This is a genomic window from Clostridium paridis (assembly GCF_016765615.1).
Classification (GTDB): Bacteria; Bacillota; Clostridia; order Clostridiales; family Clostridiaceae; genus Clostridium_T; species Clostridium_T paridis.
Map to the genome: position 1 here is coordinate 1 of NZ_JAESWA010000024.1, position 182,608 is coordinate 182,608.

At 30.5% G+C, this 182,608-nt stretch carries 158 protein-coding genes, 26 tRNA genes, 2 riboswitches and 1 other annotated feature; of the genes, 26 read left to right on the forward strand and 158 right to left on the reverse strand.

Features of this window, described 5'->3' with window-relative positions:
• Positions 1-357 precede the first annotated feature (357 nt).
• From JK634_RS16115 to rph, 26 genes are all read right to left on the reverse strand, one after another.
• Complete coding sequence (locus JK634_RS16115; RefSeq protein ID WP_202768775.1) at positions 358-1,071, reverse strand: flagellar motor protein MotB; 714 nt, start codon at positions 1,069-1,071, stop codon at positions 358-360.
• Positions 1,072-1,887: a flagellar motor protein gene (locus JK634_RS16120; protein ID WP_338031243.1), complete on the reverse strand. Its 816-nt coding sequence runs from the start codon at positions 1,885-1,887 to the stop codon at positions 1,072-1,074. It abuts the gene before it with no gap.
• A gap of 605 nt (positions 1,888-2,492) precedes the next feature.
• Positions 2,493-2,569: transfer RNA gene (locus JK634_RS16125), tRNA-Arg, on the reverse strand.
• A 128-nt stretch (positions 2,570-2,697) separates the two neighbouring features.
• Positions 2,698-2,771 (reverse strand) — tRNA-Gly (locus tag JK634_RS16130).
• Positions 2,772-2,776: 5 nt separating this feature from the next.
• Positions 2,777-2,852 (reverse strand) — tRNA-Pro (locus tag JK634_RS16135).
• A gap of 6 nt (positions 2,853-2,858) precedes the next feature.
• A tRNA-Arg gene (locus JK634_RS16140) sits at positions 2,859-2,935 on the reverse strand.
• Between the two features lie 6 nt (positions 2,936-2,941).
• A tRNA-Gly gene (locus tag JK634_RS16145) sits at positions 2,942-3,015 on the reverse strand.
• Between the two features lie 4 nt (positions 3,016-3,019).
• A tRNA-Gly gene (locus JK634_RS16150) sits at positions 3,020-3,094 on the reverse strand.
• Positions 3,095-3,106: 12 nt separating this feature from the next.
• Positions 3,107-3,190 (reverse strand) — tRNA-Leu (locus tag JK634_RS16155).
• A gap of 10 nt (positions 3,191-3,200) precedes the next feature.
• Positions 3,201-3,276 (reverse strand) — tRNA-Lys (locus JK634_RS16160).
• A 4-nt stretch (positions 3,277-3,280) separates the two neighbouring features.
• A tRNA-Gln gene (locus tag JK634_RS16165) sits at positions 3,281-3,355 on the reverse strand.
• Between the two features lie 3 nt (positions 3,356-3,358).
• Positions 3,359-3,434 (reverse strand) — tRNA-His (locus JK634_RS16170).
• A 6-nt stretch (positions 3,435-3,440) separates the two neighbouring features.
• A tRNA-Lys gene (locus JK634_RS16175) sits at positions 3,441-3,516 on the reverse strand.
• A 4-nt stretch (positions 3,517-3,520) separates the two neighbouring features.
• Positions 3,521-3,597 (reverse strand) — tRNA-Arg (locus JK634_RS16180).
• 6 nt (positions 3,598-3,603) lie between these two features.
• Positions 3,604-3,677, reverse strand: a tRNA-Gly gene (locus JK634_RS16185).
• A gap of 4 nt (positions 3,678-3,681) precedes the next feature.
• Positions 3,682-3,756 (reverse strand) — tRNA-Gly (locus JK634_RS16190).
• A gap of 12 nt (positions 3,757-3,768) precedes the next feature.
• Positions 3,769-3,852, reverse strand: a tRNA-Leu gene (locus JK634_RS16195).
• Between the two features lie 10 nt (positions 3,853-3,862).
• Positions 3,863-3,938 (reverse strand) — tRNA-Lys (locus tag JK634_RS16200).
• Between the two features lie 4 nt (positions 3,939-3,942).
• Positions 3,943-4,017 (reverse strand) — tRNA-Gln (locus tag JK634_RS16205).
• A 3-nt stretch (positions 4,018-4,020) separates the two neighbouring features.
• Positions 4,021-4,096: transfer RNA gene (locus tag JK634_RS16210), tRNA-His, on the reverse strand.
• A gap of 5 nt (positions 4,097-4,101) precedes the next feature.
• Positions 4,102-4,178: transfer RNA gene (locus JK634_RS16215), tRNA-Arg, on the reverse strand.
• A 57-nt stretch (positions 4,179-4,235) separates the two neighbouring features.
• Positions 4,236-4,309: transfer RNA gene (locus JK634_RS16220), tRNA-Gly, on the reverse strand.
• A 5-nt stretch (positions 4,310-4,314) separates the two neighbouring features.
• Positions 4,315-4,390, reverse strand: a tRNA-Pro gene (locus JK634_RS16225).
• A 190-nt stretch (positions 4,391-4,580) separates the two neighbouring features.
• A complete protein-coding gene (locus JK634_RS16230; protein ID WP_202768776.1) occupies positions 4,581-5,054 on the reverse strand; it encodes a metallophosphoesterase in 474 nt (157 codons plus the stop codon).
• A gap of 12 nt (positions 5,055-5,066) precedes the next feature.
• Positions 5,067-5,678 (reverse strand): XTP/dITP diphosphatase, encoded by a 612-nt coding sequence (locus JK634_RS16235; RefSeq protein WP_202768777.1) that lies wholly within the window; start codon positions 5,676-5,678, stop codon positions 5,067-5,069.
• A gap of 9 nt (positions 5,679-5,687) precedes the next feature.
• The gene (gene rph / locus JK634_RS16240) at positions 5,688-6,437 is read right to left on the reverse strand and encodes a ribonuclease PH (RefSeq protein ID WP_202768778.1); all 750 of its coding nucleotides are present in this window, start codon (positions 6,435-6,437) and stop codon (positions 5,688-5,690) included.
• Between the two features lie 195 nt (positions 6,438-6,632).
• Here rph and JK634_RS16245 point away from each other — a divergent pair, with 195 nt between their 5' ends.
• Entirely contained in the window at positions 6,633-8,042 is a 1,410-nt protein-coding gene (locus tag JK634_RS16245; protein WP_202768779.1) for a hypothetical protein, read from the forward strand.
• A 155-nt stretch (positions 8,043-8,197) separates the two neighbouring features.
• On the opposite strand, the gene JK634_RS16250 is transcribed toward JK634_RS16245, so the two are convergent.
• A complete protein-coding gene (locus JK634_RS16250) occupies positions 8,198-9,664 on the reverse strand; it encodes an ABC transporter substrate-binding protein (RefSeq protein WP_202768780.1) in 1,467 nt (488 codons plus the stop codon).
• A gap of 182 nt (positions 9,665-9,846) precedes the next feature.
• Here JK634_RS16250 and JK634_RS16255 point away from each other — a divergent pair, with 182 nt between their 5' ends.
• Entirely contained in the window at positions 9,847-10,071 is a 225-nt protein-coding gene (locus JK634_RS16255) for a hypothetical protein (protein WP_202768781.1), read from the forward strand.
• Positions 10,072-10,111: 40 nt separating this feature from the next.
• Here the strand turns inward: JK634_RS16255 and JK634_RS16260 are convergent, their stop codons facing one another.
• The 12 genes from JK634_RS16260 to JK634_RS16315 form a co-directional block, all read right to left on the reverse strand.
• Positions 10,112-11,458 (reverse strand): DUF2334 domain-containing protein, encoded by a 1,347-nt coding sequence (locus tag JK634_RS16260; protein ID WP_202768782.1) that lies wholly within the window; start codon positions 11,456-11,458, stop codon positions 10,112-10,114.
• Positions 11,459-11,610: 152 nt separating this feature from the next.
• Positions 11,611-11,886, reverse strand: a complete 276-nt coding sequence (locus JK634_RS16265) for a hypothetical protein (protein WP_202768783.1) — start codon at positions 11,884-11,886, stop codon at positions 11,611-11,613.
• A complete protein-coding gene (gene ligA / locus JK634_RS16270; protein ID WP_202768784.1) occupies positions 11,883-13,874 on the reverse strand; it encodes an NAD-dependent DNA ligase LigA in 1,992 nt (663 codons plus the stop codon). The genes JK634_RS16265 and ligA overlap by 4 nt, the downstream gene beginning before the upstream one ends.
• Positions 13,875-13,907: 33 nt before the next feature.
• A complete protein-coding gene (gene pcrA / locus JK634_RS16275; RefSeq protein WP_202768928.1) occupies positions 13,908-16,169 on the reverse strand; it encodes a DNA helicase PcrA in 2,262 nt (753 codons plus the stop codon).
• 234 nt (positions 16,170-16,403) lie between these two features.
• Positions 16,404-16,700 (reverse strand): YerC/YecD family TrpR-related protein, encoded by a 297-nt coding sequence (locus JK634_RS16280; RefSeq protein WP_202768785.1) that lies wholly within the window; start codon positions 16,698-16,700, stop codon positions 16,404-16,406.
• A 285-nt stretch (positions 16,701-16,985) separates the two neighbouring features.
• Positions 16,986-17,699 carry a pseudouridine synthase gene (locus tag JK634_RS16285; protein ID WP_202768786.1) on the reverse strand — a complete coding sequence of 238 codons (714 nt, stop codon included), beginning with the start codon at positions 17,697-17,699 and terminating at the stop codon, positions 16,986-16,988.
• Between the two features lie 124 nt (positions 17,700-17,823).
• Complete coding sequence (locus JK634_RS16290) at positions 17,824-18,504, reverse strand: lytic transglycosylase domain-containing protein (RefSeq protein WP_243425637.1); 681 nt, start codon at positions 18,502-18,504, stop codon at positions 17,824-17,826.
• Positions 18,505-18,545: 41 nt separating this feature from the next.
• Positions 18,546-20,552, reverse strand: a complete 2,007-nt coding sequence (locus tag JK634_RS16295) for a triple tyrosine motif-containing protein (RefSeq protein WP_202768787.1) — start codon at positions 20,550-20,552, stop codon at positions 18,546-18,548.
• Between the two features lie 152 nt (positions 20,553-20,704).
• On the reverse strand, positions 20,705-21,154 hold the full coding sequence (locus tag JK634_RS16300; RefSeq protein WP_202768788.1) for a YaiI/YqxD family protein: 450 nt from the start codon (positions 21,152-21,154) through the stop codon (positions 20,705-20,707).
• Positions 21,155-21,156: 2 nt separating this feature from the next.
• Positions 21,157-22,509 carry a glucose-6-phosphate isomerase gene (locus JK634_RS16305; protein WP_202768789.1) on the reverse strand — a complete coding sequence of 451 codons (1,353 nt, stop codon included), beginning with the start codon at positions 22,507-22,509 and terminating at the stop codon, positions 21,157-21,159.
• A 178-nt stretch (positions 22,510-22,687) separates the two neighbouring features.
• Positions 22,688-23,089, reverse strand: a complete 402-nt coding sequence (locus JK634_RS16310; RefSeq protein ID WP_202768790.1) for a bacteriohemerythrin — start codon at positions 23,087-23,089, stop codon at positions 22,688-22,690.
• A 186-nt stretch (positions 23,090-23,275) separates the two neighbouring features.
• Positions 23,276-24,034 carry a hypothetical protein gene (locus tag JK634_RS16315; protein WP_202768791.1) on the reverse strand — a complete coding sequence of 253 codons (759 nt, stop codon included), beginning with the start codon at positions 24,032-24,034 and terminating at the stop codon, positions 23,276-23,278.
• Positions 24,035-24,401: 367 nt separating this feature from the next.
• Between JK634_RS16315 and JK634_RS16320 the strand changes: the two genes are divergently transcribed.
• Positions 24,402-25,676 (forward strand): aminotransferase class V-fold PLP-dependent enzyme, encoded by a 1,275-nt coding sequence (locus tag JK634_RS16320; protein ID WP_202768792.1) that lies wholly within the window; start codon positions 24,402-24,404, stop codon positions 25,674-25,676.
• 139 nt (positions 25,677-25,815) lie between these two features.
• Here JK634_RS16320 and guaA read toward each other — a convergent pair whose 3' ends face one another.
• The 16 genes from guaA to groES form a co-directional block, all read right to left on the reverse strand.
• Complete coding sequence (gene guaA / locus JK634_RS16325) at positions 25,816-27,348, reverse strand: glutamine-hydrolyzing GMP synthase (protein ID WP_202768793.1); 1,533 nt, start codon at positions 27,346-27,348, stop codon at positions 25,816-25,818.
• Positions 27,349-27,364: 16 nt separating this feature from the next.
• A complete protein-coding gene (gene guaB / locus JK634_RS16330) occupies positions 27,365-28,822 on the reverse strand; it encodes an IMP dehydrogenase (RefSeq protein ID WP_202768794.1) in 1,458 nt (485 codons plus the stop codon).
• Positions 28,823-28,975: 153 nt separating this feature from the next.
• A riboswitch (purine riboswitch) is annotated at positions 28,976-29,073 on the reverse strand.
• A 122-nt stretch (positions 29,074-29,195) separates the two neighbouring features.
• On the reverse strand, positions 29,196-33,164 hold the full coding sequence (locus JK634_RS16335; RefSeq protein ID WP_202768795.1) for an SdrD B-like domain-containing protein: 3,969 nt from the start codon (positions 33,162-33,164) through the stop codon (positions 29,196-29,198).
• Positions 33,165-33,228: 64 nt separating this feature from the next.
• Positions 33,229-33,747 (reverse strand): prepilin-type N-terminal cleavage/methylation domain-containing protein, encoded by a 519-nt coding sequence (locus JK634_RS16340; RefSeq protein ID WP_202768796.1) that lies wholly within the window; start codon positions 33,745-33,747, stop codon positions 33,229-33,231.
• Between the two features lie 14 nt (positions 33,748-33,761).
• The gene (locus tag JK634_RS16345; RefSeq protein WP_202768797.1) at positions 33,762-36,035 is read right to left on the reverse strand and encodes a hypothetical protein; all 2,274 of its coding nucleotides are present in this window, start codon (positions 36,033-36,035) and stop codon (positions 33,762-33,764) included.
• 11 nt (positions 36,036-36,046) lie between these two features.
• Entirely contained in the window at positions 36,047-36,892 is an 846-nt protein-coding gene (locus tag JK634_RS16350; RefSeq protein WP_202768798.1) for a type IV pilus modification PilV family protein, read from the reverse strand.
• Positions 36,893-36,905: 13 nt separating this feature from the next.
• Positions 36,906-38,102, reverse strand: a complete 1,197-nt coding sequence (locus JK634_RS16355; protein WP_202768799.1) for a hypothetical protein — start codon at positions 38,100-38,102, stop codon at positions 36,906-36,908.
• Entirely contained in the window at positions 38,102-38,656 is a 555-nt protein-coding gene (locus JK634_RS16360; RefSeq protein ID WP_202768800.1) for a PilN domain-containing protein, read from the reverse strand. The genes JK634_RS16355 and JK634_RS16360 overlap by 1 nt, the downstream gene beginning before the upstream one ends.
• A gap of 12 nt (positions 38,657-38,668) precedes the next feature.
• The gene (gene pilM / locus JK634_RS16365; RefSeq protein ID WP_202768801.1) at positions 38,669-39,811 is read right to left on the reverse strand and encodes a type IV pilus assembly protein PilM; all 1,143 of its coding nucleotides are present in this window, start codon (positions 39,809-39,811) and stop codon (positions 38,669-38,671) included.
• Positions 39,812-39,896: 85 nt separating this feature from the next.
• Positions 39,897-40,331, reverse strand: coding sequence for a type II secretion system protein (locus JK634_RS20575; protein ID WP_202768802.1), 435 nt, complete (start codon positions 40,329-40,331; stop codon positions 39,897-39,899).
• 29 nt (positions 40,332-40,360) lie between these two features.
• Positions 40,361-41,563 (reverse strand): type II secretion system F family protein, encoded by a 1,203-nt coding sequence (locus tag JK634_RS16375; RefSeq protein WP_202768803.1) that lies wholly within the window; start codon positions 41,561-41,563, stop codon positions 40,361-40,363.
• 13 nt (positions 41,564-41,576) lie between these two features.
• Entirely contained in the window at positions 41,577-43,268 is a 1,692-nt protein-coding gene (locus JK634_RS16380; protein WP_202768804.1) for a GspE/PulE family protein, read from the reverse strand.
• A gap of 188 nt (positions 43,269-43,456) precedes the next feature.
• Entirely contained in the window at positions 43,457-44,212 is a 756-nt protein-coding gene (locus JK634_RS16385) for a prepilin peptidase (RefSeq protein WP_202768805.1), read from the reverse strand.
• Positions 44,213-44,416: 204 nt separating this feature from the next.
• Positions 44,417-44,794, reverse strand: a complete 378-nt coding sequence (locus JK634_RS16390) for a type II secretion system protein (protein WP_202768806.1) — start codon at positions 44,792-44,794, stop codon at positions 44,417-44,419.
• Between the two features lie 151 nt (positions 44,795-44,945).
• Positions 44,946-46,571, reverse strand: a complete 1,626-nt coding sequence (gene groL / locus JK634_RS16395) for a chaperonin GroEL (RefSeq protein ID WP_202768807.1) — start codon at positions 46,569-46,571, stop codon at positions 44,946-44,948.
• A gap of 15 nt (positions 46,572-46,586) precedes the next feature.
• The gene (groES, locus tag JK634_RS16400; RefSeq protein WP_202768808.1) at positions 46,587-46,871 is read right to left on the reverse strand and encodes a co-chaperone GroES; all 285 of its coding nucleotides are present in this window, start codon (positions 46,869-46,871) and stop codon (positions 46,587-46,589) included.
• A 416-nt stretch (positions 46,872-47,287) separates the two neighbouring features.
• Between groES and JK634_RS16405 the strand changes: the two genes are divergently transcribed.
• Positions 47,288-47,959 (forward strand): TIGR01906 family membrane protein, encoded by a 672-nt coding sequence (locus JK634_RS16405; protein WP_202768809.1) that lies wholly within the window; start codon positions 47,288-47,290, stop codon positions 47,957-47,959.
• Between the two features lie 66 nt (positions 47,960-48,025).
• Here JK634_RS16405 and JK634_RS16410 read toward each other — a convergent pair whose 3' ends face one another.
• The 6 genes from JK634_RS16410 to JK634_RS16435 all read right to left on the reverse strand — a co-directional run bounded on the left by JK634_RS16410 (position 48,026) and on the right by JK634_RS16435 (position 55,750).
• A complete protein-coding gene (locus JK634_RS16410; protein ID WP_202768810.1) occupies positions 48,026-49,297 on the reverse strand; it encodes an O-antigen ligase family protein in 1,272 nt (423 codons plus the stop codon).
• 116 nt (positions 49,298-49,413) lie between these two features.
• A complete protein-coding gene (locus JK634_RS16415) occupies positions 49,414-50,904 on the reverse strand; it encodes a 4Fe-4S dicluster domain-containing protein (RefSeq protein WP_202768811.1) in 1,491 nt (496 codons plus the stop codon).
• 221 nt (positions 50,905-51,125) lie between these two features.
• Complete coding sequence (locus tag JK634_RS16420) at positions 51,126-52,025, reverse strand: DNA-3-methyladenine glycosylase family protein (protein ID WP_202768812.1); 900 nt, start codon at positions 52,023-52,025, stop codon at positions 51,126-51,128.
• A gap of 189 nt (positions 52,026-52,214) precedes the next feature.
• The gene (gltA, locus tag JK634_RS16425) at positions 52,215-53,603 is read right to left on the reverse strand and encodes an NADPH-dependent glutamate synthase (RefSeq protein ID WP_202768813.1); all 1,389 of its coding nucleotides are present in this window, start codon (positions 53,601-53,603) and stop codon (positions 52,215-52,217) included.
• Positions 53,603-54,487: a sulfide/dihydroorotate dehydrogenase-like FAD/NAD-binding protein gene (locus JK634_RS16430; RefSeq protein WP_202768814.1), complete on the reverse strand. Its 885-nt coding sequence runs from the start codon at positions 54,485-54,487 to the stop codon at positions 53,603-53,605. Before JK634_RS16430 ends, gltA begins: the two co-directional genes overlap by 1 nt.
• 96 nt (positions 54,488-54,583) lie before the next feature.
• Positions 54,584-55,750, reverse strand: a complete 1,167-nt coding sequence (locus tag JK634_RS16435; RefSeq protein WP_202768815.1) for an NADPH-dependent butanol dehydrogenase — start codon at positions 55,748-55,750, stop codon at positions 54,584-54,586.
• 199 nt (positions 55,751-55,949) lie between these two features.
• On the opposite strand from JK634_RS16435, the gene ilvA reads away from it, so the two are divergent.
• Positions 55,950-57,149: a threonine ammonia-lyase gene (gene ilvA / locus JK634_RS16440; RefSeq protein WP_202768816.1), complete on the forward strand. Its 1,200-nt coding sequence runs from the start codon at positions 55,950-55,952 to the stop codon at positions 57,147-57,149.
• Positions 57,150-57,238: 89 nt separating this feature from the next.
• Here the strand turns inward: ilvA and JK634_RS16445 are convergent, their stop codons facing one another.
• The 6 genes from JK634_RS16445 to JK634_RS16470 all read right to left on the reverse strand — a co-directional run bounded on the left by JK634_RS16445 (position 57,239) and on the right by JK634_RS16470 (position 63,038).
• The gene (locus JK634_RS16445; protein WP_202768817.1) at positions 57,239-58,087 is read right to left on the reverse strand and encodes a 3-hydroxybutyryl-CoA dehydrogenase; all 849 of its coding nucleotides are present in this window, start codon (positions 58,085-58,087) and stop codon (positions 57,239-57,241) included.
• 106 nt (positions 58,088-58,193) lie between these two features.
• Positions 58,194-59,204 (reverse strand): electron transfer flavoprotein subunit alpha/FixB family protein, encoded by a 1,011-nt coding sequence (locus JK634_RS16450; protein ID WP_202768818.1) that lies wholly within the window; start codon positions 59,202-59,204, stop codon positions 58,194-58,196.
• Positions 59,205-59,222: 18 nt separating this feature from the next.
• Positions 59,223-60,002: an electron transfer flavoprotein subunit beta/FixA family protein gene (locus tag JK634_RS16455; protein ID WP_202768819.1), complete on the reverse strand. Its 780-nt coding sequence runs from the start codon at positions 60,000-60,002 to the stop codon at positions 59,223-59,225.
• Positions 60,003-60,022: 20 nt separating this feature from the next.
• Positions 60,023-61,162 carry an acyl-CoA dehydrogenase gene (locus JK634_RS16460; protein ID WP_202768820.1) on the reverse strand — a complete coding sequence of 380 codons (1,140 nt, stop codon included), beginning with the start codon at positions 61,160-61,162 and terminating at the stop codon, positions 60,023-60,025.
• A 27-nt stretch (positions 61,163-61,189) separates the two neighbouring features.
• Positions 61,190-61,972 (reverse strand): short-chain-enoyl-CoA hydratase, encoded by a 783-nt coding sequence (locus JK634_RS16465; protein WP_202768821.1) that lies wholly within the window; start codon positions 61,970-61,972, stop codon positions 61,190-61,192.
• A gap of 433 nt (positions 61,973-62,405) precedes the next feature.
• Complete coding sequence (locus JK634_RS16470) at positions 62,406-63,038, reverse strand: redox-sensing transcriptional repressor Rex (protein ID WP_202768930.1); 633 nt, start codon at positions 63,036-63,038, stop codon at positions 62,406-62,408.
• 431 nt (positions 63,039-63,469) lie between these two features.
• On the opposite strand from JK634_RS16470, the gene JK634_RS16475 reads away from it, so the two are divergent.
• Complete coding sequence (locus JK634_RS16475; protein WP_202768822.1) at positions 63,470-63,982, forward strand: ferritin; 513 nt, start codon at positions 63,470-63,472, stop codon at positions 63,980-63,982.
• A 238-nt stretch (positions 63,983-64,220) separates the two neighbouring features.
• Here the strand turns inward: JK634_RS16475 and JK634_RS16480 are convergent, their stop codons facing one another.
• The 6 genes from JK634_RS16480 to JK634_RS16505 form a co-directional block, all read right to left on the reverse strand.
• Positions 64,221-66,410: a heavy metal translocating P-type ATPase gene (locus JK634_RS16480; RefSeq protein ID WP_202768823.1), complete on the reverse strand. Its 2,190-nt coding sequence runs from the start codon at positions 66,408-66,410 to the stop codon at positions 64,221-64,223.
• A 10-nt stretch (positions 66,411-66,420) separates the two neighbouring features.
• Positions 66,421-66,786: an ArsR/SmtB family transcription factor gene (locus JK634_RS16485; RefSeq protein WP_202768824.1), complete on the reverse strand. Its 366-nt coding sequence runs from the start codon at positions 66,784-66,786 to the stop codon at positions 66,421-66,423.
• Between the two features lie 165 nt (positions 66,787-66,951).
• Positions 66,952-68,664, reverse strand: coding sequence for an ABC transporter ATP-binding protein (locus tag JK634_RS16490; protein WP_202768825.1), 1,713 nt, complete (start codon positions 68,662-68,664; stop codon positions 66,952-66,954).
• 379 nt (positions 68,665-69,043) lie between these two features.
• The gene (locus tag JK634_RS16495; RefSeq protein WP_202768826.1) at positions 69,044-69,607 is read right to left on the reverse strand and encodes a DUF3867 domain-containing protein; all 564 of its coding nucleotides are present in this window, start codon (positions 69,605-69,607) and stop codon (positions 69,044-69,046) included.
• 290 nt (positions 69,608-69,897) lie between these two features.
• Entirely contained in the window at positions 69,898-70,398 is a 501-nt protein-coding gene (locus JK634_RS16500; protein ID WP_202768827.1) for a restriction endonuclease, read from the reverse strand.
• A gap of 48 nt (positions 70,399-70,446) precedes the next feature.
• The gene (locus tag JK634_RS16505; RefSeq protein WP_202768828.1) at positions 70,447-70,980 is read right to left on the reverse strand and encodes a restriction endonuclease; all 534 of its coding nucleotides are present in this window, start codon (positions 70,978-70,980) and stop codon (positions 70,447-70,449) included.
• Between the two features lie 154 nt (positions 70,981-71,134).
• On the opposite strand from JK634_RS16505, the gene JK634_RS16510 reads away from it, so the two are divergent.
• The gene (locus JK634_RS16510; protein WP_202768829.1) at positions 71,135-71,818 is read left to right on the forward strand and encodes a DUF554 family protein; all 684 of its coding nucleotides are present in this window, start codon (positions 71,135-71,137) and stop codon (positions 71,816-71,818) included.
• A gap of 34 nt (positions 71,819-71,852) precedes the next feature.
• Here the strand turns inward: JK634_RS16510 and JK634_RS16515 are convergent, their stop codons facing one another.
• The 4 genes from JK634_RS16515 to JK634_RS16530 all read right to left on the reverse strand — a co-directional run bounded on the left by JK634_RS16515 (position 71,853) and on the right by JK634_RS16530 (position 76,245).
• Positions 71,853-72,149: a PTS sugar transporter subunit IIB gene (locus tag JK634_RS16515; RefSeq protein ID WP_202768830.1), complete on the reverse strand. Its 297-nt coding sequence runs from the start codon at positions 72,147-72,149 to the stop codon at positions 71,853-71,855.
• Positions 72,150-72,399: 250 nt separating this feature from the next.
• Positions 72,400-73,080, reverse strand: a complete 681-nt coding sequence (locus JK634_RS16520) for a fructose-6-phosphate aldolase (protein ID WP_202768831.1) — start codon at positions 73,078-73,080, stop codon at positions 72,400-72,402.
• Positions 73,081-73,102: 22 nt separating this feature from the next.
• Positions 73,103-73,942 carry a [formate-C-acetyltransferase]-activating enzyme gene (locus tag JK634_RS16525; RefSeq protein WP_202768832.1) on the reverse strand — a complete coding sequence of 280 codons (840 nt, stop codon included), beginning with the start codon at positions 73,940-73,942 and terminating at the stop codon, positions 73,103-73,105.
• Positions 73,943-73,953: 11 nt separating this feature from the next.
• Positions 73,954-76,245, reverse strand: coding sequence for a formate C-acetyltransferase (locus tag JK634_RS16530; RefSeq protein WP_202768833.1), 2,292 nt, complete (start codon positions 76,243-76,245; stop codon positions 73,954-73,956).
• A gap of 209 nt (positions 76,246-76,454) precedes the next feature.
• On the opposite strand from JK634_RS16530, the gene JK634_RS16535 reads away from it, so the two are divergent.
• Positions 76,455-77,234: a DeoR/GlpR family DNA-binding transcription regulator gene (locus tag JK634_RS16535; protein ID WP_420839049.1), complete on the forward strand. Its 780-nt coding sequence runs from the start codon at positions 76,455-76,457 to the stop codon at positions 77,232-77,234.
• A 42-nt stretch (positions 77,235-77,276) separates the two neighbouring features.
• On the opposite strand, the gene JK634_RS16540 is transcribed toward JK634_RS16535, so the two are convergent.
• Together JK634_RS16540 and JK634_RS16545 are read right to left on the reverse strand one after the other, a co-directional pair.
• Positions 77,277-84,824 (reverse strand): glycoside hydrolase family 3 N-terminal domain-containing protein, encoded by a 7,548-nt coding sequence (locus JK634_RS16540; protein WP_202768834.1) that lies wholly within the window; start codon positions 84,822-84,824, stop codon positions 77,277-77,279.
• A 35-nt stretch (positions 84,825-84,859) separates the two neighbouring features.
• Entirely contained in the window at positions 84,860-86,194 is a 1,335-nt protein-coding gene (locus tag JK634_RS16545; protein ID WP_202768835.1) for an ABC transporter substrate-binding protein, read from the reverse strand.
• 226 nt (positions 86,195-86,420) lie between these two features.
• Here JK634_RS16545 and JK634_RS16550 point away from each other — a divergent pair, with 226 nt between their 5' ends.
• Positions 86,421-88,241: a sensor histidine kinase gene (locus tag JK634_RS16550; protein ID WP_202768836.1), complete on the forward strand. Its 1,821-nt coding sequence runs from the start codon at positions 86,421-86,423 to the stop codon at positions 88,239-88,241.
• A gap of 29 nt (positions 88,242-88,270) precedes the next feature.
• Positions 88,271-89,866 carry a response regulator gene (locus JK634_RS16555; protein WP_202768837.1) on the forward strand — a complete coding sequence of 532 codons (1,596 nt, stop codon included), beginning with the start codon at positions 88,271-88,273 and terminating at the stop codon, positions 89,864-89,866.
• 31 nt (positions 89,867-89,897) lie between these two features.
• Here the strand turns inward: JK634_RS16555 and JK634_RS16560 are convergent, their stop codons facing one another.
• Complete coding sequence (locus JK634_RS16560; RefSeq protein WP_202768838.1) at positions 89,898-90,968, reverse strand: mannose-1-phosphate guanylyltransferase; 1,071 nt, start codon at positions 90,966-90,968, stop codon at positions 89,898-89,900.
• A 172-nt stretch (positions 90,969-91,140) separates the two neighbouring features.
• On the opposite strand from JK634_RS16560, the gene hydE reads away from it, so the two are divergent.
• Entirely contained in the window at positions 91,141-92,193 is a 1,053-nt protein-coding gene (hydE, locus tag JK634_RS16565; protein WP_202768839.1) for a [FeFe] hydrogenase H-cluster radical SAM maturase HydE, read from the forward strand.
• Between the two features lie 47 nt (positions 92,194-92,240).
• On the opposite strand, the gene JK634_RS16570 is transcribed toward hydE, so the two are convergent.
• The 9 genes from JK634_RS16570 to JK634_RS16610 all read right to left on the reverse strand — a co-directional run bounded on the left by JK634_RS16570 (position 92,241) and on the right by JK634_RS16610 (position 100,569).
• On the reverse strand, positions 92,241-92,873 hold the full coding sequence (locus tag JK634_RS16570) for a hypothetical protein (protein ID WP_202768840.1): 633 nt from the start codon (positions 92,871-92,873) through the stop codon (positions 92,241-92,243).
• Between the two features lie 134 nt (positions 92,874-93,007).
• Positions 93,008-94,222, reverse strand: coding sequence for an MFS transporter (locus JK634_RS16575; RefSeq protein ID WP_202768841.1), 1,215 nt, complete (start codon positions 94,220-94,222; stop codon positions 93,008-93,010).
• Positions 94,223-94,403: 181 nt separating this feature from the next.
• On the reverse strand, positions 94,404-94,580 hold the full coding sequence (locus JK634_RS16580; protein WP_202768842.1) for a hypothetical protein: 177 nt from the start codon (positions 94,578-94,580) through the stop codon (positions 94,404-94,406).
• Between the two features lie 73 nt (positions 94,581-94,653).
• The gene (locus JK634_RS16585; RefSeq protein ID WP_202768843.1) at positions 94,654-95,802 is read right to left on the reverse strand and encodes an ABC transporter permease; all 1,149 of its coding nucleotides are present in this window, start codon (positions 95,800-95,802) and stop codon (positions 94,654-94,656) included.
• Positions 95,799-96,929 (reverse strand): ABC transporter permease, encoded by a 1,131-nt coding sequence (locus JK634_RS16590; protein ID WP_202768844.1) that lies wholly within the window; start codon positions 96,927-96,929, stop codon positions 95,799-95,801. Before JK634_RS16590 ends, JK634_RS16585 begins: the two co-directional genes overlap by 4 nt.
• Before the next feature lie 10 nt (positions 96,930-96,939).
• Positions 96,940-97,875, reverse strand: coding sequence for an ABC transporter ATP-binding protein (locus tag JK634_RS16595; protein ID WP_202768845.1), 936 nt, complete (start codon positions 97,873-97,875; stop codon positions 96,940-96,942).
• A gap of 97 nt (positions 97,876-97,972) precedes the next feature.
• Positions 97,973-98,593 carry a response regulator transcription factor gene (locus JK634_RS16600; protein WP_202768846.1) on the reverse strand — a complete coding sequence of 207 codons (621 nt, stop codon included), beginning with the start codon at positions 98,591-98,593 and terminating at the stop codon, positions 97,973-97,975.
• Positions 98,594-98,625: 32 nt separating this feature from the next.
• A complete protein-coding gene (locus tag JK634_RS16605; RefSeq protein ID WP_202768847.1) occupies positions 98,626-99,525 on the reverse strand; it encodes a sensor histidine kinase in 900 nt (299 codons plus the stop codon).
• Positions 99,526-99,846: 321 nt separating this feature from the next.
• Entirely contained in the window at positions 99,847-100,569 is a 723-nt protein-coding gene (locus JK634_RS16610; RefSeq protein WP_202768848.1) for a DUF3298 and DUF4163 domain-containing protein, read from the reverse strand.
• Between the two features lie 189 nt (positions 100,570-100,758).
• On the opposite strand from JK634_RS16610, the gene JK634_RS16615 reads away from it, so the two are divergent.
• Positions 100,759-101,658 carry a polysaccharide deacetylase family protein gene (locus JK634_RS16615; RefSeq protein ID WP_202768849.1) on the forward strand — a complete coding sequence of 300 codons (900 nt, stop codon included), beginning with the start codon at positions 100,759-100,761 and terminating at the stop codon, positions 101,656-101,658.
• Between the two features lie 41 nt (positions 101,659-101,699).
• Here the strand turns inward: JK634_RS16615 and JK634_RS16620 are convergent, their stop codons facing one another.
• From JK634_RS16620 to JK634_RS16675, 12 genes are all read right to left on the reverse strand, one after another.
• Complete coding sequence (locus JK634_RS16620; RefSeq protein WP_202768850.1) at positions 101,700-102,083, reverse strand: response regulator; 384 nt, start codon at positions 102,081-102,083, stop codon at positions 101,700-101,702.
• On the reverse strand, positions 102,064-103,047 hold the full coding sequence (locus tag JK634_RS16625) for a sensor histidine kinase (RefSeq protein WP_202768851.1): 984 nt from the start codon (positions 103,045-103,047) through the stop codon (positions 102,064-102,066). Before JK634_RS16625 ends, JK634_RS16620 begins: the two co-directional genes overlap by 20 nt.
• Before the next feature lie 174 nt (positions 103,048-103,221).
• Positions 103,222-103,539 (reverse strand): PTS sugar transporter subunit IIA, encoded by a 318-nt coding sequence (locus JK634_RS16630; RefSeq protein ID WP_202768852.1) that lies wholly within the window; start codon positions 103,537-103,539, stop codon positions 103,222-103,224.
• 21 nt (positions 103,540-103,560) lie between these two features.
• Positions 103,561-104,451, reverse strand: coding sequence for an ROK family protein (locus tag JK634_RS16635; protein WP_202768853.1), 891 nt, complete (start codon positions 104,449-104,451; stop codon positions 103,561-103,563).
• A 32-nt stretch (positions 104,452-104,483) separates the two neighbouring features.
• Positions 104,484-105,800: a PTS sugar transporter subunit IIC gene (locus tag JK634_RS16640; RefSeq protein WP_243425638.1), complete on the reverse strand. Its 1,317-nt coding sequence runs from the start codon at positions 105,798-105,800 to the stop codon at positions 104,484-104,486.
• Positions 105,801-105,886: 86 nt separating this feature from the next.
• Complete coding sequence (locus tag JK634_RS16645) at positions 105,887-106,186, reverse strand: PTS sugar transporter subunit IIB (RefSeq protein WP_202768855.1); 300 nt, start codon at positions 106,184-106,186, stop codon at positions 105,887-105,889.
• 27 nt (positions 106,187-106,213) lie between these two features.
• Positions 106,214-107,650, reverse strand: a complete 1,437-nt coding sequence (locus JK634_RS16650) for a glycoside hydrolase family 1 protein (RefSeq protein ID WP_202768856.1) — start codon at positions 107,648-107,650, stop codon at positions 106,214-106,216.
• Positions 107,651-107,788: 138 nt separating this feature from the next.
• A complete protein-coding gene (locus JK634_RS16655) occupies positions 107,789-108,526 on the reverse strand; it encodes a MurR/RpiR family transcriptional regulator (protein ID WP_202768857.1) in 738 nt (245 codons plus the stop codon).
• A 143-nt stretch (positions 108,527-108,669) separates the two neighbouring features.
• Positions 108,670-108,745 (reverse strand) — tRNA-Lys (locus JK634_RS16660).
• A 6-nt stretch (positions 108,746-108,751) separates the two neighbouring features.
• Positions 108,752-108,825: transfer RNA gene (locus tag JK634_RS16665), tRNA-Gly, on the reverse strand.
• Between the two features lie 88 nt (positions 108,826-108,913).
• Positions 108,914-108,988, reverse strand: a tRNA-Gln gene (locus JK634_RS16670).
• 102 nt (positions 108,989-109,090) lie between these two features.
• Positions 109,091-109,777 carry a hypothetical protein gene (locus tag JK634_RS16675; RefSeq protein WP_202768858.1) on the reverse strand — a complete coding sequence of 229 codons (687 nt, stop codon included), beginning with the start codon at positions 109,775-109,777 and terminating at the stop codon, positions 109,091-109,093.
• 174 nt (positions 109,778-109,951) lie between these two features.
• Between JK634_RS16675 and JK634_RS16680 the strand changes: the two genes are divergently transcribed.
• On the forward strand, positions 109,952-110,359 hold the full coding sequence (locus JK634_RS16680; protein ID WP_202768859.1) for an HNH endonuclease: 408 nt from the start codon (positions 109,952-109,954) through the stop codon (positions 110,357-110,359).
• Positions 110,360-110,431: 72 nt separating this feature from the next.
• Here the strand turns inward: JK634_RS16680 and JK634_RS16685 are convergent.
• Together JK634_RS16685 and JK634_RS16690 are read right to left on the reverse strand one after the other, a co-directional pair.
• A tRNA-Gly gene (locus JK634_RS16685) sits at positions 110,432-110,506 on the reverse strand.
• 7 nt (positions 110,507-110,513) lie between these two features.
• Positions 110,514-110,597, reverse strand: a tRNA-Leu gene (locus JK634_RS16690).
• Positions 110,598-111,088: 491 nt separating this feature from the next.
• Between JK634_RS16690 and JK634_RS16695 the strand changes: the two genes are divergently transcribed.
• Entirely contained in the window at positions 111,089-111,352 is a 264-nt protein-coding gene (locus JK634_RS16695; RefSeq protein ID WP_202768860.1) for a hypothetical protein, read from the forward strand.
• Positions 111,353-111,407: 55 nt separating this feature from the next.
• On the opposite strand, the gene JK634_RS16700 is transcribed toward JK634_RS16695, so the two are convergent.
• On the reverse strand, positions 111,408-112,184 hold the full coding sequence (locus tag JK634_RS16700; protein WP_202768861.1) for a hypothetical protein: 777 nt from the start codon (positions 112,182-112,184) through the stop codon (positions 111,408-111,410).
• A gap of 141 nt (positions 112,185-112,325) precedes the next feature.
• Positions 112,326-112,531: a binding site (T-box leader), on the forward strand.
• Positions 112,532-112,590: 59 nt separating this feature from the next.
• Between JK634_RS16700 and thrS the strand changes: the two genes are divergently transcribed.
• Positions 112,591-114,528: a threonine--tRNA ligase gene (gene thrS, locus JK634_RS16705; protein ID WP_202768862.1), complete on the forward strand. Its 1,938-nt coding sequence runs from the start codon at positions 112,591-112,593 to the stop codon at positions 114,526-114,528.
• A 43-nt stretch (positions 114,529-114,571) separates the two neighbouring features.
• Here the strand turns inward: thrS and JK634_RS16710 are convergent, their stop codons facing one another.
• From JK634_RS16710 to JK634_RS16810, 21 genes are all read right to left on the reverse strand, one after another.
• Positions 114,572-115,783: a homoserine dehydrogenase gene (locus tag JK634_RS16710; protein WP_202768863.1), complete on the reverse strand. Its 1,212-nt coding sequence runs from the start codon at positions 115,781-115,783 to the stop codon at positions 114,572-114,574.
• Positions 115,784-115,838: 55 nt separating this feature from the next.
• Positions 115,839-117,116 carry an O-acetylhomoserine aminocarboxypropyltransferase/cysteine synthase family protein gene (locus JK634_RS16715; protein ID WP_202768864.1) on the reverse strand — a complete coding sequence of 426 codons (1,278 nt, stop codon included), beginning with the start codon at positions 117,114-117,116 and terminating at the stop codon, positions 115,839-115,841.
• A 157-nt stretch (positions 117,117-117,273) separates the two neighbouring features.
• Positions 117,274-117,408, reverse strand: a riboswitch (SAM riboswitch).
• 91 nt (positions 117,409-117,499) lie between these two features.
• Positions 117,500-118,066, reverse strand: coding sequence for a 5-formyltetrahydrofolate cyclo-ligase (locus JK634_RS16720; RefSeq protein WP_202768865.1), 567 nt, complete (start codon positions 118,064-118,066; stop codon positions 117,500-117,502).
• Positions 118,067-118,102: 36 nt separating this feature from the next.
• Complete coding sequence (locus JK634_RS16725) at positions 118,103-118,777, reverse strand: ABC transporter ATP-binding protein (protein WP_202768866.1); 675 nt, start codon at positions 118,775-118,777, stop codon at positions 118,103-118,105.
• A complete protein-coding gene (locus JK634_RS16730; protein WP_202768867.1) occupies positions 118,777-119,529 on the reverse strand; it encodes an ABC transporter permease in 753 nt (250 codons plus the stop codon). Before JK634_RS16730 ends, JK634_RS16725 begins: the two co-directional genes overlap by 1 nt.
• Positions 119,504-120,484 carry an ABC transporter substrate-binding protein gene (locus JK634_RS16735; protein WP_202768868.1) on the reverse strand — a complete coding sequence of 327 codons (981 nt, stop codon included), beginning with the start codon at positions 120,482-120,484 and terminating at the stop codon, positions 119,504-119,506. Before JK634_RS16735 ends, JK634_RS16730 begins: the two co-directional genes overlap by 26 nt.
• A gap of 206 nt (positions 120,485-120,690) precedes the next feature.
• Entirely contained in the window at positions 120,691-120,879 is a 189-nt protein-coding gene (locus tag JK634_RS16740; protein WP_202768869.1) for an EscE/YscE/SsaE family type III secretion system needle protein co-chaperone, read from the reverse strand.
• Positions 120,880-121,021: 142 nt separating this feature from the next.
• Positions 121,022-121,291, reverse strand: coding sequence for a hypothetical protein (locus JK634_RS16745; RefSeq protein ID WP_202768870.1), 270 nt, complete (start codon positions 121,289-121,291; stop codon positions 121,022-121,024).
• Between the two features lie 82 nt (positions 121,292-121,373).
• On the reverse strand, positions 121,374-122,246 hold the full coding sequence (locus tag JK634_RS16750) for an SDR family oxidoreductase (protein ID WP_202768871.1): 873 nt from the start codon (positions 122,244-122,246) through the stop codon (positions 121,374-121,376).
• 156 nt (positions 122,247-122,402) lie between these two features.
• The gene (locus JK634_RS16755; RefSeq protein ID WP_202768872.1) at positions 122,403-122,642 is read right to left on the reverse strand and encodes an SHOCT domain-containing protein; all 240 of its coding nucleotides are present in this window, start codon (positions 122,640-122,642) and stop codon (positions 122,403-122,405) included.
• Between the two features lie 89 nt (positions 122,643-122,731).
• Positions 122,732-123,601, reverse strand: coding sequence for a Cof-type HAD-IIB family hydrolase (locus JK634_RS16760; protein ID WP_202768873.1), 870 nt, complete (start codon positions 123,599-123,601; stop codon positions 122,732-122,734).
• A 165-nt stretch (positions 123,602-123,766) separates the two neighbouring features.
• On the reverse strand, positions 123,767-125,902 hold the full coding sequence (locus JK634_RS16765; protein WP_202768874.1) for a sodium-translocating pyrophosphatase: 2,136 nt from the start codon (positions 125,900-125,902) through the stop codon (positions 123,767-123,769).
• Between the two features lie 341 nt (positions 125,903-126,243).
• Complete coding sequence (gene hemL / locus JK634_RS16770) at positions 126,244-127,518, reverse strand: glutamate-1-semialdehyde 2,1-aminomutase (protein WP_202768875.1); 1,275 nt, start codon at positions 127,516-127,518, stop codon at positions 126,244-126,246.
• A gap of 324 nt (positions 127,519-127,842) precedes the next feature.
• Complete coding sequence (locus JK634_RS16775) at positions 127,843-128,778, reverse strand: DUF4097 domain-containing protein (RefSeq protein ID WP_202768876.1); 936 nt, start codon at positions 128,776-128,778, stop codon at positions 127,843-127,845.
• A gap of 4 nt (positions 128,779-128,782) precedes the next feature.
• The gene (locus JK634_RS16780; RefSeq protein WP_202768877.1) at positions 128,783-129,439 is read right to left on the reverse strand and encodes a permease prefix domain 1-containing protein; all 657 of its coding nucleotides are present in this window, start codon (positions 129,437-129,439) and stop codon (positions 128,783-128,785) included.
• A gap of 2 nt (positions 129,440-129,441) precedes the next feature.
• Positions 129,442-129,774 (reverse strand): PadR family transcriptional regulator, encoded by a 333-nt coding sequence (locus JK634_RS16785; RefSeq protein WP_202768878.1) that lies wholly within the window; start codon positions 129,772-129,774, stop codon positions 129,442-129,444.
• Positions 129,775-129,946: 172 nt separating this feature from the next.
• Positions 129,947-130,534: an isochorismatase family protein gene (locus tag JK634_RS16790; protein ID WP_202768879.1), complete on the reverse strand. Its 588-nt coding sequence runs from the start codon at positions 130,532-130,534 to the stop codon at positions 129,947-129,949.
• Between the two features lie 13 nt (positions 130,535-130,547).
• A complete protein-coding gene (locus JK634_RS16795) occupies positions 130,548-131,762 on the reverse strand; it encodes a multidrug efflux MFS transporter (protein ID WP_202768880.1) in 1,215 nt (404 codons plus the stop codon).
• Positions 131,763-131,860: 98 nt separating this feature from the next.
• Positions 131,861-132,691 (reverse strand): AraC family transcriptional regulator, encoded by an 831-nt coding sequence (locus JK634_RS16800; RefSeq protein WP_202768881.1) that lies wholly within the window; start codon positions 132,689-132,691, stop codon positions 131,861-131,863.
• 91 nt (positions 132,692-132,782) lie between these two features.
• Positions 132,783-134,330: a DUF4179 domain-containing protein gene (locus tag JK634_RS16805; protein ID WP_202768882.1), complete on the reverse strand. Its 1,548-nt coding sequence runs from the start codon at positions 134,328-134,330 to the stop codon at positions 132,783-132,785.
• Entirely contained in the window at positions 134,331-134,894 is a 564-nt protein-coding gene (locus JK634_RS16810) for a sigma-70 family RNA polymerase sigma factor (RefSeq protein ID WP_202768883.1), read from the reverse strand.
• Between the two features lie 284 nt (positions 134,895-135,178).
• Between JK634_RS16810 and JK634_RS16815 the strand changes: the two genes are divergently transcribed.
• Positions 135,179-135,520, forward strand: a complete 342-nt coding sequence (locus JK634_RS16815; RefSeq protein ID WP_202768884.1) for a hypothetical protein — start codon at positions 135,179-135,181, stop codon at positions 135,518-135,520.
• Between the two features lie 128 nt (positions 135,521-135,648).
• On the opposite strand, the gene JK634_RS16820 is transcribed toward JK634_RS16815, so the two are convergent.
• The 15 genes from JK634_RS16820 to cysC form a co-directional block, all read right to left on the reverse strand.
• Positions 135,649-136,635, reverse strand: a complete 987-nt coding sequence (locus tag JK634_RS16820) for a ketoacyl-ACP synthase III (protein WP_202768885.1) — start codon at positions 136,633-136,635, stop codon at positions 135,649-135,651.
• Between the two features lie 145 nt (positions 136,636-136,780).
• Positions 136,781-137,746, reverse strand: coding sequence for a porphobilinogen synthase (hemB, locus tag JK634_RS16825; protein ID WP_202768886.1), 966 nt, complete (start codon positions 137,744-137,746; stop codon positions 136,781-136,783).
• Positions 137,743-139,215: a uroporphyrinogen-III C-methyltransferase gene (gene cobA, locus JK634_RS16830; RefSeq protein ID WP_202768887.1), complete on the reverse strand. Its 1,473-nt coding sequence runs from the start codon at positions 139,213-139,215 to the stop codon at positions 137,743-137,745. Before cobA ends, hemB begins: the two co-directional genes overlap by 4 nt.
• Positions 139,216-139,225: 10 nt before the next feature.
• Complete coding sequence (gene hemC / locus JK634_RS16835; protein WP_202768888.1) at positions 139,226-140,098, reverse strand: hydroxymethylbilane synthase; 873 nt, start codon at positions 140,096-140,098, stop codon at positions 139,226-139,228.
• Entirely contained in the window at positions 140,095-140,769 is a 675-nt protein-coding gene (locus JK634_RS16840) for an NAD(P)-dependent oxidoreductase (protein WP_202768889.1), read from the reverse strand. The genes hemC and JK634_RS16840 overlap by 4 nt, the downstream gene beginning before the upstream one ends.
• Complete coding sequence (gene hemA / locus JK634_RS16845; protein ID WP_202768890.1) at positions 140,724-141,929, reverse strand: glutamyl-tRNA reductase; 1,206 nt, start codon at positions 141,927-141,929, stop codon at positions 140,724-140,726. The genes JK634_RS16840 and hemA overlap by 46 nt, the downstream gene beginning before the upstream one ends.
• 267 nt (positions 141,930-142,196) lie before the next feature.
• Positions 142,197-143,747 carry a nitrite/sulfite reductase gene (locus JK634_RS16850; RefSeq protein WP_202768891.1) on the reverse strand — a complete coding sequence of 517 codons (1,551 nt, stop codon included), beginning with the start codon at positions 143,745-143,747 and terminating at the stop codon, positions 142,197-142,199.
• A 146-nt stretch (positions 143,748-143,893) separates the two neighbouring features.
• Entirely contained in the window at positions 143,894-145,726 is a 1,833-nt protein-coding gene (locus tag JK634_RS16855; protein WP_202768892.1) for a GTP-binding protein, read from the reverse strand.
• A gap of 15 nt (positions 145,727-145,741) precedes the next feature.
• On the reverse strand, positions 145,742-146,542 hold the full coding sequence (gene cysD, locus JK634_RS16860) for a sulfate adenylyltransferase subunit CysD (protein ID WP_202768893.1): 801 nt from the start codon (positions 146,540-146,542) through the stop codon (positions 145,742-145,744).
• Between the two features lie 15 nt (positions 146,543-146,557).
• Complete coding sequence (locus tag JK634_RS16865; RefSeq protein WP_202768894.1) at positions 146,558-147,286, reverse strand: ABC transporter permease; 729 nt, start codon at positions 147,284-147,286, stop codon at positions 146,558-146,560.
• Positions 147,264-148,103 carry an ATP-binding cassette domain-containing protein gene (locus JK634_RS16870; RefSeq protein ID WP_202768895.1) on the reverse strand — a complete coding sequence of 280 codons (840 nt, stop codon included), beginning with the start codon at positions 148,101-148,103 and terminating at the stop codon, positions 147,264-147,266. Before JK634_RS16870 ends, JK634_RS16865 begins: the two co-directional genes overlap by 23 nt.
• A gap of 22 nt (positions 148,104-148,125) precedes the next feature.
• Entirely contained in the window at positions 148,126-149,154 is a 1,029-nt protein-coding gene (locus JK634_RS16875; protein ID WP_202768896.1) for an aliphatic sulfonate ABC transporter substrate-binding protein, read from the reverse strand.
• A gap of 13 nt (positions 149,155-149,167) precedes the next feature.
• The gene (locus JK634_RS16880) at positions 149,168-149,482 is read right to left on the reverse strand and encodes a 4Fe-4S dicluster domain-containing protein (RefSeq protein ID WP_202768897.1); all 315 of its coding nucleotides are present in this window, start codon (positions 149,480-149,482) and stop codon (positions 149,168-149,170) included.
• Positions 149,472-151,154, reverse strand: coding sequence for an adenylyl-sulfate reductase subunit alpha (locus tag JK634_RS16885; RefSeq protein ID WP_202768898.1), 1,683 nt, complete (start codon positions 151,152-151,154; stop codon positions 149,472-149,474). The genes JK634_RS16880 and JK634_RS16885 overlap by 11 nt, the downstream gene beginning before the upstream one ends.
• Positions 151,144-151,788 carry an adenylyl-sulfate kinase gene (cysC, locus tag JK634_RS16890; RefSeq protein ID WP_202768899.1) on the reverse strand — a complete coding sequence of 215 codons (645 nt, stop codon included), beginning with the start codon at positions 151,786-151,788 and terminating at the stop codon, positions 151,144-151,146. The genes JK634_RS16885 and cysC overlap by 11 nt, the downstream gene beginning before the upstream one ends.
• 450 nt (positions 151,789-152,238) lie before the next feature.
• Here cysC and JK634_RS16895 point away from each other — a divergent pair, with 450 nt between their 5' ends.
• Positions 152,239-153,270: a phosphodiester glycosidase family protein gene (locus tag JK634_RS16895; protein ID WP_243425639.1), complete on the forward strand. Its 1,032-nt coding sequence runs from the start codon at positions 152,239-152,241 to the stop codon at positions 153,268-153,270.
• 13 nt (positions 153,271-153,283) lie between these two features.
• Positions 153,284-154,324, forward strand: coding sequence for a hypothetical protein (locus JK634_RS16900; RefSeq protein WP_202768900.1), 1,041 nt, complete (start codon positions 153,284-153,286; stop codon positions 154,322-154,324).
• Between the two features lie 46 nt (positions 154,325-154,370).
• Here the strand turns inward: JK634_RS16900 and JK634_RS16905 are convergent, their stop codons facing one another.
• From JK634_RS16905 to JK634_RS16945, 9 genes are all read right to left on the reverse strand, one after another.
• On the reverse strand, positions 154,371-154,724 hold the full coding sequence (locus JK634_RS16905; RefSeq protein WP_202768901.1) for a response regulator: 354 nt from the start codon (positions 154,722-154,724) through the stop codon (positions 154,371-154,373).
• Between the two features lie 27 nt (positions 154,725-154,751).
• On the reverse strand, positions 154,752-155,153 hold the full coding sequence (locus JK634_RS16910) for a response regulator (RefSeq protein WP_202768902.1): 402 nt from the start codon (positions 155,151-155,153) through the stop codon (positions 154,752-154,754).
• Between the two features lie 12 nt (positions 155,154-155,165).
• Positions 155,166-158,621 (reverse strand): PAS domain S-box protein, encoded by a 3,456-nt coding sequence (locus JK634_RS16915; RefSeq protein WP_202768903.1) that lies wholly within the window; start codon positions 158,619-158,621, stop codon positions 155,166-155,168.
• Between the two features lie 48 nt (positions 158,622-158,669).
• Positions 158,670-159,692, reverse strand: a complete 1,023-nt coding sequence (locus JK634_RS16920; RefSeq protein ID WP_202768904.1) for a protein-glutamate methylesterase/protein-glutamine glutaminase — start codon at positions 159,690-159,692, stop codon at positions 158,670-158,672.
• Between the two features lie 40 nt (positions 159,693-159,732).
• On the reverse strand, positions 159,733-161,415 hold the full coding sequence (locus JK634_RS16925; RefSeq protein WP_202768905.1) for a methyl-accepting chemotaxis protein: 1,683 nt from the start codon (positions 161,413-161,415) through the stop codon (positions 159,733-159,735).
• Between the two features lie 12 nt (positions 161,416-161,427).
• Complete coding sequence (locus JK634_RS16930; RefSeq protein WP_202768906.1) at positions 161,428-161,916, reverse strand: chemotaxis protein CheW; 489 nt, start codon at positions 161,914-161,916, stop codon at positions 161,428-161,430.
• Positions 161,917-161,938: 22 nt separating this feature from the next.
• The gene (locus JK634_RS16935) at positions 161,939-163,969 is read right to left on the reverse strand and encodes a chemotaxis protein CheA (protein ID WP_202768907.1); all 2,031 of its coding nucleotides are present in this window, start codon (positions 163,967-163,969) and stop codon (positions 161,939-161,941) included.
• Positions 163,970-163,986: 17 nt separating this feature from the next.
• The gene (locus JK634_RS16940; RefSeq protein WP_202768908.1) at positions 163,987-164,580 is read right to left on the reverse strand and encodes a TetR/AcrR family transcriptional regulator; all 594 of its coding nucleotides are present in this window, start codon (positions 164,578-164,580) and stop codon (positions 163,987-163,989) included.
• A gap of 171 nt (positions 164,581-164,751) precedes the next feature.
• The gene (locus tag JK634_RS16945) at positions 164,752-165,999 is read right to left on the reverse strand and encodes a DUF445 domain-containing protein (RefSeq protein WP_202768909.1); all 1,248 of its coding nucleotides are present in this window, start codon (positions 165,997-165,999) and stop codon (positions 164,752-164,754) included.
• A gap of 344 nt (positions 166,000-166,343) precedes the next feature.
• Here JK634_RS16945 and JK634_RS16950 point away from each other — a divergent pair, with 344 nt between their 5' ends.
• Positions 166,344-167,687 carry an MATE family efflux transporter gene (locus JK634_RS16950; RefSeq protein WP_202768910.1) on the forward strand — a complete coding sequence of 448 codons (1,344 nt, stop codon included), beginning with the start codon at positions 166,344-166,346 and terminating at the stop codon, positions 167,685-167,687.
• A gap of 29 nt (positions 167,688-167,716) precedes the next feature.
• On the opposite strand, the gene JK634_RS16955 is transcribed toward JK634_RS16950, so the two are convergent.
• From JK634_RS16955 to JK634_RS16975, 5 genes are all read right to left on the reverse strand, one after another.
• Positions 167,717-168,619, reverse strand: coding sequence for a TraB/GumN family protein (locus JK634_RS16955; protein WP_202768911.1), 903 nt, complete (start codon positions 168,617-168,619; stop codon positions 167,717-167,719).
• A 96-nt stretch (positions 168,620-168,715) separates the two neighbouring features.
• Positions 168,716-169,390 carry a hypothetical protein gene (locus tag JK634_RS16960; RefSeq protein WP_202768912.1) on the reverse strand — a complete coding sequence of 225 codons (675 nt, stop codon included), beginning with the start codon at positions 169,388-169,390 and terminating at the stop codon, positions 168,716-168,718.
• Entirely contained in the window at positions 169,383-169,931 is a 549-nt protein-coding gene (locus tag JK634_RS16965) for a sigma-70 family RNA polymerase sigma factor (protein ID WP_202768913.1), read from the reverse strand. The genes JK634_RS16960 and JK634_RS16965 overlap by 8 nt, the downstream gene beginning before the upstream one ends.
• Before the next feature lie 37 nt (positions 169,932-169,968).
• On the reverse strand, positions 169,969-170,649 hold the full coding sequence (locus JK634_RS16970; protein WP_202768914.1) for a hypothetical protein: 681 nt from the start codon (positions 170,647-170,649) through the stop codon (positions 169,969-169,971).
• 128 nt (positions 170,650-170,777) lie between these two features.
• Positions 170,778-171,284, reverse strand: a complete 507-nt coding sequence (locus JK634_RS16975) for a peptidase M56 (protein ID WP_202768915.1) — start codon at positions 171,282-171,284, stop codon at positions 170,778-170,780.
• A gap of 187 nt (positions 171,285-171,471) precedes the next feature.
• Between JK634_RS16975 and JK634_RS16980 the strand changes: the two genes are divergently transcribed.
• Positions 171,472-171,798, forward strand: a complete 327-nt coding sequence (locus JK634_RS16980) for a hypothetical protein (protein ID WP_202768916.1) — start codon at positions 171,472-171,474, stop codon at positions 171,796-171,798.
• A gap of 172 nt (positions 171,799-171,970) precedes the next feature.
• On the opposite strand, the gene JK634_RS16985 is transcribed toward JK634_RS16980, so the two are convergent.
• Complete coding sequence (locus JK634_RS16985; RefSeq protein WP_202768917.1) at positions 171,971-173,356, reverse strand: COG1361 family protein; 1,386 nt, start codon at positions 173,354-173,356, stop codon at positions 171,971-171,973.
• A gap of 200 nt (positions 173,357-173,556) precedes the next feature.
• Here JK634_RS16985 and JK634_RS16990 point away from each other — a divergent pair, with 200 nt between their 5' ends.
• The 6 genes from JK634_RS16990 (at position 173,557) to JK634_RS17015 (ending at position 180,405) form a co-directional block, all read left to right on the forward strand.
• Positions 173,557-174,423 carry an SDR family oxidoreductase gene (locus JK634_RS16990; protein WP_202768918.1) on the forward strand — a complete coding sequence of 289 codons (867 nt, stop codon included), beginning with the start codon at positions 173,557-173,559 and terminating at the stop codon, positions 174,421-174,423.
• A gap of 141 nt (positions 174,424-174,564) precedes the next feature.
• Positions 174,565-175,887 carry a spore germination protein gene (locus JK634_RS16995; RefSeq protein ID WP_202768919.1) on the forward strand — a complete coding sequence of 441 codons (1,323 nt, stop codon included), beginning with the start codon at positions 174,565-174,567 and terminating at the stop codon, positions 175,885-175,887.
• 26 nt (positions 175,888-175,913) lie between these two features.
• Entirely contained in the window at positions 175,914-177,017 is a 1,104-nt protein-coding gene (locus JK634_RS17000; protein ID WP_202768920.1) for a GerAB/ArcD/ProY family transporter, read from the forward strand.
• Complete coding sequence (locus JK634_RS17005; RefSeq protein ID WP_202768921.1) at positions 177,017-178,138, forward strand: Ger(x)C family spore germination protein; 1,122 nt, start codon at positions 177,017-177,019, stop codon at positions 178,136-178,138. The genes JK634_RS17000 and JK634_RS17005 overlap by 1 nt, the downstream gene beginning before the upstream one ends.
• A gap of 393 nt (positions 178,139-178,531) precedes the next feature.
• A complete protein-coding gene (locus JK634_RS17010; RefSeq protein ID WP_202768922.1) occupies positions 178,532-179,944 on the forward strand; it encodes a glycoside hydrolase family 5 protein in 1,413 nt (470 codons plus the stop codon).
• A 182-nt stretch (positions 179,945-180,126) separates the two neighbouring features.
• Entirely contained in the window at positions 180,127-180,405 is a 279-nt protein-coding gene (locus tag JK634_RS17015; RefSeq protein ID WP_202768923.1) for a hypothetical protein, read from the forward strand.
• A 59-nt stretch (positions 180,406-180,464) separates the two neighbouring features.
• Here JK634_RS17015 and JK634_RS17020 read toward each other — a convergent pair whose 3' ends face one another.
• The 3 genes from JK634_RS17020 to JK634_RS17030 are packed head-to-tail and all read right to left on the reverse strand — an operon-like array spanning position 180,465 to position 182,367.
• Positions 180,465-181,049, reverse strand: a complete 585-nt coding sequence (locus JK634_RS17020; protein WP_202768924.1) for an undecaprenyl-diphosphatase — start codon at positions 181,047-181,049, stop codon at positions 180,465-180,467.
• Between the two features lie 15 nt (positions 181,050-181,064).
• On the reverse strand, positions 181,065-181,637 hold the full coding sequence (locus JK634_RS17025; RefSeq protein ID WP_202768925.1) for a phosphatase PAP2 family protein: 573 nt from the start codon (positions 181,635-181,637) through the stop codon (positions 181,065-181,067).
• Between the two features lie 58 nt (positions 181,638-181,695).
• On the reverse strand, positions 181,696-182,367 hold the full coding sequence (locus JK634_RS17030; protein WP_202768926.1) for a VTT domain-containing protein: 672 nt from the start codon (positions 182,365-182,367) through the stop codon (positions 181,696-181,698).
• Positions 182,368-182,608 lie beyond the last annotated feature (241 nt).

Here is a 182,608-nt window from a genome sequence, read left to right on the forward strand (position 1 = left end):
CTGAGCCAGGATCAAACTCTCAATTTGAAAGCTTAATCTAACTCAAAAGATTACGTTGACTTAAGTTTATTTCTAAATCTTACTTCATTTCCTCTGTTTAATTTTCAAAGAGCAATTTACTTGCTTATTTATGTTATCACTTCTTATGTTACTTGTCAACACATTTTATGTTTTGTAACATTTATTATGTTTTGCAACACCTCAGCGACGTGTTTTATCTTAACATCCTATAAAAAATAAATCACAAAAAAAATAGTCGAAATATAGAATTAAATATATATTTCTCTATATTTCAACTATTTTCTTATTTTTAATCATATTGATACACTTGGATAAGTTTATGCGACTTATTATACATTAACTTCCAATAGAATTATATTTATCATTAACAATTACAATATCAACTCTTCTGTTTTTTTGTCTATTTTCTTCACTATCATTTTTTACTTTAGGCTTATACTCGCCATGCCCTACTGCCGTAACTCTTGTAGGTTCTACATTTCCATCCTCTACTAAAAATTCCGTTACATTAGATGCTCTAGTAGATGAGAGCTGCCAATTTGAATTAAATTCTTTAGTATGTATCGGCAAATCATCCGTAAATCCTTCTACACGAATATTATTTTTAATATTCTTAAGCACTTTAGCAACATCTAACAATCTTGCTTTAGATTCTTCTTTTACATCTGCCTTTCCTTTATCAAAAAACAAATTATCATTAAAACTTACAACTAGACCAATAGCTTCTTCTGAAATAGAGACCTTGTCCGATAAATTATTTTGGTCAATAATCTTTTGTATTTCTTCCTTTGTATTCTGAAATTCATCTGTTTGAGGATTAATTGTTTCTTTAGGAGTTGAAGTTCCAACACTATTAGTTTCTCCAACAATATTTTTACCCCCTCCGAAAACTTCTCTAAAAGAATTTGACATTTGGGTATATTTTTGAGCATCAACATTACTACTTGCATACATTATAACGAAAAATATCATTAGTAATGTAATTAGGTCAGAGTAGGTTAACAACCATCTCTCATTATTCTCTTTTTCTGGTTCTTGTTGCCTTTTCAACTACTCCACCTCCTTCTTTGATTCGTCCTCCATTCCTTCTTCAACGAATGAACTTAATTTTGCAACTATAGAATTAGGGTTTACACCATTTTGAATCATTAAAATTCCTTGTAACATAACTTCTTTTTCTAGTACATCTTGTTCATTCAAAGCTTTTAATCTTGAACCAATAGGTAACCATAGTAAGTTTGCAAACGCAACACCATATAAGGTTGCTATAAATGCTGTTGCTATCTTCGGCCCCAATGACTCTGGATCTGCTAGGTTACTTAATACATTGACCAACCCCATAACAGTTCCTATGATACCCATAGTAGGAGAAAATCCTCCTGCAGCATCAAATATATGTATTCCTTCTTTATTCTTATCAATCATTCCTTGGATTTTAGTTTCTAATATATCTTTAATTAAATCAGGTTCAAACCCATCAGCTACCATTTGTAACCCATCTTTAATAAATTGATCAACTTCTTCCTTACCTAACTCACCTTCAAGACTTAATAAACCATTTCTTCTTGTCAAAGTAGAAACTTCCTTAAAATAAATTATAAGGTCTGGTATACTGCTTTTCTTTGTGATAAAAACTTTCTTAAAGCTATCTGGAACCTTTTTTAATGTTTTTACCGGAAAAGATAGTACAACTGCTCCTATAGTTCCTCCAAATACTATCATTATTGAAGTAACTGATAGCAATGCTCCTGGGCTTCCCCCTTCTTCAAAAAATGCTAATAATAGCATACCAAATCCAACGATTATTCCTAATAAACTCCCAATATCCATCTCTAATCTCCCTTCTAGACTTATAAGCTTCTTCATACTAATTGAAATCTTCTAACAAAAAATATCCTTACTGCCTTTAATTTGTTATGTCTCTCCCTTAGATAAAACCATTTAGTATAGTTTTCGTCCTCTTTGAAAAATTCTAAATACTTACTTATAGTAGTTTTTTATTTAATTACAAATAAAAAAGCCTTATTTCTAAGACTTAATCAACTACTATCCCATCTTCCGCTAAACAATCATTTATACTTGCTACCTAAGCACTAACTGTTCAATTTGCATTCACAATTGCTAAATATGGATTATAGTCTACTATTTCTCTGAACTATTCTTTTGCAACTCCAATATTTGCAGGATATGAATTTTAAGGAACATAATATACAAGCATTCCTTCTTTCTTAATAATATGCACAATAAAAGCACCTACTATATTTACTTAGTAAGTGCTTTCTATGAATTTTCGTATTTTCTTATATTTCAAATTATTTTCTTTCGATACTCCTTTTAGTAACTTCAACTAAAAACTTATTCTAAACTTTATATATTCTATTCGTTGTAAATCCGTTGCAAACTTACTCTTTGTTGCATTTCGTTGTATATATACAATATCAGCAAGTGTGTATGATATATAGATTTAAAAGTGGTGCACCTAGAGGGATTTGAACCCCCGACACACGGATTCGAAGTCCGGCACTCTATCCAACTGAGCTATAGATGCATTGTTTTAATTATACTATATAATACTATTCAATACTAGATTATTAGCTTGTTCAAGGTTATTATAATTAAATCTTGTACTGTTTAATGAGTAAAACAAAAGCCAAGCAAATAATGCTTGGCTTCTTTTGGAGCGGGTGATGAGAATCGAACTCACGTAACTAGCTTGGAAGGCTAGGGCTCTACCATTGAGCTACACCCGCAAGTGTGGTCGGGGTGACAGGGATTGAACCTGCGACCTCATGGTCCCAAACCACGCGCGCTCCCATCTGCGCTACACCCCGATAAATTGGTGCGTTTTAAGGGATTCGAACCCCTGGCCCACGCCTTAGAAGGGCGTTGCTCTATCCAGCTGAGCTAAAAACGCATATTTTGGAGCGGGTGATGAGAATCGAACTCACGTAACTAGCTTGGAAGGCTAGGGCTCTACCATTGAGCTACACCCGCATTATGGAGCGGAAGACGGGATTCGAACCCGCAACTTTCACCTTGGCAAGGTGACACTCTACCATTGAGTCACTTCCGCATTATTAAAAAATGGTGCAGGTGACAGGAGTTGAACCTGCACGCCGTGGGCGCTAGATCCTAAGTCTAGTGCGTCTGCCAATTCCGCCACACCTGCATTTTTTTATTGGTGGCTTACCGGGGAATCGAACCCCGGACACCATGATTAAAAGTCATGTGCTCTACCGACTGAGCTAGTAAACCGTATTGGCTGGGATGGCAGGATTTGAACCTACGAATACCGCAGTCAAAGTGCGGTGCCTTACCACTTGGCGACATCCCAATATGGGGTGAACGATGGGACTCGAACCCACGACAACCAGAACCACAATCTGGCGCTCTACCAACTGAACTACGTTCACCATAAATGGTGCACCATCACGGGTTCGAACCGGGGACACCCTGATTAAGAGTCAGGTGCTCTACCAACTGAGCTAATGGTGCATAATGGTGCGTTTTAAGGGATTCGAACCCCTGGCCCACGCCTTAGAAGGGCGTTGCTCTATCCAGCTGAGCTAAAAACGCATATTTTGGAGCGGGTGATGAGAATCGAACTCACGTAACTAGCTTGGAAGGCTAGGGCTCTACCATTGAGCTACACCCGCATTATGGAGCGGAAGACGGGATTCGAACCCGCAACTTTCACCTTGGCAAGGTGACACTCTACCATTGAGTCACTTCCGCATTATTAAAAAGTGGTGCAGGTGACAGGAGTTGAACCTGCACGCCGCGGGCGCTAGATCCTAAGTCTAGTGCGTCTGCCAATTCCGCCACACCTGCATTTTTTTATTGGTGGCTTACCGGGGAATCGAACCCCGGACACCATGATTAAAAGTCATGTGCTCTACCGACTGAGCTAGTAAACCGTATTGGCTGGGATGGCAGGATTTGAACCTACGAATACCGCAGTCAAAGTGCGGTGCCTTACCACTTGGCGACATCCCAACATGGGGTGAACGATGGGACTCGAACCCACGACAACCAGAACCACAATCTGGCGCTCTACCAACTGAACTACGTTCACCATAATGGTGCGTTTTAAGGGATTCGAACCCCTGGCCCACGCCTTAGAAGGGCGTTGCTCTATCCAGCTGAGCTAAAAACGCATTAAAAACAACGAATTAAATTTTACCACCAAAAAAATCATGTGTCAAGATTTTTTTTGGAGCGGGTGATGAGAATCGAACTCACGTAACTAGCTTGGAAGGCTAGGGCTCTACCATTGAGCTACACCCGCAAGTGTGGTCGGGGTGACAGGGATTGAACCTGCGACCTCATGGTCCCAAACCACGCGCGCTCCCATCTGCGCTACACCCCGAAATGTTGTTACCACCTTTCGGCGACAATGATTATTCTACACGATATAATTAAATCAGTCAATACCCTTTTTATGATTTTTTTCATAGATTATGACAAGTATTTATTTTTACTCAATTAACTAGTAAAATATTCACTAAAAAATTAGCATTTAATATTGAAATTTGAATATGAAACATTATGTAAAACACTTATATTTTATATAAATATGGATATATAGGTTTTCCTTTTTCAATTTCAATAAATGCAATAGTCCTATTGTTCACTCTTGGCAAAGATGGACTTCCTGGGTTAATAAAATATATACCATTAATTTCTTCTATTAACGGCACATGGGTATGTCCATAAAGCACTACATCTACTTGATTTTCCATTGCAGCATAGTTCAAAAGTCTATTATCATATTTCACTTGATATTTATCTCCATGTGTAAGTAAAAACTTTTTATCTTCTATTTGAATAATTCGTTCTCTAGGAATTTCTGTTTCAAAGTCACAATTCCCCTTAACTCCAAAGATCTTCCCTATAAATCCTTGACTAATTTCATACAAATCAGCTATATTATCTCCTAAATGTATAAGAACATCTGCATTCTTAATGAGTTCTTTGACCTTGTTTATATATACTTCAGCTCTATGTGTGTCTGAAACTACTGCTATTAACATATTTACACCTACCTAAACAAAACTAGTCATTTCTTCTTTTAATTTAATTAAAGCTTTAGCCCTATGACTAACTTTATTTTTTTCCTCGGGAGATAATTGTGCAAAAGTTTTATTAAACGGTTCATAATAAAATAAAGGATCATATCCAAATCCACTACTTCCAAGAGGTTCATCTAATATAATCCCCTGAACCTCACCTTTAACTACTTTATTTCCACCTAAATTATTTATCATAGCAATGGAGCATATAAACTTAGCTTTTCTTTTTTCTTTTGGAACATTCTTTAACTTATCTAATAACTTTATATTATTCGCCTCATCATCTCCATGATTACCTGCATATCTGGCAGAATATATACCAGGTTCACCGCCTAAATAATCCACTTCTAAACCTGAATCATCAGATAATACAATAAAATCATTATAGCCTTTACTAATTAATATATCTGCAATAGCACTTGCTTTTATTAAAGCATTTTCGTCAAAAGATGTACCATTCTCTTCCACATCTACATCAATATTTAAATCTTTTAAAGTTACTATATTTAAATTAAATACACTTAAAATTTCTTTTATTTCTTTAACTTTGTTCTTGTTATTTGTTGCTAATACTAGTTTCTTCATTATTTTTTCCTACCCTCTATCTCCAGTACCAATCCAAAGAGCATCCATTTTTAATGCATCTTTTTGCGCTGTTATCATTTGTTTAACACCCTTCTCTCCTAATGAAAGAAGAGAATTTAATTCTTCTCTATTAAACGGAGCCTCTTCACCAGTTCCTTGAACTTCCACAAATTCACCTGTGTCTGTCATTACTATATTCATATCCACTTTAGCTTTAGAATCTTCTTCATAACATAAATCTATGTACTTTTCATTATTTACGATTCCAACACTAACAGCTGTAACAAAATTTCTTATTGGATAAATCTCAAAAGGATGAGCTTTATGAAGCTTATTTATCGCATCTACCAATGCTACAAAAGCCCCTGTTATTGATGATGTTCTAGTTCCACCATCTGCTTGAATTACATCACAATCAATCCATATAGTTTTTTCACCTAATGCTTTTAAGTCAACTACAGATCTTAGCGCTCTTCCTATTAATCTTTGTATTTCCATAGTTCTACCATCTAACTTCAATTTAGCAATATCTCTAACTTTTCTTGTATGTGTTGCCCTTGGTAACATATTATATTCTGCTGTTATCCACCCTTCTCCTGAGCCTTTTAAGAATGGTGGAACCTTTTCTTCAATTGATGCATTACATAATACCTTTGTTTCTCCAACTTCAATTAATACTGAACCCTCAGCATACTTAGTATAATTTCTTGTAATTTTTACGTGTCTTACTTGTTCATTTTTTCTTCCATCTATTCTCATATAATCACCTTCCCGTATTATTTTACTACTTATTAATATATAATTGTATATGAATTACTTTAATGAAATATAAATTATTTATAGAATATTTCTTAATTTTCCACCTTATTTTTTATTTTAGCAAACCTTATGCAACTTTTCTTCTATTACTTCATATTAATTATATAAGGATTAATTTAAGAGGTGGAAATGAATTTGAGATATATCGGTCCGTTTTTCAGAATGAATCGTATTTCCTTAGAACAAATACAACATCAACTTTTTTTCTTTTCGAAAGAAGCTTTAAACAATATTGTTCTTAATTCAAAATGTGGAATAGTTCACACCACAAAGTCACATAAAAAACACTCAGATAATACTGATGATAACATATTTAGTAACTATTCTCCACTTGTTTGCGTATATAAAAAAGGATCTCCTAAACCCGCTGCAAAAAATTCTTTAGCATGGGATGAAGAATCTTTTAAAAAAGAGGTCCCAGCTATTTCAAATGCATTAATGACTTTATGCATACTGGAACTTTCTGACCACTATTCACTTTATGAAAACAATGATGAAGATTTATTTAAGTATTCAAAAATATACAAAAGATTAGCTAAACATCAATTAGAATTTTATTCAACATATCTACGCAATTCTCTCGGAGTATTTGTAGATAAAAAAATAAATTCTACAGAAAACATTGAACTATCTAATAAAAACGAAAAATTTAAGTATTCAGATCAAGCTTTTATGATGAATGCTTACTATTTATATTGGAAACTATGTCCTAGTGATGAAGATTCATTAAGTTATAAAGACTTTTCACTAGATATTCTAAAAATGCTCTTAGATTTTAAGGAGAATTTATACGAGCTATCCTTTAATGAATCCTGTAAGCTATGCTTAGCCTTAAGTACATTCTATAATTACTCTGAAAATGAAGCTGCAAAAGAATTATTACTTAATCTTATGGATTTAATTAAAGATAATTTAAATTCAGGTATTTTTAACATGGATAATATTGAATCTATGAGTATATATGGAATAAACTTATATCTGCTTTATAATATTACAAATTATCATGAAACTAAAGATGATTTCTTAAAAATATCTGAAAAACAAATTTCTATATACAATCCTAAAAATTCTTTGTATATTAAAAACTCTGATAAAAAGAATATTTGCTATCCCTCTAGCGAGATAATTAATTACATTGTTCACGGAATGCTCTATTACGAAATTTCAGAAAATAGTGATTTAGAGACTATAATACCTTCTATTTATAGGGAAACTATGATAAATGGCCCACTTGTTTCTTCTTGGCCAAAGGCACCCAGCATAGATTCTCCTGAAAGGTATAGAAAATGTTCATTAAGATCTGATGAAATGCTAGATGAAAATTATTTTACGATTCCAAACTCACCATCTTTTGAACTTACTGGTTTGTTTCCTATTTTCAACAAGGAAGTAACTTATTCCAAAAAGAAAGAAAACTTTGATTCTGCAAAAAATACTTTCTATTCTGAAAAAAATATGATGATTTATTTTATAATAATACTTCTATTTAAAAAGAAAATCACAAACATCCCACATATAGATGATATTGCTGATATTTATGAATAACAAAATAGAATTTCGAAATAGAGTTAACCTATTTCGAAATTTTATTTTAATTATAAGGTTTTAAGTTCAACTAATAACTTATTCATGCCTAAAAGTGTCCAGAAACTGGCATTCTCAAAATAGAATAAATTAAGCTTACTATAAAAAACCCTATATCAAACAGAGGTATTGTTCATAAGTTTTAAGCTGTTAAGTATCACGTCTCCATAAAAATCTTCTTCAATTTCTTGAATATACGATTTTTTAACTATAACCTTGTTTTTTCTAAACATCGGAACTCTAACAAAATCTTTTTTAGAATTTTCTAAAACTTGACTTTTACTTAAATTTCCATTTCCCTTAGAGCTTTTTAATGATTCTTCAGTAAATTTATTTGTCATACCACTATCTTCATCAAAATCGTCTATGTACATTGAATAATTGCCTTTTTTTAATTCCTCTATAAGGTCATCCATAGAAAATAGTTTGTAATATATAATCAAGTTATCTTTTTTTGCTTCTTCTGTCACGTATTTAAGAAATTCCTTATTTGTATCATTATCTTCAGCATATATTGTTACACTCTTCAATTCCATTAGTGAGCTTTTAGGTTCACTTCTTAAACTTTTTCCTTCTTTTTCACTATTATCACTGAAGCTTAATACTTGAGTCCCAGATATCCTCTCACTAAATTTATCATCAGAAATTAAACCTTGTATATATTCATAAAAATCCTCTCTAAGTTTGGCATCTGAAAATGGACTTTTCTCTTGACAATTATAAGCTATAAATTTCACATCATTATATGGATATTCTATAACTTCTTGCCTTTCCCTTAATTTCTGTAAATAGTTAATAGGTGGTTCTTCCATTATATCTATTTTATTTGTTTCGAAACTTGCTAATGCATACTCACTATTATTTTGAATTACAAGATTTATTGTGTTAACACCATTATCCTTATTATAATAATATTTATTTTTTTCTAATGTAATTATATTTTCTTTTACATCAGATATTTTATATGATCCTGAGTATATAAGATCCTTAAAACTATTCCTGTAATTCTTTAGCTTAGTAAAGTCTTTTCTTAGTTTGTATTTTGGTAAGGCTAGCGCAGATATAAAATTATCATCTTTAAAGTTTAATCTTATTTTTAAATATTCACCATCTGCCATTATAGCTACAGTCTTGTTAAAATCTTTTTTATTCGTGAAATATTCTTTTATTCCATATACTGCTGATAATTCCTTTAAATCATCTAAACTCTTGCAATTATCCACATATTCTTTGAAGAAATTAACAAAATCTGTGGACGTTATTTTCTCACCATTACTCCAGTAAATATCTCTTCTTATCTTAAAGGTATATTCTAGCTGATTTTTATCGACAGAATAACTATCACTTAATTGTGGAACTATTTTTCCATCTGAACTTTTATAAACTAATCCTTCAAATAAAGCTCCCATTAATGTTCTTGTTACCGTATCATCATAAGAACTTAAATCATTTGGAATCTTTGATACTCCATAATTAATTTTGTTACTTGGAGAGCCATATTCCTTAGTCTCTTGTACTTTTTCACAACTAATTAATTGAGAGGAAATCATAATAAAAACTAAAATACATATAATCTTTTTCAACTAAACTCTCCTCCTTCTCTAAAATATTTCCTTTCTTGATTATTACCATATATTAAATTTCTAAACTTAAACATATAAAAATATTAAAATAATGATAATAATGGATATAATAAATATAAATATAATTTATTTTTTGACCATTCATGGTATAATATTACTAGGTTTTTTCTGGAGGTATTAGAATGAAGATATTATTAGAAATATTAGGGATATTATCTATGGTAACTGTAATGTTTGTAGCTATTTGGGGGTTTATAGTTGCTAAACAGGCTTACTCTCAAATTAAATATCAAAATTATTTATTAGAAAAATTAACGCAGAATATTTATCTTCTAGTTGAGCGTAATGCACAAATAAAAATTAGTAATCCTGAACAAGATATAAATAGTAAAAATGAGTCTATATAAATGAAAAGAGCTTGATTTCTCAAGCTCTTTTCATTTATTCTTAAAGACTTCTTATATCTTTCATATCATATCCCTTATCCTGTAATGAATCTATAATTTTATTTAATACAGAATTTTTATCTTGTTCATAATTTGGATAACCATCAGTATCCTCATTAAATTTAATATACTTCATTTCTAATCGTGGATGAAAGAATAAGCTAGCCATCACTCCTTTTGGAAGATGCATTATCTTATTTTTAATTATATCTCCATTATCTTCTCCATGAACATAATCTAGAGGAGTCCCTATATAAAGACTCTTTCCATTTGGCCTTCTATAAATATTTGATGTATTTAATTCTGCTCCATTTTCATTCCTATAAGGATTATATATAACTTTAAAATAATCTTCTAAAGCATCATTTTGCTTTTTTGTTATCTTATAATGAGGGGCTTCAAAAAATCCTGGTTCTATATCCATTTCTTTTGCAAGCTCCTTAGCCTTTTTAACTCTCTCTATCATATCTCCTATATCCGGGTTTTCAGGTCCAAATTCTGCACCTATTCCACTTGCATCTTTACCTCTTTGATGGGTATATCCATGTAATCCAATTACTCCACCTTTGTTTTCCAAATAGTCTAATGTATAAACTAACTCACTAGTATTCATATCATAGTCTTTAGAAGGATCAACTTCTATGTTTTTTGATGGATCCTCAAATTTAGGTATCCATGCTACAGAAAAAGGAACTCCTCGTCCTCCTAAATCATCTCCAATAACTCTAAGTGTCTCATAATATAATGAACCCTCAGAGTCCTTGTCAATAGATACATCTTCTAACCTAATAAATCCATAGGTATCTATTTTTTTCTGATATTTAGGGAAGTCAGTTTTCTTTCTACTTTTATACGCCTTTATGCTTTTGTCCTTATCATTCCACCTACTTACCATATTAAAAGCCTTGGAAAAGTCATTAAAGGTTATATATATTACTCCTTCTTTTTCAATTAAAGGCTTCTTGAACTTTTTTTCTTCATTATCTTTATCTACATATGAATTAGAACTCTTATTTATTTTTATTTCTTCATTTAATATATTTACCTTAATTAATCCATCTTCCTCAGTTATTTCCCCTTGTAACCTGTCAACTAGTTCTGTTAATGGAATATAGTACCTATTCTTCTCTGTATATATAGGTAATGATAAATCCATTTTTTTACCTTCAATATTTAAATCAATCTTTTCCTTTTCTAAATCAAGTCCTTTAAAATTCTTAATAACCTTTTCCATTGATTTTGAATCATCATTAGCAATTGAACTTGATTGTTGTTTTGTATTACAGCCTACAAATAGTAAAGTTGTTAAAACTGTCATACTTAATACTGTTTTTTTTAAATACTTCATATTTTCCCCCTTATTTTACAATAAAATTATTACGTAAAAAGGCCTAAAGTATTAATAAAATTAATGCTTTAAGCCTTAACATTTTACCTATCCTTTAGTAATCATAAAACAATATGTCCCTAAATCTTATGTCAATTTTACCATATATTCACTTATTTTACTATACTACTATTAGCAAAAATAAAAGAAACAATTGATAACATAAGGCAAATCATTGTATATATATATTTTCTTTTCCCGCTATTATTTAACCAAAATCTAATAGCCCAAATAAGCATTGTCACCATAATTGTAAGCTGTATTGGATAGTATCCACTAAATATCTCGTTAATATATATAAATCTATATGATGTAAGAAATGTTGCAACAATAACCACTGTTGTAACTATGGCTGAAATAAAACCAAGAATATTTATTATTCTTCTCATTTTATCATCTCCTCAAAATCTCCCTCTGAAATGACAGCAACTCCTAAGTCTTGAGCTTTAGTTAATTTTGAACCAGCCTCTTCTCCAGCAATAACATAGTCTGTCTTTTTGCTTACACTTCCTGAAACTTTTGCTCCTAAGCTTTCCAACTTATCCTTTATTTCAGTTCTTGAATAATTCTTTAAGGTTCCAGTTACAACAACAGTTTTACCCTCAAAAAAATTCTCACGTATCTCAAGTTCTTCGTAATATGGCTTAACTCCAAGCTTAATTAATTCGTTTATAGTATCTACAGCTAATTGTTCTTTAAAAAATTCCACAATACATCTTGCAACTATTTCTCCAATATCAGGTACTTCCAATAGTTCTTCAAGATTAGCATTCATTATCCCATCTAAGGTTTTAAATCTCTTTACCAAATCTTTAGAAGTTTTAACTCCTACGTTTGGTATTCCTAGTGCATATATAAATGCATAAAGCTCACAATCTTTACTCTTCTCTATTGAGTTTAATAAATTTTCCGCCTTTTTATTCCCAAACTTATCTAGACCTAATAATTCTTCTTTTTTCAACTTATACAAATCAGAGATAGATTTAATATCTAACTTCTCAAATAATTGTTCTGCAGTTTTCTCTGAAAATCCTTCTATATTCATAGCTTCCCTTGAAGCAAAGTGCACAATGGTTTTTACTAATTGTGGCTTACAAGCTAATGTATTATCGCAAAAATAATGAGCACCATCTAAAATAAGATGACCACCGCATGCTGGACATTCACTAGGAGGATTAATTTCAGTACTCTTTTCTAATGAACTTTCTACAACACCCATTATTTCTGGAATAACATCATTACTTCTTCTTACAAAAACTTCAGCTCCAATTCGCACACCTTTTCTCGAAATATCATCCATGTTATTCAATGTAGCTCGTCTTACTGTAACACCTGCAAGTTCCACTGGTTCAAGAACTGCTGTAGGCGATACTCTTCCACTTCTTCCAACATTCCAAATTACATCAATTAATGTGGTTGTTGCTTCTTGAGCCTCAAACTTATAGGCAATTGCCCATTTAGGGAATTTTATAGTATATCCTAAAAGCTCCCTTGTTCTTATATCATCAACAGCTATAACTACCCCATCTATGTCATAATTTAAATCGAACCTAATTTCCTCAATGAATTTTATTTCTTTTTCTATCTCTTCCATATTGCTGCATACTTTAATATACTCATCAACTGGAAAACCTTTTTCTTTAATAAAACTAAGCATTTCCTGATAGGATGTAAATGGTTGTCCTTGATTATATCCAATATCATAGAAAAATGCTGACAAGTTTCTTTTAGCTGTTTCCCTAACATTTAGGTTTCTTAATGCACCTGCTGCACCATTTCTTAAGTTTTTCAATGGAACTGAAGCATTCTTATTGTATTCTTCGAAAGCTTCTTTAGTCATAATTGCTTCCCCATGTATTTCAAATACATCATTATACTCTACTTTTAGAGGTATTCGTTTTATTGTCTTTGCTTGCGCTGTAACCTCTTCACCTACTTCACCAGTTCCTCTTGTTGCTGCTGCTTCAAGTATACCTTCCTTATTATATGTTAAGTTAAGAGTAAGTCCATCAAATTTTTTAGTGACTACATACTTGATATCTGGCAGTTTTTCACTTGATGTTTTATTATAATCATTAATAAACTTAATGTTCCTATTATGCCATTCCCTAAGTTCATCTACGCTTTGAGCCTTATCTAAGCTCCATAACTTTGCCTTATGTGAATACTTATTAAATTCAGGCAAAGTCACATCACCAACCCTCTGAGTTGGTGAATAACTTAGTACTATACCTGTTTCTTTTTCTAGAGTAACTAACTCATCATATTTTTTATCATATTCCTTATCTGAAACTGTAGGATTTGCTAATGCATAATATTCATAGGCATACCTATTTAATTCATCAGCTAACTGTTCCATTCTTTCTTTTTTGTCCATATTATATTCCTCCTAATCTTGAGGTTATATCCTTTATAATAATTCTAGCGGAGCTATGCTTAATAACAAACTTTTTATTCCTTGTGAATCAAAAGCAATTGTTAATTTCAAATCATCTCCACTTTCAGAAACACTCACTATAGATCCTATTCCAAATTTGGAATGCTTTACCTTCCTTCCAAGAGATACTTCTTTTTTAGTAAGCATCTTCCCGCTGCTTTCTTCCAAAGTTTCCTTTAATTTTTTGGCAGCTTCTAATGGATTTTCATAGGTACTACCTGAACCCCTTAATGAATGCGGATTATTATATCCTCTATTATATTGAACATAAGATGAATTTCCTTGAGAGAAACTTCCACTAGGCCTTTGTAAATTCACTACTTCTTTTAAATTAGCAGGTATTTCCGCTATAAAATCTGATTGAGGATAAGCAACACTTCTACCAAATACTCTTCTAACTTCTGCTGAAGTCATATATAGTATTTCCTTTGCTCTTGTAATTCCTACATAACAAAGTCTTCTTGACTCTTCCATCTCCTTTTCTGAGTTAAAGGAAGATTGCCCAGGAAATATGCCATTTTCCATTCCCACCATAAATACTGTAGGGAATTCTAATCCCTTTGCTGAGTGAACTGTCATCAACACAACTGAATCTGCATCCACATCAAAATTGTCTACATCTTGAACCAATGCTACCTTTTCTAAAAATGCACCTAAAGTTTTATCTTCGTCATTTTTTTCAAAGTCCACTGCTGCTGATACTAGTTCTTCTAAATTCTCTACCCTGCTTAAATCTTCTGGATTCTTAGAATTTTTAAGATCTTCTATATAACCAGTATTCTTAAGTATATCTTCAATTAAATGTGATACTGTTAATGTTTCACTATATTCTATTAATTCTTCCATTAATGCGGTAAATTTATTTATGGCTGTTATATTTCTAGCTGATAGACTTGAAATATTTTCTGCTTCTAGCAATGCATCAAATAAAGATATGTCGTTCTCATTTGCAAACTCCATGACTTTTTCAACTGTTGCATCTCCTATACTTCTCTTAGGGACATTTACTATTCTTCTTAAGTTTATGCTATCAGTAGGATTACTAATAACTTTTAAGTACGCCATTATGTCTTTAATTTCTTTTCTATCATAGAACTTTAGCCCACCTATTAATCTATATGGAATACCTCTTTTTATAAAGGTATCTTCAAAAATACGTGACTGAGCATTTGTTCTATATAAAACTGCAAAGTCTCTATAATTTTTTTCTTCTTTTTTGCCTTTTTCAATTATTGATGCAACAAAACTACTTTCATCGTTATCAGAAAAAGCTCTATATATTTTAATTTTTTCACCATTCTCAGCTTCCGTTCTAAGTATTTTACTCTTTCTCTCGCTGTTATTTCTAATTACATAGTTTGCTGCCTCAAGTATGTTTCCCATACTTCTATAGTTTTGTTCTAGTTTAATTATCTTACAGTCTGGATAATCTTTTTCAAAATCAAGTATATTTCTAATATCTGCGCCTCTCCATTGATAGATGCACTGATCATCATCTCCAACTACACAGATATTTTTATGTTTATTAGCTAAAAGTTTAATAAATTCATATTGTGATTTATTTGTATCTTGATACTCATCTACCATAATATATTTAAATTTTCTCTGATAAAATTCTAAAACCTCTGGTTCTTTTTTAAATAACTCTACAGTTTTAAATATTAAATCATCAAAATCTAATGCATTATTATCTTTTAACCTTTTCTGATATAGTTCATAAACTCTAGCAATCTTCTCTTCTCTAAAATTATGTTGATGTTCTCTCATAAACATAGCTGAAGTTTGTAGATTATCTTTTGCTTTTCCTATTTTAGATAGAACCTCATTTTCTTCAATATCTTTATCGTTTATGTTAAGTTCCTTCATGCATTGCTTTACTAATGCTTTTTGATCATAGGAGTCATATATAGTAAAGTCTTTTTTATATCCTAACTTTTCTATTTCTCTTCTCAAAATCCTAACACAAGTTGAATGAAAAGTTGATATCCACATATTATCTGCTTCATCACCAATTAATGCCTTAACTCTTTCTCGCATTTCTCCTGCTGCTTTATTTGTAAATGTTATTGCTAAGATATTATATGATGGTATATTCTTATCTTCAATCATATATGCTATTCTATGAGTTAAAACTCTTGTTTTTCCTGATCCTGCACCTGCTAATATTAAAACTTGACCTTCTACTGTTGTAGCTGCTTTATATTGTTCGCTATTTAATAAATTTTTAAGATCCACCATAATCACTCCTTAAAACATCAAAAAGAGGAACATTTATTCCTCTTTTCATTATAGACCTTATCTAATTATAACATACATGCATATACAACTTAAGTTTTTTATTATAATTTTACAATAAGAAACCTTTACAGGGTTTTAAGTTCAACTAATAACTTATTCATGCCTGAAAATATCCAGAAGCCAACATTTTCAAACAAGAATAAGTTAAGTTTCCTATAAAAAACCCTATACCTATTCACCTAACCTTTTTAAGACAATGTTATACCCATCACTACCATAATTAATGCATTTATTTACTCTGCTAATAGTTGCTGTACTTGCACCAGTTTCTTTAGCGACCTCAGTATATGTGTTACCATCCTTCAGCATTTTGGCCACTTGAAGTCTTTGTTCAATTGCTTTGATTTCATTAATTGTACATATATCTTCAAAAAATCTATAACATTCCTCTTCACTTTTAAGACTTAATATTGCTTTCATTAAAAAATCCATTTCTTTACTTTTTAAATTCGAGCTAAAACTACTCATAAATTTACTCCTTTATCTATATAAAATTTACACTCTACCATATAATTATATTTTAATAATTTAGTGTAGTAAAGCAAAACTTACGCAAAAAAACGCAACCCTTGGGGCTAGGTTGCGCTTTAGCAATAAGCAATAAATAAAAAGGGGGCTATTTATTCCTTTTATTTATCCTTGCAGATTTATTATAGGGTATGATTTATGTAATTGCAAGTTATTTTTGAAAAAAAAGTTGTACAAACCTCGAAATATGAATGATTTTAATTCATCCTCTGTAAACGTTCGTAGCTATCCCCTTAATACTTCAATTTCCTCTTCAGATAGTTCCCTATATTCCCCTTCTTCCAATGTTTCATCAAGGGATAATCCTCCAAATTCTATTCTTTTAAGGTAGACTACTTTTTTATCTACACTCTCAAACATTCGTTTCACTTGATGATATTTTCCTTCTTGTAATGTTACATATACTTCAGAACCTTCATTATTTGATGATAAAACTTGCAATTTTGCACTCATACACTTATATCCATCATCTAATGTTATTCCTTTTTCAAAAGCTTCAACATCTTTTTCATTTACTTCTTTATTTATTTTTGCATAATATATCTTATCAACATGATATTTAGGTGAAATAAGTTTATGGTTTAGTTCCCCATCATTTGTTAGTAACAATAATCCAACAGTGTCTTTATCCAATCTTCCTACTGGAAACGGCTCAAATATTGCATCTTCTGGATATAATAAGTCTATAATTGTTTCATCATATTTATCAAAAGTTGCAGATACTACTCCTGCTGGTTTGTTCATCATTAAATAAATGTATTTTTTATAAATAATCTCTTCACCATTAATTATTATTTGTGATTTCTCTGGGTCAACCTGCAAAGAATTATCTTTTGCAATTTCTCCATCAATTTTAACTAATCCCTTTTTTATAATTGCTTTTATCTCTTTTCTACTCCCATATCCTAAATTTGAAAGTATCTTATCTAATCTTTCCATAATTATCACCTCTTCTACAATAGTATAATACTGCATTGTAATAGTATAAACTCTGAAAATTATAACATATACATAACCATCTAGCAATTTTATGAACAATAAAAAAACTCAGCTTTAGCTGAGTTTAAAATCCGTTTCTATAATAACTTTTTATCTTTGTTACATAGTTTTGTGTTTCTGCAGGCATCTTATACAAATCATCGGGTGAAGTTACTCCTCTTCTTTGCATAGTTCCACTTCCTGCATTATATGACATTAATGCCATATCTATATTATTATACTTGTCTAATGCATCTTTTATCATACTTGTTCCTCTATCGATATTTTCTTGAATATCATAAGGATTTTTTAAACCATCACAGTTAAATGGCATAAGCTGCATTAATCCCATAGCCCCTGCACCTGATTTAGCATTTGGATTAAAGTTAGACTCTTGTTTTATAATAGATCTAATTAAATTAGCATCCACTCCAAACTTTTTGGATGCACTTTCAACTGCATTTTCAATTTCAATACGACTAGCATTGGTTCCTGTATATTTAGAATCTGCTCCACCAATAGTTAATCCAGTTATGGACTTTAAATTATTTAAATCCTCAAGTGACAATGAATTAGTATCAATTCTTTGTCCTAATTGGCTATTAAGTGCATCTAATATATCATTATTTTCACCTTTATCCATACTTTCAAGTATACTTTGATAAAGTAAATCAAATGTTCCGCTATCTAGATTTCCCGCAACTTGTTTTAGAACTGATGACATCATAGTCATTGCTAGTACTTGCTCTGGTTTATCAACTTTCATATTTGTTCTCCTTAGCTATTTATAAAAATCTATTATAACTATTAGTCTGTAACCTTTAATTCCATTATATCATAATCCTCATAAGCAATTCTTTTATGATAACTTCTAGTTAATACTAAAATCTTGTAATTTCCAGAAGAAAATGGGATAAATCCAAAGAATGACTTTCTACTGTAAGCTTGCTTTCTTACCCAATTGCCTTTATTCATTAGATAGAATTCATAACATACTTCTTTTCCACCCTGGCATTCAACCTTAAATGTGATTTCTTCTTTTGCCTTAAAATCCTTCTTATCACAAATAATTTTAGTTCCTATTATTGGTGGTGCTTCATTTATATATATATGAAACTCTTTCTTAGTATCAAACTCTTCTTTACATTGAACATTTTTAGCATAAATTTCAAAAGTATACTTTCCTGGAATCTTAGGGCTAAACTTAAATTTCTTATTTTTAACAAATTCAGTTTCTTCTACTAATTGCCCATTTATTTTTATAACATACTTTATTAATGTTTCATCTGTATTTTGAGCGATGGTTTCTAATTCAATATCATCTCCAACTGTGTGATATTCTTTAGCTGGAAGTAATATATAATCTACTTTTCCTGGCAAATAATCCATTACATCAAAATACACTATATTATGAGTATCGTATTCTTTTGATGAATATTTATCCTTAATTCGAATTTCTAATTCATATTCTCCAGATTTTTCTGGAGTAAAGTTCACCCAATTATTATTTCCATAATTAACTCGTTCAATTTCCTTCTTGTCCTTATATACTATAAATGAATATTTAAGTGAAGATCCTCCTTCAGCCATTACCTTTATATTTACAGGTTCTCCAACAAGATAATCACTTTCTTTGTCTAAAACTACGTCCATAATTTTAATTACTTGTGAACTCTTTTTATCTATATAATATTCTATTGTCTTTGAAGCTTCATATTCCCCTTTATAAGTTATATCTTTTACATATAAAGTTATTTTATATTCTCCCTGAAAATTAGTTTTCCAAAGATATGTGGAATTACGAATATATCCACTATCTTCACCATAATTCCCGTCTATTTTAAATCTATATAATACTTTTCTTCCACCTTCAACAAAAGCTCTCAAAAGTATCGACGTTCCAGAAATTTGAGGAGATGCTAAATCAGTCGTAAACTCCTTTATAATAATAGGGTTATATGGTTTAACATTATATACCATAAGTGCTCTATCATCATATTCTTTATTAGAATATATATCCTTAGCCAAACATAGGATTTTATATTCTCCTGGTTCCTGCTCAGAAAAGGTCACCAATGTTTTAGAGGAATAATCTTGAACACAAATAGCTTTACCTTCTTTATCTATTTTTACAAACTTATAAAGAACTGATGAACTTTCTGGACTTGACGCTTCTACCTGGAATATTAATTCTTCATCACATAATAAATCTTCTGTTAAGCATTTAAAATTTATTATCTCTATGGAACCACGTTCAATTACTTTATACTTAACTGAATAATAATCATCGAAACTATTTTCAGATGATGGTTCCTTACACTCAACTAAAATTTCTTGCTTTCCTGCTTCCACAGCTGTAAAGATTAGTTTATTGTCTGTTCCATAATCCTTTATAAGTTCCCAGCCTCTCTCACCATTTTTCCAATATCTAAAAAGCACTGGACTTTTTGATGTTTCTACTTCGATTATTAATTTTTCCCCAATAGTTAATTCTTCTGCACTTACATATGTGTTTTTAATTAACTTTTCCACTTCATCTCCAACTACTATTTCACCCTTACACATGAAATCAAAAGGCTTTATAGATTCCTTTTGTTTTCCTTGAATCATTATAATATAATTACCTTCTTCATGAGCTGTCCAATTATAAAGTGTATCCTCTGAAAAATCTTTTAACGTTGTCCAAATTCCTTGATAGCCAAGCATAAATTTATATTCTAAATCTTTATTAGTATTATTCTCAACCCTAATTTCTATAGATTCCTCTTTATTTATAGGATTAACTCTATTAAATTTTAATAAGATCTCATCCATAGCCCAAAACCTCTCTTATTTACACCATCTATTATTCCATATATACATTGTAAATGATTTTATTGTCTATTGCTAGATAAACAAGTATATATTTTCCATTGAAAATCCACATATTTCTAACAATGATATTATAAATAAAAAAAATTCGACTATTAAGTCGAACTTTCCATAACATTCTTTATTATTTTCTCTATACTTTTATATAACATTTCATCATCAACAGAAGTTCTTTTTCTGTAATTCGCAGTTTTTCCACCTGCTCTTCTTGCTTTAGCTGACAAATGTCTTTCAAAAAGCAGTCTATCAATATTTTCATTCGTATATAACATTCCATTAGGATTTATAGGGATTCCTCCCTTACCTAATATTAATGAAGCTAAACCATAATCTTGTGTAATTACAAGATCTCCTCTTACACATTTGTTTGCTATATACATATCAACACTCTGATATCCTTTATCCAGAACAACTACTTCACCATAGCTCAATGTTATATTATGGTTTATATCACAATATAAGAAGAGGGGAATATTATATTCCCCTGCTAACTTTTCTATTATACTTCTACCTGGACAACCATCTGCATCCACTAATATACGCATAATTATTTCAATCTGTTTTCTAGTTCAGTTTTAAGATCTTCGAAACCTGGTTTTCCTAAAAGTGCAAACATATTTTTCTTATATGCTTCAACACCAGGTTGATCAAATGGATTGATTCCTAATAAATATCCGCTTATTCCGCAAGCTTTTTCAAAGAAGTAAATAAGTTGTCCGAAATAATAAGCATTTAATTCTGGAACATTAACAACTAGATTTGGTACTCCTCCATCATTATGAGCTAGTACTGTTCCTTGGAATGCTTTTTTATTTACAAAGTCCATTGTATTTCCAGCAAGGAAGTTTAATCCATCAACATTTTCTGCTGATTCTTCTATAGTAACTTCTTTCTTAGCCTTTTCAACATTTATAACTGTTTCAAAAATGTTTCTTAAACCATCTTGAATATATTGTCCCATTGAGTGTAAATCAGTTGAGAAGTTAACTGAAGCTGGGAATATACCTTTACCATCTTTTCCTTCAGATTCTCCGTATAATTGTTTCCACCATTCACCAAAGTATTGTAAAGCTGGCTCATAGTTAACTAATATTTCAGTAGTTTTTCCTTTATTATATAAAGCATTTCTTGCAACTGCGTATTTGTAACAATCATTTTCTAATAAATTATCGTTGCTGTATGCTACTCTTGCATCATTAGCACCTTCCATTAATTCATCAATAGAAATTCCACTAGCAGCTATTGGTAGTAATCCTACTGCAGTTAATACTGAATATCTTCCTCCAACATCATCAGGAATTACAAATGTTTCATAACCTTCTGCATCAGCTAAGGATTTTAATGCTCCTCTTTTAGCATCAGTTGTAGCAAAAATTCTTGATTTTGCTTCTTCTTTTCCATATTTCTTTTCCATATAGTCTTTAAATATTCTAAACGCTATAGCTGGTTCAGTAGTAGTTCCTGATTTTGATATAACATTAACACTAACATCTAAACCTTCTATTACTTCTAAAAGTTCTGCTAAATAAGTTGAACTTATACTATTTCCAACATAGAATACTGCTGGAGCTTTTCTCACATCTTTCTTTAGCACATTAAAAAAGCTGTGGTTTAAAGCTTCAATTGTAGCTCTAGCTCCTAAGTATGAACCACCTATTCCTATAACTATTAACACATCTGAATCAGATTTTATTTTTTCTGCAGCCTTCTTAATTCTGCTAAACTCTTCCTTGTCATAATTTTCAGGTAGATCAACCCATCCTAAAAAATCATTTCCTGCACCTGTCTTATTATGTATGTCGCTATGTGCAGCTTTAACAGCACTACTTAAATACCCTATTTCTTTTTCTCCTAAAAATGATGCTGCTTTTGTAAGATCAAAACTTAATCCCTTCTTCATTTCTTACCTCCGAAACATATTATATTTTCATTCCACTCTAAATTATAGCACATAATTAACCAGTTATGTATAACACAGTGGCATATTTTGTTTTTGTTTATTAAACAACTTTCTATTTCTCTATTTTTATTTTACTCTAGTTTTACAATATTATTTTCATGAATTATTTCAAGAAAGCTTAATTTATCACTTCTTTAGTCATATTTAAATCAACTTTAAGTATATGGTTTTGAATCCAATCAATAACAAAATTAATTAAATCTAATAGTGATTTTTCTTGATCTTTATCAATTTTGCTAAAATCAATTCCGTTAATATCTTTCATTAAATCATCATGTTCAACTTTATGTGATAAAAACTTTTTATAATTATTTTTAATCATAAAAGCCTCTTCTTCACCGAAATGATATTCAGTATAATCTTTAAGTTCATTAATAATTTCCACTATTCTATCGAACTTGTCCACAATAAAATCATTTTTATAAACATCATACGCCATTCCTGCTATTTCGAACAATCTCTTATGTTGCTCATCAATAAAATCCACACCAGTATAGTATTCATCCTTCCAATTAAACATTAAAAAACCCCCTCTTTTTCCCTATTGAGGAAATTATACACCAAAGATATTTAATGTTCAATAATTTACATATTTCAGCAAATATTTTAACAAATTCTTAATTTAAAAATTCCTTCATTTATTATAGCTTATAAAAGCTAAGTTGTTATTTTCTAGCAACTTAGCTTAATTTCAATTTAAAGCAATTTATATTCTTGTTTTAAGTCTAATATTATCTATTGACTCAAAATCATTTCTTCTCATACTATCCTTTATGTCTTCAATATTTTTTCTTAGCTTTAGAACATAGTAATAAACGAAATTTCTTTTTTGAAAAAAGCTCCACTCAGATATAAATTGTTGACTTAATGCCATCTCTCTATATACTGAATCTATTTCTTCAAAACTAAGTTTATCTGGCGAATCAGTTTTATAAAATTCTCTTCTTTTATCCAGCTGTATATCATTAAATAAATATGGATATTCAGTCTTAATATTATCATCTATTTTTGGTATTACATTAGCAATAACTATTGAGCTCTCGTCACATAAGTTAAACATTTTAGGAAACAAAGAAAAATGTTCACAGTAATCTCCATATGTTGACATAGGATTATCTATAACGATTAAGCTATATTTATTTCTACATCTTTCAATTTCTTTGTATGAATCTACAATTTTTACAGTAGCAAAAGGAAAGTTTCTTTTTAGAGGTCCCTGACAACTAGAATCCATTTCCCATACCTCTAAAGAATTTACCTTATATCCATAATCTATAGTATGCCACTCACCATTTTTTCCAAAAACCTCTAAGGCATTTAACTCTTTGAGGTTTATATCATTATCTTGTAGTTTAGTAATAACTCCTTCCATTGGCCTTGATTTCATAAATGTATATACTCTATGTTTTATATGAGGAGGCATTTTATACCACACATTTTTTATAGGTTCTTTTACGCTTAGCATATATGTATCACTCTTTCTTAAAATTTATAATATAATTTTTTCCAGTAATACATAAATTTATTCACCAAATATTTGGTATCTCGTTAAGCTTTACTCTCTGTAACAAATATCTCACAGTCTCCAATTACTATAAGATTATACCCCTTCTCCGGAAGTGGTAAAACCACTTTGTCTTTGATTCAAATATACATTCTTATGGCAAGATGATTAAATTGTGTTATTTAAAACATAATAGAATCATTTTATAATCAGAATAACCTATCTTTACATTTGATAGATGCTTCCCTTATTAATACTACCATCGGGGTGCCATTTCTTTCATACGAAGCATATTATAAAACAGTATGTATCAAAGGAGTGTACTTTTATGATATCCAATCTACGGAACTATTTTTTTGGAACCGACACTCTGATAAACACCCACTGTGGCCTTACAAACAGGGTGTATTTAAATAATGCAGCGACTCCTTTAGTGGCTAAGCCAGCCATTCAAGAGTTATACGAAACCCTTCCTATTTATTCATATGGCAATGAACCCAACGATTTATCAGCTAAGCTTACATCAAAATATAACGAAGTCAGAGATATAGTAATGAACTTTATTGGTGCCGATTCCTCTCTAGATACTGTAATCTACACCGCCAACACAACCTCAGCCATTAACATTCTCAGCCAGGTTTATTATGAGCACGACCCAGATAAAGTCATCTTGGCGACAAAGATGGAGCATATGGCCAACTATCTGCCCTTCAGAGAAAAGATGAAGACTCTGCTTGTGGGTCTTACACCGGAGGGGAACGTTGATATGAACGACTATGCCGCCAAGCTGGAACAGTACAGTGGTCAGATTAAGTTGGTAACTGTAATTGGGGCGTCTAACATAACGGGGATAATTCCCCCATTTCATGATATGGCTAAAATAGCTCATAGTCACGGAGCTAAAATACTTGTTGACGCAGTACAGCTTGTACAGCACAAAGCCTTTACCATGAAGCCTCACACTGATGCCTCCCACATTGATTTTGTGTCCTTTGATGGCCATAAGTTTTATACAGGGCAATCCGGTGGAGTTCTGGTAGGAGACAAAGCATTTTTAGATCAATATAAACCACTGATGTACGGAGCCGGTATTACTGAGTTTGTAAGTAGTTCAAAAATCATATATAAGGATTCTCCAGAAAGGTATGAGGCAGGATACCCAGACTTCCTTGGCGTCATCTCTTTTGGAGCTGCAATCCGTTTTCTACAGAATATTGGTATGAAGAATGTTGAAGAATGGGAACGAGGACTATACCAATACCTTATTAGACGCTTAAGCCAAATCCCGAACCTGATTCTGTATGGAGATGTATATAACAATACACGAACCCCGTTTGCATCATTCAATATTAGGGACATGTCATACCATACCCTTGCACACTTGCTTGGATATGTATATGGCATTGATATAGCATCAGGGACAAATGGGTCTAATCTATATGTACAAAATCTACTTGGGCTTACGGATGAACAGGCATTATCTTTATACCGAAGCGGTGAAGAGTATGGTATTGTACGAGCTTCAATCGGACTGTTTAACAACTATGACGATATCGACCGTCTGGCTGATGCATTGTTCTGCATATCATCACAGCAGCTCTGATTTCAATATTTAATATACGCAACTCATAAAATTAATAATCTGAGTAAAGTAGTATATACTTTCAAAAGCTCAAATTTGATTCTTAACATAAAAAAACAGCAAACTCTTATTTTATAAGAGTTTGCTGACCTTCTTTAATTTATTCCCACTCAATAGTTGCTGGTGGTTTAGAAGTTACATCATAAACAATTCTGTTTACTCCTTTAACTTCATTAACTATTCTTCTTGATACTTTATCTAATACTTCATATGGTATATGTGCCCAATTTGAAGTCATTCCATCAGAAGAGGTTACTGCTCTTAATGCTATTGTATGACAATATGTTCTTTCATCTCCCATTACTCCAACAGACTGGATATTAGGTAGGCAAGCAAAGTATTGCCATATTTCACTTTCAAGGCCAGCTAACGCTACTTCTTCTCTAAATATAGCATCTGCCTCTCTTGTTATCTTAAGTTTTTCCTCAGTTACTTCTCCAAGTACTCTTATTGCAAGTCCTGGTCCTGGGAATGGCTGTCTCCAAACTAAATGATGTGGTATTCCTAGTTCTTCTCCTACAGCTCTAACTTCATCTTTAAATAGTTCTCTTAATGGTTCAATTAAACTAAATTCAATATCCTCAGGAAGTCCACCTACATTATGGTGACTTTTAATTACAGCTGATGTTCCAGTTCCGCTCTCTACAACGTCTGGATAGATAGTACCTTGTACTAGGTATTCTATTTCACCTAGTTTATTAGCTTCTTCTTCAAAAACTCTTATGAATTCTTCTCCTATTATCTTTCTCTTTGTTTCAGGATCAGATACTCCTTTTAGTTTTCCTAAGAATCTATCTTGAGCATTTACTCTTATAAGATTCATATCGAAACCATCTCTAAATATTTGTTCAACTTGATCGCCTTCATCTTTTCTTAAAAGACCATGATCTACAAATACACAGGTTAATTGCTTTCCAACAGCTTTATGTACTAAAACTGCTGCAACTGAAGAATCTACTCCACCTGAAAGAGCACATAATAATTTCTTATCTCCAACTTTTTCTCTGATTTCTTTGATTTTCTCTTCTGCAAAAGATGCCATTGACCATGACTTTGATAAATTACATACTTCATATAAGAAGTTTTCCAATAACTTTTTACCGAAAGGTGTATGTTCAACTTCTGGATGGAATTGCACTCCATATAAAGCTCTTTCTTCGTTTTCCATAGCTGCTACTGGACATACTTCTGTATGAGCAGTTACTCTAAATCCAGCTGGAGCTTTTGCTACATAATCTGTATGGCTCATCCAACATGTTTCTTTATCATCTATTCCTTTAAATAGTTTTGAAGTTGTATCTAGATTAATTAATGTTTTTCCATATTCTCTTACTGGAGCAGTTGCAACTTCTCCACCTAATATATGAGCCATTAATTGATCTCCATAACATATTCCAAGCACTGGAACACCTAATGAAAATATTCCTTCTTCTACCTTAGGAGTATCATCTCCGTAAACTGAATTCGGCCCACCTGTAAAGATAATTCCTTTTGGATCTCTTTCTTTTATAGTTTCTACTGATATTGTATAAGGAATAATTTCACAGTATACACCACATTCCCTAACTCTTCTTGCTATTAACTGATTATATTGACCACCAAAATCAACTATTAAAACTAAATCTCTGTTCATCATTTCCTCCTAAAGTTTACTGATTCACACTATAATTTGGGGCTTCTTTTGTTATATTAACATCATGCGGATGACTTTCTCTTAATCCTGCTGATGTTTGAACTACAAACGTTGCATTTTCATATAAATCTTTAAAGGTCTTAGCACCTAAATACCCCATTCCAGATCTTATTCCACCAATTAATTGATAAATAGTTTCAGAAACATATCCCTTATATGCTACTCTTCCTTCAACACCTTCTGGTACCAACTTCTTATTTCCTTCTTGGAAATATCTATCTTTTGAACCCTTTTGCATTGCTGCAAGTGATCCCATACCTCTATATACTTTATAATTTCTTCCTTGATATATTTCCATTTCACCCGGAGCTTCTTCACAACCTGCAAATAAAGATCCCATCATTGCAACTGATGCTCCTGCAGCTAATGCTTTCACTATATCTCCAGAGTATTTAAGACCTCCATCAGCAATAATTGGAACCCCATATTTATGACCTTCTTCTGCACAATCCATTACTGCGGTAAATTGTGGTACGCCTACTCCAGCTACAACTCTTGTAGTACAGATTGATCCTGGTCCTATACCTACTTTAACACAGTCTGCTCCAGCTTCTATTAAATCTCTAGTAGCTTCAGGTGTAGCTACATTTCCTGCTATTACTTGAAGATCTGGATATATCTTTTTAATTTGCTTTACTGCTTCTAATACGCCTTTAGAATGTCCGTGAGCTGTATCTATTGTAATTACATCTACGCTAGCCTTAACTAATGCTTCAACTCTTTCTAACATATCACCTGTTACACCTACAGCTGCTCCACATAATAGTCTTCCCTTTGAATCTTTTGCTGCATTTGGGAACTCTTTAGCTTTCTCTATGTCTTTTATTGTAATTAATCCTTTTAAGTATCCTGCTTCATCTATTAAAGGAAGTTTTTCAATTTTATGTTTTTTAAGAATTTCTTTGGCTTCTTCTAATGTAGTTCCTTCTGAAGCAGTTACTAAATTTTCTCTAGTCATAACTTCATCTATTTTTCTATCAAAGTCAGTTTCGAAAACTACATCTCTATTTGTTATGATTCCTATTAGTTTACCATCTTCTGATACTATAGGAACACCTGATATTCTATATTGAGCCATTAAATCTAACGCTGCTTGAACAGAATGATTTGCTGACAAGTATATTGGATCTGTAATTACTCCATTTTCTTGTCTCTTAACTCTATCTACCTCTTTAGCTTGTTCCTCTATTGACATATTCTTGTGTATTATTCCTATACCGCCTTCTCTAGCCATAGCAATTGCCATTTTAGATTCAGTAACGGTGTCCATACCAGCACTCATTAATGGTAAGTTAAGTTTGATTTTTTTTGTTAAATTAGTAGATAGACTTACGTCCTTAGGTAAAACCTCTGATTTATTTGGTACTAAAAGCATATCGTCAAAAGTATAAGCTGTTTTTAATATTCTTGCCATAACAAACCTCCTAAAATTATAATTTTCCCTTGCAACAATGATTTAATTCCTGCAATTCATAATATAAAATTACAGTTTTTCCTTCATTTTTAGGTATAAAAAAAACACATTAACTCAGATGAAGTTAATATGTTAATAGATTTCCAAATAGCATCTACATATTAATTCACCCATAGTCGGAAATTTACGGTTTCCGGTAGAAACTCCTGGCCATATCCCAAGTATATACGAGCTAACTGTTTTCAAGTTATAAACATTATAGAATATACTTTTATGCTTGTCAACAATGAATGAATTGTTTCATTTCTAATGACTTACTGCATTTTTTTATTCTTTACATGAAAATAGAGCCGACTAAATCGGCCCTATTTTTTTAAAATAAATCTGGCAAATCCCCACAATTTATATTTACCGGTACATTACCAACTCCCGTAGTAGAAACAATGTTTGTATAGGTATCATCACTTCCAAATTTAACACTATATACTATAATATAATGTTTATAACCAACATCAGTTAAATTTATTTTATAGGATGATCCTTTATTTAGGTTGTCTAACTTAGTTATCTTACCGCTTATTGTAACCTCTTCTAGTGTACCTTGATCTGTAACTTTATAAATTTTGAAATCACTTTCATTTGTTGCATCAATTGACATTAATTTTGAGTCCAGCTTTAATACTAGACTAGGATTATTCTCATAAGTTTTTATATCTATTCCAAAGTTAGCATAAGTTTCTTTAGTTAAGCTCGGAGAACTTGTTCCAATTGTTCCATTATTATATAATCCATGTGCTAAAGTGGAATTTATCTTTGTATAATTAAAGTTTAAAACTCTAGCATTATTATCATAATTAACGTCTGCTACTTTGCTTGTTGAATCTAAAGTAAATCCCTCTACTTCATCTATAGAAATTTTATAGTTGCCTGTCTTTATACTATTAAATGAATATCTTCCAGCACCATTAGTAAGTCTTGTACTTGAGATAATATTATCTGAACTATCTTTTAAGGTTACAACAATAGGTTTCCCAACAGAAGTAACATTCGTTACAGGGTCTATAACACTTACTGCTCCAGATACTGTACCTAACTTTACATCAAAGGTTAATGGACATGGAACTGTAACATTAGTGGTATTTCCCTCAACTGTTAAATCATAACTAAGCTCACCATCGACATTTAGAGTGCCATCAGACAAGAAATCCACACTCAAGTTTTTACTCTGCGTTCCTCCTTGAGGTTCAGGGCTACAACTGATATCATTAAAAGTAAAATCGCTTTGGTCTAACTTCACATTTGAAGTATCATAATTAGAGAATTTTAGTTTTATGTTTGATATCTCTCCGTCAGAATCACCTTTTACACCTACAAGATTTATCTGTACATTTCCACTATCACCTTTTAAATATCCATCCTCTTTTTCATAAGTTAGTTTTACAGTAGGTGCTTTTGTAACTTTAAACTGAACATTTTGTACTGAGTTATCATATCCTAGTTGATAACTTTTAGTGGCCTCACCTACTATTACATATCCACTTGGAGGAGTCAATGTAAATGAATACCCACCAGATGTCACTTTCTTACTATCATCTCCAAAAGTCATTATATTTCCATTATAATTAATAGGACTAGATATTATATTTCCTGGAGATGTTACTGCGATACTTCCCCCACTAATCATTTGATTATTCTGATTAACAACTGAAACATTTATATGACCGGTTCTTGCTGCTATTGGAATTGAATAATCTCCTGTTTTATTACTCCCATTATAATTGTAACTTAAATTACATGGAATGTTTGCATTTCCATCAGCATTAAGAGTAACATTAATAGGTCCGTTTTGTGATTGGGTGTTTGGCTGAGGGCTAAACATTACATCATCATATGAAATGCTATTCTTATCCAAAGTATATTTACTGTCATTTGCTTGTACTCCAACTTTAATATCAGTTATTTGAGAATTGACCCCTCCTGCATTTGCATTTGCAATTAAATTCACAGAAACTTTATCTCCTACTAATCCCCTAATTACTTCTGGATTATTAGTTAATGAAATTGTAGCATCATTTACTAAATTAACTGTCCTTGTTTCTTCGTAATAAGCACCTAACGGATCAACTGTTCTTATTACGATTGTCATTTTTCCGCCCATCTGGGTAAAATCATAATTATCTTTAGGTAGAGAAACAGGAATTGGTGATCCTTGAGCTCTATTGGGATATGAAATAGGAGAACCTACTGCATTTCCACTTGCATTTTTTACTGTTATAGTTGTTGTAAGTTTATCATTATCCATATCTGATGGAGTAACACTAAAATTAATTTCGTCTTGATTTTTAGAAAAAGCTTGATCATTATCTAAGTTTGTTACCTCAAGCGTAGGTGCATGATTTGCTCCTCTGGAGGCCTTAACCATTGTATTTACAAAGAGTTCCTTTTCTAACGTTGTGAACCCTCCACTATGCCCTGTACCTGAGTATGTCAAATTACCTTTTGAATAGGTGTAATAATAATTTCTTGCATCATATTGATTATATCCATTTCCATTAGGCTTTAACGTATACCATGGCACCACATCTTTATCTTCGAGATTTAATTGATACCACTGATAATGAGTATCTGCAACTGAAATATCTGATAATACAAACGGATATTGAGTGATTAACCCATCATTCATTTTATATACTTGGTTAGATGCTCCACTATATGAGCCTGCATTAGCATTGCTATCAAACATTTTTAGAATACCGTCTGTATACCCATAGGTAATTTTGTTTGAATTACTTGAAATATCATGTGGTATTGTTCTGTTTTCATACGCTCCTGTAGCTACATTATATTGGGGATAAACATCTAACTCACTTGAATTATTTAAGGTATCTTTATATCTGGCTTGTCCTAAAACATCCCTAAATGCTTGAGTTGTATTTTTAGAGCTTTTATCAGATGAATCTATTAAGCTATAAGGTAAACTTCTGTAAGTTAAGGTATCATGAGTAAACATTACACTCTGTCCAGTATTTATAAAACTCTTAAGTTCACTTATGGCATTTGAAGATAAATCAGCATATCCATAACTATCAGCAAAACCCAAAATAATCATATCATATCTTCCATTCAACCTTAATGAATTTCCAGCTGTAGAATTAAAGTCAGTTGAAGAAATTGATGTAATTGTTAATGAATAGTCTTGAATTTGTGTTAATAAACTTTTGATTTGATTATCACTTTCTAAGGATAATATATTTTTATTACTACCATCTACTTGACTCATTGGATAGACTTGTAGAACTCTAACATTAACCTTACTACCATCATAAGTATTATAATTTGCACTTCCCAATTGATATACTTTAACATGATTTTGAGTTTCTATTTCAATCTTCCAAGTTAAAAGCCCAACAAAACTATTTTGCAAAGTATATCCTATATTGCCCGATATTTGCCCATTTTCAGGAGTCACTGGCATTTGCTTAACTAACTCTTTATCCTTAAACAATCCATCCCCATTTAAATCTAAATATAAGTTTACATTTAAAGGACTATTATCTTCTGAAACAATATTATAGTTAAAATTCATATTTCTATTATTGTTTGCTGGACTATTATTTACTGTTAATATAGGTCTGTATTTAGGCTTTGAACTAGTGTTAGTATATTTACTAACAATATTACTAACTGTTATAGAGCTATTGCTTGTCTTTATCAAATTACTTCTTGAAATGCTATTAAAATTACTATTAAGTTTGGTCTTATTATTTGAAAAAACTTCATTAGCTATATATACTAGTTGATTGGAATTAATTAATTCTAATATTTCACTAGCTCTTTTATTTGTAATATCATTTTCACTATAGTATTCTACGTAAGTTTGTCCATTTTTTTTCAAAATACTATCATTTGCAACTCCATAATTATTTCCAGATAAATTTCTAACTTCTTTCCCAAAAGGAATGTATCCTGGCTTAGAAGTAAACGGTGCTGTATATGAAAAGTTATCTCCTGTCGACCCTGAATAGCTTCCAACAACAACTACATCATACTTACCATTTATTTGATCAACTTTAGATATATACTCTGCCATTGTCATATGCATAACTATTATTTTCTTGCCACCTACTTGATTTTTAAATCTTTCTTCCCCACTAGTCGCACCTTTTGAATTTTCTGTTAAACGAAATTTATCACCTGGTTCTATTTCTAAAATAGAAATTGTATCCCTATTAACAACAGCTCTAGTTGCCTTGGGTTTAATAATAAAACCAGTAGCTAAAATAGCAACTATAAATATCAATGATATAATTATAGATACCTTTTTAATGCTCATTTTGCTCATTAGTTTCACCCCCTTAAAATTTACATATTAACTCCAAGCTTTTTTCAAGCTCTATTCTCTCTACCTACATAGTAGTTGCTCCCTTGTTTCTAAATATTATATTAGTTGATGTCTTATATGCATAGGTCTCATTTGCAAAATCTTTAGATAAGTTTATTGTAATTTTAACACCCTTTGTTTGTGAGAAACTTCTTCCGTCCAAAGTTTCTACATTTAAAGATTCAACATCCTTTCCTATTACCTCTCCATTTTTAGTTAGATTGCTTCCACTTAATAAATAAGTGACACTTTCTGCCGTAAGAAATCCTATCTCCACTCTTGATATATCGCAGCTATTTCTCGTTAAAACATCTACACTATCAGAATTTATTATATCTCTAATGGATTCTGCCTCCATTAAATCCTTGGTTATCTTTTCAGTTATATCTTGTGCTTCTTCTTGTAAATCCGAATTTACTCCTGTTGCATTAATAGTTCTGGTATTCGATAGGAAAAAGGAAAAAACAACACCTAAAACTACTGCTGATAAAGCTAAAACTAAAAGCAATTCTATAATTGTAAATCCCTTTTTTCTTTTTTTCAAAAACCTCACCTCTATTATCTTATTATTGTCCACTCATTTGTCTTTATCAAGTCATTTGTATTAATTTCATTACTATTATTAAGTTCAATACTTCCTATTTGGGTTTTTCCTGAATCTGAAGTATTAAAAATACTCTCTAGATTGTATTTATTTACGAGTTCTTTAACTAAATTTCCATCATAATTAATTGAAATATTATTTACCTCATCCGCTCCTGCTAAGGTTGATATGTCTCTTGTAGTAATAATTGTACCTGTAAAATTAAGGTCCTTATTATCAAATACAATATCGGAATCTGTGATGATTATGCCCTTTTTTCCATTTATGTTAATTACATTACTATATCCAGTCCTAGGTGCACTACTATCACTTAACAATATAGGATTCGCTTTATTATGATAAACACCTACTATTGTATCTCCATCTTGCCTAAATATATCTCCTGAAATATTAATAAGATTAGTAACATCCTTTTCAACTGTACTAGCATTATATTTTTGTAATAAGGCTGTAGATGCATCAGCCGAATTTGTATTAAAATTCCCCATCTCATACACTTGGTTTGCAAATTCTTTTCTTTTATTCATTAAGGTATTATTCTTAGTCACATCAGCATCTTCTGGTTCTATTGCATTATCCCCATTTATATAGGCCCCACTAATTAGAAAATTATCTGTCGGATTTCCTTTTAATTCAATTACTCCGTTATGAGGAAGCCCATTCCTACTTGTTGAATCAAGGAAATATCGTGTTTTACGCTCCATAGAAGTCATCCTACTTCCATTAACTGAATCAACTAACTGCAGTGGATTAAAATAATCAAATAAATACTTATTTCCATCATTAATAGGAGATGTGTATGCAGAATAGTTACCTTTTATAGCTATAGATTCCCCTGTTTGATATTTTTCACCAGCTCCATTTGTTGCATTTATATATGCTGATCCTAAGATAAAAACATCTTTATCTATTGTGATTCCTGATTGCCCATCATTCATATAATTATTTATAATAATACAGCTAGAGTTTTTAGCCTTACTTAAATCTCCAGTATTATCTGTTATATCATTTATTGCATATAAATTATTTAAATGAACTTGAGTCCTAAATGCATTATATGTAAAGTCATTGTTTACAAGCATATCTGTTTTTACATTCAATGTATTTCTTGAAATCTCAGAATCTCCTAGTTTTATCTTTCCTAAGTTAACATTTCTAGCATATAAATTTCCGCCAGTAACATTTACTGTACTATTTTGTTTTATGTTAAGAGTGTTTGATGTTACTACATTTCCATTTAGATTAACATTTATTTCATTTCTATTTAATTCTGTTCCTGAGGCACTTCGTTCACTTTTATCAAAATTTAAGTTTATTCCTCCATCATATTTACCATAAACAAGGTCAGATGGATTATCTGAAGCATCTCCTTTTACAAAAATATCTCCATTAATTCTTAAATTACTTAGTACATACATACTTCCATCTGCTGCAATAGTCTTTTGAAGTAAGGGATTATTAGTAAAATTTTTATTTTCTAAATCTGGAACAGTTATAGTGTAATTAGCTTGAATTTTTCTTTTTATTGTTCTCCCATTACCCTCTGGGCTATTAAAGGTAGATATTAGACTAATATGAAGTCCACTATCTCCGAAAGTATTATAGTTTGCAAGTTCTATGTTAGCGCCATTACTTAAAGTCACATTACTAAACGAAATATTATTTTCATTATCTAATCCAAGATATTGGTAGGTATAATTTTCTCCATCATTAGTGATACATTGTCTTAAGTTTTCAGTAATTATATTTTTGAATACTGATTTAAATATGTTTTTTTCTTTTGCCTCAATACTATCTAAATCCAGTGTACCATCATTACTTATATAATAGAAAGTATTTGCAGCATTATTAGTTCCTGATTCATCCTTTAAAAATACTTTGTAATCAAAACCATTAGTATTCTTTCTTTCATTTACAATAGTATTTATTGCCTGAGAATATGAAGAAGCCCCTTGTCTTTTTACTAGATCTATCTGTTCATTAATTTTGGTTGCCTCGTTAACTGCTTCATAATTTGATTTCTTTACTGCAGTTTGAACTGCCACCTCAATAATTTTTTTTGCTTCATCTAAGCCAGATTCTGATGAATATAAACTTTCTAAATTTTTTGTTTGTACATTTCTTAATCTATAACTAGAGAGAGTTAGTGAAATTATTGCAGTACCAACAGTAAATAAAATAGCGAAAATAGCAACTACTGTTATAAGCGTTGAACCTTTCTTTTTCATATACTCCCTCCTTACTCTCCAAGATTTCTATATCCTTCTACGTGCGCAATTTTCTTATCTTGTCCACTTTGATTATTGTGCACATATGTAGTTAAATCTAATTTTACTGAATTATTTATTGCATCATAGCTTGCATTATCTTCATAATTAAAAAATTGATTTACTCTACCTAGACTGTTTACAATTGTATAATTAGCCGTTATATCTTTCTTTTTATTAATGTAAATATTTAAATTTTCACTGCTATTATTTTCTACAACTATTCTTAGATTATCATTTGTATTAGTAAAGCTTTTCCCAAATGTTATTGCTATATCTGGATTTTGTTTACTTAAATCATAAGCTACTCCATTGATTATCATTTCTAAATTGGTTTCATTTTCATCATTAACTACGACTTTAAGTTCATCACTAATACTCACTTCAGGATGGTTATTATACGCTATTAATGTTGAATCATTAACCTGGATATTATTATTAAATACAATATCATTTACTACATTGTGAGTCCTTTCACTAAGGGTTAAATCTATTAAATATTTGTAGTTTGTTTGTGTCGCTGGACTACCATCTTCATCATAATAAAGTTTAAGTTCGTTTGTTCCAATCTCTCTAGAGGGGAAATTTGCCCGTATATTATTATATAAATCCTCTATATTTGGCTCATCTATAATTTTAATTTGTTCCAATACTTTTTGTGCTACATTTGTTCCCTGTTGCTTCTCTTTTCCCATTCTGTTAATGCTTACAGAGGTTAAGACCATTGAACTTAAAGGCACTATTAATATACCTAAAATAGCTATGCTTATTAATACTTCTATTAGCGTCATTCCTTTTTTTACTTTCTTAATCTTCATAAGGCATTCACCTCTATTTACTATTGGTAATATTAACTGTCTTACCTTCACTAGTGACCTTCACTCTTGGTCTTGAAGAATCATCCCCTATAATATTTACACTAACTTCCTTATCTGTACTATTTATTACCTTAAGGTTAACTCCTGACTTATCATTATCATCTAATCTTATATTTGAGATTATATCAATTAATATATTGCTTCCATTAGGATTAAACTGAACTCCTGTTCCTGAATATCCTTTAGGATAACTTTCTCTACTTGTCTTGTACTTATAGTAATATTTGCCGTCCTTTTGTGAAAGTGTAATTTCTACATCCTCTGGTGAATTACTGTCTGCATAAATGCCAGTCTCCATTTTTTTATCGCTTGCATATCTTAACCCCACAGTTGCTAAGTCTGATTTACTTGCTCTTGCAGTCATAATAAAGTCATAGTTATTACTTTTTGTTACAGAGGTACTTGTCACCCCTATATCAAAAGGATTGGATTTACCATAATTATTATTAAGCGTCCAATTAAAATAATCCTCATCCTGTTTGTCTACTTTTGGTACACTATAGTAATTTAGCACTAAAGAACCATTTACTTGAGTAGTCCCCCCTGACATAACAACTAGATTAGATAACACTATTTTTTTAGAATTTTGCTCAATATTACTAATTAATTTCATTAAGTTATCATAAGTTCCTGTATAATTTAATGTCACTTTTATTTGCTCAACATTTAATGAAGTATCTTTACTTGGATTATTTGTATCATTTTTTTCACTAGTATTTGAAGTAGAGTCTCCATTATATTGTTTTATAAATGGTTCAAAAGAATTTTCAGGTAACTTTTGAGTCTTACTTGCACTTAATTCAATTCCTTTTACAGAAATATCACTAAAAGATATACTGCCATTAACATTAGACTTCTTTAAAAGATCATCTAACTCTACAATTATCTTTTCTTGAATTATTGTTGGATATAATTTCTCAGATTTATCATATATCTTTGATTTTAATACCTTTAAATCTTCCTTTTTCTTATCTAAGGAATTAACTGTATCCATCACAGTATTGTATTTCATTTCAGTTTCAGCCTTTGTATTCTTTAATTTATTTACAATTGCCCTTTGATTTACAAAAACTAATTCATAATATCCTACAATTATTAACGCAGTTAGTAATATTCCAAGTAAAAACTTTTCCCTACTACTTATCTTCATTATTTATCCACATCCTTTAATGTGCATTTTAACTCGAATTTATAATTACCATTATCAACATCACTAATATTTATAATCTGTGCATCAGATACAATATCTAACGCTTTCATATTATGTTGAAACTCACCAATAGCTTGTCTATTCTTAGCTGAACCTTGTAAATCAATTGCATTCTCATCTATGGTTATACTTGCAAAACTTACTTCCTTTGGCAATGTTGAATTTATATTATGAATTGTTTCAGAAGAAATTCTATCTTTTTTCGAAATAGTTGCATTTATGATATCAATTGATGCATTATATTTATTTAATACACTACTTTTATTATTTATGTCTTCAGCTTCTTTATATTTCTGTTGAACATCAGCTGCATTTATACTTGAATTGTATTTCTTAATATCTTTATTTAATAAGAAAATGCTAACAGAATTCCATATAAGAGTTCCAAAAATAACTACTATCAAAACTAAACCTAATGTATAGATATATATTTTTTTATCCTTAGCTTGCTTTTGTTTCCCTTGATAAGGGGCAAAAAAGTTAAAATCCTTCATTATACGCTCCCCCTATATCCTTATAAGTGCGCCTATTGCATTTAAATATTTCTCTATTGACTCACTATAATTTATACTATCAATGCTTTGAACCTTTTCTGTAGAAATACCTATTTTATTTGTTATATATTCTTCAATTCCTTTTATGCTTGAAGAACCTCCGTAAAGAAAAATTTTATCTATTGTATTTCCAATTTTCCTATTTCTATAGAATTGAATTATTCTCTGCAATTCTGATATCCACTCATCTACAACATCTTTTATTATGCTGTTAACTTCACTCTCTTCCATATTAGTTAAACTTCCAGTTGTAATCTTAGTTTTCTCTGCTTCACTAATTGGAAGTCTTAATGTTTTGCTAATTGCTACATCAATATTACTTCCACCAGATTTTATTATTCTTGAAAAATCAAGATTTCCATCCCTATATATGTTAACACCAAGACTATTAGCCCCTAAATCAATAAATGCTAATGTGTCTTTGGAATTATATTCGCTATCATTTATTTTTCTACTATTATTTAGTAGCTTGTTTAATGAATTATAAGATATATCTAAAGCCACAGGCTTTAACCCAACATTAGTAAGAGTTTTATAATAAGTACTTGCCATTCTATCTGGATATGTTATAACTAATGTTCTAAGTCCTTTTTTGCCTTCAATTTCTGCTTTTTCAATAACTTTGCTTTGAATTATATAATCATTCATATTAAGAGGCAGGTATTGTTGTATTTCATACTTTACAACGGTATCAATTTCATCCTCCTGAACTTCAGGTATAACTATTTCCCTGTTTATTATTGAGGTTGAATTATTTGTGCATATTGCATCCTTAATTTTTATATTCTCATTTGATAACTTTTGCATAATAAAATATTCTAATGCAGGTAGATTCACAATGTTTCCATCTTGAATTGAATCTTCTGGTGTATCCGCTGTAATAAGTTTTTCTATAGTAAATTTTCCTTTATAGAATTTTCCTACTGCTATTTTTATTTTTTCACTACCTAAATCAAAAGAAAGAAATGTCTTATTAACTTCTTTTCTTTTCTTCTGGGATTTTTGATTTATCTTACTTTTTAAACCACTTAGATCCGTATTCATTAATTTCTTTATTGTATCTAAATTTATGGATTTCAACTTATTAGCTGCCAAAATATCACCTCATAAATTCCTTATTGTTTGTATAAGTAAAGTGTAAAGTTAATAAATTAACTTTACACTTTCTATTAGATGTTAATTAGAATGTAGCACTAGATGTTCTTACACCATCACTATTTGTCTTTACTTCAACAGTTGTACTAGTTATTTGTACAGTAAACTTATTACCAGAAACTGTAGTATCTGCAGGTGTTTTGACATCTGCAAGAACTCCCTTAAGTGCAGTTATATCAGTACTATCTATAGTTCCTCCAGCTTCAGCTGTAACGTCCGCTGCAGTTGTTAATGTAACGGTACCAGTATGAGTTAGTGTTCCATCTACAACTAAAGTCTGTACTGCTTTTTTAATTGCTTCACAACTTTGCTTATCAGCTTTAATTCTTGAATTTTGTCTTATCGCATTAAATCCTGGAATTGCAATAGCTGCAAGTATTGCCATAATAGCTAAAACTATAATAAGTTCGATTAAGGTAAAACCTTTCTTTTTTCTTTTTGTTGTAATTGCTTTTGTCATTTTTATTCCTCCTTGATAACTTAATTATTTTATATATTGTTATACATATTAAACATGGGTAACATTATGGAAATTATTATAAATCCTATTACAACTCCCATTACTACAATAAGCAGAGGTTCTAACATAGCAGTGGCTCTTTGTACTGCCGTTTCTAACTCTTCATCATAGAAATCTGCTGTTTTATTTAAAATATCATCTAAAGACCCTGACTCTTCTCCAATCATAATCATGGAAGAAAGCATAGGTGGAAATATATTACTTTCGCTTATGGAGTTAGCTAAGCCTTCCCCTTTTATTACTGATTCTCTAACCTTATTTAGGATTTCTTCTGCAACCTTGTTGCCAACTACACTTGAAACTACCTCAAGAGCTTGTACCAAAGTTACACCGCTTGATAGCAAGGTAGACAAAGTCCTAGTAAATCTAGAAACAATAATTTTTTGGTTTAGTGTTTTCAAGATTGGCAAAGACAATTTTATTTTACTTGAGGTTAATTGTCCTGCTTCACTTCTAAAATAGGATCTTATTAAAAATCCAATAATTGTAACTATAAAAATTATAATCAATCCATAACTTCTTAATCCGCCACTAATAGCTAATAAAATCTTTGTTGGTGTAGGCAGTTCTGCTCCGCTTTGAGTAAATAGATCTATAAATGTTGGCATAATAAACGTTAGCAATACCACAACAACTACTACCGCAACAACACTTAGTACTGCAGGATAAATCATGGCTGATTTAACTTTATTATTTATTTTGTTTTCTTTTTCGTAGTGAGTGGACATTCTTAAAAATACACTATCAAGATTACCACTTACTTCACCTGTTTCTATCATACTTACTAGCAAATTAGGGAAAATGTTGCCTTGCATTTTCATTGCCTCTGATAAAGTTTGGCCCTTTTTAACTTCCTCTTCTATATTTCCAACGCTTTCTTTCAATTTTTTGTTAGTTAGCTGCATGGATAATATATGTAATGATCTATTTATTGTTACTCCAGCATTTAACATTGTATAAAATTGTCTGCAAAATACTGCTATATCCTTGGTTTTTACCTTTTCAAAAGAAAATAATTGAATTTTAGTGCCTTCCTGTATTTCTTCTACAAGTAAAGGATAATAATTATTTGCACTAATCATATTTATAACTTCATCTTCTGACTCTGCTTTATATGTTCCTTGAAGCCTCTCCCCTTTTTGGTTCATGGCTTTATACCTATAATTGGGCACTTTATCTCCTCCCTTATTCCTTAAAGAAAGCTATCGTTGCCAATTCTTCTATGGTGGTTATCCCATCAAGAACAAGTTCTTTACATGCTTCACTTAATGTTCTCATTCCATTTTTTATAGATAAGTCCATAAGGAGATTTGAATCTCTAGAGTTAAGAATTAAATCTCTATGTTCTCTTGTTATCTCCATTATTTCATATATTCCAACTCTTCCTACATAGCCTGTCCCATTACAAAAGCCGCAACCTTTTCCTTTATATAGGGTTACAGATTCATCATTATGTTCACCTAGAATAGTCTTTTCATAAAGAGATGCTTCATATTCTTCTTTGCAATTAGGACAAATCTTTTTAACTAGTCTTTGTGCTATTACTCCTGCTAAAGACGTAGCAACTAGATATGGTTTTACTCCCATATCCACTAATCTCAATATTGAAGAAGGCGCATCATTAGTGTGTAGTGTGCTTAACACTAAATGGCCTGTAATAGCTGATCTAACTGCAATTTCAGCAGTTTCACTATCTCTAATTTCACCAATCATAATAACATCTGGATCTTGTCTTAATATGGATCTCAGACCACTGGCAAAGGTTAATCCAGCTTTGCTATGAACATTAACTTGATTAATTCCTTTTAAGGTATACTCCACTGGATCTTCTACAGTTACAATGTTCAAATCACCAGTATTTAATTCATTTAGAACCGTATATAAGGTTGTAGATTTTCCACTACCTGTAGGTCCTGTAACAAGAACTATTCCATGGGGTGATTTAGTTATTCTCTCTAGAGTTTCTAAATCTTTTTCTCCAAGTCCTAGTTTTTCTTTTCCAATTTGATAACTATCTCTATCTAATATTCTAATAACTATTTTTTCTCCAGATACTACTGGCAAAATAGATACTCTTAAATCTAGATTTTTCTTCCCTACTTTAGTTATTATTCTTCCATCTTGAGGTACTCTTTTTTCTGCTATATTTAAGTTTGCAAGTATCTTTATTCTTGTAACTAGTGCAGCTTGACTTTCAACTTGTAAATTATTAATTGTTCTTAGTTGTCCATCAATTCTATATCTTATTCTTATTTCATCCTCAAAGGGTTCAATATGAATATCTGATGCCCTCATTTCAATAGCATTTTTGAATAGATAATCTATCATTTTTACTACTGGAGCATTTCTTATATCATCTAATTCCTCTTCAACATGTTCCTGTATTTCTTTAGCAACTATTTTTTCTTTGGAAAGTTCTTCTGCTGCCTTTATAACTTTCTGACCAGAATACAGCATTTCGATATGTTTCTTTATTTGCTCTCTTGTACAAATATATGATTCTACTTCAAAACCTGAGGATATGGATACATCATCTATCGCAAATATATTAAGTGGATCCCACATGGCAATTAAAATTTTATTATCTTTAAAACCAAATGGTATTAATTCATGTTTAATACAAACACTTTCTGGAATGGCTTTAAGTGCTCTTTTATCAAAAGAAGTGATATTTAGATTAATACGAGTAATTCCAGTCTGCTTTTCTAACACTTCCATAATATCTTCAGCTGTAACCATTGCTGATTCTATCAATATTTCGCCAATTTTCTTCCCTGTTATCTTTTGTTTCCTAAGGGCTTCATGTAATTGAGGTACTGTAATTTTCCCAAATTCCACTAGCATATCCCCTAAGCGTCTCTTAATTACTCCATCCATCGTATCTCCCTCTAAAACCTTAGATATACTAAATTGTCCTACCTAGTGTCATAAATTCAGTATATCTTTATAATTTAAATTAATCAATAAAAAAAATGTGACATTTCTTGGGACTTGTCAACATTTTTCTTCAAATTTATATACTATTATTAAACTTTAGATTTAATATAATTTTACAAATAATTTTATTAATTTAAATTCAAAAAATTCATATACCAAGAGATAATTTCATTACCTAAAAATAATGAAATCATCGCTCCAATAAACAAGAAAGGTCCAAATGCTATTGCATCTCTTTTAGTTTTCTTTTTAAAAATAATTAGAGTTCCTCCAACTATTCCTCCTATTATAAAGGATAGAAGAAGTGTTAAAATCATGTTTTGCCATCCTAGAAAGATACCACATATAGCAGCTATCTCTATATCTCCTTCTCCCATTCCACCAGCAACAAACACTATTCCCCCAATAACTACTACCCCAATAATCAGTCCTATTATATAAGGCCAAATGTCTACATTTAAATATATTTTTTCTATTAACGTTATAATAATTCCAATAGCTATACATGAATATGTTGTTACAGAATAAACATCTTGCGTATTAAGATCAATTACAGCTATTACAATTAAAAACACAATCATTATAAAATACTTAAGCGCAAAAATTGTCAAACCATATTCTTTAAAGACGAAATAAAACATTATTCCTGTAAATAATTCTAATATAGGATATTTAATAGAAATCTTTTCTCCACAGCTTCTACATTTACCGCCTAAAAATATATAACTTATTACAGGTATTAAATCATATGCTTTAATTTCTGTTGAACAATTTGTACAATGTGATGGAGGATATGCAATTGATTCTCCTAAAGGTATTCTATATATGCACACATTCAAAAAGCTTCCAATAGTTAGTCCAATTATAAATATTAATATTCCCATTTTTTCTCCCATCACTTTTTAGTTAAATTTGAATCTATATTAATTATAATATTTTTATACAACATTTCATATATATGTAAATAATTTTTTCTTAATTTATTCTCGTTTGAAGATGTCTGCTTCTGGACATTTTCAAACGAGAGTAAGTTAATAGTTGAACTTAAAATCCTATAGCTTAATTATATAATTATCCCCAATATATAATTAACTTGTTGCTACTGATATTGTCCCATCTCCTCCAATGGTAAAATCTCTCTCCTCATTAAGAATTGCCTGACATTGTGAGAGTTTTAAAGATTCAATCATTTTTGTATCTTTTGCAAAATCAACTCTCTCATCCGCTGCTATGTATGCATCAAAATCACTAACAAGGGTATCTGAAGGAATAGGTGAATTATTCTTAGCATTATACATCTCTGCATTTGTCACTACTGTTCTAACTTGTGATAGTACCTTTACTTTTTTTGCTTGATTCATATACTTCGATACTCTAGGAACTAAAGCTACAGCTAAAATTCCTATTATAGCCATTACAGCTACAACCTCAATTAATGTGAAGCCTTTTCTCTTTCTTCTTTTCAATACTGTATACCTCCTTTCTAAAACATTGTCTAAAGCATTGCCATAAAAGCTCAATTCTAATCAAGCTAAAATTTTTCTTAACTTATTTTACAAAACAATAAAGGAAGGTATTCCAAAGATACCTTCCTTTATAAGTAAAAATATTATATTTTTAGTACATTCCATCCATTCCCATACCTGCAGGATTAGGCATTGGTGGATTTTTTTCTGGAATATCTACTACAGCTGCTTCTGTAGTTAAGAATGTAGATGCTACTGATGCTGCATTTTGAAGTGCACTTCTTGTAACCTTAGTTGGATCTACAATACCAGCTTTAAGCATGTTAGTGTATTCTCCATTTAATGCATCATATCCTATTCCAGCTTCACTATTTTTAACTTTTTCTATTATAACTGAACCTTCAACCCCTGCATTAGCTGCAATTTGTCTCATTGGTTCTTCTAAAGCTCTAACAATTATGTTTATACCAACCTGGCTATCAGCAACTTCTGATGTTAATGCTGCAACCTTGCCCATAACATTAACATAAGCTGTTCCACCACCTGGTACTATTCCTTCTTCAACTGCTGCTTTAGTTGCTGCTAAAGCATCTTCAATTCTAAGTTTTCTTTCTTTTAATTCTGTTTCTGTAGCTGCACCAACTTTAATAACCGCTACTCCACCAGCAAGTTTAGCCAATCTTTCTTGTAACTTTTCTCTATCAAAATCTGAAGATGTTTCTTCTATTTGACTCTTTATTTGACCAATTCTAGCCTGTATTTCCTCTTTATTTCCTCTTCCATTTACAATAACAGTATTATCTTTAGATATCTTAACACTTTCTGCTTGACCAAGCATATCTAATGTTGTTTCTTTTAAGTCTCTTCCTAATTCTTCTGATACAACTGTTCCTCCAGTTAATACTGCTATATCTTGAAGCATATCCTTTCTTCTATCACCAAATCCTGGTGCCTTAACAGCTACACATGTAAATGTACCTTTTAACTTATTTACAATTAGGGTAGCCATTGCTTCACCCTCGATATCCTCAGCAACAATCAATAACTTTCTTCCAGTTTGAACGATTTGCTCTAATACAGGAAGTATTTCTTGAATATTTGTTATCTTTTTATCAGTTATTAAAATATATGGATTCTCTAGAACTGCTTCCATCTTTTCTGTATCTGTTACCATATAAGCAGAAACATATCCTCTATCAAATTGCATACCTTCAACTACGTCTAATTCAGTACCCATTGATTTAGATTCTTCGACAGTAATTACTCCTTCATTTCCAACCTTATCCATTGCATCAGATATTAATGTACCTATTGTTTCATCTCCAGCTGAAATTGCAGCTACTCTTGCAATGTCTTCTTTGCCGTTTACAGGCTTAGAAATATTCTGAATTTCTTCAACTGCCTTATCTACAGCTAATTTTATACCATTTCTAATAAGCATTGGATTAGCGCCTGCAGTTACATTCTTTAATCCTTCTCTAATTATTGCTTGTGCTAATAAAGTAGCTGTAGTGGTTCCATCTCCTGCTACATCGTTAGTCTTTGTAGATACTTCTTTAACTAGTTGAGCTCCCATATTTTCATATGGATCTTCTAATTCTATTTCTCTAGCTATAGTAACTCCATCATTTGTAATTAACGGAGTACCGAATTTCTTATCTAAAACTACATTTCTTCCCTTAGGTCCTAAAGTAACCTTTACAGTATCAGCTAGTTTATCAACACCAGCTTGCATAGATCTTCTAGCTTCTTCACCAAATATAATTGTCTTAGCCATTTTATTACCTCCTTATTATTCTACTATTGCTAAAATGTCATCTTGCTTTAATATTGTGTACTCTTCTCCATCAAGTTTAACTTCTGTACCCGCATATTTAGAGAATAATACTTTATCCCCAACCTTAACTTCCATAGGGATTCTGTTGCCATCTACTACTGCTCCAGGTCCTACTGCTACTACCTCTGCTTCTTGTGGCTTTTCTTTAGCAGTTCCTGTTAATACTATTCCGCTTTTTGTTTTTTCTTCTGCTTCTAATCTTTTAATTACTACTCTGTCTCCAAGTGGTTTAACTCTCATTACAACCCCTCCTTAATTTATATTAATTAATATTTATCAAATTGTTAGCACTCATTTAGGTAGAGTGCTAATACAATTATTATAATAAATAAATAATCCTTTAATTTCAAATTAAATAGTTCTTTTTATATGCTATATATTAGCCAAAATATAGGATTATTTCAAAATATTTAGCGTTTTCTCTAAAATGCTATTATTTTCTATATAAATCAATCCCCTTCAAAAATCATAATATCTTCATACCTTATATATCCTAAATATATAAAAAATCGTCAATGTGATTATGCAGGATACTAATTGTATTTTTAGCTAGCATTTATATTCTACATATAATAAAATATTATTTAAGCCTAGATAAAATAAAGGTTTTAAATTAAAACCATTTGTTATTATTAACAAAAAGGAGTAACTATATAATGAAAATATCAAAATCTTCTTCAATTTATACAATTTTGAAACAATGGCTATTTTATATATGCTATTTTATCTTTTCTATTACTTTAGCCTTTAAGGTAATTATAAATCTCACTCCCTTTTATAAACTATTAATGAATATCTATAATATACCAAGTCTGGTGTCTATGAATGCCCAAAATATTTATTCTGATTTTACAGAATTAATGAAATATCTGAGAAGCTATAAGCTTTTAGATTTTCCATTAAAATATTTTAAGTATTCCCCTGAAGGTAAGTTTCACTTCGAGGAAGTAAGAATTTTATTTTTAAAAATGGATATACTTTTTTGGATAAGCTTAATAGTCATAATTATATTTATATACTTCTATAGAAAAAATATAAAAGACTTGTTTTCAAGATATACCAAATTCTTAATTACATTACTTATTCTTTGTGGGTTTATTGCTTTACCAATAATAATTAATTTTTCATGGTCTTTTGAAAAATTCCACAAAATATTTTTTAACAATAACGATTGGCTATTCGATCCTGTAACTGACCCAATAATCAATGCGTTGCCAGAAGAAGTTTTTTCAAGTTATCTTATAGCTATTGTAGCTATTTTCTTTATGCTTTTACTAATTCCACAATTAATTAAGCATTTTTCATCAAAGAATAAAAGATTGTCATAAGACTATAACTTATTTAAAAGTCCTCAATACATTTATTGAGGACTAATTTATTATCATTATTTATTATTATTTAATTGCTTCATTTATTAATAAATCATTTTTCAAATCTCTTATAACATCAATATTATTACTAGCACCTAAAAGCATCCAAAATAAAGGTGCCACATTTATAACACTTATATTAAAGAAGCTTTGAACCAAATATCCAACTATAGTAATTCCAAACAGGAAACTCACTTCATTTTTAAATATGTTTCTTAAGTTATCATTAATTACTAATATTAAGAACAACAAATATGCTAAAAGCGCTGGAATTCCCATAGTAGAACTTATTTGCAGAAATTCATTATGAGCTTTATCTATAACTGAATTATGTTCTTGAATCCATACAATACCTTCATTCTTAAACTCTTTCTCAATTACATATTTAAGAGTATCAGGTCCACTACCTAAAAGTGGATGTGCCTTAGTAATTTTAATGGCTAAATCCCATATATAAATTCTCCCTGAGCCAGAATATTCACTTATGGTTCCTGCATCTTTAGCAAACTGCTCTCCTCTACCCGTTATCGAACCGCCAGTACTGATATTTATTACAACTGTAACTACGGTAAAAATCATCAATATTATACCTATTCTTTTTAGATAACTTTTATTATTTTTTCTAATAACATATATTAATCCTATTAATGAATATATCAAGAATGCTAACCATCCACTTCTTGTTAGTGTGCATAGTAACGATGAAAATAAAATTGTCGCTGCAACTAAAAATTTCATCCTCCCTTTTAAAATATATAATCCTAATATAATCGGAAGAAATAGAGTAATATACGTGGAAAGAAAATTTCTATTACCTTGAGTTCCTATAGAATTATTATTTATTAGGGCATGATAAGTATCTTTAGGAATTGGATCTATATCATAATATTGAAATATGCTATAAATAGCTATAATTATCGCTACTACTGTAATAAATCCAATTGCTTTTTTATCTATAATTAAATATCTTTTGGCTGTATAGTAGATAATCCCATAGAATATTATCATTATTAACCCTTCATACCGTACCTCATTGCCTAAAACTGAAATAATAATATCCATTGAAAAAAATGTACTGATTAATACAAATAATATAAAGAACATTAACGTTACATCTTTTTTATCAATAATTAATTTCTTTCTGTTAAGAAACAAAATCATAATTAATAAAGGACACATAACATATAAAAATATTGTTTTAGGTAAATAATAGCTGTCATCTCCATAAGGATACATAATAAGTGGCATTATTCCTGCAATTAATGTTAGAATCAATGTTGCTTCTTTTTTATACATTTTGGCCTCCTTCTTTTTAGAATTATCAAACTCTAAATTTCTTTATATTACTATATTATATTGGTACTTTTTTCAAAAATAAAGAGCCTGCATACACAAGCTCTTATTATTATAAACTATCTTTCAAGATTTATATCATGAAATCCTTCTATCTTATCATTTGCAAGAACTGCTTTTTTAGTTCCTGCTGCATTTAATTTATTAAATACAGCTTTTGCTCTCATTGGAGCAATCATTCTTCCAGCTCCATTTATACATCCACCTTGACACATCATACCTTCAATAAAGTTCCCGTCTAGTCTTCCGGCTTTAGCTAATGTCATAGTCTTCTTTAAATCTGCTCCACCACTAACTTTAACTGGCTTAAACGCAATTTCTATTCCTTTATCAGTAACAAAATTTTCAATAGCTGCTGTAAGCCCTCCAACTACTCCAAACCCTCTTCCAAAAATTGAAGCATCATCAACTTGATTATCTTCACATTCATCAGGATATATTTCAAAGGCATCTAGTAAAGCATATAACTCTTCAAAGGTCAAAACATAATCAACTGCATCTGAAATAGATTCCTTAACAGCCTCACTTTTCTTTGCTGTACAAGGTCCTATAAATACAACCTTTGCCTCTGGATCATTTGCTTTTATATATCTACCAGTTGCTATCATTGGTGAAACTGTTCCAGATATCCTATCAACTTGATCTGGGAATTTCTTTTCTATGTATCCTAAGAAACCTGGACAACAAGAGTTAGTCATATACTTATCTCCATTTTCCATTCTTTCCACAAATTCATTTGACTCATGCACAGTAACAGCATCTGCACCACAAGCAGCTTCTACCATATCTTCGAATCCTAATTTTTTAATAGCACTCTTAATTTGTCCATAAGTAACCTTCATTCCAAATTGACCAGATATTGCTGGTGCCACTACTGCATACATCTTTCTTTTCTTAGCCAATCTCTTTGCTACTGGAACTATCAAACTCTTATCTGAAATTGCACCAAAAGGACATGCTGACATACATGCACCGCAATTCACACAATCTTCTTCATTAATCATAGCTCTTCTATCCTCAGTATTTACCATTAATGCTCCAGTAGGACATGATACCTTACATGGTCTCATTACTTCTGAAATGGCATTGTATGGACAAGCTGTTTTACACATACCACATTCTTTACAGGTTTCTTGATTTATGTAAGCTCTACCCCCAACAATAGATATTGAGTTTACTGCACAAGCTTCAAGACATCTATGTGCCAAGCAATTTCTACATTGATCTGTTACTGTAAACCTATTTATTGGACATCTATCACAAGCTGCTTCTATAACATACACAATTTGTTCATTTGGTCTAATGTCTATAAGTTCTCCATCCACTTTGTCCCCATCAGCTAAAAAACCTGCTGCTAATTTAGCTCTTTCTGAAACAATTGCTCTTTCCTTATATACACAACATCTATATCTTGGTGTACTATCAGTTATTATTTCATATGGAATTTTATCTAATTCTTCTTTATTAAGTCTATCCTCTTTAGCTAGCACTGCAACACTTTTTAATACTTCATGTTTTAATTTACTTAGTTGAGTTTCAAATTGGAACATATTTAGACCTCCTAATATAAATATACATACCTTAACAATTATACCATATTTTTTTGTTAAATTAATAACAATCCTCATGATATTAAGTTTTTTCATAAAGTGCCATTTTATTGCCTATTATTTTATCTTTTTACCTAATGTTATCCTTTTCTTATTTCATATTATTAAAAATAGGCAATGGTAAATATACAATATATATATCGACTCATTGCCTAAACTACTTAATCAATTTTAATTTTATTTTCTCTAGCATAATAAAATAAATATTGTTGAGCAAATCCAGATAGCTTTCCGAATTTATTTCTACCAAATACCCTTATCTTTGGCAACGATACATCAGGTGCTAAATAGAAATGCTGCATTGCTCTTTTTACCCATACATCTACCGGAAACGCTGAATATTTTTTCATTGAGAATAGCATGATGCAATCTGCTACCTTTGCACCTACACCCTTAAATTTTTGCAATTCACTATGACACTCATCATCCTCTAAATAAGTTATCCTTTCTAAGGAAAATTCATTATCTCTATTTCCTTTGGCTTCATTTAATTTAATTAGTGTATCATATATGTACTTACTTCTAAAAGAAGCTCCTGTTTCTACTATTTCTTCTAAAGAAGCTTTACTAAATTCTTCAATTGTAGGGAAGGCAAAATATTTCTTTCCTTTGTAATCTAACTCCTTACCCCATCTTTCTGAAATTCTTCTTATTGTTTTCATTATTATTGGAATTGAATTCCTTGCAGAAATAATAAAGCTTATTAATATTTCATATGGATCTTGATTCAAAAGTCTTATTCCATATCCATATTCTACAGCTTTTTTTAAGAGTTCATCCTTTGATAATTCAACTTTTATCATAGAATAGTCTCTTTCTAAATCAAAGTAATCTAGCCAGATATTTTCAAAGTCCTCTTTACTGGTATTTAAAATTAATACATCAGTTCCTCTTTGTTCTAACTCTATTACTCTCTCATGCGCTATTACTATGTAATTGTCCTCATTAATTTTTTCCCATCTAAAGCATTGACCGCACTCAATTGTTTGCTTTACATTAAAATTCTTACATCCAACTAATTTTACACTATTCTCAGAGTATTCTATTCTTTCGAAATCCATATTTCTCCTCCTGCTTTTATAATTATATCTATGAATATATTACCATAAATTTTCGAATTTGAATAATTGTTATTTTTTAATATGAATTATACGTTACTAAATAAGAGAATTAACCTTTTAATGACATTTTCATTTAAGGTTAATTCTCTTACTTATTTTAACTATATTCACTATTATATATACTAAGATTTAATCTATATTTTGAAGCATTTGGTTTATTCCTTTTGCTGCCTTTTTCCCTGCTTCCATAGCAAGAATTACAGTTGCTGCACCTGTTACAGCATCGCCACCCGCATAAACCCTTTCTCTTGTTGTTCTGCCAGTCTCATCTTGAATTACTATGCATTTTCTTTTATTGATTTCTAATCCTTTCGTAGTTGATGATATTAATGGATTTGGAGAGGTTCCTAGAGACATTATTACAGTATCCATCGGGAAAACCATCTCTAAACCTGGAATCTCAACAGGTTTTCTCCTTCCTGATTCATCTGGCTCTCCCAACTTCATTCTTATACACTTTATACCCGTTACCCATCCACTTTCATCTTGTAATATCTCTATTGGATTTGTAAGTAAATTAAATATTACCCCTTCCTCTTTTGCATGCTGCACCTCTTCTAATCTTGCCGGAAGTTCTTCTTCGCTTCTTCTATATATTACATGAACTTCTGCTCCTAACCTTAATGCTGTCCTAGCTGCATCCATGGCTACATTTCCTCCGCCTACTACTGCTACTCGTTTCCCCATTTTTATCGGAGTATTATATCCTTCTTTAAATGCCTTCATCAAGTTATTTCTTGTTAAAAACTCATTAGCCGAAAACACTCCATTTGCATTTTCTCCAGGTATACCCATAAACTTAGGTAGTCCCGCACCTGAACCAATAAATACAGCATCAAAGCCTTCTTCACTTAGTAATCCATCAATTGTTATAGTTCTTCCTACTACTACATTTGTTTCGATCTCTACCCCTAATCTTTTGACATTTTCAACTTCATATTTAACAACAGTGTCCTTAGGTAATCTAAATTCTGGTATCCCATAAACCAAAACCCCTCCAGGCTCATGAAGTCCTTCGAATATTTTTACGTCATATCCCATTTTAGCTAAGTCTCCAGCACAAGTAAGTCCAGCAGGTCCTGACCCTATAACTGCTACCCTCTTGCCGTTTCTACTTATAACGTTTGATAACCTTATATTATTCTCTCTAACGTAATCAGCCACAAATCGTTCAAGTTTACCAATTGCTACAGCTTCTCCTTTTATTCCTAACACACACTGTTCCTCACACTGGCTTTCTTGTGGGCATACCCTTCCGCAAATTGCAGGCAATGATGAATCTTCAGATATTATTTCTAAGGCTCCTTTTATATCTCCTTCTTTTAACTTAGCAATAAAACCTGGAATATTTATTGAAACTGGACATTTTACTACACATCTAGGAGACTTACAACTTAAACATCTTGATGCCTCTTTTCGTGCCTCATCTTCAGTATATCCTAAGCAGACTTCTTCAAAGTTTGCTCTCCTTATCTTTGGATCTTGCTCTGATATTGGTATTCTCTTCATTCTATCCATTATTCTTCACAGCTACATCCATTTGCATGATGAGTTTCTCCTTCTTCTTTCTTTAATTGAATCCTTCCTTCTTCTGTTTTATACATAGTTTGTCTTCTCAATGCTTCATCAAAATTAACTAAATGACCATCAAATTCTGGACCATCTACACATGCAAACTTAATTTCTTTCCCTACAGTAACCCTGCACGCTCCACACATTCCAGTTCCATCAACCATTATAGGATTTAAACTAACTATTGTTTTTATATCTAATTCTTTGGTCAATATACATACAAATTTCATCATTATCATTGGTCCTATAGCCACAACTAAATCGTATTTCTTCCCTTGATTTATAACCAAATCTTTTAATACTTCTGTAACTAAACCTTTATATCCATAAGAACCATCATCTGTTGCTATATAGAGATTGCCAGCTACCTCCTTCATCTCTTCCTCTAGTATTAAAATATCTTTATTTTTTGCTCCTACGATTACATCTGCTTTTACCCCTTTTGAGTTTAACCACTTCACTTGTGGATATACTGGTGCTGCCCCAACACCACCTGCTACAAATACTATCTTTCTATCCTTTAAGACTTCCATTTTTTCATTAACTAGCTCTGATGGAACACCAAGAGGACCAAGAAAATCATGAAAAAAATCACCCTCTTCATACTTTGCCATTCTTCTTGTTGACTCACCTATGGTTTGAAACACAATTGTTACTGAGTTGGCATTAGCATTATAGTCACAGATAGTAAGCGGGATTCTTTCCCCTTTTTCATCTAATTTAACTATAACAAATTGTCCAGGTTTTGCTGATTTCGCAACCCTTGGAGCTTCAATATCCATTAAATAAAGATTATCTGCTAATATTCTTTTCTTTAAGATCTTAAACATTCATATTCCTCCAAAAACTCATGTTAGTAAGTTATCTTTTAGATAGTTATTTACTATAAAAATAGCTTGAGATTATCTCAAGCTATTGTTTTTCTGCTAAAAATCCACTTTAGTACCATAGTAAGTACACTTAAATAATTTTTCCATTTCTTCTTTTGTTATACTTCTTGGGTTTGATCCAGTACAAGCATCTCCAACAGCTCTTTCAGCTATCATTGCAACCTTTGAATTAAATTCCTCTTCATTAACACCATATTCTTTAAGGGTTAATGGTATATTCATTTTACTATTTAAATCCCTAATTAATTCAGTTAATGAATCCACTAGTTCTTCATTGGTGTCACCAGCTAGTCCAATTCTTTTAGCGATAAAAGCATATCTATCTAAAGCTATTTTCTTATTATAATCAATTACATAAGGTAGATATATAGCATTAGCACACCCATGAGGAATGTGGAATACTGCCCCTGTCTTATGAGCCATAGAATGAGTTATTCCAAGTAATGCATTTGTAAATGCCATACCTGCTAAACATTGAGCATAATGCATTTGTTCTCTTGCACTATTATCTTCTTCATATGACTTTAATAAATACTCATTTATCATTTCTATAGCCTGTAATGCTAATGGATCTGAAAATGGAGAATTTAGTGTTGCAACATATGCTTCAATTGCATGCGTAAGTGCATCCATTCCAGTATGTGCTGTTAAAGTCTTAGGCATAGTTTCAGCTAATTCCGAATCAACAATTGCTATATCTGGAGTTATGTTATAGTCTGCAAGAGGATATTTAATCTCAGTTTTATAATCAGTTATTACTGAAAAAGCTGTAACTTCTGTTGCTGTGCCTGAAGTCGAAGGAATAGCTAAAAATTTTGCTTTATTTCTTAATTCAGGTACAGTAAACGGATTCTTTATATCATCAAATGTTTTTTCTGGATGTTCATAAAATATCCACATAGCTTTTGCTGCATCTATAGGCGATCCCCCACCCATGGATATAATCCAATCTGGGTTATATTCTCTCATAATTTCAGCACCCTTAAGAACAGTTTCTACTGATGGATCTGGTTCAACTCCCTCAATTAATTTTGTCTCAATACCAGCTTCATTTAGGTATCCTATGGCCTTGTCTAAAAAGCCAAACTTTTTCATTGAACTTCCACCTACAACCATTACTGCCTTTTTACCTTTAAGTGTTTTTAAATACTCCATTGAGCCTTTTCCAAAGTATAAGTCTCTTGGTAAAGTAAATCTGTTCATAAATCCATCCTCCTAATCAATAAGCTTTTTATTGAATATTTTCTAATATTTACCATAACATAATTTTACCACTTTGTCTGTTATTTAACAATGATTTAATATTAATTTTCTGATCATTTGAAATTTTCTATTTCTATAATCATTTTCTTTAAATTCTGTTATAATATGTCTTATATACTACATTTAAGGGGGCTATTTAATGTATTTAGAAAAAATCAAAAAGGCAAGGGAATCTATTAAAGATGTGGTTATAAAAACACCAATTATATATAGTGATGTTTTTTCAAAAGAAACCAATAATCAAATTTATATGAAATGTGAAAATCTTCAACTAACAGGAGCTTATAAAATAAGAGGTGCTCTTAATAAAATAAGAAGTTTATCTCCTGAACAAAAAGCAAAGGGTGTTGTTTGTTCTTCTGCTGGTAATCATGCTCAAGGAGTTGCTTACGCTTCAAGTCTCGAAGGAATCAAATCTAAGATTGTAATGCCTAAAACCACACCACTAATAAAGATTCAATCTACGAAAGATTTTGGAGGAGAGGTAATTCTTTCTGGTAATGTTTATGATGATGCTTATAATGAGGCTAAAAGAATCGAAAAAGAAGAAGGTTTATTTTTCTTACATCCTTTCAATGATGAAGATGTTATATTTGGACAAGGTACTATTGCCTTAGAAATTTTTGAAGATATAAAAGACTTAGATATTATATTATGTCCTATCGGAGGCGGTGGACTAATTTCAGGTGTTTCTCTAGCAGCTAAAGAAATTAATCCAAATATTAAAATAATAGGGGTTCAAGCTGAAGGTGCAAACGCAATGGAGCAATCTTTTAAAACTGGCACCTTGGTTAATTTATCAAAGGTTAATACCATTGCAGATGGTATTGCGGTTAAATGTCCTGGAGATCTTACATATAGTTTTATAAAAGATTATGTAGATGATATTGTTACTGTAAGTGACGGAGAACTTACTGAAAGTTTTCTAATTTTATCTGAAAAGCACAAATTATTAGCGGAACCATCTGGTGTAGCATCTTTAGCTGCTGCTAAGAAACTTAATGTTAAAGGCAAAAAAATTCTTTCTATAATTAGCGGAGGGAACATTGATATGGTTACAATCTCCTCTCTTATTAATTCAGGATTGGTTTCTAGAGGGCGTCTATTCTGCTTCTCTGTTGAATTGCCAGATGTACCTGGTGAACTTTTAGAAATATCTAGAATACTAAGTTCAGTAAATGCTAATGTAATAGAGCTTAATCATAATCAATTTAAAGCTTTTGATAGATTAAAGAATGTTGTTCTTGAAGTTACAGTTGAAACTAATGGACACACTCATATTGATACGATTAAGGCAGAGCTTAAGAATAGTGGATATGAAATAACTCAAGTTTATTAATATTATTTAATAATTGCAAAAAACTCTAGCAACTTTTATAGTTACTAGAGTTTTTTTGGATTTATATATAGTGGTAAATTGTAAGCAAATTAAGCATTGTAGTTGAAGAATCCTCTTCCACTCTTTCTTCCTAACCATCCAGCTCTTACATATTTTCTTAATAATGAATGAGCTCTGTACTTTGTATCACCAGTTTCAGTGTAAAGTACATCCATGATAGCTAGACAAACATCAAGACCTATAAGATCTCCTAATGCTAAAGGTCCCATTGGGTGATTAGCACCTAATTTCATAGCAGTATCTATATCTTCAGCTGAAGCTACACCTTCTGCTAATATTCCAACTGCTTCGTTTATCATTGGTATTAATATTCTATTAACTACGAATCCTGGAGCTTCTGCAACTTCTACAGGTTCTTTACCAATAGCTACTGATACTTCTTTAACTGCTTCAAAAGTTTCATTTGAAGTAGCCATTCCTCTTATAATTTCAACAAGCTTCATAATTGGAGCTGGATTAAAGAAGTGCATTCCTATAACTTTATCTGGTCTCTTTGTAGCTGCTGCTACTTCTGTAATTGAAAGAGATGATGTATTTGAAGCTAATATAGTTTCTGGTTTACATATAGAATCTAATTCAGCGAATATTTCTCTTTTAATTTTCATGTTTTCAACTGCTGCTTCAACTACTAAATCACAATCTGCAGCTGCATTTAAATCAGTTGTTCCTGAAATTCTTGAAAGGATTGCATCCTTTTCTTCTTCTGTTATTTTTCCTTTAGCAGCTAATTTTTCAACATTTTTTTGAATTCCTGCTAATCCTCTGTCAACGAATTCATCTTTAATATCTCTTACTATAACTTCGAATCCTTTTTGAGCAAATGCTTGAACGATACCTGCTCCCATAGTTCCTGCACCAAGTACAAAAATCTTTTCCATAATACTAACCTCCAAAAATTTTTTATTTTAAAATTTTTAATAGGGGATTATTAGGATTCTTAATCTAGAACCCTAATTCCCCTTACAATTATATTATTCCCTAATATTATGCGTTTTCTTTTAGTGCTTTAACTTGAGCTGTTAACTCAGGAAGTACTTTAGTTAAATCTCCTACAATAGCATAATCAGCTACTTGCATAATTGGAGCACTAGCATCCTTGTTAATAGCTATTATTAAATCTGATTCTTGCATACCAGCAACGTGTTGAATAGCTCCTGAAATACCACAAGCTATGTAGATTGATGGTCTTACAGTTTTTCCTGTTTGACCTACTTGAAGGTCCTTATCAATCCATCCTTTTTCTATTGCTGCTCTTGAAGCTGCAACTGTTCCATCTAAAGCTTCAGCTAATTCTTGAAGAAGTTTGAAGTTTTCTTCACTTCCTACTCCTCTACCACCAGCTACGATGAATTCAGCTTCACTTATATCAACTATATCTTTCTTTTCTTTTACTATTTTAACTACTTTAGTTCTAACGTCAGCTTCAGTTAATTTAACTTCAACTGTTTCTATTTCAGCTTTGTTTCCAGCTGTTTCGATCTTTGAGAAAACTCCTGGTCTAACAGTAGCCATTTGTGGTCTGTGATCTTGACAAGCTATTGTAGCCATTAAGTTACCACCAAATGCTGGTCTTGTAGCTAAAAGGAATTTACCTTCTGCATCTATATCTAAAGAAGTACAGTCAGCAGTTAATCCTGTTGTAAGTCTAGCTGCAACTCTTGGACCTAAGTCTCTTCCTATGAAAGTAGCTCCTATGAATAATATTTCTGGCTTTCTTTCGTTAGCTAAGTCACAAATAACTTTTGTATATCCATCAGTTGTGTAATGCTCTAATAATGCATCTTCTGCAACTAAAACTCTATCAGCTCCATGAGTTCCTAGTTCTTCAGCTAATCCTGAAACGTTGCTTCCGATTAATAATGCAGTAAGCTCTACTCCAAGTTTATCTGCAATTTTTCTTCCTTCTCCTAATAATTCAAGAGAAACTTTTTGAAGTTCTCCTTCTCTTTGTTCAGCAAAAACCCAAACGCCTTTGTAATCTGCTATATTACTCATTATCTTTACCTCCTAATATTAGATGTAGTGTTTTTCTTTTAACTTAGATATTACGTAACTTGCTGCTTCTTTTGCTGGCTTATCAACTACTTCTCCAGCTCCCTTAGTTTCTTTTGTCATAGACTTCTTAACCTTGGTTGGAGATCCTTTTAAACCAAGCTCAGCTTTATCTACATCTATATCGTCAGCTGACCAAACTTTTATTTCTGCATCCTTTGTATCAAAGATGTTTCTAACGTTCATATATCTTGGGTTATTTAATTCTTTTATTGCAGTTAATAAAACTGGAGCTTTAACTTCAACTAGTTCGTATCCATCTTCTAATGCTCTGTTTATTACTAGTTTATCTCCTTCAACTTTAACATCTTGAACATATGTTATTTGAGGAATATTTAAGTGTTCAGCAATTTCTGGTCCTACTTGAGCAGTATCTCCATCGATTGCTTGTCTTCCAGCAAATATTATATCATATTCTAATTTCTTTATTGCTCCTGCTAATGCTTTTGAAGTAGCTAGTGTATCAGAACCTGCAAATGCTCTATCAGTTATAAGTATAGCTTCATCAGCTCCCATACTTAAAGCTTCTCTTAAAGCATCTTTAGCTTGTGGAGGTCCCATACTTACTATAGTAACTGTTGCTCCTAAGTTTTCTTTTAATACTAATGCTTCTTCTAATGCATGTTTATCCTCTGGATTTATGATTGAAGGAACTCCATCTCTTATAAGTGTTCCTGTCTTTGGATCTATTCTTACAGCTGTTGTATCTGGAACTTGCTTTAAACAAACTACTATTTTCATATTAATTAGCCCTCCCTAAATTACTTTAAAAGACTTCCTGAGATAACCATTTTTTGAACTTCTGAAGTACCTTCATAAATTTCAGTTATCTTAGCGTCTCTCATTAGTCTTTCTACTGGATATTCTTTAGTATATCCGTATCCACCAAAGATTTGTACAGCTTTAGTAGTAACTTCCATAGCTACATCAGCAGCAAATAATTTTGCTCTTGCAGCTTCTAAAGTGTATGGAAGTCCTTGATCTTTAGTCCATGCAGCTTTATAAACTAATTGTCTAGCTGCTTGTACTTTAACATCCATTTCAGCTATATACCATTGTAAACCTTGGAATGCAGCTATTGGTCTTCCGAATTGTTTTCTTTCTTTCATGTAAGCTATTGCTTCATCTAAAGCTCCTTGAGCTAATCCTAAAGCTTGTGCAGCTATACCAATTCTTCCTCCATCAAGAGTTTTCATTGCTATACCAAAGCCTTTACCTTCAGCTCCTAATAAGTTTTCTTTTGGAACTATACAGTTTTCCATAATTAATTCTGTAGTTGAAGATGCTCTAATACCCATTTTGTTTTCAAGTTTTCCAATTGAGAAACCTGGGAAGTCTTTTTCAACTATGAAAGCTGATATTCCTTTAGTTCCTTTACTTCTATCAGTCATAGCAAATATTATGAAAGTCTCAGCAACTCCACCATTTGTTATGAATATTTTAGAACCATTTAATATATAGTTATCTCCATCTAATACAGCTACAGTTTGTTGTCCTGCTGCATCTGTTCCTGCTCCTGGTTCAGTTAAACCAAATGCACCTATCTTTTCACCTTTAGCTAATGCTGGAAGATATTTTTCTTTTTGAGCTGGAGTACCAAATTGATCAACTACTGATGCACATAAAGATGTGTGAGCTGAAACTATAACTCCATGAGTTCCGCATACTTTTGATAATTCTTCAACAGTCATGATGTAAGATACAGTATCTCCACCAGCTCCGCCGTATTCTTTCTTAAAAGGAATACCTAACATTCCTAATTTAGCCATTTTCTTTACATTGTCCATTGGAAATTCTTCAGTTTCATCAATTTCCCCTGCTATAGGCTTTACTTCGTTTAAAGCAAATTCTCTTACCATTTGTCTTACTAGTTCTTGTTCCTTTGTTAATGCAAAATCCATTATTTTACCTCCTTATTAATCCCCTAATTATTTATTTTGGAAGTTCTTAGCTCTTCTTTCAATGAAAGCGCCCATTCCTTCTTTTTGGTCTTCAGTTGAGAAACATTTTCCAAAGTCTTCTGCTTCAACTAATATTGCTTGATCCATGTCAACTTGTGTTCCTCTATTTATAGCATCCTTACATAGCTTAACAGCTATAGGAGCATTTTCAGCTATTTTATTAGCAAGTGTTAAAGCTTCTTCCATTAGATTTTCTAGTGGAACTACTTTATTTACTAGACCTATTCTTAAAGCTTCATCAGCCTTAATAATGTCTCCTGTATATATTAATTCTTTAGCTTTTCCAAGTCCAACTATTCTAGGTAATCTTTGAGTACCTCCAAAGCCTGGAGTGATTCCTAAACCAACTTCTGGTTGAGCAAATTTAGCTTTTTCCGATGCAATTCTTATATCACATGCCATAGCTAATTCACATCCGCCACCTAAGGCAAATCCTGATATAGCAGCTATTACTGGCTTATCCAAATTCTCTAATCTTCTGAAAACATTGTTTCCTAAAATACCGAATTCTTTTCCTTGTTCTTCTGTTAAATCCTTCATTTCAGCTATGTCAGCACCAGCTACAAATGATTTGTCTCCTGCTCCAGTTAATATTACTGCGTATAGGTCTTTGTCTTTTTCTAATTCTGCTATAACAGTGTCTAAATCCTTTAATGTTTCTGAATTTAATGCATTTAAAGCTTTAGGTCTGTTAATTGTTACAATAGCAACCTTCTCTTTTTTTTCAAGAGTGACATTTTTTAATTCCATGGTGGCAATCCTCCTTAAAATCAACCTACAAGTTTAACTCTTTTTTTGACATATTTTTTAAAATCTAATTAATTTTCTTTGTAATTTCATGAATATTTTTTAAATCTTTGTTAATAATATAACAATTACAGTCAAAAAAATAAGTGAAGTTTGTAACTCCACTTACGATTATAATAGATTGTTAAATTCTTTGCAATATTTTTATGGTATATTTCACTATAATTTAATAATATATTGTGAAACTTTAATCTATATATCATTACTCTCTTGTATATCAAGGATTAATCCTATTTTTATCAAACATTCTAAATTATCCGTTTCAAAAAGATAAGATTCAAATTTAGGAATCTATTTACAAATAATAAAAACATAGGGACGTTTTGCTTGCACTTACAAACAAAACGTCCCTATGTATTAGAATTACTCTAATATACTATTCTTCTTTTTGGTTTAATAAATAAACTAAAGTCATAACACTTTCACTTAAATGAACATTTTCTACAGTCATACCTTCAGGTACATTTAAATCCACTGGAGCAAAGTTCCAAATCCCTTTTACTCCACCTTGAACTAATTCATCACAAACCTTTTGAGCATTTAATTTTGGAACACAAATAACTCCTATGTCAATGTGATTATTTTTCAAGAAACTTTGTAAGTCATCAATATCTTGAATCTCAATATCTCTTATTCTTATTCCAATAAGCTTAGGATTAGCATCAAAAATCCCAACTAGATTAAATCCAGCTTTATCAAATCTATAATTGGCTATTGCCTGACCAATATTACCTGCACCAACTATTATAGTATTATATTTTTTATTCAATCCTAATATAGAACTTATTTGTGAATGAAGTTCTCTTACATTGTAGCCATAGCCTTGCTGTCCAAAGTCTCCAAAGCAGTTTAGGTCCTGTCTTATTTGTGAAGCAGTAAATCCTATTTTCTCACTTAGTTCTTTTGAACTTATTCTATCTACATCATTCTTTAAAAGTTCTCCTAAATATCTATGGTATTTAGGAAGTCTTTTTATAACTGCCATTGATATATTTTTCTTTTTCTCCATGTCTGCACCTCTTTCATTAATCTCTATATTGAAAGTTAAATACAAATTTGATATACCAATCTTCATAATTAAATTTATATTTTACTGTGTAAAAACTTAGAATAACTAAGCTTTTAATTAAATTTATGTATCGAAGTAGTATAGCTTAAAATATGTAAATTATAAAAATCAACCTAACTTAAATATTTTAACATAAAATTCACTTTTTTTCTATATGTTAATAGGAATATAAAACCCATTAAATTAGATACCCAATGGGTTTTTATGGCAATAATTTTTGCTACGATATTATTATATAACACTTCTTGTTGAGAATAAAATATTTAATAAACTTAATTTACTACTATTTATAAGTTTTTTCGCCATATATTCTGTTGATATACCTATCATAAAGAGGTATAATATGTAAAAAGATATTTGGAGGTGTAATTATGTTTAGTGCTAAACTTTTAGATGCATTAAATCATCAAGTTAATTATGAATTTTACTCATCTTATTCATATCTTTCTATGGCTGCCTATTGTGAATCTATCGATTTACCAGGTTTCTCAAACTTCTTTCGAGTTCAAGCTCAAGAAGAACTTTTTCATGCCATGAAATTTTTTGATTACATACAACAAAAAAATGGCGAAATAATATTAGAAAAAATTGATCAGCCAACCATAAAATTTGAAAGTGTATCTCATGTTTTTGAAACTGCCTTTGAACATGAACAAATAGTAACAAAGAAGATATATAACCTAGCAGATATAGCTACAGAAGAAAGAGAACATGCTACTTTAAGCCTATTAAAATGGTTTATTGATGAGCAAGTTGAGGAAGAAAATACTTTCGATACCCTTTTGAAAAAACTAAAAAGAGCTAAAGATAATCCAGCTGCACTATATCTATTAGATGATGAACTTGCAAAAAGAGTATATACTCCACCAACTGCTACTAATTAAATCAAATAATGATAATTATAAAGAAACTCATATTTTTTTGAGTTTCTTTTTTTATATTAATGTATAAAAAAATAGGACTTATATATACTGAAATTCAGCCCTATACAAGTCCTTATAATACAAAATTCACTAAAAATTTTGTACCAGGCTTATGCCTGTAGCTATTCCCTTTTGCCTGAAAGTTTACTATCGAAATAGATTATATTTAAAATATCGATTTTTGTCAATATATATCGTATTATGATACTTTATTTTTTCTTAATATCCTCATAGAATTTAATACAGCTAAAAGAGCAACTCCTACATCTGCAAAAACACCTTCCCACATTGTACCTAGTCCTATTACTGCTAATATTAAAACTAATGCTTTAACGCCTAATGCGAAGATAATATTTTGTTTAACTATTAGTGATGTTGTTTTAGAAATACTTATAGCTTTAGCTATTTTAGATGGCTCATCTGTCATAATAACAATGTCAGCTGCTTCAATTGCTGCATCTGAGCCTACGCCTCCCATTGCTATTCCTATATCAGCCCTTGCAAGTACAGGTGCATCATTTATTCCATCCCCGACAAATATTACTTTAGTGCCATCATTCTTAGCACTTAATATTTCTTCAACCTTTTCAACTTTATCTTGTGGAAGAAGTTCAGAATATATCTTATCCAGATTTAATTCTTCATTAACAGCTTCCGCAGTAGCTTTATTATCTCCTGTAAGCATAACTGTCTCTTTTATTCCTAATGATTTTAACATTTTAATTGCTTGATCAGAATCCTTTTTAACTTCATCTGATATTACAATGGCACCTATATATTCTCCTTCTAGAGCAATATATACTAATGTTCCTTCATGTTTAATATCATCAACCTGGATGTTATTTTCAACCATTAATTTTCCATTTCCAGCAAGAATTCTTTTCCCTTTTACTGTGACGCTTATGCCCTTTCCAGCTATCTCCTTATAATCTAAAATCAATGAATTATCTATAGATCCGTTAAATGACTTTTTAATAGATTCTGCTATTGGATGATTTGAATAGCTTTCTGCATAAGCAGCACATTCCAATATTTCTTCATCTGTGTATTCATTTGTTGAATAAATTTTAGTAACACTAAATACCCCTTTGGTTAATGTTCCTGTTTTATCAAAGATAACCGTATCTACTGATTTTAATGCTTCTAAATAGTTTCCACCTTTTATTAATATACCATGTTTAGAAGCTGCCCCTATTCCTCCAAAGAAAGCAAGAGGTATTGATATAACTAGTGCACAAGGACAAGAAACAACAAGGAATATTAGTGCTCTATATATCCACTGACTAAATGAACCTAATCCTATAACTGGAGGAATTACTGCTAGTGCTAAAGCTGAAAAAACTACAGCTGGTGTATAGTATCTTGCAAACTTAGTAATAAACTTTTCAGTTTTAGCTTTTTTATTTCCAGCATTTTCAACCAACTCTAATATCTTAGATACAGTTGATTCTCCAAAAGTTTTTGTAACTTCAATTCTAATTGGTGAATTTTTATTTATTGATCCTGAAAGAACTTCATTCCCTGCACTTACCTTGCGTGGAAGTGATTCACCTGTTAATGCAGAAGTATCAAGCATAGCTTCTCCACTTATTATCTTTCCGTCTAAAGGTACTTTTTCGCCTGGCTTAACTATTATAATATCACCAATCGCTATTTCTTCTGGTGAAACTTTAATTTCTCTTTCATTTACTATCTTATTTGCATAATCAGGCCTTATATCCATTAATTGACCAATAGATTTTCTTGATTTATTTACTGCATATCCTTGGAACATTTCTCCTATTCCATAGAAAATCATAACTGCAGCACCTTCTGGATATTCCCCTATTGCAAATGCACCTATTGTGGCTATGGTCATAAGGAAGTTTTCATCAAATACTTCACCATTTTTAATATTTTTCAATGCGGTTAATAAAACTTCTCCACCTACAATTACATAACTGATACCAAATGCAGCTATTTCAACATAAGGTATGTCTTTAAAAAAGAATCCTATTCCATAAAAAATTACTCCAATAACTAACTTTACTAATTCCTTAGATTCAAATCCTTCATGTGAATGATCATGGTTGTGTTCGTGAGAATGATCATGATGTTCATCGTTGAGTCTATCTTCAGTTTTGCTAATTTGAATATTACTTCTCACTGCTCTTTCTGATGATAAAACCTCTTTTACTTTAACATGTGGTTCTAATTTTATAACAATTTCTTCAACCTTATTTTTAATCAAATCTAAATTGGTTGCTTCCTTTGGGGATATAGCTAAGGTATTAGATGAAAAGTTTAATGATGCTTCTTCTACTTCTTCTAATGCATTAACTCTACTTTCTATTTTTGCAGCACAATTAGCGCAATCTAATCCTTCTAATAATAACTTTATCTCTTTCATATTATTTCCCCTACCTTTCTGTTATATGGCTTAGACCTTGATTAAATATACCTTTAACATGTTCATCATCTAGTGAATAATAAACAACTTTTCCTTCCTTTCTAAACTTAACTAATCTAGCTGATTTTAACACTCTTAATTGATGTGATATAGCTGATTGTGTCATTCCTAGAAGTGCTGCCATATCACACACGCACATCTCACTTTCAAATAAAACACATAAAATCTTTATTCTTGTAGAATCTCCAAAAACCTTAAATAATTCAGCTAAATCATAGAGAGTCTCCTCTTCAGGAATCGTTTCTTTCACCTTATTTACTATATCATCATGAATAATAGTACAGTTACAGCTTTCAATTTTATTTAAATCCTTCATAATTACACCTCTGAATATATGAATAATTGTTCATACGTTTTCTTATATTATATTCATTTCTCATATAAATTGTCAATATCTCTTATATAAATAAAAAAATAAAAGCTAGATAAAAGAATTTTTTAATTTCCTTTACCTAGTTTTAAATTAATTAAATACACTTTTTTATTTTAGTGATGCACTATATAAGGATGTATATATTCCATTCTTAGATAAAAGTTCTTGATGATTTCCCTTTTCTGCTATGCCTTCAGCAGTTAATACAACAATTTCATCTGCATTTTTTATAGTTGACAATCTATGGGCAACAATAAGTGTTGTCCTACCTTTTGCCAACTCTTCTAAAGATTTTTGTATTATAAGCTCCGTTGTATTATCAAGTGCAGAAGTTGCCTCATCCAAAATTAATATCTTTGGATTTTTTAAGAACACTCTTGCTATTGACATCCTTTGTTTTTGGCCACCAGATAATTTTAATCCCTTTTCTCCAATATATGTATTATATCCATCTGGCAAGCTCATTATAAAATCATGTATATTTGCTCTTTTAGCTGCTTCAATTACTTCTTCTTCACTTGCATCAGGATTTCCGTATAGAATATTTTCATATATGGTTCCAGTGAATAAAAATACATCTTGCTGAACTAAACCAATATTCTTTCTTAAGGAGTCTCTATTAATATTTTTTATATTAATATTGTCAATAAATATATCTCCCTCGTCAACTTCATAAAATCTAGGAACCAAGTGACATAGGGTTGTTTTTCCTCCACCTGATGGCCCTACTAAAGCAACAGTTTGTCCCTGATTAATATTAAGTGATAATTCTTTTAAAACATGAGTTTCTTCATCATCATATTTAAAACTTACATTGTCAAATGTTATCTGTCCTTTTACGTCTTTAATTTCTATGGCATTATTTAAGTCCTCTTCTTCTGAAACCTCCATTATTTCTTTAAATCTCTCAAAACCAGTCATTCCAGATTGTAATTGCTCAACAAAATTAATTAACCTCTTAATTGGATCCATAAACATTTTTATATAAAGTAAATATGCAACATAATCACCTACTGAAATATATCCTTTGAAAGTAAAGAATCCACCAAGGGATAGAACTGTTAAGTTAAGAAAGTCAACTATAAAATTCATTCCAGAAAAGAATTCTGCCATTGCTTTATATGCAAATTCTCTCGCACTTTTAAATGCATTATTGCCCTCTTCAAATTTCTCAATTTCATAAGTTCTATTAGTAAAAGCTCTAGAAACTCTAATTCCTGAAACTGAATTTTCTAAAGAGGCATTAACTTCACCAATCTTTACTCTAGTCTCTTTAAATGCATTTGCCATCTTCATTCTTTTCTTAATAGCAAATATCAATAAAAATGGTATAAATGCAAAAGTAATTAATGTTAGCTTAACGTTTATAGTACACAAAATAATAAATGATCCTATTAACATTATTATTGATAAAAATAGATCTTCTGGGCCATGATGTGCAAGTTCTGATATGTCCATTAGGTCATTAATTATTCTAGACATAATTACACCTGTTTTATTGTCATCAAAGTATTTAAATGGCAGTTTCTGAAGATGTTTAAAGATATCTCTTCTCATATCACCCTGCATTCTTACTCCAACTACGTGCCCCCAATATTCAACAAAATAATTAAGTCCTAACTTAAGTATATAAATGAATAATAAAGTAATGCTCCAGGTTACTAAAAGCCTTAAATTTTTATTTGGAACATAATCATTAATAATCCCTCTTGTGATCATTGGGTAAAACAAATCACAAATCGCTGCTAAAAATGCGCAGAATAAGTCCATTATAAAAAGTTTTTTATGGGGTTTATAATACTTTATAAAATCTCTAATCATTCTATCCCTCCTTTATTAAAAAATCGTCAAGGCGATTATGAGCCGTCGATTTTTTCCTCGCATCTGCCTTTCCAAGCTCATGTGAGAAAAAATTGGCAGGCGACTAATTCTTTTTTTATTCTTTAAGGGAGTCTAGTAAATCCTTAGATTATAATTCAAACTTATAATGTTATCCAAAACCTTAAAATATTATAAACTCTTAAAGAATAAAAAATAGAAAACTCACAAAAATGAGTTTTCATATTAATACATTATACATCTTCTACTTTTAATATTCCAGTGGAATAGATATTATAGGGTTTTAAGTTCAACTAATAACTTATTTATGTAAGAATAAATTAAGTTTCCTATAAAAAACCCTATATACTTCCTTGTATCATTAATACTTATATTCGCTTACATTTTCACATAAATCTATATTTAGCTGTTTGTCATCTATTACTTTTTTATAAGAAACTAAAAATTCATTTAACTCATTATCTGTTAAGTCTATTTTTCCACTACTTAAAATCATTACGTTTTCTTTATCTAATATAATTTGTATTTTATTCTTTGCATTATCTATTGAATATTTGGTTATATTACTAACATTTAATCTTCCTTTATACTTCTCTTGGAATCCTATAGTTTTTCTTAATTCCTCATAATTAGTACCTAACCCATATGCATTTAAATCTATCCCCATATTTTTAATTTGGCCTTCTATATTATTCATATCCACGCCATATCTTTTCATCATTTCTTTTTGTATATTCATAAACTTTTCTTGGGAAATATTATTCTCTTGCATATATTTATTTATTTTAGTCATCATTTCTGCCATGGATAACTGACCTTGTGATAATGAATAGTATAATTCATAAATATACGACTCAAATTTATCTACATCTTTATCCCTAGCCTTATTTTTTAATTCATTAAAATCTATTATTCTATCATCCATAAGCTTTTCCTCCCATGTTCATTTATAGGGTTTTAAGTTCAACTATTAACTTATTCATGCCTGAAAATGTCCAGAAACCGACATTTTCAAACAACTATAAGTTAAGTTTCCTATAAAAAACCCTATATATATTATAGTCTATTAATTTTTGTAAAGAAAGTCTTATTGGTATGATATAAGTATATCTTAAACTATATTTAATTATTATAGAGTATTAAGTTCAACTAATAATTAATTCCTGCCTGACCTCAACCTTAAAATATTATAAATTCTTAAGAGTAAAATCTCTATTATGAAAAACTTATGTTTAATAATTTTTCAGTATTAATAAAATCAACACTCACTCTTTTCTTGGTTTCTTTAAGTAGTTTATAAATATCATCATTTACATCCTTTGGACTTACAATTACACCAGTGTAAACACTGCTCTTTACTAGAATTCCAAGAAAGCTTAAGAATTCATCCCTGCCTACGGCACTTTTATTACAATATACGAGAACGTTTTTCTCTTTATCCTTTCCAATTATTAATTTATTTTCTTTTTCCTTAAATTGCATATTATTATAGTTTGTTTTTTGCAAATAACTTAAACAATATCTAGTATATTCATAATCAGATAATCTTTCTATATCTTTTAATGTAAGAATCTTATTTTTCAGTCTACATAACCTCTCCTCTTTACCTCTTATATATTTAATTAGTGATAATATATTATCCATAAAAATCAAAAACTTTATTGTTACTATAATAAGCAAAAATCCATATACTAAAGATAAAAAATTACTAATCATATTCTCTCCTTTTAAACTATTTATTACTATATATATTTAAACAGTTCTTTAACCCCATACCGCTCTTCTTCTCTCACAAAAATCATATCCATCAATCAAATCAACATTTATGCTACTAGGCAATTCTTCTATGTACTCAACTACACTTTTCGAGAACTTCCCTTGAGTTATTACAGTTGCTCTATTAATATTTTTACTTATCATTATTCCTAAAACTTCTTGTATATCTTCTAACCTAACTTCTTGTAAAACTGTCTCATCTAAAATCTCTTCATCATACTTGTAGTATACAAATGTAGCTATGCCTTTTAGATTATTTTTCTCATACTTCAGAACCTTCATGTCTTTCTTGTTCTTTTCTTCAATTGAGTATATATTATATCCATAGATTGTTAATAATTCTTCACAACTCTCAAAGAAGTCCTCTTTCTTGCATATCATTAAATCTTTTATCGCGGGAAATCCCCAAAAGAAATCTTCTCTTCTATAATATTCTTCTCTTTCTATTTTAAATTGTCTTAATTTTTTGTCTAAAATTCTTAATATAAAAATGATTGCAATTAATAAAATTATTTTTCCCATTTTTACCTCCACTATTTTCCTTTATATATAATTATTAAACTTATTAAACTTATTTATTCACATATCTTAGCTAATTAACTTTATAATTCATTTTTTGTATCTTATAAATTAAATGCTATAATGGTACTGATATTATAAAAAGGGGGCTACTTAAGTGTTAGGCACAATTGTTAATTTCATTGCCATATTAATTGGAGGTTCATTAGGATTATTTATTAAAGGTGGACTACCTAAAAGATTTATGGATACTATCATGAATGGTATAGCTTTGTGTATTATTTACATAGGTGTTTCTGGTGCCATAAAGAGCGAACAAATGCTATTAATTGTTGTATCCATAGTAATTGGTTCTTTAATTGGGGAACTTGTTAATATTGATGGAAAGCTAATTGCTTTAGGTAATTTTATTGAAAGCAAAAGCAAAAAATCTTCTGAAGGGGTTTCTATCTCTCAAGGCTTTGTTACTGCAAGTTTATTATTTTGTGTTGGAGCCATGGCTATTGTTGGGGCATTAGAAGGTGGGTTATCACATAAACACGATATTCTATTTACTAAATCTATATTAGATGGTATTACCTCAATAATATTATCATCTACTTTGGGCATTGGAGTTCTTCTATCTGCCTTTTGTGTTTTAATATATCAAGGTATCATAGTACTTGGATCTAGTTTACTTCAAGGAATATTAACAACTAGTATAATAACAGAAATGAGTGCAGTAGGTAGTTTATTAATTTTAGGCCTAGGTTTAAACATGCTAGGAATAACTAAAATAAAAGTTGCTAATATGCTTCCTGGAATTATTGTACCTATTATTTATGGGTCACATTTAACATAAATAAAAAAAGTGGACAATTTGTCCACTTTTTATTTTATAGTTCTATTAATGGAACTATTTTATCTAATCTTCTTAATCCAAAATCAGCCGGTTTAAGTTCTACATATTTAATACCCTTACTATCTAGATCAGCCTTTATTTTAGCTTGAACTAGTATCATTTCAGGAGATATAAGAACTATATCAATACCTTCTAAAACATTAACATATTCTTTGTCATCAGCAAAAACCCATTCAAAAGGTAAGGCATTATCCACTCTATATTTTTCTGCATCCTTTTTGAAAGCTTTTGATTGACCTGTTTCTTTGCACAATACTAATACTTTTTTCATTTTTACCCATCCTCTCTACTAAGTATATTAATACTAACTTATATACTCATTTTAGTTGTGAATTTACCCGTTCACACTTACTATTTTACCATGACAGAAAAGATTTACAAACATCTTTATTGTATTTTTTTCGCCAAAATCACTACATTACACTAACTTTTTGTTATTTTTCTGTTTTATATGTACTTTTCTAAGTAGAAAAACAAATCCCCCATTAAATATATTTAACGAGGGATTTATAATTAATTTTTTATTTTACATCTGAAGATAATTTATCTTTTCCGTAAACAGTTCCCCAATCATTTATAAATTGATCAATGCTCCAATCTGTTAATGGATGAGATAATAGTGCATCCATAATTTCTGGATTAACAGTTACTGAGTGTCCACCTGCAAGTGCAACATTGTGAACTTGTTGAACATTTTTGAAGGAAGCAGCAAGAATTTTAGCATCTAGTCCATAAATATCAAACAATTCTCTAATTTCTGCTACAACTCCTACGCCATCACCACTTATATTATCTATTCTATTTACATATGGTGCTACATAGTCTGCACCTGCCATAGCTGCCATCAAAGCTTGATCTGCTGTAAAGATTGCAGTTGCTGTAATTTTTACTCCTCTTTGCTTAAGTAATTTCATTGCTTTTATTCCTTCTGGAATTACTGGAATTTTGATATATAAATTTCCACCTATTGTTTTGTTTAAATATTCTGCTTCCTTTATAATATCCTCAGCTTTTATTCCTAATGCTTGAACATGAAGCATAGTATCTGCTCCAATTACTTCTCTAATATCTTTTAGTATCTTTATAAATTCTGATTTTTCTTTTGATATTATAGTTGGGTTAGTTGTTACTCCGCTAATTGGATATAAATCATAAGCCCTTCTAATTTTATTAACATCTGCAGTGTCTAACATATAAATCATATTCTCATCCTCCAAAATTTTTTTATCCACCAATGACTACTTTTATTCCTGAACTCTCAAATATACTTCTCACCTCATCTATTTCTTCTGACTTTGGCGGATTGATATCTTTAAGCTCATATTTTTTATTTATACCTCTATATTTCGAACTACCATATTGATGAAGTGGTAGCAGATGGACCTCTTTAATTCCAATAGAAATTACAAATTCCTTAATTTCTTCGATATTATCTTCTTCCATTGTATATCCTGGAATAAGTGGAATCCTTGGGATTACTTTATGTCCTAGACTTACTAGTCCTCTTAAGTTATTTTTTATTACTTCACTATTTGCTTTTATTATTTTTTGTGCTTTTTCATTATCCATTATCTTTAGGTCGAATAGAATTGTATCTGTATATTCTGCTAAAGCCCTTAGTGTCTCAAAGTTTCCGTACCCTGACGTCTCTATTGCAGTATTTATTCCTAATTCTTTTACCCTTTTAAGTAATGCACAGGCAAATTCTCCTTGAGAAAGTACTTCTCCTCCTGAAAGAGTTACTCCTCCTTCTGTTGAGTCATAAAACACCATATCTTCTTTTATTATTTCAAGTAATTCTTCAATTGTGTACTCTTGACCTACATATTCAAGTGCTCCTGTAGGACAACTTTCAGGATTTTTAGAACACTTATAGCAATCCGCAGCGCTACACTTTATGCACAAACTATTTTTTCTTATTATTTCTCTATTAAAGCTTTGAGATTCAGGGTTTGAGCACCATGGACAAGATAAAGGACAACCTTTGAAAAAGACAACTGTTCTTATACCTTCTCCATCATGAAGACAATATTTTTGAATGTTAAATACATAACCCTTCTTCAATTAATCACTTCCTATAATTGATGTTCTGTTCTATTAATAATATCATCTTGTATTGCCTTATCTAACTCAACGAAAATTGCACTATACCCTGCAACTCTAACTACAAGATTTTGATATTTTTCAGGATGCTTTTGAGCATCTTTAAGTGTATCAACTGAAACTACATTAAATTGAATATGTTGTATTTTTAGTCTCATAAATGCTTGCATATATCCAACTAGTTTCATTATTCCACTATTTCCTTCTAAGGTTGAAGGACTAAACTTAACATTTAGTAGGCTGCCATTTGAAGTTAAATAGTTATCTAACTTACTTACACTCTTTAAACTTGCCGTTGGACCTAATCTATCTCTTCCAACCATTGGTGAAAGCCCTCCATCAGCTAATTGTTCACCAGCTTTTCTTCCATCTGCAGTAGCTCCAACAGCACCACCTAATGGAATATGAGCTGAAACTGTATATGATCCTGGTTGGAAGACACCATCTCTTATGTTCTTATATTTTGAAACCTCATCACAATAATGGGTTAGAATATCAGAACTTAATTCATCTACCTCGGTATTATCATTTCCATACTTACTAAACTTGTTAATAAATCTTTGGCGAAGCACTTCATTATTCTCATAATTTTCATCAAGAATCTTCACTAGTTCTGGAAGAGTAATTTCTTTATCTTCAAATACTACCTTTTTAATTACATATAGTGAATCACTTAAGTTTGCAATTCCTATTCCTTGTACCCCAGAGAAATTATATTTGGCTCCACCTTCAGTAATATCTTTTCCACTTTCAATAGTCCCTTGAACAAAATTAGAAAGGAAAGGTGTAGGGGCAAATTCTTTATGTCCTAAATCAACTATATTCGAACCTTTTACCATATACTCTACATATTCTGAAACCTTCTCTTTTATTTTATCCATTAATTCTTCAAAACTGGTAATCTTCTCATTATTTTCTTTCAATGTTACTTCCATTACCTTTAGTAGATTAAATAAAGCTATATCATGAAGACCATAGGTTTTACCAGGAATAGATAATTCCACACATCCAACTACTGCATAATCTCTAGCGTCCTTTAACTCTACTCCTCTATTACTATAAGCTAATATATTTACTTCATCATTAAATACTTGAGGCATACCTGTTCCTATTCTAATTATTTCCGCAGCCTTTATTAAAAATTCTCTAGGACTTTTTTCACTAATCCTTATACTCATATTAGGTTGAGGTAATTTGATTTCGCCTAAGATATCTAGCATTATATAGGATAGCTCATTTGTAGCATCTTTTCCCTGTTCATCCTGTCCGCTTAATACAATTGTATATCCTATTGGAAATCCTCCAAAAAATCTTGCGCTCTCTTCACTTCTAACAGCAACTATAGAATTAAATTTTATATATAGGCACCTTAATAGTTCCTTTAGGAATTCCTTTTCTTCTCCGAGTTTCAATGATTTATTAAAATATGAAAGCATATATTGATCAAATCTTCCTGGCGAAATTGAGCTTGCATTAGATTCATGTTGAAATACAATATTTAAAAACCAGAATAATTGAACTGCTTCATAAAAATTCTCAGCACCTTTATATGAGATATTGTTGCATACCTTGGCAATTCTTTGTAATTCTAATTTTCTTTCATTATTTTTCTCTCCAGCTGCTAATTGTTCTGCAAGCTTAGCATATCTTAATATATACTCTTTTGACGCTTCTAAAGTAATTAAAGATGCCCTATAAAAATTATTTTCTGGGTGATCTTGCATTTTACTTTTTATTTCATCAATTAGAAAATCTAATCCTTTTTTTAAAATCAAATCATACTGTGGTATGATGTGTCCTTGTCCTTTGTCTGTTTGATTTAAGCTAATTATCTTAGTTCTAGCTGCCTCTTTAATATGCTCTGGAAGTATTTTATCAATATCATCTTTTAATGACTTTCCTTTCCAGTAAGGATAAAGAAATTCACTAAAATATGCTTTATCTTCTTCTGATATTTCAAATTTATCTTGAGGCCTTGTTGAAAATGTATCTAATTCTTCTAATATCCAATAAGGAGACATCTCTGGTGAAATTACACCCGCTCTAGGTTCAATTGTTCTTCCTCCAACAATTAATTCTCCATCACTAATTTTTATCTTTGAATTTAGTAATATTTTTTCTAAAGCCTTTGCTCTTCTTATTATTGATGGTTCGCCTTCTGTTTCCCTATAACTTTCAGTATATAATGTTGCTCTTTCTAATGATATTTTTCTCTTTTCTACAAATAAGTCTTCTTTTAACTTTTTAATTCTTGAAGTTAACAATTCATCATCTCCTAATCGATATTACAAATTATTAATCTTTATCATTTATTATTGTTTTATATTATTATAGTATCTAATTTAATATTTATTGTCAATATTAATGTTTTGAAACTTCCGACTTTGTTTACATTATTCCCTATTTAAATTATTATTATTGTTTATTATTAATTTATAACTTATAATAATATGTATATACTTATTAAATTATAATGGGCAAGGTGATTTATATGTTTGCAGAGGAAAGAGTTCAAGAAATTCTAAATGAGTTAAATATTAATGGCAAAGTTACTGTAAAGGATTTAAGTAGTAAGTTTAATGTTACTGAGGATTGTATTAGAAAAGATTTAAGAAATCTAGAAAGTAAAGGTTTTTTGAAAAAAACCTATGGAGGGGCAATCCAGAAAAGAAAAACTGCTGATATAGATAGGGTTCCTGATAGAATGCAGATTAATACTTTTGCAAAGGAGAAAATAGCAGAAAAAGCATTTAACTTAATTAAAGATAGGGAGACTATATTTTTAGATATCTCAACTACAAATATACTTTTGGCCAAGCTTTTGGCAAATTCTAATAAACCTGTAACTGTCGTTACGAATATGACTGATATTGTTGATGCTTTATCAAAAGAAAATAATATAAATGTAGTTTGTACAGGAGGAGTACTAAATAAATTTTTAGATGGCTTTACAGGATCTTCAACTATAGAATTTATTAATAAATATAAATTTGATAAGGCTTTTGTTGGAAGCAGTGGAGTTGATATTCTTGATAACAACATTACAACCTTTGACATTGAAGATGGAAATACTAAAAAAGCTGTTATTAATTCAAGTAGAGAAACCTACTTAGTTATGGAAAACAACAAATTTTATTATGATGGGCCTTATAAATTTGCAACATTTAAAGACATTAAAGGAATTTTAACTGATTCCGCGCCTGAAACAGATATTTCAGAAGTTTTAGATGAATTTAATATTAATATAATTTAAAAGAAAATGCAGAAACCTAGTTGGTTTCTGCATTGTTATTTCTTATGCTTCTAAGTCCTTTTTCCTTCTTATTACTAAGAATGCACCAGCGAGTAGCATTATTGTTCCTAAGAATATAATGTTATTGGTGTTAATATCTGATCCTGTTTTAGGAAGTACTCCATTGCTAGTTTGTGATATTTCAGCAACTATGAATTTTGAAAAATGTTTTGTATTAAATATTACTTTGTTTCCATCTACTCTAGTATTCATTAATTCGAACTTTCCAGTTGATTCATTATAATAGAATACTCCAATGTTATTCATATTTAATGATTTTACCTCTGAATCACTTAAGATTAATGAAACTTCAGCTTCCCCTTTTGCAAAGTTATGAATTTGTACTTTCTTATCACCATTTACAACAAATAGATTAAAGTTAAATACTCTACTTAAACCCTTAATATGCTTAGTTAAATCAGAACCCTCTTCTAAGGTTAAGTTTAATACAACTTTTGAACCAGTAGTTAAAAGTGATCTATCAATTGCACTAAAAGGTAATGTGATGGTTGCTGAATCATTCTTTATTTCTAGACTTCCTGTTCCATTCTTAATTGAATCTATATCTGATATTTCTAAAAATACACCTTTTTGTCCGTTTGGAACTTCTATTATATTCTTTCCGTCTTTATTGTTAATCTTATTAACAACAACTACCTTATTTCCATTTTCATCTGTAATAATTGAAGTTGTTGGATTCGAACCATTATCTCCTGGTGTTGGATTGCCACCGTTTCCTGGATTATTTCCTGGATTATTTCCAGGATTATTTCCTTCGCCATTACCTGGATCAGCTGGTTTATCCTTAACAGTTACTACTCTTTCTTTTGTAATTACTGTATTTTCACTATCTGTTATCTTATATACTACCTTATAGCTGCCTGCTTTTGAAGTATCTACATTATTTGAAGCTATTATAATTTTTGAAGTAATATCTTCTCCATTTAAATCATATGCCTTAACTCCAGTTAAAGGATCAAAGGAATCACCTACTGTTAATGTAACATCTGCAGTATCTATTACTCCTTGGCTGATTACCCTTACAACAAATATTCTTTCAGAACTATTTCCTGCCTTATCTGTAGCAGATACTTTCACCCTAAATACACCATCAGTTGAAGTATCTACAACATGAGTAATTTGTGCATTTGAAGTCATATTCCCATCTTTATTATCAGTTACTTTTAATCCTAAGTCAGCTATTGGATCAAATTTAGAACCTACAGCTATTATAGCATTATGACCTTCTATAACTGGTGCTGTACCATCTTCTCTTATTGTAAGTTTAAATGTCTTTTCAGTTTTATTCCCTGAGTCATCAGTAACTGAAGCTTTAACTTCATATTCTCCAACCTTATTAAAATCAACTTTACTAGAATCTATTACAATTTTAGATGTTATATCTCCGTCTAAATCATCAATAGCTACAATTGATAATGCTTTTAATAAATCTGCATTTGAACCTTTTTCAATTGCTCCATCCTTACCAGTTAATTCTGGTGCTCCACTATCCTTTACTGGTTCAAAAGTAAGTGATCTGTAGTTATATCCATCACCATCTACGTAAACTCTAATAGTTTGTACCCCTTTATCTAGAGTTACGTATATAGGTGTTGTTGTATCAACAAACTTACCCCAATCTCCAGTTGAAGTTAATGGAAGTCTTCCTAACTCTTTACCTGAACCTGTTTGTAGAACTGCTACAGCTCCACTTACAGTTGTTGCATAATTAAAGTTTACTTTATACTTTCCTGCTTCAGCTACATTTACTGAGTAATCTAAGTAAGTGCCTGCTACAGTACATCCAATATTCTTTATATTGCTCTTAGTTTCAATTGCATATCCCTTATCATTAGATGCTTTATAGAAGCTATCTGCTACAACTGTAGATTTATCTCCTAAAGTTCCACTAATAACTTGAGGTTGTGCTTTCTTCTCAATCTTTATAGAGTTTAATGTGAACCCTGTATTTACAGCTTCAAATCTTAATGTCTGTAATCCTGCTTCTAAAGTTATAGTATCCTTAAAACTATTTGTAGAATTATAGAAATTTCCTAAGTTATAAGTTACTAAATTGCCAGCAATATTAATTCCACTACCTTTACTTACTTTTATAGCATTAGCAATAGAAGAATTATTTTGTCCAGTATAAGTTAATGTATATTCTCCTGCTTCAGCTACATTCAAGTAATAATCCACTCTATTTCCAGACACTACGTTTGATGCTAAAGAACCTTTGGTTCTGTATGCATTAGCTTCAGTTAATGTAACTGCTGTATTTCCTATAACATTTGGTGTAGGTAATAGATCACTCTTTACGCATGTAACATCTTTAGTTAATACTGTATTGCCTGAAGAATCACTATATGCAGATGCTGGAACATTAACAGTTAAAATTAAATCTTCATAATAAGTTTTCCAACCAGTTAATTTAACTTTAACATGAGTTGAATCAATATATTCAACTGAGCTTAATTTTACATTTCCATTAGTGATTATATCTCCTGATAAAGTTATTGTATTTACTTTATCTTGAACAAAAGTACCACCATTTAGTGTTACTATAAATTCATTTGTATTAATTGCTATATTAGAATCAGTAGTTAATTCTTCTGCATCATTATTTGCAACTATTACAAAATCATCAGTTATTTTATAATCTTTAGCATCTCCACCTACCAATTCTTTAGCTGCCATTGCAACTGTAACAGTTTTGTCGAAATCAAAATCAACATTTCTTTCACCTGATAGAGTTATTTTTGCATGAGTTGCATCTATTCTCTCTACATCATAAGTCACTCCAGCAGGAAGATTAGATACAGTCCAATTATTCTTATCTAGATTCGCTGCAAATTCACCATCTTCAATACTTACATTTATTTCTTTTCCATTTAAACTTCCTTCAGTAATTATATCTGAAGTAGCTTTCATTACTGGACCTACTGAAAACCAGTCTATATCAAATCCCACTTTATCTACAAACCTAATTGTTTGCTCCCCAGCAGGAAGTGTTAGGGTTACAGCTTGAGTCTGCCAATTATTCCATCCTCCGGTACTATTTAAAGTAATTGTATCTCCTATCTTTGTTCCATTAGAATAAACATCAAAAGATGGATTAGTATTTGACGATGTAATATTTAATTTAAAGGTATATTCTCCTTCCTGCTGAACATTTACTTTATATTCTACGAAATCAGTTGGATCAAAATATCCAACATGTCCATTTTCAATAATTACTCCTGATGAATTTATTACATTTTCAGCTTGTATTCTTCCTGGTAAATCTTGAACTTCCTTAACTTTTTCAAATTTAATACCTTTTATATTAAATTCTCCATTTATATTTAATCTTATTTTCTGAAGACCTGTTTTATCAAGCTTGATTGAATTTTGTGCCCAGGAGTAGGTATTCCAATCGGTTGGAGTACTCCAAGATGTTTGACCTATTTTCACAGTGGATAAAGTCTTATTTTCAGTTCCATCTGTAGTGGATACTGCAATACTCTTGTCTCCACCATATGGATTTGCAACTTGGAATGAAACATTATACAAACCTGCTTCTTTTACATCAAGTAAATAATCTACATAGGTGCTAGAGTTAAGATATCCTATATGATCCCCTTCTACTTTTACATTGTCAGTAGCACTTGTATAATTTGTTGCGCTAAATGTTCCTGGTGCTTGATTAATCTTTTCTGCAGCAATAGAATTCCACTTATAAGTAGCAACATTTCCTGCTGGAATTGTTCCCCCTACTTGAACACCATTGTTTAAAAGCTTAAAGTTTTGAGTTTTATCTGTCTGATTTATTACAACAACAACTATAGATCCATCTGGATTCTTAAATGCAACATTAGTTACTGTATCTGTTGAACCATAATTAGAATCTATTCTAACTGCTCCTGATTCAATAAACTTTGAGAATTGTCCAGTAATATAATATTCTGGAGTAGCCCAATAATTATCTCTATCATTAGCATCCTCCACAAACATAGTTGGGTCAGGTGTACCTGTCCATTGTTCTGGTGAAATATTGCTATCTAGCATAGTTACCCATGAATTATAGCTTTCTGCGTAATTTCTAAAATATTGAGCAATCCTATCAGCTCCCTTAGTTCCCCAAACAGATCTTTCTGTTAAGTTAACTGACTTACCTTCAAACATATTATGAACTTGTGTCATAGCTGTTGGTTCCCCACCATAATCATGGAAAGCTATACCATCAACTGCCGCTTTACCTGCATCATTATTATATACTTGTGAAGCAAAACTTACTCCGCTACTGAAATTATGATCAAATGCCCAAACCTTAGGACTAATTATTTGTCCTGTAGGATTTGTAGTTGTATTCTTTGAATTTAACACAAAGCTTTCTGCTACATGTCTCTTTAATGCTATAGCTAATCTTTGTTCTTGAGCTGCTGTCATTCTACAACTTGGATAGTTGATTTCAAGCTCTGGCTCATTTTGCAATGTCATAGCATATAGTGGAATTCCTTGCTTTGCATACTCTTCTAAATATCTTGTATAATACATAGCTAAATCATCAATATGATCGTCGCTTAGTTTTCCACCTTTTAGTAGCTTATCATTATCTGAATAACTTCTACTGCTATCAGTTGCTTCCTTCATCCATCCTGGTGGTGTCCAAGAAGAAGCAAAGAATTTAACATTAGGATTTATTTCTAATACTTCTTTAACTGTGGCAATAATGTTATAATCTATATCCTTTTGGATTGAGAATCCCTTACCTGAGGTGTTATACCAATCTGGGTTTCCTACTGGTGCAGTATCATAGTAAGTGTAAAAATCTCTTCCAGTGAAATCTGCTGTTCCAATAGTTATTCTCATTAAACTCATTCCAGCTCCATTTACAGGGTCTACAAGTTTCTTCAAAAATTCATGTCTTACTTCTGGAGACATCTTTGCAATATTATTAATTGAAGATTCTTCTAATGATGTTCCCATACCTAAAAACTTTTGATAAGTTTTTGAATCATCAATATTTATTGTTGTAACATCTGCAGTATCAGGTGCAGTTAAGTTAAGACTAGGCTTTTTAGTAAGCGTATTTGAAATTTCCTTTGGTGCATCATACCAGCTCATACTTCCTGATTGTTCTGAGGAACTCATCCAAACGTCTACCGCATTGCTTTGAATTACATTTCCTGTTGGGATATATGGCTCTACACTTCCGCTTCCACCATCATCTACTATGTCACCTATTCTTGTAAAGCTAAGCCAGTTAATATTGAACCCACTATTTCCAGCTTTAAATCTTAATGTTTGCTTTCCAGCTTTTAAGTTTGCTGTCCCTTCAACTGTTGTCCAGTTTTGCCATCCACCAGTCTTTGTAACATCAACTTTAGTTAATTGCTTTGATCCAAGATATAACTGTGCCCCTGCACTTGATCCATCTGGACTAGCTACTCTAAATTGAACTTTATATTGACCATCTTTTTCAACATTAACATAATAATCAGTCCAATCTCCAGCATCTGTATATCCTAAATCTTTTCCGCCACCTTCATCTGAAACATTTTCTGCAGTGAAACCACTCATACCAACATAATCTTCAGCCTCTATCTTTGTAGTATCAGTCCCTGATATTACTTTTGCTGGATTAGATTCTTGTCTTTCAGGTTTAGCTGGAAGCTTATATGGATCTGTTAGTGTATCATTTCCTTTCTTAAGTCCATATCCATAATTAAATAGTGCTTTTCCATCATCATGCTTTGTTGTTATATCTTCTGCATACCATGGCCATGTCATAGTAAGCTTTCCTGTGAAATCATAACCACCAAATAATACATCAGCTACACCTTGTCCTTCAGTTCCTGGTAGCCATGCTTCAACTAATCCATCAAAGTCTTGTACTTGATCAGCTATAGTAATAGGTCTTCCTGTTACTAATACTGCTACAACTGGTAGATTAGGATTAGTTTCTTTTATGTTTTTAAGTGTTAATAAATCATCTGCATCTAAAGTTAATTTATCAGGAGTTCTGTCTCCATCTGTTTCTGCATAAGGAGTTTCTCCTATAACAACTACAGCCACATCATTATCTGCAGCAGCTCTTCCACGCTTATTGTAAGTGACTTTAACATCACTACCTACTGTGTTTTTAATTCCTTGTAATATAGTTGTACCAGGGGTTATATTACCTGCACTACCTTGCCAAGTTATTGTCCATCCACCTGATTGTAATCCTATATCATCTGCACTTTTTCCAGCTACAAGAATATTTTTCTTATTCTTTAACTGTCCTACTATATCATTATCATTCTTAAGTAAAACTAATGATTCTCTCACTGCTTGTCTTGCTACTTCTCTATTTTCTTTAGAACCTACTGTATTTAATAAGTCTCTTTGCGCATATGGATCTTCAAAAAGTCCCATTTCAAATTTAACAGTTAAAATTCTCTTTACTGCATCATCTATTCTTGTTTGTGGAACCTTACCCTCATTTACTAATTCTTTTAAGCTTGTCATGAAACCTTTCCAATCATTAGGTTCCATGGCCATATCTATACCTGCATTAATAGCAACAGCTATCTTATCCTTTTGAGTTGTAATTCCAGTTCCTGATATTTGTTTAATTCCTTCATAGTCAGATATTACAATTCCTTTAAATCCTAAGTCTTGTTTTAATACCTTAGTAATTAAATCTGCATTTCCATGACATTTTACTCCATTTACACTGTTATAAGAAACCATTACTGATCTTACTCCTGCATCTACTGCAGACTTATACGGAGCAAGTAATTCATTCTTTAATGCTTTTTGGAAATCTTCATCACTCATGACAACATTGCCTTGGTTAGTTCCGTTTTCTGTAAGACCTTCGCCAATGTAATGTTTTGCTGTAGCAATAACCTTATCATTTCTCTTAAGAGTTTTACTAGGATCTTCTCCTTGTAACCCTTTTATATATGCTTCACCCATTTTTGCTACTAGCTCTGAATCTTCCCCAAAGGTTTCGTAAGTTCTTCCCCATCTTTCATTATGAGGTATTCCAAGGGTTGGTGCGAATGCCCAGTTTACACCTGTTGCTCTTACTTCTTCAGCAACTGCTTGTCCAACTTTTTTAACTAATCCTGTATCTCCAGTAGCACCTAATCCTATATTGTGCGGAAATATAGTTGCTCCATAAACATTGTTATCTCCATGTACCGCATCTACTCCATATAAAATAGGTATTTTTAACTCTGTTGAAGTTGCTGACTTTTGATATTCATCAATCATATCAGCCCAACCCACAGCTGTATTAGGTGTAGGTAATGATCCTCCACCACTTAAAACAGAACCTAGCTTATAGGTTTTTACATCTGCAGGAGTTGCTGTTTTTCTTTCAGCTTGCACCATCTGACCAATCTTATCATCCAGTGTCATTTTTGACATTAGATCATTTACCCTATCTTCTACTGAAGCTCTTGGATTTAAATAAATATCAGCACTTTGTTCAGCTGCGTGAGCTTGAACGATATTACCCAAAAGCATCGTTGTTGCAAAAGTAGTAGTTAAAAATCTGGACAACCATCTCTTTAACATATTCAATTTTCCCCCTTCATTTTTTAAACTTACATCTATTTATTGATTTTTTCTTTAGTTACTTCCTGATCCATTTGCGATAAAAAATTGTCCGGTGATATAATACCTGCTGCTAATTCATAGGACAACTCTTCGCTTACTGTCTTGAAATCCGGCGTCATACTATCATGCCAAGATGTTCCACTTATTGAAGTTGAGTTGCTTAATATTTTTGCTAGTTCTTTCTGAAGTGGAGACTCTTTAAAGTCTAATTCGCCCTGATATCTTTGAGCAGGAACGATTAGTCCCATTTCCAATCCATTTTTTGGCCAATTATCAGCTCTCATCATATACTCTAATAACTTCATAGCTTCATCTTTTACAGTTGATTTAGCTGATATTGCATATCCACCTCCATTCCATGCTATTAAGCCTTTCTCATCATTATCATTTTTTTGAGGAAACTTAATAGCAGTTATATTCTTCTTGAATCTATCTGAAAGGGCAGGATTATTATACATTCCTAATTCCCAAGATCCCATATAATACATTGCAGCCTTCTCTTGAGTAAATAAATTCATTGATAAGTTATAATCTTCTGATGTAGATAGGTTTATATCCCCATTTACCTCTAAGAGTTCTTGTAAATCCTCCGCTGCTTTTTTTAATGTTTCATTTCCTGAAAACTTTATATCACCATTAATTGCTTTATAAATAAGTGCTTGATTATTTCCTTCCATTAGAACAAGTTCTTGATATAACAAAGCCATTGGCCATTTATCTTTCATATTCATTGCTATTGGATTAATGCCTGAACTTCTTAATTTTTTACATGAATCTATTAACTCCTCATAATTACTTGGAATTTTAAGATTCAATCTACTAAATACATCTTTATTACAATATAAGACCATATAATCGGTACTTTTGGGAATTCCATAAAGTTTGTCATTCATCTTAAAGCCTTTTAAAGAATCTTCACTAAAATTATTTTTATAAAAGTAGTCCAGGTTTAACTCTGATGCATATCCTCCTTGCATTACAGGATTAAAAAATGATGGTTGTCCCCAAATGAAAAATATATCTGGTAATTCATTACATATCGCATAAGCTTTAAATCGCTGTTTATATGGTTCGTCTTGGTATGCTTCAACCTCAACTTTCACATTTGGATTTTCCTCCATATATCTATCTATAAGTAATTGCTCTAATTTTCCTTGTCCTGATGTTCTTTCAGGTAAATTGGAAAGAAACTTAATAGTTACTTCTTTACTTTCTTTTGATTTGTAATCTGATTTTTCTCCGTTATTTTCACATCCAACAAAACTAATAATACCAACGAAAACAAAAAATATAACATACTTAAATCTATATCCCTTTAATCTTTTCATATATGTATTCTCCCTACTTAAATTAGTAGTCTTTTAAAAGCTATCAAGTTGCTCACACATTTATACTGCTAGAGTAATTATATAAACCTTTTCATTTAAATAATAGTATTCAAATTTATGAAAATGGTCTCATTTTTTAGAAGTTTATATTTTACCTCTTGTGGAAATATTTGAAATTTATTATCCTTTAATATAAAATTAATTTATATCTACTCGGAGGCTTTTTATGTCTATGTTAAAACGTATATATAGAAATTTTAATAAAATTTATATGAATATGACCCTTAAAAATAAATTGATTATATTTTTCATGACTATTATATCCTTTATCTCGCTCATTTTAGGGGGGTACTCATATTTAGTATCATCAAAGTCTCTAAAGGAACAAATGACTTCAGTTAACGTTAAAGATATAAAGCAAATAAGTTCTAATATAGACTTTTTGCAAAAAGATGTAATCGATTTATCAACTTTTATATGTTTAAATCCACTTGTCCAATCTTATGTAAAGACTGAAGAAGTTTCTAATGATAATCAAAACTTCACAAAGTATGGATTAGAACCGCTAAATATACTCCTGGCCTCAAAAGATTACATTAGCTTTATGGCTATTTATGGTGATCTTGGAGCTAATTATTACTTAAGCAAAGATGGGAGTACAGGTCTAAAGTCCTATAATAAGTTTAAAGAAGATGATATATATACTCTTGCGCATAAGATGAAAGGACAGCCTGTTTGGTTTAAAATCAAAAGTGGTAATACTCCTTTTATATCTGATAATAAGAGCGATAAAATTGCTATGGTTAGAACTATAATAGATACAAATACCCTTAAAGAATGTGGCCTTATGGTCATTTGTATTAATTCTTCAACCATAGAGAATATGTATTCCCAAGAATTAAAGGTTTCTTCAAACAGTGTTTTAATTTTAGATAGCAATAATAACTTAATAGCTCTAAATGACCCCTATAATGTAATAGATAACCAAGCAAGTTTAAACTCTATTATTCCATATATCAAATCTTCTTCTGGATATAATACTGTAAAACTTAAAGGTTCTAATTATATCGCTACTTTCGATAATATTACAAATAGCAATTGGAGGATAATTTCCCTTACACCTGAAAAAGAAATCTTTAAAAATCTACACTCAATTATGGAGCTTACTTTTGGAGTGATTTTAGGATGCTTTATTATATCTTTTTTACTTTCAATATTTTTATCTACAAGATTAACTCTTCCATTAAAGGAATTATTAGCTTCAATGAGATTAGTTAAGAAAGGGAATTTCAAAGAAAAAGTTTCCTTTAAATATAAAGATGAATTTGGAATGTTAGTTTTGGAATATAACGACATGATTGATAATATACAAACTTTAATTAACAGTGTATATAAATTGCAGCTTAAGGAAAAGGAAGCAGAACTTAAGGCTTTGCAAGCTCAGATTAATCCTCATTTTTTATACAATACTTTAGACATGATTTTTTGGAAAGCTGAAAAATCAAAACAAACTGAAATAAGTGATATGGTATATGCTCTTTCTAAGCTATTTAGAATAACTTTAAGTAATGGTAGAGAATTTATTTCAGTAAAAGAAGAAGCTGACTTTATTGAAAACTATCTTCTACTTCAAGGAAAGAGGTATAGAGACAAGTTAAAATATAAAATTAATATTTCAGATAAAATTCTTAATTACTCAATACCTAAGCTTATTATTCAACCCTTTGTTGAAAATTCAATAATACATGGTACTGAAGAAGATAATGATAGAAGTCTAATTATTATTTCTGGGGAACTAGTAGAAGATTTTATAGTATTTCAAATAATTGACAATGGTAAAGGTATGGATAATAAAACTATAAACAATCTATTAAGTCTTGAAAAAATTGATGAATTAAATACAATAAATGGTTATGCAATAAGAAATGTTAATCAACGTTTATCACTTTATTATGGCGATAACTATACTCTAATAATAACAAGCGAACTTAATTTAGGTACCACTGTTACAATTTCCATTCCACTCAATAACAGTCTTAATAAATAGTATATTTTAATTTAAGAGAGGTTTGATTTATGTACAAGTTATTCTTAGCTGACGATGAAATAGATTTAATCGATGGCATAAAATCTTTAATATCCTGGGAAGATTATGATATAGAAGTAGTTGGAGAGGCTGATAATGGATTAGATGCATTGAATAGTATTATTAATCTTAAGCCAGATATAATTATTATGGATATAAAAATGCCAAAAATGACTGGTTTAGAAGTTCTTGAAGAACTAACAAAAAGAAAAATAAAATCAAAATGCATAATTTTAAGTGGATATGATGATTTTTCTTTTGCTAAAAAGGCTATTGAATTAAGTGCCTCAAATTACCTTTTAAAACCCTGTAAGCCATCTGAAATATTAGATGTTGTTTTAAATGTAAAAGAAACATTAGATGTTGAACGTTCAAAGGATGCGCTGTTAAATGAAAACCTATTAACTCTTAAGGAAAAGTTATTTACAGAACTTATATTAGGTAATCATGACTATTCCAGCGAAAATCTACAATCTAAGCTTAACATGTATAATATTCAAAATGATTTTAATTATATTTTAGTACCAGTTATATCTTTAGATTATTCCTCAATGATTTATGATATATATAATGAAATAGATATTGACTCAATTAAAATTTCTATTAAAGATTTGATTTATAATAATCTAAATAGTCTATTTACCATTGAATTATTAGATTATAAGGAATATATAGTAATAATTTTATTTATATCTAATTGCTACTACTCTTATGAAGAAATTAAGCAATCGTTAGTACGATTAAAGGATTCTATAAAAGCTAACCTTGGTTTCACAGTAAGTATTGGAATAGGTGATCCTGTCACCAATTTAAAAGAAATTGATAAGTGTTATAAAGAATCATTTCTTGCTATTAATTCAAAATTTTATTTAGGTGATGACATATTAATTTCTATCCATGACGTAAAGGAATCAGAAGCAAAACAAAGTTTCTACCCAGTTGAGGAAGAACTAGCTATAATAAATGCTTTGAGAACTGGTGATAACTTAATTATAGACAAGTATATTGAATCTTTTTATTATGCATTATCAAAAGGTGGATTTCCCTTGAAAAATTATTTGCAAGGTTCAACCTTATCACTTTTAGGTAGTATTTATAAGTTTTGTATAGAAAATGATATTAATATTGATTTTGCTTCCACTAAGGATTTTTCACCTTTTCATAGAATATTAAAATGCCAGACTATAAATGAAATTAAGGATCAGGTGAAGCTAATCTTAGATAAAATATTCAATGAAATAAACAAAAATCATAAAAATAATTCCTTAGTATCTGCAGCGATGAATTATATAATTAATAACTATAATAAAGATATATCTTTAGAATCTACTGCTAATGTTATATATATAACCCCAACTTATCTCAGTCAATTATTTAAATTAGAAACAGGCGTGAACTTCCTAGAATTTCTTCACAGTTATAGAATTGAAAAATCTAAGGAACTTCTAAAGAATCGGACATTAAAAAACTATCAAGTGGCGAAGCTAGTTGGTTATAGTAATGAAAAACACTTTTCTAAAACCTTTAAAAAATATACTGGCTTAACACCTAAACAATTTAGAGAAAGTATATCAAATTTTATTTAAGCAAAAGCCTTAGGCTTTCACCTAAGGCTTTTTACAAATACCTTTTTAAGTTCTCTTTTTCTCCAATGGTATTAAATAAATGCTTTATTTCTTGATCTCTACTTTTATCCATAACCAGTATTACATCACCAGCATCTACTATTACTAAATCTTTAATTCCAAACCCAATTATAAGGTTTTTATCATTTCCAAATACAGAACAATTTTCACATTCTTCTAGAAAAACCCCATTAGTTATTGAGTTAGAATTTTGATTATTCAGAAATCTACTCAGTGCTCCAAAGCTTCCTATATCATCCCAAAAGAACTCACCTTTTATCACATAGGCTCTTCTGGTTTTCTGCATTACCCCAAAATCTATTGATATTCCATCAATAAGTTTATATTGTTCCTTTATTACCTCTTCTTCATTTTCTTCTCCTAGGCTTTTATATATTTCCATAAGAGATTTATACATTTTAGGAATATATTTTTCTATTTCTCTTAGTATTACATCCGCTCTAAATATAAACATTCCAGAATTCCATAGATAAGTTCCCTTAATTAAAAAATCCTTTGCTACCTCCAAATTTGGTTTTTCAGTGAATCTAGCTACTTTATATGATGGAAAATTTCCTCCTATTCTCTCACCCATCTCTATATATCCGTATCCAGTTTCAGGTCTAGTTGGATCAATTCCTAAGGTTACTATACCTCTTCTTCTTTCTGCTATCTCTACTGCCTGCTCCAAAGTCTCAATATAGTTTTTTTCACCCTCAATATGATGATCTGATGGAAGAACTATCATAAGAGCATCCTTATCTTTTTTAAGGAGTTTAACGGCTGAAAGACCTATACATGTGGCAGTTTCTTTATTTTCAGGTTCAAAAAATATATTTTCTTCCTTAAACCCTTCCAATTCCTCCCTTATTTTTGGGAGATAATCTTTATTGGTCACTATATAAACATTGTCTTTTTCCACTAGAGGGTTTATTCTATCAACAGTATTTTGTAAGAAGCTTTTGCTATTAACTACTTTAAGAAACTGCTTTGGATTTGCTCCTCTTGAAAGGGGGTAAAGCCTTGTCCCTTTTCCTCCGGCTAATATTAATGCGTATAACAATGCCTTCACTCCATAAATTGTTATATAGTATTTTATGAAAAGTGTATTTTTTTTGTGATAAATTTCCATTTAGAATAAAAATAAGATAATTATTCTTTTTTAATGTAAAATAATATAGTATAATTTCTATAGTCTTTATTTTTAGATAATTTTTTTCCATTAGGAGGAATTTATGAATACAATTGACTTAATTAACAAAGGTAAGGAAACACATATCCTTAGCAAAGAAGAAATACTTGAAATATTAAAAGATGATAGTATTAATGATGAACTATTTAAAGCTGCTGATGCCGTTAGACAAAAATACTTAGGTGACTATGTTCATTTAAGAGGATTATTAGAATTTACAAATATTTGTAAAAGAAATTGCTTGTACTGTGGTCTAAGAAGAGATAATAAAAATCTTAAAAGATATAGACTTTCTTATGAAGAAATAATGGATTTTGTTAATAAAGCTGTTAGTTACGGATATAAAACCATTGTGCTTCAAGGTGGGGAAGATGATTATTTCACTGTTGAAAAAATGAAAGAGATAGTTTCTGATATTAAAGCTTTAGGCGTCGCTATCACTTTAAGCCTTGGTGAAAAAACCTTTGAAGAATACAAAGCATTTAAAGAAGTAGGTGCAGATAGATATTTAATAAGAATTGAAACTACTGATAAAAAACTATATGAAGACATGGATCCTGGAATGAGTCATGAAGAAAGAAAAAGATGTCTTAGAGATTTAAGAGCTTTAGGCTATGAAGTTGGATCAGGAGCTTTGGTAGGACTTCCTGGACAAACCTTAGAATCTTTAGCTGATGATATCCTGTTCTTTAAGGAATTAGATGCTGATATGATTGGTATAGGACCATTTATACCTAACGAAGATACACCTCTTGCTAATGAAAAAGGTGGTGATTTTACTCTAGCATTAAAAATGATGGCTTTAGTTAGATTGGTACTCCCTGATATTAATATACCTGCCACTACAGCTATGGAATCACTAAATAAGGAAGGTAGAGTTATAGCATTACAATCTGGCGCAAATGTTGTTATGCCAAATGTAACTGAAGGAGAATATAGAGCACTATATGCTCTTTACCCAGGAAAGATATGTATTAGTGATACCCCTGCTCACTGCAGAGGATGTATTACTGGCAAGGTTACTAGATTAGGCAGGAAAATATCTGATGGTCCTGGCTTTAGAGGTAACGGAACAAGTCCGAAAGTTAGAATTTAAATAAAATGAACCTGTAATAGTTTCTATATTACAGGTTCTCTTTATTTTTATATAAAAATATTATTCTCTTTAAACTTCTTTTCTACTATCTCAGTTACAGATTTATTTATTTTTAGCTTAATTTTATATGCACTGGATTCTTCATTTACTGATATTAAATAAACAATATAGTCTTTTGCTTCTTCCTTTTGAACTATCTTTATTTCATTCCATGGTATTAATTCACCATCACTTAATAGTAAACCTTCACTAATCATTTGAATATTATACTTTTTATACATTACATAGCTGAATATAACTATACTAAGTACTGCTACAAATGTAATATTAAGTGCTATTGTGGAAATATCACTAAAGGAAACTAGACCTGGAAGTAATCCATTATGTTGTCTAATATTAATAAACTCTATTATGCCCATTAGAATTATTATAGTAATTAAGCCTATTATTTCATCTATTGATATTATGCGTACAAATGTAGTTATAATATTTGTATATCTTTTTCTTGCTAAGATAGGCCTTATAACTTTCAAATATGAAATATATACTACGGCAAGTATACACCCTAGTACAAAGGTTACATTTAACTTTAAAACTTCTGAAATAGCAAGATCTACTAGTAATACCATTGCCAAAATATTTTGTGTTGTTCTTTCTTTTAGTTTTAAAATATAATTCATAATAACTTCCCCTTACATTTTTACTATATATGTAAATTATATAGTTTTTTTCAAGAAAGATTCATGATACTATTAACTTTTTATAGAAATTGCCTCAAGAAAAAATATTTTTTGAGGCTAGAATTAACAATTTCCTATTTTTCTAATTTTCTTTCATCTTCACTAACTTCTATAACTTTATACTTTCTTAATTTAAAAAGTATAAATATTATAGCAGGAATATACATCCCTCCAACTATTCCAAAGGTCATAGTGAATCCAATCTTATCTGCTATAAGCCCGAATAAAGGGAAAATACAAATCATGAATAAACTAAAGCATAAGCTATCCACTGAAAGTATTGTTGCTCTATACTCCGATGGTATTCTTGAATTAATATAATCACTTAAAATGGTATATGCTAATCCTCCAGTTATAGATGTTAGTAAGAAAAAAAACACAGACAAGTTCTGCCATACCGCAAGACCCGTTAGAGCTAATATATTTACAGTAGATATTCCAATTAGTATCCCTTTAATTTTAAAGAAATTCTCAATTTTATATGCATATTTTGAAAATATTGCTTCAAACAAACTACCTAATGCACAAATTAATGCTATAGATGTCTTTGTATAATCCAAATCCTCAAAATACTTTTGACAATAAAAGAATACGGTAGTTTGAAGACTTCCTATCAAAGCAGAAAATAAAATTAAATATAAAACTACTTTTCTTACTTTCAATACCTTAACACTGGTGACTAATTGTCCTATTAATGCATTATTTTCTTTGCATCCATTTTCTGTAGTAACTTCAGTAAATCCAAAAGTTATTATTAATGCTATAATTTCTACTATTAACCCTAAAATATATGCATATATAAAACTTAAATCTGCAAGTATTCCTCCTAGTAGTACTGCTATTCCCTGGGCAATTGACATAAAAAATGCAAGATTACCCCATATAATCTTATATTTTTCTTCTTTATTTAGTCCTTTTAAACTATCATATACTAATGCCTCTGCAGAACCTGAATTTAAATTCTTAGCAGCTGCACAAAATATAAATGCTATTGTAAATCCTAAAAAACTATTAGCTGTTATCATCAGAATACTTGATATAATTTGAAGAATTCTGCCAAGTATTAAGGTAAATCTCTTCCCATATATATCTGCAATTGCTCCAGTAGGTAATTCAAATAATAAGCTTGTAATATGATAAATAGATTCTACTAATCCTATCTGAACAAGAGACATTCCCTTAAATGCAAGATATAGTACCCAAATTGCTGATGTTACATTTAATTGTATTAAAAAACTATAAATATAGCTTATTGATATATTTCTATTTAAACTTTTCTTCATATTCATTGATATACACTCCTTTGAAAATCTTTTTACTAAAATAAAAATAAGCCCCTGTCTTTTTTATTAAAAATCAAAGACATAATAAGGCTTATAAGAAAAAGTGTATCCAATATAAAGAAATCTCTATTTTATATAAAAAGGCTCAAGATATCCACCTTGAGCCTAAAAAACTTAAATAATAATCTTATGAAACAAAAAGATACTTTTTAGAGTCAAGGTTATATATAAAATAATTAGTACTTATTCTAAAAATGGACGCACTTCTCCCGTAGAAGTCCAAAATTGCACTTTTCATTACGGAGCTGCTATATTTCCACTGTTTATTTAATTTAAACTTTACAGTACCAATTATATTAGTCATAATCTATCCTCCTTATAAAATAATACATTAATTATATTAAACATTTAATTCCCTGTCAATATATTACAACTTATTACTCTCCCACTAGACTCATCTCTTTATTAGAATATTTTATCTTATATGCTGCAATTACCAAGAATGTGCCTATAAATGCTATAAGGGTTATTATATTTATTAAAATATCTTTAAAATCTCCTATTCCATTTTGATATTTCTCCAATATATCCATAACCCAGCTTTGAGGAAATACATAAGATATACTCCTTATATTCTGGGGAATCCATTCAACCGGAACAAAACAACCACTTACCATGCAACTTACATTCATTAATAAATTACTCACTAGCCCTGATACTTTATCATCCTTTATTGCTATTCCCATCATAGTTGTAAATGCTATAGCAACTAATGATATTAATAATAGAGCAAATAGTAGCATCGGCATCGGAACCCCTGTGGTTATTTTAAACACCCATTCCATAAAAAATACTGTGAGCAACATTTGTATCAATAATATTGACAAGTTTGCTAGTATATTTGCTCCAATGAATTTCAACGGAGTTACTGGTGAAGCAAATATCCTACTATAGCAATTACTTCTTTTTTCTTCTAACATAATATCAGACGTAGCACTAGCTCTTATCATCATAAAGAATATCAATATTCCAACAGACATTTGGGTTACTTGAAAATCGTATTTTTTGTCTTCTAAATTATACTGGTTAACACTAATGATTTTATTACCACTCTCATCCATAATCTTATAATACGTTTCTTTAATTCCTTTAGCCCCTTGGGCCATTTGTGTTAGTGTTCCTGATTTATCATTTATGCTAGACTGTAATGAATTTTTCAAACTGCTATCACTACCCATAATTATTGATATCTTATTATCTGTACCTTTTAGTATTGCATCTTCAAATCCTTTAGGAATTATATAAGCTCCATCTATTTCTCTATTTTTTATCTTTTGATCTAATTCACTTTCACTTTCAAAATACGTAATATTTCCTTTATTAACTTTGGTTCCTTCTATAACATATTTTGAGCTTGTAGTTTTATCTAAATCCATGACACCATAATTTAAAGTCCCACCCATTGATGAAAATAATTTTATAAATGCAAGGGTTGCTGCAACCGGAATTAATAATTGTGCTATTATTAACTTTGAATTGAATATTAACTTCAGATTTTTTCTTACTAGATAAAAAAATTCACTCATGATAACTTCTCCTCTCCCTTGATCTTTAAATAAGAAATTAGGATTAATATTAATGTTAGCGTTAAATTAATTGCAACAGATGTTGAGACTTTGCTATAATCACCACCATAAATCATGTTTATTATTGATCTATTAGCCCATCTAAGTGGTGAAAACTTTGTGATTAAATCAAAGACAAAGGGAATGTTATCACCGAAATAAACATATCCTCCACCTAAAAAGGTCAAGGCTGGAATAACTACAGCCTGAATCATTGTATTTGCTACTCTTTCCTCTTTAAATAAGAACCCAAAGGTTACCCCTAAGGCTGCTGCAAAAAGATTTAATGTTATAAAAATGGTGAACAAAGTTAGTAAATCTGTTCCATAATAGATTCCTATTATTTCCTTGAGTATGATAAAAGGAACTGTCATTAATACCATGTTAAATATAGTCATACTTAAGATTCTGGAAATGATATATTGAAGCTTTGATACTCCTGCAAGAAATATTCTTCCTTCTGTCCCATTTCTTCTTTGAGTGTTTACTATTCCTAATGAAAACAAGCTTATATACATAATTATCATGGTGAATTCTGCTACTCCATAGTAATCATACGAAGTCATTTCTCTTTTTAACTCTATCTTCTTAAAATCTGTAAAATCTTTTTGAACTTTACTAAAATCAATATTTCCAATAGCCCCTGGATTTATTTTCTCAATAGAATACATTACATTAAATTTATCTGCAATTGTATTTAAAACTCCATAAACAATTTCAGTTGAAACACTTCCATTATTATTTCTATAAACTTTTACTTCTTTATCGGTAAAACTTATTGCTAATGAATCATAATTTTTCCCAATTTTTTCATTGGCTTCATTTATATCTTGTACTTTTTCCATATCAAAATCTATTTTACCTTGCAAAGACTTAAACACATCAAGAAATTGAGCACTTGCTTCTTTTCCATCAGAAACATAATATACCTTGACTTTTTCCATTTCATAATTAGAATAGAATACATTTTTCAATACAAATCCTAACACTAATGTTAGTACTATTGGATAAAACAAAATTGTCATGATATACTTACTAGATTTATTTGCCAATATATCATATTTAATTATTGCAAATATCTTTCTCATGATATCACCTCTAATCTCTTAAATTTCTTCCAGTTAAATTTAAAAATACAGTCTCAAGGTTAATATCTGTATATCCTATATTTCTAATTTTTACTTCTTTAGAAGTTAAATAATCAATAATCAAATTAAGATTACTTACTTCTCTAAGGGAATTTATATTTAGAACTTCATCCTTAATAATTAAACTTTTAACCCCTTTTATATTTAGTATTTCTTCCTTATCAATATTTTTAATATCTGAAATCTCAACTTCTAAGTTTTGAGTATCTGAAACCATTGTAATTAACTCTTCTTGAGTCCCTTCTGCTATTATCTTTCCTTTATCCATTATGGCAATCCTATTACACAAGTTTTCAACTTCTTCCATATAGTGAGAAGTATATATAACAGTACATCCATCTTGATTTAATTTTTTTACTGATTCTAATATATGATTTCTGGATTGAGGATCTATTCCTACTGTAGGTTCATCCATAATTACAAGTTCAGGTTTATGAACTATTCCACATGCTATATTAAGCCTTCTCATCATTCCGCCAGAGAAATTTTTAGCTTTATTCTTTCTATGCTCTAAAAGCCCAGTAAACTCTAAAGCATATTCTACAGCTTCTTTTAGTGCTTTTCCTTTAATTCCATAAATTGATCCGAAAAATTTAATATTTTCTTCTGCTGATAATTCCCTATAGATAGCTAAATTTTGAGGCACTATCCCTATTTTCTTTTTTATTTCCTTCCCATATTCTTTTTGTTCTTTTTCAAAGATCTGTATTTCTCCACCATTACTCTTTAGAAGACCTATAATTATATTTATGGTTGTACTCTTTCCTGCACCATTAGGTCCTAATAGTCCAAATACTTCACCCTTTTCTACCGATAGTGAAATATTATCTACTGCTAGAAAATTTCCATATCTCTTTTCTAAATTGTTTATATTTAAAATCTTCATTATATTCCCTCCTTTAACTTATATTTTAAGTATAATAAAAAACCTTCTACTTTCTTAGGGTAGAAGGTCACAACTTATATATGACTTTTGTCATCTTTTAAATACTTCCTTTTATATAATATATAGCAATTTGAGTTCTATGACTTAGATCTGTCTTATCTAGAATACTGCTTATATAATTCTTTACAGTTCCTTCAGATATAAAGAGTTTTGCTGCTATCTCTTTGTTTGATAAGCCTTCAGAAATAGCTTCCATTATTTGAAGTTCCCTTTCTGTAAATAACTCTTTATTTATACTGATTTTCTTCTCTAGTGAATCTTTTAGTTTTTCTATTATTTCACTACCATATACATGATTACCTGCTGCAACCATCTTTATTGATTGTATTATATCTTTTGGTGGTGTGCTCTTAAGCAAATAACCAGAAGCTCCATTTTTAATACCCTCTCTTATATATTCATCTTCATCAAAGGTAGTTAATATAATAATCTTAGTTTTTTTATTTTTAACCAATTCTTTTGTAGCTTCTACCCCATTTATTATTGGCATTCTAACATCTAGTAGCACAATATCTATTTCATTACTGCTACATACCTCTATAGCTTTTAAAGCATTATCACAGGTATCTACTACCTCAATTTCATTATCCATCTTTAAAATAATTTTTAGACTTTCTCTTATTAATGCATCATCATCAACAATTAATAACCGTATCATATTATCTCTCCCCAATTCACTTTTTTTACAATTTATATAGGCATTAATATGACTATTGAAAATCCACTTGATCCATCAAAAGTTATATTACCTCCCAATTCCTGAACTCTTTGCTCCATACCAGCTATTCCTAAACCTTTTGTAATTATACTTGATCCAGTACCATTATCTTTTAGTTCTACTTTGAGCATTTTATTCATTACATGAATATTAACCCAAAAATCCTTTGCTTTAGAATATTTTATGGCATTAGTTAATGCCTCTTTTGTATTATCAATTATTACTTTCCATTGATTATAATTTATGTTGTTTAGTTCTCCTTTAAAGCTTATATGACTATTAATTGAAGAATGCTTAAGTGCTCTATCTACTTCTAGCTTAAGTCTATTAATTCCTAATTCTTCTTTCAATGGCTTTATGTTTCGTAAAGTTATCCTTATATCTTCTATACCACTTCTTAGTACAGAAATAGTTCCTTCTAGTAACTTTTTAGACGCTTCTGTATCCTCTTCAATTATAGCTTTAGCTGCCTCTAACTGCATTAAACTTCCTGCAACTACATGTCCAATTTTATCATGCATTTGCTGCGATAGCTTATTCCTTTCTTCAAGTTGCGTTGCGTATAACACTTGTTCTTCAAAATCCTTTGAGTTCTCTACTAGTTTATTATAATAAGTTAAGTTTTTTCTAAGTTCCCTATTTTCTTTTTCTAAACTATCTGTCTTCTCTAAATAACTTTTAATTATACTTAGAGATGCATATGTAATAAATAGAAGAAGATAGAATAAAAACTTATTCTCTTTTGTAATTACAGTCCCTAAAATACATATTAAAATCATCGACCCATACTTAACTAATTCATTAAATTCAAATAATTCTGAGATAATTTGTGAACCAAGGATTATAAAGATTGGATTGATTTTATACAACATATAAATTACTATTACTTCAAAAAATATAAATAATATTTTTAATACTTGCCTATCTAAAAGATAAAAGCCTATTGAGAAGCAGAAATAGATTAGTAAATAAAAGATAATTATTCTGTTAAACTGATCTCTATTAAATTTTATACTAATAATTAATGCATATAATGCAACTAATACCCTAAAAAAAATCGAAGAATAATTAAAAGTTTTGATTTTCTCCTCCTCCTTCTTTGCATAATTATGCTCTTGTTTTTATTATACTTGAATTCTTACAATAAGTGGTATAAAAAGTAAAAAAGTCATAGAAACCCATGACTTTCTTTTTTATTTTAATCCATCTTTTAAAAGTTCATAAGGAATATTAAACGCAGGTATTCCATACACATATGGTGCAATATCATATAACTGAAAATATACTTCAATTCCTTTTTGTCCTATTGTAAACCTTTGATCATCACTTATTCCCTTAAATGCCTTTCCTTCTTCAAAGAAGTTATCCTTATCTTTTTGTATCTGTTTGGTTATTTCATTATTTATAACTTTCTTGTAATCATATCCTTCTATAAACAAATCTTTTAATTTAATTGATTTCTTATCTTTTATATTAAAATTATAAGTTTTTCTTGTAGTAATTCCATGTGCTCCCCCAGTATACTGATAAAAATCTATATAATAACTTAAATATGGACATCTGTTTAATGTGATTTTATAATTGCTTGCAACCTCAAATGGCCTAATCTCAGATAAATTGTTTTTTTTCATATCTTCTTTATATTTTACAGATAAATCTTTTAAATCTGATATCCACACTTCAATATCATTACTCAAATCACTATTAATGCTACTAATAAATTCATTTTTCTCATCTACTAAATATGGATACTTTAATTCCCCTTTTATCATCTCTTCATCTATTTTTTTAAGTTCCTCTCTAAACTTAACAACCTGACATCCCGGAGAATTATCCACAGCTTTTTCCACAGCACTCACTTTAATACAACTTAACATAAACAGACAAATTATGCTAATCACTCCTATTTTCTTCATTTTTCTACCTCCTCAAAAATATTATTAACATATTATTTGTTTCTATTTGTCTATTATTAACATACTAATTAACAACTTATACACATATAATCCACAGTTTTTGTGAATAACTATTAATATCTTTATAAACTTTATTTAATATGCTTTCCTTGCTATAATATAATTATGTAAAACTAAGGGGGATTCACAATGAAAAACAAGCGAAACATTTTAAAAGTTATTATTGTGTTATTAATAATTGATGTTGCATTATGTGTTTATGGATTCGTAAATTCAAATAATTCCAAAAAATCTTCTACGGCAACTCTTTCGGATAACGTTAATACAACTGCTAAAACAACTATCGATACCACAACAACTTCTCCAGCAAAAGAGGAACCTACAAAAGAAGAACCTGTAAAAAAAGATCGATTTGAAGGAAAAAAATTAGTTATTCCTAAGGATATTCCTGTTTTATGCTATCATGCTTTTGGTGATGATAAGTCAGACTTATTCGTAACTGCTGCAAAGTTTAAAGAACAACTAGAATACTTAAAAAATAATGGCTATTTTACATTAACTATTGATGAATTTAGTGATTATATATTAAATAAAAAACCTGTTCCTGAAAAATCAGTTTTAATCACTATTGATGACGGTTATCTTAACAATTATCAAATAGCATATCCTATTTTAAAAGAACTAGGTATGAACGCAACTATTTTTATAATAACATCTGGGGTAGGAGACAATGGTTATTATATGACCTCTGCTCAATTAGTTGAAATGTCTCAGAATGGTATTGATATTGGTTCTCATACTACAAACCATCAAGAACTTGACAAACTTAGTTATGCTGAACAGCTAAAAATAGCAAAAGACTCTAAAGCTGATTTAGAAAAAATTATTGGTAAGCCAATTAACACTTTTTGTTATCCATTCGGTAAATATAATCAAGATACAAAGAAAGCTGCAAAAGATGCTGGATACTCTTTATCCTTTAATCTAGGTGGAGGAACAGCAGATTTAAATGATAATCCAGAAAATATTGATAGAGTTGCAGTTCTTGGCAAATATGACATGAATAAATTTGTATCATTATTAAAATAAAAAATATAAGAGGATAAAAAGATTCCTATCTTTTTATCCTCTTATTGATTATCTCTTTTAATTTCTTGTATTATTTTTGTTGTTTTATCCAAAATAAAATCAGGATCGAAAGGTTTAGTTATATATAAATCTATATTATACATTTCAGCTCTTCTTATATCCATTTCAGAACCTTTTGCCGTAAGTAATATTACTCTCATGTTATCATACTCTTTATGTGTGTGTATAATCTCTAAAACTTCATATCCATCAAATTCTGGCATCATCACGTCAAGAAAAACAATCTCTGGATTTTCTTCTGAAATTGCATGTAAAGCTTCTTCTCCATTACTGGCAAAAAGTAAATCAATTCCTTCTATATCCTCCAATGTTTGTTCCATTAGCATTCTAATAGGAAGCTCATCATCAGCTACTAATACTTTCATTTCCTAATGCATCTCCTTTATATATGGGTAAAGTAAAATAGAAACGACTTCCTTTTCCTTCTTGGCTAGTAACTCCAATAGTTCCCCCTTGAAGTTCTACAAGATTTCTACTTATATATAGCCCTAAGCCAGTGCCCTTGGGTTTATTTCCATCTCCATTTTCAACTTGTTTAAATTTCTCAAATATAACACCTAAATATTTTTCATCAATTCCAACCCCATTATCAATTACACTAACCTCTATAAATTCATCATTAAGCTGTTTTGCCTTCACATTAATTTTCCCACCTATTGGTGTGAACTTAAGACTATTACTTATAAGATTAATAATTATTTGCAATATTTTTTCTTCATCTCCCCAGACATTTTGAATTCCTACTTCTATGTCCTCTTCTACTTCTATTTCTTTTTCTTGTGCTAGGGAGTAGGTAGCTAATATCCCTTTTACTATTGTTTGTCCTATAACTAAGGACTCTCTTCTTAGCATTTCATTTCCCGACTCAATTTTTGTAATATCTAGAATATTTTCTATCATAGAAGAAAGTCTCTCTGCTTCCGTAATAATAATATCTAGATTAACTTTTATTAGTTCTTTATTATAATAAATTTTTTCATCTAAAAATTCATTTTTTTCTAATTCTGGAACTATAAATTTTAAAAACTTTTTTCTTATAATCTTTGTAAATCCTAGTATAGATGTAAGAGGAGTTCTCAATTCGTGAGATATTAAGGATAGAAAATCATTTTTAATATTATCTAATTTTTTGTATTTTTCCTCTTCATATAAGTACTTTTCATGTAATAAATTTATCTCTTTTATTAACTTTTCATTTTCTCTTTGTAATCTTCTTATCCCTTTTAATAAATATAACATAATAGAAACTATAAATACACACATCAAAAGTGTAATTAGTGTATTTAATCCATTATTAATTTTTATATTTAAAGCATCTAATAGCATCATATATACCATCCTATTATCCTTACTTTTGTTTATATATTATTATATACCCTACTATATTTATCGTAATAGTAGTTTAAAACTTAAAAGTTATCCTGAACTTTAAAATATTATAAATTCTTAAAGAGTAAAAAAAATCCAACCTAAGGTTGGATTTTTTGTGCTAAGTATGTTATTTTATTTATTTTCCTTTAAATCATTGTACATTTCAATCATTTCTTTAACTAATTCTTTAATAGTCTCTGCACTTAGCATTTGGTCTTCTGCATGCATTAATATAAGAGAAAACTCTACTTTTTCACCTGATGCTTCTTTTTGTATTAATTCAGCATGAGAGTGATGAGCTTCAACCATGTATCCATCTGCTTCTTTTAATTTTTCAGCAGCTAATTCTTTATTTCCACCTCTAACTTCTCTTAATGCCTCAACAGCTAATGACTTAGCCATACCAACATTACTTATAATATTAAATGCAATTAATTCCATTGGATCCATATTTATTACCTCTTTTCCTAATTATTTTATAACTTTTAAATGATGATATAATGCTCCGATTAATCCTGCGTCATTTTTTAGTAAACAAGCTTCTACTTTAATTCTATGTCCAAGATCACTTAGTCCAGTAACTCTCCAACTTAATTCATTAATTAAATCTTCTCTTTGACTTACTGCTCCACCTATCAATATCTTGTCTGGATTTAAAACGTAATATAAATTATGAATTCCAACTGCTAAATGATCATAAAATTTATTTATTTCCAGTTTAGCAATAGGATCTCCATTTTCCATAGCGTTAAATACATCTATTCCTGTCACTTTTTCTAATGGAAGTTTTTTAGCCTTTGCATATTCTTCTCTAAGGCTTAGTATTGCACCTGATCTACTTAATGTACACTCTGAAGGAATATTATTGTTTATTCCATGAGTGATCATATAACCAAATTCTCCAGCCATATATGTAGCACCTCTATAAAGATCCCCATTTAAGAAGCATGCTCCACCTATACCTGTACCAATTGTCATACATAGGAAATTATCATCATCTTTTGCGCTACCCTTCCATTTTTCTGCTAAAGCCACGCAATTTACATCATTCTCACCAGAAACAGGAATGTTCAATTCCTTTTCTAAATATTCCTTTATATTAAAATCATTAAAGTCTGGAATAGCTCCTCCCACTTCAATATACCCAGTAAAGCAATTAACAAAACCAGGGATGCTTAACGCAATCCCTGATATTTGTATATTCTTAAATTCATTATAAATTCTTATAATATTATCTAATATTGCCTTACCATTAAATCTATCAGTAGGAGTTTTACCTTTTTCTAAGATTTCCCCTTCTTCAGTAAGTAAACCATACTTTAGATCGGTTCCACCTATATCAAAGCACAAATAATTTTTCAATGGTATCTCCTCCTGAAGCTATCTAATAGTTATTAAGCTTGAGCTTCGTTCTCTCTTTCAAGAGTTTTATTAGCTGCAATAACGAATGGAGTATAAACAACTGTTGCTGCTAATAAGCATAATAAACCTATTGCTAATGCTACATAGTTTCCGCCTGTTCCTAAGAATGCTATTAATGGTCCTGGAGTAGTCCAAGGAACTTGATAAGCAATCGGTGGTATAATTCCAGCTTGAATAGCTGCATAACCAATTAGTACATTTATAACTGGTGCTAATACGAATGGTATTACTAATAATGGATTTAATACAACTGGTAAACCAAATATGATTGGTTCGTTGATGTTGAATAATCCTGGTGCAACAGAAAGTTTGATAATATCTTTGTAATCTTCTCTCTTAGAGAAAATGAATACTGCTATTATTAATCCTAAAGTACATCCTGATCCACCGTAGTTAGCAAATGCATCGTTAACTGCCCATGTTGCATGATATGGTGCACCCCAAGCTGTTCCATGTTCGTTAACCCATTTTAAGTTTGCTTGGCCTGCTTCTGCAAATAATGGTTCTCTGATTGCTGCAACAGTATTTGGTCCATGAATACCTAAAATCCATAAGAAGTTAGATACTATTGAGAATGCTAATATTGAACCAACGTTATTACTTAAAGCTGTTAATGGTTGTTGTAAAACTTTATAAATTAATGCGTTAATTCCATCTGGATATGCTCTAGTAATTACATAGTTAATTACTGAGAATCCCATAGTAACAATCATTATTGGAATTAATATTGCGAAAGCTCTTGATACTGCTGGTGGTACTTCTGGTGGTAAAGTTATCTTTAACTTATCTGTCATAGAAAGTCTAGTTACAAATTCACCAACTAAAAGACCTACTACTAAAGCAACGAATAATCCTTGTGGTCCTAGGTATTGAGTTTTAAGATATCCAACACCTTCGATGTTTACAGTGTTTGGATAAAGTATAAAGTATACTGATACTGAAGTTAAACCTGCTAATAAATCATCACCCTTCATATTTAAAGCAAGGTTTCTACCTATAAGGAAAACTACCATAACTGCAAGAATATTAGTAGAACCATTTAATACTGGTGCTAATACAGCTTGAGATGCTGATAAGTTAGGAAAAATATCCCCTAAATGAAGTATTTTAGCTATAAATCCGTCTGGTGCTAATATAGCATTATTAATTAATACTATCATTGAACCTGCCATTGTTATTGGAAATGTTAAAATAAATGCGTCACGTATTGCAACTACGTGTCTTTGAGCATTAAGTTTAGTAGCAATTGGAACTAATAATCTTTCCATTACTGCTTCTAGTTTATTCAAATTAATCCCCTCCATCAGTTTTTGATTAAATTAATTTTTACCCAAATTAATTTTTACCCATTTTTTAATCTTTTAAGATTTAATTTTTAGATTTTTGTTAATGCATTTTCTAAAACAGCTTTTCCATTCATTGTTCCATATAATCTCATGTCGATTACTTCAACAGGAATTCTTCCCTTAACTAAAGCATCAACTTGAGGTTTTTGGAAACGAACTTGTGGTCCAAGAAGAACCATATCAACTTGATCTACAAGTTTGCTAGCTTCTGAAACTGGCAATGCTGTTATCTCTATTTCCACCCCCTTTTCTTTTGCAGCGTCTAACATTTTATTAACTAGTAGACTTGTGGACATACCTGCTGCGCATACAAGTAAAATCTTTTTCATATAAAGGACCCCTTTCAAATATGTTAATTATAATTGCTGCCCATTTGATTTGATAACATTACTGTACCATTCAAAACTCTTTTTCTTAATTCTTCTTAATTCCTTTTCATCATTTTCATCTCTATCAACATACACAAAACCATAACGTTTTTGATATCCGTTAAGCCAGCTTAATAGATCTGTAAATGACCAAGTACAGTAACCAATTAGTTCAACGCCATCTGTAATGGCACCTTGGCAAGCTTCAATATGCTTTTTTAAGTATTCTATTCTATAGTCATCGTTTATTACATCGTTTTCTTCTAATTTATCAAATTCACCTAATCCATTTTCTGTTATTAGCATAGGTAATTTGTATCTATTAGAGATTCTTCTCATTCCTACTCTTAACCCTTGAGGATCTATTTCCCAATCCCAATTGGTTGCTTCAAGGAATTCATTTCTCTTTGTCTTAAATGCCCCTGGTATTCCACTATCTGCTGTAGTTCCTTTTTTACCTGAGTTGTTCATTTGAACATCTCCAACTCCATCTAGTGGATTTACTTCTACTGTAGTTGTTCTATAGTAGTTTATTCCCATAAAGTCTGGTTTTCCAGCTTTAAGTATTTCTATATCACCTGGTTCAATAGTTGGTGCTACACCTTCTTTTTCTAGAAGTTTCCACGCTATCTTAGGGTATTCCCCCCAAACATATACATCTAGCCACCAATAATTTGTAAGTTCTTCAGCATTTTCTGCTGCTAATACATCTTCTGGTTTTGGACTATGTGGATAAATTGGTGAAAAAGCAAAACTTGGACCAATTTTACCATCTGGAACGTATTTTCTAAATGAAGCTATTGCTTTAGCACTAGCTAAACTAGCATTATGATTGGCCTGATACATTCTTTTTCTATCCCTAACCTTTGGTGGGTGTAATTCTCTTTCATATCCATGAGTTATAAATACATTTTGTTCATTTAGTGTTACCCAGTATTTAACTCTGTCTCCAAATCTTTTATATAATGTTATACAATATTCATTGAAGTCATCAATTATTCTTCTTGACTCCCAGCCACCATATTGATCTTGTAACCCTTGTGGTACATCCCAATGATATATTGTAATTATTGGTTCTATTTTATGAGCTATTAATTCATTAATTAAGTTATCATAAAACTCTAAACCCTTTTCATTAACTTGTCCATTTCCTTCTGGATAGATACGACTCCAAGCGATTGAAAACCTATACGCTTTCAGGCCCATTTCAGCCATTAAAGCCACATCTTCTTTGTATCTGTGATAATGATCAACAGCTACATCTCCATTTGTGTTTTTATAAGTTGTTCCGGGAATTCTAACGTATTTGTCCCAAACTGATGGGCCTTTACCATCTTCATTCCATGCTCCTTCTACTTGATAAGCTGCGGATGCCGATCCCCATAGGAAACCTTGTTGAAATTCATCAAGCTTTCTGTATATCATGCTATATCGCCTCCCCTCATAAACTATAGTATTCGTTTCCATAAACTCTGTAAATAGTTTCGGGGCACTAAAAAACGTATATTGCTTCTTGTAACTTGTTACGTAAAAAAAACAAGCTGTTTTTATTCTTTTAGAATTCTATTTCTTCTCATTTTGAGCTAAGTTAAATACTCGCTTTGCCAAGGTTTCAATAATATACATTACTGGCAATTGTGTAGTTATATCATAATATTTATAAGTTTGATATTGTGCATAATAAGTTATTGTTACATCAGACATTTGAGCTAGGGTTGAGTTCTTACTATTTGTAATACTTATAATCTTCCAATTGTTGCTTTTTAGCCTTGACGCATGACTAATTATAGTTGGAGTTTCTCCTGAAACTGATAATACTATAGCCAAGCTTTTCTCCTTTACTTCTCCTGTTACAGGATAAAATGGATCTGATATAGAAGATGATAATTTATTTAATGAGGAAAAGTAATGAGCTCCATAAGCTGCTATACCACCTGAATTTCCTATGCCAATAAATAGCACTTCTGCCGAATCATGTATTATGCTACACGCTTTATTCATAAGTTCATCAAAGTCCTTTGATGATGCTCTATTTAAAAATTCCAAAAAAACGGTTTTATCGTCGTTTAAGATTTGTTTTTCTTGTTCTTCTAAAAACATTTTTAATTTAACTTTAAATTCAGAAAATCCATTACAATCCATTTTTTTGCAAAATCTTAATATTGTAGTGGTGGATACATGTACCTCCTTTGCTAAATCCCTTATTCTCATATATATTACTTTTTCAGAATTTTTAACTACATAATTATATAGCAAAAACTCTAATTCATTTAAACTTTGTATTTCTTCTGGACTAAACATATCGTTTCACTCTCCACTTCTACTTAGAAAAATGTCTTCATATATCAATTTTAACATATATTATATTTAATCCACAAATATTTGTTTTTTTTGTTTTTTTATATAACAAAAAAAAGACCTCGAATTTAATTTCGAGATCTTTTTGGTGCACCATCACGGGTTCGAACCGGGGACACCCTGATTAAGAGTCAGGTGCTCTACCAACTGAGCTAATGGTGCATATTATGGAGCGGGTGATGAGAATCGAACTCACGTAACTAGCTTGGAAGGCTAGGGCTCTACCATTGAGCTACACCCGCATTTTGAACACAAGAATCATTATATAATATACATTATGACTTGTCAACATCTATACAAAATTAATATGTAGATTAAATAAAAGTTACTTGGCTGGGGTAGTAGGATTCGAACCTACGAATAACGGAGTCAGAGTCCGTTGCCTTACCGCTTGGCGATACCCCAAAAATCAGTGCGTCTCTTACTTATTAAAGAAGTATTAGACGCACTTACAAATCTCATTATATTAATTGTGGTTTATATTGTCAATACTATTGGCTATTGCTATTATAAAATTTCTGTAAGCTTTCTTGAAAGTATATTTTTCAATTTCTTTTCACATTCTGAGTCTTTTGAAGCCATTAAGCATATCTTCCTAAACCCTTCTTGATCTACACCTAACTCCTTCTCAAACTTTTCCCCTATGCTTGTCATATTTGTGGTATCGATTACAAAATCGGCCAACTCTTTAGGATTCGAGAAAATTTTCAAGTACAAAAACTCTGTATTATCTCCTAACCAGGTCTTATTAAAATCTCTAGTAAATTTCTTTAACTCTGTAAGAATTTCTTCATTGGAAAGGTCCCAGCACTTTTTCACCATGGACAAATGTCTTTTCATATTGCTCGCTTCTGTTTTTGATATTTTGTTATTTTTAATAGCTAGCGTTATTATCTCCTCAGTGTACCTATTAGATATATCTATTGAAGGCTTATCATTTCCTTTTCCACAAAATGCCCATTTATAAAAAGCCTCTTGTAAAAAGGAATATTCAATATAACCTACCAAAAACTTAATTGAAGGTATTGGCATCCATAGATTTTCTATACCAGTGTTTTTGCAAAATATCAAACTATGAAGATATACTGTCTTATTTGTGATTGGCTCTTCTAAGAACATGCGCCCCCTAAGTGTTTTACTTCGTGTTATTTGTTCTTTCCAGTAATCACTTGAATTGTAAGCTTGCCTCATCATACCACCCTCTTCTTACATTTATTTACATCTTAATTATACAGTATTTTTTACCTTATATCAAGTTAATCTTAAATTTTCCTTCAATAAATTGGATTCCTCATATAATTGAACTTTTATAATTATTATCATATAATAATATTATAAAATACATTATTTTAAGGAGGAATAACATTATTGTATTATTGTGAGATTTGTGGTAAAAAAGCTGATATTCATCACATTATTCACAGAAGTCAAGGCGGACTAGATTTCCCGCTAAATTATAAATATCTATGTCAAGAACATCATCGCGGCAAGAATGGACCTCATAAATGTCCCGAAATAGATTTAAAATATAAGTTAGAACTCCAAAGTAAATTATTAACTTTACTTCATAAAAGATATTATACTACTCAGGAGCTTTACTCTATATTAAATATAACTAATAACTCACTTAAAAGATTAACTAAAAAAATGAAACTCTATAAAGAAGGTTATCAAAAAGATGATATAATTTTTTGTTTAATGGGTGATTACTTTTACACTTATGAGATGTTAGAAGATTTAAAATTAGAACATTTAGTATTAAAACTATCATGGTAATTATAATAGTAATTAATCTGTAAATATAATTTAAATATAAAAAAAAGAACAGCTTAAATGCTGTTCTTTTTTTGGAGCGGAAGACGGGATTCGAACCCGCAACTTTCACCTTGGCAAGGTGACACTCTACCATTGAGTCACTTCCGCATATATTTGGTGCAGGTGAAGGGAGTCGAACCCCCACGCCGTAGGCGCTAGATCCTAAGTCTAGTGCGTCTGCCAATTCCGCCACACCTGCATCACATATAATATTATACAACTATTTTATATAAAATCAATATATTTTTCACTTTATAGCAACATTAATAATATTTTACATCAAAATAAAAGAGGGGCACGTACGCCCCTCTTCTATTCAACTAAAATAAAGTTATCTTAACTCTATTATTCAATACTTTTCTTTTGTATCTCTAAAACTTTATATGCAAATACATATATTTTTCATTTGTTTATTATTTTATAATCTTTAGTTTGCTTTTACTTTTGTATTTCATTTTATTTATCTTTCGCCTATTATTATTTTACATTTTTCTCTTTAAATCGTCAATTATTATTGTGTTTTTTATGTGATTTTTATTCTTTTTTTATGTTTTGATATATTTACTTAATATTTCGCCAAAAATCTTTTCTTTTTATTGCTAATTTTTTTCTAAAAAAATTAATTTTTGTTCATCAATTTAGGTATTAAATAATATATTATATATGGTAAAAATTTAACAGGAGGTAAAAATGAATTTAGACGAACTATTATTAGCTGAAGCAAAACTAGCATTAAAGGAAGTAAAGAAAAATTATACATTTTTCTCAACAATAAATTTACTTGAACAAATTACCGGTACACCTTTTTCTCCTACTTCCTCAGCTAGCAATGTAGGTTTTTCTGGTTTTTTAAGCATTTATCAAAAAGAACTTGGAATTAAGTATTGGGATACTCAGTTATCTGTTATCGATGAAAAAGATATCTATAATCCTATTTGGACCATAGATAATTAAGATTTCAACATGTATAATTAAAATAACTAGTAATTTACAAGCTTTATATTACTAGTTATTTTAATTCAATTGATTTAACTCCACTTCTCTCCTCTATCTTTTTCATGTATCTATAATCATCTTGAGATGTTATGTTATAAAGAATATTCTTACTACTCCATTTCTCACCATCTTTAAACACAATTACAAACCTGTGACCATCCCAAGCGAATTTTTCAATTATATATGCTATATCATCATACTCATAATTCTTCTGTATTAATGTATTGTATTCATTTAACTGTATTCTATCACTTCCAAATTCCGAAAAATAAGAAAATCCAAATAGAACGTATATGAAAAATATGCAAATTAAAAATCTACATACTATTTTATATACAACATTTTTATATATGTTTTTCAAAATCATACTCTTTATGGATAGACAGCCTTTACGAGCAAAAATATAAATTACCAACTCTTCATAATCTTCTAATAAAATAGCTTTAAAGATTTTTTTAGCTAAAATAACAGACAAAGGTACAGAAACTACAATAGCTGGCAAAATCCAATATTCTATCCTTATACTATAAATAATATCCGCTGATGAAAATAACTTACTGCTAACCATTTTAAAACTGATAAATACTATAAAGCTATTTATTACTATTAACACTATCATAAGAATTTTAAATATAAGATACCCATTCTTATACTTTTCCTCTAATTCTTCATAACTATAGTTTTTTTTAAACTCTGGCAATTCTAATAAAACTGTACGCCTATAATACACAAGAAGAGCAAAGAATAATGCTGATATCGTTATCGCCATTAACCATCTTAAAAAGAGCATTTAGTATCCTCCAAGCATTCTATGTTCTATTATATGAGTACTTAGACAAAAGAGTACATTTTTATAATTTCTAAAATTGTTTTACGTCTCCCTTCTATTGACATATATAATTTTTATAATTATAATGATAAAAAACAATTAATTAACACGTTGAAGAGAAGAGTAAGCTTTATAATATTTTCAGAGAGAAAATACAATTGGTGTGAGTATTTTTAAATTGACTTTAGCTGAAGACCACCTCTGAGTGACTCTAATAAAGTCCGTAAGATCACGTTACGATTATTCTAAAGTGGCTATTTTTTTAGCAATTTGGGTGGAACCACGGGAATTATACTCTCGTCCCTTTTATTTATTTAGGGATGGGAGTTTTTTTATTTTTATACAAATTTTGAAAGGAGATCTTATTATGGTTAAGATTACACTAAAAGATGGATCCTTAAAAGAATTTCAAGAGGGTCTTTCAGTTTACGAAATTGCAAAATCTATCAGTGAAGGTTTAGCAAGAGTTGCATGTTGTGGAATCGTCAATGGAAATGTTGTTGACCTACGTCATGAAATTAATTCAGATTGCGAGCTTTCTATTTGCACATTTGATTCTCAAGAAGGAAAGGCTGCTTTCAGACACACAACATCACATATATTAGCACAAGCAGTTAAAAGATTATATCCTAATGTTAAACTTGCTATTGGTCCTTCAATTGAAAATGGATTCTATTATGATTTTGATAAAGAAAATAATTTTTCTCAAGATGATTTAGATAAAATTGAAAAAGAAATGAGCAAAATAGCAAAAGAAGATTTGCAAATAGAGAGATTCGAACTTCCTAGAGCAGAAGCTTTAAAATTAATGGAAGAGAAAAATGAACCATATAAGGTAGAATTAATAAATGATCTACCAGAAGATTCTATAATTTCTTTCTATAAGCAAGGTGAATTTATAGATTTATGTGCAGGTCCTCATTTAATGTCTACTAAGACAATAAAGGCAATAAAAATCCTTAGATCTGCTGGCGCTTACTGGAGAGGTGATGAAAAAAATAAGATGCTTTCTAGAGTATATGGAACATCTTTCACTAAAAAGTCTGATTTAGATGCTCACCTTGAAGCACTTGAAGAAGCTAAGAGAAGGGACCATAATAAACTCGGCAGAGAACTTGGATTATTCACTACTAATGAGAGAGTTGGTCAAGGACTTCCACTATTAATGCCTAAAGGAGCTAAAATTGTTCAAATTCTTCAAAGATGGATTGAAGATGAAGAAGAAAAAAGAGGTTATGTATTAACAAAAACTCCACTTATGGCTAAAAGCGACCTTTATAGAGTTTCAGGACACTGGGATCATTATAAAGATGGTATGTTTGTTCTTGGAGATGAAGAAAAGGATGATGAAGTCTTCGCTTTAAGACCAATGACTTGTCCTTTCCAATATACTATCTATAATGCTGAACAGCATAGCTATAGAGATCTTCCTATTAGATATGCCGAAACTTCTACTCTATTTAGAAATGAAGCTTCTGGTGAAATGCACGGTTTAATAAGAGTAAGACAATTCACTTTAGCTGATGGTCACTTAGTAGTTAGACCTGATCAATTAGAAGAAGAATTTAAAGGTGTTGTAGATTTAATAAAATATGTTATGACTACTTTAGGTATCCAAGATGATATCACTTATAGATTTTCTAAGTGGGATCCAAACAACAAAGAAAAATATATTGATAATCCAACTGCCTGGGAAGAAACTCAAAATATAATGAGAGAGATTCTTAATCATCTTCAAATAGACTACACTGAGGCTGATGATGAAGCTGCTTTCTATGGACCAAAGCTTGATATTCAATTCAAAAACGTTCATGGTAAAGAAGACACTATCATAACTGTTCAAATTGATTTTGCTCTTGCAGAAAGATTTGGAATGACTTATGTAGATAAAGATGGTAACAAAAAACTTCCATTTATAATTCACAGAAGTTCAATAGGTTGTTATGAAAGAACTTTAGCTATGTTAATAGAAAAATATGCTGGCGCTCTACCAACTTGGTTATCTCCAGTTCAAGCTAAGATACTTCCTATTTCTGATAAATATAACGATTATGCTGATGAAGTTGCTAAAAACTTAAGAGATAAAGGTATAAGAGTTGAGGCTGATTATAGAGCTGAAAAAATAGGTTATAAAATAAGAGAAGCTAGACTTGAAAGAGTTCCATATATCCTAATCGTTGGAGAAAAAGAAGAAGCTAATAAAGAAGTTTCTGTTAGAAGTAGAAAAAATGGAGAAGAGGGAGCTATTTCTTTAGAAGAATTCAAGGCTAGAATAATTAAAGAAGTAGATGAAAAGAGTATTTAATTCAATTATAAGAAAAGAAGAGACATGTGTCTCTTCTTTTTTTCTATGATACTTTGGGAAGTCTAGTATATGAATTTATTTTTCCTTCTTTAATTAATGTATTTAATAGCTTAATAATTTCTACTTCACTTTCTATTTCTAAGTAAAATGCGATTTCATCTTTTCTTTCACCAACTAATTGAGCTTTATTAAACTTCTCCCTAACAGCCTTTATGGCACTTCTCTTATCATTAGTTTTCATTCTTATAAGTAGTGAAGATTTGTCATAAGTCGTTTCCTTTATAATCACTTCTTCCTCATATTTAGTAGGGAGTTCCCCTCTTCCCTTTATTATATCTAAAATATCACTATATACAGCTGACGCAGTAGGTAACATTCCTGCACCTTTTCCAGTAAAGCTTACATCCCCAACTGCATCACCATGAAAAATAACTCCATTTACTTCATCATTTATTTGTGAGAATAAACTATCACCATCAATTAGTGCAGGTTCTACTGATGCGTATACTTCATTTCTAACTTTTTTACTTACTGCAATTAACTTTATCTGATATCCAAGTTCCTTAGCATATATAAAGTCCTGTCTTTCTAATTCAGTTATACCTTTGGTATTTATATCTTTCCAAGATATCTTTTTCTTGTAGGCTAAGGTTGATAATATTGCTAATTTTCTAGCTGCATCATATCCCATAACATCTGACTCTGGATTAGCTTCTGCAAATCCTTGTTTTTGAGCCTCTCTTAATGCTTTACTATAGCATAGATTTTCTCTGCTCATTTTAGTTAATATAAAATTTGTAGTTCCATTTAATATACCTGTTATGCTTTTTATTTCATTTCCTTCCAAAGATTCAAGCAAAGGCTTAAGTAATGGGATACCTCCGCCTACTGAAGCTTCGAATTTTAGATTTACATCTTTTCTTCTTGCAATGTCAATTAGCTTTCCCCCATACTCAGCTATTAAATCCTTATTTGCAGTTACAACATTTCGCCCTAAGCTTAAAGCTCTTTTTACAAATTCATATGCTGGATTTATTCCACCCATCACCTCAACAACTATATCAGTTTCTTTGCTAAAAAATTCTTCTGTATCTGTTGTTAGAATCTCACTAAATTTTTTATTTTCATGCTTCTCAAGGTTTCTTACCAAAATAGATACTACTTCTATATTCTCTAATTTATCTTTATTCTTTTCTAATAATTCAATTAATCCTGTTCCTACCACTCCATATCCTAATAAAGATATCCTAACCATTATAATATAGCCCCTCCGTACAATTACTTATATAAAATGTTCATTTTTATAGAAATTATAGTGAATTTAAAGCCTGCTCGAAATCTCTTATTAAATCCTCAGTGTCTTCAATACCAACAGAGATTCTTAATAGATCTGGGCTTACTCCACTTGCCTTTTGCTCCTCCTCTGAAAGCTGAGCATGAGTTGTACTTGCAGGGTGTAAAATATAAGTTCTTGCATCTCCTAAATTAACAACTAGTGTTGCAATTTCTAAATTTTTGATAAGCTTCTTCCCTTCTTCTAATCCTCCTTTAATACCAAATGTAAGTACTCCACTCGCTCCACCCTTAAGGTACTTTTGAGCTCTTTCATATTGGGAGTTTCCCTCTAAGTATGGATAGTTAACCCAAGCAACTTTCGGATGAGCTCCTAAAAATTCTGCTAACTTTAGCGCATTTAAGGAATGTCTTTCCATTCTTAGATGTAGAGTTTCTAGTCCTAAATTAGTTAAAAATGCATTGAATGGACTAGGTGCTGCCCCTAAATCTCTTAATAAAGTCACTCTTGCCTTAACTGCATATGCAGCCTTTCCAAAAGCTTCAATATATTTTATTCCATGATAACTTGAATCAGGTTCTGTGAATTCTGGAAACTTTCCATTTGCCCAATCAAAATTTCCTCCATCTACTATAATTCCCCCAACTGCAACAGCATGACCATCTGAATATTTAGTTGTAGAGTGAACAACTACATTAGCTCCAAATTCAAAAGGATTGCACAAATATGGTGATGGTACTGTATTATCTACAATTAATGGTACCCCTATTTTTTTAGCTACTCTAGAAAACTTATCTAAATCTAATATATTCAAACCTGGATTTCCTATTATTTCTCCATATATAGCTTTTGTATTCTCTTTTGCTAAGGCTAGTATTTCCTCTTCACTTGCTTCAGGATCTACAAATGTGACTTCAATACCGAATTTTCTTAAGTTAATATTGAATAAATTAAATGTTCCCCCATAAAGAGCTGATGTTGATATAATATGGTCTCCTGCTTTGGCTATATTGGCTATTGCATAAAATATAGCTGCTTGGCCCGATGAGGTTGCTACTGCTGCAACTCCTCCTTGTAGTGCCGCATACTTTTCTTCATAGGCAGCTATAGTTGGATTACTTATTCTAGTATAAAGATGTCCTTCAGCTTCTAACCCAAATAATTTTGCAACATGATCAGGATCTCCTTGTTGATAGCTAGTACTTTGAAATATTGGTAAAACTCTTGGTTCACCTGGATTCGGCTTATACCCTCCTTGTACTGCAATTGTTCCCAAACTAAAATTTTTACTCATTAAAAAAAGCCCCCTTTTTATTATCAGGTGGCCTCTTACCAAACATAAACAACTATCATCGTTACTGCTGCTTATCTTATAATAAAAAAGCTATTTCTACTATAAGATAAGTAGAAATAGCTAATAGAGCATAGTTAAATACGCAAAATTACTCTTTCTCTTATCTATCAGGAAAAACAGAAATCAACTAAAAAATTTCTGTACCTGCAGGATTTAGCACAATTCTAACTTAATGAATGTTAGCTGTTGCTAGGTTTCATAGGGCCAGTCCCTCCACCATTCTTGATAAAAGACCATCGATTATTTAATTAATTATATTATAATGGTAAAAAAATAAAATGCAACTATTTTTTTGAAAAATATTGCATTTCTATATTAAATATTTATAGAGTTTTACAATCAATTATTTCATTCTCTGTAATAATATAATTCACCTTAATATCAAAGCTTTCTTGTGGTAATTCTTCTAAGACTTGAAGTGAAAATGCAAGTACTACTTTAGGAATCTTTGGATTAGCTTTTTCTAAAAACTTATCATAATATCCTCCACCATAGCCTACCCTTTCTCCACTTCTTGTAAATGCTACCCCTGGCATTATTATTAAATCTAACTCTTCATCAAGTTCCTCATTAGATTCAGGTTCTAATATTCCCCAAAATCCAGGTTTTAGTTCACCTATAGATTTTATTCTAATTACTTTCATTTCTTTATTTTTATTATCGATCTTAGGAACATAAACTCTTTTATTTTTTTCTAAAGCATCCTTGATTAAATTCATTGTATCAACTTCGTTTCCAAAACCCACAAAAATAAAAACACTGTTTGATAAATTATATAAATTAAAATTCACTAAAAATTCTTTAATTTTAATGTCGTATATTTTTTTTGTGTCTGCATCAAGTAAATCTCTTTTTTTAATTATATTTTCTCTAATTAGTTTTTTCTCCATAATTCAATCCTCATCTTTATGCTATTACATGTTTAATTAGTCCTTTTCAACTATTTCTAGTATTTCTTTTTTAGATATGTTACTATTCACTTTTCTTTTAATTTTAGTTGGCTTATCAGTTAATATATAAATTTCATCTCCAAGTTCTAAGCATTCATCTATGTCATGAGTTACAAAAATCACAGTCTTTTTTTCTTCATTTTGGATGGTTTTAAAATCTCTTATAAGTTTATTTTTATTCTTAACATCTAGGGCTTTAAATGGCTCATCCATAATAATTATTTCTCCACCATATGATAGTGCCCTTGCTAGACTAACTCTTTGTTTCATTCCCCCACTTAACTCTTTAGGATAGAAATTTAAATATTTATCTATGCCCATCATGGAAGTATACTTATAAATTAATTCTTTTCGCTCTTCTATTTTATACTTCTTTTTAAGAACAATTTCTATATTATCCTTAGTTTTAAGCCAAGGTATTAATCTATCCTCTTGAAAAACGAAACTCATTTCCTTTTCATCAAAGCCAGCTACATTTCCCTGGTAATCCTTATCTATCCCAGAAATCATATTTAACAACGTACTTTTTCCACAGCCAGATGGTCCTAATATACATGTAATCTTTCCTTCTTGAAACTTCATAGAAATATCATCTAAGACTCGTAAATTGCCAAATTCTTTTATTACGTTTTCCAAATAAAAATCAACCATTAATCAAAAGTCCTCCATCTTTTAGTCATTAGTTTAATTATAGATTCTATAAATAAAACAAAAACAACTAAAATTACTATCCAACTAAAAACACCTGCAGTATTTAACTGCATTTTTTCCATTTGAATACTTGTCCCAACTCCATAGTTAGGTTGTCCTAGCACTTCCCCACCTATAACCATTTTTAAACATAATCCTATCACGGATGAAAGTACCCCAAAAACGCTTTTAGCCATACTTGGAATATAAATATATCTAATACTATCTGTTATTCCTACCTTGTACACCTTTGTCATAGAAATTACGCTCTTATCTATATCAACAATTCCTTGAATAACTGCTTCATAAATAACTGGAAATACAACGATTGAAGCAAGTAAAATAGGTGCCTTTTCGTTTGTAAGCCAAATTAGAGCAAGTACAATTATTGCCATAGTAGGGACAGTCTCTAAAAGTGCCATGGTAGGCTGTAATATCTCAAGTATTTTCTTATTTAAAGCTGCAATTATTCCTACAATCGAAGCAAAAATTAAAGAAATTACAAATCCCAATATGCACCTTTGTAATGTTGCCATTAATGTATAAATAAATGACTTATCACTAACTATAATCTCTAATGAATCTAGAGTTTCCCTTGGAGAAGGTAATATAATTGGATTGCTTAATATATTGCTAACAATCCACCATACTAATATTAGTAACGCAGTTCCAATTAGCATATATTTTTTATTCTTTATAATATGCATTATCATCTGGTATTTTTTCTCCTATTGTCTTTGGTGCATTTTCCATTAGCACCTTAAAATAAATATCATAATCTTTCTTTAAAGTCTCTACATCTGCAAATTTAATATTTGCTCTTTTTAATGCTTGAGATAAGTCTTCCTTCTTAACACCGATTCCTAGTTCCTCAACATAATCTCCTAATTCCTTTGGATTAGTATTAACCCACTCACAGCTTTCTTTATATAAATCAATAAATTTATCAACTGAAGTTTTATTATCCTTTGCTACTTGATTTTTTACTATTAAGGAACTTTGAGGATACCCATTTTCTGAGGAATTTAATTTTTTCCACTCTTCATTTAAATCAAGCAATATTTTAGTGTCTGATTTTTTCTTTAATATTGTTGTGAGCATTGGTTCTGGTACTACAGCTGTTTTAACTTTTCCTGTTAAAAAATTTGGAGCAAGTTCTGTAGAACCGTTAAGATAATTAAATTTAACATCACTATCTGCATTGAGTCCTTTTTCCTTCAAGATATACCTTAATACTATATCTGGAGTAAGCCCTTTACCTATTGTTGTTAATTCCTTGCCTCTTAAGTCTGAAATATTATTAATATTTTCATCTGTAATTGCAAAGAATGACCCCCAGGTTCCACCTGCTGCAATTTTATAGCCCAGCTTTTTGTTATAAGCCTGGGCTGCCAAATTAGATGGTACTATCGCAATATCCGCATCTTCAGATAATATTTTTGAAGTTAAACTATCTGTTGTTTTTTCTATAGTAAATTGAATATTAACATTTTTATCAAGAGTCTTTGTTTCCTTTAAAAGCTTACTCATAGATAAAGCTGGAATTCCATCTGGAACTACCACCTTTAAAGTGACTTGCTCTTTATTTGTCTTATCCTTTTTTCCACAAGCTACAAAAGTTGTTGTAGCAACTAATACACTTAATGCAATAAAAATAGCTTTTTTCATCCTGTGTCCTCCTAAAAATAAAAAAGATAATCCTAATTTATATAAAGTTGTAATTTTTATATCAAGTTCATTATATCATACTTTTATGAAATATACTGGTAATTAAGTAACTTGTACACAGAGAATCTTTACTTTACCATATTGATTTAATTATTATAAATTAAAAGAGCATTCTCACTTTTTGAGATGCTCTTCTAAATCTACGCTTATGATTCTTTATATGTATTTATTGTATCTTGAGCTTTAGTTAAAGCTCCATCAACTGCATTAAATGTATCTTGTATTTTTGTTCTATTCTCTGGTTTTTCTACGCTTTGTAATGCATCTTGTAAACAAGTTCTAGCATTTTGTAAGTCTTTTAAAGAAGATTGAATGTGTTCTTTTGCATTTTTCATTTTTTATCCCTCCGTTAAAATATAATTATGTTGTAAATACAATATTATTATTCTCAAACAAAGGTTAATAATACTATGCAATAATTAGTTATTATTATATAAAATGAAGGTGTGAAATTTCTTCACACCTTATACAGCACTACTATTTACCTGCTAATTTTCCATTGGAATTTCTTACCCTTTTAATAAAGTATATAGCAGCTTTTATTACTCCTATTGCTATTAGTAATATTCCTATTCCTGCTGCAACAGATAAAGATTCTTTATTCATCTCTTTTCCACCGTAGTATACAATAATTCCTAAACATATCCATAGAAGAGCTGGCGCTTTAGTTTTTGATTTATCAGCTTTCTCTTCTTTTATTACTTCTGAATTAGCACGTTCTTTCTTGGTTCTATTTTTTTTACCCATGTTTTACCCCCATCTAATAGACATAATCTTCATCAAGATTATTATATCATAGCAAATTAGAAGTAAATACGAGTTTTAAAAATTATTTTTTTAGAATAAGACTATAGTCTTTTAAACATTGATTTATCCCCTCAATAGTAGTTGAAAAAACTAATCCATGTTCTTTTGCTTTGCTTGTATCTAATCTAACGTCCCTTGGTGCATCTTTATACTTTTCTACCTCTTCTACTAATACTTCATCTATTCTATTTTCTAAACCCATTTCCTTTAGTATATGCTTAACTACTTCATATCTGCTTAGATTGTTTTCACTTCCCAAATGGTAAGTACCATAAGGAATCTTAAATAACTTATTAACATTTTCTAGCATTTCATCAACATAAGTCATACCTCTGAATTCTCTTGTGGAAGCATATATTTTTTCACCCTTTAATAAGCTTGTTACTGTTTCCCAAATTATATTAGAAGCCATATTTCTTTTTTTATCTGGCATTCCCATAAGCCAAGTAAACCTTACAACCCATAATTCATCTAAAATTTCTTTCAGTAATTCTTCAGCTTCAAGCTTATTTTGTCCATATACAGTATCAGGAATTGCCTTGTGCTCTTCATTATATGGACCCTCTTCCGGATTTCCATTAAATACTTGCTCTGAACTTATAAATACTAATTTTGCCCCAACTTCTTTACATGCCTTTCCTACATTTATAGCTCCTTCAACATTTATCTTATGAGCTTTTTCAGGATGTTTATTGCAAAAATCTGTAACTGCAATAGCTGCAGCATGTATTACATAACTTGGTCTTTCTTTTTTAAATAATTCAAATACCTTCTTTTCATCTGTTATATCTAATTCCTCTATATCTGGAGATAAAATATTGTATTGATCTTTAAACCTTTCAGCAAATCTACTTGCAAAGAATCCTGTTCCTCCAGTTAATAAAATCTTTTCCATTGTATCCCTCCATTTATTATCATTTATTATTGTTTGTTATTGTTTAATATTATTTTATTACGAATTTTCTTTTTTTTCAATACTATTTTGAAAATAAAAATAGGTTTTAGATAAAATTATCTTTATCTAAAACCTACTCAATTACTCATACTTATTTTATTTTTTTCTTATAAGTTCTGCCTTTCTAAGATATTCTTCCTCCGATATTTCACCTTTAGCTAATCTTTCCTTAAGTATATTAAGAGAACTCTCCTCTGTATCTTTTATAAAATTATTCTTATTAAGCACTCTAATAACAAAATAAATAGCCAATGCAATAAGTATCAAACATATTATCATGAAAATCCATCCCATATGGAATCCACCCATTATAATTCTTCCATCATATCGCCCCATTATTTTCACCGTCCTTTATATTTATTGTTTATATAATTATAATAAACCGATATGAAAATATTATGAATTATTATCTTATAAGTACTCCCTTATTTTATACTATTTAATATAAATTTATCGATAACTTGTGCAACTCCATGTTCATCATTTGATACTGTTACAAAATTAGCTTGTTCTTTTAGCTCATCTATAGCATTTCCCATTGCTACTCCTAACCCTGCAGCTTTTATCATTCCTAAATCATTTAAATTATCTCCTATTGCAATAATTTCTTTAGGATTGACACCAAGCTTTTCTCCTAATTGTTCTAGTGCTGACCCCTTGTCCACACTTTTATGCACAAATTCTAAATTGTTTTTATATGATGAGGTGATGCTTATATCTTCTATTTTACCAATCTTATCCTTAATTATAGCTAGTTTTTCTGCACTAGAAGACTTTACTTCCATTTTGCATACCTTCAAGTTATTAACTTTTATGTAGTCTATTATATCTTCTACAATAAGACTATTACCATAAGTATGTTTTTTCATATCTTCTACTATTTTAGCTATTTCCTCCTTATCACTAGAATATTCCTCTGCTAGATTTATAAATTCTTTTTCGTGATTCCCTAGAGGTTTACATAATGTTTCATTACTAGTATATATTTGGTATAATATGTCTTCCTCTTCATAAATTTTTATTGCTTCATATACACTGTCATTATCAATATAATTTTCACTGATTATATCAAATTCTTCATTATATATCTGAGCTCCATTTAATGCTACCGCATAGCAATTAAAATTATGTTCTTGCACGAATGGCTTGATAAGCTTGTAAGGTCTTCCTGAAACTATTCCAAACAAAACACCTTTTTCTTGTGCACGTTTTACTGCCTTTATGTTTTCTTCTGATAATTCATGTTCTGAATTAAGAAAAGTTCCATCCATATCTGTTAATATTAATTTATACATCTCAAATCTCCTCTTCACCAACTAAGTATATGACAATTATAAATTAAAATTACTTTTTTGATTTTCTTAATATGAAAAAAAAGTAAAAAGGATTGTGAAAACCCTTAGCTATTAATATAATTACTAGAGTTTTCATCAATCCTTTAATTATTTTCTTAAGAAATATTAACTAAATAAAGCTACGAAAACTAATGTTATTGTACTAATTAGCTTAATTAATACATGAAGTGATGGACCTGCTGTATCTTTAAATGGATCTCCCACTGTATCTCCTACCACACTTGCTTTATGAGCCTCTGACTTCTTTCCTCCAAAACTTCCTAATTCTATATATTTCTTTGCATTATCCCATGCACCACCTGCATTATTTAGAAACAACGCCATTACAACACCTGCTATTGTACTTATCATTAAAAATCCACCTGCTGCTTCTTTTCCTAATAAAACTCCCACTAGTACTGGTGTTGTTATTACTAGTATTCCTGGAAGAACCATTTCCTTAAGAGCTCCTTTTGTAACTATATCAACACACCTAGCATAATCAGGTTTTGCTTTTCCTTCCATAATTCCAGGAATCTCTTTAAATTGCCTTCTTACCTCTACTATAATGTATTGAGCTGCTCTTCCAACTGCTCTAATAGCTGTTGAGCTAAATAGAAACACTAACATAACTCCAATAAATCCAGCAATAAATACTTCTGGTTTACCAATATCAATTGAATACCATGATTCTAACGGCTTTCCTAATATACTTTTTACCTGATCTAGGTATGCTGAGAATAACAAGAATGTAGCTAATGCAGCTGATCCTACAGCATAACCTTTAGTTAGTGCCTTTGTAGTGTTACCACATGCATCTAATCTATCTGTTACTAGTCTTACCTCTTCTGAAGCCCCTGACATTTCTGCTATACCTCCAGCATTATCAGTTATAGGTCCAAAGGTATCCATTGCAAGAATAAATGCACAAGTTGATAACATTCCCATTGTTGCAATGGCAGTTCCATATAATCCAGCATTAGGAATATTACCAAGAGCCGCATTCCCAAGCTTATATGAAGTAAAAATAGCAATGGATATAAATAGTACAGGCAATGCTGTTGATTCCATACCCATAGATATACCAGTTATAATATTTGTAGCTGGACCAGTTTCACAAGATTTTGCTATTTCTTTTACCGGTCTATTATTCACTGATGTGTAGTAGTTAGTCAAAAGAACAAATGCATAACCTAAAACTATTCCTGTTACTGCACATCCATAAAGCATCCAAGTGTTAACTTCACTTCCATCTGGAAGAGTTCCAGTTAACATGTATCTTACATTAAAGATTAGGAATATAAGAACTAATATAGTGGTAATTCCATAACCTTTATTAAGTTCCTTCATTGGGTCTTCATCTTCATTCTTAACTTTTACAAAAGCTATTCCCACTATAGACGCAATTATCCCTAATGCACGTGCTACAAGAGGAAACAAAATTCCCTTAACTCCAAATATAGGATATAGGGCTACCCCTAGTATCATAGCTCCAACATTTTCTGCAGCTGTTGATTCAAATAAATCTGCACCTCTGCCTGCGCAGTCACCAACATTATCTCCAACTAAATCTGCTATAACTGCTGGATTTCTTGGATCATCTTCTGGAATTCCAGCTTCAACTTTACCTACTAAATCTGCTCCTACGTCAGCAGCCTTTGTATAAATTCCTCCACCTAATTGTGCAAATAACGCAACTAAAGAAGCTCCAAATCCAAAACCAACTATGAGTGATGGCGCCTCTTTTATTAGAGTATCATTCCCTGATGCTCCTCCAAATAATAAAAACAATGTTGAAACTCCAAATAACGATAAGGTAGTTACAGCTAGTCCAGTAATTGCACCACCTCTGAACGCTATCTGTAAAGCTTTATTTAAACCCTTTCTTGCCCCCTCTGCTGTTCTTACATTACAATTAACAGTCATATACATGCCTATATAGCCTGATATAGCTGAACATAAAGCACCCATAACAAATGCTACTCCAGTATGCCATGCTATGCTGGTAGCGTCACTACTTCCCTTTGATAAATTAGCAAAATAATTAGCTCCTGTAATTATAATAAGAACTATTATAGCTATTAAAGCAATAGTTTTATATTGTCTCTTTAAAAAAGCCATTGCTCCTTCTTTAATAGCATTAGATATCTCTTGCATCTTAGGGTTTCCTTTTTCTTGCTTAAAAATGTACTTTGACAGAATAATAATAGCTAGTACTGCAATTATCGTAACCCCGTAAATTATACCAAAATAGATAGTCATGATTAACATCCCCTTTTAATAAGATTACTTCTTTGACGTTTTCATAAATACAAAAAGATACTTCATTCTAGCTCTCAAAGCAACCTTACGCAGAGGCAATGTGGAGGAGGTGTTCAAAAGACACGATGAAATATATTTGTGTATTTTATATTTATAAGATTTTAATTTGGTAACTAAAACCTTATATACTAATTTATTATTAAAATATTAAAATATTAATAAATTAACAAAAGATGAATCCAATAGTTAATACACCTACTTTTTATGTAGGCGTATTAACTATAGATTCATCTTCATTCGTACTTAAATATACTTCATTAGTTGCTTTATACTAACTATTTTTATCCCTCAAAACTCTTAAATGCTTCTATAAATTTATCTATATCTTCACTTGAATGCTTTGCTGAAAGAAATAATGCCTCAAACTGTGAAGGTGGCATGTTTATACCTTTTTTTATCATGTGAATAAAATACCTTTTAAACCTATCATTATCACAATTCTTAACATCAGCATAACTCTCGATAGTTTCTTTTTCTGTAAAGAATATAGTAAACATTCCTCCAGCTCTATTTATAACTACTGGTATTTTATTTTCTTTAGATGCTTCTTTTATACCCTGCTCTAATCTATCTCCTATTTCTTCAATATGCTTATATATCATAGGATTTTCATATAATTTCTTTAAAGTTGTTAATCCTGCTGCCATCACTATTGGATTACCTGACATAGTTCCTGCTTGATAAACTGGTCCAATTGGAGATAGCATTTGCATTATTTCCTTCTTGCCTCCATAGGCACCTGAAGGAAGTCCCCCTCCCATTATTTTTGCATAAGTAACAAGATCTGGCTTTACACCAAAAAGGCTTTGTGCACCTTTATATGCTACCCGAAATCCACTCATTACCTCATCAAAAATTAGTAGCGCACCATATTTATCGCAAAGAACTCTTAATTCTCTTAAAAATTCTTCTTTTGCTACAATTACCCCCATATTACCAGCAACAGGTTCTATAATAACTGCAGCAATATTATCCCCTTGTTCCTCAAAAACTTTTCTTATACTTTCGATATTGTTATACTCAGCTACCAATGTATTTTCTACAGTTTCGCTTGGTATGCCAGCACTCCCTGCTATTCCAGCAGTTAAAACTCCTGAACCAGCTTCAACTAGAAATCCTTCAAAGTGACCATGATAGCAACCTGAAAATTTTAATATTTTACTTTTTTTTGTGTATCCTCTTGCTAGTTTTACAGCACTCATGGTCGCCTCTGTACCTGAGTTAACCATTCTTATCATTTCAACATTATCAACAGTCTCACATATAAATTTTGATAATTCTAGTTCAAGTCTTGTTGGCGCACCAAATGCAATTGCATTGCAAGCTGTTTTTGAAATAGCCTCTACTACATCTTCATCACAATGACCTAAGATAAGTGGTCCCCATGCTAAAACAAAATCTATATACTCATTGCCTTCTTCATCATATATGCGTACACCTTTCCCCTGCTTTATAATGGGCGGATTTATATCAAAACCATTATAAGCTCTTACAGGACTATTTACTCCACCAGGCATATATTTTTTAGATGCTTCAAATATTTCATTATTATTCATAAGTCTTTAGTGAAATGGATTTTCTAAAAGGTTTTAAGTTCAACTAATAACTTATTCATGCCTGATATCAAACAAGTATAAGTTAAGTTTCCTATAAAAAACCTATATAATCCTCTCACTAAATTCACCGCCTTTCTAAAATATAAGTCACAATATTTCTTATCCATATGCCTCTCATTAATTACCATAATAATTATATCACTTGTAAATTTATTAATACCACCTTTTCTTATATTGTTATTTTAACTTTAAGTAGCATTATTTTAGTTTTTCAAAAAAATAACCTCAAAATACTTAAATTTTGAGGTTATCTCATAAAAACTATTAATTAAGTGAAATATTTATATCCCCTGAGGAAGTATCTATTTTTAATTGTTTGTACGGATCATTTCCTACTTTTGCTGTTGCTTGATTTCTTTTTTTATTATTATAACTTAAATCAAAGTTTGATTTTATATCTCCAGAAGTACACTTTCCTTCAAACATGAAGCTCAATTCCTTTGGCATATTCACCTTAATATCTCCTGAGGTTGCAGTAATATTAGACTTATCATTTATATCTTTATACCCTACTTTAATGTCTCCGGATGAGGCTTCAATATCTCCAGAACCTGAAAGGGAAGATATTCTTATATCGCCTGATGAAACATTTATATCATAGCTTTTTCCTATAAGACTATTAACATCAATATCCCCAGATGAAGCCTCTAGATTTATTTTATCAGCCTTTATTTCGCTATTACATTTAAATTCTCCTGAACTTTGGCTAAAGGATGCTTCTTTAAGACTTATATCATCATTTACTATTATATCTCCAGAAGAAGATTCAATAGAAAGATTGTCACTGTACTTCTTAGGAATATAAACTTCTACTTCAGATCCAAAATTACCAAAACCAAATATAAAAAATTTAAGATGATTTCCTCCTTTTTTTATATTTATGGTATCTCCATTTTTCTCCATAGTGAATTTTTCTTCTTCCTTCAAAGTTCCATAAGCTTTTTGAACAACTTTTATATTATCCTGGTCTGTAGTATAGATAGATATATCGTCACTAGAAAAATCTATATTTATTTTTTTAGCATCTTGCAGTGACATTTCTTTTGTTTGTTGAATCTTTCTATCACCACTATGGAATACGATCATTTTGTAAAAGTTGCCCTTTCCTCCAGCAGCTATTCCAAATATAAGTGCCCCAGTAAGTGTTACAGCAATTATTCCCCATATAATTATACTTATTACTTTTAACCTTTTCTCCATATTATTACTCCTTTAATTGAAAGCTTAGAGTGATAATTCTTTCTATTGCAGCTCCTACAATAAATATAATCCAAGAGAATGCCCATGCATTAAAGACAAAACTTATTAGTAAATATATTGCAACTATCAATGTCCAAACTATTGACTTTATTGACTGCATAACTCCATTTTTCTTTCTATTAGTTGATTTCCATTCTTTAAACTCTTCAACCATTGTATTATCTTCTTTAATATATTTAGACTTTGACATTCCATTATAAATTATTAGTCCAGTTGCTACAGCATCTATAGTAAGCATTAAAGATACAGATATAGCATCATTTACTCCCAAAAACTCATTACTTATTATAAGAACAACTACACTCATAATATACAAGCCTACAGAAATTGATATCATAAGTGCAGACTTTTGTCTTTCTTTTTTCATTTCTTCATAATTAAAAACATCATTTTGCTTTAAACCTCTTATTAATTCCTCTACATCGCCAACACCAGACATAGCAGAATTTATAGCTTCATCTTCACTCTTTCCTTGCTCAATTAAATCATTATATCTGTCTATTAAGTTAGCTAAAACTTCTTCTTTTAATTCGTATGCTCTATTGGTTCTAGGGGCATCTTGAAAGAGTTCCTCTACCCTTTCTCTTAATTTTTCATACATTATTACCTACCTCCATTAATTAAACTATCAATTAGTTGCTTTGATTCATTCCAATCCGTACGATTCTGCTCGAGTGCAGCTAAACCCAATTTAGTTATGGAATAATATCTTCTTCTTGCTCCAGTTGTTTGGTCTCCCCAGTATGAGCTTATCAACGATGACTGCTCCAACCTTCTGAATGCTGAATAAAGAGTTGCTTCTTTTAATTCATATTTATTATTCGTTTTTTCTTGAATAGACTTATTTATTTCATAACCATAGCTGTCTTTTTCCTCTAAATGAGCTAATATAATACTCTCTGTATGTCCTCTTATTATATCTGAAGTAATAGACATACCCTCACCTCTTTATCTAAAATTTTACTTTTGTTACTTTTTATTCTGTAGTTATATCATAACAATAGATACCTCGTCTGTCAAGGTATCTATAAAATAGAAGTATATAATTTTTTTAAAAAAACAAATAGCCTACACACACTACTGTATAGGCTATCTACAAACTCTTAATTTATTTAACTAATTTTATAATTTCTTCTGTATTTCTAACCTTCCCTATCCTTGGAAAAATGTTTTTACATACATAATCATGTTCTTCTTTACTCATAGCTGTCATTGCATCTTCAACAAAGACCTGATTATACCCTCTTTGGAATGCTTCTCTTGCTGTGGTATCTACTCCTATTCCAGTTGATATACCACACAATACAATTGCATCTATCCCTCTTCTCCTCAATTGTAAATCAAGGTCTGTTCCGTAAAACGCCCCCCATTGTCTTTTGGTAATTAAATATGTATCATTAATATCAGCTAATTCTGGGACAATCATATCCCATCCTTCACTGTGCTTAGCTGCACTTCCTATCATATCTGTTTTTGGCTTTAACATATCCTTCCCATCTAAAGTTGAAACCCTTACTAATACTACAAAGCCATCTTTCTCTTTAAATGCCTTTGCTAACTTTACTGCATTACTGACAACAACCTCTCCGGTATTTGGTTTAAGATCTCTATTTGCAATTCCATTTTGAAGATCTATTACAACTAATGCAGTTGATTTTAGATTAACAACTTCATTTTCTTCTTTAACTTTTTCCACCTTCTGTTTCCTCCTACACTGCTTTACTTTTTATAATTGGTTTAGTTTCAAATCTTTTAAATACTTTCTTATATACCCACAATGCATTTATTAATAGTAGAGTACTAGTAACAAAGAATACATATTTAATTCCCATTAGTGAAGCTACCTGACCTCCTAATATAGATCCGCAAAATACTCCTAAATATTGAGCTGACATATTAAATCCAAATACTCTTCCTGTTATAAAATCTGGTGTTATTCTTTTTACGAATGCGTTAATAGATGGATTTAAACCTGCTGTAGCTAACCCTAAAATAAATCTTAATGCCATAAGTTGCCATGGACTTTTAACGAATGCTTGTGGTATAAATACTGCACCTGCAACTATGAGAGCTATTAACATAACTTTTTGCGATCCAATTTTATCTGAAAGCTTGCCAAGCCTTGGTGCTGCTAAAACACTAGCTAACCCTGAGGCAGAAAATGTTGCTCCTGAAATCAATGCAACATGAGCAGAATTTTTAGATAACTGCGTAACGTATACTGTTACTATTGGCTCTATTGAATAGAGAGCTAATTGAAGTATAAAAGAAGTTATAAACATGGTTATAATTAAACTGCTATTTGGAATGTTTGCCCATACCTCTTTCATAGTAAGTGTTTTTTCTTTAGAAGGGGTGAAATCTTCTTTTACAAAAAATAGTGTTGTAACAAAAGCTATCATCATAAATCCTCCAGTTATATAAAACACCCATTGAGTTCCAAGTATTTCTTCCACATACCCTCCAAGCATTGGTCCAAGCAACGATCCTGAAACAGATGCCGTAGAAAGAGTTCCCAATGCCCATCCTGCATGTTTTTTATCGGTTTGAGTTGCTATTAACGTAGTACATGCAGTGCTATACCCTGTAATTACCCCTTGCAGTAGTCTTAACCCTATTAATTCATATACGTTATGAACAAAACCCATACTAAATATTACAATTGACATTCCAAGGCTTGCACGTAATAACATTGGTTTTCTTCCATACTTATCTGCTGCTTTTCCCCATATAGGTGAAAAAATAGCTGATATTATAAATGTAACTCCAAATGCAATCCCAGATAATTGTTCGATAAATTCTACATTATTGATACCTAAATGTTTTATGTATATTGGTAATACTGGTGCTATCTGGCTCATGCCTATTGCTGTTGCAAACATACCAATCCAACAAACGACTAAGTTTTTTCTCCAAAGATTCATATAATATAATCCTTTCTATGTATAGTTCTTCAAATCACAGATGTGATGATTATATTATAATTATAAGATCATTAGCCCTTATATCTCCATGCATTATATTAGACTCCATGGACATTTTTGCTATAAAATTCTGACGGACTTATTCCTTCTATTCTCTTAAAAATTCTACTAAAGTAAAATTCATCTTTAAAACCTAAAATTTCTGCCACTTCCTTAACTTTCTTATCCCCATCTATAATAAGCTCTTTAGCCTTATCAATCTTCATTTTATTAAAAAATTCTATTATAGAATAACCTGTAATTTCTTTAAAGGATCTTGATAGATATGTCGGTGATAATTTAACTAATTCTGATAACTCATTTAGTGTTATCTTTCTTTTTATATTTTCATTTAAATAAGAAATTATATTATTAACTTTTAAGGCAGTAGAATAATTAGATTTCTTTCTATTTATATTATTTAATATTTCATATAATATCTCTTGCAACATTGTCCTTGATGCAAACTCATATCCCAATAACTTCTCATCCCAAAGGTTAGTTAACTTTCTAAACAAAACATCTATAGTATAATAATCTATTAACTTTTCCATTGGATTTAAAGGAAGTAGCTCATTACTACTCTTAGTTACCCATGTATTCTTGGAATAACTTAGTTCTACATAACTAAAGTGAACAGATAAAAAGCACATTGGTTCATTCTCATCTACTTCTATAGTGTGTGTCTTGCTAGGATTAAAATAAAACAGCATGCCTTTCTCTATGCTATATCTTTTATCTTCTACAGAAATATAACCTTTTCCACTATCTATCAATAAGAGCTCATGGTGATTGATTCTTCTAGTTAACTTTTTCGAAAAATCTTTTTTCTCATCCACAAATCTATGATTACAGTAATGAATGTAAAAATATAGATTATTTAGTTTCATATAAATCACCTCTCTATTAAATAACTTTATTATACAAAAAATACATATAATCTGAATATATCTATATCCAAACTATATGTATTAAGTAAAACTAATTGAGATTTATTTTAATTGAATCCTTTAAATCTACCTGATAAAAGCTATCATACTTGGGTACAGCAAGATAGGCATCGTCGGAAATCCTCCCTTTAAAAATGTAATTATATCCACCAACTGAATAATTTTTAAATTCTATATCGGGTTTCATAAATTCTTCTGGCTCAATTTTAACTTCGGATAATTCAAATTCCTTTTTCTTATCAGTTAAATTATTTTCTAAGAACTTATATTTTTCTATATCTTTCACCACAAAAATATTATTTCTATTAATTATATCTAATCCTTTAAATAAAATATTTATCTTTATGCTTTCATTGCTTTTATGAATTGAATTAATTACAATACTGCAGTCTTTCCCTTGATTTATTTGTTTGCCCACCTTTAAATCGCTTATCCTAATCCATTCATAATCATTTATACTATAATTGATTATATTTCTCTTTTGAAGTATAGGAATTATCGTTATTGAATCTGGTATTTCCTTTGCTGCTGTGAATCTAGTATATCTCTTATATACATCTTTTCCATTACTATTCTCTTCATGTAAAACCCTCTCTATTTCTGGGAACAACTCTTCTCCCTTATCTGTTACAATTACATAATTGTATGATAGGCTTGTTGATTTTTCTCCCATTATTTTATCCTTCCATTTTTCTTTTTCAGTTACCATTGTATTTTCAATTGTAGTTCCAAAGGGAGAAATAATAATCTTGTCTAAGTTTAAATTCATATTATCATTTATTCTTAACACCCCTGCGTTATCTATTCTTTTTGTTTTTGCTATGAGTTGATCCTTTGAAGCACTAAACTTAAAACTCCAATTTCCTTGTGTCTTTCCTATACTATCTATATTAAATTCTATATTTACTTTTTTATCTATTTGATAATTTGATAAATCCCATCTGGTTAATCCTATATATTCCCCATAATCTTGCAAAGTTTCTTCCGATGCTCCTCCTAACTTATTAGGTATTTCTCCAATAGATATTAGTTCATCATCATAAATTTTATAATCTTTATTAACATTCTCTTTTTCTAATAACTTTTGATTCCCGTTTATCTGTACTCCATTGATTGTTAATGTTGCTTTATTTATTACATTAGATTCGTCAAAGTTTTTATCGCTCTTAAGTTTGTAGCTTAGATATAAATAATTCCCATCATATACTGCAGAATTAAGTGTAATAGCAATTCCTTTATCTTTGGATTCTATGTTAAGATTTTCTTTATATTTTGAGTACTCCGGATTAATGAAAGTTGAATTTTCTTCTAAAAAATTAAGAACTGTCCCTACCACTGGCATACTTTTTGCTAAAGCTGGATCTTCGATCATAAAAAGTGAACCAATTACTACTGCAATCCCAATAGCCACAGGTATCTTTCCCAGTTTAAGTTTTCTTTTAAACTGAAAACTATCTTTTGATTTTCTAAAATTTCTAATTACCCTTTTCTTCATCATATCTGATATATTTACATCAATTGCCTCGTATTTTTCCACATCTATATCTACTTCATTAAAAAATTCATATATATCTTTCATTTAAATAACCTCCACAAAAGAATCTTTTAATTTTCCTCTTAAAACCTTCCTACTTCTACTTAGATGTGTATTTACATTTCCTCTAGTAAGTCCTAATTCATTTGCTATCTCTTCCACAGACATCTCTCTAAAATACTTTTTTAAAAATATATTTTTATCTAATTCACTTAGTTTATTTATGTGAGTTAATATTTCATCCTTAAACTCTTTTAAAATCAATCGTTCTTCTACATACTCATTTCCTACTATATTTAAATCATCAATATTATCTAATAATCTTAATCTTGCTTTTTTTCTACTATAATCAATTGACTTATGCTTTGCTATAGCACAAATCCAATTTTTAAACTTCCGTTCATCACCAATAAACTTATCTATATTACTCCATATGGATAAAAAAACATCATTTATACATTCTTCCATATAGTCTCCATCTCCATAACTCCCCAGCACAGAGTGAACTACTTTATAAAGTAAGTTACTGTATTTCTCTATTATAAATTCCATAGCATTAGCATTTTTTCTTCTTAGTTCTTCTACAATATCTTCATTCTTTAGCCTCATACAATCCTCCCATAAATAAAATTTAAAGCTTATCAATATATAACTTTTTCATTATATATATTAAAACGATATAAATATCCTTATAGTTACATATTTACTATTATTTTTTATTGCTTTAGAAACCGAAAAATCATAAAATACCTTATTGAATACATAATATATCCACATTAAATATTTTATAAAAATTTATATATATATTTGTAATATTATGAAAAATATTGTAAAATATTTTATGTAGGGACAAGCCTACTATTAATATTTATTAAGTAAAGGGGAATGAATAAATGAGTAACAAATTTAATTTCAAAGCTGAAAGCTCAAGCAAAACTTTATTTATTAATGTAAGAGGATCATTTACAGAGGAAGATGGCAAGGCTTACATAGCAGAATACATTAATCAAGTAAAAGCTATAGATGCAAAATCATATAAGTTATTTCTTGATTGCACAGAATTAAATGTGACATCTCAAGATTTATCTGCTATGCTTCAAGGCTGCTTCGAAATGTATAAAAATGATGGTTTTATCAATGTTCAAGCAAAAATCATAAACAATGCAGTTTTAAAGATGCAACTTAATAGACTTGCTAAGAATGTTGGACTAGCAAACTTTGAAGTTGTTTCTTAGTTTAAAACTCAGTACATAACCTTTTGTAAAAAAGTATTAAATTGAAAAAATATTATAAAACTTTTTATACCAAAAAACTCACAATGCCTCTTACTTATTCCAAAGGCATTGTGAGTTTTTTGGCAAATCTAGTATTTAAGCATTATAGCACAGGTTGTCCAATTAGTTCCCACAGACCATAAACAAACATTATCCCCTCTTTGTATTGTTCCATTTTTAATTCCTTCATACAAAGCTATAAAAGGACTGCTTGTACCAGTGTATCCATATTTATTTCCGATATATATAAATTTACTCAAATCTTCCCCCATTGCCTGTGAGCAGGATGTTATTATCGGAAATGCAAATTGCGAAAAGCAATATGCTTTTATATCCTCAATCTTCATATTATGTCTATCTAATAACTTGTGTACACTTTCATTAGCAAACTCTCCTATAAAACTTCCATCAAAAGGAGTCCAATGTAATTGTCTATCGTAAATTGAACTATCATATATTTTTGATAATCCACAAGCAGGGAATTTTACTAAGTCCCACTCATCTGAATTAGTCTTGTATACACTATCAATAAACCCTGACTCTTCATCAGTTTTTTCTATAACCATTGCACATGCTCCATCTCCAAAGACAGGATATGTCATCTCATCATCTTTTCTACAATGTATAGATGTATAATCAGCTCCTATTATTAAAGCTCTCTTTGTGTGCTTATTATTTTGCAAATATCTTGCTGCATTATCAAAAGCTACAAGCATTCCTACACAATTAGTATTACTATCTGTGCACATAGCTTCATCTTTTCCTTCTATGTACTTATGAACTATCAGTGCTTGCGTTGGGAATGAATATTCTGGCATCTGACTAGAAAAAATGATGCAATCAATATCTTTCCCTGTAATTCCAGCTGACCTTAATGCTTTTTTTGCTGCCTCAATACCCATGGTTAGAGTATTTTCCCTATCATTATTAATTAAATACCTTTTTTCTTTACCGAAAGCCTTTAACATTCCAGCTATATCTTTGTCATATTTTTTGAAATGTTCTATAAAGAACTCGTTTCCTACAACATTCTCTGGATGGTAAACTTCTATAGATTTAATTTTTACATTACTCATAATGCACCTCCCATTTTTAGCTACATAATATTATTATATTAAAATTCTAATTAAAAATCCATACATAATTGGGTAATTTGTAATATGCTATAATATAAAACAAAATCCCCCATATCTTTAAGGATATGGGGGGATTATAATTTCTTTATTTATTTATCCACTTACTAGCTTCTAACGCGTAATATGTTATTATTATGTCTGCTCCTGCTCTCTTCATTGATAATAGCATTTCTAGTGCAGATCTTTTTTCATCTAACCAACCCATTTTAGCTGCTGCTTTTATCATAGCATATTCACCACTTACATTATATGCAGCTATAGGGTAATTAAACGTATCTCTTGCCTTTCTTATTACATCCAAATAAGATAATGCAGGCTTAACCATTACTATATCTGCCCCTTCTTCTATATCTTGTTCAATTTCTCTTATAGCCTCGTTTAAGTTACCTGGATCCATTTGATATGTTTTTCTATCCCCAAATTCTGGTGCAGAATTAGCTGCTTCTCTAAAAGGTCCATAAAATGCTGAACAATACTTAGCTGAATAAGCCATTATAGGTATGTGCTTAAATCCACCTTTATCTAGTGCTTCTCTAATTTTTGCAATTCTTCCATCCATCATATCTGAAGGTGCAATCATATCTGCTCCTGCTTTCGCATGAGATAGGGATATCTTTGCTAAATATTCAAGAGTTTCATCATTTTCAACATCACCATTTCTTATGATTCCACAATGTCCATGGCTTGTATATTCGCACATACAAACATCTGTTATAACCAAAATACTATTATTTAGTTCTTTAATTTTTCTAATAGCCTTTTGCACTATTCCATCATGGTCATATGCTGAGCTTCCGCATTCATCCTTATGATCTGGTATACCAAAAATCATAATTCCCTTTACTTTAGCTTCTTCTATTTCATTAACTAATTCATCTAACTTATCAATTGAGTAATGAAAGTTTCCTGGTAGAGAACTAATTTCCTTTTTAATATTTTCTCCTTCTACCACAAAAATCGGATATATAAAATCATTAGAAGACAGACTATTTTCCCTTACTAAATCTCTAATTGTTTCACTTGCTCTTAATCTTCTTCCTCTTTTAATCACTTCATTTTCCTCCACACTTCAGTTATTTTATTTATAAGTCCATCTTGACTATGCTCTTCACAAACTAATGCATCTATTTCTTTTTCTTTAAGAGCTTCATATGTTACTGGGCCTATTGCTATACATATCTTCTCTCTAATCTCATTTATATCTATGATATTAATAAGATTATTCACTGTAGTTGGGCTCGTAAATAGAACTATATCTACGTCTTCAAATGCTTTTATATTTTTCATATCACCTTGTACTGTTTCATAAATGGCTACCTTATCTACCTGTAGTCCTAATTTACTTATTTCTTGGGTAAGATAATCCTTTGCTTGCATAGAACCAGGTATAAGTACCTTTTCATTTGGCTTTAAGTCATTTTCCATTACCTTGAATAACCCTTCACTTAAAAACTCCTTGGCAATTCTATCAGGAAATACTCCTCTTTCTTTTAATGCTTTTGAGGTAGCCTTACCTAACACGCTAAAGCTAGCTTTTATATTTCTTATGTCATACTCTATATTTCTTAAATAATCAAAGAAATAGTTAACTGCATTTACAGAAGTGAGTACAATATGATCATATACATTTAATTTATTCTTATATTCACCTAGATTATAAGTCATATCCTTGAACTCAATAGAATTCAACTCTGTTACCTCTGCCCCTAAATCTTTTAATTTATTTTTAATTTTAGTTGCTTGCTCTTTTGATCTAGTAACACATATATTGGCCCCAAAAAGAGGTAACTTCTCATACCAATTTAGCTCATCATTTAACTTAACAACTTCTCCTACCACAATTATGCATGGAGACTTTAGTCCAGCTTCCACAATCTTCTCATATATATCTTCAAGAGTTCCAACAACTTTCTTTTGTTTGGAGGATGTTCCCCTCATTATTACAGCTGTTGGCGTTTGAGCTGCTTTACCATTTTGAACAAGATTATGAACAATATTATTTAGATTTTCTAGCCCCATTAAAAATACTAAGGTACCATTTTCTTTAGCTAGACTACTCCAATTAATTTTTAGTGTGTTGGCTGACATACCCGTAATAACATGGAAGCTTTGAGACATCCCTCTTTGAGTTATAGGTATCCCCCCATAGCCTAGCACTGATATTGCAGATGTAACACCAGGTATTACTTGAAACTCTATCCCTTCTTTTATAAGCTCTAAAGCTTCTTCTCCGCCACGCCCAAACACATATGGATCTCCACCTTTTATTCTTCCAACAATATGTCCTTCTTTAGCTAGCTTAACCAACATATTGTTAATCTCATCTTGAGTTTTATAGTGACATCCTGGCTCCTTACCACAATAATAAACTTCACAACCTTTATTTAAGAAGTTTAAAATATTACTTCCTACGAGTCTATCATAAAGTACTGCAGTACATTCTTCTAACTTTCTTTTTCCTTTTAGAGTAATTAATTCTTCATCCCCAGGACCAGCCCCTATTAAATATACTTTTCCCATTTTGTCCTCCTTAGCCTAATAGAATTTTTTTAGCCAATTCTTCTCCAAGTCTTATATTATCTTCCTTATGCCCTGAAATATCTTTTTTAACTATTTTTCCATTCACTTCGTAGGTTCCAATTAGATACAACTCATTACCGTTAATCTTTCCATATGCGCCTATCAAAGAATGACATCCTCCATTAAGAGTTCTCATAAAGCTTCTTTCTGCTTCAACTTCATATCTTACTTCCTTATTATCTAATGCTTTAAACAAATGTTTTTTATCACTATTTACAAGTGTTTCGATTCCTAATGCTCCCTGGCCTACTGCTGGCAAAAAAGTTTCTGCATCAAAATAATTAGTTACAATATCATCTATACCTAAGCGTTTAAGCCCTGCTGATGCCAAAATAATTCCATCAAGCTTTTCCTTATGCATCTTCTCAATTCTTGTTTGCACATTGCCTCTTAATGGTAGTATCTCTATATCACTTCTTAATGCTTTTAGCTGAGCTGCTCTCCTAATGCTGCTGGTTCCTATTCTAGCTCCTTTTTTCAAATGCTTAAATTCAACTCCATCACTTGAAATAAATGCATCACGCACATCTTCTCTTTCTGGAATAGCTGCTATTTCAAAAGCTTCTCCTAATGCATAAGGTACATCCTTCATACTATGAACTGCAGCATGAGCACTTAAATCCAATAGTGCAAGTTCTATCTCCTTAGTAAATACACCCTTACCACCTATTTTATCTAAAGTCACATCTAATCTCTTATCGCCTTCCGTAACTATTAACAGCTTTTCTCCTAAAATATTATGCTTATCTTTTATTAATCCCAAAATCTTATCTGCTTGAGCCTGGGCTAACATACTCTTTCTTGTAGCTATAATTAAACTCATATTAAATCCTCCAGTAACTTACATATTATTTCTTGTGGAAAAAATAATAGAAGTACCTCTTTTCCTAATTTTTTTTGCCACATATATCTAAAATCTTCTGTAGCTATAAAGTCTATTATTTCTCTTTTATAACTTGTTAATTCCTTTGCTCTTTCCCTTATTTTATTTATTACTCCAATGAATTCATCATAATCTGATATATTACCCTTAAATACCTCTTTAAGCATTAATGCTGCTTTAGGATTCCCGCCTTTTGTATTTATAGCAAATGATACATTTTTGAGTGTTCCTTGCACTGGCATAGCTGCCATTCCATTTTTATAATTTCTACAATCAATATATATTTTACTTAATGTATCACAATCACTCGCTATTATCTCAGCCACTTCATTATCATCAACTGCAATAACAATTATGTGTTTATCTATAATAAAGTCTTTATTATATTCTCCTTTAGTAAGCACTCCCCCTTTATCTTGAAGACTACTTACTTCCTCTGAAAAATCTTTTGATAAAATTTGCACTTTACATCCATATTCAATAAAGCTTTTACCTTTAATAAATGCTGCTTTTCCCGCTCCTATTATTCCAACTTTTACTTTCTCTGTTAATAAGGAAATAAACATTAATTCTGGACATTCATAAATATCTTCTCTATTATTCTGAGACACTCTTCCTCACATCCTTTAAGCTTCTCCTCTTTTAAAACTTCTATAGCTCTATTTACATAGAAATCAGAAGTGCTTTTAATAAGTTTATTTGCAAGTTCTTTATGATTTTTTGTGCTAAATTTATTGTTATAAGTTGTAATTCTATCACTTGCTACCTGATTTCCAGCTTCTTTAAGTTTCTTTATATGTGGCGTTATCTGTCTTAATGAATACCATTCACTAAATTCTTCTATATGCTTCTCTATAACATATCTTTTTGACTCCATTCGCTCTTTTCTTAGTTGCTTATTTTCTTCATCAATAAGACCAATTCTATCAATATCATAAAGTTCACTATTCTCTCTTAACCCTATACTTTCGTCAATATCTCTTGGAATAGCTAAATCAAACAACAAGTATTCTTTATCTTCATCTAATTCATGTTCTTTTAATACAATATGAGGAGCAGAAGTACAACTTATTACACATTCAACTTCTGCAAGCTTATAATTCTTTTCCTGAAAGTTAATTACCTCAACCCGTGCATCTTCCATATCTGAAACTGAACTCTTATCCCTCACAACTATGTAAAGTTTCTCTATATTATGTGAGAGAATATATTTCACAGCTAAGGATCCCATATCTCCATAACCAATTACCATAAATCTTTTCACACCTTGATTTATAGCTTTATTGACTGCAATTGATGAATAGGATACCGGAATCTCATATAACTTTGTTTCGTTTTTAAACTCTTTTCCACAAGTGATAGCCTGTTGAAATAGTCTTTGAAGCGGTCCATTTATACTTTTTATTTCTAATGCCATTTCATAAGCATCCCTAATCTGTCCTAGTATTTGATCTTCTCCCACTATTTTAGAATGAAAACCACTAGCTAACTCCATAATATGTTTAGTTACTTTATCATCTTGTATATGAAAGATATATTTTTTAAGTTCGCACTCCCAATTTAAGCTATTAAATAATATATCTATTACTTCTTTTTCTGTATTATCACAATTAAAGTATATTTCAGTTCTATTACACGTACTAATTACTACTACTTCATTTAAAAATTCTCTAAGTTTCAACATTTCTTCTTTTAGCTTCTTACTTCTTATATTAAATTTTTCTCTTATCTCCTGAGAGACATTTTTAGAAATTCCTAATAACTGAATCATCTGATACTCCTTGCCAAATATATATAATGCAAAAATCATATTACATCTCAAGGTCCAACTCTTAGTTGAAACGTCTAAAAGCTTAACAGTGACATGTAAATTCTTTAATGCATTATATATTATAGAAATTTAAATTCTGTCAAACCTTTTATACTTAATTTTATATCAACTGTATTAAATTTAAAAGTTTATCCTTTTTATTTCCATGCGATATTATAAATTTCTCTTAAAGAGTAAAAAGGCCTGCCAAGCAAGCCTTCCTATTGATTATACTGAATACTTCTCAAATATCACATTAAGTTCTTCTTCCTTATTATCTAACCACTCATAAAAATCTAAATTACCACTCTCTATTTTCTTTGCAATATCTAGTAGAAAACTAGAAACTTCTTTTTGTGGTATGTCACCATAGTATTTACCTAATTTAGTTTTTCCCACACCTAGTGCTCCACCTATATGAACTTCGAAAACATTAAGTGATTCATTATCTACTTTTTTTAATTTTCCTGAAAACCCGATTTCTCCTATTTCATGCACTCCACAGGAATTATGGCATCCAGATATATGAACACGCGGTAAAATATCTTTGGTAATACCTTCTGTTCTAAAAGTATCTATTATCTCTTTTAAAGTGCCTTGTCCGTTTAATGCTCCTATTTGGCAAGTAGGAACACCAATACAAGCAACAGATTGTTCTATCCTGTTTTCTCCTCCAATCCCTTGAGTTAGTTTAAGAATTCTTTCAGCTTCAGTAGTATTTAAATTCCTAATAAATACTCCTTCAGTCATAGACAATCTTACTTGAACTTCATCTATATTTTCTATCTCATCTATAAGATCTTTTAATGTTTCCCTTTTTAATTGTCCTCCAATTGGATGAAAATACACACTGTATAGACCCTTCTGCTTTTGAGGGAAAAGTCTAGGGTGCCCTATATTGCTTTCTTGACCCTCCTTATTGACCTCAATAGCTTTAACTGTTAAATCTAAACTTTCTTCTTTTTTAACCTCTGCTAAATGATGCTTATAACATTTTATAAACTCTTCTTCACCCATTCTATCTAATATATATCTTATACGAGCTTTTGCAGGATTATTATAATCCCCCTCCGAGATAAACAATCTAGTTATTGCTTCTACATGATATAGAACATCCTTCGGGTGAACTAATTCTTCTGCAAGAACAGCAAGCTTAGGATTTCTTCCGAGTCCTCCTCCAATATAAACATTAAAAAACTCATTTCCATCTTGATTAACTGCAATAAAACCTTGATCTACAACAGTAGCATGTGATAAATCGTCGTTATTATTTGAAAACGAAACTTTTAATTTTCTTGGAAGTTTGTATGTGTTTATTTTTCTAAGAAAATGCTCATTTACTGCAAGAGCATAGGGCGTTACATCAAAGCTTTCTCCTTTTTCGACTCCTGATAAAGGTGAAATTGCCACATTTCTCGGGAAATTTCCGCCTGCACCTCGTGTGTAAATGTCATTTTCCAATGCATCTTTCATTACTTCACAAATTTCATCAATATTCAATCCATGCAATTGTATTGCTTGTCTAGTTGTAAGATGAATTGAAGGTAACTTATATTTTTCTGAAAAACTGTATATTAATTTAAGCTCATCTTTTGAAATCACACCTGATAGAGTTCTAAGTCTTATCATAAACTCGTCACCTTTACGATGAGCATACACACCCATTCCACCTGAGGCTTTTTTAAATGCAGCTTTAGTGATCTCACCATTTAGATATTTGTGTCCTACTTTATTAAACTCAACTATTTCCTCTAAAAGAACTTTCTTTAACTCTTCCATATATATCACCTCTATCTAATTTCCTTTTCAATTATAAAGTATACTTCTCTTAAAACAATAAGTAAAATTAATATTATAAATCATAATAATTAATAATCTTAATTGTTAACACGCTAAAAGTTATGCGCCTATATGGCGCATAACTTCTATAGTTTTAAGACTTCCAATATAGCTTGAGCCTTTTTATCTGAGTTAAATTCTGCATCATCTATATATAATGAAAGTGTTGGATATTCTGATTTCTCATATAAATATTCTTTTGCATTTTCACCTTTAAATGCATTTGGATTTCTTTTTTCACATATTTCTGAAGATGCTTCAACAAATATTTCTGTATAACTATCTTTTCCTATTATATCCTTTGCATATTCCCTATCTTCTTTAAATCTACTTACAGCAGATACTATAGTTATAGTTCCACTATCAGCAAAAAGATTAGCAACTTCAGCAATTCTTCTAGTTTGTTCATAAGCATCCTGCCTATCAAAGGATAAGTCTGAGCTTAAACCAAATCTTATATTTGATGAATCTAGATAGTAAACCTTCTTACCTAAATCAAACAACTTCTTTTCAAGTTTAACAGCTATTTCATTCTTACCACAACCAGGTAGTCCAGATAACCATATTACTTTTCCTTTTTGATTAAGTTTTTCTTCTCTTTCTTTTCTAGTAACAAGCCTCTTTCTAATTGCAAGATTATTAGTCTTAAGGTCTTTTATTTCTCTTTTTAAAGAATCTTCAACCCCTGATATAATTCCACCACCGCTTATATCAAAGCCATCTATAATTACAAATCTTCCTGTAGATTGTAATTTAGAAAACTCATCAAAACTTATTGCATGTTTTGTTTTTAATGTAACTTCAGCTACATCATTCTTATTTATTGTAGATAAATCTTTTTTACTCTCTAATGTTGCTGCGTCTATTACCTTATTTATAGAAAGAACTTCGAATTCTACTTCATCTGTAGCAAGTTTAAGTTTATATTTTTTATTTGCATATAAAGGCTTTTTCCCTAGCCAAAATATATTAGCATTAAATACATTTGATACTATTACAGGCTCATCCTTATGACAGATTATTTCTCCTCTTTTATTAAAGAATTCATCTTCAACAGTTATACCTACAGACATTCCCGCAGTAACTATATCTGTTTTATCTTTTTCTTGCCAGAATTCTATTGTTTTAACTTTAGTTGTTTTCCCACTAGGATATATTGTTATTTCATCGCCAGCTTTTAATGTTCCAGCCTCAATTCTTCCTGCTATAATTCTTCTTGAATCAAACTTATATACATCTTGAATAGGGAATCTAAGTGGCTTAGCCTCAATCCCTTTTTCTTTTTCAATTACATCCATTTCTTCTAGAATGGCATTATCCTTATACCAAGATAATTTTTTAGACTTTTTCACTATATTTTCACCGTGGAATGCTGAAATAGGAATATATTTTTCTGGATAAATATTTAGGTTGTTTAAAAACTCATTAAACTCTACTTGAATCTCATTAAATCTCTCTTCAGAATAATCCACTAAATCCATTTTATTTACAGCAACATATACCTTTTTAATTCCTAAAAGCGAAAGTATATATCCATGTCTTTTAGATTGTTCTTGTATTCCTTCCTTAGCATCTACCACTAAGATTGCTGCCTCAGCACTAGCTGCTCCTGATATCATATTCTTTAAGAATTCCTTATGTCCAGGCGCATCTATAATTACATAATCCCTTTTCTTAGTAAAGAATTGAAGCATTGTAATATCTATTGTGATACCTTGTTTTTGTTCCTCTTCAAAAGCATCCAAAAGGTATGCATATTCAAAAGACTTTCCTTTCTCTGCTGATATCCTTTTTACTTTTTCTATAGCCCCTGATGGAAGAGAATCTGTATCATAAAGTAATCTTCCAATAAGAGTTGATTTACCATGGTCAACGTGTCCAACAACAACTATATTTAAATTATCCCTTGTATTACTCAATTTACTTCCCCCATCCTACATATATCCAGATTTTCTTAGTTTTTGTAATGCATGAGCATCTTCTTGGTCCTGTGCTCTACCGGATCTTTCAGTCTCTTTAGTATTCTTAAGCTCTTCTATAATTTCATCAATAGTAGTTGCATTGGATTCTATAGGTTTTGTACATGGCGCACAACCTAAACTTCTATACCTTTTACCATCTTTTGCGAAATACAAATCAATCAGTGGAATATTTTCTCTTTTTATATACTCCCATACATCAATTTCAGTCCAATTTAATATTGGATGAACTCTTATATGATTTCCCTTCTTGAAATCTGTTTTAAATTGATCCCATAGTTCTGGCGCTTGGTCTGTATAATCCCATTCTGATTCAGCATTTCTTTCACTAAAGATCCTTTCCTTAGATCTTGAACCTTCCTCATCTCTTCTAACCCCTACTATAAGACCATCAAATTCTTCTCTTTTTGTAATTTCATTAAGTGCATCTGTTTTTAGAGCTTTACAACAAACTAATCTACCTTGTTCTGGTCCCATACCTTCTTCTATTGCCTTATAGTTTGTATTAACTATTAAGTTTAAATTATACTCTTTAGCCACCTTATCTCTAAACTCTATCATTTCAGGAATCTTATACTTTGTATCAACATGAATTAAAGGAAATGGACAGTTCCCGAAAAATGCTTTTTGCGCTAACCATAACATTACTGTAGAATCTTTTCCTATAGACCAAAGCATTCCTAATTTCCCCAAGTGCTTGTATGCCTCTCTTAATATATAAATACTTTCTGCCTCTAATCTGTCTAAATGATCCATTTTATTGCCCCCTCTTTATTTACTTTCCAAACCACATCTGTATCGTATATTCTTTTCTAACTTCCCAAAAATAAATTTATCAAAGGTAAGTCCTAGTACAATGATAACAACCATAACAGCCATAACCTGACTTATATCTGCTAAATCTCTTCCAACCATAAGTACCTGTCCTAAGCCTTTTGTTGCTGATAGCATTTCGCCTGCCATTAACCCCCTCCATGCAAAGGACCATCCTTGTTTCATTCCTGCAACTATTGATGGAAGAGCAGATGGAATAACAACATTCCAGTATAATTTAAACCCTTTTGCACCCATAGTACTTGCAGCCTTAACATAGATAGGATTAACATTTTTAATGCCAGCTTCTGTTGCCATTGCAATTGCAAATATTGATCCAACTGCTATAACAAATATAATAGATTTTTCATTTAAACCAAACCAAAGTATAGCAAATGGTAACCAGCAAATACTTGGTAAGGTTTGAAGCCCCAATATTAATGCACTGAAGTTCTCATCTAAATATTTATACCTTACTATCAATAATCCAAGTGCAAGTCCAATAATTAGTGAAACTAAATATCCCTCTATTAATCTTTTCAAACTAACTACAACGGCAATTCCTAATGTATTATCCTTAATCAAACTCCAAATTGACTTTATTACATCTATTGGAGATGGGAAGGTATATGGTTTCCATATGTGTAGTGTATCTACCCCTACTTTATAAACCAGCTCCCAAATCATTATCAAGCCTATATAAAACAGAACTTTCTTTAATACTCCAATCACTATCGTATTCTGCTTTTGCAACCTTCTCCACCTCCTCTTTAAGAACACTCATTATCTCTGATGTTATTTTTGCAACATCTACATTTCCTTCTTCTCTAGGTCTGCCTAATTGTATTTTAAATTCCTTTTTAACTATACCTGGATTTGCTCCCATAACTATAACTCTATCTCCCAAAAGCACTGCTTCTTCTACATTGTGAGTAACAAAGATTATTGTTTTCTTAGTTTCCCACCAAATCTTTTGAAGTTGAAGTCTAAGAATACTTTTAGTTTGGCTATCTAGTGCTGAAAAGGGTTCATCCATTAAAAGCACTTCAGAATCTAGTGTAAGAGCTCTAGCTAAAGCTACTCTTTGTCTCATTCCTCCTGATAACTGATGTATATATGAATCTTGAAATTTACTCAAATGAACCATTTTTATATATTTTAAAGCTTTTTCTCTTCTTTCATCCTTAGGCACCCCAGCTATTTTCATGCCAAATTCCACATTATCTCTAACCTTAAGCCATGGAAATAGCGCAGATTCTTGGAACATTACTGCTCTGTCTACTCCAACACCTTTAATCTCTTGGTCATTTAAAATAATCTTTCCATCTGTAGGTTTCTCAAGTCCTGCAATAATATTAAGCAGAGTTGATTTTCCACAACCTGATGGCCCTAAAAGGCAAATGAATTCCCCTTTATTAAAAGAAAGATTAATATCCTGCAAGGTATGAGTTTCACTACTTTTAGAAATAAACTTTTTACTTACTGCTTCAATTTTTAAACTCACCTTTTCACCCCATTCTCCCCACTTATTTAATTTCTTCTTTTCCTTTTTCTTTTAATACTTTATTTAGTATTGTTAAATCAAACAATCCAGTATCTGATGGTTTTTCTTTTATAAAGCCTGCATTTAATGATAAATCTATCATCTCTTTTGTAGCCTCATTTTCTGGACTATTTGTTACTGTGATTCTCTTAAATGACGTATCAAGAATATCCTTTGATATTGGTTTTTTAGTTAAAGCTTCAATTTCTTTATTTGCTATATTTCCAGCTTCGCTTTGATTTGCATTTATATAATCTGTAAGTTCAACGTGAGTTTTAAGAAACTTTTCAACTACGTCTGGATGATCTTGAAGAAACTCTTTTCTTGCAATCACAACTGCTGTTGGATATTTCCCTTCTCTCCAGATCTGATTATAGTCTAAAACCAAGTTTGCTCCTGATTCCGTCTCTAACCTAGCTCCCCAAGGTTCTGGAACCAGAGCTGCATCTATTTCCCCTTTTTCAATTAATGTCTTAATATCTGGATTCTCAGCTTGTACTATTTCTACTGTTCCACCTTTAGTTTTGTCTTTTAATCCAGCTTCTTGCATAAGATATCTTAAGCTTAAATCTTGAGTATTACCAAATTGAGGTATAGCTACTTTCTTACCATCCAAATCCTTAACTGATTTTATTGATGTTCCTTTTCTTGATACAAGAACTGCCCCTGCATCAGTTGAACCTGCTATAATAACAACATCCCCTTTGGATTTAGTAAATCCATTAATTGCTGGTCCTGGTCCTATATAACCTAAGTCCAATTCACCTGCAAGGAATGCTTCAATTTCTGATGAACCTGCATTAAATTGCTTCCAATCAATGCTTACTCCATCTCCTAATACTTTTTGGTAATCACCTCTATTTTTCCCCACTAAAGCTTGAGAATGTGTTAAATTAGGGAAAAACCCAACTCTTACTGTTTTAAGTTCCACATTCTTTTTGGAACCGCAGCCTGCTAAAACTCCTATTGCCAATACTGCACTTAAAACAAGTCCTAAACCCCTTTTCTTCATTTTTATATCCCCCTTAATATTTATTTGACTCTTTTCGATTGGTAGTTATTAAGGTTTCTTTACCTTCCTTATCGATAATATGCCAATTCAAATCTTCTTTTTTTTGCTTAACAAATAGATAAGCACCTTTTCCCCCAATATCTTCACCTAGAAAATAATGAATTGCATTTACTGGGCATTCTTTAAGACAGGCAGTGCACCCCCAACAATCTTTTTCATATTTTATATAAGATTTACCTTCTTCATTTTTATAAATAAGATTTCCAGGACAAACTTCTAAGCACTTTCCACAAGCAATGCACTTATCTTTATCAATTTTAATGCTCATAATTTTCATCCTTTCCAACCAAATCTCTTAAAATAACTTTTACTTCTCCCTCTTCATATACTGAGTTTACATACTTAAGCCAGTTTTTATCATCCTTTTCTGGAAAATCCATATTTTCTTCATAACATTTCCACCTTGTTTCTTTTCTTGTACGCAAATGCTCAATTAGTACTTTAGCAACAACAAGCCTATCTATAATTTCATGGATGAATAGTAACTCATGTGCATCTTTTGCTCTCAATTCTTTAGCTTTCTTTGAAAGAATATCTATCTTATCTCTTGCAATTTTCAGCCCTTCTTCAGTATATCTATAGTATTTTGAAATTCCACCAGCATACTCATCCATAACTGACTGCATTTCATTTTCTAATTCTTCTATTGTGTATTCGCCTGCTTCATTAGTAAAAAATTTATTAACTTCATTCAGTTTTTGATTTATCATATCTTCGTTAAGTTCATCATTGTTTAAGCTTTTTATAAATTTAAGTGCCACTTCTGCAGCTATTTCTCCCTCTGCAAAGCACCCTGTAACATATTTTTTTGGGCTCCCACCTGCAACATCACCAGCAGCAAATAATCCTTCCAAAGTCGTTCTTCTCTTAGTATCAACCCAATAGCCACTAGCTGTATGTCCACCTACAATGTATGGCTCTGTCCCCTCTATTTCAACATTTTCAATTGAGGGTGATGTATTATTCTCTATCCATTTCAATGTTTGACTTGGTGCCATATTTAAATAAGCTTTTAATAAGTCTTGTTCTTGTTCTTTTGATATTCCCTCAGTCTTTAAATAGCATGGCCCTAGTCCATGTAAGTTTTCCATTAAAGTTGAGTGTAATCTATTTATGGTAGTTGCCTTTCCATATTTCTTTACATATTGCTCTCCAGCTTTATTTATCTGTGGGGTTCTTATTCCTTGAGCAATTGTTCCAGTAGGAGCTATCGTATCTTTGCATCTAAGAGCTATAAATCTCATTTCAAAAGTTGTCATTTCTGCTCCTGCTCTTATTCCCATAGCATAGCCTGCTCCAGTATTAAATGGGCTGTACCACATTTTATGTCTAGAAAAGCTTGGATTATTAGGCTTGTATATCCCTGCTGCACCACCAGTTGTACATATAACTGCTTTCGAATATATGGTATAGAATACTTCCTCTTTAATAGAAAAGCCGTATGCACCTATTACCTTATTATCTTTAACTATATAATCTATAATATTTAATCCATTTATTACTTTTATATTTTCTCTTTTATCTACAGCATCTGCTAATATAGGCTTTATATTTTCTCCGTTTATTTTTATACTTCTTTTTCCCCTAGACTGATACTTTCCCTCTTCATTTTTTAATATAGTAAGACCAGCATCCTCTATATCTTTGGTTACACTATTTAGCCTTTTAGCAATTGTGTATACTAAGTCTTCTCTTATTACTCCACTAAATTCCTCTTTGACATATTCTAAAAAAGACTCAGGAGTTTCCCCTTCTGTAATATAAGCATTTAATGCATTTACGCCAGCTGCTAGGCATCCACTTCTTTTTATATTTGCTTTTTCAGCAATAACGATATTTATATTTTTATCTTCACTTGCTTTTATCCCAGCAAATGCTCCTGCTGCTCCCCCACCTATAATTAAAATATCTGTTTTAATGATCTTACTATTAAGTCTCATTTCTTCCTCCAGCTAGATAACTCATTATCTTATAAACACATTCTTCTATAGAATTCAGATGGGTGGATACAGTTATTTCTGGTTTTACAGGAATCTCATACACAGAATCAATTCCTGTAAAATCTTTTATTTCTCCTGCTCTTGCTTTCTTATATAATCCTTTGGGGTCTCTTTTTTCACAAATCTCTAAAGGGCATTCAATGTATACTTCTATAAAATCTTTACCTATAAGTTCTCTAACTCTTTCTCTATCCTCATTAAATGGTGAAACAAAGGTTGCAAGAGTTATTATTCCTGCATCAACAAAAAGCTTTGATATTTCACCAATTCTTCTTATATTTTCTATCCTGTCTTCATTAGAAAATCCTAAATCTTTATTTAGTCCATGTCTTACATTATCTCCATCCAGAGTATAAGTAAGCTTTTCCAAGTCATGTAGTTTCTTTTCTAAAGCAGAAGCAACAGTAGATTTTCCCGAACCAGATAGTCCTGTAAACCAGATAAGTTTCCCTTGCTGATTAAGCAATTCTTCTCTATCTCTTCGAGTCACATTCATGCTATGCCAAACTACATTTGATGATTTATTCTTTTCTTCATTGAATATTTTCAGTGCCCCATTTACCTTAATATTCATTATTATCCCCCTTATTTATATTTTACCTATTGGAATACTATGAATTATATATCTAAAATACCACTTTGTCACTATAGTGTCTATAAATATATCAAATTGTCATTTATACCCTTTCATCAATTATCAAACACATCCCTTTAATTCCAATATTCCCATCATAAAATATATGAATACCTCAATTTACTATTTCATTATTTTTCAGATATAAAATTATCTATTTATCATTTAGATAATCAATAAGATTTATTTACCTATCTTTATCTAATTACATAATGATAAATAAAAGGTATAATATTTAGGGGTATGTCCAAAGAATTTTTTTCCACATGTAATAAAGAAATAATAAAATAGTAATCAATTTTTAAAACTTTTTATACGAAAATAAGTTAGAATTGTATTTATATGGTTTATGTAATGTAATATTTCTAGAAATAAATAGGAGAGTGACTAATGACAACTAATACGAATCTAAAAATGAAAAAGAAACGTAGGAAGAAAAAGAAGAAATCTCCATGGAAAAGACTCTTTTTTCTTATAGCTTTTACTTTATTATTCACAATTGTTACAGGTCCTTTTATTTTACTTTATGGCCCTTTTAACAATGCAAAAAAAATATATGTTGGCTCTGCTATGAATACCTTAAGTCATCAATACTTAGCTACAGCATTTTTATCTCAAGATAAAATAAATGAAATACTTTCTTCAAGTGATGATTCAACTGATAATATGCCCGCAAATGCATCGGTTGTAAATGTAAATAAAAAGGCTGATGATTCTATCGAAAGATACGATTTTGAAGGTAAGAGATTTAAAGGATATATGCTTGTAATTAACGATCCACATAGAGTTAAGGTTGCTTACACAGGTAGTCTAAATAAGCAAGGAGAAACTACTTCTCAAATGGCAGAGAAAAATGATGCTGTTGCTGCAATTAATGGCGGTGCCTTTATTGATCAATCTAGTACAGTATCTAGTTCTGGAAATGGAGGTACTCCAACCGGATTAATAATGTCTGATGGGAAAATCATCTTTTCAGACTTAAAATCTAATTCTACTAAATCAGTATGTATGGCAATAACTGAAGACGGCACACTACTTGCTGGAGAATATTCCATTAATGATTTAAAAAATAAACATACAGTGGAAGCACTATCCTTTGGTCCTGTTTTGGTTTCTGGAGGAAAAGCTATTCCCCTATCTGGGAAAAATGCTTCCCAAGGTATGGCTCCAAGAACAGCAATTGGACAAAGAGCAGATGGTTCTATTGTAATGGTAGTAACAGACGGAAGAAGCATATTAGATGGAATGGGAGCTACTATGAATGAACTTCAGAAAATTATGCTTAATGAAGGCAAATGTGTTACTGCTATAAATCTAGATGGTGGTAAATCTGCTACTATGTATTTAAACGGAGAAATTATCAATACCTTATCGAATGGTTTAGGTGAAAGATCAATAGTTTCTTCAATTATTGTAAAGTAAAGGAGAAGAAGCTATGAAAAGAAATGTAAAAGCTTTATTGGCATGTGCAGTGTTATCACTAATTCTTCAATTTATAGTACTTATTTGGCTTGATAAATTCTATCTTAAGGAAAATGCTAATGTTAATGTAAAGGAAGTTAGTGTAAACAAACCACAAGAGCAGCCTGAAAAGAATGTTGATTTGCCTAATGATATGAGTACTCTGCAAGTATCCTATAATGGTAAATATTTGGCATACATAAAAGATTCAGAACTTAAAATCATTAATTCAGCTAATGGTGAAGAAAAAAGTTTTACCAATAAAAGTCAAGATGAAATATCATATTTCACTTGGCTTCCAGATAGAAATATTATGCTAGTATCTAAAAAAGAACATACTAACAAAGGTAATATGTTTACCCTATATAATTATGACGCTGAAAAGAATGATGCACAAAAAATTTCTGATATAGCCTCTGCTCAAACTGGTAGTAAAATTAATTCTATTAAAGCATCTACAATTACTGGTGTTACGTATATTGAAATTAAAAGTGGTTCTGATAAATCTTCTGTTTATAGAATGGATATAAATCAGACTTCTTCGAAGAAAATAGATCTTCAAAACTCTTCTTTAACTGGTATATTTGTTGTACCAAGAGAAGAAAGACTTATTTATCAAGATCGTAACGGCAAGGTATATCTTACTCAACCAAAAGGGAGTTTAACTATTTCTCATGGAATAAAAACTAAAGTTCTAGGTATCGATAATGATAGTACTGTGTATTTAGGGGAAGTAAGTAATGGGAAGATTGTTAAAGTCCTCTATGGATCATTAAATAGTAAGAATACTTCACAGTGGGAGTCTAAAGAATTAACTACTGCTGCAGATGAAAAAGATATTTTTATAACGAGCTCTGGAAAAATCTTAATTAATTATAGTGATAGTAATGCTCTATTAGATTTAAAAGAAAATAAGAAAATGAACTATGAAGGCACTTTTATTTCCGTATACAATAAAGGTATAACTACTTCAATAGACCATAAATATCATAAAACAGATTTTTCAAAGCTATAATTAAATGGGCATGTAGTTTTCTACTACATGCCCATTTTTAAAGTTCCTAGAACTTTTTAATTGTTTCTAGAACATACTCTTCAGTATATGGTTTTACAATAAATCCTTTTGCACCTGCTATTATAGCCTTCTTAATCCATGTTTCTTGTCCAAGTGCTGATATCATTATAACTGTGGCACCAGGATTTATTTTTCTAATTTCCTCAAGAGCTTTAACTCCATCCATATCAGGCATAGTTATGTCCATAGTCACGATGTCTGGGCTAAATATTTTATACTTCTCTATAGCTTCAACCCCTGTAACGGCTTCTCCTACAACCTCATAACCATTTCTCTCCAATATTGTTTTTAGTGATAATCTCATAAATGCTGCATCATCTACTATAAGTACTTTTTTCATATATTCTCCCCCTTTAAAATAATGTCTCTATTTTATTTTTTTGATTCCTAATTTTTCAACTACCTCATGTAATTTCTCTGTATCTATTGGTTTTGCTACGTATGCTTCACAACCTAAATCAAACGATTTATGTACATAATTTGTATCCGCTAGTGCAGTAATCATAATTATTTTAGCCTTTTCCTCTGGTAATAATCCTCTTTGTTTTTCAAAATCTCTAATAGCATTTAATACTTTAACACCGTCAACCTTGGGCATCATTATATCAAGGCAAATTAAATCATATGGAGCATTATCCTTAACAGCTATAAGATATGCATCAAGTGCCTCTAATCCATCAACCACTAAGTCACATTCACCATAAGCTGAAAGTAATTTTAATATAAATTTTCTACTTACCAAATCATCTTCAGCTATTAATATTTTCATAGTTTCCCCTCCTTATAAAATTGATTTTTTAAATGTATCAAACTCATCAAGTAGTTTTTTAGCATTCTTTACAACTTCATTTAGGTCTCCTCTCCTTGCGCAAAGTTCAATTCTAAATGCTACACTCTTTATTATGTCAAGTCCCATAGTATTTGATAGTCTTTTAATTTCATTAGCTAAACACTCTACCTGAGATATATTTTCTAAATCTAATGAATTCACTAATTCTCCTATTCTATCTTCTAAGATTTCTACCTCCTTTGATGTTAATACGTTCTCTTCCTTATTTTCATAATTTAAGAACTCAACCTCTCCATTTTCATTTAATTTGAGAGTTAAATTTGAGTAATTTTCAAGGTTCTTATATGGGGCTGTAACTCTATCTATAGCAGAAAATAATTCATCAATTATTATAGGCTTTGGAACATAATCATCCATTCCATTTGCTAAGAACTTTTCCCTATCTCCTTGAAGAGCATAAGCCGTTATTGCAATTATTGGAACATGTTTATCCTTTCCATGTTTCATTCTAATTCTCTTTGTAGCTTCTATACCATCCATCTCTGGCATATGAATATCCATTAAGATTACATCGTATGAATGTGCTTCAACTTTATTAATTGCTTCGATACCATTTTGGGCTATCTCAACATCATGTCCTTTCTTCTTGAGAATTCTTGATATAACCATCTGATTAACCTTATCATCTTCAACCAAGAGAATTTTTTTTGGATCAATTGTTCTAACTATCTTTGTTATCTCTCGTTTGCTTATATTATCTCTATTTCCTAGTGAAAATCTTAATATAAAACTAAATATACTTCCCTGTTCTTTAACACTCTTAACACTAATTTCTCCACCCATTATTTCAACAAGTCTTTTAGATATAGCAAGTCCCAGTCCTGCTCCACTATACCTTTTAGTAAATGAGTTATCAACTTGCCTGAAGCTATCAAATATATATCTTTGTTCTTCCTTACTTATTCCTATTCCTGTATCTTGTACCGAAAACTTAAGATCTATATGCTTTCCTGATGTTTTCATATTTGATACCTTAACCCAAACTTCACCCTTACTAGTGAACTTTATAGCATTACTTATTAAATTATTCAGAACTTGCTTTAATCTATTCGGATCACCTTTTAAGTAGTTTGGAATATCTGATGAAAATCCATAACTCAATTCAATTTGCTTATTATCTGCATAAGGAGAATGTGATCTTATTATCTCCTCTAGTAATTTTTTAACATTAAAATCCATCTCATAAATTGATAACTTTCCTGCTTCCATCTTAGAAAAATCTAACACATCATTTATTATGTTTAATAGTGAGTTAGCACAAGATTTTGCAGTAACTAAGTTATCTACCTGCTCATAATCAAGCTCAGTTTGCAGTGTTAAATCTATCATTCCTACGATTCCATTTATAGGTGTTCTTATTTCATGACTCATATTTGCAAGAAACTCACTTTTATACTTGTTTGCAGTTTCAGCTTCATCCTTTGCTTTTTTCAATGCTCCTAGTGATATCTTTCTTTCAGTGATATCTTCAATAATCGAAGCAAAGTATCCTTCCTCAGGCGAGTGAAGTGAAATTGAAAACCATTTTTTATATTTCTCTGAATAAAACTCCTTAATAATACTACTACTTGAACTCTTATTTTCTTTGAAACAATGTTCTATGTGCTTAATAATAACCTTAGATAGTGCCGGGAAAACTTCAGTTATCTTTTTTCCTATAACCTCTTCATATCTAATAGAGAAATTTTTTTCAAAGGCTGTATTAACTTCAATATATTCAAGGTCAATAGGCTCTTTATCATCATTATAAATAATTTTTTGAAATGAGAAGGCATCCTTCATATTCATAAATAGTGCTTTATATTTAGCTTGACTCTCTCTAATTAAATCTTCAGATTTCTTTCGTTCAGAAACATCTCTTATTACGCTTAATATAATGCGTTTTCCATCTATAACTGCACCCTTTGAGCTTATTTCAACCGGAAACTTACTTCCATCCTTTCTTATGTGAACACCGTCAAAATATTTACCAATTTTCTTACTTTGATTTATAGCTATTCCACTGGTATTTTGTTTCTCGCTAATATCAAATATAGTCATAGATACTAATTCTTCTTTTGTATATCCATAAGTTTGTACTGCAGCCTCATTAGCATCTACTATCCTACCACCTTTTTCAATAAATAATATAATATCTCTTGCCTTTTCTGATAGCATCTTATATCTTACATAACCGTCTTCTGCTATTTTATTGTTAGTTATATCAAAGGCTATTCCTAAATATCCATCAAACTTATCATTTATATCATAAAAAGGTTTATTAAGAGATTTTATCCACCGATATTCACCATCTTTATTTAAAGCTCTGAATTCAAATTCATAAAACTCCCTGTTTTTAACAGCTCTCTTATTAATTTTATAATAGAAATCTCTATCCTCTGGATGCATAATGTTAATCCAATTCTTCCCAAGGGCTTCTGTTGCACTTATCCCAGTAAACTCTTCCCATCTTTTTGCCATATATATCATTTCTTCATTAGTATTAGTTTTCCAAATTGTAGTTGGGAAATTTTCAAATAGATTTACATAGAAGTCTCTAGATTTCGTAATTTCGATTTCATTATTTTTTATTCTTGTAATATCCATTAAAAATATAACTACATGCTTTTTATCATCTTCTGTCATTGGAGTTATGGTGAATTTTATCCACAAATCAACTTCCTTATTATTTACCTGGGAAGTCTTCTTCACCTCAATATTTTTAGTAGACACTCCTTCATTCATAGCCAAATAAAAAGCTTTTCTTATATTACAATTTTCACATTTCCCTATACAACTACACAAGCCTCCATTTCTTTTTAATCCACATGAAAAAATATCCCTAAAGCTTTTTCCTATACATTCAATATTATTTAATCCTAATAAATCCATTGCTTCATCATTAATATTCTTCACACTAATGTCTTCATTAAAAATAACTACTCCAAAAGGAGCTTTATCAAAAATATTTTTCAAATTACTCCACTGCTTTTTCACCTCTAACTCCAAGCTTTTTATTCTTGTAATATCTCTAAAAACAGTTATAATTCCTATAGCTTCATCTCGTTCATTTTTTAGCGGTGAAATATTAGCAGAAATATATTTTTTCTTATTGCTTCTAGTTATAATAAATGTATTGTCTCTGAGTCCTGAGGGTTTATTATCAGAGATTACATTTGCAAAAATATCTTCAATATGTCCATTATTGCTCAATCCAATACTTGTAAATATATTCTGAATTTTTTCCTCTCCTAATTCTTGAAACTTCAATTCAAGTATGTCTTCAGCTGACTTATTCATAAATGAAATCTTGCCACAATTATCAGTTGCAATAATTCCATCACCAATTGACTTTAAAGTATTTAATAGAAATGACTTTTCAAAGTTCCTCTCTTTATTCTCACTCACCTTATCACCACCCAGCTTATAGTTCTTATCAGTAAAATAATATACTATCTACAAAGTAAACTGCATTACAATTTCAGGGATATTTTCTAGTTTAGCCTGTTTTTCTACAGCTCCTACATTAAAAGCTGCCTTTGGCATACCATATACCACGGAAGTTTTCTCATCTTGTCCTATTGTCCTTGCACCTTTACGTTTCATACTAAGCAATCCCTTAGCTCCATCATATCCCATACCAGTTAATATTATTCCTATGGCAGTATCCCCAGCCTCTTTTGCAACTGATTCAAAGAGTATATCAACTGCTGGGCGTACTCCATTAACTTTTTCATCATCAAAACACTTTACTTGAAATCTATCACCGACATTTTTTATTTTCATATGCTTGTTTCCTGGTGCAATAAGTACCTTACCCTTCTCGACATAATCTCCAGTCTTTGCTTCCTTTACTTCGAGATCTATTTGACTATTAAGTCTCTCTGCAAACATTTTTGAAAATACAGGAGGAATATGTTGCACAATAACTATACCTGGCATATTTTTAGGGAATTTCTTTAACACACTATATATTGCTTCTATTCCTCCTGTTGATGCTCCTATTGCTATAATTTTATATTTAGAGTTTCCATCACTTGATGTAATTGTTTCACTATGATTTTCTTTAACATCCATAATCTTAGATTCAGATGCAGCCTTAACCTTATAAACTAGTTCATTTATAAATTCCTCAACACTACCTACACTTTGAATATCTGGTTTAGTCACAAAATCCACAGCTCCTGCCTTCATAGCATCTAATACGGCTTCACTTATGGAACTCACCACTACAACTGGTATTTTATATTGTGGAAGCAGTCTCTTAATAAATTCTATTCCATTCATCTTTGGCATCTCTATATCACAGGTCATAACATCAGGTTTATATTTTATTATTTTGTCTCGAGCTTCAAAAGGATCTTTGGCCGTAGCAACTACTTCAATAAATTTATCAGTATTTAGCCCTCTTGAAATCACTTCTCTAAACACCATACTATCATCTACTATTAATACTCTAATTTTTCTGTTAATCCCCATATCATATGCCCCTTCCTATAGATGACTGGTATTAATTATATTAGTATCTCCCATACTCATCATCACTTAATGATATTTTTGTATTAGAATTATTGTGGTCTCTGTTATTTTTCATATTTTCTAGCATCTTTATAATTTCTGGGCTTAAAGTTTCATTATTGTTATATCCACCATAATTATGTTTTAAGTTAAACCTTCCTACCATTTCTTTTAGCATTTCAGCTTGACTTGATAATTCTTCACTTGCTGCTGCACTTTCTTCTGAAGTTGCAGAGTTGCTTTGAACCACTTGTGATACTTGTGTTATTCCCTCTGTAATCTGCTCAATTCCTAATGCTTGTTCATTTGATGATACTGAAATATCACCTACTAATTCAGCAACCTCTTCAATATTTATAACCATCTCATTAAGTGCCTTTGCAGTTTCATTTGCTATTTTAGTTCCATCTTCTACTTTTTTAATAGAACCTTCTATCATCATAGTAGTTTCTTTTGCAGCATTAGCTGATCTCGCTGCAAGATTTCTCACTTCTTCCGCAACAACTGCAAAACCTTTTCCATGTTGTCCAGCTCTTGCTGCTTCTACTGCAGCATTAAGTGCAAGTATGTTGGTTTGGAAAGCTATCTCTTCTATAACTTTTATTATCTTAGAGATATTTGATGATGCATCATTAATTTCATTCATAGAATTTAGCATTTCATTCATTTGGCTATTGCCTTTTAAGGCATTATTCTTAGCAACTTCTGCTAACTCATTTGCTTTTGCCGCATTATCAGCATTATTTCTTGTTTGAGAAGATATTTCTTCAATTGATGCAGTAAGCTCTTCTATTGAACTAGCTTGTTCTGTTGCACCTTCTGATAGTTCCATGCTTGAATCAGCTATTTGCTTAGCTCCACCAGCTACTTGATCCGATGATGCATTAATATTTATTAGAACATCATTCATGTTAAATGCCATTTTTTTAAATGCTTGTCCTAGAATCCCTACCTCATCTTTAGTATCTATATTTATGTCTACATCCATATCTCCAGCAGCCATCTTATTAGCGGCTTCAACTAATTTGTAGATTGGTTTTCCTATTATTTTTGCAATTAGAAGTCCTAAACCTATGGCAAGTACTATCGCCACTACAATAATTCCTAGCATGAACATTGATTGACTTTTATAACTTTTAGTATTAGTATCATTAATATCCTTAGCAAGATTTTTGTTTAACTCTATCATATCTTGAATATCTTTATCTACTTTTTCTCTTGCCTTAGTTGCTTCTGGCAATCCAGCTATTGCTTCATCAATTTTATTGTTTTGTACTTGACTTACCCCTTGAGAACGAAGTGATCTATAGACTTGTAGATCCTCCTTTAGTGTATTAAATAATGCTTTATCTTCGTCTGTTGTTATTGTCTTTTCATATTGGCTTAACAAGCTATTTGTTGAGGTTGTCGCATTATTTATATCATCAATTCTCTGTTGAAGCTTACTTTCACTCTTCTCATATAGCATTAAAAGATACGTTGATCTTACTAACAAAAGATTTTTTTGAATTTCTGATATATTTTGAGATGGTAGGAAGTTACTTTCAAATATATTCTTTGCAGCCAAATTTTGATTTTTCATATCTATAATTCCTATAGTACCTACTACCCCAGTAAGAATTGCAACTAAAACAAAACTGATAATAAGTTTGCCTTTAATTTTTAAATCCCCTAAAAATTTCATTTATTTCTCCCCCTATACATTGTTTAATTCGTTAATTTCTTCAACGTTTAATAGTTTTTCAATATCTAATAATAGTTTTACATCATCATCTACTTTTCCGATTCCACATATGTATCTACTTTCATTATTAACCCTAATATCTGGCGGTGGTACTATGTCTTCTTGTTTTATTGAAATTACTTCTGAAACTCCATCAACGATAAGCCCTAAAGATAAATTATTTATATCTACTACAATTACGCAAGTTCTATCGTTATACTCTACAAAATTCTTTTTAAATCTTAGTCTTACATCCATTACAGGAATTATTCTTCCTCTAAGATTTATTATTCCTTTTATAAAGTCTGGTAATTGAGGTACTTCTGTTATCTCTTGAATTCCTATAATTTCTATAACATATTTTATTTCTATTCCGTAGGTTTCTTTTTCTAATTTAAATGTTAGGAACTTTCCTTTTTGTGTATCTTCTTCAATTAGTATCTCTTTTTCATTCTCTGACATCAGTTTTTCCTCCCTCCATTTATTAATCAATTAATGCAGATATATCTAAAATGAGACTAATACTTCCATCCCCTAATAATGTACATCCTGATATACCTTTTATATTATTGATTTTTGTTATGTAACTTGGTAATGCTTTTACAACTACTTGTTGTTCCCCTATTAATTCATCCGCAAGCAAACACACTGGATGGATTTCATCTTCTATCATAACTAATATTCCTTCATGAATTAATTTTGTTGCTGATTTGACATTATATATTTCATGAAGTCTTAAGATTGAATAACATTTCCCTCTAATCATTATCATTTCATTTCCTTCAGTATCCCTAAAAATCTCATCTTCCTTAGGTCTAAAAGATTCTTGAATTGATGTTGTTGGAACTGTATATATTGATTTTCCAACTCTAATATTTATCCCATCGATAATTGCCAGTGTTAAAGGTATTTTTAGTACCATAGTAGTTCCTATTCCCGGCTTACTGTCTACCTGTATAGATCCACCTATTTTTTCAATACTTTTTATGACTACATCCATACCTACTCCCCTACCTGAGAATTCAGTTACAGCTTCTTTGGTAGAAAAACCTGGCAAGAATATCAAGTTGTATATCTCTTTATCTGTCATTTCTTCTGGTGCCTTATTTAATATTCCATTCTCTGCTGCTTTCTTTAATATTTTCTCCTTATTTAACCCTTTGCCATCGTCTTTTATAATAATTAATACTTCACTTCCAGCATTTTTAGCTTCTAAAGTTACTGTTCCAATTAGACTTTTACTTCTGCTTGCCCTTTCCTCAGTATCCTCAATACCATGATCTATAGAATTTCTTATAATATGCATAAGTGGATCACCTATGTGTTCTATAATATTCTTATCCACTTCTGTATCTTCACCGATTAACTTTAATGTTACTTCTTTCTTTAACTTCTTACTCATATCTCGAACTATTCTATTCATCTTAAAGAATGTTGGAGCTATTGGAACCATTCTTATAGACATCACCATATCCTGTAACTCTGAAGTGATTTTTTTAAGCTGTCTAGCTGCTTTATTAAAGTTGTCTAAAGTCAATCCTTTCAAATCCGGATTTTCTGTAACCATTGCTTCAGCTATTACTATTTCTCCAACTAGATCCATTAAGTTGTCCAACTTTTCAACATTAACACTTATTAAGCTTTTTCCCTGACTACCTTTATTAGAATTAGCTAACTTATCTTGTGGCGTCTCATTTCCTATTGTTTCTTTTTGATCCTTATTATCATCACTATCTTTTGATTCTTCTTTTACTTCTAACTGTTTAATATCAAGCTTGTCTATAAACGCAACTTCCATAAATAGATGTTCGATATCTTTATAACTCTTATCAGTTTTAAACTCAATTCTAAAACCATTTTCTTTAATTAGCTCAACACTATCGTCATTATCTGTAATATCTTCTGGAATATATTTTAATTCTTCAGTAATCTCCTTAAGATTATGGACAATAGCAAAAGCCCTAATATTTTCCATCTCACAACCTTCTTGAAAATGTACAATTACTTGAAATGTATTATTTTTAGTTGTCTTGATGGATTTACTAGGACCTACATAATACTGCTTTACTTCTTCCTTCTTTTTTTCCACTGTCTCAATTACGTTATTTTCAATTTTTAATTTTTCTAAATATTTTTTTATCTTTTCCTTTAAAACCTTTTCATCTCCGTTTGGAGAATCTCCATTTTTGATTTTTTCTATTTCTATTTTTATAAAATCTAATCCTTCTAAAACAACATCACATAAGGATGAGTCATCAATATTTTTAGGATTTTTTTCTCTTATAAAATAGAATAAATCTTCTATTGAATGAGCTATAGTTGAAATATTATTAAATAGCATCATTGCAGATGAGCCCTTTATTGTATGCATTATTCTAAATATTTCATTTATAGTTTCTGAAGTATAGCCTCCAGTAGCTTCAACATCAATAATAGATTGTTCAAGCTTCTCTAGCTGTTCAGAAGTCTCATGTATAAATAATTCAAGCATTTGATCATTTGAATTAAAGGACATCTGTTTTTCCTCCTAAACTATTTCTCTATAATAAAAGCATTTATTAGTGTATTTACCATGTTTACAGTTCTTTCCTTTAGTGAAAAGTCAAAGCCTTCAATTCTCCACTTTAAACAAGTTTCCCTACTTCCTCCTAAGATTAAATCCGTTAAAATCTGAGCATCAACTTCTACTTTTATTAATCCTTCTTCTTGAGCTTTTTCAATTGTATCTTTTAAAAAGGTTGTCCTAATTTCAATAATATTTTTTATTTTATCTGACAATACCTCCTCATACATTAAGTTATCATATACATGCAAAATCGCAGTAATTGCTGGGTAACTCTCGTAATATTGATAGTAAGTTTCAATGTAATATTTTATTGTATCTATTGGATTCAATTTTCTGTTTACGCTTACTTGAATAATATCTTCATCAAATTGACTAAAATGATTTAACACTGCAAGTAATATATCTGTTTTATTTTTAAAATGTCTAAAAAGTGTTCCTTCTGATACACCTTGTCTTTTAGCTATTTCCTTCGTTGATACATTCTGTAATCCTAATTCATTTATAGCGTCTATGGTTGATATAATTATTCCTTCCTTAGTATTTAATAAAGATTTTTTCATATTTACCTCCGTGCGGAGTGAGTGTTCACTCCTATGCTAAAATTATATAATTACCTACATTTTTTGTCAAATGATTACATGGTTTTTCTCTTTGTTAATTTGTACTACAAAAAAACCTTCTACCCAAAATAAGTAGAAGGTTCTATATTTACTATATTCTATTTATGTTTCTTAAACTACTAACTTTATTAAACCCAATGCTATTCCTATAATAAATCCACATATAGCTCCATTAACCCTAATCCATTGCAGGTCATTTCCAACCTTATCTTCTATAAGTTCAATTAAGGTTTCTGTCTCTAATTTTTCTATGTTCTCTTTAACTAACTTACCTATCTTACTATGGTTTTTATCTGCAAAATTTACAATTTGCTCTTGAATATATGTTTCTATCTTATTTATCAATTCTATATTTTCTAAAAGATTAACTAACATATTATCTATTAGCGGCAATAACTCTTCTTCAATATACTCTTCATCACTAATATAATTTAAAACTGAATTTATTATAGTTTCTATTTGTTCTTGCATAAATTCATTAAATTTAGTGCTAGCTGTTATATTTGCCTTTATATTATCTACTACTTTAATAAGTTCTTCATTATCTTTTCCATTTACAATGCTTTTTCTTACAGATTCAAGAATCATATGTCTACTTCTATTATCTGTATCTTCTAAGTCATTTAATATAAATACAATACAGTCTTGTATTATCTTTCCTACCTTTTCTTCCCCAAGTGCTCCAATCGCTGCACTAATTGTATATTTCATTAAAGGATTGATTTCTATTTTACCAATGGCTTCAATAGCAGAACTTCCAATTTCATTCTTTATGCTCTCTTTCTTAACTTCAATTTTTATTCTTTCAACTAATACATCTAAAGCCTTTTGTTCATAATTGTTTTCTAGGCATGCATTAGTAAGAAGTTCGATCAATTTTTTAGTATCTATTTCATTTATCTTTTCGCTAATCATTCTATTTAGATATACTGCTACTTTATCACTTGGAATTGAATCCGCTATATTTTTAGTTATATTTATAATTCCTGATTTTACATTATCAGAATACAAATTATTTCTTAATAAATTCAAAGTCTTTGAAACAATTTCTAGCCTGCTTACTTTATCTATTATACTCGACTTATTTAAAAGATCATTCTCTACTATCGAAACTAATGAATTAGTTATTCTATCACGATTTTGAGGTAATATAGCTGTGTGTGGAATATGAATTCCTAAAGGATATCTAAATAATGCTGTTACTGCAAACCAGTCAGCAAGTCCCCCTACAAGACCAGCTTCAAAACCACTTTGAAGAAGTACAATGGCTGTACTATTTCCTGAAATCATTGTAACTATAAAACCTATTAACATAATTATTAACGATATTGATGCCATTTGATTTGTTTTTGTTTTCATAACCTAATACCTCTTCTACTTTTGTAATTTTCTTTTAGTGAATACAGGGTTTTAAGTTCAACTATTAACTTATTCATGCCTGAAAATGTCCAGAAGCCGACATTTTCAAACAAGTATAAGTTAAGTTTCCTATAAAAAATCCTATATTTTCACCTAAACATAATTTAAATTATAGCACAAAGAAAATAAAATTTTAATATATATGATTTATACAATCCATCCAGTCTTTTAACTTAATTACGTGATAATTTACTTGTAGTTAAGGTTGATTATATTTCGCTATATTATATAATTAACTTATGCTTAAGAATAAACAATAAAGGAACCCATTAACAGGTGATAAAATGAAATGGATACGAAAAGACGTTATTAACTTAACTATTCCCATACTGATGGAACAATTATTTGTTATGTCCATGGGAATGATAAACACAATGATGGCAGGTCATATAGGCAAAGAGGCAGTTTCAGCAATTGGTATGGTTGATTCTATCAACAATATTTTCATTGCTTTTTTTTCGGCTTTAGCAGTTGGTGGAATGGTTGTAGTTGCACAATTTGTTGGACAAGGTAATATAAAGAAAGCAAACGCATCTATGAAACAAGCCCTATATTCTGGTCTACTAATCTCATTTCTAATAACTATAACTATGTTTATATTTAAAGGCTTATTGGTTAAATTACTCTTTGGTGCTGCAGAGCAAGAAGTTATTAACTCAGCAGATATATATCTATCGATTACTCTATTAACTTACCCGCTAATCACTACTGATCTTATTGCAAATGGAATACTTAGAGGTGCAGGTGACACAAAAACACCTATGAAAATTACAATATTCATGAATATATTAAATGTAGTTTTCACTTTTACATTTATTAATATAATCAAGTTAGGTATTGTTGGAGCTGCACTTGGAATAGCTTTAGCTAGGACTATTGGTGCACTTATAATCCTAGGCGTACTCCTTAGAGGATCAAGCATATTAAAATTAACTGAAATTAAAAAATTCAAATTTGATAAAGAACTTTTAAGGCCAATCTTCTCCGTTGGACTGCCTGCTAGTGTTGAATCTCTATTATTTAATGGTGGAAAATTAATTACCCAAATCTTTATAGTTGATATGGGTACAGTTGCTATTGCCTCTAATGCCATAACGAGTTCCATAGGTGGAATGCTTAATATCCCAGGAAATGCTTTTTGCACAGCTGCTACAGCTCTTGTTGGTCAGCATATGGGAAGAGGCGAAACCAAAGAAGCTCAAAATACACTAAATTACATTACTAAACTATCAACTGTTTCTTTAATTATATTATCCTTAGCATTTTTACCTTTCTCAGGGGTGTTCCCAAGACTCTATACAAGTAATGCTGATATAATTAAACTAACAGCTCATGCATGTATTTTATATGTAATTTTTATACCTGTTTGGTCTATATCCTTTGTACTTCCTTCAGGTTTAAAAGGTGCTGGAGATGCAAAATATACCATGATGACTTCAATGATAGGTATGTGGGTCTTCAGAATAACTCTTGGATATATACTAGGAAACATTCTTCACTTTGGCCTTATTGGTGTATGGATGGGAATGTTTATTGACTGGTCCATTAGAGGTTGCTTATACTTAATCAGATTTAAAAAAGGAAAGTGGAAAGAAAAAGTTGTAATTAAAAGAGCCATTGCTAAATAAAAAGAAGGAATATGGAAAATCCCTTCTTTTTATTCTAATCTTGTAACAGTATAACCTTTATCTTTTAATAACGTTACAAGTCCATCTTCTCCAACTACATGGCCTGCTCCTACTATAATAAAGTATTTATCATTAGATTTTAAATACTCTTCAATCTTAGTCTCCATCTTTAGATTTCTTTTAGTAACCATAGCATCGTAATAATCTTTAAACATTCTATCCCCTGATTTCATTTCACCACTGGTTTTTTCAACATATTCTGTATCCCCATTTACTACAGCAGCATACAAATCTTGAAGTTGTTTTTTAGTTTCTGTTACCTTTGTAAGTTTCATTAAGTTCGCATTTTGAAATTCATCATCACCATAGCTAATTGCTTTATATTGTGTATCAAAGTCTTCTAAGGAAACAATTGCCTTATTATCACTTTTTGCTCTTGATATAAATATCATATCAAGTCCATTATTAGTTTTAAATCCAGATGCTGAGTATTGCAATACTGATATTGTAGATTGAAGTGCCCATGGTTTAAGTTTAGTTATTTCTCCATTATATTTTACACCTATCTCACCTAGGAGTTTAGTTACATATTCTTTAGTTTCAGGTTTCAAGTGCTTGTCTAAATTATCACCATCAGTATAGATCATTTCTTTCGAAAGCTTATCACTTATCCCCGGGTCCGTAATATCTATTTCTACTCCTAATTTATTTGATTCTTTATAAGCATTTTCTACTTTATCTGAAAATTTAATTTTATCATCTCCAAGATGTATTGAGCCACCTAAGTAAAGGTATTTACCGTCCTTTTCTACCTTGTAGAATATTCCTTTCGCTTCTTTGGGTTGATCAGATTGTTTACCACATCCAAAGGCAATGCTAGCAAATAATACTATGCAAATAAAAACAGATAATAAACGAATTACTCTTTTCATTTTACTCCCTCTCTCATAAATAATTTTTTAATACCATATACCTATTATTCTCATGAGATTGTAATTATCTGTCACTACTCTTTAAATTTTAGGTTTTTACCTAAACATATTTAAGGTATCTCTCCAATATAAGAAAATGCCATAAATAAAACAAGCCAGAAAAATTATCATGAAAATTTTAAATATAATACTTCTTGATTCAATCATTTTAGGTTTTGTATATTTTTCAATTGTAATCCCTTTTTCATCTCTTAAGTACCTTATTATTTCTAAAAATATCTTTTCACTTTCCTCTCCATAAGGGCTTGGCTTTACTATATTTATTTCATCAAATTTTAATCCTATGGTCTTATATTTTTCCCATGCATCCACTAAACCTACTAAATCATTTATTTCATAAATACACTCTTCTAAAATGTTATAATAGAGATCCAACTTAAATATAAATATTCTCTCATCAGTTATAAGTAATCCTAAATACTTTATCTGAGCTGCCATTGGCCCTCCAGTTCTATCATATTGCCTATCCTGCATATAGCTCTGAAGTGCTATCATCTTATATTTTATTATTTCAGTGTTGCGTAATTTAGATTTTACTATTTGCTCTAATTCAATATAGGCTATTTTTCTTAACACCCTGTCATTCTTAATCTTGTATAAACTTTCACCTATTGTTTCTTTAGCTTCAATAGCTTTATACTCTAAATCTTTTATCTCTTCCTCTGAATAGTAGTTAATGTTTAATAATTCAAGTAGGTTTCTATCATTCATTTATCTCACCTACTATCTTCTGAATCTTCTTTTTCGCCCTAGATATCCTGGTGTAAATATATTCTTCTGAATATCCTAAAGACTCTCCTATTTCTTTTATTGGTACTCCATCTAGATATCTTTTAATAATTATAAGCTTGTCCTTTTCTTCTAAATTATTTAGCAATTCATTTATAAGCTCAATATTTTCGATTCTTTCTAATTCATTGTTTTCTTCACTAATCACTTCATCCATATATTCAGTATTACTAGAATGTCTTAAATTTTTTCTTTTAATATCTAATGCCTTATATTTTGTTATAGATATCAGCCATGATTTAAAACTTCCCTTTTCCTCATTAAAACAATCTATATTAAACCAAACTGCTGTAAATACATCATTATAGCACTCTTCTATGCACTCTTTTTCGTGAGCTTCTTTTAAAATATTCTTGGCAATATAATAAACCAAATTACCGTATATATTCATTAGCTTATTTAAGCATTCTTTATCTTTTCTTAAAATACCCTTTATAAGCTTTTCTTCATTTACATTATCCATATTACCCTCCACATGAATTCTTGCTTAAATAGACTTTTCACTTTAAAATATCCAAGGCAGCCTTAATAGTGTAAACTATTGATCCAATGAAACCCATAATCATACCAGCAATACTTAAGATAAATACTATCATTAAAAATATTCCCGGTCTTTGACCCTTATATGGTTTAAATTCTGCATTAGTTTTTTCCTTTAGATATTTTATCATCTCAATAAATATCTTTTCATTTTCTTCTCCATATGGCCTAGCAAGGATATCAATTCCACCATCAAATCTAAAGCCAATACTTGAGCATTTCTCCCATAAATCTATGAAGCTTTTTATATTACTTATTTCATTAACACATACCTCTTCTAACAAGTTATAAATACTATCCATTTTAAATACAAATATTCTTGTATCCGTTACGAATAGCCCTAAATATATAGTAGTTCTTCCTCCATTGAATCCAATATCTGTTCTAAATATTTCTTTTTGCCTATAACTTTTAAGTACAATCATCTTATATTTTATTTCTTCATTATCTTTTAATAATGATTTAACTTTTTCCTCTAATTCTATAAATGCTATTTTTCTTAATACTTTATCATTTTTCACATAATATAAGTCCTCACCTATGCTATTTTTAGCTTCAATAGCTCTATTTTCTAAATCTTTTATCTCTTCTTCAGAGTAGCTGATGGAATTCAAAATTTTCAGTAATTCTCTATCGTTCATTTATTCATCTACCCCCTTTATATTTATTATTCGTATTAATTTGCAATTATCTGTCAAAACCTGTGTAAAATTTTTACTTTAAGATAAAAGAATGACTATGAATTAAAAATAATTCTAGTCATCCTTTTTTATGATATAAACTTTAAAGTTTTAGAAATACTTTCAATATGGTTTTTATCTGCCCATAAAATAAAATAGTAATATGATTCATTGTCTATAGTGATAGCCTTAGGATATTTAACTATTAATTCTGCTTGATTATTAAAGTCCTTAATCTGATCACTTGAGGGCATTATTAACCTTGCTTCTTCTCCATCAATAATCAGCTTTGTTATTTTAGGATTACTTCCAAAAGGCTCTAAAATATGAGTTGCTTCATTTTTAGCAACTTCATCTATACTTAAATCTTTTCCAGTAGATGCAGAAATCTGAAAGAAACCATCTTTTCCTTGAAATTTATCACTATAACCTGGACTTTTATTCCACTCCTTATTATAACGCAAGGATATATTAAATTTCTTACTCTCATAATACTTAGTATTCTCTTTAGCCACTACCTTATTACTTATACATAAAAGGCATACAAAGATTATAATCATACCAAAAGATAAATATATTTTAAACTTACTTCTCATAGGCTTTTATTCTCCTAATATTTTTATTTTGTATAATTTATTATTTCACTATCGCTTAGGATTTATTGATAATTCTTAAATAGAAGGCTATGTTTTAATTTAATGTTGAAATTTTATATATTTTTCGAGGTATGTAATAAAAGCAATATATGGTATATAATTGTAAACAGGAAGGAGTTTTTAGTATATGAATAAAAGTATTATATTTAATATTATAGTTTTATCTATATTGATAATAGGTATCGTAACTATAGTTATAGCGACCCTCAGACCTATGTTATTAATTAATTTAGATAGAGTTAAACTAAACGGTAAAAATTATATCATAAAAGATAAACAGGGATTTATAAAATATAATCAAAAGATGTATTGGTGCTTTGGAATAATGTGTAGTGTTATTTCTATACTTTCATTATTAAAAATTATTGATAATACCATCTTTTGTATTGGTGTAAGTTTTATTGTTATTATTGTTGGTTTAGTAAATTCTATATCAATAAAGAAATATGCTTAATTTTTAAAATATCTTCACTATTCATAGATTTCTTCAACACTAAATTCCACCATATTCCTTATTATATATTTGTTTCATTATACTATATAATAAAAAATCATGAAAAGTATAAGATTTCTCTTAATACCTCTCATGATTTTTATACTTAATCTATTTTTTCTTTTTTAAATTGTTAGAAAGGACATGGATTTAAACAATCTAAACTCAAATTAACTTGAACTTCAGCTGTAGCTGGAAGTGTTCCTGCGCCTAAGAATATTTGTGCTCCTGGATTTGTAGGTGTTACATCAGTTATTGAATTGCTAATGGTTGATGTTCCAACTACACTATCAGATATAATTCTCATTCTTACATGCCTTGCTACTGCACCATCAGAAGGTACATTGAGTTCTGTACAAGTGACTAATATATTCGCTGGACCAGTAATATTAGTATCTAATGGTACTGGATTTCCACTTGGTACAAAGCTAGCATTACATCCTGAAAAGTCAGTGAATTGTACAGTTATTCCTGCTGGGATGAAAAGCCCATCCTTAAAATCTACTAAAACACTTGGTGAAGGTGGTACAGCTAATAATAGAATTCTAAAATCAACATGATTTCTATCTGAAACTATACAACACTTAATAGTAGAAACTTCTGCTACATTTATTGTAAGCTCTGTACTATCACTACTTGATGTGTTTAGAGCTGTAGCTAATGCAGTATTATTTATGGTGTATATTCCTGGTTGACTGAAATTATTTATTGGAATAGTATAGGTTACATCTACAAAAGCACCCGGATTTATAGTTCCTAAATTTCCACTTATCTTAACTTGTCCAACAGTACTTCTATCTACTACTAGAGTATTAGGATTAACAGTTATTGTCCCAATTGTAAGCTGAGAAGGAATAAAAATTGTATCCAAGAATTGAACATTATTAAGAGCTGCATTACCTATATTACTAACTCTTACACTATAATTTAAGGTAGCCTTATTATTAACTATGGTTACACTACTTTCTTTATTTACTGCAAGTTTGCCTTCTGGATTGCACTCTGGAACTAAGAAACAATCACAATTAAAGGTTATTACACTAGTGGCTGCTTTTACTTTAATAGGCTGAATAGCTTCAGGATAATTTCCAACTAGAGTAAGTCTATATTCTACTGATATGCCTTTATCATATCTACCTGAAACTTCTACCTTTAACCACTGAAATCCAGAAGGGGCTGCACCAAAGTTTGGATCAGTCGTACTTAAAGTAAATGGAACTTGAGTAAAACTTCCTGTTCCATCAAGCTTCTCTTCGACTATAATATTTGATGAATGGATACTCTGGCAAATAGGAATTACAAAATTACTTATAGCTCGTGTAGTCCCTGCACAATCTGTAAGAAATTTATAACTCCAAAATGAACTATTTAAATCCTCTACATAAGCAGGGTTATTTACTACCTCTCCATTAGGGAGTTCCTGACAATCTGGTTGAATAGCTGAAATACCATTTTGTGGTCCGCAACAACATCCTACTGTATATGGTATCAATGAACAAGGTCTGGCTGTATCCGCCATAAACACTCACTTCCTTTATAAAATTCACCTTAACATATTATATTGAATCAACTTTTAAATTGTTACATAACAAAATTATGAATGATCATTATTTTTGCTATTATATAAAATTCCCACACTTTATTATCTGCAGTATAGTGCACGCCTAAGTATCGACTGAATACTTTATTAATATACTATTATCTTAGGAGAAAAAATAAATGCCTTCACCCTATAATCCATATAATTTACCTAATTCTTTTCCACCACAGCATCAAGCTTTCCAGCCAGGAATCGAAGCAATTATGTGTCCCAAGCCAATATCTGAGACTCCTTTAAAAAATCCTATAAATAATAAGAAATTATTAAATAAAGTAGCACTAATTACTGGTGGTGATAGTGGCATTGGTAGAGCAACTGCATATGCCTTCGCAAAAGAAGGTGCTGACATTGCGATTGTATACCTAAATGAACATATAGATGCGCAAGAGACAAAAAACAAAATTGAACTGATAGGCAGGAAGTGTATTATAATGCCAATTGATATCTCAATAGAAGAAAATTCTAAATTAATAATCAATGAAGTAACTAAACACTTTGGTAAACTAGACATTCTTGTAAATAATGCAGGTGTAATCTATCCTACAAATAACTTAGAGGACGTATCTTCTGCCCAACTAGAATATACTTTTAGGGTTAATGTGTTTTCTTACTTCTATTTAACAAAAGAAGCTTTGCCTTATTTAAATGCTGGAAGTTCAATAATTAATACGTCTTCTATAGCAGCTTTCAAACCTTATCCCATAGCCCCTGATTATCAAGCCTCCAAGGGTGCAATCACAGCTTTCACTAAAGCAATGGCATTAATATTAATGCCTAGAGGCATTCGTGTTAATAGTGTTGCACCTGGGGAAGTATGGACTCCTTTAATACCATCCGCCTTTGATCCCTATGCAGTATCTACCTGGGGTCAATCTTCCCCAATAGGAAGAGCTGCTCAACCTTTTGAAATGGCTCAAGCATTTGTATTTTTGGCTTCTGATGACTCAAGTTATATGTCTGGACAGACTCTTAATATGTATAATTAACCTTCATCTTTTTAGTTTTTTATATTAAAGATAATGGCTTTACCATTATCTTTTTTTATGTAGTTATTAAGTTGGTATAAATATTTTTATGTAGGAAAATATAAAAAAATAAAACTGTAATTTAAACATAGAGGTAGCTATATGAATAAGATTAATGACATAAAGGACTGGTTAAATGTTCAATTATGTAATTCAGCCGATGCTGAATTCAGAACATTAAACTACAATAAAAAGAAAGCTTATATTTGTTTTATTTCTAGTATCTGTGACTTAGAAAATATTATGAAAACACTCATTACTCCTTTTTTTAACATGACAAGCTACGAAAACTTTCAAAATTATATTATTTCATTACCTAAATGCACTACAGCAACTGATAAAAACTTTATACTAAATAAAATCTTGCATGGTTCAGTTGCTATATTACTTGAAAATGATATTTACATATTTGAAGCAAAAAAGTTTATGGAAAGTAGTATATCTGATTCTTTTAGTGAAACTGTAACTCAAGGGCCTAAAGATAATTTACAAGAAAACATAGAAACAAATCTCAACTTAATTCGCAATCGTTATAGCCAAAAAAATTTAACTGTTGAACAACATATGCTTGGCGTAGAAAATATACCTGCAGTAATTTTATATAACAATCAATTAGTTGACTATAACATATTAGATCAGCTTAATAAAAAGATAGAAGAATTTTATGTTAAATCCATTAATTCAGTTCAAAAAATACATAAAGATTTTATGAAAGAAAATTCAATACTTTTCCCTACAATTATGGTTATAGATAGGACTGACCGTATAATCAAAAATATTGAAGATGGCAAAGTAATTATGTTAGTACAAGGTAATCCGTATGCTTTGATTTTACCTTCAGTATTTTTTGATTTTATGATTTCTATGGATGACTACTACCAACTTCCAGCCATCAGTACATTTCTTCTTATTCTTAGATATATAAGTGCTTTTTTAGTAATCGCTTTGCCTGGGTTATATGTTGGTTCCACCTCATATAATCCTGAAATCTTTCGATATGAATTTGCAATGTCTATAGCAAGTAGCCGTGTAGATTTACCTTATCAATCATTTTTAGAGGTGCTTTTTATGTTAATTATTATGGAATTATTATTAAATTCGTCTACGAATCTACCTAAAGGTACTGGATCAGTTGCTACAACTGTAGGTGGGTTAATTCTTGGTCAATCTGCTGTAGCTGCTGGCTTAGCAACTAATATAATGGTTATTATTATATCTACTATAATAATCTCTTACTACATATTACCAGCAAATTTAATAAACCGTGCTATAAGCTTAAGTAAATATATTGTGCTGATCTTCTCCGTATTTTATGGCTTAATAGGAGTTATTATTGGCTTCATTGTTATAATCTTTTATTTAGCTAGTATTAGGAGCTTTGGTAAACCATATTTACAACTTTTCTCTTCAAAAAATAAAATGTGATATTTAGCCATAAAGAAGGTGCCTTAATGAAACGCTATTTTTTTTATCTTGTATTTATAAACTCTATCAATAATATAATAATTTTTTTACCAAGGATTATTCTGCATGATCAATACCAAGGTTCAATTATGGCTATCATTTTTGCAATTCCTTTTGGTACAATCTTGCTGTATTTATTTATGAAATCAATTATAAATTTTCCTAACAAGGCTTTTCCAGAAATATTATCTATTACCTTCCCTAGATGGGCACAAATTAGTATTATGCTTTTTATTTGCTCACTATGGTATATATCTGGTTTTTTTATGTTATTAGCTTTAATTCAGATGATTCAACGTTTTATCTTTTTCAAGATGTCTGAATATATGCTATTAGCTATTCTTGTACTTGTGCTAATTTGGGCCATACAAACAGATGGATTAACTATATTTCACTCACTAGAAATATTTTTAATTATTATAATTCCTATGATTTTATTTATTTTTACTAAAGCTATATTTAATCATTACTTTTCTTGGGATTCATGCCTTGAAGTTGTGACTCATACTTTTTCTATGCCAACATTGTCATCGTATGCTGTAACAACCTATATGTTTACTGGATATACTGATATGCTTGTTTTCAATAAATTCTTTAATAAAGAAAATTTTCAACTAAAACACATATGGGTATTTCCTTTAATTGAGCTATTTTTATTAATCTTTGCCCTTTTTATACCAATTGGCTTTTTAGGAACACAGCAAGCATCTTCATTTAATTATCCTTGGATAGCTACTACTGATTGCATTAGCATAAAAATTGGAATAATTGAGCGTACTATGTTCATATATATATTACTTTTCTTTTTTACAGCTATAATAAACATAATAATACATTGGTATGTCTCCTTCGAACTAATTAATGATATGTTTAAACTTCAAATTAAACCTAATAAAACTCAAAAGATTCCTTGGTACATATTAGGTGTATTTGGCATCATTCCATTTTTACTGATAGGGATATTTAAAAATGAAGAAGCAATATTCTCTTCTGGAACTGTATGGCTCATACTTAGACTTTTTGCAGAACCTATTGTGGTTGGCTTAGTAATTCTAACAGCTTATATTGCAAAAAAGAAAGGAGCTACTTAATGCGTATCTTAAAGTGTTTTTTTATATCAATATTTATAACTCAAATACTTTTAATTTCTAGTGGCTGCAGCAGTACCAAAGAGATCGATAAAAGAGCTTTTGTGGCTTGCATAGGCATTGATAAAGTGGAACAAGATATGCATCGCTTTAAAATAACGCTAACCCTAGCACTTCCAGAAAAACAAATCGTAGACTACTTGAATCTAACTGCTGAAGCGAACACCTTAGCTGAAGCAATTGATGTACTTAAAACCCAAAGTAGTAAAGATATTGATTTTAGTTATGCAAAAGTTATTTTATTTGGAAAAGATTTAGCCACAGAAGACTTATCAGTTGCCATGGATTGGCTTATGCGTATAAAAGAAATTCAAACAATTGCTTTTGTTGTCGTAGGTGATCCTAGTGCAAAGTTTGTCTTAGATAAACGAGCTGAACTTCAAAAAAAGTCTGGGAAAAATTTATTGTCTATGAGTTCACTGATACTTGCATTTGATGGTTCCGGTGTGGAAACAAATTATATCACTCAAGTATATCTATTTGATTTTTATCGTAGTATGACCGAACTCGGAGTTACTCCCTTTCTTCCAATCATTAAAGTTCAGCAAGATCATTTTAAAATTAATCAGCTTGCCTTATTAGAAAAAGATAAATCATTAAAAATTAAGACAATATTTTCTCCTGATGAAACAGAAATATTTAACATGATATATAATAATAAAAATCATTTAAGGCTTAATATAACTACACCTCAAAGAGAATTTGTAATAAGGGTTCAAAATGTAAAACATAATTACTCCATTAATTCTGCTAATAAATCACATCCTAAATTACAGTATAATGTTAAGATAACTGGAATTATTGCAGAATCTACAACAACACAAGTACCGATAAACTTAAATTCCTGCGAGAAACTATCCTCGGAAGTACTGGAAGGGCAAATATTAAAGATGTTAAAAAAACTCCAAGCAGAGAATCTTGATCCAATAGGATTTGGTCTAAGATATCGCTCAAGAAATTGGAATAACTCTACGAAGTTCAAAGATTGGAATAACTTATATCCAAGTATAGATTATGAAGTGAATTTAAAGATGAAATTAGAATCATCAGGACTAGTTAAATAAATTAATTTCGTTAAAATCAAAAGCATTAATAGATTACTATTTCTATTAATGCTTTTCTATTTACATTATAAATTCAATGCAAATTGTAAGATATATACATTTATGTTAATATATATGTATATAATTAATAGAACTACTAGTTAAACTCAACTAACTGTTAAAATCACTATTCATAACTTTTTCTACTTATCTTCTTAAATTCTACAATTCACTTAATGATGATAAATTAATCTACCTAATCAATCACAATCCTAATACATAACTGAAGATAATCTTAAAGTACAAAAGACTATCTACCGATGAATCTTATTAATCTACAAGGAGGTGAAACTTAATCAACTTCTCGAATATAGGATGTTACATTAAATATTTGTATAAGGGGGAACAAGTATAATGAAAAGATTCAAAAAGATAATTTCATTGCTTATTATTGTAACTACTATTTTTACAACTGCTGCTTTTAGTAACGTTCAAAAGGTAACTGCTGCTGTAGACTCTAATAATGACGACTGGCTACATTGCGTAGGAAATAAAATCTACGATATGAATGGTAAAGAGGTTTGGCTAACAGGCGCAAACTGGTTTGGCTTTAACTGTAGCGAAAACGTATTCCACGGCGCATGGTATGACATTAAAGGAATATTAAAAGGAGTAGCTGATAGAGGAATAGGTTTTTTAAGAATCCCTATTTCTTCCGAACTTTTGTACAGCTGGATGATAGGAACACCCAATAAGGTTTCAAGCGTAACTGCTGCTAATAATCCACCATACTATGTTTGTAATCCTGATTTTTATGATCCAACTACAAATGGTCCTAAAAATAGCATGGAGATTTTTGATATCATCATGAGCTACTGTAAACAATTTGGTATAAAAGTTATGGTTGATGTTCATAGTCCAGATGCTAATAACTCAGGGCACAATTATCCATTGTGGTATGGTGTAACCACTTCTACAGCTGGAGAAATAACTACTCAAAAATGGATAGATACTTTAGCATGGCTAGCAAATAAGTACAAAAATGACGATACTATCTTGGCCTTTGACCTAAAAAATGAACCACATGGTAAAAGGGGATATACTGCAACTACACCTACAGATATGGCAAAATGGGACAACTCTACAGATGAAAACAACTGGAAATATGCTGCTGAAAAGTGCTCTAAAGCTGTACTTGCTTCAAACCCTAAATTATTAGTAATGATTGAAGGCGTTGAACAATACCCAAAAACTGAAAAAGGTTATACCTACGCTACACCAGATATATGGGGAGCTACTGGGGATGCTTCTCCATGGTATGGAGCTTGGTGGGGTGGAAATTTAAGAGGAGTAAAAGACTATCCAATTAACTTAGGCACACTTAACAGTCAAGTAGTATACTCTCCTCATGACTATGGTCCATCAGTGTATAATCAAACATGGTTTGATAAGGACTTTACAACCCAAACTTTATTAGATGACTATTGGTATGACTCCTGGGCATATATTAATGATAAGGGCATCGCACCTCTTCTTATTGGAGAATGGGGCGGATATATGGACGGAGGAAAGAATCAAAAATGGATGACACTCCTTAGGGATTATATGATAAAGAATCATATTAATCATACCTTCTGGTGTATAAATCCAAACTCAGGTGATACAGGTGGGTTATTAAGCTATGATTGGACAACTTGGGATGAGGCAAAATACGGTTTATTAAAACCTGCCCTATGGCAATCAAATGGGAAGTTCATTGGTCTTGATCATCAAGTACCTCTTGGTTCAAATGGTATTTCCTTAAGTCAGTATTATGGAACAAAATAATCAGTATTTAATTTAGGCTTCCAACTATGAAATAAATGAAAAGAATGAAAATGGGCTTCTTTTTAAAACCCATTATCATTCTTTTTTGCCATCTTACATTATATTGAATTTATTTAATATATTAACTTTGAAATATGGTAAAATATAATAATATTAAGAACTTAAAATAGGAGGTTTCTATTATGGCTATAAAAGACTACCTTAAATTTTTTTCTACTGAAACTCATCTACAATTAGATTATATTATTACGTTTAAAGACATGGATAGACCTAATATAACGGACTTCCCTGCTCTCCAACAATTAGGAAATTGGGATTCTTACGGTGAACATGGGTTTCGTATAAGCTGCAAGCTTCCTAAGGATAAATTTGAAGAAGTAATTAGTGAAGAAATGAACATATCAAAAGATAAATTTACAATAATCAACAGTGCTGAATTTGCAGGTGCTAGATTTTTTTAATACACAAATATATAAAGCCACACACTTTCATTTTTTGAAAATGTGTGGCTTGAATTATTTTAATTATTATATGATTTTTTTGATTTAACCTTCATTACTATCTTACATTCAATTCTTTCATATAGACTTCCAACTATATCTTTTAGCTTAATGTTATAAATATAATTTGTTACAAAAACAATAAAATATGCCCCTATTATATCAAACGGATAGTGATGTCCTACATATACTCTTGAAAATCCTACAAATACAGAAAGAATAGTTAAAATTACACTCAGTAATTTATTATAGTTTTTAAGCCCTAATGCTATACTCATTGTCCCAGTAGCATGATCACTTGGAAATGATGCATCTGCCGTATGTGGGAATAGTAAATTCACTTTATTATGTACAAATGGTCTATCAACATAATAAATACTTCCAATAATAAAGCTTAGTATTAAATTAATTGAAGTTAACACAATTGTATTTAACGCAACTTTTCTATATTCTATCTTATTATTTAGCATACCTAATATAAATATTATTGCAGTTACTGCCATAAATATATAGGGCATATCTTTTGAAAAGAAAATCATCATTTTATCAATCATCGTATTCTTATTTGCTAGATCATTTATTAGTCTAAAAAATTCTAAATTCATATTTAAATATCCTTTCTATACTATGCTTTTGTACAAAATAGCAATCTTATCAATATATCCACTTTGTATCATTATAAAAATTAATTTTGAACACATTATTCCTATTAAAACTCCTGCTATAACATCTGTTGGATAATGTACGTAAAGATATAACCTTGATAATGCTATTAAAAATGCTATCCCAACAAATATCAGTTTATACTCGCTAAAATATATAGATAATACTCCTGCTACTGCAAATGAAGATAAAGTATGCCCAGATGGGAAAGAATAAGTTAGTGGCTTTGCTATTAAAAGTTCGCTGCCATTATAATCACAAGGCCTAATCCTTCTGACTATATGTTTTACTATTCCTTCTCCTATTAGAGTGCTAACAATTAATGTTAATATTACCGTGTACCCAATTAATCTATAGGGCTTATTTGCTATTAAAATTGCTGCTATTACAATCCAAACTAACCCTAGGTTTCCCATACTTGTTACTATTGGCATTACACTATCTAGATATTTATTTTTCAAATACTTTCTGACAATGTACAGTCCATAATTATCAAATGTATTTATTTTTCTTAATACATTAAAACACATCTAATCACCTCTCTTACATAGTAACTGTGTATTTTCTCCTCCTAAAAACTTGAAACAATTAAATTTCTGAAATGATATCATTCTCGTTGTCATCCCTATTTTTCCTTTCTTTAATAACTGTAATTACCGCTGGAATAAGAGAGATTATAATAATAGCTATTAAGACATATGAAAAGTGTTCTTTAATAAATGGTAAGTTTCCAAAAAAGAATCCTCCACCTAAAAATAAAGTTACCCATAACCCTCCACCTGCCATATTGTAAGGGATAAACTTTGAATAGTTCATCTTTCCTATACCTGCTACAAAAGGTGCAAAGGTTCTAATTATAGGTATAAATCTCGCTATTACTATAGCCATTGAACCATGTTCCTGATAAAACTTCTGTGCTTTTATTAAGTGAGCTTTATTTATAAATTTTAAATCTTCTTTTTCTAGTATTTTGTGTCCTATTTTTTTACCTATATGATAATTAACTAAGTCTCCAAGCACAGCAGCTAAATATATTATCATCCAAAGAATAAATATATTCATTCCTCCCATTGCTGCTATTGCTCCAGCAGCGAAAAGCATTGAATCTCCTGGTAAAAATGGTGTCACAACTACTCCTGTTTCTAAAAATATAATTAAAAATAAAATACCATAAGTCAATATTCCATATTGATTAACTATTTGACTTAGAAACTTATCAATATGCAATATTACTTCTATAAAATTTCCTAAAACACTCATACTTTCTCCTCTCATGACTAAATAACTTAACATTGATTTATGTTTTAAATTATGGACTCTATAAATTAAAATCACATTAAAATAACATTAGATTCTTCTTGGAAATTTGCAACATAATAAAAAACCACCAGCTTAGCTGGTGGTTTTGCCTTAGCCCTATAAGGGCATATTACTTGCGTTGTGCCTTAAGGCACCTGTAAAAGATTCGCAGCCGCATACTGCTTTACTTGCTACCCTTAAA

What these genes read in the sequence shown, in the direction of transcription:
- JK634_RS16120 (WP_338031243.1), bottom strand. Translation starts at nt 1,887, where the DNA reads ATGAAGAAGCTTATAAGTCTAGAAGGGAGATTAGAGATGGATATTGGG.
- JK634_RS16230 (WP_202768776.1), bottom strand. Translation starts at nt 5,054, where the DNA reads ATGTTAATAGCAGTAGTTTCAGACACACATAGAGCTGAAGTATATATA.
- JK634_RS16235 (WP_202768777.1), bottom strand. Translation starts at nt 5,678, where the DNA reads ATGAAGAAACTAGTATTAGCAACAAATAACAAGAACAAAGTTAAAGAA.
- rph (WP_202768778.1), bottom strand. Translation starts at nt 6,437, where the DNA reads ATGAGAATAGATGGAAGAAAAAATGAACAAGTAAGACACGTAAAAATT.
- JK634_RS16255 (WP_202768781.1), top strand. Translation starts at nt 9,847, where the DNA reads ATGAAGATATTATTAGAAATATTAGGGATATTATCTATGGTAACTGTA.
- JK634_RS16260 (WP_202768782.1), bottom strand. Translation starts at nt 11,458, where the DNA reads ATGAAGTATTTAAAAAAAACAGTATTAAGTATGACAGTTTTAACAACT.
- JK634_RS16265 (WP_202768783.1), bottom strand. Translation starts at nt 11,886, where the DNA reads ATGAGAAGAATAATAAATATTCTTGGTTTTATTTCAGCCATAGTTACA.
- ligA (WP_202768784.1), bottom strand. Translation starts at nt 13,874, where the DNA reads ATGGACAAAAAAGAAAGAATGGAACAGTTAGCTGATGAATTAAATAGG.
- JK634_RS16280 (WP_202768785.1), bottom strand. Translation starts at nt 16,700, where the DNA reads ATGAGTAGTTTTAGCTCGAATTTAAAAAGTAAAGAAATGGATTTTTTA.
- JK634_RS16285 (WP_202768786.1), bottom strand. Translation starts at nt 17,699, where the DNA reads ATGGAAAGATTAGATAAGATACTTTCAAATTTAGGATATGGGAGTAGA.
- JK634_RS16290 (WP_243425637.1), bottom strand. Translation starts at nt 18,504, where the DNA reads ATGAAAGTTGATAAACCAGAGCAAGTACTAGCAATGACTATGATGTCA.
- JK634_RS16295 (WP_202768787.1), bottom strand. Translation starts at nt 20,552, where the DNA reads ATGGATGAGATCTTATTAAAATTTAATAGAGTTAATCCTATAAATAAA.
- JK634_RS16300 (WP_202768788.1), bottom strand. Translation starts at nt 21,154, where the DNA reads ATGCGTATATTAGTGGATGCAGATGGTTGTCCAGGTAGAAGTATAATA.
- JK634_RS16305 (WP_202768789.1), bottom strand. Translation starts at nt 22,509, where the DNA reads ATGAAGAAGGGATTAAGTTTTGATCTTACAAAAGCAGCATCATTTTTA.
- JK634_RS16310 (WP_202768790.1), bottom strand. Translation starts at nt 23,089, where the DNA reads ATGTTTAATTGGAAGGATGAATACTATACTGGTGTGGATTTTATTGAT.
- JK634_RS16315 (WP_202768791.1), bottom strand. Translation starts at nt 24,034, where the DNA reads ATGCTAAGCGTAAAAGAACCTATAAAAAATGTGTGGTATAAAATGCCT.
- JK634_RS16320 (WP_202768792.1), top strand. Translation starts at nt 24,402, where the DNA reads ATGATATCCAATCTACGGAACTATTTTTTTGGAACCGACACTCTGATA.
- guaA (WP_202768793.1), bottom strand. Translation starts at nt 27,348, where the DNA reads ATGAACAGAGATTTAGTTTTAATAGTTGATTTTGGTGGTCAATATAAT.
- guaB (WP_202768794.1), bottom strand. Translation starts at nt 28,822, where the DNA reads ATGGCAAGAATATTAAAAACAGCTTATACTTTTGACGATATGCTTTTA.
- JK634_RS16335 (WP_202768795.1), bottom strand. Translation starts at nt 33,164, where the DNA reads ATGAGCAAAATGAGCATTAAAAAGGTATCTATAATTATATCATTGATA.
- JK634_RS16345 (WP_202768797.1), bottom strand. Translation starts at nt 36,035, where the DNA reads ATGAAAAAGAAAGGTTCAACGCTTATAACAGTAGTTGCTATTTTCGCT.
- JK634_RS16350 (WP_202768798.1), bottom strand. Translation starts at nt 36,892, where the DNA reads ATGAAGATTAAGAAAGTAAAAAAAGGAATGACGCTAATAGAAGTATTA.
- JK634_RS16355 (WP_202768799.1), bottom strand. Translation starts at nt 38,102, where the DNA reads ATGAAGATAAGTAGTAGGGAAAAGTTTTTACTTGGAATATTACTAACT.
- JK634_RS16360 (WP_202768800.1), bottom strand. Translation starts at nt 38,656, where the DNA reads ATGAAGGATTTTAACTTTTTTGCCCCTTATCAAGGGAAACAAAAGCAA.
- JK634_RS20575 (WP_202768802.1), bottom strand. Translation starts at nt 40,331, where the DNA reads ATGACAAAAGCAATTACAACAAAAAGAAAAAAGAAAGGTTTTACCTTA.
- JK634_RS16380 (WP_202768804.1), bottom strand. Translation starts at nt 43,268, where the DNA reads ATGGATGGAGTAATTAAGAGACGCTTAGGGGATATGCTAGTGGAATTT.
- JK634_RS16385 (WP_202768805.1), bottom strand. Translation starts at nt 44,212, where the DNA reads ATGGGAATATTAATATTTATAATTGGACTAACTATTGGAAGCTTTTTG.
- groL (WP_202768807.1), bottom strand. Translation starts at nt 46,571, where the DNA reads ATGGCTAAGACAATTATATTTGGTGAAGAAGCTAGAAGATCTATGCAA.
- groES (WP_202768808.1), bottom strand. Translation starts at nt 46,871, where the DNA reads ATGAGAGTTAAACCACTTGGAGACAGAGTAGTAATTAAAAGATTAGAA.
- JK634_RS16405 (WP_202768809.1), top strand. Translation starts at nt 47,288, where the DNA reads ATGAAAATATCAAAATCTTCTTCAATTTATACAATTTTGAAACAATGG.
- JK634_RS16410 (WP_202768810.1), bottom strand. Translation starts at nt 49,297, where the DNA reads ATGTATAAAAAAGAAGCAACATTGATTCTAACATTAATTGCAGGAATA.
- JK634_RS16415 (WP_202768811.1), bottom strand. Translation starts at nt 50,904, where the DNA reads ATGTTCCAATTTGAAACTCAACTAAGTAAATTAAAACATGAAGTATTA.
- JK634_RS16420 (WP_202768812.1), bottom strand. Translation starts at nt 52,025, where the DNA reads ATGGATTTCGAAAGAATAGAATACTCTGAGAATAGTGTAAAATTAGTT.
- gltA (WP_202768813.1), bottom strand. Translation starts at nt 53,603, where the DNA reads ATGGATAGAATGAAGAGAATACCAATATCAGAGCAAGATCCAAAGATA.
- JK634_RS16430 (WP_202768814.1), bottom strand. Translation starts at nt 54,487, where the DNA reads ATGTTTAAGATCTTAAAGAAAAGAATATTAGCAGATAATCTTTATTTA.
- JK634_RS16435 (WP_202768815.1), bottom strand. Translation starts at nt 55,750, where the DNA reads ATGAACAGATTTACTTTACCAAGAGACTTATACTTTGGAAAAGGCTCA.
- ilvA (WP_202768816.1), top strand. Translation starts at nt 55,950, where the DNA reads ATGTATTTAGAAAAAATCAAAAAGGCAAGGGAATCTATTAAAGATGTG.
- JK634_RS16445 (WP_202768817.1), bottom strand. Translation starts at nt 58,087, where the DNA reads ATGGAAAAGATTTTTGTACTTGGTGCAGGAACTATGGGAGCAGGTATC.
- JK634_RS16450 (WP_202768818.1), bottom strand. Translation starts at nt 59,204, where the DNA reads ATGAGTAATATAGCAGATTACAAAGGCGTTTGGGTTTTTGCTGAACAA.
- JK634_RS16455 (WP_202768819.1), bottom strand. Translation starts at nt 60,002, where the DNA reads ATGAAAATAGTAGTTTGTTTAAAGCAAGTTCCAGATACAACAGCTGTA.
- JK634_RS16460 (WP_202768820.1), bottom strand. Translation starts at nt 61,162, where the DNA reads ATGGATTTTGCATTAACAAAGGAACAAGAACTAGTAAGACAAATGGTA.
- JK634_RS16465 (WP_202768821.1), bottom strand. Translation starts at nt 61,972, where the DNA reads ATGGAATTAAAAAATGTCACTCTTGAAAAAAAAGAGAAGGTTGCTATT.
- JK634_RS16470 (WP_202768930.1), bottom strand. Translation starts at nt 63,038, where the DNA reads ATGGAGAAAAAGAAAAATATATCAATGGCAGTTATAAAAAGACTTCCT.
- JK634_RS16475 (WP_202768822.1), top strand. Translation starts at nt 63,470, where the DNA reads ATGTTTAGTGCTAAACTTTTAGATGCATTAAATCATCAAGTTAATTAT.
- JK634_RS16480 (WP_202768823.1), bottom strand. Translation starts at nt 66,410, where the DNA reads ATGAAAGAGATAAAGTTATTATTAGAAGGATTAGATTGCGCTAATTGT.
- JK634_RS16485 (WP_202768824.1), bottom strand. Translation starts at nt 66,786, where the DNA reads ATGAAGGATTTAAATAAAATTGAAAGCTGTAACTGTACTATTATTCAT.
- JK634_RS16490 (WP_202768825.1), bottom strand. Translation starts at nt 68,664, where the DNA reads ATGATTAGAGATTTTATAAAGTATTATAAACCCCATAAAAAACTTTTT.
- JK634_RS16495 (WP_202768826.1), bottom strand. Translation starts at nt 69,607, where the DNA reads ATGGATGATAGAATAATAGATTTTAATGAATTAAAAAATAAGGCTAGG.
- JK634_RS16500 (WP_202768827.1), bottom strand. Translation starts at nt 70,398, where the DNA reads ATGATTAGTAATTTTTTATCTTTAGTATATGGATTTTTGCTTATTATA.
- JK634_RS16505 (WP_202768828.1), bottom strand. Translation starts at nt 70,980, where the DNA reads ATGGGAAAAATAATTTTATTAATTGCAATCATTTTTATATTAAGAATT.
- JK634_RS16515 (WP_202768830.1), bottom strand. Translation starts at nt 72,149, where the DNA reads ATGAAAAAAGTATTAGTATTGTGCAAAGAAACAGGTCAATCAAAAGCT.
- JK634_RS16520 (WP_202768831.1), bottom strand. Translation starts at nt 73,080, where the DNA reads ATGATTTATATGTTAGACACTGCAGATGTTAATAAAATTAGAAGGGCT.
- JK634_RS16535 (WP_420839049.1), top strand. Translation starts at nt 76,455, where the DNA reads ATGGGCAAGGTGATTTATATGTTTGCAGAGGAAAGAGTTCAAGAAATT.
- JK634_RS16540 (WP_202768834.1), bottom strand. Translation starts at nt 84,824, where the DNA reads ATGTTAAAGAGATGGTTGTCCAGATTTTTAACTACTACTTTTGCAACA.
- JK634_RS16545 (WP_202768835.1), bottom strand. Translation starts at nt 86,194, where the DNA reads ATGAAAAGATTAAAGGGATATAGATTTAAGTATGTTATATTTTTTGTT.
- JK634_RS16550 (WP_202768836.1), top strand. Translation starts at nt 86,421, where the DNA reads ATGTCTATGTTAAAACGTATATATAGAAATTTTAATAAAATTTATATG.
- JK634_RS16555 (WP_202768837.1), top strand. Translation starts at nt 88,271, where the DNA reads ATGTACAAGTTATTCTTAGCTGACGATGAAATAGATTTAATCGATGGC.
- hydE (WP_202768839.1), top strand. Translation starts at nt 91,141, where the DNA reads ATGAATACAATTGACTTAATTAACAAAGGTAAGGAAACACATATCCTT.
- JK634_RS16570 (WP_202768840.1), bottom strand. Translation starts at nt 92,873, where the DNA reads ATGAATTATATTTTAAAACTAAAAGAAAGAACAACACAAAATATTTTG.
- JK634_RS16575 (WP_202768841.1), bottom strand. Translation starts at nt 94,222, where the DNA reads ATGAATATGAAGAAAAGTTTAAATAGAAATATATCAATAAGCTATATT.
- JK634_RS16580 (WP_202768842.1), bottom strand. Translation starts at nt 94,580, where the DNA reads ATGACTAATATAATTGGTACTGTAAAGTTTAAATTAAATAAACAGTGG.
- JK634_RS16585 (WP_202768843.1), bottom strand. Translation starts at nt 95,802, where the DNA reads ATGAGTGAATTTTTTTATCTAGTAAGAAAAAATCTGAAGTTAATATTC.
- JK634_RS16590 (WP_202768844.1), bottom strand. Translation starts at nt 96,929, where the DNA reads ATGAGAAAGATATTTGCAATAATTAAATATGATATATTGGCAAATAAA.
- JK634_RS16595 (WP_202768845.1), bottom strand. Translation starts at nt 97,875, where the DNA reads ATGAAGATTTTAAATATAAACAATTTAGAAAAGAGATATGGAAATTTT.
- JK634_RS16600 (WP_202768846.1), bottom strand. Translation starts at nt 98,593, where the DNA reads ATGATACGGTTATTAATTGTTGATGATGATGCATTAATAAGAGAAAGT.
- JK634_RS16605 (WP_202768847.1), bottom strand. Translation starts at nt 99,525, where the DNA reads ATGTTGTATAAAATCAATCCAATCTTTATAATCCTTGGTTCACAAATT.
- JK634_RS16610 (WP_202768848.1), bottom strand. Translation starts at nt 100,569, where the DNA reads ATGAAGAAAATAGGAGTGATTAGCATAATTTGTCTGTTTATGTTAAGT.
- JK634_RS16615 (WP_202768849.1), top strand. Translation starts at nt 100,759, where the DNA reads ATGAAAAACAAGCGAAACATTTTAAAAGTTATTATTGTGTTATTAATA.
- JK634_RS16620 (WP_202768850.1), bottom strand. Translation starts at nt 102,083, where the DNA reads ATGAAAGTATTAGTAGCTGATGATGAGCTTCCTATTAGAATGCTAATG.
- JK634_RS16625 (WP_202768851.1), bottom strand. Translation starts at nt 103,047, where the DNA reads ATGATGCTATTAGATGCTTTAAATATAAAAATTAATAATGGATTAAAT.
- JK634_RS16630 (WP_202768852.1), bottom strand. Translation starts at nt 103,539, where the DNA reads ATGGATCCAATGGAATTAATTGCATTTAATATTATAAGTAATGTTGGT.
- JK634_RS16645 (WP_202768855.1), bottom strand. Translation starts at nt 106,186, where the DNA reads ATGAAAAAGATTTTACTTGTATGCGCAGCAGGTATGTCCACAAGTCTA.
- JK634_RS16650 (WP_202768856.1), bottom strand. Translation starts at nt 107,650, where the DNA reads ATGATATACAGAAAGCTTGATGAATTTCAACAAGGTTTCCTATGGGGA.
- JK634_RS16655 (WP_202768857.1), bottom strand. Translation starts at nt 108,526, where the DNA reads ATGTTTAGTCCAGAAGAAATACAAAGTTTAAATGAATTAGAGTTTTTG.
- JK634_RS16675 (WP_202768858.1), bottom strand. Translation starts at nt 109,777, where the DNA reads ATGATGAGGCAAGCTTACAATTCAAGTGATTACTGGAAAGAACAAATA.
- JK634_RS16695 (WP_202768860.1), top strand. Translation starts at nt 111,089, where the DNA reads ATGAATTTAGACGAACTATTATTAGCTGAAGCAAAACTAGCATTAAAG.
- JK634_RS16700 (WP_202768861.1), bottom strand. Translation starts at nt 112,184, where the DNA reads ATGCTCTTTTTAAGATGGTTAATGGCGATAACGATATCAGCATTATTC.
- thrS (WP_202768862.1), top strand. Translation starts at nt 112,591, where the DNA reads ATGGTTAAGATTACACTAAAAGATGGATCCTTAAAAGAATTTCAAGAG.
- JK634_RS16710 (WP_202768863.1), bottom strand. Translation starts at nt 115,783, where the DNA reads ATGGTTAGGATATCTTTATTAGGATATGGAGTGGTAGGAACAGGATTA.
- JK634_RS16715 (WP_202768864.1), bottom strand. Translation starts at nt 117,116, where the DNA reads ATGAGTAAAAATTTTAGTTTGGGAACAATTGCAGTACAAGGAGGGTAT.
- JK634_RS16720 (WP_202768865.1), bottom strand. Translation starts at nt 118,066, where the DNA reads ATGGAGAAAAAACTAATTAGAGAAAATATAATTAAAAAAAGAGATTTA.
- JK634_RS16725 (WP_202768866.1), bottom strand. Translation starts at nt 118,777, where the DNA reads ATGGTTGATTTTTATTTGGAAAACGTAATAAAAGAATTTGGCAATTTA.
- JK634_RS16730 (WP_202768867.1), bottom strand. Translation starts at nt 119,529, where the DNA reads ATGATAATGCATATTATAAAGAATAAAAAATATATGCTAATTGGAACT.
- JK634_RS16735 (WP_202768868.1), bottom strand. Translation starts at nt 120,484, where the DNA reads ATGAAAAAAGCTATTTTTATTGCATTAAGTGTATTAGTTGCTACAACA.
- JK634_RS16740 (WP_202768869.1), bottom strand. Translation starts at nt 120,879, where the DNA reads ATGAAAAATGCAAAAGAACACATTCAATCTTCTTTAAAAGACTTACAA.
- JK634_RS16745 (WP_202768870.1), bottom strand. Translation starts at nt 121,291, where the DNA reads ATGGGTAAAAAAAATAGAACCAAGAAAGAACGTGCTAATTCAGAAGTA.
- JK634_RS16750 (WP_202768871.1), bottom strand. Translation starts at nt 122,246, where the DNA reads ATGGAAAAGATTTTATTAACTGGAGGAACAGGATTCTTTGCAAGTAGA.
- JK634_RS16755 (WP_202768872.1), bottom strand. Translation starts at nt 122,642, where the DNA reads ATGGGGCGATATGATGGAAGAATTATAATGGGTGGATTCCATATGGGA.
- JK634_RS16760 (WP_202768873.1), bottom strand. Translation starts at nt 123,601, where the DNA reads ATGTATAAATTAATATTAACAGATATGGATGGAACTTTTCTTAATTCA.
- JK634_RS16765 (WP_202768874.1), bottom strand. Translation starts at nt 125,902, where the DNA reads ATGACTATCTATTTTGGTATAATTTACGGGGTTACGATAATTGCAGTA.
- hemL (WP_202768875.1), bottom strand. Translation starts at nt 127,518, where the DNA reads ATGAATAATAATGAAATATTTGAAGCATCTAAAAAATATATGCCTGGT.
- JK634_RS16775 (WP_202768876.1), bottom strand. Translation starts at nt 128,778, where the DNA reads ATGGAGAAAAGGTTAAAAGTAATAAGTATAATTATATGGGGAATAATT.
- JK634_RS16780 (WP_202768877.1), bottom strand. Translation starts at nt 129,439, where the DNA reads ATGTATGAAAAATTAAGAGAAAGGGTAGAGGAACTCTTTCAAGATGCC.
- JK634_RS16785 (WP_202768878.1), bottom strand. Translation starts at nt 129,774, where the DNA reads ATGTCTATTACTTCAGATATAATAAGAGGACATACAGAGAGTATTATA.
- JK634_RS16795 (WP_202768880.1), bottom strand. Translation starts at nt 131,762, where the DNA reads ATGAATCTTTGGAGAAAAAACTTAGTCGTTTGTTGGATTGGTATGTTT.
- JK634_RS16800 (WP_202768881.1), bottom strand. Translation starts at nt 132,691, where the DNA reads ATGAAACTAAATAATCTATATTTTTACATTCATTACTGTAATCATAGA.
- JK634_RS16805 (WP_202768882.1), bottom strand. Translation starts at nt 134,330, where the DNA reads ATGAAAGATATATATGAATTTTTTAATGAAGTAGATATAGATGTGGAA.
- JK634_RS16810 (WP_202768883.1), bottom strand. Translation starts at nt 134,894, where the DNA reads ATGAGGCTAAAGAATGAAGATATTGTAGAAGAACTAAGAAGAAAAAAT.
- JK634_RS16815 (WP_202768884.1), top strand. Translation starts at nt 135,179, where the DNA reads ATGAGTAACAAATTTAATTTCAAAGCTGAAAGCTCAAGCAAAACTTTA.
- JK634_RS16820 (WP_202768885.1), bottom strand. Translation starts at nt 136,635, where the DNA reads ATGAGTAATGTAAAAATTAAATCTATAGAAGTTTACCATCCAGAGAAT.
- cobA (WP_202768887.1), bottom strand. Translation starts at nt 139,215, where the DNA reads ATGGGAAAAGTATATTTAATAGGGGCTGGTCCTGGGGATGAAGAATTA.
- hemC (WP_202768888.1), bottom strand. Translation starts at nt 140,098, where the DNA reads ATGAGTTTAATTATAGCTACAAGAAAGAGTATGTTAGCCCAGGCTCAA.
- hemA (WP_202768890.1), bottom strand. Translation starts at nt 141,929, where the DNA reads ATGATTCAGTTATTAGGAATTTCTAAAAATGTCTCTCAGGAGATAAGA.
- JK634_RS16850 (WP_202768891.1), bottom strand. Translation starts at nt 143,747, where the DNA reads ATGGAAGAGTTAAAGAAAGTTCTTTTAGAGGAAATAGTTGAGTTTAAT.
- cysD (WP_202768893.1), bottom strand. Translation starts at nt 146,542, where the DNA reads ATGGATCATTTAGACAGATTAGAGGCAGAAAGTATTTATATATTAAGA.
- JK634_RS16865 (WP_202768894.1), bottom strand. Translation starts at nt 147,286, where the DNA reads ATGATTTGGGAGCTGGTTTATAAAGTAGGGGTAGATACACTACACATA.
- JK634_RS16875 (WP_202768896.1), bottom strand. Translation starts at nt 149,154, where the DNA reads ATGAAGAAAAGGGGTTTAGGACTTGTTTTAAGTGCAGTATTGGCAATA.
- JK634_RS16880 (WP_202768897.1), bottom strand. Translation starts at nt 149,482, where the DNA reads ATGAGCATTAAAATTGATAAAGATAAGTGCATTGCTTGTGGAAAGTGC.
- JK634_RS16885 (WP_202768898.1), bottom strand. Translation starts at nt 151,154, where the DNA reads ATGAGACTTAATAGTAAGATCATTAAAACAGATATTTTAATTATAGGT.
- cysC (WP_202768899.1), bottom strand. Translation starts at nt 151,788, where the DNA reads ATGAATATTAAGGTAAATGGGGCACTGAAAATATTCAATGAAGAAAAG.
- JK634_RS16895 (WP_243425639.1), top strand. Translation starts at nt 152,239, where the DNA reads ATGACAACTAATACGAATCTAAAAATGAAAAAGAAACGTAGGAAGAAA.
- JK634_RS16900 (WP_202768900.1), top strand. Translation starts at nt 153,284, where the DNA reads ATGAAAAGAAATGTAAAAGCTTTATTGGCATGTGCAGTGTTATCACTA.
- JK634_RS16905 (WP_202768901.1), bottom strand. Translation starts at nt 154,724, where the DNA reads ATGAAAAAAGTACTTATAGTAGATGATGCAGCATTTATGAGATTATCA.
- JK634_RS16910 (WP_202768902.1), bottom strand. Translation starts at nt 155,153, where the DNA reads ATGAAAATATTAATAGCTGAAGATGATTTGGTAAGTAGAAAATTTATA.
- JK634_RS16920 (WP_202768904.1), bottom strand. Translation starts at nt 159,692, where the DNA reads ATGGGGATTAACAGAAAAATTAGAGTATTAATAGTAGATGATAGTATG.
- JK634_RS16925 (WP_202768905.1), bottom strand. Translation starts at nt 161,415, where the DNA reads ATGAAATTTTTAGGGGATTTAAAAATTAAAGGCAAACTTATTATCAGT.
- JK634_RS16930 (WP_202768906.1), bottom strand. Translation starts at nt 161,916, where the DNA reads ATGTCAGAGAATGAAAAAGAGATACTAATTGAAGAAGATACACAAAAA.
- JK634_RS16935 (WP_202768907.1), bottom strand. Translation starts at nt 163,969, where the DNA reads ATGTCCTTTAATTCAAATGATCAAATGCTTGAATTATTTATACATGAG.
- JK634_RS16940 (WP_202768908.1), bottom strand. Translation starts at nt 164,580, where the DNA reads ATGAAAAAATCTTTATTAAATACTAAGGAAGGAATAATTATATCAACC.
- JK634_RS16945 (WP_202768909.1), bottom strand. Translation starts at nt 165,999, where the DNA reads ATGAAAACAAAAACAAATCAAATGGCATCAATATCGTTAATAATTATG.
- JK634_RS16950 (WP_202768910.1), top strand. Translation starts at nt 166,344, where the DNA reads ATGAAATGGATACGAAAAGACGTTATTAACTTAACTATTCCCATACTG.
- JK634_RS16955 (WP_202768911.1), bottom strand. Translation starts at nt 168,619, where the DNA reads ATGAAAAGAGTAATTCGTTTATTATCTGTTTTTATTTGCATAGTATTA.
- JK634_RS16960 (WP_202768912.1), bottom strand. Translation starts at nt 169,390, where the DNA reads ATGAATGATAGAAACCTACTTGAATTATTAAACATTAACTACTATTCA.
- JK634_RS16965 (WP_202768913.1), bottom strand. Translation starts at nt 169,931, where the DNA reads ATGGATAATGTAAATGAAGAAAAGCTTATAAAGGGTATTTTAAGAAAA.
- JK634_RS16970 (WP_202768914.1), bottom strand. Translation starts at nt 170,649, where the DNA reads ATGAACGATAGAGAATTACTGAAAATTTTGAATTCCATCAGCTACTCT.
- JK634_RS16975 (WP_202768915.1), bottom strand. Translation starts at nt 171,284, where the DNA reads ATGAGAAGTAAGTTTAAAATATATTTATCTTTTGGTATGATTATAATC.
- JK634_RS16980 (WP_202768916.1), top strand. Translation starts at nt 171,472, where the DNA reads ATGAATAAAAGTATTATATTTAATATTATAGTTTTATCTATATTGATA.
- JK634_RS16985 (WP_202768917.1), bottom strand. Translation starts at nt 173,356, where the DNA reads ATGGCGGATACAGCCAGACCTTGTTCATTGATACCATATACAGTAGGA.
- JK634_RS16990 (WP_202768918.1), top strand. Translation starts at nt 173,557, where the DNA reads ATGCCTTCACCCTATAATCCATATAATTTACCTAATTCTTTTCCACCA.
- JK634_RS16995 (WP_202768919.1), top strand. Translation starts at nt 174,565, where the DNA reads ATGAATAAGATTAATGACATAAAGGACTGGTTAAATGTTCAATTATGT.
- JK634_RS17000 (WP_202768920.1), top strand. Translation starts at nt 175,914, where the DNA reads ATGAAACGCTATTTTTTTTATCTTGTATTTATAAACTCTATCAATAAT.
- JK634_RS17005 (WP_202768921.1), top strand. Translation starts at nt 177,017, where the DNA reads ATGCGTATCTTAAAGTGTTTTTTTATATCAATATTTATAACTCAAATA.
- JK634_RS17010 (WP_202768922.1), top strand. Translation starts at nt 178,532, where the DNA reads ATGAAAAGATTCAAAAAGATAATTTCATTGCTTATTATTGTAACTACT.
- JK634_RS17015 (WP_202768923.1), top strand. Translation starts at nt 180,127, where the DNA reads ATGGCTATAAAAGACTACCTTAAATTTTTTTCTACTGAAACTCATCTA.
- JK634_RS17020 (WP_202768924.1), bottom strand. Translation starts at nt 181,049, where the DNA reads ATGAATTTAGAATTTTTTAGACTAATAAATGATCTAGCAAATAAGAAT.
- JK634_RS17025 (WP_202768925.1), bottom strand. Translation starts at nt 181,637, where the DNA reads ATGTGTTTTAATGTATTAAGAAAAATAAATACATTTGATAATTATGGA.
- JK634_RS17030 (WP_202768926.1), bottom strand. Translation starts at nt 182,367, where the DNA reads ATGAGTGTTTTAGGAAATTTTATAGAAGTAATATTGCATATTGATAAG.